Source organism: Pantoea sp. B9002 (genome assembly GCF_013385945.1).
GTDB lineage: Bacteria > Pseudomonadota > Gammaproteobacteria > Enterobacterales > Enterobacteriaceae > Pantoea.
This window is the reverse complement of the sequence record NZ_JACAPA010000009.1, coordinates 57672-288357: the sequence shown is the minus strand read 5'-3', so window position 1 is coordinate 288357 and position 230686 is coordinate 57672. Positions and strand designations below refer to the sequence as shown.

Sequence of the window (230686 nt, the reverse complement as noted above, 5' to 3'; positions counted from 1 at the left end):
ATGTCGAGCCGACGGGCCTGTCGATTCAGAACGTTTCCAGTGCGGAAGATCTGGTTAAGCTGGTGAAAGCCACGCGCCAGTACCCGCTGATTGGCGAACTGAGCACCACCAAAGAAGACACCGCCGTATTTAAACATCCGAGCTACGCGCTGCCGTTCCGTAACACCAATCATCTGGTGTACAAAAACGACTGGCGCATCCAGCTGACCAAAACCGGTTATACCGATGAAGCCGGGCACTGCCTGGTGATGCGCACGGTGATCAACAACCGTCCGGTGGCGCTGGTGGTGCTGGATGCCTTTGGTAAATACACCCATTTCGCCGATGCCAACCGCCTGCGCGACTGGCTGGAAACCGGCAAAGCCGCACCGGTTCCGGCCGCTGCGCTGGCGTATAAGAAGCAGAAGTCAGGTTTGACCGCGAATAATGAATAACTGGATTTAAAGTACGCACATACCGTAGCGGCGCAATTTATTGCGCATTGCAGATTCTGCAGGATGCGCAATAAATTGCGCCGCTACAAATTGTGCGTTGGTTTGTTACGCTCACCTGCAAAAACGCTTATCGTTAGCGCCAAAGTTTTACACCTTCATTCCTATAGTTTCAGTGTCGGCAACGTCTTAAACTAGCCGCCATTCACGATCGCACTTGCGTTTATCGGCTGTTATTACGCTGGAATCTCATTCATATGTTCAAGTTTCGTCATCTGTTTACCCCGTTTTTACTGCTGCTTGTGCTGTTAGCCCCCACGCTGAGCGTGGCCGCGGACACGCCGCCGAACGATCAGGCAGAGGACGCCGCACCCAAGGTGAATGCCTCGGTCGAGCTGCCTAAAATGCAGAAAATTCTCGATAAAATTAAAGGCCAGGTCTCGGGCGATACCAATGAAAGCCAGCTCAACCAGCTCAATGAGATGGCGCTGGAGCTTTCCGGTAATGCCGAAACCCTCGGTCAGGCGCTGGTGCCGCAGCGTCAGCAGCTGGATGCGCAATTGGCGGTTCTCGGTCCGGCACCTAAAGCCGATAGCGGCGTGAAAGAGACGCCTGAAGTGACGCGCAAACGTGCGGCGCTGGAGAGCCAGAAAGCCAAGCTGGACGATCAGATCAAACAAGCCGATGGCATCAAAAACGGTGCGCTGGTGCTGTCATCGCAGATCGTCAACCTGCGTCGTGACCAGCTGAAAAGCCAGCTGGCGCTGAACTCCGGCAGTATCCTCGGCCCACGTTTCTGGGCTCCGGTGGTCAGCAGTCAGGATCTTGATGGCGAGAAGATCAGCGATTTTATCACTGAATTGCAGGACACCGCCGCGCTGTCGTGGGAATCAGGCTGGCGTTTCGGCACCATCGCCTGGCTGTTTGCGGCGATGCTGGTGATGACGCTGGGCCGTCGCTACAGCGAAGAGTTCTTTGCCTGGGTCAGCATTCATAAAATGCCGGAAGGGCGCTTACGTCGCAGCTTCCTCGCCGCCACCACCGCGCTCACCACGCTGGCCGCGGTGGTCATCACCTTTAACTTCATCGCGCTGGCTTTTACGCGCCGCGATGAAGTCTCGGGTGATGTGCAGGATTTTGTGGATCGTCTGGTGCAGCTCAGCGTCTATTGCGGCTTGATCGCCGGTTTAGGCCGCGCGTTCCTCTCCACACGTCGCCCAAGCTGGCGTTTGCCGGCCATCTCCAACGAAGTGGCGCAGGCGCTGAAGCCGTTCCCGCCATTCACTGCGGCGCTGGTGTTTGTTTTCCAGACGGTAGAAGCCTTTAACTACAGCGTCGGCACCAGCCTGAATACCACCATTTTTGCTAACGGCTTGACCGCGCTGCTGATCGGCAGCACCGGTCTGGCGATCGGCATGCGCATCAACCGCGTGCGCCGTCGCATGGTGCAGGAAGGTCATCAGCCTGAAGCGCGTTCAACGCTGGTGGGATTGGTGCAGCTGGCGCTGATGCTGACGGCGCTGGGCATCCTGATTTCGCTGATCATCGGTTACGTCACGCTGGCGCGCTTCCTCAGTTATGAAGTGATTTGGTGCGGCATTTTGTTTGGTTCGTTCTACTTCCTCAGCCATCTGGTGAATGACGGCTGCGAAAGCCTGTTCTCCACCAGCAATGCCACCGGCAAGCGCCTGCAAACCACGCTGAATATCGATGAGCGTTATCTGCAACAGGCGGCAACGCTGCTCAGCGCGTTGGGTAAAACCTTGCTGATTGCAATTTTGGCGCTGGCGCTGCTGAACGGCACTTTTGCCTCATCAACGCCGATTGAGCTGATCCAGAAGGTGATTGAGTTCTGGGGCGGCAAAGGGCTGGAGTCGCTGAACATTGTGCCGGCGCACATGGTCAACGCGATTCTCTGTCTGGTGGTGGGCATTTACGTGCTGCGTTCGGTGCGTCGCTGGCTGGATAAAGATTTCCTGCCTAAAACCACCATGGACGTCGGCATGCGCGTGTCGCTGGTGACGCTGTTCAGCAACATCGGTTACGTGCTGATTATTCTGTTGACGCTGTCGATTATGGGCCTGCAGTGGAACAAGCTGGCATGGATTGTGAGCGCCTTGTCGGTCGGTATCGGTTTCGGCTTGCAGGAGATTGTGAAGAACTTTATCTCCGGCCTGATTCTGTTGACCGAGCGTCCGGTGAAAGTGGGCGATCTGGTGAGCATCAGCGGCATTGAAGGGGATATCCGTCGCATCAACGTGCGCGCCACCGAAATTCAGCTCGGCGATAAATCGACGGTGATTGTGCCGAACTCGCAATTTATCTCGCAGAACGTGCGTAACGCTACCATGGGTAACGCGCAGGGCGTGGTCACTATTTTGCTGACGTTCCCGCTGGATATCGATCCGGTGCGGGTGCGTGAAATTCTGCTGGAGGTGTATCAGGAGAACGAACGTATTCTGGAGACGCCGGAGCCGTCCGTGTCGTTCAAAGATTTGACGCCAGCGGGCATCGTGTTGAGCGTTACCGGCAACGTGGCCGGTCAGCGCCAGATTTCCGGTGCCAAGAGTGATTTGCTGTTCGATATTCTGACGCGTCTGCGTAAAGAGGGCATTATGCTGTCGACGCCGCAGACCATGATCATCGAGCGCCGCGCCATGGCCGCAGCACAAGATCAGCAAAGCGATCCGTTACCGTAATGACTTGATTGCACCTACTGTAGCGGCGCGATTTATCGCGCAATTTGACCGCGATGAAAAGGTCAAAAGAACGCAATGAATTGCGCCGCTACGGATCGGAAAAGATGTGGCCAAACACACGGCCACATCTTTGTTTATTTTATGACCGCCCAACCCTTCTGCTTACTGGTTTTCCCAATTCCCGGATTGAAAGTGTTGGTAGGATCCAGCTGCTGATAAAACGCCTGCAGCTGCGGTTTCGCCTGATACAGATGGCCCACGTTATGCTCGGCCGGATATTCCGCGCCGCGCGCGGCTAATATCGCCAGCATCTTCTCTTTCAGCGCATGTGCATCCACGCCTTTTTTCACGATGTAATCCTGATGGAACACGTGGCAGAAGAAGTGGCCGTAGTAGAGACGATGGCTTAGATCGTTATCGAACTCAGCGGGCAGACGCTCAAACCACGCTTCATCATTACGACGCAGCGCGATATCCAGCGCCAGAATGTCCTCCACTTCATCGGCATGCACCGCGTGATAGCGTACGGCGGCACCGGCGGCGGCAAAGCGATGCAGGAACGCGTGCGCACCCTCTTTGGCGTCACAGGCGAAGAACGCGCCGCCGCCTTCGCGGAAATATTCGGTCAGATAGGCCTGCGCTTCGGCGACGCCGTCGCCGGACATCTTCAGCATCAGGTGATGCTCATATTTATCGCGGTACTGCTTCAAACGTTTCGGCAGATGCGCCGGCAGCCAGCCGCTAACGCACTGCAACAGGCGATCGCTGAGATGCGGTTTCACCCAGCTCAGCTTGCCCAGCCAGGCATCCACGCGGCCTTTGAGGGTGAAAAACAGCGGCATTTTGTCGGTGCCGAGTTTATCGATCATCACAAAAGTATCTTTGCCGTACACCTCGGCGATGTCGAAAATGTCGCGGTGCATATATTCGCCCGCCACCGGCAGATGGGTAAATTCCGCCAGAATATGGCGGCGAATATCGCCCAGTTCCGCCGGATTATTGGTGCCGATGTAGAACACCTGCTGCTGCGGTTCGGTGGGGAAGGTATCCAGACGCACGGCAAACACCGCCAGCTTACCGGCGCAACCGGAGGCTTCAAACAGGCGGCGCTCATCGGCGTTGAAGCGCGCTGGCGTCTCTGCATTGATATCGCGCACGCGCTCGGCGTATTCATGATCCGAGGCGTGACGTTCATCCCAGCGCACATCGCTTTGCTGCCAGCGATCGTCATCCAGCCGACCCAACATCTCTTCCGGCGAATGGCCAAGATCGATGCCGAGATGGTTCACCAGCTTGAGTTTGCCGCTGGCATCGATCTGCGCAAACAGCGCCATTTCGCTGTAGGCCGGACCGCGTTTGATCAGCGATCCGCCCGAGTTATTGCAAATCCCGCCCATCACCGAGGCGCCAATGCAGGAAGAACCGATCACCGAATGCGGCTCGCGGCCAAGCGGTTTCAGCGCTTTTTCCAGCTGATACAGCGTGCTGCCGGGGAAGGCGAGGATCTGTTTGCCGCTGTCGATCAGCTGCAATTTATCCAGACGCAAGGTGCTGATGATCACTACCGGACGATCGTAATCGTTGCCGTTTGGCGTGGAACCTTCGGTCAGGCCGGTGTTGGCGGCCTGCATCAAAATGATCGCATCGGCGCTGACCAGCGCCTGCAACGCCCGCCACAGCTCAAGCAGCGAACCGGGGAAAATCACCGCCAGCGCTTCGCCTTCACCCGAGCGAAAACCTTTGCGGTAGCGCGCGGTCTGTTCCGCGTCGGTTAACAGGTTCGACGATCCGACCAGACGACGCAGTTCGGCGAGCAGAGTAGGGTGCGAAGTGTTGTTATTCATTGGCCTATCCTTGTCTTTAACATGGCGCTTTTACTGTAGCATGCGTCAGCGACAGGATCGCGGTGTGACATGGCGGCTACCTGCTATCCTCATCTTGTGGCAAACTGCCCCGGTTATTTCGATATTGCGCAGTCACTTAAGAGAACCCGACCTGATGAAATGGATTTACTCTGTTAGCCTCGCTGTCTCCTTAGCCATGCAACCCGCTTTCGCGGACGATCTGTTTGGCCCACATCCGATGACTGAACAGGCGCGCGACGCCTTTGTGAATCAGCTGCTCAGCAAAATGACCCTTGATGAAAAAATCGGGCAGATGCGTTTGATCAGCGTAGGACCGGATACGCCAAAATCGGCGGTTCGCGACATGATTCAGCACGGTCAGGTCGGGGCAATTTTTAACACCGTGACGCGTCAGGACATTCGCGCCATGCAGGATCAGGTGATGCAGCTCAGCCGCCTGAAAATTCCCCTGTTCTTCGCCTATGACGTGGTGCACGGTCAACGCACCATCTTCCCGATTCCCCTCGGTCTGGCGGCGAGCTGGGATCTGGATGCGGTGAGCGAAGTGGGCCGTGTTTCTGCCTATGAAGCTGCGGATGACGGCCTCAACATGACGTGGGCGCCGATGGTTGATGTGTCACGCGAACCGCGCTGGGGCCGTTTTTCTGAAGGCTTCGGCGAAGACACTTTCCTGACCTCGCAAATGGGCAGCACCATGGTGAAAGCCATGCAGGGCAAAAGCGCGGCGGATCGCTTCTCGATCATGACCAGCGTGAAGCACTTCGCGGCCTACGGCGCGGTGGAAGGCGGACGGGATTACAACACCGTCGATATGAGCCCGCAGCGCCTGTTCCAGGATTATCTGCCGCCGTATAAAGCCTCATTAGATGCCGGTAGCGGTGGCGTGATGGTGGCGCTTAACTCGCTGAATGGCACACCGGCCACGGCCGACGGCTGGCTGCTGAAAGATGTGCTGCGCGGCGACTGGAAATTCAAAGGCATCACCATCAGCGATCACGGTGCGATCAAAGAGCTGATTAAGCACGGCGTAGCCAGCGACCCACAGGAAGCGGTGCGTATTGCGGTGAAATCGGGCGTCGATATGAGCATGAGCGACGAGTACTACAGCAAATATCTGCCGGGCCTGGTGAAAAGCGGCGCGGTGAGCATGGCGGAAGTGGACGATGCCGCGCGCCATGTGCTGAACGTTAAATATGACATGGGCCTGTTTAACGATCCTTACAGCCATTTAGGGCCGAAAGAGGGCGATCCGCAGGACACCAATGCGGAAAGCCGTTTGCATCGTGCCGAAGCGCGTGACGTGGCGCGCAAAAGCATTGTGCTGCTGAAAAACTGGCGCGAAACGCTGCCGCTGAAGAAAGACGCCACCATTGCATTGGTGGGGCCGTTAGCGGACAGCCAGCGCGACATTATGGGCAGCTGGTCGGCCGCTGGCGTGGCAAAACAGTCGATTCCGCTGCTGCAAGGCGTGCGCAATGCGATGGCCGGCAAAGGCACCGTGCTGTACGCCAAAGGCGCTAACATCACCGACAACAAAGGCATTCAGGACTTCCTCAATCTGTATGAGCAGGCAGTCAGCGTGGACAAGCGTTCGCCGCAGGAGCTGATTGACGAAGCGGTGGCGCAGGCGAAAAAAGCCGATGTAGTGGTGGCCGCCGTGGGTGAAGCGCAGGGCATGGCGCACGAAGCCTCCAGCCGCAGCGATTTGGTGATCCCGGAAAGTCAGCAGAAGCTGCTGGCCGCACTGAAAGCCACCGGCAAACCGCTGGTGATCGTGCTGATGAACGGCCGTCCGCTGACGGTGGTGAAGGAAGATCAGCAAGCCGATGCGATGCTGGAAACCTGGTTCAGCGGCACCGAAGGCGGCAACGCGATCGCCGATGTGCTGTTCGGCGATTACAACCCGTCGGGCAAGCTGCCGGTCTCGTTCCCGCGTTCAGTGGGTCAGATTCCGATTTACTACAACCACTTGCCAACCGGTCGTCCGTACAACTTCGCCAAGCCGAACAAGTACACCTCGCATTACTACGACGCGGTTAATGGTCCGCTCTATCCGTTTGGTTACGGTCTGAGCTACACCACTTTCAGCGTGTCGCCGGTGAAGATGTCTTCACGCACCATGCCGCGTAACGGCTCGGTGGAAGCGTCAGTGACCGTTACCAATAGCGGTAAACGCGATGGCGCGACCGTGGTGCAGCTCTATCTCAACGATCCGGTCGCCAGCATTAGCCGTCCGGTGCAGGAGCTGCGCGGCTTCCAGCGCATCATGCTGAAAGCCGGTGAATCGCAAACTGTGAAGTTTAAGATCGATGTTGATGCGCTGAAATTCTGGAACCAGAAGATGCAGCAGGTTGCCGAGCCAGGCAAAATCAATGTGATGATTGGACTGGATTCGGTGCGCACCCAGGATGCGCAGTTTGATTATCTGTAAGTAAGATTGTTGCGCTCTTTCGCTCGGTCAGCATGAATGCTGACCCTACATGTTATGCTTCGGTGATTTGTAGGGTCGGCATTCATGCCGACCAGGCCAATGAGCGCACAAACCCATGAACATCCGCGAACGCATCCAACAGCAAGTCTTCCGCCTCAACGGCCTGTCACTCAACGAATTCGACATCTCGCAACCGCCTGGCGATCCCGGTTTATTTGGCCCGGACCACGTCATCTGGCGCGTGCACGGCGACTTCACCTCCATGTTGTGCGGCGGCATCAGCGCCTTAATGTTGCAGATGCTGCACCCGGCGGCGCTGGCAGGCGTGTGGGATCACTCCAATTTCCGGCAGGACATGATGGGCCGCCTGCGCCGCACCAGCCAGTTTATCGCCGTCACCACCTTCGGTAACACCGCCGATGCCAACATCCTCATCGACCGCGTCAAACGGATTCACCTGCGCGTGACCGGCGTCGATAACGCGGGCAAGCCCTATGCCGCCAGCGATCCGCATCTGCTCACCTGGGTGCACGTCGCGGAAACCAGCCGTTTTCTGGCGGCGCATCTGCGCTACAAAAATCCGCAGCTCAGCCTGGCCGATCAGGATCGCTACTATCAGGAAGCGGCGTTAGTTGCCGAAGCGCTTGGCGCGCAGCGGGTGCCGAAAAGCGTGCAGGCGGTTGAGGCGTATCTACAGATGATGCGGCCCGAGTTAGTCTGCGATGCGCGCACGCTGGAGGTGATGCAACTGCTGATCAACGCGCCCGCACCCAGCTGGCAGGCGAAACCGGCAATGCGCGTGATGCTGAAAGCGGGAATGGGATTGTTGCCTGACTGGGCGCAACAGCAGATTCAGCAGCCGGTTGGGCCGCTGACGCAGTGGCGCGTGGATCGGGAAATGGCGGTGATTGCGGGTCTGTTGCGCTGGTCGATTCAGCGCGGCGCTTATACCCGCGCCATGCAGCGCATGGGCCGCTAAGCGTTACAGGTGCAGCTCATCCTCTTTCTGCGTGTAGGTGCGCGGCGTGCGCGCTTCACGTTTTAGCGCCAGCTGACGTTGCTGATAATGGTGCAGCAACATGCCAAGCCCCAAGCCAATCAGCACCAGCGGCAGCAGGCTGTAATAGATATCAAGCGGTAATAACACCAGCAACGCCACGCCGCTCAGCAACAGCGTCAGCGACGCCATCACCCATGTATAGCGGATAAACAGCCACACCAAAATCGCGAAAATAACCACATCACGCAGGTTCAGATCGAGGTTTTGCAGCACCATGATGGCAGCTCCAAAGAGGTGAATGTGCAAACAATATCACGCGAAATTGTAAAAGAATCGCAAATTAATCTGAAGCTTGTCAGCGTGTTAAGCGGCAATTCATAAGCCGCTCTCATCTATTCATCCCCGCACTTTGAGAGTTTTACCCTTGTGTCACATGGCACGAGTGCCGATCCTGCTCTATTCTCGGGGAAAATGGATTCCTCCAGGTAATATCGAGGCGTTATGACCCACCAACCTCTGATTGCTGAGGTGCCGAATCAGCAACACACACTAACCGCGATCGTCGAGCAGGATGCGCGTACGGCCTATTTTTATATTTGGCCGAATGACCTGTTTCGCAGCCAGTATGCGGTGCGCGGCTGCTGGCTGCGTAACCTGCTGCCTGCGCCCGCGCAGGAAGATCGTGAAGCGATGGAGCAGGGCATCGCGCCGCTGCTGAGTGCCGAATATTGCCGCACGCTGGAAGCCGAGCCGATGCTCGACCCCGCCGGATTACAGGTGCTGTGGGAGCCCAGCGATGACGGCGCCGCGTTGTGGTATTACGGCCAACTGCTGGCGGTAATCCCCGGCTGGAGCCTGTATCAGGATAAGCAGGTGAGTTTTTCTGCTGCCTGCATCAAAGAGAATCGCCTGACCGCGCCGCTCGGATCGGCCTCCACCAACGATTACTACGCGCGCGCTGAGCAGCAGCGCCACTTCTGGCGCGACTGGCATGACGGACACTTGTGGGATGTGGTGCAGCGCGAGCTGATGCAGTGTTATCAGGCGCAGTTTGGCGAATCGGTAAAATATTACTCCATCGATCAAGGCAACTGGCCGCCGATGGCGATTTCGCAGCATTTGCACAATGGCGTTTGGTATTTTCTGACGCTTGGCATGGGGATCCGTCCAATGCCGCAGGTGGATCACCTGTTTGACGAGCTGGCGCCGCAGTATCGCCGCGTTGAATTGGCGATGGCGGTGGACGGTGAAGTGATGACTGAAGCCAACGCGGTGCAGATGGCGAGCGCGCTGGCTGAGTTTGCCCATCTGCCGTGGGCGCGCCTGACCTGGATTGGCGAAGGGCATACGCTGGCGTCGGAAGTGGCACCGGTTGGCTTTGAAAGTTTCCTGTTAGCGAATGATTTAGCGCCCGAAGCCGCGCAATTCCGCCTGCCGAAACGTGAGGGCGACCGCGTGAATCTACTGTGGTCCACGCCAATTACCGAAGCTGAACGCCAGTTCGCCCAGGCTGACGATCGCGGTGGCCAGCTGCTGCTGCAGCGTTTGCTGGCAGATGGCAATAATCATGTGTTCCGGCCGCGGCAGGAAGTGGTTGAAACCCCAGCTCCGTAAATCAGGTCGGCATAAATGCCGACCCTACGATTTTAAATTATCACCCAAATCAACTATTTCACTGCTTTGTGATCGCGCTCACCTCAAGATCCCCATTAACACGCCGTTAACCTCGATCAGGCAACTCGCCAACCAGGGTAAGGGCACACACAATGTTCAAAACAACACAATCCCGTTTCACCGCGACGCTGGTCGCCTTTTTTGCGGGTCTGATGCTGGTTACCGTACTGGTAATCAATCAGTTCATCGCACCGCAGCTCTCACATAACGAAAGTCGTCTGGTGCGTTACGAAGTGGACGGCCTGGCCGGTCGCATCGTCGAGCAGATGAACCGCGTCCAGGCGCAGCAGCGTGCCATTACCGAAGCCGCAGGCGTGATGGACAGCGCAGCCATCGACACCTTGCTGCCCGCTTTAGTTAACCAATATCAGGACAGCAACGTGTTCGGCGGTGGCATCTGGCCGTTACCGAACCGTCGCGATCCCGCCAAAGAGAAAAACAGCTCGTTCTTTGCGCGCAACGCCAGCAATCAACTGCAGGTCAACACTTACTGGAACTCGGACGCCGCCGACAAATACTGGGAGCAATCCTGGTACAAAGATGGTTTGGCCGCGCCGAAGGGCCAGTGCGCCTGGGCGAAAGCCTATCAGGATGCTGCCAGCCCGCAGCCGCGTACCAACTGCGCGATGGCGATCTATCGCGATGGCACCGCGTGGGGCGTGGCGACCATTGACGTGACGCTCGGTTTCTTCAACCAGCTGGCAAAACAGATGGGTGAGGCGATTCAGGGCCGCGTACTGATCGTTGAAGCTGACGGCAAAGTGGTCGGTAACGCCGCGCTGGTGGATGGCGCACCGAAGCTGGAAAACCTTGCTGATACCAAACTGCCGATGGCTTCTGCTTTGAAAGCGCTGTTGGCGCAGGCGGGCAGTCAGCCCGCGCAAACCACCTTTGAAGGTGAAGATGGCGAACACACGCTGTTCGTGCAGGCGATTGCCGGCAGCCCGTGGTATCTCGCCAGCGATGTGCCGTCGAGCTTGCTGGATGCACAAACTCACAGCATGTTGACGCGTCTGGGTCTGGTGCAGATTCCGCTGGCGGTGATCCTGCTGCTGGTGCTGCTGGGCTTTGTGCGCGCCATGATGAAACGTCTCGCCGTGCTGAACAGCAACATTGAAGCCTTGTCGACCGGCGGCGCAGATTTGACGCAGCGTCTGCCCGCCAGCAACAGCCCGGAATTCAACGCCGTGGCGCAGAGCTTCAACCAGTTCATCGCCTATCTGCAAGGCCTGATGCGTCAGGTGGGCGACAGCGCGCTGGCGATTACGGCGGCTTCGCGTGAAATCGCCAGCGGTAACGCCGATCTCTCGGCGCGTACCGAATCGCAGGCCAGTTCGATTGTCGAAACGGCGGCATCAATGGAAGAGCTGACCGGCACGGTGCGGCAGAACGCCGACAACGCCACGCATGCGAATCAGCTGGCGGATGGCGCGTCGCAGGTGGCGGCACGCGGCACCGAAGTGGTGCGTCAGGTGGTCACCACCATGGGCGCGATCAATCACTCGTCGCGCAAAGTGGTCGATATCATCAGCGTCATCGACAGCATCGCCTTCCAGACCAACATCCTGGCGCTGAACGCAGCGGTAGAAGCGGCGCGCGCCGGTGAACAGGGTCGCGGTTTTGCCGTGGTGGCCTCGGAAGTGCGCAACCTGGCACAGCGCTCGGCTAACTCCGCGCGTGAAATCAAGAAGCTGATTGAGGAGTCGGTAGCGAATATCGATACCGGCAGCCAGCTGGTGGAGCAGGCCGGGCAAACCATGGATGAGCTGATGCAGGGCGTCAGCAGCGTGACCACGCTGATGAGCGAAATCATGTCGGCGAGCCGCGAGCAGAGCATGGGCATCGATCAGGTTAACGTGGCGATTACCCAGCTGGACGGCAGCACCCAGCAGAACGCCGCGCTGGTCGAGCAGGTTTCAGCTGCCGCGCAAGCGATGGAGCAGCAAAGCGTGCAGCTGGAGCATGTAGTGCAGAGTTTCAAGTTGTAAGTTTTGTAGGGTCGCCATTGATGGCGACCTTCTCACACACCGCACACATCTCCTCTGTTAACGCCGTTCCCCGCCTTTTTATGCTGAATTCTCCGCAGGCTGCTACGCTTTAATATGCCCACGTTAACGCACGGAATGTGCGCTATTTCCTCCATCAACCCTTTGGAGGTTGTGTACAATAGCTGCGAATTTTCCGAAGGAGTTGTCATGCCCGCCATTGAAGTTATTCTCGTTGACCACCTCGATCGCCCTATCGGCAAAATGGAAAAGCTGGAAGTGCATGAAAAAGGATTACTGCATCGCGCGGTGACGGTTTACGTGTTCAATTCGCGCCATGAAGTACTGCTGCAACGCCGTGCCAGCACGAAATATCATTGTGGTGGATTGTGGAGTAACACTTGCTGCAGTCATCCCTATCCACAGGAATCCACGCGCGACGCCGCCGAGCGCCGTCTGCGTGAAGAGATGGGGATGAATGTCGCGTTAACGCCGGTGTTTGAGCTGAGCTACAACCTGCCGCTGAGTAACGGGTTAACCGAGCATGAATATGGCCACGTGTTCTTCGCCATCAGCGATGAACAGCCGGTGCTCAATCCGGAAGAGGCCGATGCGTGGTGCTATCGCTCGGTTGCGCAGATTCAGCAGGAGATGCAGGAGAATCCGGCGCAGTTTACGCCGTGGTTTTTGCATACCTTCCCACGTATTCCCAATACGCTGGGCGAGTTTCGCCTGACGGCATGATCGCACATTCCGTAGCGGCGCGATTTATCGCGCAATAAATTGCGCCGCTACGAGACATGCGTTCGGTGAGATTACTGAAAATCTTCCGCATCCACGTCGTAACCCGACGGCTCCCAGCGAATCGCCAGCAGCGCCAGCAAGCCAATTAGCGGCGCAAGGAAAATCACCCAGAACACGCCGGTACCAAACGCCGCGGTTAAGAGCGGGAAGGCGAACAGCGACACGGTAGAACTGCCGCGCATCAGCGTCTGGTTGAAGCCAACGCCCACACCGCGCAGCGAAGCCGGATAGCTCAGCGAGGCAAATGTCATGGTATGCGAGCCGGGACCAAAGCCCTGACCAAACAGGAACAGCGCCAGCATGGCAATCGCCACCGCCGCCTGTTCGCCGCCTTCCGGACGACCAATCAACGCCAATCCCAGCAGCGCCACGCACTGACAGGCGTAACCCGCCACCGACATCCTCCACGCGCCAAGACGCGGCACCAGCCGCACCGCCAGCAAGCCGCCGACAAAGGCAAACAGCAGATTCAGCGCCAGCGACACCAGAATGGTGGTCAGCATCGATTGCGCAAAGAAGCTGGAGATAATCACCGGCAGGCCAAACGCCACCGCGTTATAGGCAAACGACGAGGCGATGGAGGTGACGGTTGCCAGAATGGTACGACGGCGATAGACGCCCTGCAGCAGCGCGCCGTAGTTGCGCCAGCTGGCTTTTCGCACCGCTTTCTGCGGCGTCAGATCGGCGTCATCCGCCACCTGCGCATTGATGTTGTAAGAGTTGCGCAGAATCTCCGCCGCGCCTGTGAGGTTGCCCTGATTGGCCGCCCAAATCGGTGATTCACTCATGTAGCGGCTGCGAATAGCGATGATCAGCAGCGCCGGCACCGCACCAAAACCCAGAATCAAACGCCACAGCCAATCGGTGTGGGTTTCGGGCAACACCGCATACAGCAGCAGAACCAGCAGATAGGAAATACTGATCGCCGCGTACCACGTCGGACACCACATCGCCACGCTGGCGGCCTTGTTACCTTGCCCGCGCAGCTTCGAAAACTCGGCGAGAAACGCCATCGCCACCGGTAGATCGATCCCGACGCCCAGCCCCATCACAAAGCGCGCGCCGGCCAGCACATACTCGTTTGGCGCAAACGCACAGGCTAACGCTGCCACCACGAAGAAGAACATGTCGGCCATAAATACGCGATAGCGACCGATTTTGTCGGTGAGGTAGCCGCCAATCAGCGCCCCGACAATCGCACCAAAGGTAATTGCCGAGGCCACCATGCCGGTGCCTGCGGGCGTCAGCTGGAACTCACGCGTCACGTCTTTGATGCCAAACGCCAATGCGCCGAGATCGTAGGCGTCGAGGAACACGCCGCCCAGCGCAATGGCGATAACGATGCGCGCGTTGCTGCGCGATTCGTTGCTGTTATTCACCAGCCCGGAGACATCGGCCGCGCTGCGGATCCACCTGGTCTCACCGGTTGGTGTATTCCCTGCCTGCGCGACATGCGCCGGAGAAGCTAAGTCGGTCATGATGTTTTGTAATTTATTGTAATGAGTGAGACTGTGAGCATAAGCCGCCATCCCAGCATCGAAAATTCCAATTGGTTATATGTGCTTCGTTTTGGTTATAACCGATACGATATTGATAGCAAAAAAAGCACGAAGTAAGCCGCTTGACCGGGCCCATCCCGATTCGCCAGGCTACGCTTGATAGTCACACAATGAAAACAAATGAGGGAAGCGAGATGATAAAGCAGGGTTTATTGGGAATGATTGCATTGGCAATGAGCGTGGGTGCAGCGCAGGCGGCGGATCCGGTGAAAGTCGGTTCCAAAATTGATACCGAAGGCTCGCTGCTCGGCAACATCATCCTGCAAGTGCTGGACAAACATGGGATAAAAACCGTCAACAAAATCCAGCTCGGTACCACGCAAGTGGTGCGCGGCGCGATCACCGCCGGCGAGCTGGATATCTACCCGGAATACACCGGCAACGGTGCGTTCTTCTTCAACGATGAGAAAGACACGGCGTGGAAAAACGCCCAGCAGGGCTACGAGAAGGTGAAAAAACTCGACGCCGAGAAAAATCATCTGGTGTGGCTGACGCCCGCGCCAGCCAACAACACCTGGACGATTGCGGTGCGCGGCGACGTGGCGCAGAAGAACAACCTCAACACGCTGGACGATCTCAGCGCCTACCTGAAAAAAGGCGGCACCTTCAAACTGGCGGCCTCGGCGGAATTTATCGAACGCAGCGATGCGTTACCGGCATTTGAAAAAGCTTACAACTTCAAGTTGGAGCAGGCGCAGCTGCTGTCGCTGGCCGGTGGCGACACCGCAGTGACCATCAAAGCGGCGGCGCAACAAACCTCTGGCGTGAATGCGGCGATGGCGTACGGCACCGACGGTCCGGTGGCGGCGCTGGGCCTGCAAACGCTGAGCGATCCGAAAGGCGTGCAGCCGATTTATGCGCCTGCGCCGGTGATCCGCGAAAGCGTGCTCAAGCAATATCCAGACATCGGCAACTGGCTGCAGCCGGTCTTCAGCAAGCTGGATGAGAAAACCCTGCAGCAGCTGAATGCGCAGATCGCGGTGGATGGTCAGGATGCCAGCCAGGTCGCGAAACAGTGGTTACAGACCAATAAGTTGCTGTAAGCAGTGTCGTCGTTGTTATTCAGACCGCGCCAGCAGCCGGTGCTGCTGGTGTTAATCGCGCTTATCACGCTGGCGCTGTTTGCCTTGCCGCTGCTGAGCTTTGCTGCCAATCGGCTGGTCTCTGGCCAGCCGCTGACGTTCTGGCAGGTGACGAACAGCGCACTGTTATTGATCCCGCTGCTGTGGCTGTGGCAAACATTATGGTGGCCCACGCGGCGCATCACGGCGATAACGGTGCTGCTGGCGGCGGAAGGGCTGCTGGCGTTACTCATCTGGCTGGCCGGACAACAGGCCACGCAGCTGGCAAACAGCGGTAGCCCGCTGGCGCGCACCGCGTTTGGCAGCGGCTTGTGGTGTGCGGCGGCGCTGGCGCTGCTGCTGGCGGCGGAAGCGGTGCGGCAAATCACGCGCAATACGCCGTGGCGCATCGTACTTAACCTGCAAATCTGGCTGCTGCCGCTGGCGCTGTTACTCAGCGGTCATCTCGATCGTCTCTCGCTTTTAAAAGAGTACGCCAACCGCACGGCGGTGTTTGATGCGGCCTTCACGCAGCATTTGTGGCTGCTGGGCGGCACGCTGCTGCCAACGGTGCTGATCGGTTTGCCGCTCGGGCTGGCGATTGCGCGGCGTCCGCGCTGGCAAAACGCCGCATTCAGCGTGCTCAACCTGATTCAAACCGTGCCGTCGGTGGCGCTGTTCGGCTTGCTGATTGCGCCGCTGGCGGGATTGGTGGCGCATTTCCCGGTTCTGGCCCGTTGGGGCATCAGCGGCATTGGCATCGCACCGGCCTTGATCGCGTTGGTGCTCTACGCGCTGCTGCCGCTGGTGCGCAGCGTGGTGGCCGGTTTGCAGCAGGTGCCGCAGGAAGTGCGTGAAACCGCACGCGGCATGGGCATGAGTGCGTGGCAACAGTTCTGGCACGCCGAGCTGCCGCTGGCGCTGCCGGTGTGGCTCTCCGGGCTGCGCGTGGTGGTGGTGCAAACCGTGGGCCTGGCGGTGGTCGCGGCGCTGATTGGGGCAGGCGGATTCGGCGCCATTGTTTTTCAGGGATTGCTGAGCAGCGCGCTGGATCTGGTGCTGCTGGGCGTGATTCCGGTGGTGGCGCTGGCGGTGATTTTTGATGCACTGCTGCGTTTACTGTCGGCACTGCTGGAGAGACGTCATGATTGAATTTCACCAGGTGAGCAAAGTGTTCGCCGGCAAAGAGGCGATACGTAACCTGTCGCTGAAGATTGAGAAGGGCAGTTTTACCGTGTTGATTGGCACCTCCGGTTCCGGCAAATCGACCACGCTGAAGATGATCAACCGGCTGGTAGAGCACGACAGCGGCGAAATCCGCTTCGCCGGAGAAGCCATCGAAAGCATGGATGCGCGCGCGTTGCGCCGCCGCATCGGCTACGCCATTCAGTCGATTGGCCTGTTCCCGCACTGGAACGTGGCGAAGAACATCGGCACCGTGCCGTCACTGCTCGGCTGGCCGCAGACGAAGATCAACCAACGCGTCGAGGAGCTGCTGGCGCTGCTCAATCTCGATAGCCATCTGGCGACGCGCATGCCGCATCAGCTATCGGGCGGACAGCAGCAGCGCGTCGGTGTGGCGCGTGCGCTGGCGGCCGATCCTGAACTGCTGCTGATGGATGAACCCTTTGGCGCGCTCGATCCGGTCAACCGTCTGGCGCTGCAACACGAGATGTTGCGCATTCAGAAAATGTCCGGTCGCACCGTGGTGCTGGTGACGCACGACATCGACGAAGCGCTGACGCTGGCCGATCAGCTGGTGCTGATGGACGGCGGCGAAATCGTGCAGCAGGGCAGGCCAATCGATCTGCTGACGCAGCCGGTGAATGACTTTGCCCGCGAGTTCTTTGGTCGTAGCGAGCTGGGCGTGCGTTTGCTGGCTCTGGGACGCGCGGGCAGCGCGGCGCGACGCGGTGAATGGCTTGACGCCGAACCGATTGCCGAATCGCTGACGCTGCGTGAAGCGCTGTCGCAATTTATTGCGCGCCGCACCGACAAATTGCCGGTGATCGATCAGCATCAGCAGCCGCTTGGCGTGCTGCACTTCAGCGATCTGCTGCGCCAGCGGGAGGCGAGCTGATGCGGCTGTTACGCGATCCGCTCTACTGGCTGCTGGCGGCCTTTCTGCTGCTGCTGTGGGGCTTGCCGCACAGCGGTCCGCTGTTTGCCCACTGGTTTCCACAGCTGGAGCGCCCGCTCTATCAGCAGGAGAGTTTCTGGCGGCTGGCGCTGGCGCATCTGGCGTTAGTGGTCAGCGGCAGCCTGCTGGCGTTGCTGGTCGGCGTTGGCTGTGCAGTGTTTGCTACGCGCCACGCCGGGCGCGCCTTTCGTCCGCTGCTGGAAACCGTGGCGGCCGCCGGGCAAACCTTTCCGCCGGTTGCGGTGTTAGCGATTGCGGTGCCGGTAATGGGGTTTGGTGCGACGCCCGCGGTGATGGCGCTGTTTCTCTACGGCTTGCTGCCGATTTTGCAGGGCACGCTGGCGGGGTTAGATAGCGTACCGGCCAGCAATCGCGAAATCGCGATCGGCCTCGGCATGGGGCCGTGGCGACGTTTGTGGCAGATTGAGCTGGCGCTGGCGGCACCGGTGATCATGGCGGGCGTGCGTACGTCAGTGATGATCAACATCGGCACGGCAACCATCGCCTCCACGGTGGGCGCGGAGAGTCTGGGATCGCCGGTGATTATCGGTCTAAGCGGCTTTAACACCGCCTATGTGATTCAGGGCGCGCTGCTGGTGGCGCTGCTGGCGTTGATTTGTGATCGCCTGTTAGAGCGCGTGCAGCGCAAACTTAGTTGGTATGCACAATGAGGCTGTAGCCGACCAGCATCATGCCGCCCATGCCGCCAAGCGCCATGATGGCAAACAGGGAACCGATAAGGAGTTTATTCCAGTTCATGAGGAGACCTGAGAAAAGAAATTTAGGGCGGCATGATAACGCGCACACCACGCCAGGCAAAGGCCGTGTGTGCGATTTTTACTTATGCGGGATCGTGCAGGTGAATGGCAAAACCTTGCGCCTGCCAGTGTTCAAACTGCTCGACCTGACGACGCGTCGGCTTTTTGCCGGTCCAGATAAACAGATTTTGTCCGGGGAATAACTCTGGGCGCGGCATGTCCAGCGGCTCCGCCAACACATCCATGCGCCAGCCTTGCTGCGACAATCGCCAGGCTTCCAGCCAGATGCGGGTACGATCTTCCACCGCCCAGCCAATCATCAGCGCATCTTTACCGGCTTTTTTACGCGCACCGGCGAGACAAAACGCCACATAATCAATCAGCGCGCCATCAAGCAGGCTGCACATGGTGCGCGCGGTGTTTTGATCTAACCCGAGACGCTGACGAACCGGCACGAACACGTGATCGATCAGCGCATCCACCGGATGTTCCCGGCCAATATTGGCAATTTTGACGCGCAATTTCGCCGGGCGAACGTGACGCAGCACGCTCATCAACTCTTCCTGCAGCGCCGACCAACCGTCATGCACATTGATGGTGGCGCCTTCCAGCAACGCTTTCACTTTGCCGACGGGCACGCCGCTCTCTATCCAGCGTTTTATCTCTTCGATACGCTGAACATCTTCATCATCAAACTGCCGATGACCACCTTCGGTGCGCTGGGGTTTTAACAGACCGTAACGTCGCTGCCAGGCGCGAAGCGTTACCGGGTTGATTCCACAGCGTTCGGCCACATCCCCGATACTGTATAAGGCCATAAAGTCCTCAAAAATTCTGACCTGCATAACAACACCTTAACCCCCAAGACTGGGTTGTACAACGATTTTTTAGTTGTACAACTTGACCGATTTGCTTATTTAAGGTCATATCTCATATGTGAGATTTATTTCCCATAATTGAGAGGTGATGATGTCTGCTTCGGATACCGACGATCGACTGGCGGCAAGACTGGCCGAATTACGCGTACAACGCGGTTGGTCATTAGATGAATTGGCGATGGCGACCGGCATTAGTCGGGCGTCATTGTCGCGCATTGAACGCGCCGAAACGAGCCCCACAGCCGCTTTGCTTAACCGCCTTTGTGTGGCCTACGGCTTGACCATGTCGCGCCTGCTCAGCGAGGTGGAAGAGGAGGCCGCGCTGCTGCTGAAGGCGGAGCAACAGCCGGTGTGGCGCGACGACGCCAGCGGTTTCCAGCGCCGCAACGTATCACCGCCCGCCAGCCACTTTAAAGCGGAAGTGGTAGAAGGCGTGCTGCGTCCCGGCGCGCGCATTGATTACGACGCGCCGCCGATTCAGGGACTGGAGCAGCACATCTGGCTGCAATCGGGCGAGCTGACCATCAGCATGGACGATCAGCACTGGACGCTGCAGGCGGGCGACTGTCTGCGCTTCCACCTCACCGGCAAATCCGCGTTTGCTGCTCATGCCGAAGGCGGCGCGCGCTACATTTTGGTGGTATGCAAACCATGATTGACATCGAACCTCTCAGCGCCACCCAGGCGCAGCCGCTGCTGGCGGCATTGTGTGATGTGCTGCAGGGCTGCGTCGCCGACGGTGCCAGCGTCGGCTTTATTGATGCGGACGATCGCGCGGCCATTGAGCGCTTCTGGCAGGACAAAATTTACAGCCTGGCGAGCGGTGACAATCAGCTGCTGGTGGCTTATCAGCAGGGCGTGATTGTGGCGACGGTGATGGTGGGATTCAGCGCGATGCCGAACGGTCGCCATCGGGCGGAGATCAGCAAGCTGCTGGTACATCCGCGCGCCAGACGTCAGGGCATTGCGCGCCGCCTGATGCAGCAGGCTGAACAGCTGGCGGCACAGCAGGGCAAAACCTTGCTGGTGCTGGACACGCGCAGCGGCGACGTAGCGACGGATCTCTATTTGTCGATGGATTGGCAGATTGCCGGCTCGATACCGCTGTATGCCGAGTCAACAGAAGGTGTGCTGGATGCGACCACGGTGATGTTTAAGGTGTTGAGGGGATTGTGATTGTGCCTGTGCCTGCTGTCCCCCTCCTCGGTCCTCCCCCATAAATGGGGGAGGAAGATGCTGCAATATGTCAGTGATGAAGCTGCATGTGGCAGCATCTCCTTCCCCCGCTTGCGGGGGAAGGCCGGGATGGGGGACCGCGAGCACAGACCGTGGGGGACAGCGAGCACAGCCCAAGGGGACAGCGAGCACAATCCCCAAAACGCACCAAATCAGTGCGCCGCCTCCACCTCTGCCACGCCCAGCGCCTGCATAAACAGCCGGATAATCGGGTTTATTTTGCGGCCCTTCTTCATCATCAAACAAAACGGATTTTCACGGCGAATCGAATCATCGCCCAACTCACACAGCTGACCCCGCGCAATAAACGCGGCGGCGTAATGATCCGGTAAATAACCAATAAAATGGCCGGTTAAAATCAGCATGGCGACAGATTCAACCTGAACCGCCTGCGCACCGCTGTCCTGCAACGGAATGATGCGACGATCGTCGCGCGGCGTCACATATAAATGATTAATGATTTTCTGCTCACGTAATATGTCCAGTGTTATATTTTTATCACGCGAGCCGGAATATAAAGGATGTGACATGGAGCAATATAATTTTGAATATTCCTTATAAAGCGGGAAGTAATCAAAATCACTTTTCATTTCATAAACCGGTGCAATACCACAATGAAAACGGCCTTCACTGATGCCGCGCTCAATATCATCTAATTGCGCGGTTTGCAGTCGAATTTGTACCTTTGGCGCTTTCTGGTGCAGCTGTTGCACTGCTGCGGTGACCGGAGATTGCGGGTCGGAAATGGTGTTATCCACCACGCAAATGGCTATGTCGCCCAGCAGTTCGTTGCGGCTATTGTGCAGCCGCTCGCGAAACAGATTCAGCGAGACGAACAGCTCCAGCGTGGCCTGATAGACGTTGATGCCGTACTGCGTCAGCTCAAAACCTTCACGTCCACGGCTGCATAACGTCATGCCGAGACGAATTTCCAAATCGGAAACCTGTTTACTGATCGCCGCCAGACCAATATTCAATTCGTGGCTGGCTGCGGTTAATCCGCCGGCTTCTACCACGCATTTAAATACCCGCAGTAATTTTAAATCGATATTACTCAGTGCCAGAACCGCATTATCGCTGCGATTATTTGCATTGTTTCCGGACTGGGAAACTTTACTTTCCATTTTTGCTATTCATCTCCGGAATAATTGCGGTGAAAGTACAGTGAACCTGAAATAGGCCCTGTTTACCAGTGTGGCCATAAAATAAGTTTTTATTATCTCAACTGGCTCATCCATATCTTTTTTATATCGCTGATGATTATCTGTAAGGGGAAATAGCATGTCTGATAATGCCGAACTGTTATGGGGCGCGCGTTTTAAAGCGGCACCGGCGGCGAGTTTAACCGCGCTGTCTCGTAGCCCGGATTATTACTTTGCATTAGCACCTTACGATCTGGCGGGCTGCCGGGCGCATGCCCGTGAACTGGCGCGCGGCGATCTGCTGAGCGCCGAAGAGCTCAGCACCATGCTGGCGGCCATTGACGCGTTAGACGCCGATTATCGCGCCGGTCAGCTGCATCCGATTGCCGCCGACGAAGATGTGCACACCTTTATCGAACGCGCGCTGACCGAGCGTTTAGGTGCGCTGGGCGGCAAGCTGCGCGCCGGGCGTTCGCGTAACGATCAAACCGTTAACGACCTGCGTCTTTACCTGCGCGACAACGGCCGCAAGGTGGTCAGCGCGTTGCTGGCCCTGCAGCAGGCGTTGGTCGAGCAGGCAGCGCAGCACACCGAGAGCGTTGCGCCCGGTTTTACGCATCTGCAGCAGGCGCAGCCGATTGTGTTCGGTCATCAGCTGCTGGCTCACGCGCAATCCTTTGCCCGCGATATTGAACGTATGCAGGATTGGGATCGCCGCAGCGCACGCTGTCCGCTCGGTGCTGCGGCAATGGCCGGTTCCGCCATTGCGCGCCAGCCGGAGCAAGCCGCAGCCGATCTCGCCTATCTCGCGCCGTGCGAAAACTCCATTGATGCCGTTGCCAGCCGCGATTACGCCGCTGAATTCCTGTTTGTCACCAGCATGATCGGCATCAACCTGTCGCGCCTGTGCGAAGAGGTGTGCATGTGGGCATCGCGCCAGTTCCGCTGGGTCGAGCTGCACGACAGCTACGCCACCGGCAGTTCCATCATGCCGCAGAAGAAAAACCCGGACATCGCCGAACTGACGCGCGGTCGCTCCGGTCGTTTGGTCGGTAACCTGATGGCGCTGCTCACCACCATGAAAGCGATGCCGCTCTCCTACAACCGCGATCTCAGCGACGACAAACGCAACGTGATTGATGCGGTGGATACGCTGCTGCTGGTGCTGCCGGCGATGGCGGGCATGATGGCGACGCTGAAATTCAACACCGACGTGATGCGCGAGCAGGCGCCGGATGGCTTCACGCTGGCGACCGAAGTGGCCGACTGGCTGGCGATGCGCGGCGTGCCGTTCCGCGAGGCGCATGAGATCACCGGCCAGCTGGTGCAGCTGTGCGAGCGCGAAAACTGCGGTCTGTCGGATCTCAGCGATGCGCAGCTGCAGGCGGTGGATGCCCGCTTAACGCCGGAGGTGCGCAGCGCGCTGACGCTGGAAGCCGCGCTGGCGGCCCGCAGCGGCTACGGCGGCACCGCACCGGCACGCGTGCGTGAGCAGCTGGCACGCCTGCAAACCCTGATGCAGGACCAGCAGCGCTGGACTGAAGATTACGCTGGCCCACGCGCCTGAGGAGAGCTCTATGTCGCAATCAACGCCGATTGAGCCGAGTTTGAACAACAGCCGCGAGCAGACGCATTACGATCTCGATCGCTATCAAGTGGTGCCGCGCCGTTATTACGGCCGCATCACCGCGTCGGCGGTGATTCTGGTGCTGCTGGCGCTGCTGGTAAACGCCTTTGCGCACGGCAATATCGAATGGTCGTTTGTCGGCCAGTTCTTTACCGCGCAGGCGATTCTCAACGGCGTGGTCAACACGCTGATCATGTCGGTGCTGGCGATGGGGCTTGGCGTACTGTTTGGCGTCATCACCGCCATCATGTACATGTCGCCCAATCCGGTGCTGCACTACATCGCCGTGGGCTACGCGTGGATTTTTCGCGGCACGCCGCTGATTCTGCAGCTGCTGCTGTGGTTCAACCTCGCGCTGGTGTTTCCCACCATCAGCATTCCCGGCGTGTTCAGCGTGCAGACCGTCACCATCATGACGCCGTTCCTCGCCGCGCTGCTCGGTTTGAGCATCAATCAGGGCGCGTACACCTCGGAAGTGGTGCGCGCGGGCTTGCTGTCGGTGGATACCGGGCAATACGAAGCGGCGAAAGCCATCGGCATGCCGCGTCTGCAGGCGCTGCATCGCATCATTCTGCCGCAGGCGATGCGCGTGATTCTGCCGCCGGTCGGCAACGAATTTATCAGCATGATCAAAACCACCAGCCTCGCCAGCATGATTCAGTACTCCGAACTGCTCTACAACACGCAAACCATTTACTTCGCCAACGCGCGCGTCATGGAATTGCTGTTCGTGGCGGGTATTTGGTACCTGATTGTGGTCACGGTGTTGTCGTTTGGACAGAGCCGGCTGGAACGTTATTTCTCACGCGGCCATCGTCAGCGTCAGTAATCAGGAGCCCAACATGAGAAACATCGTGCGCGCCGTCAAGGTGAACAAATATTTCGACCAGTTCCACGCCCTGAAGGATGTCAGCATCGAAGTGAACTACGGCGAGGTGATGTGCATCCTCGGTCCGTCCGGTTCCGGCAAAAGCACCTTTTTGCGCTGCATTAACCAGCTGGAGAAGGTCGATAAAGGCGGGATTTGGGTCGACAACGAGCTGGCGGGCTATCGCATCGCCGGTAACAAACTGCATGCGCTGAGCGACAAACAGATTGCGCGTCAGCGCCTGCAAACCGGCATGGTGTTCCAGCGCTTTAACCTGTTCCCACACAAAACCGCGCTGGAGAACATCATCGAAGGGCCGTGTCGCGTGCTGCTGCGTCCAAGGCGCGAAGCCAGCGAAGAGGCGATGGCGCTGCTCGATCGCGTTGGTCTGGCGCACAAAGCGCACGACTATCCGCAGTCGCTCTCCGGCGGCCAGCAGCAGCGCGTGGCGATTGCCCGCGCGCTGGCAATGAAACCCAAACTGATGCTGTTCGACGAACCCACCTCGGCGCTGGATCCAGAGATGGTGGGCGAAGTGCTGGCGGTGATGCGTCAGCTGGCAAAAGAGGGCACCACCATGCTGGTGGTCACCCACGAAATGGGCTTCGCCCGTGAGGTGGCCAATCAGGTGGTGTTTATGGACGAGGGACGCATTATCGAGCAGGGCGCGCCGGAAGACATTCTGCTGAACCCGCAAAATCCACGGATGAAAAACTTTATTAACGCGATTCTTCTTTAAACATTACCGGGGTGAATATGAAAAAGCTGTTATTGAGTGCCATCAGTGCCGCGCTGCTGCTGCAATCCTCTGCCTGGGCAGATATCGCCGTACCAGCGGCGATCAAAGAGAAAGGGCTGACGGTGGCGATCATGCCGAACTATCCGCCAATGGATTTTAAAGATCCGGCCACCAACCAGCTGACCGGCGTGGATTACGATCTCGGCCAGGCGATTGGCGAGAAATTGGGCGTGAAGATCAACTGGCAGGAGATCGCCTTTGAGCAGATGGTCAATGCGGTGGTGACCAAGCGCGTCGATCTGGTGATGTCCGGCATGACGGACACCAAAGAGCGTCAGCAAGTGGTCAACTTCATCGACTACTTCAAAACCGGCCCGCAGTTCTACACCCAATCCGCGCGCAGCGATATCAACAGCGCGATGGATCTGTGCGGCAAGAAAGTCGGCACCAGCCGTCGCACCACCTTCCCACTGGAGATTGCCAACTGGTCAAAAGCGCACTGTGAAGCGGCCGGTAAGCCCGCGATCATTGTGGTTGGCGCCGAAGGCACCGCCGATGCGCGCACCCAGCTGCGTCAGAACCGTCTGGATGGCGTAGTGCAGGGCAGTGAAACGCTGCCGTACATCATGGATCTGGAAAAGGGCAAATATAAGGCGCTCGATAAAGCCTTCTCCTTCCAATACACCGGCATGGCGATTGGTAAAGATGCAGGCGAGCTGACCACGGCGATTCAGGCGGCTATCGATGCGATGATTGCCGATGGCACTTACCAGAAGATCCTCGGCAAATGGGGTCTGGCAGACAACGGCGTGGCGAAGGCTACCGTCAACCAGGGCTAAGGAGCGCGCAGATGCAACAACCGGGCGCAGTGCGCTGGCCGCAGGGTAAACGCGGCTGTATGGCGCTGGCGTTTGACCTTGACGGTCCCACCGGCGATGCCATGCTGAATGGCAGCCTGTGGTCAACGCCAGAGTATTTTACCTTTGGGGCTTACGGGCCGTACCGCGCGCTCGGGCGTCTGCTTGACCTGCTGCGCGCCTTCCATATCCCCGCCACCTTCTTTGTGCCGGCGTGGGTGGTGGAGCAGTGGCCGCAGCAGTGTCAGGCGATTATCGAACAGGGCCACGAAGTGGCCTATCACGGCTATCGTCACGAATCCTTCTGGGCGATTTCACCGGATGAACAGCGCGCGGTAATGGCGAAATCCGCTGAAATCTTTCACCAACATCTGGGCATCACCGCCTGCGGTTTTCGTACGCCGTCGGGCGACTGGCATGCCGAAACGCCGCAGATTCTGCGCGACGCGGGCGTGATCTACTCCAGCAGCATGCGCGGCGACGATCGCCCCTACAGCATTCCGGTGGCGGGCCATACGCCGCTGGTGGAGATCCCCGGCAAGTGGGAGATGGATGATTACGCCTCGCTGGCCTACACGCGCCAGCCCGATTTCCCCAAAGGCGGCGACCGCATCGCCAGCTATGCGCACACGCGTGATAACTGGCAGCGCGAGTTCGATGGCGCGATGGATGAAGGCTTATGCCTCACCACGCTGTTCCACCCGAAAATCTCCGGCCAGCCGGGACGCTTGCTGCTGCTCGAACAGCTGTTTGCACATATGACGGCGCGCGATGACGTATGGTTTGCGCGCTGCGACGCGGTGGCGCAATGGTATTTGCAGGAGCAACAGCATGACTGAACCTTCACGCTGGCCGCTGGGCTTCCAGTCGGCGGCGATCCTCACCATCGACTTCAACGATATTCACGGCATTCTCACTCAGGCTCCGGCAGTGGCGGGGCGCGATAAAACGCTGTCGGTGTGGCGCTACGGCACGCTGCGCGGCGTCGATCGCTTGCTGGCGCTGCTGGCGGAAAAGCAGCTCAAAGCCAGCTGGTGTATGCCCGCGATTGTCGCCGAACAGCAGCCGGAACTGGTGCAGCGCATCGTAGCTGATGGCCATGAAATCGCCTGCAGCGGCGATACCCATGAAGACTTCTCGCTGCTGACGCTGGAGCAGCAGATCGCCAGCGTGACGCGCGGCTGCGACAAACTGGCGCACATCACCGGCCGCGAAATTATCGGCTTCCGCACGCCCGCCGGGCAGTGGAAACCGGGACTGGCGCAGGCGCTGATCGCCCGCGGTATTCGCTGGTCATCAAGCTGGCGCGGCGACGATTTGCCGTACTTCCATCCCGGCACGCGTCTGGTGGAACTGCCGATGCACTACACGCTGGAAGATGAGCCGTACTTCGCCTTCAACCTCAGCCCGGCTATTCCGCCGGGACAATCGCGCATCGCACCTTATGGCGAAACCCTGGCTAACCTGACGCAGGATTTCCACGGCTTCCACCGCTTTGGTCTGTGCTATTTGCTGCGCCTGCATCCGGAAATCATCGGCACCGCCGGACGCATCGGCCTGCTGCGGGCGCTGCTCGACACGCTGCAACAGCACAACGTGTGGATCGCCACCGCTGAGCAGGTGGCGGCGCACTGGCAGACGCAGCCGGATAACGATTTCTCCCATCCGGCGGAGGTGTTTACCCGCATCATCGGAGGTGCGCATGGCGAGCACGCTTGATCAACTGGCGGCCTTTATCGCCGGGACGCGTTTTGCACAATTGCCTGAACCGCTGGTGGAGCAGGCGAAACGCCATCTGCTCGATACGCTCGGTGCTTCACTGGCGGGCTGCGACAGCCCGATCTGGCGTGAATGCCTGGCGCTGGTGCAGGCAGAAGGTGGACGTGAACAGGCGCAGATCTGGGGCAGCGCGCAGCAGGCCAATCCGCGTCAGGCGGCGTGGCTAAACGGCGTGGCGGCGCACATGTATGAACTCGACGATACCGGCGGCTGCGATCACTCCGGCGCGGTGGTGATCCCGGCGCTGCTGGCGGCCTTGCCGCTGGCGACGCAGCCGGTGGACGGACAAGCGCTGCTGGTGGCGATGGTGATCGGCTATGACGTTGGCCGCCGCGTGTTAGAAGCCTGCGGCGGTTACTCGGCGCACAACGGCGCAGGCTGGCACTCTACCGCCAGCTGCGGCGTGTTTGGTGCGGCAGCGGCGGTGTGTTCGCTGCTGCAACTGGATCGCGCGCAGTGTGCGTCTGCGCTGGGCATTGCCGCCAGCTTTAGCGGCGGTTTGTGGGGCTTTATTCACGACGGATCGCACACCAAAAAACTGCATGCCGCGCGCGCTGCAGAGGGCGGCGTGCAGGCCGCGCTGCTGGCACAACGCGGTATCAGCGGCCCGTCGGCGGTGTTTGAACCACGCTGGGGCGGCTTCCTGCAAACCTTAGCGGCGGAAACCCAGCAGCCGCAGGCTTTGACGGCGGATCTCGGCGAGGTGTGGAAACTGGCGCGCTGCTCGATCAAACCTTACGCTTCGTGCCGTGGCACCCATGCGGCGATTGATGCGCTGGGGATCATGCTGCAACAGCATGATGTGCGGGTAGAGCAGATCGCACGCATCGTGGTGGGCGTTAATCCGTTCCTGCTGGAGATGTGCGGCGGACGCGAGTTACACAGCCTGGCGGCGGCGCAGATGAGCCTGCCGTATGCGCTGGCGGCGCGCGCGCTGTACGGCTCGGCGGAGCTGGCCAGTTATGACGACGCCAGGCGCCTGCATCCCGATGTGGAAGCTTTGCTGGCGCGTATTGAGCTGGTGATCGATGAGCAGCAAAGCCGCGACGACGAACCGTGGGTGCGGCTGGAAACCGAGCAGGGCGCGCAGTGGCAGCAGCATGTGCGGGTGCCGTCCGGTGCGCCAACCAATCCGCTCACGCTGGATGCCCTGCTGGCGAAGTACCGCAGTTTGGCCGCGCGCGTATTGCCGCTGGAGCAGGTCGAACGGCTCGAGGCGGTGTGTCTGGAGCTGGATGAAGTGGCGGATGTGCGGGAAGTGGTGGGGTTGTTGGGGCGGGGGTAATGTTATTGTGCTGACTGTTCCCCCTCGCTCGGTGCTCGCTGTCCCCCTCCTCGGTAGGTGCACGCTGCCCCCCTCCTCGGTCCTCCCCCATAAATGGGGGAGGAAGATGCTGCTATATGTGAGTTGGGAGCTGCATGTGGCAGCGTCTCCTTCCCCCATTTATGGGGGAAGGCCGGGATGGGGGACAGCGTGCACATTCAAACCACAGCGAGCACATTCAAACCACAGCGAGCACATTCAAACTATAAACTAAGCCCTGCCCGCCAACCCTTCAATCCGCGCCATCGCTGCCAGCAACCGCGTTTCGGTCACTGCTTCGGCCATGTTCTCCATATCGGGCGCATGCACCGATTCGCGTACAATCAGCGCCAGCTCACTCTCATCCAGCTCGGCAATCTCACTCAGCGTCAGCGGCACGCCGCAATCGCGTGCCAGGCGCATCTCATCCAGTACTTCCTCATCCGCGCGGTTCTCCAGCGCCAGCAAACAGAGATTGCCGAAGCCGACCAGCAAGCCGTGCCCGAACTCGCGGGTTTTATCGCAAAAGGTAAAGCCTTCATAAATCGCGTGCGAAGCCGCCGCGTGTGCGCCGTTGCTCATCAGCGAGGTTAATCCCGCCCAGGTGAAAATCGCATCCAGCACCTGATCGAGCGACGCGCTGCTCTCGCCGCGCAGCACCGCGGCATAGGCCGCCGGGCCGTGTTCGGCAATTACGTCATAGCAGATCTGGCTGTGCGCCAGTGACGAGAGCGCATTGCCTTCGCGTGCCGGATGGCGTGCGCTGACCGCGCGGAACTCGTACCACTTCGCCAGCGTATCGCCCAGCCCGGCGGCCAGCCAGCGGGCGGGCGCTTTAGCCAGCAGCTCGCTGTCGATAATCACCGCCGCCGGTGCCTGCGGCAGCGGGAAGATGTCGAAGAAATTGCCGTTATCGTCATAGCGAATACTCAGCGGCGTCACCGCGGAACAGGTGGCGGCGATGGTCGGCAGCGTTATCACTGGCACGCCGAGCTGTGCGCCTACCGCTTTCACCGTATCCAGCGATTTACCGCCGCCAACGCCAATCAGCACCTCGGCGTGCAGCTCGCTGGCCATCGCCGCCAGACGATTGATCTGATTGATTGAGGTTTCACCGCCAAACCACTCCTGCGCCAGCAGCGTGACGTTGGCCGCCAGCAGCTGCGCGCGAACCTGTGCTTCTACCGCCTGCAACGCCTGATGGCCGCCAATCAGCAGCGCACGCTGGCCCAGTCCGGCGCAGATCGCGCCTAATTGATTGATCACGCCCGCACCGCGCAGCACGCGCGCCGGGAAAACCAGATTCTGTTGTGTCATCACTTGTTCTCTGTGTAACGGACGCCAGGCAACACGCACAGCATCTCATAAAGGATATTGGCCGCCAGCTGTGAGGTCATGCCGCTGATGTCGTACGGCGGCGAGACTTCCACCAGATCGCCGCCCACCAGATTGAGTCCACGGCAGCCGCGCACGATCTCCAGCCCTTGCATCGAGGTTAAACCGCCCACTTCCGGCGTGCCGGTGCCGGGTGCCCACGCGGGATCGAAGCTGTCGATGTCGTAAGAGAGATACACCAGGCCGTCGCCGATACGTGCGCGCACCTCGGCCATCAGCGGCGTCATGGATCGATACCAGCACTGCTCGGCGGGCACCAGATGGAAGCCCTGATCGACGCCCCACTGAAAATCATCGGCGGCATAGCCTTGCGCACGTTGCCCGATCTGCACCACGCGCTGGCAGTCGAGCAGGCCTTCTTCCACCGCGCGGCGGAACGTGGTGCCATGCGCGATTTTCTCGCCAAACATCTCGTCGTTGGTATCGGTGTGCGCATCAATGTGAATCAGCCCCATCGGCCCATGCTTCTTCGCCAGCGCGCGTAAAATTGGCAGCGTCAGCGTGTGATCGCCGCCCAGCGTTAACGGGATAATCGGCCAGTTATTCAGCTCGGTATAATAGTTTTCAATGATATCGACCGATTTCAGCAGGCTGTAAGTGTTGATCGGCACATCACCGAGATCGCCAACGCGTAGCGAATCAAAGGGCGCGGCGCCGGTGGCCATGTTGTATGGACGGATCATCACTGAATCGGCGCGGATGGCGCGCGGGCCATAGCGCGTGCCGCTGCGCTGCGAGGTGCCGATATCCAGCGGAATGCCGACGAACGCCACATCCAAATCGGCCGGTGTCTCAGCGGCGGGCAAACGCATCATGGTGCCGCGTCCGGCGAAACGGGGCATCTCGTTGCCGCCTTGCGGCTGGGGGAAATCGGTCATCACGCACTCCTTCAGTCAGGTGAAACCCATCATTACCCAGCCCGCAAGCCGGAAAAATCCTTGACAGCCGATAATCACTTCAGAGATTACTTAACTTTAGTCAGCAATCACTGAAGGAAAATCGGTGCAGACGCTTCCCAATCTTAAACTGCTGCAGGTGTTCGCCAGCGTGGTGGAAAATCAGGGCTATTCGCGCGCGCAGCAGGCGCTGAACATGACCACGCCGGCCATCAGCGCCTACATGAGCGAGCTGGAGAGCCAGCTTGGTTTTATCCTTTGTCAGCGCGGGCGCGGCGGCTTTACTCTGACCAGCAAAGGCGAGCAGTTTTATCGCTACAGTCAGGAGATGCTGGCGACGCTGGCGGATTGGCAGGAGCAGGTAGAAACGCTGAAAAGCGCGCAGGGCGGCACTTTCTCGCTTGGCGTGGTGGACGCCACCGTCACCGACAGCACGCTGGATCTGCCTGCCGCCATTGCCCGCTTTAACCAGCGCTTTCCGGCGGTGTTCTTTAATCTGAGCGTGCGCGATCCCAATGAGTTGCAGCAGCAGTTGCTGGAAGATCGGCTCGATTTGGCGATTGGTCACTTTCCGCTGCGCGCCAGCAATCTGGTGACCATTCCGCTGTATGAAGAGCAGCATTGGCTCTATTGCAGCCCGGAACATCCGCTGGCTGAAGGCCATCCGGATGTGCGCACCGTGCAGCAAACCGGCATGGTGACGCGGCGTTACTGGAATCAGCAGGAGCTCAACAAGCGCGGCTTCCGCCAGAGTAATGCGTCGGTGGAGAGCATCGAAGCGCAGCTGACGCTGATTCTTTCCGGCCGCTTCATCGGCTATTTACCCGAACACTACGCGCGCAGCTGGGAACAGCAGGGCGCGCTATGCCGCCTGCTGCCGCACCATTTCCACTTCCGCGCGCCTTTCGCTTTTGCGTTCCGTCGTGGGCGCGCGCGGGAAACCTTGATCCGTGCGATGCGGGAAATTCTGAATCCAGCGCGAAAAAATAGCAGCGAAAGCTGACGCTGCGCCAATACTGTGTAAAAATACAGGCCAATTCAGCAAACAGTAACGAAAATGGCCCTGACAGCAGCGATAAAAAGCCAGATTGCGCAATGGTATAAGGCGCTGCAGCAGCAGGTTCCTGACTTTATCCCGCGCGCGCCGCAGCGCCAGATGATTGCCGAAGTGGCGAAAAGTCTGGCCGGTGACGAAGGTCGCCATCTGGCGATTGAAGCGCCCACTGGCGTCGGCAAAACCCTCTCTTATTTGATTCCCGGCATTGCGGTGAGCCGCGCCGAGGAGAAGCGGCTGGTGATCAGCACCGCCAATGTGGCGTTGCAGGATCAGATCTTCACCAAGGATCTGCCGCTGCTGAAGAAAATTATCCCCGATCTCACCTTTACCGCCGCCTTTGGCCGTGGCCGCTATGTTTGTCCGCGCAACCTTGCGGCGCTGGCGGCGACCGAAGATCAGCAGGGCGATTTGCTGCTCTATCTCGATGAAGAGGCGGTGACCGGCTCGAAAGAGGAGCAGAAATTCTGCGCCAAACTGGAGAAGCAGCTCAGCAGCTACCGCTGGGATGGCTTGCGCGATCACACCGATGTCAACATTGAGGACAGCTTGTGGCAACGCCTCTCCACCGACAAAGCCAACTGCCTTGGCCATCACTGTCGCTGGTATCGCGAATGCCCGTTCTTTGTCGCGCGTCGTGAGATTGAGCAGGCGGATGTGGTGGTCGCCAACCATGCGCTGGTGATGGCGGCGATGGAGAATGAATCGGTGCTGCCACCGGCAAAAAACCTGATGCTGGTGCTGGACGAAGGCCATCATCTGCCTGAGGTGGCGCGCGATGCGCTGGAGATGAGCGCGGAGATCACGCCCGGCTGGAGCAGTTTGCAGCTCGATCTGTTTGTGCGGCTGGTGGAAACCATCATGGCGCAGTTCCGCCCAAAATCGCCGCCGCCGCTCTCCAATCCGGATCGCCTGAAAGGCCACTGTGACGAAATGCGTGAGCTGCTGCAGATCCTGTGCGATGCCCTCAACCCGCTGCTGCCGGGCCATAATCAGCCGGGTGAGTTCCGCTTTGTGCTGGGCGAATTGCCGGAAGAGCTGCTGAGCCTGTGCGCGCGGCTGTTCAAATTGAGTGACGCGCTGCGCGGTTTAAGCGAAGGCCTGCTCAACGAGTTGGGCGAGCAAACCGGGAAAGCTGACATCATGCGGCTGCATAAAGCCATCATTCAGCTCAATCGCCACTTCGGCTGGTTCGAGTCGATCAGCAAACTGTGGCGCCTGGCGGCGATGGAGAAAGCCTCCAATGCGCCGGTGTCGAAGTGGATTACGCGTGAGATCCGTGAAGGCCAGGCGCATCTGCTGTTCCATTGCGCGGGCATTCGCGTAAGCGATCAGCTGGAAAAAATCCTGTGGCGCAAAATCCCGCACGTGGTAGTGACCTCGGCCACGTTGCGATCGCTTAACAGCTTCAACCGTTTGCAGGAAATGTCCGGCCTGAGCGAGAAAGCCGGCGACCGCTTTGTGGCGCTGGATTCGCCGTTTAACCATATCGACCAGGGCAAACTGGTGATTCCGCAGATGCAGTTTGAGCCGCAGATGGCGCAGGAAGCGGAGCATATCGCCGAGATGGCGCGCTTCTTCCGCCAGCAGATCGTCGAAGAGAAGCACAAAGGTGTGCTGGTGCTGTTCGCCAGCGGCCGCGCCATGCAGCAGTTTGTGGCACACATTCCGGATCTGCGCCTGTCGATGCTGGTGCAGGGCGATCAGCCGCGTTCGCGCCTGGTGGCGCTGCATCGGGAACGCGTCGAAGCCGGTAAAATCAGTATTCTGGTTGGGCTGCAATCGTTCGCCGAAGGGCTGGATTTGAAAGGCGATCTGCTGTCGCAGGTGCATATCCATAAAATCGCTTTTCCGCCGGTGGACAGTCCGGTAATTTTGACCGAGGGCGAATGGCTTAAGAGCCTGAAACGCTATCCGTTCGAGGTGCAGAGCTTGCCGAGCGCCTCCTTTACCTTGATTCAACAGGTCGGACGTTTGATTCGCAGCCACAGCTGCTTTGGCGAAATCGTGATTTACGATCGCCGCCTGCTCAACAAAGCTTATGGCAGCCGACTGCTGGCCGCGTTACCGGTGTTCCCGATTGAGCAACCGCCGATGCCGGAAGCCAGCAGTGACAAGACGAAAAAACGTCGCAGTAAGAAAATCTAACGATCAATTTTTGGCAGCCGCACGGCGGCGCGCCCTGGAAGCGGGAATGCCTGATGGAACTGAATAAAATCATTAAAGAGATTGGGCGCGGTAAAAATCACGCGCGCGATATCGATTTCGCCACCGCGCAGGCGCTCTACAGCGCAATGCTGGCCGGTGACGTGCCGGAGCTGGAGCTGGGTGGCGTGCTGATTGCGCTGCGCATCAAGGGCGAAGGCGAAGAGGAGATGCGCGGTTTTTACCACGCGATGCAGCAGCAGATGATGCAGTTGCAGGCACCGGCTCATCGTCCGATGCCGATTGTCATTCCCAGCTACAACGGCGCGCGTCGTCAGGGCAATCTGACGCCGCTGCTGGCGCTGCTGCTGGTGAAACTGGGCTTTCCGGTGTTGCTGCACGGCGTTAGCGACGATCCCACGCGCATCACCACCGAAGCGGTGCTGGCGGCGCTGGACATCGCGCCCGTAACGTCCGCCGCACAGGCGCAGGCGAAACTGGATAACGGCGAGCTGGCGTTTATCACCATCGACCATCTGTGTGCGCCGATGGCGCAACAGCTGTCGCTGCGCTGGCGCATGGGCGTGCGTAACAGCGCGCATACGCTAGCGAAACTGGCGACGCCGTTTGCCGAACGCGCCGCGCTGCGCCTGGCCAGCGTCTCGCATCCGGAATATGTGCCGCGCGTGGGGAAATTCTTCCAGGATATCGATGCACCGGCGATTCTGCTGAACGGCACCGAAGGCGAGGTGTATGCCAATCCGCAGCGCTGCCCGGCGATTAACTACATTCGCGGCGCGGGTGCAGAAGCGGAAGTGTGGGTTGAACGCCAGCCGGAAGTGAGTGTGGAACTGCCGGAAAGCAAAAGCGCGCAGGACACCGCCGCGTGGATCAATCAGGTGTTAGCCGGGGAACGCGCGGTGCCGCAGGCGCTGCGTTTGCAGCTGGCGTGTTGTTTGGTTGCGACCAATGAATCCGCCAGCCTGGCGGATGCAGATGCGCGGTTACAGTTGGCTGGAATGTGAAGAATAAAGCCATTGAATGAGCGCCTTATTTACAACGCGCACAATCTGTAGCGGCGCGATTAATCGCGCTTTTCAATGGCGGCAATATGCCCATCCAAATATTGCGCAATAAATTGCGCCGCTACGGCACGAGCCAGCATCCGCCCTTCATGGCGACCGCTATCACGCTTTCGCCAGCACGCTCTCCACCAACCGCTGCCAGAAGCTAATACCGATCGGCAGCAGCTCATCATTAAAATCATAATGGGCGTTATGCAGCGGTGCGGATGGCGTCGCGCCATCGGCACCCAGCCAGAAATAGGCGCCGGGGCAGGCTTGCATCATGCAGGCAAAATCTTCCGAAGCCATTGAAGGGTTCACTTGCCAGTGAACCTGCGCCTCGCCGAGCAGATCAACCGCGACCGCACGCACCTGTTCGGCTTGCTCCGCATGGTTGGCGGTGACCGGATAACCGGGATACCAGTGAATCTCGCCGCTGACGCCAAACGGGCGCGGCAACGTTGTGACAAAATCCTCAATCAGACCGCGCACGCGATTGCGCACGTCGGTCTGCAAACATCGCACCGTGCCGCGCAACACAATCTGCTCAGGAATGACGTTAATCGCTTCGCCGCCGTGAATCTGCGTCACGCTCACCACCGCCGAAGCCAGTGGCGACAGACGACGCGACGGAATGGTTTGCAGCGCCAGAATCAGCTCGGCGGCGACCACCATTGGATCGGCTCCGCTTTCCGGCATCGCCGCATGGCAGCTTTTACCGTGCAGCGTAATTTCGAACGAGTCGAGTGACGCCATCATCGCATCCGGGTTCACCGCCAGCGTGCCCACCGGCATGCCCGGCCAGTTGTGCATGGCGTAAACCGCATCCATCGGGAAGCGCTGGAACAGGCCTTCTTCCACCATTTTGCGCGCGCCACCCAGATTCTCTTCGGCGGGCTGGAAGATGAAGTGAATGGTGCCGCTGAAGTTACGCGTAGCCGCCAGCTGACAAGCCGCCGCCAGCAAAATCGAAGTGTGACCATCGTGACCGCAGGCGTGCATGACGCCGGCTGTTTGCGACTTCCACTGCGGCGCGCCTTTTTCGGTAATCGGCAGCGCATCCATATCGGCGCGCAGACCAATAACCGGGCCGGGACCGTTCTCTAAGGTGCCGATTACACCGGTGCCAGCTAAGCCACGAAACACCTGTAATCCGGCCTCGGTGAGGACCTGTGCGACGAGCTCGCTGGTCTGCTGCTCCTGGTAACCCAGTTCAGGATGTTGGTGTAACTGACGACGCCAGTTGAGGGCGTTTTCCAGCAGTGCAGCAGGCAGGCTCATAAAGTAAGGCTCTCCATTAGCAGCGTGAGCTGCAAAATAATGTATTTACTGTAGTGGCAAGCGCATGGCGGCGTCTATCGCGGAACGGAATAATTTGGCTATAGGGTATAGCGGAATGGAATATGCGGGTTTTAATAAAAGAGGTCGCCATGAATGGCGACCCTACAACGATAGTGCGCGGTTTTCGCGCACCTGGTTTATTTCTGCATCGGCAGGTTGAGACCGTGCTCCTGCGCGCAGCTTTGCGCTAATTCGTAACCCGCATCCGCGTGACGCATTACGCCGGTGGCCGGATCGTTCCACAGCACGCGACCCAGACGCGCATCGGCTTCTTTGCTGCCGTCACACACAATTACCACGCCGGAGTGCTGCGAGAAGCCCATGCCGACGCCGCCGCCATGATGCAGGCTGACCCAGGTCGCGCCGCCGGCGGTGTTCAGCAGGGCATTCAGCAGCGGCCAATCCGATACCGCATCCGAACCGTCTTTCATCGCTTCGGTTTCACGGTTCGGTGACGCCACGGAACCGCAATCCAGATGGTCACGACCAATAACGATCGGCGCTTTCAGCTCGCCGTTACGCACCATTTCGTTGAACGCCAGCGCCGCTTTGTGACGCTCGCCGAGCCCCAGCCAGCAGATACGCGCCGGTAAGCCCTGGAAGGCGATGCGCTCCTGCGCCATGTCGAGCCAGCGGTGCAGATTCTGGTGATCCGGGAACAGTTCTTTCAGCTTGGCATCGGTTTTGTAGATATCTTCCGGATCGCCTGACAGCGCCACCCAGCGGAACGGGCCTTTGCCTTCGCAGAACAGCGGACGAATATAGGCCGGCACAAAGCCAGGGAAATCGAAGGCATTTTTCACGCCCTCATCCAGCGCCACCTGACGGATATTGTTGCCGTAATCCACGGTCGGGACGCCCATGTGATGGAAGTCCAGCATCGCCTGCACATGTACCGCCATTGAGGCGCGCGCGGCTGTCTCCACCGCTTTCGGGTTGCTGACACGCTCGGCTTCCCAGCGCGCCACATCCCAACCGACCGGCAGATAACCGTTAATCGGATCGTGCGCCGAAGTCTGATCGGTGACGATATCCGGCTTCATGCCGCCCGCTTTGGCACGTTTCACCAGCTCCGGCACGATTTCAGCGGCGTTGCCCAGCAGGCCGACAGAAATGGCGCGCTTCTCTTTATTCGCCTGATCAATCAGCGCCAGTGCTTCGTCCAGCGTATAGGCTTTGTGATCGACGTAGCGAGTACGGATACGGAAATCGATACGTGATTCCTGGCACTCAATCGCCAGCACGCTGGCACCGGCCAACACGCCAGCCAGCGGTTGGGCGCCGCCCATGCCGCCCAAACCGGCGGTGAGGATCCAGCGGCCGCTGAGATCGCTGTCGTAATGCTGGCGACCCGCTTCGGCGAAGGTTTCAAAGGTGCCTTGCACGATGCCCTGCGCACCGATGTAGATCCACGAACCGGCGGTCATCTGGCCGTACATCATCAGGCCTTTTTTATCCAGCTCGTGGAAGTGATCCCAGTTGGCCCAGTGTGGCACCAGATTCGAGTTAGCCAGTAGCACGCGCGGCGCATCGGCATGGGTGCGGAACACGCCCACCGGTTTACCGGACTGGATCAGCAGCGTCTCTTCCGGCTGCAGGGCGCGCAGCGAACGCAGGATCTGCTCGAAGCACTCCCAGTTACGCGCGGCTTTACCGATGCCGCCGTACACCACCAGATCTTCCGGGCGCTCTGCCACGTCAGGATCGAGGTTGTTCTGGATCATGCGGTAAGCCGCTTCAATCAACCAGTTGGCGCAGTGCAATTCATTACCGCGCGGCGCACGGATTTCACGGGCTACAGCCTGAGTCAAAGTTTCGCTCATCATCGATTCCTTAATTAACAGTCTTACGCTTACTTGGCAGCAGCGCGGTAAGGGATTCAGGCCATGCAGGAGCGCTGGCCCACAGACGCATGGATTCGATATCCGGCGCCAGTAAACGGTCGTGATCGAGGAAGGCCACATTCTCGCGGATGCGGCTCATCTCCTGTTCCAGCGTCGGCGAGCTCTGCAGCGGACGATGGAAATCAATGCCTTGTGCGGCGGCCATCGCTTCAATGCCAACCACGGCGGCGGTGTTGAAGCACATGCTGCCGAGGCGGCGGGCCGCGTAGGTTGCCATCGAGACGTGATCTTCCTGATTAGCGGAGGTTGGCAGGCTGTCAACGCTGCCCGGATGCGCCAGCGATTTGTTCTCAGACGCCAGCGCTGCGGCAGTGACCTGCGCGATCATAAAGCCGGAGTTAACGCCGCCATCATTGACGAGGAACGGCGGTAAACCGGAAAGGCCGGTATCCAGCAGCAGCGCCAGACGACGCTCGGAGATCGCGCCGATTTCGGCAATCGCCAGCGCCAGAATATCGGCGGCGAAGGCCACCGGCTCGGCGTGGAAGTTGCCGCCGGAAATCACATCGCCGCTGTCGCTGAACACCAGCGGATTATCGGAGGCGGCGTTGGCTTCAATCTGCAACACGCGCGCGGCGTGCGTCAGATTATCAAGGCAGGCGCCCATCACTTGTGGCACGCAGCGAATCGAGTAGGGATCCTGCACCCGGCCGCAATTGGTGTGCGAGCCAAGTATTTCACTGCCGGATAATAAAGAGGAGACGGCGGCGGCAACGTTGATCTGTCCCACCTGGCCGCGCGCTTCGTGAATACGCGCATCGTAAGGTTTCACCGAGCCTTTGATCGCTTCCAGCGACAGCGCACCGGCCATCAGGCCCGCCGCGAACAGGTTTTCCGCTTCGAACAGTCCGCGCAGCGCCAGCGCATTCGAAACCTGCGTGCCGTTGAGCAGCGCCAAACCTTCTTTGGGGCCCAGCACAATCGGCTGCAGGCCAACGCGCGCTAAGCCTGCGGTTGCGGGGATTAATTCGCCATCGACGCGTACCTGACCTTCGCCCAGCAGCATCAGGGAAAGATGCGCCAGCGGGGCCAGATCGCCTGACGCGCCCACCGAACCTTTCTCCGGGATGCACGGCATCACGCCGGCGTTGAACAGCGCAAGCAGCGCTTCAATCAGTTCGATACGCACGCCAGAGTGACCGCGCGCCAGGCTGATAATTTTGGTGGCGACCACCAAGCGCGCCACGTTGTCCGGCAGCAAATCGCCGAGGCCAACGCTGTGCGACAGCACCAGATTGCGCTGCAGCTCGGCCAGCCGCGCCGAAGGGATCTGCGTCTGCGCCAGCTTGCCGAAACCGGTGTTGATGCCATACACCACTTTGCCGGATGCGACGATGGCATCGACGGTTTCATGGGCACGCGCAATCGCTGCTCGCGCTTCATCGGCCAACGTGAGCGTTACCTTGCTTTGATAGATGGTGCGCAAGGTAGCGAGGTCCACTTCACCGGGAACGAGGCGAATTTCCTGAACCGAACCTGACATAGTCTACTCCTGTCTATACAAGTGATCTGGCATGAATGGGACGCCGATATTTTGCGATGTGGCTGTCCGATTTGCCGTGGATTGCGATGAGTGAAGCATAAGTGTCTAATCTTGTCTATACAAGTAGCAAGCGCTATGCCAGATTGTTCTTGTTCTGTGAAATACGACGCAATGCGCGTTATGCGGTGTAACCTCAGCGTGATTGCACCGGATCAGGGCGAAAGCTGCACCAATGCTGGGCGTGTTGCACAATTAGATGTATATACATTTACGGGCTGAGACAGTAAACTTTGGGCATTACTCTTTAAAGGAACAGGAAATGGCGGAGCAAACAGCAGTAGCACAGCTGGCTGCGGCGATGGGCGATGAGCCTGCGCCGATTTACCAGCGGGTGAAGCAGGCGATCGTCAGCCAAATCCGCGAAGGTCACTGGAAAGCCAACCAGCGCGTGCCGTCTGAAAGTGAACTGGTGAACGAGCTGGGCGTCAGTCGTATGACCATCAACCGCGCGTTGCGTGAACTCACCAGCGAAGGTTTTCTGGTGCGCATGCAGGGCGTGGGCACCTTTGTCGCTGAGATGAAGGGCTACACCGCGATGCTGGAAGTGCACAACATCGCCGATGAGATTGCGCAGCGCGGACATCGTCACAGCTGCAAGATTTTGTCGATTGGGCAGATGAAGGCCGATCCGGAACAGGCGGCGGTGCTGGGATTATCCACCGGGCAAACGCTGTTCCATTCGCTGATTGTGCATTACGAAAACGATCTGCCGGTGCAGCTGGAAGACCGTTTAGTCAATCCGCTGGTGGCACCGGATTACCTCAGTCAGGATTATCATCAGCTGACGCCGTACACCTATTTGATGCGCGTCGCGCCGTTGACTGCGGGTGAGCATATTGTGGAAGCGGTGCTGCCGGATCTGCGCCAGCGTAAGCATCTGGCGCTGGATGAACATGAGCCGTGCTTGCTGATTCGTCGTCAGACGTGGAGCGACAACAAGATTGTGACCTACGCGCGTCTGCTTTATCCGGGATCGCGCTATAAGTTGCTGGGGCGCTTTAGAGGACACGGCTAAGCGTGACAAATAACAGTCTGGCATCCGGCGTTTGCGGTGCCAGCTGTAGCTTTTCATCCAGCCACCAGATCCCCTGATCCACTTCCAGCGTCTCCCCAGCCGATGTTTGCCATGTTCCCGCCACCACCCACGCCACGCCGTTTTGACTGCTGACCGTTTCTTGCGCGATGCTCACCGCCGATCGCCAGCTGTCGCGCCGCGTCATGATATTGAAATCCTGACAGCTGCCAGAAATTTTAGCTTCAATCGCCCATTCACCGGGAAACGCCCACGGCTGCAGCGGGGTTAAGCGCTGCTGAGCCTGTTCACTCTGCAGTAAAACGCTGTCGCCGTGCAGCAGGGTAATCACGCGATCGATGCCGGGAAAAGGCGAAAACGGCCCGTCGGCGGAGATGGTAGCGATGCTGGCGCGCCAGGCAAACTGCGCGTCGCCCGGCGGATAGCTGACGATTTCTCGTGTTTCACCGCCGCCGTTGCGCCAGCGACTGACCGGAAGCTGGTCATAGGCAAAACGGGTTCTCATTGCAATGCCCTCATCGCCTCGGCAAAGTGGGTCGCGGCGTGCTCTTCTGCCGCATGATGGCCTTCGCTGATCACCTGCTTGCCCGCCACGAACACGTCGCGGATCTGTTCACGCTGGCCGCCAAACAACCAGCGGTTTAACAGCGAAGCGCTGCTGACGCTGCTGAGGAACGCATCTTCTGCCAGCACCAGCCAGTCGCCACGTTTGCCAATTGCCAACTCAGCCGTCCGCAAACCACACGCCTGCGCGCCGCCTTGCGCCGCTTGTTGCCACAGCAGATCGCCCACCGAAGGTTGATTGGGCAAGGTAATGCGGTTGCGACGACGATCGCGCAGTCGCTGGCCGTACTCCAGCCAGCGCAGCTCTTCCAGCGCGCTGAGCGATACGTGGCTATCGGAGCCAATGCCCCAGCGGCCGCCGCGCGCGATGTAATCTACCGCCGGGAAAATGCCGTCGCCGAGGTTGGCTTCCGTGGTCGGACACAAGCCTGCCACCGCGCCGCTCGCCGCCATGCGCTGAATTTCGTCGTCATCAAGGTGGGTGGCGTGAATCAAACACCAGCGCTGATCGACCCTGAAGCGATTGAGTAGCCACGCCACCGGACGCTCGCCGCTCCATGCCAGGCTGTCGTTAACCTCTTTCTCCTGCTCGGCGACGTGAATGTGCACCGGCACATCCTGCGGGCAGGCGGCTAAAACCTCGTGCATCTGCGTTTCATTGACCGCGCGCAGCGAATGGAAGCAGATGCCATGATTAAGCAGCGGCTTATCCGCGCTCCAGCTCGCTACGCGCTGCTGCTGTTGCAGGTAGGCGTCAGTTTGCTGAATGAAACGACGCTGACCGTCGCTGGCCGGCTGCGAACCAAAACCGCTGTAGCTGTAGAGCACCGGCAGCAAGGTTTGACCGATGCCCGCGGTCTCCGCCGCCGCCATCAGCGCCAGCTGCATGGCATCATCGGCGTAGGGTCTGCCGTGCGCATCGTGGTGCAAATAGTGGAATTCCGCCACCTGGCTGTAGCCGCCTTTCAGCATGTCGATATAAAGATGTGTGGCGATAGCGCCAACCTGCTCGGGCGACAGGCGCTGCACCATGCGATACATCAGATCGCGCCATGTCCAGAAGCTGTCCTGCGGATCGCCCGCCACTTCAGCCAATCCCGCCATCGCGCGCTGGAAGGCGTGTGAATGCAGATTCGCCATCGCCGGAATCACCGGTCCGGCAAGACGCGCGGCCGTGCCGGGATCGCTGTTGGGCGCGAGTTGTGTGATCTGTCCGGCTGCGTTGGTGGTAATCAGCACGCGCTCATGCCAGCCGTCGGCCAGCAGTGCGCGTGGGGCAAAATAGGTTGTCATGGTTGATCCTGCATGGCGGAAAGTTGTATATACATATACATACTTTGAAGCGCAGTGTAAATCGCCGAACGCGAAGGGGAGTGGGATGGCAGAAACAGAGCAGATCGACAGCCTGTGGCTGGGGGCCGACATCGTTACGATGCGTGACGGGCACTACAATCTGATTGCCGACGGCGCGCTGGCGGTCGATCAGGGAAAACTGATTTGGGTGGGGCCGCGCAGCGAATGCCCGGCTTTTGCCGCGCGTGAACAGCGCGAATTTTCCGGCGGCATCATCACGCCCGGTTTGGTGGATTGTCATACGCATCTGGTGTTTGGCGGCGATCGCAGTCAGGAGTTTGAGCAGCGTCTGAACGGTGTGAGCTATGCAGAAATCGCTGCGCAGGGCGGCGGTATTCTCTCCACGGTGCGCGCCACCCGCGCGGCCTCGCAGCAAGAGCTGGTGGCGAGCGCGCGCTGGCGGCTGGATCGCCTGCTGGCGGAAGGCGTCACCACGGTGGAGATCAAATCCGGTTACGGCCTTGATGAAGCCAGCGAGCTGACTATGTTGCGCGCCATTCGTGAGCTGGCGGAATCGGTGCCCGCCGATGTGCAGGCCACTTGCTTAGCCGCGCACGGTTTCCCGCCAGAGTTTAAAGACAATCCGCAAGGCTGGATCGATATCATCTGCCAGCGCCTGCTGCCGCAGGTGAAAGCCGAAGGTTTGGCGGATGCGGTCGATGCGTTTTGCGAGCATTTGGCCTTTTCTCCTGAGCAAGTTCGCACGGTATTTGATGCAGCCAAAGCATTGGGCATGCCGGTGAAACTGCACGCCGAGCAGCTTTCGGCGCTGGGCGGCGCGGCGCTGGCGGCAAGTTACGGGGCGCTTTCCGCCGATCATCTGGAGTACGCCACCGCAGCGGACGCGCAAGCGATGGCGCAGCACGACACCGTTGCAGTGTTGCTGCCGGGCGCGTTTTATCTGTTGCGTGAAACCCAGCGTCCGCCGGTAGCGCTGTTCCGTGAACACGGCGTACCGATGGCGCTGGCCAGCGATGCCAATCCGGGCACCTCACCGGCGCTTTCGCTGCGTCTGATGCTGAACATGGGCTGCACGCTGTTTGGTTTGACGCCGGAAGAGGCGCTAGCGGGCGTAACCTTATGGGGAGCCAAAGCGCTGGGATTACAGCACTCGCACGGTTCGCTGGAAGCGGGCAAAGTCGCAAATTTTGTTCACTGGCCGCTGTCGCGTCCGGCTGAGCTGGTTTACTGGCTGGGCGGCGAATTGCCGTGCCAGGTTATTTATCGTGGAGAAGCGCAATGACACCTTTTCATTTCACCGCCGGTAAGATTCCGCTGCTGGTCAGCATTCCGCACGCTGGCACGCAGTTAACGCCGGAAGTGGACGCCGGCCTGAGCGACGCGGCGCGCGGCCTGCCGGATACTGATTGGCACTTGCCGCTGCTGTACGATTTTGTGCGCGATCTCGGTGCCAGCGTGTTAATCGGTCACTATTCGCGTTTTGTTATCGATCTCAATCGCCCGGCGGATAATCAGCCGCTCTACACCACGGCGACCACCGGCTTGTACCCGGAAACCTTGTTCGACGGCAGCCCAACCTTTGCAGCCGGTAAAACGCCGAGTGCCGAGGTGCGGCAGGGTTATCTGGACACGATTTGGCAGCCTTATCATCAGCAACTGCAACAGGAGCTGGCGCGTCTGAAAGCTGAACATGGCTACGCCTTGCTGTTTGATGCGCACTCAATCGCCTCGGTGATCCCGCGCCTGTTTGAGGGGCGTTTGCCGGATCTCAACATCGGGACCAATGATGGCGCCAGCTGTTCAACGGCGGTGATCGAGGCGATTAAACAGGTGTGTGATGCGCAAAACGATTACAGCTGGATCGCGAATGGACGCTTTAAAGGCGGCTATATCACCCGCGCCTACGGCCAGCCGGATCAAGGCGTGCAGGCGGTGCAGCTGGAGCTGGCGCAGCTCAATTATATGGATGAAACTCCGCCGTTTGCCTGGCAGCAGGATCGCGCTGCGCAGCTGCAGAAGGTGCTGAAACCGCTGATGCAGGCGTTTTTAGAAGCGGGTAAACCTAACTAAATCCCCGCACATGTTCGTAGCGGCGCAATTTATTGCGCGTTATTCGGATTGGCAATGTGGCCGCCATTAATATGCGCGATTAATCGCGCCGCTACGATTCTTGAACTTGCACCACCACAATGCACACCTTGCCTCCTCGCAGTGCAACATTACGTCCATCGCGTGACCATCTCCCTGATTTTGCGGCTTCGCCGATTTGGCATAGTGCTTGCTAGGTTGTATGTACAAGTAAAGACCACGCAGCGATTATTAATTTTTATACTGGCTGGCTCACAAAAAGCTTATGCCGACAATGATCTGCCGCACGCTAACTTGTATATACATGAAAGGTCATCTGCAAATATTGCATAAGCAGAGACTGCCAAACTCGATTAATAGCCAGGAGAAGCCGCATGACGCACCGCGCCCCGATTCGCCGTTTTTGCCTCACGACCCTGTTTGCCAGCCTGATGATCAGCGGCATTGCCGTGCAGGCGAAAGAGTGGAAATCGATCACCATCGCTACCGAAGGCAGCTATGAACCCTGGAACCTGACGCTGCCGGGCGGCAAGTTAGGTGGCTTTGAACCGGAACTGATGGAGGATCTGTGCAAGCGCATGGCGATCCAGTGCAAGCTGGTGGTGCAGAACTGGGACGGCATGATTGCGGGCCTGAACGCCGGTAAATATGACGTGATCATGGATGCGATTGTCATCACGCCAGATCGTAAAAAAGTGGTCAACTTCACCACGCCATACGCCTCCACGCCCGCCACTTTCATCACCACCAAAGATAGCCCGCTGCTGCCCGCCGATCACAACATCATCAAGCTGCATGATGATGAGAAAGCGATCAACGCGGCGATTGCCCCACTGAAAGCGGCGCTGAAGGGTAAAACCATTGGTATCGCCTCCGGCACGGTCTATACGCCGTTTATCGATAAATACTTCAAAGGCGATGCCGACGTACGCGAATACACCTCTTCGGCAGATGCGATGCTCGATCTGCAATCCGGTCGTATCGACGCGGTGTTTGATGACGTGACTTTCGCCCAATCAATGCTGGCGCGAAAAGGAAACGACAACCTGACATTCAGCGGCCCTCAGCTCGGCGGCCCAATCTGGGGCGAGGGTGAAGCGATGGGCGTGCGCATGGCGGATAACGATTTGAAAGCCAAGCTGGATGAGGCGATCCATGCCGCGCTGGCTGACGGCACGGTGAAAAAGCTCAGTGAGAAGTGGTTTAAAACTGACGTAACCCCGTAAGTGAGGTGAAAGATGATGAGCCTGCTGAGTTTTGCTGATGATGGCTGGGGCCGCCTGATTCTGAGTGCCGCCTTCACCACGTTGCTGCTGTCGCTGGTGGCGCTGATGATTGGTGCGGTGGTCGGTTCCGGTGTGGCGGCGGCCAAGTTATCGCCGCAACGCTGGCTGCGCTGGTTGGGTGAAGCCTATTCCACAGTGTTTCGTGGCATCCCGGAACTGCTGGTGATCTACCTGTTCTATTTCGGTGGATCCGGCCTGATTACGCTGGTTGGGCAGATGTTCGGCGCGGATGGCTTTATCGAGGCGCCGCCCTTCCTGATTGGGGCGCTGGCCATCGGGCTCATCTCCGGATCCTATCAAGGTGAAGTGTATCGCGCCGCGCGTCTGGCTCTATCCAAAGGCGAAGTCGAAGCGGCGGTGGCGATTGGCATGCCGCGCTGGCGCATCGCGCAACGCATTCTGCTGCCGCAGGTGGTGCGTTATGCGCTGCCGGGCATGTCGAATGTGTGGCAGATGAGCCTGAAAGATTCGGCGCTGGTGTCGGTGACCGGCATTGTCGAGCTGATGCGCGCCAGCCAGGTTGCAGCCGGATCCACGCGCGATTACTTCACGTTCTATCTGATTGGCGGTGCTTGCTATCTGGTGCTGACACTGCTGTCTAATTATGCGTTTCGCCGGGCAGAGTCGCGCCTTGGTCGTGCGTGGCAAAGTCGCACTGCGGCACAGCATTAAGGAGCAGCAGCATGATCGACTTCGCCTTTCTCACCGATACCTTTCTTAAGCTGAGCGCCGCCTTGCCGGTGACGCTGGGCTTGTTTATCAGCGCCTTTCTGTGCGGCGGCATTCTGGCGATTGGCATTTTGTCACTGCGCATGAGCCGCTGGCGCGTGCTGAGTGGTTTTGCGCGCGGCTACATATTGGTGTTTCGCGGTTCGCCGCTGATGATTCAGCTGTTTCTCATTTATTACGGACTCGGGCAGTTCGGCGTGATCCGCCACAGCTTCGTCTGGCCGTTCCTGCGCGAGCCGTTTATCTGCGCGGTGCTGGCGCTGTCACTTTGTACTGCCGCTTACACCGCCGAGATTTTGCGCGGGGCGCTGCTCGCCGTGCCGGCCGGACAAGTGGAAGCCGGTCTCGCTTGCGGCATGTCGCGCTGGCTGCTGCTGCGCCGCATTATCGCGCCGATCATGCTGCGCTATGCGCTGCCGGCGTACTCCACCGAAGCGATTTTGCTGGTGAAATCTACCGCGCTCGCCAGTCTCGTGACCGTGTGGGACGTGACCGGCGTGGCGCAGCAGATCATTCAGCGTACCTATCGCACCATGGAAGTGTTTGTCTGTGCGGCGGCGATCTACCTGATTCTCAACTTTATTATCGTCCAGCTGTACGCGTTGTTGGAGCGCCGTCTGAGTGCGCAACATCGTGTCGCAAAAAAGCCGATGCCCGCCGTTAAACCGCTTGCCGGAGAGTAATATGCATTCCACATCACCCGTTACCTTATCCGCCACCGATATCCATAAATCCTTTGGCGCGATGGACGTTCTGAAAGGCATTTCGCTGCAGGCGCATCAAGGCGATGTCATCTCGATTCTTGGCGCCAGCGGCTCGGGCAAAAGTACCTTGTTGCGCTGCATCAACCTGCTGGAAACGCCAGATGCTGGCGTGGTGAGCGTCGGCGGCGAAACCATTGAGATGAAACGCCATGCGCGCGGCCATCAGCTGGCGGCCAATCCGAAACAGATTGAGCGCTTGCGTTCACGGCTTGGCATGGTGTTCCAGAGCTTTAATCTGTGGTCACACATGACGGTGCTGCAAAACGTCATTGAAGGGCCGCACTATGTGCTGAAGCGCGACAAGAAAAGCTGCATCGCTCAGGCGGAGCAACTGCTGGATCGCGTTGGCTTACTGAATCGCAAAGATTTCTACCCGGCGCAGCTGTCGGGCGGCCAGCAGCAGCGCGTGGCGATTGCTCGCGCGCTGGCGATGGATCCGGAAGTGATGTTGTTCGATGAACCGACTTCGGCGCTCGATCCGGAACTGGTGGGCGAAGTGCTGAAAGTGATGCGCAGCCTGGCGGAAGAGGGGCGCACCATGCTGGTGGTGACACATGAAATGGGCTTTGCGCGTAATGTTTCCAACCGCGTGGTGTTTATGCATCAGGGCACCATCGATTGTCAGGGCGCGCCGGAAGAGATGTTTGGCGAGCAGGGATCGCAGCGCTTTAAGCAGTTTATCTCCAGCCATCACGGCGCGGAGCAGCCAGCATGACCATCGTGTGGGGCGACAGCCCATTAACCTGGCAAGAGTTGGTGCAGGTGGCGCGGCACGACGCAGAACTGAGTTTGAGCGTCAGCGCCTGGCAGCGCATTGCGCAGGGGCGCGCGATTGTCGATGAGATTGTCGCCAGCGGCCAAATCGCTTACGGCATCAATACCGGCCTCGGCGCGCTGTGCAATATCACGCTGCCGGAAGATCAGCTCAGCCAGCTGTCGCGCAATACGCTGCTGAGTCACGCCTGTGGCGTGGGTCCGCTGCTGACGCGCGAGCAGGCGCGCGCCATTCTGTGTGCGGCGATTGCCAATTACAGCCACGGCAAATCGGGCGTGTCGGTGGCGCTGGTGCAGCATCTGCTGGCGCTACTCAACCAGCAGATTACGCCGCAGGTGCCGTCGCAGGGTTCGGTCGGCTACCTCAGCCATATGGCGCATATCGGGCTGGCGCTGATTGGTGTCGGCGAGGTGGAGTATCAAAACCAGATCATGCCTGCGGCGCAGGCGTTAACGCTGGCAGGATTACAGCCTTATCGTCCGGGTGCCAAAGAGGGTTTGAGCCTGGTCAACGGCACGCCGTGCATGACCGGTTTGTCCTGCCTGGCGCTGGATGATGCGGCGCATTTGCTGGATTGGGCCGATGTTACCGGCGCGATGAGTTTTGAGGCGCTGCGCGGACAGCTGGTGGCCTTTGATGCCGAAGTGATTGCGCTGAAAGCCAGTCCGGGCATGCAGGTAAGCGGTCAGCGCTTACGCGCACTGCTGAGTGATAGCCCGCTGCTGGCGGCCAGCGTCGGCATTCGTACCCAGGATGCGCTCAGTCTGCGCTCCATGCCGCAGGTACACGGTGCCAGCCGCGATCAGTTCGATCACGCGGCGCGCCAGATTGAAACCGAACTCAATGCCTGCACCGATAATCCGCTGGTGCTCGGCACGGCGGATAACTGGCGCGTGGTGTCGCAGGCTAATCCGCACGGCGAATCGGTGGCGATGGCGGCGGATCTGCTGGCGATTGCCATGGCGGAAGTCGGCAGCATCGCCGAGCGGCGGCTCGATCGTTTAGTCAATCCGCTGGTGAGCGGCTTACCGGCGTTTCTGGTGGCGCAGCCGGGCGTTAACTCCGGCATGATGATTGCGCAGTATGTGGCGGCGTCACTCTGTGCGGAGAATCGTCAGCTGGCGCAGCCGGCGGTGCTGGATAACTATGTGACGTCGGGTTTGCAGGAGGATCATCTCTGCCTCGGTACCGGCGCGGCGCTGAAGCTGCTGAAGCTGCTGGGCAACGTGTGGCAGATTCTGGCGATTGAGTATCTGCTGGCGGCGCAGGCGCTGGATTTCCACGGCGAAGATCAGCTGGCGCAAGGAACGGCGCAGGCATTGCGTCGCCTGCGCGCGGTGGTTGCCAACTGGCAGGAAGACCGCTGGCTGGCGCCGGAGATTGCGCGTGCGGTACAGGTGTTGAAAAATCATCATCCGCGCTGAAAAAGCGCACGATCCGTAGCGGCGCGATTTATCGCGCACATTAATGGCAGCTCCGTGCCCATCCAGACATTGCGCAATAAATTGCGCCGCTACGAAATGTGTCAGGCATTACCTACGGCGGGCATCCGGCCGCACCAAATCGAAACGCAGTTCTTCGCTGATGCCGTAATAGGCCGACGGGCCACCGGCGCGCAGGATCGGCTGCGCTTTGGCGGTTTGATAAATACCTTCCTCCAGCAGTGATTCATCAATATGAATGGCGACCGCTTCGCCCAGCACCAGCCAGCTATCAATTGGGTTACCTTGCGCATCCTGCAACTGAATCAGCTGCGTCAATTTACACTCAAAATTCACCGGGCTTTCCGCCACCATGCTGACATTGACGTGTGATGCGGCAAGCGGCGTTAATCCCGCCAGCGCAAACTCATCCTGTTCAGACGGCACCGACGCGGAGCTCTCATTCATCGCCTCGGCCAGCGGACGCGTCGCCAGATTCCAGACAAACTCTTTGGTCTCCGAGATATTCTGCACGCTGTCTTTCCAGCCGCTGCTGGCAAAACCGATAATTGGCGGATGGTAATTGAAGCAGTTAAAGAAGCTGTAGGGCGCTAAATTGCGTACGCCGCTGGCGCTTTGCGAGCTGACCCAGCCAATGGGGCGTGGACCGACGATGGCATTCAGCGGATCGTGCGGCAAACCATGTCCAGCGCGGGGCTGATAAGAGTAACGCTGACGAGTCATAACTTTCCTTAAAGAGGAACCTGAGTGTGGTGCACTAATCTCATCTAATACGGTGAATTCGATTAAGCGCATTGTGCGATGCCGCTAGCCAGAGTATCTTACGCCCGCGCTATTTTCCGGAGAAACTATGAACAAGCCAGCCGCCACGTCACCTTTCCATCCGCGTAACCGCCATCAAGGCCGTTATGATTTTGCTGCTCTGACCGCAGCCCATCCGCCGCTGGCGGTGAAAGTGCGTCCCAACGGCTACGGCGAGTTGTCGGTGGATTTCGCCGATCCTGAAGCGGTGATGCTGCTGAATCAGGCGCTGCTGAAGCTGTTCTATAACCTCAACTGGCAGCTACCCGCAGGTTATCTGACGCCGCCGGTACCGGGCCGTGCTGATTATGTGCACGCGCTGGCCGATCTGCTGGCGAGTGACAACGGCGGCGTGGTTCCACGCGATCTGGATGTAATGGACATCGGCTGCGGTGCGAACTGCATCTACCCGCTGATTGGTAACGCCGAATATGGCTGGCGCTTCACCGGCACCGATATCACCGCCGAAGCGATCACCGTTGCCGGGCAGATTGTGGCGAGTAATCCGGGCTTGCAGCGCGGCGTGCGTCTGCGTCGGCAAAAAGAGGCCTCGGCGATTTTCGCCGGCGTAGTGCATAAGAATGAACGCTATCACGCGGTGCTGTGCAATCCACCGTTCCACTCGTCTGCGGAAGAGGCGGCCACCGTGGGTCAGCGCAAAACGCGCAACCTTGGCTTGGGCAAAAACGCGCCACTCAATTTTGGTGGTCATCACAACGAATTGTGGTGCGACGGCGGCGAGCGCAAGTTCGTTGGTCAGATGATCGCTGAAAGCGTGGCGCACTCAGACGCCATTATTTGGTTCACCTCGCTGGTCTCGCGCAAAGAGAATTTACCGGCGCTGCGTGACCAGCTGCGCGATCTTGATGCCTACGAAGTGCGCATTATCGAAATGGCGCAAGGGCAGAAGCAGAGCCGCTTTATCGCCTGGACGTTCCAGCCGCCAGCGACACGCGCCAAACGGCTGAAACGCTAACTTCATTGTGCCGGCGGCAACGCCGGTAAGCTGGCAGCGGAGGCAATATCGCTGCCGGTTTGCATCACTTCTACCGTTTGGTGCGGCGCTTTAATGCCGGCCGCATCAAAATGCTTCTTCACCTTATCATCCAGCGCAAAACGTACCGTCCACTGCTTCAGCGGCTGGGTGGTGAATGACACGCGCACGGTAAAGGATTGGTTGGTTAATCCCACTAATCCGGCAAAGCTCGGCTCGCCAATTACCATGCCGCGAATTTCCGGGTTCTCCAGCAGTTCTTTCACCGCTTCCTGCAGCGTTTGGTTAACGCGTTCGGTATCTTCACTGCGATCCACGTCGTAGTTCGCCACGAACGAGCCGATGCCGCGCACAAAGTTGGCGAAGGTGGTGATCGATGACCACGGAATAATGTGATACGCGCCGGTATCCTGACGCACGCCCACCGAGCGAATCGACATGCGCTCCACCGTGCCGGTGATTGGGCCAATCGTGACTAGATCACCGGTGTTCATGCCGTTCTCAAACTGGATAAAGATGCCGGTGATGATGTCCTTCACCAGCGTTTGCGAACCGAACGACACCGCCAGACCGAGCGCACCGGCACCGGCCAGCAGCGGCGCAATATTCACGCCCACTTCCGACAGCAAAATCATAATGGTGATGGTGCTGATCACCACCGCCAGCGCGTTACGGAACAGCGTCAGCAGCGTGCGGGTGCGTGCGCTCGGCATTGGGCGGCCGTGCGAATCCGAGGCGAGGCGACTTTCGATCAGGCTCGCCAGCAGCGTCCAGCCGACTGCCGACAGCAGCACAATCATCACGATACGAATCAGCACATCCACCATTTTTTGGCCGGTACCGAGCGTGAGCCAGTGCCAGAGATCAAACAGATTCCATGCGTTGAGCAGCAGCAACAGCGTGGCAAATACCGTGACCACGCGCGCCAGTTTCAGCAGCGCTTTAACCCAATCGTTAACGCGCTTTTGCAGCTCGGGATAGTTGCGGCGCATATCGGGCGACAGCGTGACGGTTTTGCCAATCCAGCGCGTCAGCATGCCGGAAATCAGCGCGGCGATCACCACAATCGCCAGGCTGCGCACCGTGGCGGACATCATAAACTTCAGGCTGTCGCCGGGATTGAAGATTGAGAACAGGAATAGCGCGATAAAGTAGGCGCTGGCCAGCCAGTGCCACACCATGCCGAAGGCGCGGATGAACAGCGCAAAAAAGCTCATGCTGCGATCGGCGAGACGCGACAGTTCGTGATGGATGTTGCTTTTGTTGCGGAAAATCAGCCACAGGGCCCAGCCGGTCATGATCCCCATAATCAGCATGTTGACCAGCGCCGCCACCTGAATATTCACCTGATTGGAGACAATCGGCACCACCACCAGTAAACCGTAACCGATGATGCCGCTTAGCCAGCTCAGACGCGTGTTCCAGTAGCTGGCGCGCGCATCGGTTAAGTGGAAGAAGCGCAGCGTGGGGAAGCGTGGGCAGAAAATCAGCCGCAGCACCGCTTTAAAGAATTCGATCAGCGCGAAGGCGTTAAGGAAAAGGCCTTGCTGATAGGCGATGGTGCGGTTGTTGTTGTGATAGTTGTCGCTGATGATCTGACCGACAAACAGCGTCAGCGCCAGCAGCACAATATCGAGCACAAAGGCCATCAAGATAGTGGCGGGCAAGTGCAGCCACTTGGTGCGCTCAAGGTTTTGATCGCGTCCCCAGCGGCCCATGCGGCGCCAGACCGGCCACATCAGGCGGCGTGTCAGCCAGTAAAACGCAAACACCGCGGCGGCGAGCGCAGCAAAATATTTCAGCGCGTTGAGGAAGGTTTGCTGGTTAAAGGATTTGTGCGGCGCATTGGTGATGTTGTCATGCAGTTGCACAAACTGCGCGGCCACCGCGCCACCGTATTCACGCGTTACGCTGGTAACGCTCTCCAGTACCGTGGGATCTTCTTCATTGGCCTGCGGCGGTGCCAGCACCGGCGGTTCGTTGCTGGATTGGCTGTTCGCCGCCTGACGTAACTGATCGATCAGCTCCTGACGCGAGGCGTTGTTATCCAGAATATTCGCCAGCGCGGCATAGGCGGCTTTTTTCTCGTCCAGGCTGGGTTCGCCTTCGGCTTTGTTATCTGCTGCCGGGGTTTGTGACTGCTGTGCTGCGACGGCCGCCTGCGGCAGATTAACGGCCTGCGCCGGGGGAATGAGAAACAGAGTGAACAAACTGAAGAGTAACCACACGGCTAAACGCCATGGTGGGCTGGCAGACGACATCGCTTTTCTCCTTTAGCTTCGCGCAGCGGCACAAGAGAGAAGTATAGTCAGTGATGGAAGGTTAGGATTCTGAAAGGAAAATTGTGTTGGATGCGGATAAGAAGAAGGTCGCCATGAATGGCGCGGGGCAGGGTGCGGGTAAGAAGAAGGTCGCCATTAATGGCGACCCTACGGATTAGGAGACGTGTTGCAGGAATTCGCGCAGACGATCGCTTGGCGGGTTGGTGATCAGATCGTCCGGGTTGCCATCTTCTGCAATGGTGCCTTTGTCGATAAAGATCAGACGCGAAGCCACTTTCTGGGCGAAACCGACTTCGTGCGTGACGATGACCATCGTCATGCCTTCTTCCGCCAGATCCTGCATCACTTTCAGTACTTCGTGACGCAGCTCGGGATCCAGCGCTGAGGTTGGCTCATCAAACAGCATCATCTTCGGCTTCACCGCCAGCGCGCGGGCAATCGCCACGCGCTGTTGCTGACCACCGGAAAGCTCAGACGGGAAGTGATGGGCGCGCTCGGCGAGCCCAACCTTACCCAGCAGCTCACGCGCCAGCTTATGCGCTTCCTCTTTCTTCGTGCCACGGACGCGAATCGGGCCAAAGGCGACGTTATCCAGCGCGCTCATCTGTGGGAACAGATGGAACTGCTGGAACACCATGCCCGCTTCCTGACGAATCAGGCGCTCATCCACTTTCGGATCATTAACCTTCATACCATCGACAATCAGCTCGCCGGTCGTGATCTCTTCCAGCTTGTTGATGCAGCGCAGCAGCGTAGATTTACCGGAACCGGACGGCCCGATAATTACCACCACTTCGCCTTGATTAATCTTCAGGTTGATGTCGTGCAGAACCTGAGTCTGGCCGAAATTCTTCGAGACGTTTTTAAATTCAATCACAGAATTTTCATCCTTTTCTCAATACGGCGCAGCACAAAGCTCAACACCAACGTAATAACCAAATAGATAATGGCAACGGCGCTCCAGATCTCCAGCGCGCGGAAGTTACCGGCAATGATCTCCTGACCCTGACGCGTCAGTTCGGCCACGCCAATCACGATGAACAGCGACGTATCTTTGATGCTGACAATCCACTGGTTACCCAGCGGTGGCAGCATACGGCGCAGTGCCAGCGGCATGATCACGTAACGCAGGGTTTCGCGGCGCGACAGACCCAGCGCCAGACCCGCTTCACGGAAGCCTTTGTTGATCGACAGCACCGCACCGCGCGTGATTTCCGCGATGTAGGCACCGGAGTTGATCATGATGGTGACCACCGCCGCGCTGAATGGATCGATACGCAGATCCGGGAAAGCCATCGGCAGGGCGAAGTAGATAAACATCACCTGAACCACGATTGGCGTACCGCGAATCAGCTCGATAAACACTAAGGCGATGTTGTTGGTGATCCAGCCGCCGTAGGCGCGGGCAAAACCGGCGACTAAACCGATAATTAAACCGCCGACCAGGCCGAGGACCGAGATCAGCAGGGTCATTTTGGCACCTTCGATTAAAATCGGCAGGGCAGGCCAAATGACGCTCCAGTCAAACTCCATGGTGTGACTCCAAAATCTGTTGCGTGGAAATGTAAAAAGCAGGGAGTGTTAGGCTCCCTGCTGGAAAAATCGGCTCAAGCCGCAATTATTTTGGTTCAGTACCGAACCATTTTTTATAGATGGTGTTGTAAGTGCCGTTGTCGCGCAGGGTTTTCAGTGCGCCGTTCACTTTTTCACGCAGGTCATCGCTGCCTTTCGGGAACGCGATGCCATATTGCTGCGCTTCAATTGACTCGCCTACCGCTTTGAAGCGGCCTTTACCGGCGGTGTTGATGAAGTACAGGATGTTCGGTGTATCGTGCAGCACGGCGTCAGCACGGTTAGTGCCTAACTCCATGTACGCGTTGTCGATGTTCGGGAACTGACGCAGGTCTTTCGATTTGATGTGCGCTTTAGCGTAATCCACCGAACCGGTGCCGCTCTTCACCGCCACCACTTTGCCGTTCAGATCGTCGATGCTCTTAACGTTTTTTTCATTCTCGCGCACCATCACCAGCAGGCCGCTTTTGTAGTAGCCGTCAGAGAACTCGATGGCTTTCTTACGTTCTTCGGTAATGGTGATACCCGCCAGCGCCAGGTCAATGTTTTTGGTTTGCAGGGCAGGAATGATGCCGCTGAAATCCATTGGCTTGAAGGCGTAATCGAGTTTCAGTTCTTTCGCGATGGCATCCCACAGATCGATATCAAAACCGACGTATTTATCGCCTTGTTTGAACTCGAAGGGAACGAATGCGGTGTCAGTCGCGACGATCAGTTTTTTGTCTGCTGCGGTGGAGGAAAGCGAGAAGGCCAGCGCCAGCGCGGCCACGGAGACTTTAATCAATGACTTCATCATTTTTTTCCTTATTACCCCTCAGGCCTGGTGGCCCGATGTACGGCCTATCATATGAAAAAATTATGCCAACTTTTCATTTTGCTCGAAATCAGTAGTTTTAAGCACTTGCTGACACGATTTTGCGCAGAAGAAAAGTTTTGCACCTTATTGGTGCTTCATTTTGGTGCATGGTGCTGTTGTGGTGCAGGCACAGTGTGCACCAAGGGCGGGGAGAGCGAAAGAAGGGATTAAGGAATTGTTAACGACGTCAAAAAAAGCACCACAATGTTACAGACGTAAAAAAAGGCGGGATAACCCGCCTTCGTTATAACACTGAAATTTATTCAATATTCGATTCGATAAACCACAGGAATTTATCCAGATCGCGCGATGCCGCAGTGAAGATATCAGCAGTGTCTTCATCGCTCACTTCAGTAATGGCTTTACGCGTGTCATTCGCCACAATCGCATAACGATCGGCCAGCGCTTTCAGATGATCCTGCACACTATGAATGTTCAACGGATAGCTTTTCAGTGGTGTTTTATCGTTGACGATCTGAGTGGTACCCAGCGCCACGCCGCCTAGCTGAACTACGCGTTCAGCGATAGTGTCCTGGTGATCGGTAATGGCGGTACGGAAACCATCCAGCATCTCATGTACGCCAATAAAGTTGGCGCCACGCATGTTCCAGTGCGCCTGCTTGGTGATCAGCGACAGGTCAATAAACTCCACTACCAGACGGTTGAGCACCTCGATGGTCGCTTTTTTATCGCTGTCAGCGACATCATTACGGGTGTAAATCAGATCAGACGATTTAGTTTTAACCAGTTTTGCGGTACTCATCATTAATGTCCTCTTATTGATGGTTGTCCTAATCAAGCACGGAAATAAGTATAGCAGCAGTTTTTTAATCTGCAGGATTGATTAAATCAATGACAGGAATAGATAAACCTTAATATTGCTCAGGGTTTGTGCGATTTAACAATTAGTTGAGGTAAAACAGAGGGTTGTGATTTGTGTTAATTATTTATTAATCGTGTTGCAAAATAATAACGGAAAAATCTTAATGCCGCGTTAAACATGATAATGAGAATGTTTCTGTATTTAGCCTGCCAGGCAGCAGGCTAAATAGTTGAATATTTATTGCGGATGCGTAATGTCCACTTCGCTTATTTTTGCGCTTTTTTGTTTCATGGTGAGCGTTGAACCTGCCGAGGCGATGATGATCGCCAGCAGCGCAATCCACTGCTGCAGCGTCAATAGCTCGCCAAGGAACAGCATGCCTGATAACGCCGCCATCGCCGGTTCCAGACTCATTAAGGTGCCGAAAATGCGCGCCGGCAGTCGTGTCAGCGCCATCATCTCTAAAGAATAGGGAATGGCGCTGGAGAGCAGGGCGATCAACAGCGCCAGCGGCAGCACTTCCCAATGCCAGATGCCCGGCGCGGCAAAGGTCAGGCCGAGCGGCACAAAAATTACCGAGGCAATCAGCGAACCCATCGCCACCGTCGCCGGACCATGCTCCGCGCCGGCACGTTGACCTGCAAGGATATAGACCGCCCAGCAGGCACCCGCACCTACCGCCAGCAGCGCGCCGAGCGGATCGATATGACCCATCCCTTCACCGATTGGCAACAGGAACCACAAACCCGCTACCGCCAGCAGGACCCAAAGAAAATCGAGCGGACGACGCGCGCCGATCAATGCCAATGTCAGCGGACCCAGAAACTCCAGTCCAACGGCAACGCCCAGCGGCACAGTGCGAATGGCTAAATAGAAGAGATAGTTCATGCAGCCGAGCGCTAAGCCGTACATCAGCAGCGGCTTGCGCTGCTCGCGCGTAAAGCGCAAACGCCAGGGTTTAAAGATGATGCAGAGAATCAGGGTGCCAAGACCAAGACGCAGCGCGGTGATGCCGGTGGCGCCAACGGTGGAAAACATCGATTTAGCCAGAGAAGCGCCGCCTTGTAGCGAGAGCATGGCAATCAGCAGCACGGCAATAGGGAACAACACCGGGGCCATATTTTTGGTCGTATGAGGCGCAGACATCCTGTAATCCATTCCTTTTATTTATTAACAACAGAGCAACAAGCGCTCAGTGTAATGGAATCGCAGGCAAATAAGGAGACGCGAATCGGGGAAATAAAAAGCGCTGACAGGTCAGAATTTGGCCATTTTTAGTGCCATTTCCGTAAAGAAACGTCAGGTTAGTTTAGGAATTTACTTAAAGGCATTTTTTGTGATCGGAATTTATGTTGCAGGAATATGATGCTTTTTATAAGTAAAATGAATGACATAGGAAACTTCATTAACTTTCTGTTACACCAAACAATCTGTTAGACAACAAAATGCGGGCAGAGTTTCTTGCTGTTTTTTGTTATATTTACAGCGTTGTCAGGAGAGAAGTATATTCACATTTGAGGTGGTTATGAAAAAAATTGCATGTCTTTCAGCATTGGCTTGTGTACTTGCAGTTTCTGCAGGTTCTGCCATGGCACAAAGCACCGTTACCGGTGGTTACGCTCAGAGCGATTATCAAGGCGTTGCTAACAAAGCAAACGGCTTCAACCTGAAATATCGTTACGAAGACGGTACCAACCCACTGGGTTGGATCGGTTCTTTCACTTACACCGAGAAAGATCGTACTGATGCTGGCGTTTATAACAAAGGCCAATACTACGGTGTGACCGGTGGTCCAGCTTACCGTCTGAACGACTGGGCGAGCATCTACGGTGTTGTAGGTGTTGGCTACGGTAAATTCCAGTCAACCGCTCCAGAGCGCCAGAAAGCTGATACCAGCGACTACGGTTTCTCTTACGGTGCAGGCATGCAGTTCAACCCAATCGAAAACATCGCTGTTGATGTGGGTTATGAGCAGAGCCGTATCCGCAACGTTGACGTTGGCACCTGGATTGCTGGCGTAGGTTACAGCTTCTAAGTTCTTGCTTAGACCAGTTGCACAATAAACGGTCCTTCGGGGCCGTTTTTTTATGGGCGCGATTAACGATTTACCTGCCGCCAGAAACACAAAGCCCGCTACATGAGCGGGCTTTATTGGAATTTGTATGCGTCGGAAACGTTAGCCGCGCCAGATCAGTTTTGGGCACGGACGTTCAACCAGCTGTTTGCCGGTGAGCTTTTCAATCAGCATCAAACGCAGCGCAAACGGCGAGCGGGTAAACAGGCACAGCAGCGATTTCAGCTCAAAAGCCGGTTTGCTCTGTTCAGCCTGGAAACATTTGCCACAGTCGAGGCAGTTTTTCATGGTAGTCATGTTCACCTCCCGAGTGAATGACGATATTTCTTTGTAGCCTTTATAAGCTATTCGCTTAGATTATCAACAAAGATAGCACTGGCTATACTCTTTAGCCAACACTATTTAGGAAAAATTTGTGCTTATTTGTGCCTGGTTTACAATGGGCGCAGCCAGCCCGCACCGCAGGTAAAGTGCGGCAGATAATAAAGAGGAAGTTAGATGAGTCGTCGTGCAAAAATCGCCACCAACATGCCCCAGGGCCCGCTAAAAGAGATAGAGGAGCATGTCGAAGGATTTCGTCAGGTGCGCGAGGCGCATCGTCGTGAGCTGATCGATGACTACGTAGAATTAATCTCTGATTTGATTCGTGAATTTGGCGAAGCGCGTCAGGTGGATATGGCTGCACGTTTGGGCGTTTCCCAGCCGACCGTGGCCAAAATGTTAAAGCGTCTTGGCACCACCGGCTTAGTCGAGCAAGTGCCGTATCGCGGCGTGTTCCTCACCGCCGAAGGTGAGAAGCTGGCTGAAGCGAGCCGCGTTCGTCACCATATTGTTGAAACCTTCCTGTTGGCGCTGGGTGTTAGCCCGGAAACCGCGCGCCGTGATTCAGAAGGCCTGGAGCATCACGTCAGTGATGAAACCCTAGCCGTATTCCAGAAATTCTACGAGAGTCGCTAACTAAAAGGCCTTCCGCCATCATGCCCATTCTGCTTCGTTCCTTAATGCGCGATCGTATTTTGCATTTGTTGTTGCTGTTGGGTGTGATCATGTTGCCGCTGGCGAATTTCCGCTGGTCGCAGCTGCCCGCCGCTGTGGACTGGCACACCATCATGACGCTCACCGGCTTACTGATGCTGACCAAAGGGCTGGAAAACAGCGGCTATTTTGATGTGCTCGGCGCACGCCTGATTCAACGCTTCCAGCATGAACGCGCCCTCGCGCTGTTCATGGTTTGCGCCGCCGCGCTGCTCTCTACTTTTCTCACCAACGATGTTGCGCTGTTTATTCTGGTGCCGCTCACGCTGACGCTGCGGAAATTCTCGCGCCTGCCCATTTCCCGCCTGATCATTTTCGAAGCGCTGGCAGTGAATGCGGGTTCCTTACTGACGCCGGTTGGTAATCCGCAAAACATTCTGTTGTGGAGTCACGGCACGCTCAGCGTGCCCGGCTTCATTGCGCAGATGGCGCCGCTGGCGGCATTTCTGCTGCTTTCGCTGATGGCGTTAACCTGGTGGAGCTTCCCGGCGCGCGCGATTCAAAAGCATGAGCAGAGTGAAACGCAGGCGTGGCACAAGCCGTTGTTCCTGGTCAGCGTGCTGCTGTATATGGTGTTTATCGTCGCGCTTGAGCTAAAAATGACCGGCTGGGCGCTGCTGTTGGTGGCGGCCTGTTTCCTGATCATGGCGCGCAGCGTGTTGATCAGCATCGACTGGAGTTTGCTGCTGGTGTTCGTGGCGATGTTTATCGACGTGTTCCTGTTGATGCATTTGTCCTGGCTGCAGCCGCATTTTGCCGCTATTGGTCAGCTAGGCGAGGGCGGACTCTATTTGCTGGCGATTGGCTTATCGCAGATCATCAGCAACGTTCCCGCCACCATTCTGCTTTTGCAGAAAGTGCCACCGTCCGAGGTGCTGGCGTGGGCGGTGAATATTGGCGGATTTGGCTTATTGCCGGGTTCGCTCGCCAACCTGATTGCCTTGCGCATGGCGCAGGACGCGCGCGTTTGGTGGCGTTTCCACTTGTTTTCCATCCCGATGCTGGCCTGGTCGATGCTGGGCGGATGGCTGCTGTTACACCTTATACGTTAGCGCGAGGCCAATGTCGGCTTATGTAAAGTTGCATTGGCATTTGTCAATTTCCCATCTAAGGTTATGTTGACCGTTTTTGCCCGAGAATCGGGACAACCGCCTACGATGAAAAATTATGGAAAACCAGAATCAACCGTCTGAACGCGATCAGCAGGATCCGCAAAAAACCGCCAATACCCATCAAGATAACAACGAACCAGAACGTAAACGTCCCGGAAAGAAGCCACTGATTTTTCTCGCCATTGTGGTGGTGATCATGATCGTGGTGGGACTATGGTTCTGGCTCACCACGCGCAATATCGAAAGCACGGATGATGCCTTTACCGAAGGCAATGCGGTGACCATCGCGCCGAAAGCGGCCGGATATGTGGTCAAGCTGCTGGTGCGTGATAACCAGCGCGTGAAGCAGGGCGATTTGCTGGTGGAGATCGATGCGCGCGACAGTGAAGCGCAGCGCGATCAGGCCAAAGCCCAGCTTGGTCTGGCACAAGCGCAGCTGCATCAGGCGCAGGCGCAGTTAGCCTTGTCCCGCGTGCAGTATCCGGCACAGCGCGATCAAGCTCTCGCCGATCAGGCCAAAGCGCAGGCCAATTTGCTCAACGCCCAGGCCGATTATCGTCGCCAGCGCGGCGTTGATCCGCGTGCCACGTCACAGCGCAATATTGATACCGCCGCCGCGCAGCTGCGTTCCGCTGAAGCGCAACTGCAAAGCGCTAAGGCGCAGGTTGAAGTGGCTTCTCAGGTGAAGCTGCAAATCCGCCAGCAGGAAACCAATGTGGAAGCGCGTGAGCAGCAGGTTGAGCAGGCGCAGGCGCAGCTCAACACTGCCGAATTGAATCTCTCTTATACCCAGGTTCGCGCGCCTTACGATGGCTTTGTCACCAAGCGTAACGTGCAACTCGGCACGCTGGTGCAGGCTGGCAGCGCGCTGTTCTCGCTGGTTTCACCTGAAATCTGGATCAACGCCAACTTCAAAGAGTCGCAGCTGGCGCGCATGAAGCCGGGTAATAAAGTGGAAATCAGCGTCGATGCCTGGCCGGACATGAAGCTGGAAGGGCATGTGGATAGCGTGCAGATGGGATCCGGTTCCCGCTTCTCCACCTTCCCGGCGGAAAACGCCACCGGCAACTACGTGAAAATCGTGCAGCGCGTGCCGGTGAAAATCGTTATCGATAAAGGATTGGATCCCAATCATCCGCTGCCGCTGGGCTTGTCGGTTGAGCCGAAGGTCACAGTGGAATGAGTGCGAGCGAAAGCTGGCGTCCCGCCAGCAATCCGTGGCTGGTCGCCATTACGGTGACGCTGGCGGTGTTTATGGAGATCCTCGACACCACCATCGTCAACGTCGCGCTACCACACATTGCCGGTTCGCTCTCCTCCAGCTACGACGAATCGACCTGGGTTTTAACCTCTTATCTGGTGGCGAACGGCATTGTGTTGCCAATCTCGGCGTTCTTCAGCCGTTTGTTTGGCCGCAAGCAGTTCTTCCTGATCTGCATCGTAATGTTCACCATCTGCTCCTTCCTGTGCGGCATCGCGACGGAGCTGTGGCAGATCATTCTGTTCCGCATCCTGCAGGGCTTTTTTGGTGGCGGATTGCAGCCGGTACAGCAATCGGTGCTGCTCGATTACTTCAAAGCGGAAGATCGCGGCAAAGCCTTTGGCCTGTCGTCGATTGCGATTATCGTCGCGCCGGTGATTGGTCCGACGCTCGGCGGCTGGATCACCGACAACTACAGCTGGCGCTGGGTGTTTTTCATTAATATTCCGGTTGGCATTTTAACGGTGATGGCGATTTATCAGCTGCTGGAAGATCCGCCGTGGGAGCGCAAGTGGGATAAAGGCCGCCTGAAGATCGACTACATCGGCATCAGCCTGATCACGCTGGGACTTGGCTGTTTGCAGGTGTTCCTCGATCGTGGCGAAGATGAAGATTGGTTTGCCTCGCACTTTATTCGCCTGTTCGCCATGCTAGCGGTGATCGGCATTATCGGCGCCATCTATTGGCTGCTGTATGCACGTAAACCGGTGGTCGATCTTACTGTAATGAAAGATCGTAACTTCTGGGTGGCGGGCTTGCTGATGGCGGGCATGGCGATGATTTTGTACGGCAGTTCGGTGGTGCTTCCCCAGCTGGCGCAGCAGGATCTTGGCTACACCGCAACCTGGTCGGGGCTGGTGCTATCGCCTGGCGCGATATTGATTGTGCTGACGATACCCATCGTGCTGAAGCTGATGCCAATAGTGCAAACGCGCTACATCATCGCCTTCGGCTTCACCTGCCTTGCCAGCGCGTTCTTCTATTCCACCCGGCTTACGCCCAACGTCGATTTCACCACGCTGGTATTAATGCGCAGTGCGCAGTCGATCGGCCTTGGCTTCCTGTTTGTGCCGCTGACCACCATTGCGTTCATCACCGTGCCGCAGCGATTAAATGCCGATGCCTCGGCGCTGTTCACCATGTTCCGTAACGTTGCGGGCTCTATCGGGATTTCGCTGTCTACGGCGGGCATTACCGAACGCATGCAGACGCGATCGGCCACCATGGTGCACAACATGTCGCCGCTCAATGAGCCTTACAATCTCACGCTGCAACACTGGGCGGATTCGATCCGCAATTTCACCAGCGCAGTGGGCGATCCGCTGGTGCTGGCGAGCGGGCAGCTCTATCAGGAGATGATCGCGCAGGCACGTATTCTGGCGTACATCGACGTCTTTATGGGCCTGAGTATCGTGGCTCTGCTTTTGATTCCATTTTGTTGGTTGCTTTCGCCGATTAAGAGCGAAGGCGGTGCAGGAGCACATTAAAAATGAATAAGTTTTCGCGCTCTACGCCGTCACTGACGTTGCTGGCGCTGTCACTGATGCTGGCCGGATGCGCCGTAGGACCTGATTATCAGCCGCCGCAGGCGCACACGCCGGGCGGCTACCACGATTTACCTTCACAGGAAGCGTCTAAGCCGCTCGCGGCAGCGACCAATCCGCTGTGGTGGAAAAGCTTTAACGATCCGCAGCTCGATAGCCTGATTGAGCGCGCCATTGCCGGCAACTTAACGCTGCAACAATCGGTGCTGCGCATTGCCGGGGCGCGTGAGCAACTGGCGCAGGCGCGCGGTGGGTTATTCCCGTCGCTTAACGGTTCGGCAAAAGTCACCCGTCAGCAGCTCGGTTTAAAAGGTTTGCTCAAATCCAACGGCGTTTATGACCAGGTGGATAGCGATGTCGCCAGTCAGCTGAATGGTTTAGACCATTCCGTCACCCTGTATCAGGGCAGCTTCGACGCCAGCTGGGAGCTGGATCTGTGGGGCAAAGTACGGCGCCAGATGGAGGCCGCGGACGCACAGCAGCAGGCGGCCATCGAGCAACGCAACGATGCGCTGGTCTCGCTGGAAGCCGAAGTGGCGCGCGCCTATCTGCAATTGCGCGGTTCGCAGGCGGTGCTGGCGACCTTGCAGCAGCAGATTGAAGTCGCGCAGCAAACCTGGGAATTGACAAAAAGTCAGCAGCAAAACGGCTTAGCGCCGACCACGGATGTGGAAAATGCCCGCGCGCAGTTAGCCTCGCTGAATGCGCAGCTGCCGCAATACCAGGCGCAGCAGTTGCAGGCGATGAACGGTTTGGCGGTGCTGCTGGGTAAAACACCGGGCGCGCTGGATAACGAACTGATGAGCAAAAAACCGCTGCCTGATTTGCCGAAATTGGTGCCGGTGGGCATTCCGTCCACGCTGGCGCGGCGACGCCCGGATATTCGTCAGGCCGAAGCCACGCTGCATGCGCAGACCGCTAATATTGGCGTATCAGTTGCCGATCTGTTCCCCAGCTTGTCGCTCACCGGACAATTGGGCGTGCGAAATACCGATGCCAGCTATCTGGATGACTGGAGCAGCCACTTCTTCAGCGTCGGGCCGTCACTGTCGATTCCAATTTTTCAGGGCGGCCGTTTAGTCTCCAGCGTAAAACTGGCGCGCGCGCAGCAAGCCAGCGCGGCGCTCGATTATCGGCAAACGGTATTAACTGCGCTGCAGGATGTGGAGAACGCGCTGGTCAGTTATCGCGCCGATCAGCAGCAGGTTATTGCTCTGGATGAAACCACCGGCGCACTGCAACGCGCATTTGATTTGGCCAGCGACAGTTATCGTCAGGGTATTTCCACCTTCCTTGATGTATTAGATGCGCAGCGACAACTGGCGCAAGCTAAAGCGCAATCGACGCAGGCGCGCATGCAAAGTGCACTCGATTTAGTGGCGTTATATAAAGCGCTGGGCGGTGGCTGGGAACCTTATCAAAACGTCAATTTGCCAGACTATTCTGTGTTTGGTCCCGCGACGGAAGTGCATTAATTTCCCTTAGCAGCCGGTTAACCGCCGGCTTTTTTATCGGCACGATAAGAAAAAATGAGATTCTTCTCTCATCTTCAGCAATATAATAATCCGCGATGAAAACAGGTTTTCCGTTACACCATTAATCCTTGCTTACCTTTATGCTCACTAATGCTGCAGCACGCAATAGTCGCTAAATGATTGTTTAATACCTGAGAATATTGGTCTGAAATCGATTCCAGTTGCGACATATGGAACAACTTAGGTTGTTAATTCAGGGTTAATTAAAGCAACCTTTGCCGTTTTAAAACGCAATGTAAGAAATAGGTAAGCAAGTTCAGATTAATCCGGGCAATAAAATTAATTTATTTTTTTATTTGAATTAGGTAATCTTGCCACTACAGTTTATTTAACCCCCTTAAGCAAGGACATTGTGATGAGTGACGCATTTAAAGTTCTGAACAACATTCGCACATTACGTGCGCAGGCTCGTGAACTGCCATTGACCGATCTGGAAGAAATTCTGGAAAAATTAACTGTTGTTGTGACTGAACGTCGTGACGAAGTAAACGCTGAAGAAGCGCAGAACCGCGAAAAAGAAGAGAAGCTGTCTAAATATCGCGAAATGCTGCTGGCTGACGGTATTGACCCGAACGAATTACTGGGTGCTCTGGAAGTTGGTAAAAAACGCGCTAAGCGTGCACCACGTCCAGCAAAATATTCTTACACCGACGAAAACGGTGAAGTAAAATCATGGACCGGTCAGGGCCGTACGCCAGCTGCGATTAAAAAAGCGCTGGATTCAGGTAAAAGCCTCGACACTTTCCTGATCAAATAATCCGCACAATCCTTGTAAGTGGGAGCCGGGGGCAAATGCCCCCGGCTTTTTTGTTGTTTTTATTTCTTCATGAGCAACAACACCTTTAGCCCAACGTAACGTCTGCCTCTGGCGCAGAGGTGGCGTCCGGGTGCCCGCTTCTGGCATAATGCCCGCTGTTTTTTCCTCCACTGCGTAACAAAGGTCAATGCCGTGTTAGTTTCCAGCAATATCACCATGCAGTTCGGCAGTAAGCCGCTGTTCGAAAATATCTCCGTTAAATTTGGCGGCGGTAATCGTTACGGTTTAATCGGTGCGAACGGCAGCGGTAAATCTACCTTTATGAAAATACTGGGTGGCGATTTGGCGCCAACGGGTGGAAATGTTTCCCTCGACCCAAATGAGCGTATCGGTAAGTTACGTCAGGACCAATTTGCCTTTGAGCAATATAGTGTGCTGGACACCGTGATCATGGGCCACAATGAATTGTGGGCAGTGAAGCAAGAGCGTGACCGTATATATGCATTGCCAGAAATGAGCGAAGAGGAAGGCTATAAAGTGGCCGACCTTGAAGTCGAATACGGCGAGATGGACGGTTACAGTTCGGAATCACGTGCCGGTGAATTATTACTGGGCGTTGGCATTCCGGTGGAGCAGCATTACGGTCCGATGAGCGAAATTGCGCCGGGCTGGAAATTGCGTGTCCTTTTAGCGCAGGCATTATTTGCCAATCCTGATATTTTGTTGCTCGATGAACCGACCAACAACCTGGATATCGATACCATTCGTTGGTTGGAGCAAGTGCTCAACGAGCGTAACAGCACCATGATCATCATTTCGCATGACCGTCACTTCCTGAATATGGTGTGTACGCATATGGCGGATCTGGATTACGGCGAACTGCGCGTTTATCCGGGTAATTATGACGAATATATGACCGCGGCTACCCAGTCACGCGAACGTTTATTATCGGATAACGCCAAGAAGAAAGCGCAAATTGCCGATCTGCAATCGTTCGTTAGCCGTTTTAGCGCCAACGCCTCTAAATCACGTCAGGCGACTTCGCGAGCTAAGCAGATTGATAAAATTAAGCTGGAAGAAGTTAAAGCCTCCAGCCGTCAAAACCCGTTTATCCGTTTTGATCAGGATAAGAAGCTGTTCCGTAATGCGCTGGAAGTTGAAGCGCTGACCAAAGGTTTTGATAACGGTCCGCTGTTTAATAAACTCAACCTGATGTTAGAAGTCGGCGAGAAATTGGCGATTCTCGGTGCCAACGGTATCGGTAAAACCACGCTGCTGAAAACGCTGGTCGGTGAACATACGCCGGATAGCGGCACGGTGAAATGGTCTGAGAATGCGCGCATTGGTTATTACGGCCAGGATCACGCGGAAGACTTCGCTGACGATCTGACAGTTTTCGACTGGATGAGCCAGTGGAAGCAGGAAGGTGATGACGAACAGGCGGTACGCAGTATTCTCGGTCGTCTGCTGTTTGGTCACGACGAGATCAACAAGCCCGCTAAGGTGCTGTCCGGTGGTGAGAAGGGCCGCATGCTGTTTGGCAAGCTGATGATGCAGAAGCCGAACATTCTGATCATGGATGAACCGACTAACCACCTTGATATGGAATCGATCGAGTCGCTCAACATGGCGCTGGAGATGTACGAAGGCACCCTGATTTTCGTCTCGCACGACCGTGAGTTTGTGAGCTCGCTGGCCACCCGCGTGATGGAGATGAAAGCCGATCGTATTGTCGACTTCACCGGTAACTATGAAGATTACCTGCGCAGCCAGGGTATTGTTTAATTGTGAAAAACCAGGTGCGCATGAATGCGCACCCTACGAATACCCGCGCCGCACATCTGTAGGGTCGCCATTTATGGCGACCTTATTTACCACACACCTCACAATGCGCGTCCTGCGCCACCTTCATGCTGCGGAACTCCGCGCTCATCGCGTCGTACATCAACAAGCGCGCGCTAGCGGGTTGACCGAAAGCCGTCAGCACTTTTAAGGTTTCCATCGCCTGCATTGCACCAACCACGCCAACCAGCGGCGCCATCACGCCGGCTTCCACGCAACTTAATACCTGATCGCCAAACAAACGGCTGATGCAGCGATAACACGGCTCGCCGGGCTGCCAGGTAAACACGCTAAGCTGGCCTTCCATGCGAATCGCTGCGCCGGAAATCAGCGGCACCTTGTGCTGAAAACAGAGGCGATTGATCTGCTCGCGGGTATCGACGTTATCGGTGCAATCCACCACCGCATCGTGGCGCGCAATTAACGCGCTGAGCTGCGCGTCATCCAGCTGCGCATCAATCGGCTCCAGCTGACAATGCGGATTAATCGCCGCCAGCTGTTGCTGCGCCGACGTGACTTTCGCTACGCCAATTTTCGCATCGCTGTGCAGGATCTGGCGCTGCAGATTGCTGAGGCTAACGCTATCGAAATCGAGCAACGTGAGATGTCCCACACCCGCTGATGCCAGATAGGGCGCTGCCGCACAGCCGAGTCCGCCGAGGCCGATCACCAACACGCGTGCCGCTTTCAGCTTCTCCTGACCATCAAAATCAAAACCGCGCAGAACGATCTGGCGGTTATAGCGCAGCATCTCTTCATCGCTCAACTCAACGCTCATTAGCCCTCCAGCAGGCTGTTAAAGGCTTCGATCTCCACCCATTCGCCGGGTTCGACATCGCCGCGATCGCGCTCCAGCACCACAAAGCAGTTGGCCAGCGCGAACGAGCTGAACACATGCGAACCTTGTGCACCGGTGCTGCGCACTTCCAGCACGCCATCGTCACCGCGGCTGAGAATCGCACGTTGGAAGTCGAGACGACCCGGCGATTTCTTCAAACGCTGGATGGCGCGCGCGCGTTGGCGCAGCGGCATGATGCGCGTGGTTTGCCCGGTTAAGGTGGCCAGCAGCGGCTGGACTAATTGATAGAAGGTCACCGCCGCAGAAACCGGATTGCCCGGTAAACCGCAGAACCAGCTATTTGCCAGGCGACCAAAGGCAAAAGGCTTGCCCGGCTTGATTGCCAGTTTCCAGAAGGTGATAGCGCCTAACTCTTCCAGCATCGCGCGGGTGAAATCGGCTTCGCCAACCGACACGCCGCCGGTGCTGATCACCACATCGGCCTGGCGATCGGCTTCGGTAAAGGCGGTACGCAGCGCCGCCTGATCGTCGGCAATCACGCCCAAATCGATCACTTCGCAGCCCAGCTTGTTAAGCATTAACGCCACGGTAAAGCGGTTAGTATCGTAAATCTGACCTTCCGCCAGCGGCTGACCGACCGCCTGCAGTTCATCGCCGGTGGAGAAGATCGCCACACGCAGTTTGCGCAGCACGCTGACTTCAGCAATCCCCAGCGACGCCAGCAGCGGCAGCTCGGCCGCACCGAGGCGCACACCGGCGTCCAGCACCTGTTTGCCCGCCTGAATGTCTTCGCCGATGCGACGAATATTTTGCGCGGCCTGCACCGGCGCGGTAATCACAATGCCGCCGTCGCGCTGTTCGGTTTGCTCCTGCATCACCACGGCATCACAACCGGCGGGAATCGGCGCGCCGGTCATGATGCGGATTACGCTGCCCGCAGGCCACGCACCGTTAAACGGCGCACCGGCGAATGCTTTACCGGCCACCGGGAACACGCGATCGGGCGCGATATCGGCCAGACGCAGCGCGTAACCGTCCATCGCCGAGTTATCAAACGAGGGCACATCGAGCGGCGAGTTAATCGGCTTGGCGGTGATACGCCCGGCGGCTTCAAACAGCGAGACGTTGAGCGAATCGCTAATCGGCGTCAGCTGTTGCAGCATCTTTTGCTGCGCGTCTTCGAGGGAGATTAATCCTGCGGTAAAAGGTTCCATGTCCATCTCTGCCTGGTTAATTTCAGATGCGGTCTATTATGGGTAATGCGTGGCCGTTAAGCGAGAGTGCACTTTCCTCAATCACTGCACATTTCGTAGCGGCGCAATTTATTGCGCGATAAATCGCGCCGCTACGAAATGTGCGAACGGTAAAAATGGTTTTCATGTTTCACAGGTGCGTATCAGCTAAGCACATCACAATCAAAAAAGCATAATCCACAATAAAAGGTTATGACCGTGCAGGCAGTTTCTGCTTTACAAGATGAGGGTGCCTTTCTATAGTCGAAAATTGCCAAAAAAAGATGAAAACCATTCTAAATCAGTGTTTTTGGTTCTGATTCCTTAACAGGGTACCGGTTATGGCTAAAGCAGTTATCGCAATTCACGGCGGTGCGGGCGCGATTACGCGTGCGGCAATGAGCGCCGAAAAAGAGCAGCACTATCGTCAGCAACTCACCGCAATCGTTACCGCAGGCCAGCAAATTCTCGCCGCAGGTGGCAGCGCTTTAGATGCCGTTACCGAAGCGGTACGCCTGCTGGAAGAGTGTCCGCTGTTCAACGCAGGCAAGGGCGCGGTGTTCACCCATCAGGGCACGCATGAACTCGATGCCAGCATTATGGATGGCCGCACGCTGGACGTCGGCGCGGTCGCGGGCGTCAGCCACATCCGCAATCCGATTCTGGCGGCGCGTAAGGTGCTGGAAAACAGCCCGCACGTGTTGTTTATCGGTGCGGGCGCAGAAGCCTTTGCCGCTGAGCAAGGCTTAGCGCCGGTTGAGGCGGATTTCTTCTCCACGCCGGAGCGCTGGGAACAGCTGCAACGCGCGCTGCACAGCCAGCAGATGGTGCTGGATCACGACGGCGAAGCAAACAGTCACAGCGACGATCCGCTGGACCCGGATCGCAAATTCGGCACTGTCGGTGCGGTCGCGCTCGATCTTCAGGGTAATCTGGCGGCCGCCACCTCAACCGGCGGCATGACCAACAAACAGGCCGGCCGCGTCGGGGATTCGCCGTTGGTCGGCGCGGGCTGCTACGCCAGCAACGACAGCGTAGCGGTCTCCTGCACCGGCACCGGCGAAGTGTTTATCCGTACGCTCGCCGCTTACGACGTGGCGGCGCAGATGCACTACGCCGGACGCTCGCTGCAACAGGCCACCGCCAACGTCATCCACGACAAAGTGCAGGAGCTGGAAGGCAGCGGCGGGCTGATTGCCATTGACGCCGCAGGCAATGTGGCGCTGCCGTTTAACAGCGAAGGCATGTATCGCGGATTCGCCTACGTGGATGGCGATGTTGAGGTAGCGATTTACCGCGACAGCTAAGGAGCAGGCATGACGGACCAACAGCTGCAGTTTGCGCCGGAGCAGGTTCTGGCGGTGCGCGATCTTAACGTGCGCTTTGAGCATGAAGGTCGCATTACCGAAGCGGTACGCAACCTGTCGCTCGACCTGCATCGCGGTGAAACCCTGGCGCTGGTGGGCGAATCGGGCTCGGGTAAATCCGTCACCTCGCTGGCGCTGATGCGTCTGATTCAGCAGGCCGGCGGCGAAGTGAGCGGAGAAATCCAGCTGCGGCGCCGCAATGGCGAGGTGCTGGATGTGATGCGCGCGTCGAACGGTCAGATGCGCAAAGTGCGCGGCGCCGATATGGCGATGATTTTTCAGGAGCCGATGACCTCGCTCAACCCGGTGTTTACCGTTGGCGAGCAGATTGCGGAATCCATCCGTCTGCATCAGGGCAAAAGTCATCAGCAGGCGCTGGCGGAAGCACGGCGCATGCTCGATCTGGTGCGTATTCCCGAAGCGCAAAATGTGTTATCGCGCTATCCGCATCAACTGTCAGGCGGCATGCGCCAGCGCGTGATGATTGCCATGGCGCTTTCGTGCAAACCGGCGCTGCTGATTGCCGATGAACCCACCACCGCACTCGACGTCACCATTCAGGCGCAAATCCTGCAATTGATCCGCGTGCTGCAAAAAGAGATGCAGATGGGGGTGATTTTTATCACCCACGATATGGGCGTAGTGGCGGAGATGGCCGATCGCGTGCAGGTGATGTATCGCGGCGATGTGGTAGAACGCGCGCCGGTGCAGCAACTGTTTGCCGATCCGCAACAGCCTTATACCCGCGCGTTGCTGGCGGCGGTGCCCAAACTGGGGGCGATGCACGGCCAGCCGCTACCGGCTAAATTTCCCTTATTACACAGCAACGGACGTGAAGAGCAGGCCGCGCCCCAGGACACGGTGCGTTACGATCGACCACCGATTTTGCAGGTGCGCGATTTAGTCACGCGCTTTGATATTCGCGGCGGCTTGCTCAATCGCGTTAAACGCCGCGTGCACGCGGTGGAGAAAGTCAGTTTCGATCTCCATGCCGGTGAAACGCTGGCGCTGGTGGGGGAATCCGGCTGCGGAAAATCCACCACCGGACGCTCGCTGCTGCGGCTGGTAGCCAGCCAGGGCGGCACCATCACCTTTGACGGCCAGCGCATCGATGCGCTGCAGGGCAATGCGCTGGCGTCGCTGCGTCGCGATATCCAGTTTATCTTCCAGGATCCTTACGCCTCGCTCGATCCACGTTTGACCGTGGGTTTCTCGATCATGGAACCGCTGCTGGTGCACAAAACTCTGGATCGCCGTCAGGCGGAGAAGCGCGTTGCCTGGCTGCTGGAACGCGTCGGCCTGCTGCCGGAACATGCGCAGCGTTATCCGCATGAATTTTCCGGCGGCCAGCGCCAGCGCATCTGCATTGCGCGCGCGCTGGCGCTCAATCCCAAAGTGGTGATCGCCGATGAATCGGTGTCGGCGCTGGACGTGTCGATTCAGGCGCAAATCATCAACCTGATGCTCGATTTGCAGCGTGAATTTGGTATCGCCTTCTTATTTATCTCGCACGATATGGCGGTGGTGGAACGCATCAGCCATCGCGTGGCGGTGATGTATCTCGGACAAATTGTGGAGATGGGGCCGCGTCAGGCGGTATTTGAGCAGCCGCGCCATCCCTACACCAAAAAACTGATGGCCGCAGTGCCGGTGGCCGATCCGGCCCATCGGCATCGTGAGCGGGCGCTGATGGTGGATGAGATCCCCAGCCCGATTCGCCCGCTGGGCGATGAGCCGGAAGTGGCGCCTTTACTGGAAGTGGCACCGGGCCATTTTGTCGCCCGGCACGCGATTAGCGGCGCCTGAGCAGCAAACAACCGCACATCTTTGGATGTCGCGCATGACAGGGATTACAGGAGAACGATAACGATGCACCATATTATGCGAAAAGGGGTTATCACTGCCGGTTTGTTGAGTTCGGCGCTGGCGCTGCCCGCGTGGGCGGCGAAAGATGCGGTGATTGCGGTGGCCTCGACCTTTACCACGCTCGATCCGTATGACGCTAACGATACGCTGTCGCAGGCGGTGGCGAAGTCCTTCTATCAGGGCTTGTTCGGCTTCGATAAAGACATGAAGCTGACCAACGTGCTGGCGGAAAGTTACCAGGCGAGCAGCGACGGCCTGACGTACACCATCAAGCTGCGCTCCGGCGTGAAATTCCAGGATGGCACCGACTTCAATGCCGAAGCGGTGAAGGTGAACCTCGATCGCGCCAGCAATCCGGATAACCATCTCAAGCGCTATAACCTGTTCAAATATATCGCCACCACCGAAGTGGTCGATCCGGGCACGGTGAAGATCACCCTGAAGCAGCCGTTCTCGGCCTTCATCAACAACCTCGCGCACCCGGCGGCGGTGATGATTTCGCCGACCGCGCTGAAGAAGTATGGCAAGGATATCGGCTTCCATCCGGTGGGAACCGGCCCGTTTGCCTTTGATACCTGGAACCAGACCGACTTTGTGAAAGTGAAGAAGTGGGATGGCTACTGGAAAAAAGGCTATCCGAAGCTGGATAGCATTATCTGGCGTCCGGTGGTGGATAACAACACCCGCGCGGCGATGCTGCAAACGGGCGAAGCGAGCTTTGCTTTCCCGGTGCCGTTCGAGCAGGCCAAACTGCTGGAAGGCAACAGCAAGCTCGATGTAGTCACCACGCCGTCGATCATGCAGCGTTACATCAGCCTGAACGTGACGCAAAAGCCGTTTGATAACCCGAAAGTGCGTGAAGCGCTGGAGTATGCCATCAATCGTCAGGCGCTGGCGAAAGTCGCCTTTGCCGGTTACGCCACGCCAGCCACCGGCATCGTGCCGCCGAGCATCGACTTTGCGCAGAGTTATCCGGCGATCAAATACGATCCGGCCAAAGCGCGCGAACTGCTGAAAGAAGCGGGCTTCCCGAACGGTTTCGAAACCACCTTGTGGTCGTCGCATAACCACAGCACCGCGCAGAAAGTGCTGCAGTTTACCCAGCAGCAGCTGGCGCAGGTGGGCGTGAAGGTGAAAGTGACGGCGATGGATGCTGGTCAGCGTGCGGCTGAAGTGGAGAGCAAAGGGCAGAAAGAGAGCGGTGTGCGCATGTTCTACACCGGCTGGTCAGCCTCGACCGGTGAAGCTGATTGGGCGCTGACGCCGCTGTTCGCCACCACCTCATGGCCGCCAGCGATCTTCAACACCGCCTTCTACAGCAATCCGCAGGTGGATAAAGATCTCGCCGATGCGCTGAAAACCACCGATCGCGATCAGAAAGCCAAGCTGTACAAAGACGCGCAGGATCGCATCTGGAACGACCATCCGTGGATCCCGCTGGTGGTGGAACAACTGCTGTCAGCCAACAATAAAAACCTCAGCGGTTTTTATGTCATGCCCGATACCTCATTCAATTTTGATGAGGCCGATCTGAAGTAACAGACGCGGCCAGCCTTAGCGGGTTGGCCGATGCTGCGCAGGACTTCGCATGCTCAACTATTTTCTCAAACGATTATTGGGACTGATTCCCACGCTGCTGATTGTGGCGGTGCTGGTGTTCCTGTTCGTCCATTTGCTGCCGGGCGATCCGGCGCGCCTGATTGCCGGCCCGGAAGCGGATGCCTCGGTGGTGGCGCTGGTGCGTCAGGATCTCGGTCTTGATCAGCCGCTGATCAAGCAGTTCTGGCACTTTATGATTAATGCGGTGCAGGGCGATTTCGGCCATTCGCTGGTCTCGAAACGTCCGGTGATTGATGAAATTGCCGCGCGCTTTTTCCCCACGCTGTGGCTAACACTCAGCAGCATGGTGTGGGCGGTGATTTTCGGTATGGCGATTGGCATCACCTCGGCGGTGTGGCGCAATCGCTGGCCGGATCGCATCGGCATGACGCTGGCGGTGTCGGGCATCTCGTTCCCGGCGTTTGCGCTCGGCATGCTGCTGATGCAGGTCTTTTCCGTCGAGCTCGGCTGGTTGCCGACCGTTGGCGCGGATAGCTGGAAACACTACATTTTGCCATCGGTCACCTTGGGTGCCGCGGTGGCGGCGGTGATGGCGCGTTTCACCCGCGCGTCGTTCGTGGAGGTGATGCAGGAAGATTACATGCGCACCGCGCGCGCCAAAGGGGTGCGCGAATCGTTGGTGGTGGTGAAACACGGCCTGCGTAACGCGATGATCCCGGTGGTCACCATGATGGGCCTGCAGTTTGGTTTCCTGCTCGGCGGCTCGATTGTGGTGGAAGTGGTGTTCAACTGGCCAGGCTTAGGCCGCTTGCTGGTGGATTCGGTGGAGATGCGCGATTACCCGGTGATTCAGGCCGAAGTGCTGCTGTTCTCGCTGGAATTCATCCTGATTAACCTGATTGTCGATGTGCTGTACGCGGCAATCAACCCGGCAATTCGCTACAAGTAAGGAGTTGCAATTGAAGAACTGGCGACGAGCCGCGGCATTGAAAACCATGCCGACTATCACGGAAAACCGGGTACGCACGCCGTGGCGCGAATTCTGGCGGCGCTTTCGCCGTCAGCATGTGGCGCTGCTGGCCGGACTGTTTGTGCTGCTGCTGATTGCGGTGGCGTTTATCGCGCCGCTGATTGCGCCATTTGATGCGGAAAACTATTTCGATTACGACCGGCTAAACGAAGGGCCGTCGCTGATGCACTGGTTTGGCGTTGACTCGCTGGGGCGCGATATCTTCAGCCGTGTGCTGGTGGGCACGCGCATCTCGCTGATTGCCGGTTTCTTCTCGGTGGCGATTGGCGCGCTGATCGGCACGGTTTTAGGTCTGCTGGCGGGCTATTACGAAGGCTGGTGGGATCGCATCACCATGCGTATCTGCGATGTGCTGTTTGCTTTCCCCGGCATTCTGCTGGCGATTGCGGTGGTGGCGATTATGGGCAGCGGCATGAGCAACGTGATTGTCGCGGTGGCGATCTTCAGCATTCCGGCATTTGCCCGTTTGGTGCGCGGCAATACGCTGGTGCTGAAACATCAAACCTATATTGAGTCGGCACGCAGTATTGGTGCGTCGGACTGGACCATTATTATGCGTCACATCCTGCCCGGCACGGTGTCGTCGATTGTGGTCTATTTCACCATGCGTATTGGTACCTCGATTATCACGGCGGCGAGTTTGTCCTTTCTTGGCTTGGGCGCGCAGCCGCCAACGCCGGAGTGGGGCGCGATGCTCAATGAAGCGCGCGCCGATATGGTAATTGCGCCGCATGTCGCCATCTTCCCGAGCCTGGCGATTTTCCTCACCGTGCTGGCGTTTAACCTGTTGGGCGATGGTTTGCGTGATGCGCTGGATCCGAAATTGAAGACCTGATGCTGGTCCGGTCGCCATAAATGGCGACCCTACAAAAACGCGCTCTCGATCATTCGTAGGGTCGCCATTCATGGCGACCTTTCCAATAACCGCACCATCCCGCCCTTAAAACGTTTCCCAATTGTCATTACTGTGCGCGGCGGCAGGCTGCGCGCGGGTTGGCGTCATCACCGGTTTCACCACTTTCGCCACCGGCGCAGCGGCCTGGCGCGTGCCGGTTTTGAAGCGGGCCACCGCAGAAGAGAGGCTGCTGGCCTGCTGCTCCAGCGACGCCGAGGCGTTAGCCGATTCCTGCACCAGCGTGGCGTTTTGCTGCGTTACGCGATCCATCTCGTTCACCGCCTGACCAATCTGGTCGATGCCGCGGCTCTGCTCATCGGACGCTGAAGCAATCTCGCCCATGATATCGGTGACGCGGGTAACGGCGCTGACGATCTCCTGCATGGTTTCACCGGCGCTGCTCACCTGTTGCGAACCGGTGTTGACACGCTGCACGGAATTCTCAATCAGCAGTTTGATCTCTTTCGCCGCCTGAGCGCTGCGCTGTGCCAGATTGCGCACTTCGCCTGCCACCACGGCAAAACCGCGTCCTTGTTCACCGGCGCGCGCCGCTTCTACTGCCGCGTTGAGCGCGAGGATGTTGGTCTGGAAAGCGATGCCATCAATCACGCTGGTGATATCGGCGATTTTCTTCGAGCTGTCGGCGATATCGCGCATGGTTTTCACCACGCCATCCACCACGTTGCCGCCTTTATCGGCGGTTTCCGAGGCGGTTTTCGCCAGCTGCGTGGCCTGACGCGCGTTATCGGCGTTCTGTTTCACCGTGGCGGTCAGCTGTTCCATGCTGGCGGCGGTCTCTTCCAGCGATGCCGCTTGTTGCTCGGTGCGTGAGGAGAGATCGTTGTTGCCGGTGGCAATCTCGCTGGCGCTACCAAAAATCGCATCCGCGCTATCACGCACATTGTTGATGGTGCTGAGCAGCGACTGCTGCATATGGTTGAGGCTGGCGGCAATCGACGCCATTTCACTGCGGCCTTCCACCTGCAAACGGGCGGAGAGATCGCCGTCGGCGAAGCGCTCCATCTGCTGCTGTACCTGCTTCATCGGCGCCAGCAGAATGCGCCGCACCAGAATCCACACCGCTACCAGCAACAGCACCACCACCACCGCCATCACGGCGACCAACACCAGCATATGCTGATAGGTGTTGTCATACTCCGCATTGCGCTCGGCCAGCAGCTGCACGTTGTGCTCGCGCCACTGTTTGTATGCCACTTCCAGATCGTCCTGCGCCTGCTGAGCATCAAGATTGCCATAGGCGGCGTAATCATTGGCTTTCAGGAACGCCGCCGACTGTTTCAGCAATTCAGCAAAGGCAGCAAACTTAGCGTCGACTACACTGGCTGAATCAGCGCTTTGTCCGGCAATGCGCGGCATGCTCTGGTAGAGATCGTAATGTTGCTTTGCTTCATCCAGTGACGCACCTGCGCTGATCAGCAGTTCGTTGATGGCGGCGACTGACGCCTCATCCGTCTGTTTTTTCAGGATACGAATGGCGACGCGGTTAATGATCACGCGCGTTTTCACCAGCGTTTGCCAGCCATCGGCCAGCTCACGCTGCTGATGTGACAGCTGATTGCTGGTGGTGAAATTATGCTGTCCGGTAATCAGTGATGATAAAAACAGCGAGCCGGAAATCGCCTGCATCGCGGTGAAAACCACCAATATCATCATGATGGCCGTCACAATTTTCATTCGTTTAAACATAGGTGCGTCTCTGAGGAAGTAGGCTGATATCCAGGTTATCGGTATAAAAGCAAATCGCTTAAGTGCCAGCAGGAAATAATTACGTCACGGGATGATGAGAGGCGGGAAAAACAGATGAAAGCGTTTAACTACGAGCAGGATTTCAAGCACATCGATTTTCGCCAGCAGCCAGAGCTGTATCAGGTGGGGCGCGGCGAGCAGGGCGTGCTGATGGTCGAACCTTACAAAAGTGAGATTCTGCCGCACTGGCGTTTTCGCACCGTCGAGCTGGCAAAAGAATCTTCACAACAAATTATGCAGCTGTTTGAGGCATATCGCGCGCAGGACGACTTTGTCGGCATGGACATGGCGCGTAAATATATTCAGATGGGTTATACGCGTGCGCGCCGCTACAGCAATCATCAGGGCGGGCGTAAATATGACGAGGCAGGCAACGAACTGCCGCGTACCACAGAAAAAGAAAAGGCCGCTGCGGCGGCCGTTTTTAAAGCGTGCTGGGATAAACTGCGCGCGGATACGGACTATCTGGCGCGCAAGCGTGCGCACCAGCAGAAGTATGGTTAAACGCGCGTGCCCCACAGATCGTATTCATCGGCGTGTTCAACTTTAACGCGAACCACGTCGCCGACTTTCACCTGACGATCGCCGTTCAGATAGACCGCGCCATCGATTTCCGGGGCGTCAGCCATGCTGCGGCCTACCGCGCCTTCTTCATCCACTTCATCAATCAGCACCAGTACTTCGCGGCCGATTTTCTCCTGCAGACGTTCGCTGGAGATCTTCTGCTGCAGCTGCATGAAGCGATCAAAACGATCCTGCTTCACGTCGTCCGGTACCTGATCCGGCAGCTGGTTAGCGGTCGCACCGTCTACCGGGCTGTACTGGAAGCAGCCAACGCGATCGAGGCGCGCTTCCTGCAGGAAGTCGAGCAGCATCTGGAAATCTTCTTCGGTTTCACCGGGGAAGCCGACGATAAAGGTTGAACGCAGCGTCAGCTCCGGACAGATTTCACGCCAGCGCTTAATGCGCTCCAGCGTACGCTCTACCGCGCCGGGACGCTTCATCAGCTTGAGGATGCGCGGGCTGGCGTGCTGCAGCGGAATATCGAGGTATGGCAGAATCTTGCCTTCGGCCATCAGCGGGATCACGTCATCCACATGCGGATAAGGATAAACGTAGTGCAGACGCACCCACACGCCGAGTTTGGCTAACTGCTCGCACAGGCTCACCATGCTAGTTTTCACCGGCGATCCGTTCCAGAAACCGGTGCGATGTTTGACATCCACGCCGTACGCGGAGGTGTCTTGTGAGATCACCAGCAGCTCTTTCACGCCCGCTTCGACAAGACGTTTGGCTTCGTCGAGCACCGAACCGATTGGGCGGCTATCAAGATCGCCACGCATCGATGGAATGATGCAGAAGGTACAGCGATGGTTGCAGCCTTCGGAAATTTTCAGGTAGGCGTAATGGCGCGGCGTCAGTTTGACACCTTGCTCTGGCACCAGGCTGAGGAACGGGTTGTGCTCCGGCTTAGGTACATAAGTGTGCACGTGCGACAGAACCTGCTCGTAGCTGTGCGGGCCGGTGATCTCCAGCACTTTAGGGTGCACTTCGCGGATCTGATCCACTTTGGCACCGAGGCAGCCGGTAACGATCACTTTGCCGTTCTCGTTCAGCGCTTCACCAATCGCTTCCAGAGATTCCTGTACGGCGCTGTCAATAAATCCACAGGTGTTAACGATGACGATCTCCGCATCATCGTAGCGTGGCACCACGTCATAGCCTTCAGTACGCAGCTCCGTCAGGATGCGTTCAGAGTCGACGAGGTTTTTCGGACAGCCGAGGGAGACGAACCCCACGCGCGGTGGATTTTTGACTTGGCTCATAAGGATAAAAATTCATCATAATTAGTGTGGATAGGGGGGCGATTGTACAGAGGTTGCAGAGGAAAATGTATAGGCTGTGTAAGAATCTCCTTATGGGGTAACCAATGCCTGATGATTGTGCTTAACTCTGTTGGCGGTGCGGCTCACTCGCTGGCGCAATGGCCCTCTGTGGCGATCCGAGTTGTGTAAGCTGGCGCCTTTTGCTTAAATGTTGGGTCGGTGAAGGTAAGTTATTCTCTTCACTGAAAATTCTAAATCGCACTCGTAGTGAATCCTCACTACCAGGGCAGAAGTGGATAATGTGAGAGCAGACAAATGCAAGAGATCGTCAAAGGTTTTCTGAATTTTCAACAGAATGTGTTCCCTGAAAGGAAGGATCTTTTCAAAAGTTTGGCATCCAACCAAAATCCCAAAGCCCTGTTTATCTCCTGCTCAGACAGCCGTCTGGTGCCCGAGTTGGTCACGCAGTCGGAGCCGGGTCAGCTGTTTGTGATCCGTAACGCCGGTAATATCGTGCCGCCGTTTGGTCCAGAGCCGGGCGGTGTGTCAGCAACCATCGAGTACGCGGTGGTGGCGCTGGGTGTGACAGAAATTATTATTTGTGGTCACTCTAACTGCGGTGCCATGAACGCGATTGCCTCCAACGCCGATCTGGAAACCATGCCAGCGGTTGATCACTGGCTGCATTACGCCAACGCCGCTAAAGCGGTAGTGGAAGAGCGTAATTACGATACCGTTGAAAAACGCCTCAATGAAATGGTGAAAGAGAACGTGATAGCGCAGCTGCACAATATCAAAACACACCCTTCCGTGGCGGTAGCGCTGCGTAAAGGCAAAGTGCGCCTGCACGGGTGGGTTTATGATATTGAGAGCGGTGGCATCATTGCCCTGACCAAAGGTGGCGACTCCTTTATTTCGCTGTCGGAAAATCCGGAAACCTGCTTCGAGTAATTTCCGCTAACCACCTGCATTGCAGGTGGTTTTTCCTCGCATTTCACGAATATTTCCCGCCACGTTTTTGACGACCTCCTACACTTGAGAAGCAATTACCTCTAATAAGGGCTTTCTCATGCGACTTCCCCTTTATGCTTCTGTTTTAACGCTGGCAATGCTGGCGGCGGGCTGTACCTCTCATGTGACTAATCAACAACAATATTCAGGATTTCTCGGCGATTACAGTGAGTTGAAGGCCACTGAGTCGCCGAGCGGTAAACCGACACTGCGCTGGATTTCACCCGATTATCACGATGCCGATTATAAAGGCGTGGTTTATACGCCGGTGGTCTACTATCCGGCAGCGCATCCAACGGCGCGTATCGATCAGCAAACATTGGATGCGATCCGCAGCTACACCGATACGCAGCTAAAGCACGCGATTTCCCAGCGTAAACCGCTGGTGACGCAAAAAGGCCCGCACACGCTGCTGGTGAAAACAGCCATCACCGCGGTTTCCGCCGAAAATGAAGGCGTGCAGTTCTATGAAGTGGTGCCGATTGCCGCTGTCGTCGCCAGCACCATGGCGGCGACTGGACACCGCACGCAAAACAGCGCGCTGTTCCTCGAAATGGAAGCGGTTGATGCGCAGACCGGCAAGCCGCTGATCAAAGTGGTGCGCAAGGCATTTGGTAAAAATCTGCCGAATAACAGCGCGCCCATCACGCTTAACGATCTGCGTCCGGGTATCGACGAGATGGTACGCGATGCGCTGGCCTTCCCCGCACAGTAAATTCCCGCCCGGCTGCGTGCCGGGCTTAATGTTTTGTAAATCCTGCACATCCTTTCTAACACGCTGACTACGCTTTACGGCAGACCGTGATAAAGGAGACTGCCATGCGTTTACTGCCTGCCGCGCTGCTGTTGGGCGCTTTAAGCTATTCCTATTCGACTCTCGCTGCCGATGTGCAGGTTCAGGTTTTACAGGACAAGCTCGACCATCCGTGGTCCGTGGCTTTTCTGCCGGACAATCAAACGCTGCTGATTACCGAACGCTCCGGCCAGCTGCGCAGCTGGCAGCCGGGAAAAGGGCTGTCACAGCCCATCAGCGGAGTGCCAAAGGTGTGGGCAAATCGTCAGGGAGGATTGCTGGATGTGGTACTGGCGCCGGATTTTGCCCAGAGTCGCCGCGTGTGGCTCAGCTATACCACCGCCGATAATAATGGACGTGCCGGTGGCGTGGTGGGCTATGGTCAGCTCAGCGACGACAACCGTGAGCTGCGTGATTTTAACGTGGTGCTGGAGCAAACGCCGAAGCTCTCCAGCGGGGCCAACATCGGCACGCGATTGGCCTTTGATCGGCAGGGTTTTCTCTACATCGCCTTCGGGGACAACTTTGCCAGCAGCAGCGCGCAACAGCTGGATAAGCTCTCCGGCAAAATCGTGCGTCTGACCAAAGACGGAGCAATACCGGCGGATAATCCGTTTGTTGATCGCAAGGGTGCACGTGCTGAGATTTGGTCTTACGGCATGCGCAATCCGCAGGGGTTGGCGCTGAATCCGTGGACGCAGCAAATGTGGGAGAGCGAGCACGGCCCGCGCGGCGGCGATGAGGTCAATATCCCCGAAAAAGGCAAAAATTACGGTTGGCCGCACGCCACTTACGGCATCGATTACAGCGGGCAGAAAGTGCCGGAAGCCAAGGGTACACACGTTGAGGGCACCGAACAGCCGCTGCACTTCTGGAAAGTGTCACCGGCGATCAGCGGCATGGCGTTTTACAACAGCGCGCGTTTCCCGCAATGGAAAAATTCGCTGTTTATTGGTGCACTAAAAGAAAAGAGCCTGATTCGTTTGCAGATCAACGGAGAAAAAGTGGTGGAAGAGCAGCGGCTGCTGGAAGATCGTGGCGAGCGTATTCGCGATGTGCGGCAAGGGCCGGATGGTTATCTGTATGTGTTGACCGACGATGCCAACGGCAAGCTGTTGAAAGTGGGGCTGACGGACGACGCCAGCACCCCACGCGGCTAATTTAGCGTACCCAGTTACACACTTCCCAACCGCGCTGCTGCGCTTCCTGCAACAGTAGCTGGTTGGGATTCACCACCCAAGCGTGATCGGCATGACTTAGCAACGGCAGATCGTTCATGGAGTCACTGTAAGCCCAGGTACGTTCAAAGCGTTGATCCTGCTGTAACGCTTTCCAGTCGCTGAGTCGTGTCACTTTGCCTTCGCGATAAGTCATGGTGCCGTAGGTTTGGCCGCTGTAGCGTTCATCGACCACTTCCACGCCAATCGCTAACGCGCCGTGCACGCCAAGACGCTCGGCAATTGGCACCGCCAGATGATCGCCGCTGGCGGTAATGATCATCACCGTGTCGCCGCGCTGCTGGTGCCACTCAATACGTTCTCGCGCGGCGGGAAAGACGCGCGGCATGATGTCGCGATGGATAAAGCGTCGCACCCAACCTTCGACCGTCAGGGTTGCCATGCCGGCTAACGGTGCCAGCGTGGTGTTCATATACTCTTCAATCGATAGCGTTCCGCTGTGATATTTTTCCATCAGGCTTTGCTCCTGACGGATGATGTCTTCCGGGGCAAATCCCTGTGAAACCAACCAGCGCAGCCACAGGCTGGTGCTGTCTTCACAAATCAGGGTTTCGTCCAGATCGAAAATGGCTAAGTCCATCGTGGCTCTCCTCAGGCAAACTGAATTCAGGTTAGCGGAAATTTGTGACTGGCTTAACCGTTCTGCGAAAAATCGGAATTACACGCAAATTTTTTCGCGAGTCAGATGGGCAAAAGTGGCGGCGCTGCACGCTTGGTGCCAGGGTTACTCTAATAAACTCTATAAAACTTTACGATTGGACGGTTTTTTTCGCTGGCCTGAACCGTTAGCGTGGGGCGAGACATGTCTTGCCTGCAAGAAAATCGAGATTTAACAAGGACAATCTGGTCACGCTCATGAGAAAAAACACCTTCGCTTCTGTCTGGCGGCCGCTGGCTGCGTCTTCACTTCTATTACTCTTCATCCCCGCAGCCACCATGGCTGAACAGGCACCGGCGGCACCACAAATTGACGCCAAAGCCTGGATTTTAATGGATTACAACAGCGGCAAAGTGCTGGCGGAATCCAATGCCGATCAGCGCCTCGATCCCGCCAGTTTGACCAAAATGATGACCAGCTACGTGGTCGGCCAGGCGCTGAAATCGGGCAAGATTACCAACGATGACATGGTCACCATCGGCCAGGATGCGTGGGCAACCGGCAATCCCAAGCTGCGCGGTTCATCGCTGATGTTCCTCAAGCCCGGCGATCGCATTCCGGTCTCTGAACTGAATAAAGGTGTGGTGATTCAATCCGGCAACGATGCCTGCATCGCGCTGGCTGATTATGTCGCGGGCAGCCAGGATTCGTTTATCGGGTTGATGAACAACTACGTTAAAGCCTTTGGCCTGCAAAACACCCACTTTATGACGGTGCACGGCCTGGATGCGGAAGGGCAGTACAGCACCGCACGTGACATGGCGATTATCGGCCAGCGCCTGATCAGCGATGTGCCGGAAGAGTACGCGCTTAATAGCGAAAAAGAGTTTACCTTCAACAAGATCAAGCAGATGAACCGTAACCGTCTGCTGTGGAGCACCAATCTGAAGGTGGATGGCATTAAAACCGGTCACACCTCCGGCGCGGGCAACAATCTGGTGGCCTCGGCAACCGAAGGGGATATGCGCCTGATTTCCGTGGTGCTGGGCGCCGCAACCGATGCCACGCGTTTCCGCGAAAGTGAGAAGCTGCTGACGTGGGGCTTCCGCTTCTATGAAACCGTGACGCCGATTAAGGCCGACAAACCGTTTGCGCAGCAGCGCGTATGGTTTGGCGATCATAGCCAGGTCAATCTTGGCGTAGCCAAAGACGCCGCGATCACCGTGCCGAAAGGGCAGATGAAAAACCTCAAGGCCAGCTTTACCCTGAACTCACCGCAGCTGGAAGCGCCGCTGGAGAAGAATCAGGTGGTGGGAACCATTGATTTCCAGTTGGATGGCAAAACCATTGAACAACGTCCGCTGGTGGCGATGGAAGCGGTGCCGGAAGGCGGCTTTGTTGGCCGCATTTGGGATTTCATTATGATGAAATTCCACGGCTGGTTCGGGAAGTGGTTTAGCTAATTGTAAGGTCGCCATTATGGCGACCTCATCTATTACTCGCGAATCCAACCTTTCTTAATCGGCATGGCGAAAAGCGCGCGATAGACCTGATGCGTAAACGCCAGCATCCGCTCGCCATACAGCTGCCACGCCATGTGCGACGCCAGACACGCCAGCAAACCGACCAAAAATCCGCCCAGCATATCCATTGGCCAGTGCACGCCAAGGTAGACGCGTGACCAGGCGATGGCGCTGCCTATCACCAATAACAGCACACCCGACCACAGGCGATGCCAGAAGATAAATGCCAGCGCAAAGGTGAAAATGGTGGTGCCGTGATCGCTCGGATAAGAATCGTCAGGTCGGTGTGACAGGAACTGATGGCCAAAACCAATCGCGAACGGACGCGGATGCGGCAGCAGCTGGCCAACGCACCACGAAATGCTCAGCGCATACAGCAGCGCCATGCCGGTTTTTAGCACCAGCTCGCGTTGAGACTGCACCTGATCGCGCGGTCCCCACAGCCACAGCGCCACAATCAGCAGCGGCACGATGGCAATCACATCTTTGGCGATAAAGGTCGCCAGGCTGATCAGCCATTGCGGTGAATCCTCTGTGGCGTTGATCCATAAAAAGAGCGTGTGGTTCAGTGCTTCCATCACGATTCCTTGTCCTCGTCTTGTTTACCCAAAAAACTGCAGCGCAAAATTGTCTGCAAAATAAGCGTGATAGCTTAAAAGCCGCGCGCCTATGCGTACATAGTCGCGCTCTTAATCTTATCGCGGGTTGTTGGAGTGTTTAACTTTGATGAAAGTTGCATGAGGATTTGCGGGTGCGAAGGGGGCGAAAAAATGACGCCCACCTCAAAAGATAAAAAGTGTGAAGGCTAGGGTGAGTTAATCTCGGCATCAAATATCAGCGTAGCGCTTCCGCGCCAAGTGCTGCCGGGATAATTACCCATGCGCAAACTTTCGACCTGATTGACACTAAACTTTACTGTCGATAAAAAGGCGTTAATGTATGATCTCGGTTCAAAAACATAATCGGGAGTATGTATTGAACGAACATATATCGGCCAATTGGTAATATCTTCACCACTAACACGTTCAATAACAAAGGGTATTGTTATTGTTGTATCAACTTGCACGAGGGTATCGTCACCTTCCCTTTGCATAGCACAACTGTTGAGCACTTTATGCTGGCATTCGAGATAAACGCTGAATGGCGCTGAAGCTGTGGTTCTAAAAGAACCAGTACCCTCAAGCCTAAATTGTGTTGCGCCGCCTGAAGTCCAATCCTGCCAGCCACCAGGTGGAATCATAGGTACTTTTTCGGAACCGACCATTTCAAATTTTAATTCATGTTCGATCTGAGCTTCAATTTTAATTTCCAGTATATTATCAGAGTAATCCCCCGCTCCTAAATCAATCTGTTGTCCGTTTCCTACGGAGTAACTAACGGATCCCTTAAATGTTCCATTAGGCATATTCATCGGGGAACTGCTTTTCATCTCATAACCGACAGAAATATCACTAATCTTGAAATCTGTATAATTCATATTAACTACGTTTCTATAGCAAGAGGCAGGCAAGGAGCTATGGTTCCATGCAAATCGAAAGTAACTGTTTGCAATTCCTGCTCCTATCGTGCCACCGCACCCACCTTGAGGGTAACCGCCAGCTGAATTAAAATCAGCAGTAACAAAACCGCCTCCGGAGCGTGAGAAGCGTTGACCGATCAGCATTAAGCGAAATTGGACGGTAATTGACTGGCCAGTTTCATCATCAGTTAATGATATAGTTTTCCAGTTCGCATCTAATTTCTGAAAAACACGTTCATTATTATTATTACTTCCAGCGATAAGGGAACGATTATTGACATTCAGATTGGTGGCAATTGAAAAAACACCCTCTCCACAAAACCTCTGATAATCCAGGCAAAAGCCCGCAACAGGTGTGGTGTTTTCGAACTTATCGACTCGAGGATTGGCTGCTGAGGGGCGAAATTCAGCAGTTACATTTAATGTTTCTGCGCGAACTGATGTTGAAAAAAATAAAAATGAACTCAAAAACAAAATAGCCCCATAAAAAACAGACCTTAATAAGGTGTGCGGGAAGTTTTTACTGGATTTGATTTTCACCGGCAGTTCCAAAGTAAGTGATAAATGAAGGCGTGATAAGTTTAAACAACCTCCATCATCATGATGAATGATGTTTTCTACAGGCAATCTTATCTTAATAAGACCTCGAGGGAAAACGAGAGCACTCTCAAAATGTAAGATATATATCAGAATTTAATGCACATTATATTCAAGATGTTCATTCATGGTTTGAAGGTTGAGAGGTTTTTTGTCTTATTGTCTTGCTTTGAGAGTGCTCTCATAGAGTGAATTGAAAAGGTTTTGGCATATTACTCCCATCAAATAAGTGCTGCCTAACAAGGACAACAGTTTACCGGTGGCACTCATTCCAATGAGGTTACTATGTTTAAAGTTATTCTTGCCTTAGCACTGGCGGGAGCAAGTTTGCACGCTGCTGCTATCCCTAAAATTACGGTGGGTTCGATGTATGATTTTATTGAAAGCGATAAGAGTACATTGCTAAAAAGAATTCGTAATAGTGGTGATGACACCGGTTATGTCCGAGTTGATGTAAGTGAAGTGACTTACCTGCCGAACGGCGGAAAGTCAGAGAAAAAAATCGATGCTACAGCGGCGGCAAGTGGAAAAGTTGATGGATTAATCTTTACACCATCCCGCATGATTATCCCGGCAAATGGCATGCAAACTGGAAGGTTAGTGGTTGTAGGAAAAAGAGATAAAGAGCGTTATTACCGCGTTCGATATATTCCTGTCATGCCAAAGGACCAATATGAGTTCGGTCAGTCAAAAAAACAGTATGATGAATATAAAAAAACACTCAATGCAGGCGTTAGCATTCTAACCGGTTACGGCGCAATGGTAATAGTACGACCTGAAAATGCCGCATTTAATACGGATATTACGCAGCGTGATGATAAAATTATTATCACCAATAAAGGTAACAGCAGTATCAAACTTGAAGGCATCAAATTGTGTCAGGGGGTAAAATGTGGCGATGCATCGTCAGTTATTCTCATGCCAGGTAAGCAACATAATTTGAAGCAAGAAAGTCAAAAAAATTGGCAATTTACTTTGCTGGAAGGTAGTAAAAAAACACCGAAGAAATTCGGATAATCTCCTTTTTAAAATGAGTTAACACCATGAAAATTTTTTATAAATCTTTAATTGCTAGTCTGGTCGCTGTAAGTTCACTGGCCGTTGCTGTAGACAAGCAACAAGAGCTAACTTTTGAATTAGAAGCCACTATCCCATCAGAACGTTCATACGTTAAATTTTCTGACCCTGTTTTCGGTTCAACTAAGCAGGAAATGGTTTGGGATGAAGATGCTAATATTCTGAATAATGTCTCAACTAATCTTCAGGCGCGAAACACTGAAGGAAAAATTAGCGCACACCTTCTAAGTGCTGCAGTATTAGAACATGAAGATACGCCTGCGAATAATATACCATTGACTGTCCGGATTGGTACTACGGATCTTCGTGTTGGGCCAATGAATCCTTCCGATATACTTACAGCAGCCAATGCTGCTGATGAAAAAACATTGCCATTAGTGGTGAGTCCTACTGGCTCTCCATCTTATGAGGGTGGTAGCTACGCCGGCGAAGTTACCATGGTTTTTGATCACGAAATCCCTTAATGACTTCTGATAACAAGGACGCACACTGCGTCCTTTTTTTAGCGGATAAACTCATGTTGTTACTTAATAAAAAACCTCTGGCTATCGCCGTGGCGCTATTTATGCTGCCATTGTCGGTATCTGCGGTGCCCATGGAAGACCTGGTGACTCAGGCAGACAATCTGCCGGAAGATTTCAGTGCACACTTCTTTGATGCACCGCTGTTGACGAAAGTCGAGCTGGATGGTGAATATTTAGGTGACGCCATGATTTTATTATCTCGTGTCAAAACCGTTCAATTAGTAAAGTTCACCGAATTTTCCGAAAGTAAATTACCCGCTGCCGCACGTAGTCGCTGGAGTAATATATTTAATAATGCATTTCCTCTCGGTAAATGTGAGCAAGAGTGTGCAGAAGGGTTAATTAGCCTGCATTACAGCCTGGCCAATACCACGTTATATATCAGCACCTCAGCGGCAAAAGAGGAAAAAGGCAAAGTGAAGCATATTGCCTTGCCTGAACAAGGCAGCAGTGGATTGATATTACGCAACCAACTTAACCTGATTGGCGGTGAACAGCAGCCTTGGTCGGGGTATCAAGGGTTGCAGTTGGAAGGCAGCATTGGCAAATGGACCGCGCAAGCCAGTAGCCAGCTCAGTCGCAGTGACATTGAAAACAGTAAAACCGATGCACGTGTAAGTTCACTCTTTTTACAGCGTGAATTGCCCGGCACAGCGGTACGTGCTGGGTTATTTATGCCGGATTCTCAAGGGATCCTGCGACAACCGGTGATGCCTGGCCGCAGCAGTGTGAATACCGTCGCAGGTGTGATGGTAGGCAGTTCCGACACCTTATTGGAAAGCCAGGCGCAGGCTAGTCTTTATCCCGTTTATGTCACCGCCAACCGTGATTCGATTGCTGAAATCTATCGTGATGGCGTGCTGATCAACAGCCAACCTGTGCAGACGGGGATGCAGCAACTGGATACCACTGTTTTGCCCGGCGGCATTTACGGCGTTGAAGTGCGGCTGGTCGAAGATGGCCGTGAAATCAGCCGTACGGAAGAGACCATCTATAAACCCACCAGCTGGCGCAATCCCGATCGTCGCTGGCAGTACAATCTTTATGGCGGTGTAGAGAAGCAACTCGGTAATAACCGCTATAACCAGGCGGATGGCGATGCGGCCTTTGGTATCAGCACCAATTATCTGTTGCATCCAAAGGTGATTGTGGGCGGCGCAGCGCAACGTAATGCCGGCAGCAATCAGTTGGGTGTTTCAACTGATATCCAATCCAGCCAGAGCACGCGTTTGTACGGTAGCGCGGGTGTCAGTGACCAATGGGGTTCACGTTTTGATAGCCAGTTCAGCTGGCAGGTCCAACCGCAGACTAGTTTGCTGCTGAACCACAGTCAGAGCTGGTATCAGGATGAGAGCAGTCGCTGCTCGGTGAATACGTGCAAGACTAACAAACAGCACAACAGCGGAGCGACGGTTAATCATCGTCTGGGGAACGGTGATTCACTGTCATTGCGTGGAACACACTACAGCCGTGAGAATGGCGTGGGCGTTGATGCAAACTGGCGCACGCGTTTTTCCGTGAAAGATACGCCGGTCTCGCTCACGTTGAACGCCTTTGATCGTCCTTATAGTCAGAACGGCGCATCACGCAACCGAGGTGCCAATCTCAATCTGTCCTTCTCACTCGGTGAGAATAAACGCAACGTGACGGCTTCCTTAGGCAGCCGTAATGACAATCGCGGCGGACGTGAAATGTTTGCTTCAGCAGGCGTGGTGCAATCATTCGAAAATGGCCCAATCGAGCGCCTTTCCGCTGGGGTAACCGGCGATCAATATGGTCTCGGTGGCAATCTTTATAGCGACTTCAAGCACCGTTATGCCAGCGGTTCGGTGTATGCCCAGCAATCCAGCGCATCACAATCGTTGAGTGGCGGCATCAATATGAACAACACGCTGGCGATTGGCGGTGGAAAAGTGTCGGCCAGCCACAGCCCGGAGAGCTGGGCAAGTCATACCGGCATGATTATTGATGTCGAAAGTGACGATCCTAATGTCAGATTAAAAGCCTGGGATAGTAATGGCACCAGCAGCACGCTGCGCGCGGGACGCAATTTTGTGCCGGTGAATGCGTGGAAGTCTGGGCAACTGCAAATTGATTTTGTCGGCAATGATGGTCCGGCGCTGAAAATCTGGCCCGCAGAGCTGCCTTATCACTTAAATAAAGGCGGCGTGGCGTCTGGCAAAGTACGCGTGATGAAAACCGTTACGGTGATTGGGCGTGTTATCGACCACAAAGGCGAGCCGATGTCTGGCGCAAAACTGGTCAATCATGCGGGACATGGCATCGCGGAAAGTGACGGATTCTTCGTTACCGATATGCATGAACATACGCCTGAATTGACGATTCATTCGCGTGAAGGCCAGCAATGCAAAGTCATGCTGGATACGGCGAACGCGAAACGCGAAAACAGCACGTTGATGGTGGGCGATCTTGCTTGCCGCCCAAATGACCAGAGTTAACAGGGAAAAGGAAATGACTTTCAGCCGCACACAACCACTGCGTATTTATCTGCTGGACGATCATGCCATTTTTTTGCGTGGACTTAATGCGGTGTTAACGCAGGAACCTACACTAAAAGTGATGGGTAGTTTTAGCCACAGTCGGGATTTGTGGGCGTCGTTTGCCACGACGGAAGCAGATATGTTGATTATGGATCATGCACTTGCGCCGCAAGATACTAACGGCCTCAACCTAATCAGAGAAGTGCATCGGCGTAATCCAAAGATGCGCATACTGGTGGCGTCAAACTTTTACAATAGCGCGACGGTGGCGCAGGCTTTGCGTGACGGTGCCAGTGGATTTATCAGTAAAACGGCTTCAGAGGGGGAGTTGCTGAATGCGGTGCAGGTGACTGGCAGCGGTAACATCTATCTTGAGCCGCTTATGGCAATGCAGCTGGCACAAATTCATGAACGCGTAGTGAAGGCGGATAGGGCACCAGGCCAAAAATTACACTCGTTGCCTGCATCGTCTCAGCTTTCCGTTTTGTCACCAAAAGTACAGGACGTGATGCACTGCTTGCTGGAAGGAATGACCGTGACAGAAATCGCGGAGAAATTTTCCCGCAGCATTAAGACCATCAGCGGTCAGAAACAGGCGGGCATGCGCAAGCTGGGTCTGAAAAACGATCATGAACTCTCGCTCCTGCAGGATTCTTTACTGCGGCAGCGTCGATAAGCCTTGAATCTGCTTAAACGCAGCCATAAAAAAACCCGCAAGTCAGTGACCGGCGGGCTCCACAATTTGGGGATTTCAAAGAAAAGCAGTGGCACTTATTCAGACTGCGCCTCCCAAAGAAAGTTCTGGACAGCGCGAAAATATTTTTATAAAGGCAAAAGCGGCCAGATTATCACGATCAAGGTGCCCGCCAGCGTCAGCAAAACGTTAGCAATCGCATAAGTTCCTGCATAACCCAAGGCTGGAATGCTGCTGCGCGCGGTATCGCTGATGATCTCCATCGCTGGCGCACAGGTGCGCGCGCCCATGATGGCACCAAACAGCAGCGCGCGATTCATACGCAGCACGTAAGCGCCGAACAGATAGCAAATCACCACCGGCAGCAAACTTACCAGCAAGCCGCTCAGCAGCATCAACGCGCCGGCGCTGCCGAAACCGTGCTGTAAACCGCTGCCCGCGCTCAGACCAACGCCCGCCATAAACACCATCAAACCAAACTCTTTCACCATCGTCAGCGCACCCTGCGGGATGTAGCCAAACGTAGGATGGTTAGCGCGCATAAAGCCCAGCATGATGCCTGCGAACAACAGTCCAGCGGCGTTACCGATGCCGAAGCTGAAATTGCTGAACTGGAAGGTGATCATCCCGACCATCAAGCCGACGATAAAGAAGGCGCAGAAGGCCAGCAGATCGGTGATTTGGCTGTGAATGGCGATAAAACCAATGCGATCTGCCAGGCTTTTCACGCGACGCGCTTCGCCGCTTACCTGCAGCACATCACCTTTGTTAAGCATGATGCTGTCATCGATCGGCATCTCGATCTGGCTGCGAATCACGCGGTTAAGGAAGCAGCCGTGATCGGTCAGCTTGAGATGGCTCAGGCGCTTGTTCACCGCGTTGTGGTTTTTCACCACGATCTCTTCGGTGACGATGCGCATATCCAGCAGGTCGCGATCGAACACCTCTTTGCCGTTACGGAAGCTGGGATCAAGACGCGCGTGCGCATCGGGATAGCCCACCAGTGAGATATCGTCGCCCAGCTGCAGCATCGCGTCACCGTCCGGGCTGGCGAGGATACCGTTGCGGCGCAGACGCTCGATGTAGCAGCCGGTCTGGCGATGGATGCCCAGCTCGCGCAGGTTTTTACCGCCGCTCCACTCCACCAGTTCCGGACCCACCCGATACGCGCGGATCACCGGCAGAAACACTTTGCGCTGGCTGTCGGCGTCGAGGCCGCGCTCGCGCGCGATTTGCTGCGCGCAGGTCGGCAGATCCTGATGCTGCAGGCGCGGCAGATAGCGCGCGCCAAAAATCAGGCTGACTAAACCCACCAAATAAGTCAGGGCATATCCGAGGCTGAGGTTATCCTGCATCAAGGTGAGCTGATGGCTGTCGCTAATGCTTTGCCGCAACGTATCGCCAGCACCCACCAGCACCGGCGTTGAGGTCATTGAACCGGCCAACATGCCCGCGGTTAAACCAATATCCCAGCCGAATAATTTGCCGAGCGTCAGGGCGATTAACAGCGCGCTGACCACCATGACAATCGCCAGAAAGAAGTAGTTTTTACCGTCGCGGAAAAATATCGAGAAAAAGTTAGGTCCGGCTTCTACGCCAACACAAAAAATAAACAACATAAAGCCAAGACTTAATGCGTCAGTATTAATGGCGAAATGCTGTTGACCTAAAATCAACGAAACAACCAGGACTCCAATGGAATTACCGAGTTGGACCGAACCGAGGCGTAATTTACCTAAGCAGAGTCCGAGGGCTAAAACGACAAATAATAACAGAACGTCATTTCCGCTTAACAACTCTGCGACGTTAATGTTCACGGTTTAACTTCTTCTTAACCTGTAACCAGTTGATGAGAGGGACTTTTTTCGCTATCTTGTGCCGAACGTTAAGGTTCTTGCTACAAAAGCGTTCAAGCCGAAATCTAAAGCGGCGTCATTCTAATCATAATTAACACCCTCAGCTATCGGCAGTTTTCATTCCTTTCGCCTCCAGCTGTTTCTTTTTATTTCCAGTCGTGCGCATCAGGGCAGAAAAAGTTTCATAATTGTTAACGTCAAAGTTGAGGATAATTATGTTGCAGCGCAATAATCGCTGGCCAGCATCCATTCTGGGCGTGATGCTTTATACGCTGGTGTTTATTTATGCACATCATTTCTGGGCCGCCGCCAGTGAACAAGCCGTGCGCGGACAGCCAGAATTACTGCTGTTTTTACTGCCGGGATGTTTGATGGCGCTACTGCAGCCGGAAAGTCCACTTATCAGCACCTTGTGGGTAGCACTGGGCGGTACGCTGCTGGGCATGATGTGGTTGATGCTGGCGGTAACGATGACACACAGCGGCTTGTTGATTGTGGCCTGGAGTTTGAGTGCGCTGTTTTGGGCGGGCTGTGGTGCGCTGCTGGTGCGCTTGCTGCGGATTATGCTGGCGATGCGTGCCGAATAGCACCAGTAAAAACGGGCCCGCAGGCCCGTTCTCTTATGCTTCGATACCCAGGTTTTCTTTGGTCCAGGCAGCGAATTCGGTGTAACCACCAATGTGCTGATCGTCGAGGAAAATCTGCGGCACGGTTGTTACCGGCTTGCCGGCACGGGCTTCCAGATCGGCTTTAGTAATGCCGGTGGCCTGAATATCCACGTACTGATAGTTAAAATCGTCGCGCTCGCTGGTCAGCTTAGCCGCCAACTCTTTCGCACGTACGCAGTAAGGGCAGCTAGAACGGCCAAAAATCACTGCAATCATTGCTTCTCTCCTTCCGCTGCTGTTTTGTGACTAGAATCACATCACAGCGTGAATAATGCGTCACATCATGCCCGCCCATCCTGCTTAAAGGAAGAAGAATATACCTGTTACTCTAATGTGCATCGTCTATGTCATTATTTTAAAAGACGCTAAAACTGATTGGACGCCAAAGGAACCATCGCATGCGTAATCTCGCCACATTACCCAAACCCGTGTTGCTGCTCGAAGTGCTCGGCGTGCTTGCCGTGATTGGCGCATTGTTGCTCACCAACGATTGGGTGAGCGCACCTGATTTCATCGCCAAAAAGCCGCTGGCGACGCTGCTGTTTTTTCTCGGCATCGCGCTGATGCTGCCTGCCGCATGGATGATGATGTGGCGCACGGCCAAGGCGATGGCCCCGCAACTGTTCAATCATTCCAACAAAAAGAAGTAACCACCGGAGAGGATTTATGACGCCGACTATCGATTTACTGTGCAGCCACCGTTCCATTCGCGCTTTTACCGAACAGGGCATTGATGAGGCGCAACGCAGCGCCATCATTGCAGCGGCACAAGCGGCTTCGACCTCCAGCTTTTTACAGTGCTCCTCGATTATTCGTATCACCGATGCCGCAAAGCGCGAGCAGCTGGTCCAGCTGACCGGCGGCCAGCCGTGGGTCAGCGCGGCGGCAGAGTTTTGGGTATTCTGCGCGGATTTCAATCGTCATCAGCAGATCTGCCCGGATGCGCAACTTGGCCGTGCCGAACAGCTGCTGCTCGGCTGCGTTGATACCGCGCTGATGGCGCAAAATGCCATGGTAGCGGCGGAATCGCTGGGCCTTGGCGGCGTATTTATTGGCGGGATCCGCAACAGCATCGCTGAAGTGACCGAGCTGCTTGAGCTGCCGAAGTTTGTGCTGCCGCTGTTCGGCTTCTGCGTGGGGCATCCGGCTGATGCGCCGGACGTCAAGCCACGTATGCCGCAAGCGATGCTGGTGCATGAAAATAGCTATCAGCCCGTCGATAAAAACCTGCTGGCACAGTACGATGAGCAAATTACTGCCTATTATCAGCAACGTGATAGCAACCAGCGTTCCGAAACCTGGAGCCAGCTGATTCAGCGCCTGATTATTAAAGAAACGCGTCCCTTCATTCTGGATTACCTGCATCAGCAGGGTTGGGCGACGCGCTAAGCACAAGGAACTCTGCAATGAAAATGGCCATTCTCACTCGCGATGGATCGATCTATTCGTGTAAGCGTCTGCGCGACGCCGCGGAGGAGCGTGGTCATCAGGTGCAGATTATCGATCCGCTCTCCTGCTACATGAACATCAATTCCGATTCGCCCGCAGTGCACTATCGCGGCGAGGCGCTGGGGCATTTTGATGCGGTGATCCCGCGCATCGGCACCGCCACCACCTTTTACGGCACCGCGGTGCTGCGCCAGTTTGAGGTGCGCGGCAGCTATCCACTCAATGAATCGGTGGCCATTACCCGTGCGCGCGACAAGCTGCGTTCGCTGCAGCTGCTGGCGCGTGAGGGCATTGATATGCCGATCACCGGTTTTGCTTCTTCGCCGGATGATACCGATGATTTGATTGCGATGGTGGGCGGTGCACCGCTGGTGGTGAAGCTGGTGGAGGGCACGCAGGGCATCGGCGTGGTGCTGGCGGAAACGCGTCAGGCGGCGGAGAGCGTAATCGATGCTTTTCGTGGTCTCAACGCGCATATTCTGGTGCAGGAGTTCATTAAAGAAGCGCAAGGGCGCGACATTCGTTGTCTGGTAATCGGCGATGAAGTGGTGGCAGCGATTGAGCGCGAGGCGAAAGAGGGCGATTTTCGTTCCAATCTGCATCGCGGCGGCAAAGCGCGCGCCGTGCAGATCACCGATCAGGAGCGGGATATCGCGGTAAAAGCCGCCAGCACGCTGGGGCTGGAAGTGGCTGGCGTGGATATCCTGCGCGCCCAGCGTGGCCCGCTGGTTATGGAGGTGAACGCCTCGCCGGGACTGGAAGGGATTGAGGGCATTACCGGTTTAGATATCGCCACCATGATGATCAAGTGGATTGAGCAGCACGCTTGCCCCGGCTATCGTCCTAAAACCGGCGGCTAACCCGCGCTTTTCAGCGGTTTTCGTGGCATCCAGATCGGTTTTTCCGTAAGCTAAGGCGCTCATTTCTTCACCCCACAGGATATTACGATGGATTCACTGGTCGTTCCGGACATTGACGTGCTGCGTCGCTGGCTGGATCAACAAAATATCACCTGGTTCGAATGCGATGCCTGTCAGGCACTGCACCTGCCGCACATGCAGAATTTTGACGGGGTGTTTGATGCAAAAATTGACCTGGTGGATAACGTTATCCTCTTCTCCGCGCTGGCAGAAGTAAAACCTACGGCGCTGATTCCGCTGGTGGGCGATCTCTCGCAGATCAACGCCAGCTCGCTGACCATTAAAGCCTTTGTTGATATTCAGGACGACAATCTGCCCAAGTTGATTGTCTGCCAGTCGATCAGTACCAGCGCCGGATTAACCTTCGGTCAGTTCTCCCACTTTATGAAGCAGAGTGAAGAGGGCGTTTCCATGGTGATCATGGAAGCTTTTGCTAACCACTTGCTGGTGGTAGAAGAAGAAAATGAACCCGCACCCTTGAGTTCAGCCCACGCCATGCTGCATTGATTTATTCGCTTTTTGAAAAGGCTATTAATCGATAGCCTTTTTTTTATACAAAAAACCATTGGTCATTCTCATTAATGTGAGATGCATTGCATATTGTTTTTGCAGAATATTATGAGTTTGTAAAACAAGACATTTCGCATCCAGATAACCCTTATGAAGCATTAGCGTGGCTAAGCATTTTTGCATGCTTTGCTAATTTTATAAGGTTTAATTAATGGACTATTTATCTAGCTTCAAAGTTATCGCTCCTGGTATTCCAGATGTATATGGCACCTCGCAAATATGGTCAGATGATCCGTCAAAAAGCTGGCGTGTAATTGTGGAGCCCATAGAGGCTGGCGGAACATTAGAAATATATTTCGATGGCAATATCTATAAAGTTCCCGTTCCCGCCTCTGGCGAAATTTCCTGGATTCCGCCCTATCCGGCGGCAGATGGTCAATATGCGGTGACTTTTCGCACTATAGATCGCGCAAACAATATCAGTGAACCTGAGGTTGTTATTTATAATATTGATACCAGCGCGCCTGAAAAGCCGAAGTTATTACAAATTACTGATGATGAAGGCAGAAGTAAGGGCAACCTTTCACCCCACGATATCACGGACGACAAACAACCTACATTAAGTGGAAGTGCCACACCAGGCGATATTATTACTTTGTATGACGGCGACGTAGCGATTGCCAGTGTACTCGCCAACAGTGATGGTTCATGGCAATTCACGCCACTACTGCAAGAAAAAACCTACCTCTTTTCGGTGGAATCAGCAGATCGTTTTGGGCGAATCAGTGGTAAATCTGAATTATTTCCCCTGACGATTACTGAAGCGTCGGAGCCTGATCAGGCGACGATTCATCATGCCATTGATGATTTCGGTCCGTATAAAGGTTTATTACAGGATGGCGCAATTACCGATGATTTAACGCCGAAACTGGTGGGTGAAGCCACGCCAGGATCAGTGGTCTGGATCCGCTACTCCACCTCAAATCAGGAACAAGGGCCGTTATTCAGCGTACGTGCAAACAGTGAGGGTGAATGGGAATTCACGCCTGACAATCTTGCTTATGGTCAGTGGACTTTTTACGTGGGTAACGCGCCAGATAATCTGGATATGGCTAACGGTTTCCACCTTTCGCTGACTAACCCGCAAATGCAAAAACCAGTTATTGTTCAGGCATTTGATGATATGGGGGCCTATCAGGGTGTGGTTAAACATAATGGGCTAACCGACGATACCACGCCGCAACTACAGGGACGCGCTGAAGCGAACAGTCTGGTTTATATCGCTATTCGCGGCACAGATGGCAAACTCAAGGCGCTGGGAACCGCCCAGACAGACCACGCCGGATTCTGGACATTTGATGTGGTGTCCCAGAACTATGGCAAATGGGATTTCTATGTCGGACATGGTATGAGCAGTCTGGATCTTCTGCATCCCTTTACCTTAACCATCGGCAGCCATGCGGCGTTGCGTCCAATGATTCATTACGCGCTGGATGATTACGGCCCCGAGCACACAGTGGTGCGTTCCGGCGGGCAAACTGATGATCCCACCCCAGAACTGCATGGCAAAGCGGAAGCTAACAGCCTTATTTTTATCCGCTATGGATTAACAGGCCACAACGACAGCCAGATTGTATCGGTCACTGTATCAGCAGACGGGACATGGCAATGGACGCCGGTTCTGGCCAGCAATGGGCAGTGGCAGTTCAGCACCAGTTATTCGCCGGACTTTAAAGACAAAACCGATTTCAATTTAACGTTGTCAAATGATGCCAGTAAACCGGTTATTTCCCACGTGGTCGATAATTACTATATTACGGAATATATCACCAATCATGGTGTAACAAATGACAGTACCCCAACCCTCTATGGCACCGCAGAAGCAAATAAACGCGTACAGATACAGATATGGTCAAAAGATAATAATAACTGGATTGATATCGGTTATACCAATGTTGACCGTTATGGTAACTGGAGTTTTGAATCACCTCGATTAGGAAATAACGGAATATGGGAGTATCGCGTTAAGATATCCGGCACGCAAGGTGGCTGGTCAGATGTATTTAGTTTGAGTTATTCCAACACAGTTTATACCCCGTTCATTCTCAGTGCGCTTGATGATCAGGGGCGTGACATCGGAGAGGTGCAGCGTGGAGAAAAGACCGACGATCGTGGCCTGACATTACACGGCAAAGGCAGTTTAGGTAATCATATTGAATTAGAATACCGCCTTGCCGGTAATAATAGTTGGTTAAAAGGTGGCAAAGCTATCATTGATAATAATGGCTTTTGGTCAATTGATGCTCCGGAGGTGAATAAGAACGGTGTTTGGGAATATCGCGTTAAGGCCACCAATGGTGACAGTTCCAGCGGCTGGTCGGCTACTTATAGTGCCAATGTTGTTGAAGGGGGAAAATGGGAAACTGAAGACTTCTCTGGTTATGCCGTGGGCAGTTTTACCGAAGTGTATGGCGAGCAATTTACGTTGCGAACCCTTAACCCTGGTACGCGCACGGCCAAAGCGGCCATCAATTATTCAAAACAGTTGGTGTTATCCGACGCGGCAGGCAATAGCGACAATTCTTTGACGGAAGTTGCCTTAACAACGCCAGCGAGTGCTATCTCATTTGATGCGCAGGTGTTTAAAACCAACAGCCCCAGCGCCTGGTTTAATGTCATCGTTTACCTGGACGATGGTTCAACGCGTACCTTCAATTTACTGGGCGGTGAGAGTGAATATCTGAGCCAGCAGGGCTTTAACAGCCAATGGGGAACGTTCAGCTATCACGCGCCTGAAGGGCAAAACATCACCCACTTTGTCTTTAATGCCGACAATAATTCTTATTACTATCACACCACGTGGCTGCTGGATAATTTTGCTATGCAGTATCCAAATGGCGGTGAGCCGGAGATTTTCTATTTCCGCGATACCACCGGAACCCATACCGGTGTGTTTGGCGCTGGCATGGAAACCGATGATCGTCAGCCCGAGCTGTATGGCAAAGCCTCTGCGTATGAACTGGTGTGGATCCGTTATGGTAAAGCAGGCGATAGCAGCACGCAATTAGCCTCAGTAAAGGCGGATAAAAATGGGGAATGGGTCTTTACCGCGCCACTAAGCAGCAATGGCGAGTGGCAATTTATGGCAGCATCCTCGCCCGACGCGTTTAACAGCAGCACAGTATTCAATCTTATCGTCACCGATTATTTAGAACATGCGCGCATTCTCACGGTTATTGACGATTACGGCAGCAAAACCGGCTTCATTGCGGATGGCAGCGCCACGAATGATGCCACGCCAACCCTGAAAGGCCAGGGCATTCCAGGCGATGTGGTGCAGATACAATATCGTATGGTCGGTAATCCTTATTGGGTTGTTGCAGGAACGGCCCGGGTAAACAGTGTTGGTGAGTGGGTCTTCGAGTCACCGCGCCTGAACAATAATGGGGTGTGGGAATATCAGGTGAAGGACGGCGGCGCGCATGAAAATGCCTGGTCTGACGCTTATACCATCGGCTATGCCGCATACTCCAGCACGCCATCCATCATGATCGTGACTGACAATGCGGGCACATTACAGGAGGGTGTTGCCAATGGTGGCTCAAGCGATGATAAAACGCCGACGTTAGAAGGCCGCGGAACACCGGGAAGCCTGATAGAAATCCAGTATAAAAGTGGTGGCTATAGCTGGGTGAATATTGGCAGCGCGATGGTGGACAATCAGGGATATTGGTCATTCGTGTCGCCAACGTTGCCAAAAAATGGTGTTTGGGAATTCCAGGCGCGCTCAACCTACGGTGATAGCTTTACTGGATGGTCGGCCAGCTATAAATATGAGTTGGTTGAAGCGCGTGATTGGGCGATTGAAGACTTCTCGACATTCACCAACGAACCTTTCGTCAGCAAGGAAGGCGCGCTCTTTACCATCAGCAGCAGCGGCGGTAACAGCAGCAATCGGCCGTATATCAACTATACCAAGCAACTGGTTATCAGTGATGCGCGTGGCACAAGTGACCATGCATTGACCGATCTCGTCTTGAAGCAGCCTGCCAGCAGCGTCTCTTTTGATGCCACGCTATTCGCCACAGTGTATAGCGGCAGCTTGTTCCAGCTTAAGCTGACGTTAAGCGATGGTACAACGCGTGACTTCAACTTATTGGCTGGGGAATCAGAGATGATCTCCCGCCAGTCATTGAGCTCAACCTGGGGAACCTTTACCTTTGATGCGCCAGCAGGAGTAACAATCACTCAGCTGACTTTCCAGGCGGATAACAACAGTTATTACTACAACCAGACCTATACGCTGGATAACTTCCGTTTGCTGCCAGCTGAAAATGTGCCGGTTAAAGTCACGTATGCTGAAGATGACAACGGATTGATTCAGGGCAACCTGTTTACCGGAGATATCTCTGATGACCTGACACCTGTGTTACACGGTAAAGCCGCCGCGCATAGCTGGGTGTGGATCACATACAGGCTGGCAGACGGCAGCTATCAAGATACAGCAAGTGTGCAGGCCGATGTAGATGGGAACTGGGTATGGCAGGCATCGCTTGCGCAGAATGGTCTCTGGCAGTTCACCGCACAGGACAACCCGCATGACATCAGCGTTATGCCACCGTTTGAACTGAAAATTGACAGCTCACGCGATTATCCACGCATTAGTTATGCGCTGGATGACTACGGAACGACCCGCTATATATCCGATAATGGCGTGACCAATGACAGTACATTGTTACTCAAAGGTACCGCCACACCGGGTGAAATCCTTGAGTTACGGCGCAGTCTGGAAGGACGTGATAGCTGGCTGACCATCGGCTCAGTTATTGTGGATGCGCATGGCAACTGGCTGTTCCCTGCTCCTGCGCTTAATCAGAATGGCGTCTGGGATTTCCAGGTGAAAACGGCCAGCAGTGGCTGGTCAGAGAGTTTCACTGTGAGTTATTCCTCCTCACTGCCTTACGCCAGCATTAGTTACGTGACGGCTGACGATCAGGGCTTTATTACGCCCATTGCCCCGCTGGGTGTAACACAAGATACAACGCCAACCCTAAGTGGCAAGGGCGGCGCTGGAACCTGGGTGGAGATCGAGTATAACCGTGGGGGCAACAGCTGGATCAAAGCGGGGAGTGCCGTGGTTGATAACAACGGCGACTGGACCTTTACCTCGCCGGAATTAGATAAGACCGGCGTCTGGAATTTCCGTGTTCGAAGCACCAACGGAGATTACTCGAGCGGATATTCCGCCACGCGTCAGCTGAAGCTGGAAGCTGCAGGTGAGTGGCTGCGTGAAGAGTTCACCGGATTTAAAGCGGGAACCTTTACCCAGGCGGAAGGCGATCTGTTTATGATTCGTGTGCTGGATGGCATCAATGCCACTAACCCACCGCAAATTACCTACAACAAACAGCTGATGTTAACGGATAGCTATCGCCCATTTGATTATTCGCAGACGGAAATGGTGTTCAAACAGGAGGTGGGCTCGGTCTCATTCGATGCCTCCGGTTTTGTCAGTAATTACAGCGCGGGCTGGTTCCGGGTATTTGTTCGCTTTAATGATGGTAGCGAAGAGCAATTTGACCTTAATGGGCAGGAGACACCGTGGTTTACCCGTGAAGCCCTCAACAGCACATGGGGCAATTTCTTCTATACCGCTGAAGCAGGCAAGCTTATTACCAGCCTGGTTTTTGATACCAATAACAACACGACGTATTACGGCCAGTATTGGTATCTGGATAATTTCAAAGTGGCGCCACCCGTATCACACTTGCTGGAAACCAACACCTGGCTGGAGTTTGATGCCGGCATTCTCGATGCGGGTGCCGTGTTGTCGTTGGATAATCTGCTGGAAAAAGTCGGACATGAGGCAAATGCGAAAGCCAGTATGCTTGATCTGACGGATGGCGCAGCACAAACGCTGCAATTGACCCAGCAGGATATTCTGGACCACGGTGAAAAGTCCCTGTTTGTGATCGATGGTAAGAGGCAGTTGATCGTAAAAGGCGACGAGAACGACACCATTAAACTGAGTGATATCGTGTCGGACAATAATCAGGCGTGGATACAGCAACAGGGGCAAGTGACGGTTGCGGGTGTTGAGTATCAGGTTTATCGCCATGAAAACAACATCACTGAGCTGCTGGTGCAAAAAGAGGTCCATGTTATTTAAAGCGCGGTATTAAAATCATCTTCAACCTAAGTCGTCGGGTTAATCAGCCCGACGGCTTTTTTTTGTTCATTTTCTTTAAAAATAAGCACAGCGGAAACAATGCTTTATTCTGCACTTTCCCCTTTATTGCCAGATATTAGTCGTGCTTTATGCCACTAGTGCCAAACCCCATAGCAGAAACATGCATAACTTATCGCAAAAAGGCGTTTTTTAAGCTGGGATCTGGTGAAGGTGGTGCGGGGGGGCTATTCTTGCGGGGCTGCTTGAGACGTGCAACCTCAGCGCAGGTATAGGTTTTTGCTATTAAACTCATGATGAATATTGATTCATTGTGTGCCTGTGATTTAACAGAAAACGCAACGTCCGGATCGCCGTGTATGCAGCGTTGTGATGACCCGCTCAGGAGGAAGTAAAACATGTTCAACCAACGTAAAAAATGGTTGTCAGGTGTGGTTGCTGGTGCATTGATGGCTGCGGCCGGCGGTGTGCAGGCCGAAGGCAGTACGGTACATGTGTATAACTGGTCCGATTATATCGCGGCGGATACCGTGCCGAACTTCGAAAAGCAGACCGGCGATAAAGTGGTGTATGACGTCTTTGATTCCAACGAAGTGTTGGAAGGCAAATTAATGGCGGGCAGCACCGGATACGACGTGGTGGTGCCGTCATCGAGCTTCCTCGCGCGTCAGCTGCAATCAGGCGTGTTCCAGGAGCTGGATAAGAGCAAGCTGCCGAACTACAAAAACCTCGATCCCGATCTGATGGCGAAAGTAGCCCAGCACGATCCGGGTAACAAATACGCGATTCCTTATCTGTGGGGCACCACCGGCATCGGTTATAACGTCGATAAAGTGAAAGCCGCACTGGGCAAAGATGTCCCGCTGGATAGCTGGGATCTGGTGCTGAAACCGGAAAACCTGGAAAAACTGAAAGGCTGCGGGGTGTCCTTCCTCGATGCACCGGAAGAGATTTTCGCTACCGTGCTGAACTACCTTGGCAAAGATCCTAACAGCTCTGACGCGAAAGATTACTCTGGCGCGGCGACCGATTTGCTGCTGAAACTGCGCCCGAACATCCGTTACTTCCACTCGTCGCAGTACATTAACGACCTGGCGAACGGCAACATCTGCGTGGCGATTGGCTGGTCGGGCGATATCCTGCAGGCGAAAGATCGTGCGGACAAAGCCAACAACGGCGTGCATCTCGGCTATATCGTGCCGAAGCAGGGCGCACTGGCATTCTTCGACATGTTTGCGATTCCAAAAGACGCGAAAAATGTGGAAGGTGCCTACCAATTCCTTAACTACATGATGGATCCAAAAGTCATCGCTGATGTTTCCAACAACATGAACTATGCCAACGGTAACAAAGCTTCGCTGCCGCTGATCAATGCGGACGTGCGTAACAATCCGGGCATCTTCCCAACGCCGGATGCCATGGCCAAACTGTTTGTGCTCAAGGTCCAGGATCCGAAACTGGATCGTGTGCGTACCCGTGCATGGACTAAAGTAAAAAGTGGTAAGTAATTCGTTCTGAACGATTATTGCCTGAAGACGACAGCAGAGGCGCAGTAATGGCCTCTGTTGTGCCATTTTTAGCGGCTGGCTGTGCCGCGCGATTTTAGCGCCGGAGAAATGTTAGTGAACGACGCGATTCCCCGCCCCCCAAATAAAACGGCTAAGGCGTTGACGCCGCTGCTGGAAATTCGCAACCTGACCAAATCTTTTGACGGCCAGCACGCCGTGGATGATGTCAGTCTGACCATTTACAAAGGTGAGATTTTTGCGCTGCTGGGCGCATCCGGCTGTGGTAAATCGACCTTGCTGCGCATGCTGGCGGGATTCGAACCGCCAACCAGCGGCCAGATTGTGCTGGATGGTCAGGATCTCTCGCATGTTCCGCCGTATCAGCGCCCGATCAACATGATGTTCCAGTCCTACGCACTGTTCCCGCACATGACGGTGGAGCAGAACATCGCCTTTGGCCTCAAGCAGGACAAACTGCCGAAAGGCGAAATCAGCAGCCGCGTCGAAGAGATGCTGTCGCTGGTGCACATGCAGGAGTTTGCCAAACGTAAGCCGCATCAGCTCTCTGGCGGCCAGCGTCAGCGTGTGGCGCTGGCGCGTAGCCTGGCGAAGCGTCCCAAACTGCTGCTGCTTGACGAGCCGATGGGCGCGCTGGATAAAAAACTGCGTGACCGCATGCAGCACGAAGTGGTCGATATTCTTGAGCGTGTCGGCGCCACCTGCGTAATGGTGACGCACGATCAGGAAGAAGCGATGACCATGGCGGGCCGCATCGCCATCATGAACCGCGGTAAATTCGTGCAGATTGGTGAGCCGGAAGAGATCTACGAGCACCCAACCAGCCGCTACAGCGCCGAGTTCATCGGTTCGGTGAATGTGTTTGAAGGTTTACTACGCGAACGCGGCGAAGAGGCGCTGATCATTGATGCGCCGGGCTTAGTGCATCCGCTGAAAGTGCAGACTGATGTTTCCGTGGTCGATAACGTACCGGTCCACGTGGCGCTGCGTCCGGAAAAAGTGATGCTGTGCGAAGAGGTGCCTGCCGATGGCTGTAACTTTGCCGTGGGTGAAGTGGTTCACATCGCCTATCTCGGCGACCTGTCGATTTATCACGTGCGTCTGCGCAGCGGCCAGATGATCAGCGCACAGTTGCAAAACGCCCATCGCTACCGCAAAGGCGCGCCAACGTGGGGCGATGAAGTGCGTCTCTGCTGGGACGCCGACAGCTGTGTGGTTCTGACGGTTTAAGGGGGCGATATGAGCCAGATTTCTCAACGCAGCGAGCCCGAAGTGGTGGGCACGCCGCTGCAGCGCTGGGCGACGCGCATCAAGATGCAGCACGGCCGCAAGCTGGTAATTGCCTTGCCGTATCTGTGGCTGATCCTGCTGTTCCTGCTGCCGTTCCTGATCGTGCTGAAGATCAGCTTTGCCGACATTGCGCGCGCCATTCCGCCCTACACCGATTTGGTCACCTGGGCCGATGGTCAGCTCAATCTGGTGCTCAATCTCGGTAACTACTTCACGCTGACCGACGATCCGCTGTATGCCGATGCGTACCTGACGTCGCTGAAAGTGGCGGGCATCTCCACCATTATCTGCCTGATGATCGGTTATCCGCTGGCGTGGGCGGTGGCGCACAGTAAGCCGTCAATGCGCACCATTCTGCTGCTGCTGGTGATCCTGCCGTCGTGGACCTCGTTCCTGGTGCGCGTTTACGCGTGGATGGGTCTGCTCAACAACAACGGCATTCTCAACCGCTTCCTGATGTGGCTCGGGGTTATCGATCATCCGCTGGTGATCCTCTACACCAACACGGCGGTGTATATCGGTATCGTTTACTGCTATCTGCCGTTTATGGTGCTGCCGATTTACACCGCGCTGACGCGTATTGATTATTCGCTGGTGGAAGCCTCGCTGGATCTCGGTGCACGCCCGTTGAAGACTTTCTTCAGCGTGATTGTGCCGCTGACCAAAGGCGGGATTATTGCCGGCTCGATGCTGGTGTTTATTCCTGCGGTCGGCGAGTACGTGATCCCGGAACTGCTCGGCGGTCCGGACAGCATCATGATTGGGCGTATTTTGTGGCAGGAGTTCTTTAACAACCGCGATTGGCCGGTAGCGTCCGCGCTGGCGGTGATCATCCTGTTGATTCTGATATTGCCGATTATCTGGTTCCACAAGCATCAGAACCGTGAAGTGGGAGAGAAAGAATGAGCCAGTTACCGACCATTCGCTCTCCGTGGCGCACCGTGATTCTGGTGCTGTGCTTTATGTTCCTGTACGCGCCGATGCTGCTGCTGGTGGTTTACTCCTTCAACAGTTCGCCGCTGGTCACGGTATGGGAGAGCTTCTCGTTCCACTGGTACAAAGTGCTGTTCCAGGATCAGGCGATGCTGGATGCGGTGGGGCTCAGCCTGACCATCGCCGCGCTCTCAGCCACCATGGCGGTGGTGCTTGGCACCATGGCGGCGGTGGTGATTGTGCGCTTTGGCCGCTTCCGGGGACATAACGGCTTCGCCTTTATGCTGACAGCGCCGCTGGTGATGCCCGATGTGATCACCGGTTTATCCTTGCTGCTGCTGTTCGTGGCGATGGGCAACACCTTTGGCTGGCCGAGCGATCGCGGCATGCTGACTATCTGGCTGGCGCACGTGACCTTCTGTACTGCTTACGTGGCGGTGGTGATCAACTCGCGTCTGCGTGAACTGGATCGCTCGATTGAAGAGGCGGCGATGGATCTCGGCGCAACGCCGGTGAAAGTGTTCTTCGTCATCACCGTGCCGATGATCGCGCCGGCGATTGTTACCGGCTGGCTGCTGGCGTTTACCTTATCGCTGGATGATTTGGTGATTGCCAGCTTCGTGACCGGCCCAGGCGCGACCACTTTGCCGATGGCGATTTTCGCCACCGTGCGTCGTGGCGTCAACCCGGAGATCAACGCTTTAGCCTCGCTGATTCTGTTTGTCGTCGGTTTAGTCGGTTTTATCGCCTGGCGCTTTATGGCGCACGAAGAAAAGCAGCGTTTACGCGATATTCAGAAAGCAAAACGTGGCTGAACGCCGTAACATTAAGGTCGCCATTAATGGCGACCCTACGTCGTAGGGTGCGCATTCATGCGCACCTCAGTCACGGAGCAATACCATGTCGGAAACCCTGAAACACGGTTCAATGATTAACGCCACGCCGGTGCCGGTAATGGTGGCGGGCAGCGCTATCATCATTACGCGCTGCCTCAGCGTGTTGATGCTGGCCAACGAACTGGGTTACGACGAACTCGCCAACTTCGTGCATCGCAGCGCGCAAGCCTGGGATTCCACCCTGATCTTTATCGCCAGCCAGCTGATTTTCCTGTTTGAACTGCGCTGCGCCTTTACTCTGATGCGCGGCAACAATCGTGGGCGCTGGGGCTATGTCGCAACGCAAATCATTGTACTGATCTACATGTTGATGGCATCGGTGGGCTGGATCTACCCGGAAATTTTTAGCATCCCCGGCGAAAGTAATGCGCAGATTATTCATCACACGCTGCTGCAAAAGCTGCCGGATGTGTTGGTGTTAGGGCTGCTGTTTGTGCCCGCCAGCAGTCGCGCTTTTTTCCGGCGCCGGTGATACAATCGCCCCCCATTTTTTCTCCCGATTCTGAATACAGGCATTTGCATGCATTGCGCGCTTTATGATGCCGGTCGCTGTCGTTCGTGCCAGTGGCTGGAAAAACCCTATCCGCAACAGCTCAACGACAAGCAGTCGCTGCTGGAACAACTGCTGGCTGAGAAGCCGGTGGGCGAATGGCTGCCGCCGGTGGAATCTGCGCAGCAAGGGTTTCGTAATAAAGCCAAAATGGTGGTGAGCGGGAGCGTGGAGCGGCCCATTTTCGGCATGGTGGCGCGTGACGGTGAACCGGTCGATCTCTGCGCTTGTCCGCTCTATCCCGACAGCTTCAGTGCGGTGTTCGGGCTACTCAAACCTTTTATCGCCCGCGCCGGTTTAACGCCCTATAACGTGGTCCGCAAACGCGGTGAGCTGAAGTTTCTGCTGCTGACGGAGAGTACGCAGGGCGGCATGATGCTGCGTTTTGTGCTGCGATCCACCAGTAAGCTACAACAGCTGCGCGATGCCTTGCCGTGGCTGCAACAGCAGCTGCCGCAGCTGAAGGTGATCTCTGCCAATATTCAGCCAGTGCATATGGCGATTCTTGAAGGCGATGAAGAGATTGCGCTGACGCCGGATCAGGCGCTGGCGGAGAGCTTTAATCAGGTGCCGCTCTATATCCGCCCGCAAAGCTTCTTCCAGACCAACCCACAGGTGGCGGCCGATCTCTATGCCAGCGCGCGCGATTGGGTCGCGCAGTTGCCGGTTAGCAGCATGTGGGATCTGTTTTGTGGCGTCGGGGGATTTGGCCTGCACTGCGCCACGCCCGAGATGCAGCTGACCGGCATCGAAATCAATGCTGAAGCCATCGCCTGTGCGCAGCAGTCGGCACAGCAGCTGGGATTAGACAAAGTGAGTTTTGCCGCGCTGGATTCCACGCAGTTCGCCACTTCGCGTAAAGCCGTGCCGCAGCTGGTGCTGGTGAATCCGCCGCGTCGCGGTATTGGCGCAGAGTTGTGCGCTTATCTCAGTGAAATGGCGCCGGATTACATTCTCTATTCCAGCTGCAATCCCAGCAGCATGGCGCAGGATATCGCGCGTCTGGTGGAGTATGAGGTGAGCCGCGTGCAGCTGTTCGATATGTTCCCGCATACCGCGCATTTTGAAGTGCTGTGTTTGCTTAAGAAGGGTGGAACAGCGTAACGTTCACCTGAACGGAGGACGTGCAGAACCTGCCAGGCGTCCGCCACGCTATCCCATAATGCTTATTCCGGGAACCACTTCTGATTGATTTGCTGCCAGGTGCCGTTGGCTTTCAACGCCACTAACGCGCTGTTCAGCTCGTTCAGCAGCGGCTCATTGCCTTTGCGCACCGCGATACCTAAACCGGTACCGAAGAAGTCGGTATCGGTGATGTGCTCGCCGACCGCGCTGAGATCTTCATTAGCCTTCAGCCACTGATTCACCACCGCCGTATCACCAAACACACCGTTCAGGCGACCGTTTTTCAGGTCGAGAATCGCGTTCTGATAGCTGTCATACGCCACCGCAATCACCTCCGGATGTTTCTCCAGCAGGTATTTCTGATGCGTGGTGCCGTTCTCAACGCCAACACGTTTGCCTTTTAACTGGCTGAAGTCGGTGAACTGGCCTTTATGCGCAATCACAATCGCCGAGTTAGCGTAGTAAGGCTGGGTGAAATCAACCTGCTTGCTGCGATCGGCGGTGATATCCATGCCGGAAATCACTGCGTCATAGCGACGGAATTTCAGCGACGGGATCAGGCTATCGAAGGCATTATTGGTGAAGGTGCAATCCGCTTTCATCTGCTGACACAGTGCTTTTGCCAGATCGATATCGAAGCCAACGATTTGGTTGTCGTGATCAAGGGATTCGAACGGGGGATAAGTGGCGGAAGAGGCAAAGCGGATTTTTTCCGCCGCATAAGCATTCATTGCCAGAGTTGCCAGCGCAGCAGCAACGATCCATTTTTTCATTATGTAACTCCTGTAAACCATGCCAGAGACGGAACGGGTTACACGATGCCAGTTAATGAATTTATATGCAATATTTTTGCTTATTAATTTAAATGAACAGCGGGCGCTTTTCGGGCTCCCGCTGGGGTGACATCAGTTACGGCGCTCAAATGCCAGCGCACGCTTCTCAACCAAACGCATCATCAGCGTCAGCAAGCCGTTAACCACCAGATAGATCAGGCCAGCGGCGGCGTACACCGAGATATCGTAAGTGCGGCCATACAGCAGTTGTCCGTGGCCCATCACTTCCATCAACGTAATGGTGTAAGCCAGCGAGGTACTTTTGAAGACCAGCACCACTTCGTTGGAGTAGGACGACAGGGCGCGCTTAAAGGCATACGGTAGCAGAATGCGCAGCGTATCTTTACGGTTCATGCCGAGCGCCGCGCAGGATTGCCATTGACCGGACGGAATGGCGCGCACCGCACCGTAAAACAGCTGGGTGGTGTAAGCCGCACTGTTGAGCGACAGCGCCAGCAGCGCACACAGCCACGGCTGCGACAGCAGATGCCACAACCACGGAATGTTCTGGATGCTGGGGAACTGGCCGGGACCGTAATAGATCAGGAAGATCTGCACCAGCAGCGGCGTGCCGGTAAACAGGGTGATATAGCCTTTCACCAGCCAATTGAGGACCGGCACTTTGAGCGCCAGCACGATGGTGCAGAGTACAGAGAGCAGCAATGCCGCAATCAACGATGCCACGGTCAGCGTCAGGCTGGTGTGTAACCCTTTCAGCAGCTCGGGTAAATAATCCAGCATGCTTTAAGCCCCTCGCTCGAAACGCGTGGTGCGCAATTCAATGCGGCGCAGCACGAACTGACTGAACAGCGTGATAATCAGATAGATCGCCGCCGCCACCAGATACCAGGTAAACGGCTCTTGTGTGCGCGTGGCAATGCTTTTGGTTTGCAGCATCAGGTCGTTCACGCTGATCAGCGATACCAGCGCGGTATCCTTCAGCAGCACCAGCCATTGGTTACCCAAACCAGGCAGCGCGTGACGCCACATCTGCGGCATGATCAGGCGCAGAAAAATCGCCGACTTTTTCATGCCCAGCGCCTGACCCGATTCCCATTGACCGACCGGCACCGCTTTCAGCGCGCCGCGCAGGGTTTGTGACGCATAGGCGGAATAGAGCATCGCCAGCGCAATCACACCACACAGGAAGGGACTGACGTCGAAGTTTTCAATCTGCACCTGCACCGGAATAGCAAACAGGCCAAGATTGATGTGGAAGCCATCGGAGAGCGTCAGCAGCAGCTGAGAAGCGCCGAAATAGATAAACAGCACCACCAGAATTTCCGGCAGGCCGCGAATCAGCGTCACCAGCGCGGTACCGAGCCACGCCAGCGGTTTCCAGCGCAGCGATTCCCAGCCAGCAAAAATCATCGCCAGCACAAGGCCGGCGATCAGTGCACAAACGGCAAGGCCGACGGTCATACCGGCGGCGCTTGCGAGTGGAATCATTTCATTCATCAGAAATTACTGCTGGAACCATTTGCTGTAGATGGTTTTGTAAGTGCCGTCAGCTTTGATCTTCTCCAGCGCCGCATTGAACTTGCCCTGCAGCTCGCTGTTGCCCTGACGCACGGCAATACCTAAGCCGGTACCGAAGTAATCTTTATCCGTCACTTTCTCACCCAGCGGCGCGAGGTTGGCGTTCTGCTTCAGCCACTCGTTGACCACGGCGGTGTCACCGAACACGGCGTCAATGCGGCCGTTTTTCAGATCCAGCACCGCGTTCTGGTAGCTGTCGTAAGGCACAACGGTGATGTCGCTGTGCTTGTCAGAGAGGTATTTCTGATGCGTGGTACCGTTCTGCACGCCAACACGTTTGCCTTTCAGCGCGGCCACGTCAGCCATTTTGCCTTTCTGCGCGATGAAGATGGCAGAGTTGTCGTAGTACGGCTTGGAGAACAGCACTTGCTTCTCACGATCTGGCGTGATGTCCATGCCCGCCATCACCGCGTCAAAACGACGGAACTTCAGGCTTGGGATCAGGCTATCGAACGCCTGATTGGTGAAGGTGCAGGTCGCATCCATCTCTTTACACAGCGCGTTAGCCAGATCGACATCAAAGCCCTGAATTTTGTTATCAGAGTCGACGAATTCAAACGGAGGATAAGAAGCCTCGGTAGCAAAACGCAATGTCTGTGCCGCTGAAGCGCTGAGGCTCAGGCCAGCAAGGAGGGCAGCAATTACAACTTTTTTCATTAGAAGCATCCTGACTTAATGCGAAAGATAATTAGCAAACGCGTCGGTTTGCGGCTGTGTAAAGTGGCTGGCATCGCCTTGCTCAACAATGTGACCGTTTTCCATATACACCACGCGGCTGGCGGTTTTACGCGCCACTTCCACTTCGTGCGTCACGATCACTTGTGTGATGTTGGTCTGGGCCAGCTCACGAATAATGCTGACGATCTGGGCGGTGATTTCGGGATCGAGCGCGGCGGTCGGTTCATCAAACAGCAGCACCTGCGGCTCCATCATCAGCGCACGGGCAATCGCGACGCGCTGCTGCTGGCCGCCGGAAAGATGCAGCGGGAAGCGATCGGCGTAGGGCGTCAGGCGCAGACGATCCAGCAGCTTTTCAGCACGCGCACGCGCGGCGTCCTTGCTGAGACCGAGCACGCGGCACGGCGCTTCAATCAGGTTTTGCACCACGCTCAGGTGCGGCCACAGATTGTATTGCTGGAATACCATGCCGACGTTCTGCCGCAGCTCGCGAATCGCGCTGTCGGAAGGGGCTTTGGTGAAATCAAACTGGTTGCCGGCAATCTGCAGGCTGCCGGAACGCGGTTGCTCCAGCAAATTGAGGACGCGCAGGAGCGAACTTTTACCCGCGCCACTCGGGCCGAGCAACACCAGCGTTTCACCCTGCGGACAAGCCAGGTTGATATCGAACAGCGCCTGATGGGCACCGTAAAAACAGTTTATGGCGTTTAGTTGAATACTCATGCGCAAAAAATGAATAGTAATTAGTGTCGCGGATTTTAACGTCACCAGAATAGTTATGCAATTGTGGTGGGTTAATATTTATTAAAGAGCAGTGAAACCTCCAAAGCGTAGCACAATATCGCGCAACTCAAGGTGGATGAGGGCTGGCGAGCCCAATTTAGTTCACAAAATATCAACAAAAAGCGCCGCAAGGATGCGGCGCGCTAATCAATGGTGTTAACTGCGGGAAAAGTGAACGGCTACTTTTTCGCTTCAAGTAGCTGTGTCAGCGAACCGCCGCCAACGTGTGGCACCTGGCCGACATAACGCACATCATCAACCACCCAGCAGGTGCCTTCGTGGATCATCAGCACTTCATCTTGCCAGGTTTTGCTGTCACGGCTCAGCTCAACGCGCAGCGGGATATTGCGCGCGTCGCGGTTAGGAATGGTGGATGCGCTGGCCACGTCCGCTGAAGTTGGGCCTTGCGCCAGGCTGGAGAAGAGATCGCCGCTGGTCCACGCCGCCGGTTTCGGGTTCTGGCTGCTGGCACTCAGCAGCTTCTGATACAGATGATCGCTGAGGTAAGGACGGTATTTTGCCAGCGTGTTGCTGTCTGGCAAACCTTGCGTCGGCTGGCTGACGCGTAAATCGTAGAACTGTTGCGCCACGCTGTCCGGACCACCCTCAACACAGGCAGCGGTGCGCGGGCCATTATCCTTAATGACTGGCTCAACGGTGGTACAAGCACTTAGCAGCAACGCCGCGGGTATAAGCAGCGCAAAGGCATTGTTTCTCATCTCGATTTCCTTATTGTTCACTGGCAAAGCGCCATTTTTAGCATAGAGTATAGCCTTGCTTTTACGCCTTACGAGCTATAACCCGCTGATTCAGAAAAGGAGAACACCATGAAATTTTCTACAACGCCTACGCTGGAAGGACACAGCATCAGTGAATATTGCGGCGTGGTCGCCGGTGAAGCGATTCTCGGCGCCAATATTTTCCGCGATTTCTTCGCCGGCATCCGCGATATCGTCGGTGGCCGCTCTGGCGCCTACGAAAAAGAGTTACGCAAAGCGCGCCAGATCGCCTTCAAAGAGCTGGAAGAACAGGCGAAAGCGCTCGGCGCCAATGCGGTGGTGGGCATTGATATCGACTACGAAACTGTCGGTAAAGAGGGCAGCATGTTGATGGTGAGCGTCACCGGCACCGCCGTGATTATTCGCTAATGCGCGTGGTTGTCCTGCTGGCGATGGCGCTGTTACTCAGCGCTTGTCAGTCATCGATTGAAGCGCGCCACGGTTACTGGGTGGATACCGCACATCCGGCGCAGGGCGCGCGACCGCGCATTAAGGTGGTGGTGATTCACTACACCGCCGAGGATTTCTCCAGTTCGCTGGCGACGCTGACCGATCGGGACGTTAGCGCGCACTACCTGATTCCGCAGCATCCGCCGCAGAAAAACGGCAAGGGCGTGGTGTGGCAATTGGTGCCGGAAAGCCAGCTCGCGTGGCACGCGGGCCCGAGTTTCTGGCGCGGCGCAACGCGCATCAATGACACTTCGATTGGTATTGAAATTGTTAACAGTGGTTATCGTCGAACCTTAACGGGTTTGCAGTGGCAGCCCTTCACGCCACAGCAGATCAGCGCGCTGGTGGCGCTGGTCGAGGACATCACCCAGCGCTACGGCATCGCGCCGGAAAATGTGGTCGGACACAGCGATATCGCGCCGCAGCGTAAGCAGGATCCCGGTCCGCTGTTTCCGTGGCAGCAGCTGGCAGAGCAAGGTTTAGGCGCGTGGCCCGAGCAGGCAACGGTGCAGCGCTATCTTAACGGACGCGCGGCGGATGAAGGCGTGGATCAGGCAGAACTGCTGGATGCGCTGCAGCGCTATGGCTACGACGTTGCGGCGGCGACCACGCCGCAGATGCAGCGCAGGTTGATTGCGGCGTTTCAGATGCATTTCCGCCCACGTGATTATCGCGGCATCGCCGATGCGGAAACCCTGGCGATTGCCCGCGCATTATTAGCGAAGTACGGTGCGGCGCAGTGATGCGCCGCATTGGTCGCCATAGCAGTGGTCGCCATGAATGGCGACCCTACGATGTTTACTGCTGCAGGAATGCCTGCCAGTGCGCTACCAGCCGTTGCAGATCCTGACGGCTGACATCCAGATGCGTGACAATACGCGTCACGGGCCCAACGCTGATTAGCACATCGCCTGACTGCATCCAGCTTTTCAGCGCTTCAACTCTCTCTGATGGCACCTTCACAAACAGCATGTTGGTGTGCTGATTGAGCACTTCAACGCCGATGGCGCTGAGCTGCTCGCCTAGCCACGCCGCATTATCATGATCCTCTTTGAGACGCGCGACATTGTGCTTTAACGCATATAGCCCCGCTGCGGCCAGAATGCCCGACTGACGCATGCCGCCGCCGGTCATTTTGCGCCAGCGACGCGCTTGCTCAATGTAGGCCTCATCGCCACACAGCAGCGAACCAATCGGCGTGCCGAGGCCTTTTGACAGGCAAATGGTTAAGGTGTCGCAGTAACGCGCAATTGCTTCCAGCTCCACATTCTGTGCCACCACGGCGTTAAAAATACGTGCGCCATCAATGTGCAGCGCCAGCTTATGCTCGCGGGTGAATGTCCAGGCTTGCTCCAGATAGCTCAGCGGCAGCACTTTACCGTGATGGGTGTTTTCCAGGCTCAACAGACGCGTGCGGGCGAAGTGGAAATCGTCGGGTTTGATGGCGGCGGCCACATCCGCCAGTGGCAGGGAACCATCTTCCGCATGCAGAATCGGCTGCGGCTGAATGCTGCCGAGCACTGCGGCACCGCCAGCTTCATATTTGTAGTTGTGCGCCTGCTGACCCACGATATATTCATCGCCGCGCTGACAGTGACACAGCAGCGCTACCAGATTAGCTTGCGTGCCGGTGGGGAAGAACAGGGCGGCGGCTTTGCCGCTCAAGCGTGCGGCTTCGACTTCCAGTGCGTGTACGGTGGGGTCATCGCGGTAGACATCATCGCCGGTTTCGGCTGCCATCATGGCATCGAGCATGGCAGCACTCGGGCGGGTTACGGTATCACTGCGTAAATCGATCACGTCGCTCTCCTGAAATAAAAAAGCGGGCGAAGCGCCCGCGTTATCATCATGTTTGGCCTGAATTGTTTTACCTCAGCCAGTTGGTTTTCGCCAGCTCCACGATCTCATCACCGCGCCCATTCAGAATGGCACGCATCATGTAGAGGCTGAAACCTTTGGCCTGCTCGGCTTTGATCTGCGGCGGCATCGACAACTCTTCCTTGGCGGTAATCACGTCAAGCAGCACCGGACCATCATGCGCAAAGGCTTCCTGCAACGCGCCGTTGAGATCGGAGGCTTTCTCGACGCGAATGCCTTTGATGCCGCAGGCGGCGGCGATGGCGGCGAAATCGGGGTTTTCGAGGTCGGTGCCGTCGGTCAGATAGCCACCGGCTTTCATCTCCATCGCCACAAAGCCCAGCACGCTGTTATTAAAGATCACCAGTTTCACCGGCAGTTTGAGCTGCGCCACCGAAATGAAATCACCCATCAACATGCTAAAACCGCCGTCGCCGCACAGCGCCACCACCTGACGCTGCTTGTCCAGCGACTGTGCGCCTAACGCCTGCGGCATGGCGTTGGCCATCGAACCGTGATTGAACGAGCCGATTAAACGACGTTTGCCGTTCATCTTCAGATAGCGCGCCGCCCACACGGTTGGCGTGCCGACGTCGCAGGTAAAGATGGCGTCGTCATCGGCGTATTCGCTGATTTGCTGGGCCAGATATTGCGGGTGAATCGCCAGCTTATCGTTAGCAGTGGCCAACTCGTCCAGCCCTTTGCGCGCATCGACATAATGCTCCAGCGCTTTGTCCAGATGCTGGCGATCGGTTTTGCTGGTGAGCTGCGGCTGCAGCGCATGCAAGGTGGTTTTGATGTCACCCACCAGCGCCATATCCACATGGCTGTGTGAGCCAAGGCTGCCCGGATTAATGTCGATCTGGATGATTTTGGCATCGGCCGGATAGAAGGCGCGATAGGGGAATTGCGTCCCCAGCAGCACTAAGGTATCGGCATTCATCATGGCGTGGAAACCGGAGGAGAATCCAATCAATCCGGTCATGCCGACATCGTAAGGGTTATCGTATTCGATGTGCTCTTTACCGCGCATCGCATGCACAATCGGCGCTTTCAGCGTTTCTGCCAGCTTCACCACTTCGGCGTGCGCGCCAGCGCAGCCGCTGCCGCACAGCAGAGTGATATTTTTCGCTCCATTCAGCGTTTCGGCTAACGCTGCCACTTCGCTGGCGGTTGGCACCACGTGCGGCAACTGCGGCGGATACCATTCGCTGCGTGCGCTTTCCGGGGCCGGCTGCAACGCCACGTCGCCGGGGATCACAATCACCGATACGCCACGATTAAGAATCGCTTTACGCATCGCAATGCCCAGCACCTGCGGCAGCTGCTCCGGATTGGAAACCAGCTCGCAATAGTGGCTGCATTCACGGAACAATTCTTGCGGGTGGGTTTCCTGGAAATAGCCGCTGCCGATTTCGCTGGAAGGAATGTGGGCGGCGATCGCCAAAACCGGAACGTGGTTACGGTGGCAATCAAACAAGCCGTTGATGAGATGTAGGTTGCCCGGTCCACAGGAACCGGCGCATACCGCCAATTCGCCGCTGATTTGAGCTTCGGCGCCGGCCGCGAAGGCCGCCACTTCTTCATGGCGCGTCGGCATCCATTCGATGGTGCCCATGCGATTCAGGCTGTCGCTCAGCCCGTTAAGTGAGTCACCGGTGACGCCCCAAATGCGTTTTACGCCGGCGTTTTCCAGGGTTTTTGCCAGCATTGCCGCCACAGTTTGCTTCATCGTTATGCTCCTTTCTGGTGTTGAGCCATCCATGCTGATGGCGAAAACGTGTCAGTCAGAAAGCGTAGACGATGAAGCTGGCGTGTAGCCGTGAAAAAATGCGGTGTAAGTCACTCAGAAAAGAGAACAAGCCCCTTGCGGGGCTTGAGGAAGGATTACTGCACGATGTGAGTGATCGCCTGAATGAAGGTGTTACATAGCCTGCTTATCGTCTGCTCACTCAACTCGCCGGCATCGTAAAACAGTGACAGGTGGAGTTGATCGGCTTCCGGGATTAAGCACAGCACCGTTTGATGATTGCTGCCGCTGACGTTATCCAGCGGCGTCAACGTAAACGGCAGCTCGCCAATCTGCGCACTGGGCATGCTTTCAAACACAAACAGACTGCCAAAAGGTGACGTGGGCTGCCAGTCGCTGTCGTAATGATTCAGTTCATGGAAAGCGTACTGTTGCCGATCCGGCTGACTGTCTGCGATTTGAGCTAACAGCGTGCTCGCGGACTGCTGACGAATTGCCTGCAGACGCAATACCGGGCTGGCGACAAACAGCCCCACCAATTGGGCGATGTTATTAATATCCGCTGGACGCTCGCTCATAGTGGTACCAATAACGACATCATCGCACTCCAGCATCTGCGCCAGCGCTTGCATCCAAGCCAGTTGCGTAATCTGGTTCGGCGTGAAGCCGGTATGCGCCGCATAATGGTGCAATGCGGCAGTCTGATCGGGACTTAGGCTATGCGCGAACTTGCGCATGCGCTTTTCACGCGTCAGATCGATGGATGGTACATCATCACAGGCTAAACGCTGATTCATCGGCGCATCAGATAAATAGCCTGACCAGAATCGATCCGCTGCCGCAACGTCAAACTTTTGCAGCCACTGCGGGAACGCAGCAAAGCTGAGTGGCGTAAAATGAACGGCCTCGCCGCGTAACCGCCGCTGATAATCCTCCAGCAGACTGGAGAGGATATTATTCAGTGACCAACCATCAAACAGCACATGGTTGAAGGTTTGGATCATGTAGTGTTCGCTGGCACTGACGCGTACCACAATCACGTTCATTAATCCTGGTTGATCGATTGCCATAGGCCGGTTGCGCTCAGCTAACATGCGCAACTGCAACGCTGCGGGCAGTTGTTCGGCATCCCGCGTAGACCAGTCTTCCACGATCACCGGGAAAGCGATCTGTTTGCAGACAAAGGCTAATGGGCGTCTGCCATTACGGCTTTCGATATAACCGGTTCGCAGTACATCGTAACGTCGTGCCGCGTATTGCCAGGCTTCGGCCATCACCTGCGGATTAAAGTCACCGTCAATGCGAATGATGTTCTGATCAATCTGGAAATCCGGATTGATGCGGTTGAAATAGATCAACTCGCGCTGTGTATCGGTGGAAGGGTAAAGATTTTCAAGCTCAGTACGTTGCTGCAGGCTGTCTAGCGTCTCCATTGAGATATCGCAATCCGGGAAATCAGATGGGCTAAACCAGCTATTGCCGGCTTGCTGGTGGCGGTGGCAATGCGCTACGAGAGTCTCCAGTGTCTCTGCGAAGCGGGCCACAATCTGCGCGTTGATTGCTGCTGGTAGACCAGAATTGACGTTAATCAGCAATTCATCTCCTTCAATACTCACAACGAAATCAAGCAGGTTATGTGAGGTATTTTCTGGTGCGCTTTGCTCGCCACGACCATAGGGCAAAATCATCCATGGCTGCTGCTGCGCGCCACTAATCTGGCCGAGATAGTTGAAGCTAATGGCTGGCAGTTCATGTTTTTCTAACATTGGCGGCGTGTCAGCTGCTGCGAATTTTAATGCGCCATAGCCGAAGCCTTTGGTGGGAATGGCGCGCAATTGATCTTTGATGCTCCGCAGGCTTTGCACTTCGTCGGCATGGGTGCGCAGGCACAGTGGGAACAGCGTGGTGAACCAGCCGAGCGTGCGGCTGACATCGGCCTGTTCAGCAATGCTTTCCCGACCGTGCCCTTCCAGCGTGAGGTAAGAGGCCGCTTGCCCATGCCAGCTTTGAAGTGCGTGGCTTAACGCAGTGAGCAAAAAATCACCCACTTCGGTGTGATAGACGTGATGTACGTTATGCAGCAACCGACCGGTTAGCGTGGCTGACAGGCGCTGAGTGATCTGCTGGCGTGCAGTTTGACGAGTAGCCTGCTGCCAATAGTCAGGTTGTCCTGCTATTTGCTGCTGCCAGTAGTTCACTTGCGCCAGGTTCTGTGCGGCATAATCGCTAGTACACTGCACCCACTGACGATAGCTGGTGGCTTTGCTCTCCAGCGCGTTGCCTTCATATAACGTCTGCAAATCACTGGCGACGATGCGCCATGAAACCGCATCAATGATCAGATGATGGAACGCGCAGAACAGCGCTGGTGGCTGAGTGCCTCGGCTGTCATACAGATAAATGAAGCGATAAAGCGCATCGTGATTCAGCGTGAAATAGCGCTGCCATTCGCTGCATTTCTCCTCCAGCTGTTGTGGATGCGTCAGCATTGCGCGATCAAAAGTGGCAAACGACAGCGCTTCTTCCTGCGCGAGATAACGCTGATTAATTATTTGCTCACCGTCAAAAGTAAAGCGAGCGCGCAGCATGTCGTGATGAGCCACCAGCTTTTGCAGGTAGTGACGGAGATCCTCTGCGCGCAAATCCGCAGGTAATGCCAGGGTAAAGGCTTGATTGAACCAATGTGGGTTAGTCATTTTCAGACTATTGAACCAGTGTTGCACTGGCAGCAGAGCGAACTCACCACTCAGACAACCTTGCTCGCTGATGACGGCCTGTGGCTGAGGACGTAGCTCAATCAACTGAGCCAGTTGTTCAATGGTTTTTGCAGCGAAAATATCCCGCGTAGAACAGTGAATACCGCGTTTACGCAATTCGGTGGTGACGAGAATACTCTGGATCGAATCGCCGCCAACGCGGAAGAAGTTAGCGTTAATGCTTACGGGCTCACTGCTAAGCACCTGTTGCCACACTGCGGCAATGGTCGATTCCAGTTCGGTGCGCGGTGCGCGGTAATTGTCGCTGAGTTGCAGCACGGGGGCAGGAAGTCGTGCGCTATCGAGCTTGCCGTTAACCGTGACAGGGAGGCTATCCATTACCGTTATTGCCGCTGGCAACATGTAGTCGGGCAAGGTGCGTTCGAGTGCGCTCATCAGATCGTCCGGTGAGAAGGCGTGTCCCGGCAACAACACGCACCATGCACAGATTTTTTTCTGGCCGTCCAACTCACGCAGCAACACCACAGCATGTTCAACGCCCGGTTGCTGTTTAAGTGCGCTGACGATCTCTTCCAACTCCACGCGGAAACCGCGAATTTTGACCTGCTGGTCTTTGCGTCCCAGATACTCCAGCTCACCATCGGCACGATAGCGCACCCAGTCACCGGTTTTATACAGAGTACCTTCACCAAACGGATTGGCGACAAAGTGGCGAGCGGTCAAGTCTGGTCGATTGAGGTAACCGCGAGACACCGCGCTGCCACCGACATAGAGCTCCCCCGGTGCGCCCACGGGCACAGGTTTCATCAATCGGTTCAATACGTACAGCTGACGTCCGGCAATGGCTTTACCAATAGGAATCGACGTGCCGGTTTCAGAAGTGGTGATCTCGTAGACGGTGGTAAAGGTGGTGCATTCGGTGGGACCATAGCCGTTGAGAATATGGCGCGGGCGCTCCGGTTGCGCGGCCAACTGCCGCATAATATCTGCGGATAAGGCTTCACCGCCCACCAGCAGGTAGCGCAGCGAATTGAACAAATCGCGCTGGCGCAAATAAAGCAGGTCAAACAGCGATCGCGTCACCCACATCACGCTGACACCTTCTGTCAGCATTAAGGTTTTGAACTGAGCGGTATCACTGGCCAGCTCTTGTGTTGATGGCGGAATCACCAACTTTGCACCGTTCAGCAGTGCACCCCAGATCTCAAACGTTGCCGCGTCAAATACCGGGCTGGAAAGTAGCATCAGCGCATCTTCTGCACCCACTGCGATATACGGATTATCCACCACTAAATCGACCATCGCCTGCTGCGTGATGGGTACCCCTTTTGGCACACCTGTGGTGCCGGAGGTGAAGATGATGGCGCCAGTGGAATTTCTCTCGTGATTTATCGCAATAGCGGCTGCGCTTAAGGTAGAGAAATCTTCGTCGAGCAGTAAGCAAGGCAGGTCGATACCCGCGACATGATGTTGATGCTGCTGATGGGTCAACAGCATTGGCGTGTCGGTCTCAGCGAGAATAAAGGCAATGCGCTCTGCCGGATATTCGGTTGAGATTGGGACATAACATCCTCCCGCTTTCAGAATCGCCAGCATGCTAATGATGAGATCATGGCCTTTATCCATCAGCAGAGCGATAGGCGTTTCAGGCGGCAATGTTCCGCCATTGAGGGCGTCATAACGCGTCAGAATGTGGCGCGCCAGTTGGTTGCTGCGGTTCTCCAGTTCGGCATAACTGAGTTTGCTTGTGTGGCAGGAGAGCGCGATGCGATCGGGATACTGCTGCACCAGCGTCTGGAAACGCATCAGCAGCGTTGGTGCTGAACCAGTGAGAGGTTGTGCTGCCGGTTGCGCCATGTTGCAAGGCAGTTCAATGGTTTCATGCAGGCGATCAGGATTTTGTACGCACTGCTGGATGATCAGACGCAACTGCTGCAGGCGTTCATCGGCCTGAGAATCACTTAACCAATCGGTGAAAAACTTGAGCTGCAGGGTTAACGTTTCGTGAGATTCCCACGCCAGTAACGCCAGCGGATAGTCGAGCTTTTCGTAAGCGGCATCCATATGCCAGGCGTTAGCGATAACGCTGCTGTGGGCTGCGGCTGGGTAATTTTCAAATACCACTAAACTGTTGAACAGCGCCTGCCCATCGGTTTGCAGTTCCACCAGACTGATGTTGCTATGGCTGTTTAACTCGGCAATTTTTTGTTGAATCGCCAGCAGCACCTCCGCGCAGCATGCATCCTGTGGCCACTCAATCGCCAGCGGTAGCGTATTGATATAGGGCCCGACGCTTTGGTTGATATTTACCACCGGCAAGTCACGACCGGCCACCACGGTACCGACCTGGGTGTATTCATCCTGACTAAAAATTTGAATCAACTTGTGCCAGGCGAATTGCACCAGCGTATTGAGCGTAATGCCCAACTGGGTGATGCAGGCGCGCATCTGTTCGACTTCAGCCTTGTTGAACGTAAGGCCGCGTGAAGCCGCACTAAAATTATCGGATGTGGCGTTCAACGCACGCTCTGGCGCGAGGCAGCGCAAATCATTGGTGGTGGATAGGCGAGCCTTCTCCTGCTGCCAGTAGCGCACGTATTTCTGCTTGTTGCGATACAGATAGCGTTGCGCTTCTAACCAGCTGGTTTGCTCCTCGACCTGCGGTTGTTCGCCGCGCTGGAGCATTTCATAGTATTCATGGACGGCATTGAGTACGCAGGGCTCGCTCCAGCCGTCGCAAATGGCGTGATGCTGGCTTTTCAGCACGCTCCAGCGTTGTTCATGATGTTTGATCAAGGCCAAACGAATCGCCGCGGGCTGATGCAGAGAGAAGGATTGCTGGCGATCTCGCTGCTGCAATTGGGATAACTGTGCTTGCTGTTCGTGGGATGGCAGGGCGCTCAGATCAATGACCGGTAGATTCTCAGCCGGGATAGCAGCATCAGCGATAACCAGTTGTAGCATGGCGCCATCTTCCCAGTGAAACGCGGTGCGCATGATGGGGAAATGTTTTACTGCCAGCTGCCATGCCTGCTGATAATGCGTAATGTTGAGTGCGCAATCATAATGCATGAGCTGCTGAACGCGATAAGCATCATCCTGTGGATGTGCCAGCGTATGGTAAATCATGCCTTGCTGCAGCGGTGTCGCCGGAAGAATCGCCGACAAGGTTGGATGCAGCTGTTGCAGTTGCGTTAGCCTCGCTTCTGAGAGTGCAACCGGACCATAATCGCTGGCGGTAAGTTGTGGCAATTGCTGCGCTTTCTCACAACACAGCGCAATAACTTCGCCTAACGCTTGCTCAAACGCAGCGGCAAATTGTTGGGTTTGTTGTTCGGGTAACTGGCTATTGATAAAGAACCTAAGCTGTCCGCCGCTTACCGCCCCGTCCAGCGTCAGGGCATAGGCGCTTACATTGGCACCATTGACGGTCTTGCCACAGTGTTCGGTCACCAGTGACCAGGTTTCTTGAGAGCTGGAGAGCACACCGAGATAGTTAAATGCGATTGAAGGGAGGGCGAATTCACCGAGTAAACCCTGCTGATGTGCAATGCCGTAGCCCATTCCTTTAGCCGGAATCTGACGCAGCATCTCTTTGGTCGCGACAATGGTTGCGGCAGTATCGGTTTGAACCTGCAAGTTCACGGGGAACAGGGTAGTGAACCAGCCGACGGTTTGCGACAGATCGATTTGTTCATCCCACGGCTCACGACCGTGTCCTTCCAATGTAATGCAATGCTGCATGCGACCGCTAATCTGGGATAGCGCCTGCGCCAGCGCGGCCAACAGTAAGTCGTTGATGTTGGTATTCCATGCCTGACCGGCATCGCGCAGCAGTTGCTGAGTTTGTTTGGCGCTAAAGTTGATCGTTAGGCTTTGCGCTGCAGCTACGGATTTAAAGGCCGAATCGGCATCTGATGTCGCCATTACCCGCTGCCACCACAGCACATCATCGGGATGCTGCTGCAGATACTCCTGCTGCGCGAGCGCCCAGCGGCGGTAGCTGGTGGACTTATAAGCTAACGGACCTTGTTCTATTAGTTGTTGCAAGTCCTGGCTGAGAATACGCCAGGAAACGGCATCAATAATTAAATGGTGGAAAGCGAACCACAGGCGGTCGTGACCACCTGGATGGCGGCGAATTAAGGCTGCACGCCATAGCGGCCCTTGCTCATAGTTTAAGCCCGCCTGTAAGGCAGTGAGCTGTTCTTCTAGCTGCGTTGCGGAGTAAGAGGCCGCGTCGATTTCAGTTAGCATCGGCGACGTAAATTTTTCACCCGCTTCAATCCATTGCTCAATCGCATCTGGCGCATTGCGATAGTGAGTGCGTAGCATGTCATGCTGCTGGGCAAGTTGCTGCAGCGCTGACTGGAGTTGTGTCGCGCTGAGTCCGTCAGGCAGACGCACCATAAATGCCTGATTCCAGTGATGGGGCTGCACGAAATTCTGATCAAAGAACCACTGCTGTACCGGTAATAGAGGACATGCCCCGCTGATCGCCTGCTGCTCTTGCGTAATCTGTTCCACTTGTCGCTGCAGAGTCTGTGCCATTTTAGCCACGGTAGGTGAACGATTTATCTCGCCTGCGTCGAGGCTGTAACCGGCTTTGCGTAGTTCAGTGACGAGCAAAATGCTTTGAATTGAATCGCCACCGATACGGAAGAAGTTATCGTGGATGCCGACCTCATCAAGATTCAGTACTTTCTGCCAGGCGGCGCAAAGACCCTGCTCAAAGGCATCACGTGGAGCACAATATTGGTGATTGAGGGAGGTTGCCGGTGTTGGTAGCGCTTTTTCATCCAGTTTGCCATTCGCCGTTAACGGCAGGTGATTAAGCAGATTAAAACTCGCCGGGATCATATATTCCGGTAAGCGCTCCTCGAGTAGCTGGCGCAGTGAGGCAATATCCAGCACGCTATCCTTTGCGAGCACCAGCCAGGCGGCGAGCTGTTTTTGCGTGCCCGCTTGCCATACTGTGACGGCCGATTGCTGAATCCCGGGCAGGTTGAGTAGCGCCATCGCGACTTCATCTGGCTCTATGCGGAAACCGCGGATTTTAACCTGATTATCAATACGGCCCAGATAGTCGAGATTGCCATCTGCCAGTTGCCGTACACGATCGCCGGTGCGGTATAAGCGGCATTTCAGTTGTGGATGGACGATAAAGCGCAGCTCACTCTGCTCCGGTTGGTTGAGATAACAGCGGGCAACGCCGAGGCCACCGACATAAAGCTCGCCAGGTGCGCCCTCAGGTACTGGCTGACCATGACTATCCATAATCCATAAGTGACGACCATTAATCGCTTTACCCAACGGAATGGTTGCGTGTTGCTCATCCGATGGAACGGCATAGACAGTGGTGAAAGTGGTGCATTCAGTTGGACCGTAACCGTTAAGAATGTGCTCAGGCCGTAAAGGTTGTGCTGCCAGCTGTTTCATGATCGCCGGAGTCAGCGCTTCACCTCCCACCAGCAGATAACGCAACTGATTGAATAGCTGATTATCCGCCAGATAGAGCGCATCAAATAATGAGCGCGTCAGCCACATAATGCTGACTGGTTGCTGCTGCATTAGCGTTTTCAGCCGGTTGGCATCGCTTATTAACGCCATGGAATCTTCAGGTATGACCAGACTGGCGCCGTTGAGTAAGGCGCCCCATATTTCAAAACTGGCGGCATCAAACGCCGGATTGGCGAGAAAGATAAAGCGATCATCTGGATTAATACGGATGTAATCAGCCTCAACCACCAGCGCCACTAATGCCGCTTGCTCAATGATTACCCCTTTGGGTTTGCCGCTGGTACCGGAAGTATAAAGAATGGCTCCAGCCAGAGCCGTCTCTCTTTGCGGCGGCGACATGATTTGTGTATTGCCTGTTAATGACTCAGCTAAACACGTGATATTGATATCGGCCTCTGTCGCAAACAAGGTTGAGACATGATGCGCATGGCTCTGACTGGTGATCACCTGACGTACGCCTGCATCCTGTGCAATAAGGTGTACGCGCGCTGGTGGGGTATCAATGGCAATCGGTAAATAGCTGCCGCCAGCTTTCAGGATGGCCAACATCGCCACCAGCCACTGCGGCTGTTTCTCCATCAAAATGATGACCGGCTCTTCAGTTGAGATGCGTCGAAACAATTGCTGTGCCAACGCGTTAGCTGCGGTATTGAGTTGCTGATAGGTGATGGATTGTTGCTGCCAGATAATCGCGGGGTGAGCTGGATAGCGACTCACCATCTCTTCAAAACGAGAAATGAGTCCCTGTGACTGCGTCGGTGAGGGCTCTTCCATCGGCCCCAATGTCACGCCAAGCGACAATGCGTCGTGCGGTTGTTCGGGATGTGCACTTGCCATCGCCATTAAACTCGCCACATGGTTAACCAACTGCGCAGCGCGCGTTTCGCTCATTAATGCGGCATCGTAATCTAACGAGAGTGTTAACTGCTCATTGCGCAGAAACGCCAATAGCATCAGTGGATAATCGGGCTTTCCTTCAATGGCCAGTGATTGAGCATGCATGCTAATGCCATCGGTACTACGAGATTCCGGATAGTTTTCAAATACCACCATGCTTTGAAATAGACGTTGTTGCCCAGACTGCAAATCAGATAAGGCATAAGCATGATGTTGATTCATGGCGACAATCGTTTGATGAATCTGCTGTAGCTGTTGTCTTACGCTTTCACCCTCCTGCCAGTTGACCGCCAGAGGTAAGGTATTGATAAACATACCGGCGCTCTCTGTAATGCCATCAATTGGCAAATTCCTGCCTGATAACACGGTACCAACCAGGGTTTGCGTATCGTTAGTGTATATTTGCATCAGCTTATGCCAGGCAAATTGCAACAACACATTCAGCGTGGTGCCTGCTTTCTGACAGCTCTGTTTAAGTGTCTGCACCGCATCGCTATCCAGCGTAATTTCGAACGCTTGTGCTTGTTTAACCTGCAGGAAATCTGAATGTTGATGGGGTTTATCGAGCAGCCAACCGATGTTGTTTGGCGTGTTGAACGTCAACGCCTGCTGCTGCCAGAATGCGTGGCTCTGCGCATTATGTTCTTGCAGCCAGCACAGTGATGTCAGCCAGGCGGTCTCGGGTTCCACCTCAGGCTGCTCGCCAGCCATCAAACGGTCATAATAGCTATGCAGTTGTTGCCAGATGTTGTTGCAGCTCCAGCCATCAGAGAGCGCATGATGCTCACTTTTGATCAGTTGATAGTGATCGTCTGCCAGCTTAAGCAGAGTCAGACTTAGAGTTCCTGGTCTTTTAAGATCGATGGGCTGGGAACGTTGTTGCTGCAAAAACCACTTCAGCTGTTGCTGTTGCTCATCCGCGCTGTACTGCGAAATATCGATGAGCTGCATTCCCTGGTTGCCCTGAGGTTGCCAGGGCAATACCTGCTGGCGGAAAGTGCCGTGCTGCCAGTCAAATTGGGTGCGCAGCGCGGGATAACGTTTACGCACTAAATCCCAGGCCGCGAAGTAGTGGGGCAAATCCAATTCACAACCATAATCCATTACCTGCTGGATAAAATAAGCATCATCGTCGGGATGCATCAGACTCCAGGTGAGCAGGCCCGCCTGTAATGGTGTAACGGGATAATAGTGACCTTCAGGCTGCGGTGCTTTAGCGTGTTTGGTCATTTCACGTCGTGTGAGATGCTGTGCGAACTCAGCCAAGGTGGCATGATGGTCCAAATCGCTTAAATTCGCGTTATATCCCGCCTCACGTAGGCCGGCAATCAGTTGAATTGCCTGAATCGAATCGCCACCCGCGCGATAGAAATGGTCCTGCAGCAAGATCGTGGTGTCGTGAAGAAGTGTTCTGGCGAGGTGCAGCACGTGTGACGCGACGGGTGAGGCTGTTGTTTCCTCTTCAACACATATTTCACGCGCAGGTTTACCCAGTGCGCGATAGTCCAGTTTTCCGCTTAAGGTTAGAGGGATTGCCTGTATCGGTGTAAAGAAACGCGGGACCATATAGCCCGGCAGTTTGGCGGATAATTCTTGCTTTAACTGCTGTGGCGTTATGATTTCACCGGCCTTAACGACAAACCAGGCGGCAAGCTGTCCACCTTCAGATTTTGGTAATGCAATTACGGCGGATTGTTGAATCGCTGAACAATTATTGAGTGCGTTCTCAATTTCGCTTAACTCGACGCGATGCCCGCGAATTTTGATCTGACCATCTTTGCGACCACAAAACAGCAGATTGCCATCTGGCATTTGCTTCACCTGATCGCCCGTTTTGTAAAGGCGGCCTGGTCGGAAAGGATTGGTGATAAAGCTGCTTGCCGTTTGTTCTGGATTATTAATATAGCCTCGTGCCAGACCTCTTCCACCGATATAGAGTTCCCCCGATGCGCCTTCCGGTTGCACTTGCAAATGATTATTTAAAATATAAAGTTCGCGTCCTGTAGTTGCTTTGCCAATGGGAACAGTATTCATGGCAAAATTTCGTGGAATTTCGTACCACGAACTCATCGTGGTGCATTCGGTTGGACCGTAACCGTTAAGGATCTTTTCCGGTCGCTGAGGACGTGAACTTAATTCACGCATAATGGCGACGGTAAGTCCTTCGCCACCCACCATCAAATATTTGAGCGGATTGAACAGGTTTTTATCCAGTAAATAGAGGGTATCAAACAGCGTGCGCGTAACGCAGATGAAGGTAATGCCTTCGTCATGAATCAACTGGCGAAAGGCAGTGACATCACTGGATAATGTTTGAGTACTTTGTGGAATCACTAACTTTCCACCATTGAGCAACGCGCCCCAAATTTCGAGTGTGGCGACATCGAAAATTGGGCTGGCGAGGAAAAGACTGCTGTCCTGATGCGTCAGTTGTAGATAATTGGTGTCGGTGACCAGTTCAATAATGGCGGATTGTTCAATCAATACACCTTTAGGATTGCCGGTGGTGCCCGAGGTAAAAATAATCGCGGCTTCAGAATGAGTCGGCGAGGCCAGTGGTTCACTCACGTGTTTATTTTGCAATGAGGGCAGATCAATAGTGATCGTTGCTGGTGGTGCTTTCATCATGGCAACCAACGCTGCGGCTTGCTTATCGAAAGCGGAAGTCACCAGCATTAATGGGCTGGCGCTGTGTTCCAGTTGATAACAGGTTCTTTCATTGGCTGCTTCAACGGCGATCGGCATATAAATATGTCCCGCCTTTAGAATCGCAATAATTGCAATAATAAATTCCGGGCCTTTATCGCAATAAATAGCAATCGGCTGAGGTTTAACCGGATTCAGCAATGCTGCACTCAAGTCTTCTGCTAATCGGCAGGATAATTGATCCAGTTGGCAATAAGTCAGATAGCTTCCACGATAGCTAAGTGCAATACCTCCTGGATATTGTCGAGCGATGTGTTTAAATTGGGTTACCAGAGACGAAGTATTTCTATTCGGTATTGTAGCAGTAGGCGGTAATAGCTGAGCAATATCCTGCTTTGTTAATAATGGCAACGTTAAGAGTGGCACATCAGGGGCAGCCAGTGCGTTCGCCAACAGGTGTTTAAAATATTCTGCGCATCGGCTTACTTGCTGGTCGATAAAAATCCCGTTGCGATAGCGCAAACGGAATAACCAGCCATCGGAAGTCTCTTCATACTCCAGCGATAAATTGATACCGCCTAAATCACAATAATAATCGTGCAGCGGCGTGACGGAGCATTGGTTAAATGTGAAAGGCGTGGTACGCAAGTCAGTCTGGGCAAAAGCAAGCTGTAGATCACGACAGCCGCTATATTGCAAAATTTTGTGGGTAGGCAACTCATTGACGAAGCAATCAACGGGTTGTTCTTTGTGTCGAATAATGCCTTCAGCTTGCTGGCAGAGATGATTAAGTGTGCAGGTATCTTGCAGTTTCACCAGCATCAAACTGGTATTAATCTGCGCGCCGAGTTGTATATCGGCTGCCTTGCGAATCGCCAGTGGATAGAAAAGGGTGACGTCATTCTGTCCCGCGCAGCGCGCCAGTAAGGTAGCCCAAACCTGAGAAAAGAGCGTAAAGGGGCGATAAGTAAAACGGGATATTTCGCTCCAGTTTTGTTTACTGAGAGTGAAACGAACTTCAGAAATAGTGCCGGGTTCGGCATGATGATTTTGCTGCTCATTCACAAATGGCAAAATGAAACTTTCATTTTCATTGGATGCTAAATTTTGCCAGAAAAACTGAGTTTTTTCGTTGTCCAGTTTTTCAGCATGATGACGAAGCTCGCCATATTTTTCAGCGATGGTTTGCCAGTTGCCATTACATATAGAATTAGGGTTGTTATAGTATTCGCTTATTCTATTAATAATATTTTTAAATTGATTTCCATCTAAAATAATATGATGAAAAACCAATGTCAGTATGTGATTTTTATCATCGGTTTTTTGCAGCAGGATTCGATAGAGTGGACCTGAGGTGAGAGTAAAAGGAGATTTTATTAAATTAGATAACTCTTCGCTATCGTTATAGGTTGTTATCTTTATGTCAGGATTTATCTCTTGCCACACTGGTTCATCTTTATCGATATTAATGTAGCTATTAAAAAGAGGATGGTCGTTCAAAAAACGGCGCATACTTTTCAGGAAATGATTTACATTGAAATCACCCTGAATGTGTTGCGTAAATGAAATGTTGTACTCACTGCTAGCAGGATTTAACTGATAATCATGCCAGAAAATCAGTGAATAAGGGCTTAAAGGGATTGAGTGCATAATTTTCCTTCCTGATTGGATATGGGAATTAACGGCGTTCTAAACGGCTTATCCATGTGTGTGCAGGGTCAAAGTCCAGTTCTTTACCTTTATTGGAAGAGAGTAATAAATTGAAGTCTTTCTTGTTTATTATTTTTGGTGTTTTAGCGGTTAATTTTTCGAATCGTGATTTTGGTAGTAAGACTTTGCAACGGATATGAAAATATTGACTGGTCTGTATTGCCCAAAAGAATATCTCATCACACGTATGGGAGAGTTCAAGTATCTCTGCATAATCCTTGGTTAATCCGAAAACGCAATAAAAGTCTTTATATTTGATGAAGTGAAATCGTTGATAGAGTGGATGTTGCTGCAGATAATAAAAATAATTAAGGTCCTTTTTTCGACCTAAATTGTTATAGAATGATATGTCTGAAATTTTTTCAGCGCTGATCTCCTCAAATAATGTAGAGGATCTTGCCGGTTGTAAAAGAGTGTCAGCATAAGGCGTAATGTAATTTGTCGTCGCCGTGTATTTGTCAAAAATTTTTTTATAAATGGCTATTTTTCGGTCGTCAGAGTAACAAATGACAATATCGGTGTTTTGTTGGTGCCCAGCTAATAGCAAACTTTTAATTAGGCTGGTGGATTTTACTGCGTCATCAATACCGAGATCGCCAATAATGTTGACCGTTCGATGTTGTAAGTTATAAGTAAAAGAGTAGATAGTGGAAATGATGATTCCCTGAGTGACATGATCGCTTTGATGACGATATACACGCTTTATTGGGGAAGTTAAATGATCGGTGTCTTTAAAATGCTTCCAGGTAAAAAAATCCTTTCCACCTAAATCACGACCATAAAATTGACTAATGGTGTCATAGTCAGTGTCAAAAACACGAGAGGGATATAATCCTTTACTTGTCATCGTCATATGAATTTTTATCCAGTTTTTTATGAATAGAAGTTCCTTTGGCTGGAAAGTAATTTTATTTGTTTGTTAAATCAATAATGTTTTTAATTTGTGAGTTTTGGCTTAAAAAATTATTGGCTTCTTTTCATATGTTGTTTCTGATTGTTTTCGAAAGTTTTTTATAAAAAATAAAAAAGTGAGAGGTTAAATGGCCTTTTTGGTTTTTTTTGAGCTTGTCTATCTGACGGTTCTTGTTTTTTTGTAAACTTTTTCTGAAAGTAGATAATTTTAATATGACACTTTAAGATAAAATTTTTCTTTACGGCTCAGATTGATGCCTGTTAATAGCTAATGATCAGCCAATTAACGATACGCAGATTTATCTGCGTATCGATTAAAACTATGCCGAGAACAGGGCGATAAGGATTGGCGCCAGCAAACTCATAATAAAACCGTGAACAATCGCAGCGGGCACGATCTCCATGCCGCCGGTGCGTTGCAGGATTGGCAGCGTGAAATCCATCGAGGTCGCGCCGCTCAAGCCCAGCGTCATGCTGCGTTGACGCGTGATCAGCAGCGGAATCAGCATAATGGTGATCAGCTCACGCAGCAGGTCGTTGAAGAAGGCGGCGCTGCCTATCACCGGGCCGAACGATTCGCTCATCAGAATGCCGGAAAGTGAATACCAGCCGAAACCGCTGGCTAACGCCAGGCCGGTTTTGATTGGCAGATCCAGCAGCAGCGCGGCGATCACGCCGCCCACCAGCGCACTGCACAGCGATACCAGCGCCACCAGCATGCCGCGCCGGTTGATGGTGATTTGACGCAGCGTCATGCCGCTGCTGCGCAGCTGAATACCGACCAGCAATAGCATCAACATTAAGGCGTATTCACTGATGGTCGAGGCGTGACGCAGTGGCGCCCATTGACTCAAACCGAGCAGAAAGCCCGCCAGCACCGAACCGCACAGCTTGAGCGACTCCAGCGCCATATGCAGACGCGACGGCAGCGCTTGTGGCTTGTGCTGATGACGCCACGGCCAGCGTCGCTCCAGCAGCCACAGCGCCAGCAGCGAGCAGGCAAGAATGCTCAGCATGCTCACCAGCGCGATGTGGAAAATGGCCAGCAAATTGCTGCTCAGGTTATCGAGAAACGCCAGGCTGGTGCCCATAAAGAACAAAATGATGTAGACCAGCGCGCTCAGCGTGCGGGCAACCGCCTGCAACAGCGTGGTGTGGCGCAGTGGCAACAGATAGCCAAGAATTAGCGGCAAAAGGAAGATAATCAATCCGTACATGTGAGGTTTCTATCCATGATTTGCGGGCTGCCACGCTAGCGAAAAACGGTTGAAGTGTAAACCTTTTCCCCCGGCGCTGACTTGACCAACGCAGCGTGGCGGACCATGCTCAGGCAAAGCAGCGGATGGAATGTATGATGATTCTGGAACATATCGATATTCACGGTTTTCGCGGCATTAATCGGCTGTCATTGCCGTTGACCAGCACCAATGTGCTGATTGGGGAAAATGCCTGGGGGAAATCGAGCCTGCTCGATGCATTGACGCTGTTGCTGGCGCCCGCCGCCGAGCCTTATCAATTTACCGAACACGACTTTCACTTCCCGCCCGGCGACATTGACGCCCGCATGCGCCAGTTGCAGCTGGTATTTCGTTTTCGTGCACAGAGCGATGATGAGAGCGCGTTGTTTCAGCCCTTTTGGCAGCACGATGAGCATGGCCGCTATATCCGTTTCAGCACCCGCGCTAAACGTCAGGATCAGGGCGTAAAAACCAGCTGGCGTTTCATCGATCAGCATAACGATGTGTTGCCGATTGCAGGCACCGACGCGGCGCTGGCTCATCTGCGCGCTTATTATCCGGTATTGCGTTTACGCGATGCGCGTTTTGGCCGTCGTAACCGCCATGCTGACAGCGATGCGGAACGCCGCGCGACGACCCTGACGGCATTGGCGCAGGAAGTGGAAAAGCTGACGCGCGATTTGGTGGTGCGTCCGCAAACGCTGAGTGACGATCTGCTGCGCCAGGGATTGCATACCATGCAGCAGCTGCTGGAACACTATTTTCTGGTGCAGCAGTCAGGCAGCAGCGCGCCGCGCGTGGCACCGGAAGTTCGCGATGGCAGCGAAGGCTGGCGATCGCTGGATAAACTTAATCACCTGATTGCCGGCACCGAATCACGCAGTCGTCAGGTGATTCTGCTGCGCATGTTCTCGCTGTTGATTCAGGCGCACGGCAACGAACCGCTGCCGGCGGGCGCGCATCCGCTGCTGCTGGTGGAAGATCCGGAGACGCGGCTGCATCCCATTATGCTGTCGGTGGCGTGGAATTTACTGGAACTGATGCCGCTGCAAAAAATCGCCACCACCAACTCGGGCGAATTGCTATCGCAGGTGCCGCTGGAAAATATGTGTCGGCTGGTGCGTGAACCCGCGCGCGTGGCGGCATGGCGTATTGGGCCCGAAGGTTTAAGTGCTGAAGAGAGTCGCCGTATCGGCTTCCACATCCGCGTGAATCGTCCTTCGGCGCTGTTTGCCCGCTGCTGGCTGCTGGTGGAAGGCGAGACCGAAGTGTGGATTATCAATGAACTGGCGCGGCAGCGTGGCTATCACTTCGCGGCGGAAGGGGTGAAAGTGATTGAGTTTGCGCAATCGGGTTTGAAACCGCTGCTGAAGTTTGCCCAACGCATGGGCATCGCCTGGCATGTGCTGACCGACGGCGACCAGGCTGGCAGCAAATATGCGGCTACTGCTCGCAGCCAACTGCCGTCGGCGGCACGGGAAAGCGATCATCTCACGCAGTTTCCAGCACCGGATATCGAACATTTTCTCTATAAGCAGGGTTTCAGCGATGTTTATCACCAGACGGCGCACCTGCCGTTAAACGCGCCGATGAATACGCGGCGTATTATTAGTAAAGCCATTCAGCACAGCTCGAAACCTGAGCTGGCGATTGCCGTCGCGATGGCTGCGGCTGAACGCGGGCCACAGGCGATTCCGCCGTTGCTGGATCAGCTGTTTGCGCGCGTGATGTGGTTGGCTCGCGGCCGGGCGGATTGACGAAAGGGTGAGATGCGCCAAATAAAAATGCCAGCGTCTGCGGCTGGCATTTTTTTTCGGGAGTGGTCAGAATACGTGAAACAGCATGCGCGTTAAGCGACCGCGGCTTGCGTGGCTTCACAGGGCACAATCAGGCTGGCATGATTGCCTTTTGGTCCTTCATGGACATCAAACTGAACCTGCTGGCCAGCTTTCAGCGTTCTGTATCCCTCCATCTGAATCGTGGAGTAGTGTGCGAAGATATCGTCGCCGCCGCTAATCGGACAGATAAACCCGAAGCCTTTGGCGTTGTTGAACCATTTTACTGTACCCGTCTCCATGCTTTTACTTCCCTCGCAAGACATTTTGATAAGTAGGTGAGGTCATTGAAGCTGTGAGTCGAGTTTGTTTAAAACTCAATCAGCTTGTGTTAGTAGAATGTAGAGAAACGGACCTTATCGTCAAGCAAACGGCCCTGGCGGACGGGGATAAATTCATCAAAATTTGAGGCAGTTAACGCTATTGCAAATTTTGTGATACAGGTCGCGCATGTGCTTTTAGGGCCAGTTTTTATCAACTGAAAACCGGCTTGACAGGCATGTTAAACTTTAGGAATGGGCGCAGAGATGTGCACAACCGTAACGCAGAATTTCGACGGAACATTATGGCAAACACAAACGACTGGCTTAATTTTGAACATCTAGCCGAAGATAAAGTACGCGAAGGGTTAAAGCCGCCTTCAATGTATAAAGTCATTCTGAACAATGACGATTATACACCTATGGAATTTGTTATTGACGTTCTGCAAAAGTTCTTTTCTTATGATATTGAACGTGCAACGCAGCTGATGTTGAAAGTTCACTACCATGGAAAAGCAATCTGTGGTGTATTCACTGCAGAAGTGGCGGAGACCAAAGTAGCCCAGGTGAACAATTACGCACGAGATAATGAACATCCGTTGCTGTGTACGCTAGAAAAAGCCTGAAGCCATCTCCATATAGGAGATAGGTTGTCAGAGCGATAATTGGGGGAGGTGCCAAATGCTCAATCAAGAACTGGAACTCAGTTTAAACATGGCTTTCGCCAGAGCGCGCGAGCACCGTCATGAGTTTATGACCGTCGAGCATCTGTTGCTGGCATTGCTCAGTAACCCGTCGGCCAGAGAGGCACTGGAAGCCTGTTCGGTGGATATCGTGGCTCTGCGTCAGGAACTCGAAGCCTTCATCGAACAAACCACGCCGGTGCTGCCTGCCAGTGAAGAGGAGCGCGATACCCAACCTACGCTCAGCTTCCAGCGTGTGCTGCAGCGCGCGGTATTCCACGTCCAGTCCTCCGGTCGCAGCGAAGTCGCAGGCGCGAACGTGCTGGTCGCGATTTTCAGCGAGCAGGAGTCGCAAGCGGCTTATCTGCTGCGCAAACACGAAGTGAGCCGTCTCGATGTGGTGAACTTCATCTCCCATGGTACGCGTAAAGACGAACCCGGCCAGCCGCAGAACAATGCGGAGAATCCGGTTAACGAAGAGCAAGCAGGCGGGGAGGATCGTATGGAAAACTTCACCACCAATCTTAATCAGCTTGCTCGTGTCGGCGGAATCGATCCGCTGATCGGCCGCGATAAAGAGCTGGAACGTACCGTTCAGGTGTTATGCCGTCGTCGTAAAAATAACCCGCTGCTGGTGGGGGAATCGGGCGTGGGTAAAACCGCGATTGCTGAAGGACTTGCCTGGCGCATTGTGCAGGGCGACGTACCGGAAGTGATGAAAGAGTGCACCATTTACTCGCTCGACATCGGTTCGCTGCTGGCGGGTACCAAATACCGCGGTGATTTTGAAAAACGCTTCAAAGCGCTGTTGAAACAGCTGGAGCAGGACAGCAACAGCATCCTGTTTATCGATGAAATCCACACCATCATCGGAGCCGGTGCGGCATCTGGCGGTCAGGTGGATGCGGCAAACCTGATTAAGCCATTGCTCTCCAGCGGTAAAATCCGCGTGATGGGTTCAACCACCTATCAGGAATTCAGCAATATCTTCGAGAAGGACCGTGCGCTGGCGCGTCGTTTCCAGAAAATCGATATTACCGAACCTTCTGTGGAAGAGACCGTACAGATCCTAAACGGCTTGAAACCGAAGTACGAAGCGCACCACGATGTGCGTTACACCGCGAAAGCGGTTCGTGCGGCGGTGGAGCTGGCGGTGAAATACATCAACGATCGTCACCTGCCTGATAAGGCCATTGACGTGATCGATGAAGCCGGTGCGCGTGCGCGTCTGGTGCCGGTCAGCAAGCGCAAAAAAACCGTCAATGTTTCGGATATCGAAACCGTGGTGGCGCGTATTGCGCGTATTCCAGAGCAGAGTGTGTCAGCTACCGACCGCGATACGCTGAAGAATCTCGGTGACCGTCTGAAGATGCTGGTGTTTGGTCAGGACAATGCGATTGAAGCACTGACAGAAGCGATCAAAATGAGCCGTGCAGGTTTGGGCCAGGATCGTAAACCGGTCGGTTCCTTCCTGTTTGCGGGCCCAACCGGTGTCGGTAAAACAGAAGTTACCGTCCAGCTGGCAAAAGCGCTGGGTATCGAGCTGCTGCGTTTTGATATGTCCGAGTATATGGAACGTCACACCGTTAGCCGTTTGATTGGTGCGCCTCCGGGCTACGTTGGTTTCGATCAGGGCGGTTTGCTGACTGATGCGGTAATTAAACATCCGCACGCTGTGGTGCTGCTGGATGAAATCGAGAAAGCGCACCCGGATGTCTTCAACCTGCTGCTGCAGGTGATGGACAACGGTATGCTGACCGATAACAACGGCCGTAAAGCAGACTTCCGCAATGTGGTGCTGGTGATGACCACCAACGCCGGTGTGCGTGAGACTGAGCGTAAGTCGATTGGCCTGATTCATCAGGACAACAGTACCGACGCGATGGAAGAGATCAAAAAGATCTTTACTCCAGAGTTCCGTAACCGTCTCGACAACATTATCTGGTTCCGTCACCTGTCTCAGGAAGTGATTCATCAGGTAGTGGATAAATTTATCGTCGAGTTGCAGGCTCAGCTGGATGCGAAGGGCGTATCGTTGGAAGTGAGCGATGATGCGCGCGATTGGCTGGCTGATAAAGGCTACGACAAAGCGATGGGTGCGCGTCCGATGGCACGTGCCGTACAGGAAAATCTGAAGAAACCTTTGGCGAATGAACTGCTGTTTGGTTCGCTGGTTGATGGTGGATCGGTATCAGTAGCGCTGGATAAAGATAAAAACCAGCTTACTTACCACTTCCTGAGTGCGGAAAAACGTAAAACCGAAGGTACAGTGCACTAAGCGGAATGCAGATATGAAAAAGGCCGGATGCGAATCCGGCCTTTTTTTTGCGCTAAGTTTGTGCAATCAGCGCGAGATATAAATATCTACTTAGCGACTACGGAAGACAATGCGGCCTTTGCTCAGGTCGTACGGGGTCAACTCGACAGTCACTTTGTCGCCCGTCAGGATGCGGATATAGTTTTTGCGCATTTTACCGGAGATATGAGCGGTAACCACGTGCCCGTTTTCAAGCTCTACGCGGAACATGGTGTTCGGTAACGTATCCAGTACGGTACCTTGCATTTCAATATTGTCTTCTTTGGCCATCGAATCCTCTGGGTGTACTACCAAACTGTTGAACCGGCAAGATAATGCCGAATTCCATGATTTATGTAAAGAACCGTTGATGATTTTGCCAACGCTTCGCCGTGCGTCGCGCCGTTGCGCGTGCAGTACGGATAAATTAGGGTGTTTTTTGACGTCTGCGGGGGATTAGCGGGCTAAGAATCTGTAGCAATCGGCATCAGTTGCACAATCAAAACAGCTTCGGGAAATGTGTGAGATTCCCAACCTGGCAATTCCGGCTCGCCACAGCGAAGCGCGGACGACATACCAAACTCGCTTATTGTATCACTTTTGTCGGGAATTGTGTGCAAAACATCGGTGACCGATGTCAAAAAAGGGTTTGTGTGTGCCAGCAACTCTCGGAAACCGGTTGCCACGCCAGCGTTTGCACGTACTGCAGATAATCGACGCGGGGAATTTCCACCGCACCGAGGGAAGCGGTATGCGGATTCAGCACCTGACAATCAATCAGCCGGCCCTGATGCGCCCGAAAATGTTGCGCGAACACCCAGAGCGCGGTTTTCGAGGCATTTTCCTGACGGCTAAACATCGATTCACCGCAAAAAATTTGCCCCAGCGCCAGGCCATACATTCCGCCGACCAGTTGCTGATCGCACCAGACTTCAATCGAATGTGCATGGCCCAGTTCGTACAACCGCAACCACGCACGTTTCACTTCAAAAGTGATCCACGTCCCTTCCTGCCGGCCGCTGGCACAGCCTTCCAGCACCTGCGGAAACGCATGATTCATGGTGACGCGATACGGTGAGCGCTTATGGAAGCGCGCCATACTGCGGCTGAGATGGAAAGATTCTGGCAGCATGACCGCGCGGGGATCCGGCGACCACCAAAGAATCGGATCGCCCGGAGAAAACCACGGAAAAATGCCACGCTGATAAGCATTCATCAGGCGGGCAGGAGAGAGATCGCCGCCCATCGCCAATAATCCATTGGGCTCGCGCAGCGCCATTTCCGGTGGTGGAAAATTTAATGAATCTCGTGAAAGCTGTATCAGTCTCATTGCATCAATCACACTCAGGGCCGTTGGCTAAGACTATAGCGTAAAGCGCTGATGGAAACGCCAGTAGCGGCCTGCTTTTGAGATTAATTCGGCGTGCGAACCGGATTCGATAATCTGACCCTGATCCATAACGCAAATGCGGTCCATGGCGTCTAAACCGCTTAAGCGATGCGTCACCATAATCAGCGTTTTGCCGCGGGTGACGTGTTGCAATAACGTCAGAATCTGCTGCTCGGTGCTGGCATCCAAACCTTCGGTGGGTTCATCCAGCAGCCACAAATCGCCATCGTGCAGCAGGGCGCGCGCTATTGCCAGACGACGCAGTTCGCCGCCGGACAATGGTCGACCGCCATCGCCCATCCACGCATTCAATCCTTCATTGTGTTCGACGAGATGGGCCAGACCTACCTTATTTAACGCATCTACCAATTGCTCATCGCTGGCGTCCGGTTTTGCCAGCAGCAGATTGTCGCGCAGTGTTTGGCTGAACAGATGCACGCGCTGTGTTACCACGCTAATGCGGCTACGCAACGAAGCTTCATCCCAGGCGGCGAGATCGCTATCGTTGAGGCTAATCGAACCCTGTTGCGCTTCCCAACCGCGGGTAATCAGCGCCAGCAGACTGGATTTGCCGCAGCCGGTTGGACCGAGCAGCGCCAGATGCTCACCTGCATTTAACGATAGAGAGAAATGCTGCAAAACCGCTTCGGGTCGCTGCGGATAGCTGAAGCTGACGTTTTCTATTTTCAGGCTGATACCTGATGGGCTACTGATTTTTGCCTTGGGAAAACGGATTACGGCGGGCTGTTCAATGATTTCCTGTACCCGCTTAGCGGCGCTGGTCACCTGCGACAGTGGCAGAAACGCACCGGCAACCGGGGCCAGCGCTTCAAACGCCGCCAGTCCGCAGAACACAAACAGCGCGATAAATGCGCCCGGCGAGCTGTTTCCACCCACGCCATTCGCGGAAATCCATAACAACAGCGTAACCGTCGCGCCGCTGATGACCAGCAGCAGACTTTGCGCCAGCGCCTGCAGGCGATGTTGTCTGCGTTGCGCCTGTTGCCATTGATGTTCTTCGCTATCAAGTTGGTCGCGCCACCGTTGCGCTGCACCATAAATCTTCAGCTCAGACAAGCCCGTAATCCAGTGCGTCAATTGCATGCGCCAGCTGGCCTGATGCTGGGCGATTTGGTGTCCGGCTGAGGTGCCAAGCCGCCAGAACAGCGGCGGCATGAGCAACAGCGTCATTAGCATAATGCCGCCGAGCAGCAAAGCTAACGGTACATCCAGTAGCGCCAAACCGCAGGTGACCACCACAATCACCACTGCTGCACCGATTAACGGCGAGATCACTCGCAGGTAGAGATGATCGAGTGTATCCACGTCACTGACAAAACGGTTGAGCAACTCGCCCTGACGAAAACGAGCCAACTGTTCCGGCGATAGTGCGATGAGTTTGCTAAAGGTGAACACACGCAAATGTTGCAGCACGCGGAAGGTGGCATCGTGGCTCACCAGACGCTCAAAATAACGCGCAGCCGTGCGCGTGATCGCCGCGCCACGCACGCCGGCTGCGGGCAACATATAGTTGAACGTGTAAAGTCCCGCTACGCCCGCCAGCGAAGAGGCGGCAAGGAACCAGCCGGATAAGGTCAGCAATCCAACACTGGCAAGCAAGGTGATGATGGCGAGAATAATGCCAAGCCCTAAACGCCATGGATGACGGCTAAACAGGCGCAGGAAAGGCAATAAAGCGTTCATTATGCGATCTCCTTTCGACGATGCTGCGCCATTTCGCGCAGGGGGCCATCTTGTTCAATCAGCTGCTGCCAATGACCTTGTTGCACCAGTTGCCCCGCCTGCATCACCCACACTTCATCCCAACTCGCGAGATCGTTAAGTTGGTGCGTAATCATTAGCGTGGTTTGCTGGGTAGCTGCCTGCTGCAGTGCGCTGATGACATGTTGCTCACTTTGGCTATCAAGCCCAGAACCGGGCTCATCAAGCAGAAGTAATTGAGCAGGTTTAAGCAGGGCTCGCGCCACGGCAATGCGCTGCGCCTGACCGACGGAAAGACCAACGCCGCCATCGCCTAAAAGGGTATCTAATCCTTGCGGCAGACGATCTAAAAACTCATCGACGCCCGCGCGCTGCAGAACCGACATGAGCGTAGCGTCATCGATGCGGCTATTAAGCAGCAGGTTTTCGCGTAGCGTTTGCGCGGGTAAATGGGGATTTTGGCCAACCCATGCAATATATTGTTGCCAGCTATCGCGGCTGATATCACGCAGCTCCTGCCCATTAACCTGCAGTGAACCTTGATAAGGCAAGAAGCCCAGCAAGACGTTCATCAGCGCGGTTTTACCTGCGCCGCTTTGTCCTACCAACGCCACACGTTTACCGGCATCGAGAGTGAAAGTGAGCGATTGAGACAGCGCTTCACCTCCAGCGGTCATTACCACCAAATTCTGCGCCTGAATATGCAGCGGCGCAGCAAGGGAAAGCTCGCGAGAAGCGTGCTCTTCGTTTGGATCGGGACTTTCACGTAGAAACTGGTCCAGCGCATCAGCTCCGCCAATCGCTTGCGCTTTGGCGTGATAAAAGGTGCCTAAGTCGCGCAACGGCTGGAAAAATTCAGGCGCCAGAATGAGTGCCAGGAAACCGGCAAACAGCGTTACCCCGGTGCTGTAATGACCAAAATTCAGTTCGCCGAGATATGAGAAACCGAAATAGACCGCGACAACGGCAATCGCCAGTGAGGCAAAAAACTCCAGTACGGCGGAAGAGAGAAACGCCAGGCGCAACACTTCCATGGTGCGTTGACGAAAATCGCTGGTGCTGGCGGCAATCGCTTCTTTCTCTGCAGCGCCGCGATAGAACAGGCGCAGCGTTTCACGTCCACGCAGACGATCGTAAAAATCACCGCTTAGCCGGGCGAGAGCAACAAAATTGCGGCGGTTGGCATCTGCAGCGCCCATGCCAACCATCGCCATAAACAGGGGAATCAGCGGCGCGGTGACCAGCAGAATCAATCCTGCCGCCCAGTTAATCGGGAAAATGGCGATCAAAATGGCTAACGGAATAAAGAGTGCCAGCGACATCTGAGGTAGATAGCGCGCGTAGTATTCCTGCATCTCTTCGATTTGTTCGAGCAGCAGCGTAGCCCAAGTGCCTGCTGGCTTACCCTGAATCCAGGCGGGACCGAGCGCATTGAGTCGATCCAGAACTTGCTGACGCAGCGCACGGCGAATGGCAACGCCAGCGCGATGTCCTGCCATTTCACGGGCATAATGCAATCCGGCGCGTAAAACAAAGCACAGCAGCAGCAACAGAAAATCGGTGAGCAGCGATGCGCGCGGCTGCTGCGCGACAAGCAGATTTTGCAGCAGCGAAGCCAGTAACCAGGCTTGGGCGATAATGACCAATGCGCCAGCAAAACCCAACAGCGAAGCCGCACGCAAGTTGCGCGCACCGTGATGACGTTGCTGACGAAGCCAGCGGAGAAGTTCTTGTTGCCGTGATTTGTTCATGCGATGCCGTTTGGTAACTCAAAAGAGATGTGAATCCCGGATGAAAACCCAGCAATATCGGGCGCGTGAACTGTAGCACGCAGGTAACAAAAAAGGCGACCAAAACTGGCCGCCTTTTAGCGATTATGATCAGGTTATTAACAACTTACTTATCGTTTTTAACCAGTCCATCGAGGAAGCGTTCCGCATCCAACGCAGCCATACAGCCGGTACCGGCAGAGGTAATGGCCTGACGATAAATATGATCCATCACATCGCCGGCAGCGAACACGCCTGGGATGCTGGTTTGCGTGGCGTTACCGTGCAGACCAGACTGCACTTTGATGTAGCCATTCTCCAAATCCAGCTGACCATCAAAAATTGCGGTATTTGGACTGTGGCCGATGGCGACAAACAAGCCAGCAACGTCCAGTGATTCAGCCGCTTCACCTTTGGTAGACAGCAGTTTCAAGCCCGTCACGCCCATTTGATCGCCAACGACTTCGTCCAGCGTGCGGTCAGTGTGCAGCACGATGTTGCCATTGCGCACTTTTTCCATCAAACGGTCGATGAGGATTTTCTCGGCGCGGAAGCTATCGCGACGGTGAATCAGATGCACTTCCGCAGCAATGTTAGCCAGATAAAGCGCTTCCTCAACGGCGGTGTTGCCCCCACCAATCACGGCAACTTTCTGATTGCGGTAGAAGAAGCCGTCGCAGGTCGCACAAGCAGATACGCCTTTGCCTTTGAACGCTTCTTCTGATGGCAGGCCGAGATAACGCGCCGATGCACCAGTGGCGATGATCAACGCATCAGCAGTGTATTCACCGCTGTCGCCGACCAGACGGAACGGACGGTTCTGCAAATCGACGGTATGAATGTGGTCAAAAATGATCTCGGTGTTGAATTTCTCGGCATGCTCCTGCATGCGTTCCATCAACGCTGGACCGGTCAGATCGTTTGCATCGCCTGGCCAGTTCTCCACTTCAGTGGTGGTGGTGAGCTGACCTCCTTTCTCCAGCCCGGTAATTAACACCGGATTCAGGTTAGCGCGCGCTGCATATACCGCAGCAGTATAACCGGCAGGGCCGGAGCCCAGAATGAGCAGCTTACTGTGTTTGGCCGTACTCATGCGTTCCTCAATTTTTTTCTGACAACATAGTTTTTGATTGTAGGGAAATTAACGCCGCAAAAAAAGGCTTCAGCAATTTTGTTAACAATCACTGCGAGCGGCGTAGACGATGAGTGCAAATTCTGCACGCCCGTTGCGCCAAAAGGGGGCAATGCTCGGCAATTAGTGGTGCAGCAGCATAAAAATTCTCATTTAAAAACAGCAACCCAGAACTCTATCTGGCATCTTGTACTGAATTTGGATGTTTTACTTTGACAATCGCCTGCGCTTTTGCGAAAACATTGGGAGAAGCAGAGAATATTTAGCGATTCAAAACAGAATTTCATTTCTGTTTTGGGCTTTTTAGCCGAATAAACTCAGCCTGACATTGGTAGTGACGCATGATGTGGACAGACAACATGCGTCATACGGATGGACGCGTTACTGCACAGGCTTATGGTCTTCACTTCAGTAAGGCCCTGAACAATGAGCGTTTTCAGGGTGTGGCAGGTAAAGGGAAGGAATTAAGAGAGACAATAATAATGGTAGACAATAAGAAACGCCCCGGAAAAGATTTAGATCGTATCGACAGAAATATTCTGAATGAACTGCAGAAAGACGGTCGAATTTCCAATGTCGAGCTTTCCAAACGTGTTGGATTATCGCCAACTCCTTGTCTTGAGCGCGTACGTCGCCTCGAGCGTCAAGGCTTCATTCTGGGCTACACCGCGCAGCTCAATCCGCATTATCTGGATGCTTCACTGCTGGTTTTCGTTGAGATTACTCTGAATCGTGGTGCGCCTGATGTGTTTGAACAATTTAACGCCGCTGTGCAAAAACTTGAGGAAACTCAAGAATGTCACCTCGTTTCCGGTGACTTTGACTACCTGCTGAAAACCCGCGTACCGGATATGTCCGCCTATCGTAAACTGCTGGGCGAAACCTTGCTGCGTCTGCCGGGCGTAAACGACACCCGTACTTACGTGGTGATGGAAGAGGTCAAACAGAGCAATCGTCTGGTGATCAAAACCCGGTAGTGCAGGGCAGGTGCAAAGCTTGCAGGATTTCGGTACACTCCTGTGAATTCATACAGGACCAGCGTCGGGCATGCCCGACGTTGTTGCCTTCTTAATTTACAGGCACCTGGAGAGTTCTCTTGAGCCAGGAATATACAGAAGATAAAGATGTTTCGTTACAACCGCTGAGCAGTGGACGTCGTCTGCTGGAAGCGTTGCTCATTCTTGTGGCCTTGTTCGCCATCTATTTGATGGTGTCGCTGGTTAGTTTTAACCCTTCAGATCCAAGCTGGTCACAAACCGCATGGCACGAACCTATCCATAATTTGGGTGGCAGCGTCGGCGCATGGCTGGCCGATACGCTATTGTTCATCTTTGGCGTGATGGCTTACGCCATTCCTCCCGTCATTATTGGTCTGTGTTGGATCACCTTCCGCCAACGCGATCGTCAGGATTACATCGACTACTTTGCCGTTGGTTTACGCCTGATTGGCGTGCTGGCCTTGGTGGTAACGACCTGTGGTCTGGCCGCGCTCAACGTAGATGACATCTGGTATTTTGCTTCCGGCGGCGTCATTGGCAGCCTGGTCAGCAATGCGATGGCGCCGTGGTTCAGTTCGGCTGGCGGCACCTTGACGCTGCTGTGCGTTTGGGCAGCCGGCATCACGCTTTACACCGGTTGGTCATGGCTGACGATTGCTGAGAAGATCGGCGGCGTGGTAATGGGTGTTCTGACCTTTGCCAGCAACCGTTCACGACATGACGAACCCTGGCAGGAAGAAGAGTACGACGACGAAGAGCACGCTGATGAGGTGTCACCTCCGATGCATGCTGCACAGTCTGTTAATGAAGACGATGATGTCTTGTTAGCTAAGCCGCGCAAGGTGAGCGAACCCGTTGCTGCAGAGTTGGGCGACGATCCGCTGCTGGCGAAGGCGAGTGCGGCAACTGCCGCTGCGATTGCGGTTACCACGCAAGCCGCACAGCAAACTCCAGCTGCCATGCAGGCTGCTCCAGCCGCATCTGCGGAACCCGACGCAATGCCGCGTATGGCCGAAGCTACGGCTCAGGCGACCCCGGCTCCTCAGCCTGTCGCTGCGGCGCCAGAACCGATCGCGCAGCCTTCTACTCCGCACTATCGTTTCGAGATGCCAGGTGAACCGGCACCTTCACCGTTTTCGCCGGCTGATGACGATGAGGGCCCAAGCATGGGCAACTGGCAGGATGCCGCTCCATCTTCTGCACCTTTAAACAGTCTCGCCGCCGCTTCACTGGCCGCGGGCGCAGTCAAAGCAGCGACATCATCTGCTGCTTATTCGCCTGCCTTCGATATCGTACCTGAGCGTGATTACAACCCACAGGTGAAGCAGGGCATTGGCCCAGAGTTGCCGCGTCCAAACAAAGTTAAGTTGCCAACACGACGCGAGTTAGCGTCGTACGGCATTAAGTTGCCTTCGCAGCGCATGGCTGAAGAGCAGGCTAAAGATGCTGAACAGCAACAGCCGGAAGTCACTGCGTCTTACAGCGTTCCTCCACAGGAAGAAGATGTTGAGCTGCAAGAGGCGCAGTTGCGTGAAGCCTTCGCGTCACAGCAGCAGAATCGTTACGGTGAAAGCTGGCAGGATGCGTCTGAACCTGATGATGAGGATGCATTGCAGCAGGCTCAACTGGCACGTCAGTTCGCCGATCAGCAGCAGCAACGCTACGAACCTGAAGTGAAGGAAGCGCCGGTCTTTAATCTGGATACATCGTCTGCCTTTGATTTTTCGCCAATGAAAGATCTGGTCGACGACAGCCCAAGCGAGCCGTTGTTTACCCTCTCTGCAGCGCCAGAGCCGGAAGAGCCCGCGCCGTGGCAGCAACCTGCTGCGCCTGAGCCAGCGTCATTACCGTCGTTGAGTGCTGAATCCAGCCCATGGTCGTCGCCGGAACAGGAAGCCTATTCTGCGCCGCCTGCACCAGTGAAACCTGCTGCGCCGGTGCAGGACAGCTTGTTCCATCCGTTCCTGGTTCGCCATGAACAGCCGCTGGAAAAACCTTCTACGCCGCTGCCCACGCTGGATCTGCTCACGTCACCACCAGCAGAAGAAGAGCCGGTGGATATGTTTGCGCTGGAGCAAACCGCGCGGCTGGTTGAAGCGCGCCTGGCCGATTACCGTGTGAAGGCGGAAGTTGTAGGTATTTCGCCAGGTCCGGTCATTACCCGCTTCGAACTCGATTTAGCGCCAGGCGTTAAAGCTTCTCGTATTTCTAACTTGTCGCGTGACCTGGCGCGTTCTCTGTCTGCGGTTGCCGTGCGCGTGGTGGAAGTGATTCCTGGCAAGCCTTACGTCGGACTTGAACTGCCAAATAAACATCGTCAAACCGTTTATCTGCGCGAAGTACTGGATTGCCCTAAATTCCGTGAAAACCCGTCACCGCTTGCAGTGGTGTTGGGTAAAGACATTGCTGGCCAGCCGGTTGTGGCTGATTTGGCGAAAATGCCTCACTTGCTGGTTGCCGGTACCACCGGTTCCGGTAAATCGGTGGGCGTTAACACCATGATCATCAGCATGCTGTATAAAGCTACGCCGGAAGAAGTGCGCTTTATCATGATCGACCCGAAAATGCTCGAGCTGTCTGTCTACGAAGGCATTCCGCACTTGCTGACCGAAGTGGTTACCGACATGAAAGATGCGGCCAATGCGCTGCGCTGGAGTGTCGGTGAAATGGAGCGTCGCTATAAGCTGATGTCTGCGCTGGGCGTGCGTAATCTTGCCGGTTATAACGAGAAGATTGAGCAGGCTGCGGCGATGGGCCGACCGATTCCCGATCCGTTCTGGAAGCCGGGCGATAGCATGGACACCACACCGCCGGTGCTGGAAAAACTGCCTTATATCGTGGTGCTGGTCGACGAATTTGCCGATCTGATGATGGCGGTCGGTAAGAAAGTCGAAGAGTTGATTGCTCGTCTGGCACAGAAAGCGCGTGCGGCGGGTATTCACCTGGTGCTGGCGACACAGCGTCCGTCGGTAGATGTGATTACCGGTCTGATCAAAGCCAACATCCCGACGCGTATTGCCTTTACCGTTTCCAGCAAGATCGACTCACGCACCATCCTCGATCAGGGCGGTGCGGAATCGCTGCTCGGTATGGGTGACATGCTGTACATGCCGCCAAACTCCTCAATGCCTGTGCGCGTGCACGGTGCATTCGTGCGCGATCAGGAAGTTCATGCGGTGGTTCAGGACTGGAAAGCACGCGGTCGTCCGCAATACATCGAAAGCATTACTGCTGGTGAAGAGAGCGATAGCGCGGCTGGCGGTATGATGGGCGATGAAGAGCTGGATCCGCTGTTTGATCAGGCGGTCTCTTTCGTGGTGGAGAAACGCCGAGCCTCCATTTCTGGGGTTCAGCGCCAGTTCCGTATCGGTTATAACCGTGCCGCACGTATCATCGAGCAGATGGAAGCGCAGGGCATCGTTTCTGAACCGGGGCATAACGGCAACCGCGAAGTGCTTTCGCCGCCGCCACACGAGATGTAATTTATCGCGTGCAGTTATCAACTTATGGGCCAGTTAACACTGGCCCATTGTTTATCTGTTGGTCGATCCCCATATCTTCGGGAGCTTTCGGCTTTTTCTCCTGTCAAAGAGACAGGACGGCAACTACGTTTAATGCTGTAAGTGTCGGGAAACAATGAATAAGGAATCGAATCAGATGAAATTACGCGTTATTGCCTGTGGCCTGTTGGCCAGTTTTGTTTCCGCATCAGTATTGGCGGATGCGTCCAGCGATCTGCAGCAGCGTCTCAATAAAGTGAACAGCTTCCACGCCAGCTTCAGTCAGAAAGTGACCGATGGCAGCGGCGCCAACGTGCAGGATGGTGAAGGCGAGCTGTGGGTGAAGCGCCCAAGCCTGTTTAACTGGCACATGACCGCGCCGGACGAAAGCGTAATTATTTCTGATGGCAAAAACCTGTGGTTCTACAATCCCTTCGTTGAACAAGCCAGCGTTAGCCTGCTGCAAAATGCTGCCAGCAACACGCCGTTTATGCTGATTGCGCGTAACCAGCCAAGCGATTGGAAACAGTACAACATCAAGCAGCAGGGCGATAACTTCGAGCTAACGCCGAAGAGCAGTGACGGCAACCTTAAGCAGTTCACCATCAATGTGACATCGTCTGGCACCATCAATAAGTTCAGCGCGATTGAGCAAGATGGCCAGCACAGCGATTATCAGCTAAAGAGCCAAAACAACGGCGCCATTAGCCCAGACAAATTCACCTTTACGCCGCCAAAAGGGGTAACGGTGGACGATCAACGTCAGTGAGGTCACGGTGAGTAACCTGTCTCTGGATTTCGCCCCATCGAATGAGTTTCAGCCGCTGGCCGCGCGTATGCGGCCAGCGACGCTGCAACACTACATTGGGCAACAGCATTTGCTGGCGCCCGGTAAACCGCTGCCGCGCGCCATTGAGGCTGGGCATCTGCATTCGATGATTTTGTGGGGACCGCCGGGGACAGGAAAAACGACATTAGCCGAGATCATCGCCCATTACGGCAAAGCTGATGTTGAGCGTATTTCTGCTGTCACGTCTGGCGTGAAAGAGATTCGAGAAGCGATCGAGCGCGCCCGACAAAATCGTCAGGTGGGTCGACGCACCATCCTGTTTGTCGACGAAGTGCATCGCTTTAACAAAAGTCAGCAGGATGCTTTCCTGCCACATATTGAAGATGGCACCATCACGTTTATCGGTGCCACCACCGAAAATCCCTCGTTTGAACTCAACTCGGCGCTGCTATCGCGTGCCCGCGTATATTTACTCAAGTCTCTTACCACTGCCGATATCGAACAGGTTCTGCTGCAGGCGATGCAGGATAGCGATCGCGGTTATGGCAAAAGCGATATTGTGCTGCCGGATAATACGCGCCGTATGATTGCGGAACTGGTGAACGGTGATGCGCGTCGGGCATTGAATACGCTGGAAATGATGGCGGATATGGCCGAAAGCAACGCCGAAGGCCAGCGTGAATTAACGCCACAATTGCTCAACGAAGTTTCCGGTGAAAGGGCGGCGCGTTTTGATAATAAAGGCGATCGTTTCTACGATTTGATCTCCGCTCTGCACAAATCTGTACGCGGTTCAGCACCTGATGCGGCGCTTTACTGGTATGCAAGAATCATCACCGCAGGCGGCGATCCGTTGTATGTCGCACGCCGTTTACTGGCTATCGCCTCGGAAGATGTGGGTAACGCCGATCCGCGCGGCATGCAGGTTGCGCTAGCGGCCTGGGATTGCTTTACGCGCGTCGGTCCAGCCGAAGGCGAAAGGGCGATTGCGCAGGCGATTGTCTATCTTGCCAGCGCACCCAAAAGTAATGCCGTTTACACCGCTTTCAAGGCTGCGATGCGCGATGCGCGCGAATTCCCTGACTACGATGTGCCGGAACATTTACGCAACGCTCCGACCAAATTGATGAAAGAGATGGGGCTGGGCAAAGAGTATCGTTATGCGCACGACGAGACTAACGCCTATGCCGCTGGCGAAGTCTATTTCCCGCCGGAAATGGCGCATACGCGCTACTATCAACCGACTAATCGCGGGCTTGAAGGGAAAATTGGCGAAAAACTCGCCTGGCTGGCTGAGCAGGATCAAAATAGCCCGATAAAACGCTACCGCTGATAAACACCTTACGGTAAGGTGAGCAAGGATTTCATTGCATTCCATAGGGATGCAAGTCCCGCCATTCGTTCAATCAACCTTTTATTACACAGGATTAGCATGCTCGATCCCAACCTGCTGCGTAACGAGCCAGACGCAGTCGCAGAAAAACTGGCACGCCGAGGATTTAAACTGGATGTGGAAACCTTACGTTCGCTTGAAGAGCGTCGTAAAGTCTTGCAGGTAGAAACTGAGAATCTGCAGGCTGAGCGTAATTCCCGATCCAAATCCATCGGTCAGGCCAAAGCACGTGGGGAAGACATCGAGCCGCTGCGTCAGGAAGTGAACGCGCTGGGCGAACGCCTGGATGCGGCTAAAGCAGAACTGGATGCCCTGCAGAACGAAATTCGTGATTTTGCCCTCGCGTTGCCAAACCTCCCGGTTGACGAAGTCCCGTTGGGTAAAGATGACAGCGAGAACCAGGAAGTCAGCCGCTGGGGCCAGCCGCGCCAGTTCGATTTCCCGGTAAAAGATCATGTTGAGCTGGGTGAAGCCGCCAAAGGTCTGGATTTTGCCGCCGCGGTGAAACTGACGGGTTCACGTTTCATTGTGATGCAGGGCCAGATTGCGCGTCTGCACCGTGCGCTCAGCCAGTTTATGCTTGACCTGCACACGCAGCAGCACGGTTATCTTGAAACCTATGTTCCGTATTTGGTGAATCAGGAAACGCTGTATGGCACCGGACAACTGCCGAAGTTTGGTGAAGATCTGTTCCATACCAAGCCGCTGGGCGAGGAAGCGGGTAGCAGCAACTATGCGCTGATCCCAACCGCTGAAGTGCCGCTGACCAATCTGGTGCGTGATGAGATCGTTGAAGAAGAATCATTGCCGCTCAAACTCGCTGCGCACACACCATGTTTCCGTTCTGAAGCCGGTTCGTACGGACGCGATACGCGCGGTTTAATCCGTATGCACCAGTTCGACAAAGTGGAAATGGTGCAGATTGTGGCACCTGAAACCTCGATGGATGCTCTGGAAGAGTTGGTCGGCCATGCAGAAAAAGTGCTGCAGCTGCTCAATCTGCCATACCGTAAAGTGCTGCTTTGCACCGGCGATATGGGCTTCGGCTCTGCCAAGACTTACGACCTGGAAGTTTGGCTGCCAGCACAGGACACCTATCGTGAAATCTCCTCTTGCTCCAACATGGGTGATTTCCAGGCTCGTCGTATGCAGGCGCGCTGCCGTAGCAAAACCGACAAGAAACCACGCTTGGTGCACACGCTGAACGGTTCTGGTCTGGCGGTGGGTCGTACTCTGGTGGCTGTACTTGAAAACTACCAGCAAGCAGATGGCCGCATTGAAGTTCCAGAAGTGTTACGTCCTTATATGGGCGGACTGGAATTCGTTGGCTAATCAATGCGCAATTATAAAAGCCCGGCAATGCCGGGTTTTTTTGTTTCTTAAGCGGTAAAATAATTATTTTTTAGTCGGAATTAATCAGAAATAAACGTTATCGACAATAAATGGCTGTTAACCATTAAAAATCGTAAATTCAAATAGATAGATGCCTGCCTTGTATCCTTCATCATGCTTCTAACCCGCTGAAGATAAAAAAAATAAATTGTTCCGCAGCAAATCGTGCGGCGACGAATTTTTGCACATTGACTTTAAAATAGCGGATGGCAAACTGCGCGCAATTATCGTCATCTCTTTTGGTTTTATTCCCTATGTCAACCTGGTCGCGCCCCGTCGTTTTGCTGCTTTGCGGCTTAATGCTTATGACGGTGTCTATCGCTGTGCTTAATACGCTGGTACCGCTATGGCTTACCCATGATCAATTGCCAACCTGGCAAGTGGGTATGGCCAGCTCATCGTATTACACCGGTAACTTGCTGGGCACTTTGCTCGCGGGCTGGTTGATCACGCGTTACGGTTTTAATCGCTGTTTCTACCTCGCCAGCGTGCTTTTTGCCGTGGCGACCATGGGCATGGTGATGCTGGATGGTTTCTATAGCTGGACAATGCTGCGCTTCACCGCAGGTGTCGGTTGTGCACTGATTTGGGTGGTGGTTGAGAGCGCCTTGTTATGCAGCGGTACCGTGCGTAATCGCGGTCAGTTGCTGGCGGCTTACATGATCATCTATTACCTCGGCACGGTTGCTGGCCAGTTGCTGGTGAGCCGCGTGTCAACCGAGCTGCTCCACGTGATTCCGTGGGTGACTGCGCTGATTGTCTGTGCGGTATTGCCGGTAGTGTTTGTGCATGTCAATGCGAGCGCTGCGACGGAAGAAGCTTCAACGGGTCGCCTTTGGGTGATGTTGCGTCGTCGTAGTTCTCGTCTCGGCATCAATGGCTGCATTATTTCCGGTATCGTTCTCGGCTCGCTTTATGGCTTGATGCCGCTGTATCTGTCACATCAAGGCATGAGCGATGCAAACGTCGGTTACTGGATGGCGTTACTTGTCAGCTCAGGCATTGTCGGTCAGTGGCCGGTAGGACGTTTGGCCGATCGCTTTGGTCGCCTGATGGTGCTGCGCGTGCAAGTGTTCGTGGTTATTCTGGGTGCGATTGCCATGCTGGGTGATGCAGCGATGGCGCCAGCGCTGTTTGTGCTGGGTCTTGCTGGTTTTACTCTCTATCCGGTGGCGATGTCCTGGGCGTGCGAAACCGTGGCGCATCATGAGTTAGTGGCGATGAATCAGGCGCTGCTGTTTAGCTATACCGTGGGCAGTTTGGTGGGGCCGGGAATGACGTCAATGCTGATGCAGAACTACTCTGACCGCCTGCTGTTTGTGATGATTGCTGCAGTTGCACTGGTTTATCTGGTGATGTTACTGCGCAAAGCCGATCATCAGGCAACGCCGGTTGCACATGCTTAACGCATTCATATAAACAGTAAAAAAGGGAGCCAGCGGCTCCCCCTTATTTATTTGCGGTTAATACATCACTTCATGGCCGTAGCTGGCGAGAATATTCTTCACTCGCTCCATGGTTTCCTTGCTTGGCGGCTTAACACCATCCAGCTTGTACTCTTCACCCATGGCAATCCATTTGTGTTTGCCTAACTCGTGGTAAGGCAGCAATTCAATCTTCTCAATGTTGTCCATATCCCTGGTGAACTCACCTAAGCGATGAACGGAATCATCATCATCGGAGTAGCCAGGCACCACAACAAAGCGAATCCAGGTGCGTTTGCCTCTCTTCTGCAGATAGCGCGCAAAATCCAGCGTGCGGTGATTGGAAACGCCCACCAAAATCTGATGCACATCATCATTGATCTGTTTTAAATCGAGCATTACCAAATCAGTGGCATCCAGCAATTCATCGATCACCGGATCGTAGCGACGAACAAAGCCGTTAGTGTCGAGACAGGTATGAATGCCTTCTGCCTGGCAAGCGCGGAACCAGTCGCGCACGAACTCCGCTTGTAAGATTGCTTCACCACCCGACGCCGTAACGCCGCCGCCAGACGCATTCATAAAGTGACGATATGAGAGCGCATCCTTCATTAACTCTTCAACGGTAACTTCTTTACCACCATGCGTATCCCAAGTATCGCGATTATGGCAATACAGACAACGCATAAGGCAGCCCTGAAAAAAGGTGATGAAGCGGATGCCTGGGCCGTCAACGGTGCCACAGGATTCAAAGGAGTGGATACGACCGATGGTTGACATTGCGATGAGTTCTCCAGGTGAGCCTGAACATCAGGCAGCACAATCTATGTCGTGCTCTAAAAGTGAAAGTCGATTTTGCCAGGTTGCCTGCACCAGCAAACTGGCAAAACGGACTTGTGGAGAAAAGGCTCCCGCAGGAGCCTTTTAATCTCAGTGAACTACGATTACAGCGACTGAGTGAACGTACGGGTAATTACATCTTTCTGCTGCTCTTTGGTGAGCGAGTTGAAGCGAACAGCATAACCGGATACGCGAATGGTCAGCTGCGGATACTTCTCAGGATGTTCCATCGCATCCAGCAACATCTCACGGTTCATCACGTTAACGTTCAGATGCTGACCGCCCTCAATGTTGGCTTCATGGTGGAAATATCCATCCATCAGGCCAGCAAGGTTGGTTTTACGCACGTTATCATCTTTACCCAGCGCATTTGGCACGATGGAGAAGGTATAAGAGATGCCGTCTTTCGCGTAAGCAAAGGGCAGTTTCGCGACGGAGGTCAGGGAAGCCACCGCACCTTTCTGATCACGGCCGTGCATTGGGTTAGCACCCGGACCGAACGGCGCACCCGCACGACGTCCGTCTGGCGTGTTACCGGTTTTCTTACCGTACACCACGTTAGATGTGATGGTCAGTACTGACTGAGTTGGCACCGCATTACGATAGGTTTGCAGTTTCTGAATTTTTTTCATGAAACGTTCAACCAAATCGCACGCCATGTCATCGACGCGAGAGTCGTTGTTACCAAATTGCGGATATTCGCCTTCAATTTCGAAGTCTACCGCTAAACCATCTTCATCACGGATGGTTTTCACTTTGGCGTATTTGATGGCAGAAAGTGAGTCAGCCGCAACAGACAGACCAGCGATACCACACGCCATGGTGCGATAAACGTCACGATCGTGCAGCGCCATCAGTGCAGCTTCGTAGCTGTACTTATCGTGCATATAGTGAATGATATTCAGGGAGGTGACGTATTGCTTAGCCAGCCAATCCATGAAGTGATCCAGGCGCTCCATCACGATGTCGAAATCAAGAATCTCGTCAGTGATTGGTGCTTCTTTCGGGCCCACCTGCATTTTCAGTTTTTCATCAACACCACCGTTGATTGCGTACAGCAGGGTTTTTGCCAGGTTGGCACGTGCACCGAAGAACTGCATCTGCTTACCGACAATCATTGGGCTAACGCAGCAGGCGATAGCATAGTCATCGTTGTCGAAGTCAGGACGCATCAGGTCATCATTCTCATACTGCAATGAGGATGTATCGATAGAGACTTTTGCGGCGTATTTCTTGAAGTTAACCGGCAGCTTTTCTGACCACAGGATGGTCATGTTTGGCTCTGGAGATGGGCCCATGGTGTAAAGCGTATTCAGGAAACGGAAGGTGCTTTTGGTCACCAGAGTACGGCCATCTACGCCCATACCCGCCAGTGATTCTGTTGCCCAGATTGGGTCACCGGAGAACAGCTCATCGTATTCAGGTGTACGCAGGAATCGCACCATACGCAGTTTCATCACCAGATGGTCAATCAGTTCCTGCGCATCTTCTTCAGTCAGTTTCCCTGCCTGAATATCGCGATCGATATACACATCAAGGAAGGTAGATACGCGACCAAAGGACATCGCTGCACCGTTCTGTGATTTCACCGCCGCGAGATAGCCATAGTAAGTCCACTGAACGGCTTCTTGAGCATTAGTAGCGGGCAGCGAGATATCTGAACCATACTTCGCAGCCATCTCTTTGATCTGACCCAGTGCACGGTGCTGTTCAGAGATCTCTTCACGCAGGCGAATGGTGGCTTCGAGGTCAACGCCATTCTCCATATCGCTCTGCAGAGAATTGAACTGCGCTACTTTGTCTTTCATCAGGAAATCGATGCCGTACAGCGCAACGCGGCGGTAGTCACCGATGATACGACCGCGGCCATAGGCATCGGGCAAACCCGTCAGCACACCTGATTTACGGCAGCGCATGATGTCCGGGGTATAAACATCGAATACGCCCTGGTTATGGGTTTTACGGTAATCAGTGAAGACTTTTTTCAGCGCGGGATCGAGTTCGCGGCCATAAACCTTGCAAGAACCTTCAACCATTTTGATGCCGCCAAACGGGATGATGGCACGCTTCAGAGGTGCTTCAGTTTGCAGGCCAACGATTTTTTCCAGCGATTTGCTGATGTAGCCGGCATCGTGAGAGGTGATGGTTGAAGCCAGATCGGTGTCAAAATCTACCGGCGCGTGAGTGCGGTTCTCGATTTTGATGCCTTCAAGCACGCTGTCCCACAGTTTAGTTGTGGCCGGCGTCGCGCCTGCGAGGAAGGATTCGTCGCCTTCATACGGTGTATAGTTTTTCTGGATAAAGTCACGGACGTTGACGCTGTTCTGCCATTCGCCGGCACTAAATCCTTCCCAGGCTGACGCCATTTTTTCATTCAGTTCGGACATGATATACCTGCCTTATTTAGGGAGACTTTGACGTATGGCGCGCTGACTCAGCACGCCCGTACCAATTCATTAATGCACCGGCTCATCGCCACGCAGATAGATTACCCAGTAGGTCAAACCGACTAATAATCCGCCGCCAATAATGTTGCCGATGGTTACGGGAATCAGGTTGTTAACAATAAAATCGCTAACGCTTAGTGATGGGAACTGTGCTGCGCTTGCACCAGCCATATGCCAGAATTCCGGGCTGGCAAAATCACGGATAACGATGGCCATCGGGATAAGGAACATGTTGGCGATGCTATGTTCAAAACCGCAGGCAACAAACATCGCCACCGGTAAGATCATCGCAAACATTTTATCCATCAGACTGCGGCCTGAATAACTCATCCATACCGCCAGGCAAACCATCAGGTTGGCGAGCGTGCCGAGACTGACCGCTTCAATAAAGGTGTGATGCATTTTATGGTCAGCGGTTTGCAGGACATTCAAACCCCAGGCACCATTGGCCACCATGTGTTCACCGGCTAACCAGATCAGCGCGACAAAGAACAGCGCACCAAACAGGTTACCGATATAGACCGTCAACCAATGTCGACCGAGTTGCAGCCAGGTGATACGGCCGCTGGCTTTTGCCACCACGATCAAAACTGTTGAGGTGAACAGGTCAGCACCGCACACCACTACTAACATTAAACCGAGCGAGAAACAGATACCGCCGATCAGTTTTGCTATGCCATAGGGCATTGCTCCACTTCCGGTGGTCGCAGTGATATAGAAGACAAATGCAATTGAGATAAATACGCCAGCAGTGATGGCCAGGAAGAAGGTGGTTAAAGGACGTTTAGTAGCTTTATATATGCCGGCTTCTTCTGCAACTTTCGCCATTGCCGCCGGTAATAATGAATTAAAAGGGTTGTCAGCTTTCACACTAACGCTCTCCAAAAATTGCCTGTAAAGATACTAACAAAGGAGTATAGGTCAGAAATTGATGTGGATCATATTTGACCGGAAGGTCGCTGATAAGCGAAGCGAAAAGGTGGCCGTTATATAATTAAGTGATTGAATTTATTTCAATAAATAATTTTTAATTTATGCAAAATAAGTTGAAGGTGGCTGCGGGTAAGGCTGGGTTTTGTTAAATATCATTAACGATTTAAGCTGAATTGTTATTTAATAATGCGCTTTAATCTCTTTGTATGATCAATATAAAAAAATGGCACTGATTTTTTTCAGTGCCATTGACCAATACGCTAATTTCTATAAATAGTAATTAAAGCGTTAAGGCTATTTTTGTGACCAATAACGACGTTTAGCTGTCTGCAGTTTTTCATAGGCAGCGAGTAATGATTGATGCGCAGGGAAAGCTTTCAGATCCAGATCAACCGCTTGCAATCCATAGAATGGCGCTTCGCCACTGATTGCCGCTGAAGCAGCCTCAACAGCAGCCTGGCCGTACATACGAACAAAGGCGCGATGATATTGAAGCGGATCGCGTTCCTCTTCCATTGCCAGCAGCAGCAAGGTTTGCAGGCAGCGGTAGTAGTTTGCGCGTTCTTCACTAAAGATGGACTGATTAAACTCCATCGTCCATTCAGTCCAGATCAGAGCCTGATCCAGGTCGCCGCCGGCCAGCGCCAGCATCGCTTTCAGCTCGCCGATACGCAGCGTGTACCAACCATTGTCTTTGCCTGATGCCAGACCCAGCAGTTCACGCACGCGAGTAAAGTCATCATGACCTTCCTCATCCAGTTGCACAATCAGCTCGAGATAGGCTTCGGGTTCCCATTGGCTTTCCGGCAGCGCCAGCAGGGTTTCGCGCAGTGGTGCGCCCATGCTGTTATTCGCCAGCAGCAGATCTTCTGCTGGATAAATATCAGACATGCCAGGCACGATGATGCGGCAAGCGTAAACACTCAGATGTTCATAGTCAGCGATATAGACTTCTTTATCTTCCGCACGGAAGATCGCCATCAGCGTATCAAACTCTTCGTGAGTGGTACCCGCAAAGCTCCAGTCGACGAAAGGATAATCGGCATCGTCTTTAAACATATCCCATGAAATCAGACCGCTTGAATCGATGAAATGCGTTTCCAGGTTAGCGTGTTCCGCTACTTCTTCATCATCGAACGTTGGCGGTGTGAACACGTCGAGATCTTTCAGGCCGCGACCCTGAAGCAGTTCAGTAACGGTACGCTCCAGTGCGACGCCAAAGTCCGGATGTGCACCAAACGAAGCGAAACAGGTACCATTTGCTGGATTGAACAGCACAACGCAGATAACCGGGTATTTGCCACCGAGTGAAGCATCGTAAGAGAAGATTGGGAAACCTTCTGCTTCCAGACGTTCAATCGCTTCAATTACGCCAGGATAACGCTGCATTACCTCGGCTGGAATTTCTGGCAGGCTGATGGATTCGGCGATGATACGATTCTTAATATGACGCTCAAACACTTCTGACAGACCCTGTACACGCGCTTCGTTCGCGGTGTTACCGGCAGACATACCATTCGAAACATACAGATTACCGATGATGTTCATCGGGATATAAACCGTTTGCTGGTCAGATTGACGGGTAAATGGCAGGCCACAAATCCCACGCTCGTCATTGCCGGATTGCAGATCAATCAGCTCAGAAGCACCCAGGCTCTCATCAGGATCATAGAACTTGCGCAGGCGCGCATCCAAAATGCCTTCTGGCAGGCTGTCGTCTTCAGTGAGCGGGAACCACTTTTCATTCGGATAGTGAACAAAATCGCCATTAGCGATGGATTTACCTAACCAGAAATCGGCGAAGAAATAGTTAGTAGAGAGGCGCTCAAAATATTCGCCCAGTGCTGAAGCCAGAGCGGCTTTTTTGCTAGCACCTTTGCCATTTGTAAAGCACAGCGGGCAGTCGCGATCGCGAATGTGTACTGACCAGACGTGTGGCACCGGATTCAGCCAGGAAGCTTCTTCAATATTGAAACCAAGGTCTTGCAGTTTCTGCTGAAAGCGAGCAATGGAATCTTCCAGTGCGGCGTCTTTTCCGGGGATAAACGTTTGCGTCATGGTGGCGCTCTCTTAAGTCAAAGGGGTGGGCGTAAAGCGCGCAATAATACGGGTTTTATGCGTGCTTCGCTATTCAGTCAGCCAAATTTATCTCAGTCTGGTTACGGTTTTTAAGCCATTCCGCTCCCCGCGTTTTCTTTCTGGAACTACCTCACAAAATTCCACAGCTTAATGCATTTATGACATAAGCTGCGGTGGAGCTGGCTCTGGAAATGTGATCGCTGCCGGATTAATGATTGCAGCCATCTGGAGGCAATGATAAAACCGGTTGGGTATTCATAACCGTTCGATATGACAGTGGTGAGGGGAAATGACTCAGGTTTATAATTTTAGCTCTGGCCCGGCTATGCTGCCGGTAGAAGTGCTCCGTCGCGCAGAACAAGAACTGACAAACTGGCACGGGTTAGGCACCTCGGTGATGGAGATCAGTCACCGCAGTAAAGAGTTTATTGCTGTTGCAGAAGCGGCAGAACAAGATTTTCGCGATCTGCTGAAGATCCCATCCAACTACAAAGTTTTATTCTGCCACGGCGGTGCGCGTGCGCAGTTCGCGGCCATTCCCGGCAACTTGCTGGGTGATGCAAAAACCGCGGATTATATTGACGGCGGTTACTGGGCTCACAGCGCAATTAAAGAAGCTGAGAAATTCTGCTCGCCAAATACCATTGATATTAAAACTACGCGCGATGGTAAGCGTGCTTTGTTACCAATGCGTGAATGGCAGTTAAATGATGTTGCGGCTTATGTCCATTTCTGCCCGAACGAAACGATTGATGGCATCGCTATCGATGAAGAGCCGGATTTTGGCGATAAGGTCGTGGTTGCCGATCTCTCTTCTACTATTCTGTCTCGTCCAATCGATGTGAGTCGCTATGGCGTGATCTACGCTGGCGCACAAAAAAATATCGGCCCGGCGGGCTTAACCTTAGTGGTTGTGCGCGAAGATCTGTTGGGTAAAGCACGACGTTATGTGCCTTCTATCCTTGATTACAAGGTGCTGGCCGAAAACGAATCGATGTTTAACACTCCGCCTACTTTCGCATGGTATCTCTCAGGCCTGGTATTCAAATGGCTGAAAGAGAAGGGCGGCGTGGCTGAGATGGATAAGCTCAATCAGGCAAAAGCCGACTTACTATATGGCGTGATTGATAACAGTGCGTTTTATCGCAACGATGTCGCAAGCGAAAACCGTTCACGTATGAACGTGCCATTCCAGTTAGCCGATTCCTCATTGGACAAAGTGTTCCTGGAAGAGTCTCTCAAGACTGGGCTGCACGCGTTGAAAGGCCATCGCGTGGTTGGCGGTATGCGTGCATCGATCTACAATGCGATGCCGCTGGAAGGCGTTAAAACCCTGACTGAGTTCATGGTCGACTTCGAACGTCGCCACGGCTAATTGCTTTTTTCATGCCAGCTTGTCTGGTATCAGACCCCGTCACACGATGGGGTCTCGTATTTTCTGGAGATTTGGTTTCACATGCAGGACTCCCTGACTCTACAACCGATTGCTCGCGTTGACGGCACGGTAAACTTACCGGGTTCAAAAAGTGTCTCGAACCGCGCACTCTTGCTGGCCGCACTGGCAAAGGGCACCACCCGCCTGACTAACTTGCTTGATAGCGATGATGTTAAGCACATGCTGAATGCCCTCAAAGCGCTGGGTGTCAGCTATACGCTCTCAGACGATCGCACCGTATGCGAAGTGGTGGGTAACGCGGGGCCTTTACGCGCTGAAAAACCGCTTGAGCTGTTTCTCGGTAACGCAGGTACCGCGATGCGACCTTTGGCCGCCGCGCTGTGTTTGGGCGAGCAGTCAATCGTTCTGACTGGCGAGCCACGCATGAAAGAACGTCCGATTGGTCACCTGGTTGATGCACTGCGTCAGGGCGGAGCTAAGATCGACTATCTTGAGCAGACCGATTACCCGCCAGTGCGTCTTAATGGCGGTTTTGTTGGTGGGGAAGTCAGCGTCGATGGCAGCGTATCCAGCCAGTTCCTGACGGCACTGCTAATGACCGCGCCACTGGCGCAGCAAGACACCATCATCACCATCAAAGGCGATTTGGTTTCTAAGCCTTACATTGATATCACCTTGCACCTGATGCGCAGCTTTGGTGTGGATGTTGATAATCAGGACTACCAGCGTTTTGTGGTTAAAGGGCAGCAACAGTACCAATCTCCGGGCGACTATCTTGTGGAAGGTGACGCATCTTCTGCCTCTTATTTCCTCGCTGCGGCTGCCATTAAAGGTGGCACCGTGCGTGTAACCGGTATTGGCCGCAACAGCGTGCAGGGCGATATCCGTTTTGCTGATGTGCTGGAAAATATGGGCGCAGTGATTGAGTGGGGCGATGATTACATCTCTTGCACACGCGGATCGCTGACGGCAATCGATATGGATATGAACCATATTCCCGATGCGGCAATGACGATTGCAACTACTGCATTGTTCGCACAAGGCACCACGTTGATGCGCAACATCTACAACTGGCGCGTAAAAGAGACGGATCGTCTGGCTGCGATGGCGACTGAGTTACGCAAAGTGGGTGCTGAAGTAGAAGAAGGACACGACTTTATCCGTGTTACACCTCCGGCTCAGTTGCAACATGCGGATATTGGTACCTATAACGATCACCGTATGGCGATGTGCTTCGCGCTGGTGGCTCTGTCTGATACGCCGGTAACCATCCTTGATCCAGGCTGCACCGCGAAAACCTTCCCGAGCTATTTCCAGCAGTTGGCGAAAATCAGTCATACTTCCTGATCGTCTAACCCGGTGCACTGCGCCGGGTTTCTTTGCTCTCTTCTGGCCTTATCAGGCGGAAATTCTTCTGAATCTGTCTATATTTCTAGCGCTGTCTACGCTAAAGGGTAACTAACCCGACGCAGGCAGCGTATAATGCCGCGCAATCCAGGCGGCCTGGAAGGGCTGACAATAAGCACGCAGCAACAGGAGAGAACAATGACGGCAATCGCCCCGGTTATTACCATTGATGGGCCAAGTGGCGCGGGTAAAGGGACTTTATGTAAAGCGATGGCGGAGTCGTTGCAGTGGCACTTACTGGATTCTGGCGCTATTTATCGCGTTTTAGCACTGGCCGCACTTCACCATCAGGTGGATATTGAGTCCGAAGAAGCATTAGTACCGATGGCTGCGCATCTTGATGTGCGTTTTCTGTCGGTTGACGGTGAAATGCAGGTGGTTCTTGAAGGTGAAGACGTCACCGGTGAAATCCGCACGCAAGAAGTGAGCAACACCGCATCACGCGTGGCCGCTTTTCCGCGGGTGCGTGAGGCACTGCTTCGTCGCCAACGTGCCTTCCGCGAAGAGCCCGGTTTAATCGCCGATGGGCGCGATATGGGAACCGTGGTTTTCCCTGATGCGCCAGTGAAAATTTTCCTCGACGCCAGCTCGGAAGAGCGTGCGCATCGCCGTATGCTACAGTTGCAGGAGAAGGGCTTTAATGTTAACTTTGATCGCCTTTTATCCGAGATAAAGGAACGCGACGACCGCGATCGTAATCGTGCCATCGCACCTTTAGTGCCTGCCACAGATGCTCTGGTACTGGATTCAACCAGTATGTCAATTGAGCAAGTGATTGAAAAGGCGCTTGATTATGCCAGGCATAAGCTGGGTATTTAATCTTTCGGCAACCGAATTGCTGTAACCCTGTACCAAGGACCCGGTGCAGGGCATGTGAAACAACCCCATCCGACAATGAAGTCAGGTGGACGTTAAATTGAAGAATCCTAAGATTATCAATATGACTGAATCTTTTGCTCAACTCTTTGAAGAGTCCCTGAAAGAAATCGAAACCCGTCCGGGTTCCATCGTTCGTGGCGTTGTTGTCTCTATCGACAAAGACGTAGTTCTGGTTGATGCGGGTCTGAAATCTGAATCTGCAATTCCTGCAGAGCAGTTCAAGAACGCAGCCGGCGAACTGGAAATCCAGGTAGGCGACGAAGTTGACGTTGCGCTGGACGCAGTAGAAGACGGCTTCGGTGAAACCCTGCTGTCCCGTGAGAAAGCTAAACGTCACGAAGCTTGGATCACGCTGGAAAAAGCTTACGAAGACGCTGAAACTGTTACCGGTGTTATCAACGGCAAAGTTAAAGGTGGCTTCACAGTTGAGCTGAACGGTATTCGTGCGTTCCTGCCAGGTTCACTGGTAGACGTTCGTCCGGTTCGCGATACTCTGCACCTGGAAGGCAAAGAGCTTGAATTCAAAGTAATCAAGCTTGATCAGAAACGTAACAACGTCGTGGTTTCACGTCGTGCAGTTATCGAATCTGAGAACAGCGCTGAGCGCGATCAGCTGCTGGAAAACCTGCAGGAAGGCATGGAAGTTAAAGGTATCGTTAAGAACCTCACTGACTACGGTGCATTCGTGGATCTGGGCGGCGTTGACGGCCTGCTGCACATTACCGATATGGCTTGGAAACGCGTTAAGCATCCGAGCGAAATCGTCAACGTGGGCGACGAAATCACTGTTAAAGTGCTGAAGTTCGACCGCGAGCGTACCCGTGTATCTCTGGGCCTGAAACAGCTGGGCGAAGATCCTTGGGTTGCTATCGCTAAGCGCTATCCAGAAGGCACCCGCCTGACTGGTCGTGTAACCAACCTGACTGATTACGGTTGCTTCGTAGAAATCGAAGAAGGCGTTGAAGGTCTGGTACACGTTTCTGAAATGGACTGGACCAACAAAAACATCCATCCGTCTAAAGTTGTAAACGTAGGCGATGTGGTTGAAGTAATGGTTCTGGACATCGATGAAGAGCGTCGTCGTATCTCCCTGGGTCTGAAGCAGTGCAAATCTAACCCATGGCAGCTGTTCGCTGAGACCCACAACAAAGGCGATCGCGTTGAAGGTAAAATCAAGTCAATCACTGACTTCGGTATCTTCATCGGCCTGGACGGTGGCATCGACGGCCTGGTTCACCTGTCTGACATCTCCTGGAATGCGACTGGCGAAGAAGCCGTTCGTGAGTACAAAAAAGGCGACGAAATCGCTGCCGTTGTACTGCAGGTTGATGCAGAGCGCGAGCGCATCTCTCTGGGCGTGAAGCAGTTGGCTGAAGATCCATTCAACAACTACATCACCCTGAACAAGAAAGGCGCTATCGTGACTGGTAAAGTCACTGCAGTTGACGCGAAAGGTGCTACAGTAGAATTAGCTGACGGCGTAGAGGGTTACCTGCGCGCTTCTGAAGCTTCTCTGGACCGCATCGAAGACGCAACTCTGGTTCTGAGTGTTGGCGACGACGTTGAAGCTAAATTCACCGGCGTTGACCGTAAGAACCGCGTTGTGAGCCTGTCTGTTCGTGCTAAAGACCAGGCTGATGAGAAAGAAGCTATCAACACTGTTAACACCAAACAGGATGAAGGCAGCAACTTCTCTAGCGCGATGGCTGAAGCGTTTAAAGCGGCTAAAGGCGAGTAATCGACCTAAGGCACCGGACGATGAAAATCGTCCGGTTTCGGTAAAAGCTGTCATACCTTTCCAAATAAGGATTAACCGGAGGTTACATGACCAAGTCAGAACTGATTGAAAGACTTGCTGGCCAGCATACTCATATTCCGGCGAAAGTCGTTGAGGATGCAGTCAAAGAGATGCTTGAGCACATGGCCACTACGTTGGCCCAGGGCGAGCGCATTGAAATCCGGGGATTCGGCAGCTTTTCTTTGCATTACCGTGCACCGCGTACGGGTCGTAACCCGAAAACAGGTGACAAAGTGGATCTGGAAGGTAAATACGTTCCCCACTTCAAGCCGGGCAAAGAATTGCGTGACCGTGCGAACATCTACGGCTAAGCCGTTACCGAACGATAAAAACGACACTTTAGGGTGTCGTTTTTTTTTTGGTTATAGCAGGCAGTATTGCGATCTGCTTTCCAAAATGAAGTTTCATCAATGTAATCTCTGCAAAAGTCTCTGAACCCATCGCAACACTCACTCTTTTCACTGAAGCAAATCTCTCCTTTTCACGGCACACTCTTCCACCAACAAGGGAGAGTAATGATGCATATGAACTGGATTGTTCTGGCCAGATTGATGATTGCCTCGGCGTTGCCGTTGGGCATTTTGCCGCACATACCCGCTGCCAGCATAATACTCATCATGGTTGGATTTGCTGTGGCGCTTGGGTTGATGCCAATCATGCTGCTGCGGATTTCAGGGATTGCTCTCGTAATGTTGGCCTGGACATTGACTGAAGCCCGCCAGATGGTCAATGCCATTGACGATCTGACTAATACGTCTATTGAAGCAACAGTTCGTATTACTGAAGTTCGTGAACAGAAACAGCAGTTAACCGTGCAAATCCTGCGTGTTGGTCAGCGTTATCAATTTCCGCCTCTCTTTGTCACGCTCAATAATGCCTCTACGGACCAACCGTTTTGCGCCGGTCAGCGCTGGCAGATGAAACTGCGACTGCGCGCCGTGCATGGCAGATTAAATGAAGGTGAGTTCGATCTGCAGCGCTTTGCCCTGTCTAATCACACGCCGCTGCAAGGGCGCATCATCAGCCAGCAGGCGGAATCGCTAAGCTGCAACTGGCGGACGCGTTTAATCAATCATCATTTACCCGCATTCGATACGCTCAAACAACCGGCAATTATGCAGGCTTTGGCGTTTGGTATACGTGCCAACATGACCGAAGAGCAACGACAGTTGCTGCGGGAAACAGGCACGGCCCACTTGATGGCAATCTCGGGAATGCATATTGCATTAGCTGCCAGCGTGGGATGGCTATTGGCGCGTGCTATCCAGGTGATTTTGCCTGCTCATTTGATTGGCCATTTATTTCCACTGCTGATTAGCGTTATGACCGCAGCCACTTACACATGGGTTTCTGGCAGCCATGCACCGGCCCAACGCGCGATTATCGCGCTCATACTATGGATAGGGATGCGCAGCGCCGGTTGGCAACTCAGTGGCTGGCAAGTCTGGACGTTATGTATCGGCGCTTTGCTGGCACTTGATCCATTAACCGTTTTGTCAGAAAGCTTTTGGTTGTCGGCACTGGCGGTCGCGATACTGATTGCCTGGTATCAATGGTTTTCATTACCACATCGCTTTCGCGCAAAGCGTCGATGGCTGTTATTGCAATTGCTACATCTGCAGCTAGGCATGATGATTCTCATGGCTCCGCTACAAATTTTCCTGTTTCAGGGAATAAGCCTGAGCGCGTTATTGGCAAATCTGATCGCGGTGCCGGTTGTGTCATTTGTCACGGTGCCACTGATATTGCTGGCAATGCTATTGCCTGTGCCGCTGATTTCAACGGGATTATGGTCTCTGGCCGATCTTTCCATAAGCCTGGTCATGCTCCTGCTGCAGTGGTTACCCGCAGGTTGGTGGGCGTGGAGCGATACGTTACCTGCTATCGTGCTGCTGTGGGTGGGATTACTTCTCTGGCGCAGCAAGCTGATTTATCGCAGTCTGATGCCGTGTTTTAGCCTGATACTCGCAATCATCCTCTGGCGCAGCACTACACAGCGTGATGACTGGCAAATCGACATGATTGATGTGGGGCACGGCCTGGCGATTGCCCTTACACAGGGCAATGAAGTGGTGTTATATGACGTTGGACCCGGCTGGAAGCAGGATGATGCCGGTTCACGTGTCATCCTGCCATGGCTGCAGTATCACGGCAGAAGCCTTCATTCTCTAATATTGAGCCACAAGCATCTTGATCACCGTGGTGGGCTACACTCATTGCTCAAAGTTAATCCAGCGGTAGCAATCCGAAGTGCCTTAGCGGAAGACGGACACCTGCCATGCTTCCGTGGCCAGCGGTGGCAGTGGGGCAAATTACAATTTACCGCTTTGTGGCCGCCGGAGAGTCAGACCGAGGGGCAAAATAACGATTCCTGTGTGGTGCGAGTCGATGACGGGCTAATCAGCGTGTTGCTCACCGGTGATATTGAGTTAGAAGCCGAAAGAAAAATTGTCGCGCTGGAAAAAGAAGCACTAAACGCGACGATGTTGCAGGTTCCACACCATGGCAGTCGGACTTCGTCAGGCGCGTTACTGTTACGTAATGTTGCTGGCAAAGCAGCATTTGCTTCGGTGGCGCGATATAACGCCTGGCGTATGCCGGCACCAGCCGTGGTGCAGCGCTATCGTCAGCAAGGCTATATGTGGTACGACACGGCACAATCGGGGCAGATTCATGTGGGTATCAGACAAGGTCATTGGCAAATTAAGGGCTTAAGAGAGCAAATAATGCCTCGATGGTACCATCAGTGGTTTGGCGTCAAACGCGATTCCAGGTAGAATGAGCGGCTATTTCAAACAGCGTGAATAAATAATGCATCAAGATAAAGATCTCTCAACGTGGCAGACATTCCGTCGACTCTGGCCGATGATTGCGCCTCACAAGGCTGGCCTGTATGTGTCAGCGGTGGCGCTGATACTCAATGCGGCAGGCGATACCCTGATGCTCTCTCTGTTGAAACCTTTACTGGATGATGGCTTCGGTAAAGCTGACAGATCCGTAATGCTGTGGATGCCGCTGGTGGTAATCGGCCTGATGCTGGTACGAGGCGTGACCAGCTATATCTCCAGCTACTGCATCTCATGGGTTTCCGGCAACGTGGTCATGAACATGCGTCGCCGCCTATTCGGCCATATGATGGGCATGCCGGTAACCTTCTTTGATCAGCAATCAACGGGTACGCTGTTGTCACGCATCACCTACGATTCTGAGCAGGTTGCCTCTTCCTCTTCCAGCGCACTGGTTACCGTGGTGCGTGAAGGGGCCTCGATCATTGGCCTGTTTATCATGATGTTCTATTACAGCTGGCAGCTGTCCCTGATTCTCATTGTGCTGGCACCGATCGTCTCCTTTGCTATTCGTACCGTTTCTAAGCGCTTCCGCAGCATCAGTAAGAACATGCAGAACACTATGGGACAGGTCACCACCAGCGCCGAACAGATGCTGAAAGGGCATAAAGAAGTGCTGATTTTTGGTGGTCAGGAAGTGGAGGCCAACCGTTTTTCTCAGGTCAGCAACAAGATGCGTCAACAGGGCATGAAACTGGTGTCGGCGTCTTCAATCTCTGATCCGGTGATTCAGTTAATTGCCTCGCTAGCACTGGCATTTGTGCTTTATGCCGCCAGCTTCCCAAGCGTAATGGAAACGCTGACAGCCGGTACCATTACCGTTGTCTTCTCATCGATGATCGCCCTGATGCGTCCGCTCAAGTCACTGACCAACGTGAATGCGCAGTTCCAGCGTGGTATGGCGGCTTGTCAGACGCTGTTCTCGATTCTCGACAGTGAGCAGGAAGTGGATAACGGCAAACGTGAAATGGATCGTGCCAAAGGTGATGTTGAATTCCGCAACGTGACCTTTACCTATCCAGGCCGTGAAATTCCTGCCCTGCGTGATATCAATCTGTCACTGCCTGCCGGTAAAACCGTTGCACTGGTAGGTCGTTCCGGCTCGGGTAAATCGACCATGGCCAGCTTGCTGACGCGATTCTACGACATTGATAGCGGTGAAATTCTGCTTGATGGTCACGATCTGCGCGAATACACCCTGCGTTCCCTGCGTAATCAAGTGGCGCTGGTTTCCCAGAACGTGCATCTCTTCAACGACACCGTCGCCAACAACATTTCTTATGCCCGTAATGGTCAATACACGCGCGAGCAAATCGAGCAGGCTGCGACCATGGCGCATGCCATGGACTTCATCCAGAAGATGGATAATGGCCTTGATACCATGATTGGTGAGAATGGCGTGCTGCTTTCCGGTGGTCAGCGTCAGCGTATTGCGATTGCGCGTGCATTACTGCGTGACTGCCCGATTTTGATTCTCGATGAAGCCACATCAGCGCTCGACACCGAGTCTGAGCGTGCGATTCAGGCCGCACTCGATGAATTGCAGAAAAACCGCACTTCGCTGGTGATTGCGCACCGTCTGTCGACCATTGAGAAAGCCGATGAGATCGTCGTGGTAGAAGATGGTCGCATTGTCGAGCGCGGGACTCACAGCGTGCTGCTGGAACAGAAGGGCGCCTATGCGCAGCTTCACAAGCTGCAGTTCGGTCAATGATTGAACGCATCTGGAGCGGGCGCTCGCCGTTATGGCTGCTGCTATGGCCGCTGAGTCTGCTTTATGGGGCGATCACCTGGCTGATTCGCCTCAGCTTCCAGCGCGGCTGGCGAAAAAGCTGGCGCGCGCCTTGCCCTGTGATTGTGGTGGGGAACCTCACCGCAGGTGGGAATGGTAAAACGCCCGTAGTGATCTGGTTGGTGCAGGCGCTGCAACAACGCGGATTGCATGCTGGCGTGGTGTCGCGAGGTTACGGCGGAAAAGCGGAACGTTATCCGCTGCTGGTTACCGCTGAAACGCCCACGGCGCAGGCTGGCGATGAACCTGTGCTGATCGCTCAGCGCACGCAGGTGCCGGTTGCAGTTGCGCCACAGCGGCGTCTAGCGGTAGAAGGCTTGCTCGCTGCGCACGATCTGGATGTGATTATCACCGATGATGGCCTGCAGCATTACGCGCTGCAGCGCGATCGGGAAATTGTGGTGGTGGATGGAATGCGTCGTTTTGGCAATGGCTGGTGGTTACCGGCTGGGCCGATGCGTGAACGCGCCTCACGACTTAGCACCGTAAATGCGGTGATCGTTAACGGCGGCGATAACCATGCGGGCGAAATTGCGATGACATTGCAGCCCGGTATGGCGGTAAACCTGATCAGCGGTGCAACCGTAGCCTTAGCGCAATTGCCTGAAATTGTAGCGATGGCCGGTATTGGCCATCCGCCGCGCTTCTTCAACACGCTTAAACAGCAAGGCATTAAGCCAGTGGCTGAAATTGCCTTCGCCGATCACCATGCTTACAGCGAAGACGAATTACGTCGTCTGACTCAGGCAGATCAGTGCTTGCTGATGACGGAAAAAGATGCGGTGAAATGCCGCAGCTTTGCTCGCCCAAACTGGTGGTATCTGCCGGTTGATGCGCATCTGCAAGGCGCAGCGGTGGCAACCTTGTTAGACGATATCACCCATCTCTGCACTACCGCGCGCGACGCCCGTTCGCGCTAACCACCGAAAAGGGAATGGAGTCATGAACCTCGTCGCTTCCCTCTCGTTGCAAACTGCTCGTCATCTGCATCTGGCTGCTCAGGGACTTTTACGTCCTTTGGGCCGCCGGGTGCGCTTTGCCGATATACACGCGACTGTGCGTCAGATGTCTTTGTTGCAAATCGATACCATTAATGTGGTGGCACGCAGTCCATATCTGGTGCTGTTTAGCCGCCTTGGCGCATATCAGGCCAATTGGCTGGAAGAGGCGCTGGCCTCGGGCGCGTTATTTGAATATTGGGCTCATGAAGCCTGTTTTATTCCCTTCGAAGATTACCCGTTGCTGCGCCATCGCATGCTGCAACCGCAGCGACTTGGCTGGAAATACAACCAACAGTGGGTTGAGGAGCATCAACAGGAAATCACTGACCTGCTGCAACACATCTCCGCCAATGGTCCGGTTCGTGCCGCTGATTTCAGTAATGATAAACAGACCAAACCGGGCTGGTGGGCGTGGAAACCGCATAAGCGTCATCTTGAGAATTTGTTCAGCGCCGGTCAGTTGATGGTAGTGGAGCGGCGCAACTTCCAGCGGGTTTACGATCTGCACAGCCGTGTAATGCCAGAATGGATTGATGAACAGCATGCGCTGAGTGAAGACGAAGCGGTGATACAGATGTTGAGTCACAGCGCGCGCAGCCTCGGCATTTTCCGTGGCAGTTGGTTAGCCGATTATTACCGGCTCAAACGCGCACCGCTCAAGTCATGGCTCGAGGATGCGGCTGCGCGCGGAGAGATTGTTCGCGTCGAGGTTGAGCAACTGGGCGAAATGTGGTTACACCACACATTATTGCCGCTGCTGGAAAAGCCACTCTTGGCCACGCATACCGCGCTGTTGTCACCCTTTGATCCGGTGGTTTGGGATCGTCGTCGCGCGCTGGAGCTGTTTAATTTTGATTACCGCATTGAGTGCTACACGCCAGCAGAGAAGCGCAAATATGGTTACTTTGTCCTGCCGGTCCTGCATCGCGGCTTATTGAAAGCGCGCATCGACGCCAAAATGGAGCGTCAGGCGCAGCAATTAGTGATTCGTGCATTCTGGCTGGAAGAGGGCACACGTATCAGTAACGCTTTCCTTAATGACGTACAAAAAGCCATTAATCGCTTTGCCGCATGGCAAGGTGCCAACCAAGTGATTATCGAAAATGCGCCCGCAGAACTGCTGGCTGCCTGGTCAAATCGCTGGTCGATTGGTGAATAAAGCCGCCATTTGTCCGGCTTGAGTGCGCCATTCACGCGCACGCTATTATGATATGCTAACCGCCTGAATCGGTCCTGAATGGAGAAGATTATGGATCACCGTTTACTCGAAATCGTTGCCTGCCCGGTATGCAACGGAAAACTCTATTTCAACAAAGAGCAGCAAGAGCTGATCTGTAAACCGGATGGCCTGGCTTATCCGGTACGTGACGGCATTCCAGTGCTGCTGGAAGTGGAAGCGCGTACGCTGTCTGTTGAAGAGATCCATCCATGAGTTTTGTTGCCATTATTCCTGCGCGTTATGCTTCAACGCGTCTGCCCGGCAAACCGCTGGTGGATATTCAGGGTAAACCGATGGTGCTGCACGTTATGGAACGCGCCCGTGAATCGGGTGCCGATCGCGTGATTGTCGCCACCGATCATCCGGCTGTGGCAGCGGCGGTAACGGCGGCCGGCGGCGAAGTGTGCATGACGCGGGTCGATCATCAGTCCGGTACTGAACGTTTGGCCGAAGTGATCGAAAAGTATCAGTTTGCCGACGACACGATCATCGTTAACGTGCAGGGCGACGAGCCAATGATCCCGGCGGAGATTGTACGTCAGGTGGCAGGTAATCTGGCGCAATCTGAAGCCGGGATGGCGACGCTGGCGGTGCCGATCACCGATGCAGAAGAAGCCTTTAACCCGAACGCGGTGAAAGTGGTGATGGACGCCAAAGGTTATGCGCTCTACTTCTCACGCGCCACCATTCCCTGGGATCGCGAGCGTTATGCGCGTTCGCGCGAGCAGATTGGCGACACGCTGCTTCGCCACATTGGCATCTACGCCTATCGCGCCGGTTTTATCCGTCGCTACATCGCGTGGGAACCTTGCCCGCTGGAGCACATCGAGTTGCTCGAACAGCTGCGCGTGCTGTGGTACGGTGAAAAGATTCACGTCGCGGTGGCAAAAGCTATCCCAAGTGTTGGGGTGGATACGCCGGAAGACCTTGAGCGGGTTCGTCTCGCTATGCAGGGTTAATCTCCGACCGGCCAGCGGCTCTCGCTGGCCTTGAAGTTTGATCTGGCGCTAAGCTTTGCGCCGCCATCACCTCCAGCATATTCCAGCCCTTTGACTTCGGAGGATATTGCATGGAACAGCTCCGTTCAGAACTCGCGTTGGTGCTTGGTGAAAGCATCAGTCGTCTCGAAACCATTAGCGAGCAGGCGCACACGCGGCTGTATGCGCTTTACGATAACGCCGGTAAACCGATGCCGCTGGTGGCTAAGTATTTTCGCCATCAGGGACGCGCTGCGCTGGAAGCCAAAAAACTGACCATGCTCGGCCATGATGGCTTGATCGCCGTGCCCGCTGTGTTTGGTCTGGTGCTCAGCCAGCAAAAGCCGGTACATGAAATGTTGCTGATGGCGCGCTTTAACGGCGTATCAGCAGAAGCACCGGCTCGCAGCGCAGCACGCTGGGAACAGCTGTGCGAACAGATCGTCGAAGGCGTGCTGGCGTGGCATCGTATCGACAGCCATGGTTTAGTCGGCAGCGTGGACAGCGTGCAGGAAAATAACTGGCCCGCCTGGTATCGCCAGCGGGTAGATGTGTTGTGGTCAACGCTGGGTTATTTGTCACCGCCGTTTTTCACGCTGGAAGATCGTCAGATTCTGTTTCGCAGCCGACAACTATTGCCGCGTCTGTTCAACGGTTTTGACGATCCCTGCGTGTTGATGCACGGCAATCTACGCTTAGCCAGCATGCTGAAAGATGCGCATAGCGATCAGCTGATTGCGATGATGCAGCCGGGCAACATTCTCTGGGCACCGCGCGAATACGATCTGATGCGGTTAGCAGATAACGGCGCAGAAGCGTCACTGCTGCAGCACTATCTGCAGCGTGCGCCAGTGGCGGAAGGTTTCCTCTGGCGGCGCTGGTTGTATCAGTTGTGGGATTGTGTCGACACGCTGGTCAGCAGCGGACAGTTTGACCGTCCGCGCTTCGATCACGCCCGCGCGCAATTACTCCCCTGGCTGGGTTGAAGTGAAATCATCACCGCGCAGCTTCTGCCAGGCTTGTCCCAGCGTTTCATAGATCGCGCGCTCACTGTGTGCCAGCCACAGCGGTGACGGAATAGCGCGTTCCCACCAGTTTAGCGGCGAGGTCACCGCCAACTGATTCGCCGGTGCGGCCAGCGGATTCATGCCGGCACTTTGAAAGAAATGCATGGCACGCGGCAGATGGTTGGCGGAAGTCACCAGTAAAAACGGATGTTCGCCAATCGTCTGTTTCACCGCGCGTGCTTCGCCAATGGTATCCCTTGGTTGATCCAACTGAATAATCGCTTCTGATGGCACACCCAGACTTTCCGCCACTTCGGCCGCCACGCTGGCGCTGCTGCGTGGGTTTTCGCCCGCTGCTGCGCCAGTAAAGATCATTTTCGCCTGCGGATAGCGCCGCCACTGACGCACGCCTTCGGCCACGCGCGGCAGACTGTTATTAATCAAATTGGAACTCGGCGCCCAATTCGGATTGAAGGTATAGCCGCCGCCGAGCACCACGATATAATCGACCGGCTCGTTACCGTTCCAGGTGGGATAATGATTTTCCAGCGGTGACAGCAGGCGATCGGCAACCGGCTGCAGGCTTAAAACCAGCAACAGCAGCCAGCTGCAAGAGATGAGGATTTTGCCGCTTTTTTGCCAGCGGCTGAACCAGAGCAGCAAAAGTCCTGCCGCCATCAGCAATAACAGCAGCGGCAAGGGAAGCAACATCCCCCCAATGACTTTTTTAAATGCGAAAAACATCGAATATGGCCTCTTTTGTCCAAAAAAACAGCTGCCAGACGGTTACTGCGGCATGAAAGGTTCATTCTTGTTGAGCCTGTGACAAAATAGCACAAGTTGAATGCAGCAAAGCGGAGCCATCATCATGCAGGATCGTAACTTTGACGATCTGGCGGACAAATTCTCACAGAACATTTATGGCACGCGCAAAGGGCAAGTGCGCCAGGCGATTGTCTGGGACGAACTGGAAGCCCTGTTACCGACATTACCTGCCGGACCTTTACAGGTGCTGGATGCCGGCGGGGGTGTGGGACAAGTCTCAAGCGGGCTGGCGGCGCGCGGTCATCAGGTTGTGCTGTGTGATCTCTCTGCTGAGATGCTGAAGCTGGCGGAAGCCCATGCGCTTGCCGCGGGTGTGAGCCACAACATGCAATTCAAACAAATTAGCGCCCAGCAGGTGGGCGAACATTTGGATACGCAGGTTGATCTGGTATTGTTTCACGCGGTGTTGGAATGGGTCGCGCATCCCGAAGAGGTGCTGCAAGCGCTGTGGCACACGCTCAAGCCCGGCGGCGTGCTGTCGTTGATGTTTTACAACGCGCACGGCTTAACCTTCCGCACCCTGACGCTCGGCAACTTCGGCTATATGCGCGCCAATATGAGCAAACGTAAAAAGCGCACGCTGTCGCCCGATTTCCCGCGCGATCCGGATGATGTGACGCGGTGGCTGACAAACTGCGGATTTGAAATTGAACGGCGTGCGGGCATTCGCGTCTTCTGTGATTACATGAAGCCGCAACCCGGCGCAGGGAAGAGCGTTGAGGAAATCATTGAGATGGAACGGCGTTTCTGTCGCCAGGAGCCCTTTTTAAGTTTAGGGCGCTATATCCATGTGACCGCGCGCAAACCCAGCCAGAAGGATCAACTATGAGCGAATTTTCCCAGACGGTCCCCGAATTGGTGGCATGGGCGCGCAAGAACGATTTTTCGCTTGCGCTGCCGGTTGAACGTCTGGCCTTTTTGCTGGCCATCGCCACCTTAAACGGTGAGCGCATGGACGGCGAGATGAGTGAAGGCGAGCTGATTGACGCGTTTCGTCACGTTAGCAAAGCATTCGAACAAACCCACGAAACCGTGCAGGTACGTGCCAATAACGCCATCAATGACATGGTGCGTCAGCGCTTGCTCAACCGCTTTACCAGCGAGCTGACGGAAGGGCATGCCATCTATCGTCTGACGCCGCTCGCCATCGGCATTACCGACTATTACATCCGCCAGCGCGAGTTCTCCACGCTGCGCCTGTCGATGCAGCTGTCGATTGTGGCGCAGGAGTTGAAACGTGCCGCGGATGCCGCCGAAGAAGACGGTGACGAATTCCACTGGCATCGCAACGTGTTTGCGCCGCTGAAATATTCAGTAGCGGAAATCTTCGATAGCATCGACATGACGCAGCGTCTGATGGATGAGCAGCAGCAAACGGTGAAAACCGATATTGCCGATCTGCTCAACAAAGACTGGCGCGCGGCGATCTCCAGCTGTGAAATGTTGCTGTCGGAAACGTCCGGTACGCTGCGTGAACTGCAGGATACGCTGGAAGCGGCGGGCGATAAGCTGCAGGCCAACCTGCTGCGCATTCAGGACGCGACGCTGAGCAGCCCGGATCTGGGCTTTGTCGATAAGCTGGTGTTTGACCTGCAAAACAAGCTCGACCGCATCATCAGCTGGGGCCAGCAGGCTATCGATCTGTGGATCGGCTACGACCGCCACGTTCACAAGTTTATTCGTACCGCCATCGACATGGATAAGAACCGCGTGTTTGCGCAGCGTTTACGCCTGTCGGTGCAAAACTATTTCGATCAGCCGTGGGCGCTGACCTACGCCAATGCCGATCGTCTTTACGATATGCGCGATGAAGAGATGACGCTGCGTAATGACGAGGTGATGGGCGAGCTGCCGCCGGAAATGGAATACGAAGAGTTTAATGAGATTCGCGAGCAGCTGGCCGCGATGATCGAAGAGGCGCTGCAGATTTATAAGCAGGAGCAGAAGCCGCTCCATCTTGCCACGGTGATGCGCGACTATCTGTCGCAGTATCCGCGCGCGCGCCACTTTGATCTGGCGCGTATCGTCATCGATCAAGCGGTGCGACTCGGCGTGGCCGAAGCTGATTTAGCCGGTCTGCCTGCGCAATGGCAGGCCATTAATGATTACGGAGCCAAGGTGCAGGCACATGTCATCGACAAATATTGAACAAGTGATGCCAGTTAAACTGGCATTGGCTCTGGCAAACCCGATTTTCCCGGCGCTCGATAGCCAGTTACGCGCGGGTCGCCACATTGGCATTGAAGAGCTGGATAATCACGCCTTCCTGATGGATTACCAGGAATATCTCGAAGAGTTTTACGCGCGCTACAACGTTGAGTTGATCCGCGCGCCGGAAGGCTTCTTCTATCTGCGTCCGCGCTCAACCACTTTGATTCCACGCTCGGTGCTATCCGAGCTGGATATGATGGTGGGCAAAATTCTTTGCTACCTCTATCTCAGCCCGGAACGTCTGGCGAATGAGGGGATTTTTACCCAGCAAGAGCTGTACGACGAACTGCTGTCGCTGGCCGATGAGAGCAAACTGCTCAAGCTGGTCAATCAGCGTTCCACCGGTTCCGATCTTGACCGCGCCAAGCTGCAGGAAAAAATGCGTGCGTCGCTGAGCCGCCTGCGCCGTCTCGGCATGGTGTGGTTTATGGGCAACGACAGCAGCAAATTCCGCATTACTGAATCAGTGTTCCGCTTTGGCGCCGACGTGCGCAGCGGTGACGATGCGCGCGAAGCGCAGCTGCGCCTGATTCGTGACGGTGAAGCGATGACGCTGGAAAGCGCGCCGGCTGCGGCTGAGAACGATGAAGCAGATAACGATATTGACGCTGAAAGCGACGCGAGTGATAACGCGGAGGATGAACAAGCATGATTGAACGCGGTAAATTTCGTTCGCTAACGCTGATCAACTGGAACGGCTTCTTTGCCCGTACTTTTGATCTTGATGAACTGGTCACCACGCTTTCGGGCGGTAACGGTGCGGGTAAATCCACCACCATGGCCGCTTTCGTGACGGCGATGATCCCAGACTTAACCTTGCTGCACTTCCGTAACACCACCGAAGCCGGTGCAACTTCCGGTTCGCGCGATAAAGGTTTGCACGGCAAGCTGCGCGCTGGCGTCTGTTATTCGGTGCTGGATGTGGTCAACTCACGCCATCAGCGTGTGATTGTTGGTGTGCGTCTGCAGCAGGTGGCGGGACGCGATAAAAAGGTCGATATCAAGCCATTCAGTATTCACGGCTTGCCGAGCGATTCGCAGGCGACCGATATGCTGACCGAAATCCTTAATAACCGTCAGGCGCGCGTGTTGCCGCTGACGGAAGTGAAGGAGCGCGTGGAAGCACAGGAAGGCGTGCAGTTCAAACAGTACAACTCGGTCACCGATTATCACGCGGTGCTGTTCGAGCTCGGCGTGGTGCCGCGTCGTCTGCGTAATGCCAGCGATCGCAGCAAGTTCTATCGCCTGATTGAAGCTTCGCTGTACGGCGGTATCTCCAGCGCCATCACCCGTTCACTGCGCGATTACCTGCTGCCAGAAAATGGCGGCGTGCGTAAAGCCTTCCAGGATATGGAAGCCGCGCTGCGGGAAAACCGCATGACGCTGGAAGCGATTCGCGTCACCCAATCCGATCGCGACCTGTTTAAGCATCTGATCTCAGAAGCCACCAGCTACGTTTCCGCCGACTACATGCGCCACGCCAACGAGCGTCGCATTCATCTCGACGGCGCGCTGCAGCTGCGTAATGAGCTGTTTACCAGCCGCAATCAGCTGATTTCCGAGCAGTATCGCCACATTGAAATGGCGCGTGAGTTGTCCGAGCACAGCGGTGCTGAGAGCGATCTGGAAAGCGATTATCAGGGCGCCAGCGACCACCTGAATCTGGTGCAAACCGCCATGCGCCAGCAGGAAAAAATCGAGCGTTACGATGCCGATCTGGAAGAGCTGACCTATCGCCTCGAAGAGCAGAACGAAGTTGTTGCCGAAGCGCGCGAAGTGCAGGAAGAGAATGAAGCACGCGCCGAAGCGGCTGAAGTGGAAGTCGATGAGCTGAAAAGCCAACTTGCCGACTTCCAGCAGGCGCTCGACGTGCAGCAGACGCGGGCAATCCAGTATCAGCAAGCCTTGCAGGCGCTGGAAAAGGCGCGTACGCAGTGTCAGCTGCCTGATTTATCGATCGATAACGCCGCGGAATGGCAGGAAACCTTCCAGGCGCGTGAAGAGGAAGCCACCGAGCGCCTGCTGCGTCTCGAACAGAAACTGAGCGTCGCCGAAGCGGCACACAGCCAGTTTGAGCAAGCGTTAGCGTTAGTCACCAGCATCGCCGGTGACGTTGGTCGTCAGGATGCGTGGCAAGTGGGGCGCGAATTACTGCGCGACGCCGGCAATCAGCGTCATCATGCCGAACAACTCTCTTCGCTGCGTCTGCGCCTCAATGAATTAGAAACGCGTCTGCGTGAGCAGCATGATGCCGAGCGTCTGCTGGCGGATTTCTGCAAACGTCAGGGCCAGCAATACGATGCGGATGCGCTGGACGGCTTGCAGCGTGAACTCGAAGCGCAGATTGAACAGCTGAATAGCAGCGTAGCCGATGCTGGCGAACGCCGTATGTTGATGCGTCAGGAGCTGGAGCAGCTGCGTGAACGCATCACTGCGCTGACCGCGCGTGCGCCACACTGGCTGGCGGCGCAGGAAATCCTGACGCAGCTGAGCGAGCAAACCGGTCAGGAGCTGACCAGCAGCCAGCAGATCACTGAATTTATGCAGCAACTGCTGGAGCGCGAGCGTGAAACCACCGTTGAGCGTGACGAGCTGGCCGCGCGTAAGCGCGAAGTCGAACAGCAGATTGAACGTCTGAGCCAACCGGGCGGCGCGGAAGATGCGCGCCTGACGCAGCTGGCGGAACGTTTTGGCGGCGTGCTGCTGTCGGAAATTTATGATGACGTTACGCTGGATGACGCGCCGTACTTCTCGGCGTTATACGGTCCATCCCGTCACGCCATCGTGGTGCCGGATCTGTCGCTGGTGCGCGACCTGCTCGACGGTTTAGACGAGTGCCCGGAAGATCTCTATCTGATTGAGGGCGATCCGCAAGCCTTTGATGACAGCGTATTCAGCGTCGAAGAGCTGGAAAAAGCGGTGGTGGTGAAAGTGGCTGAGCGTCAGTGGCGCTACTCCCGCTTCCCGAAAGTGCCGCTGTTTGGTCGCGCGGCGCGTGAAAACCAGCTTGAGTTGCTGAACAACGAACGTGAACAGCTGGCTGAACGTTATGCCACGCTGTCGTTTGATGTGCAGAAAACTCAGCGTCTGCATCAATCCTTTAGCCGCTTCATCGGCAGCCATTTAGCGGTGGCGTTTGATGAAGATCCAGAAGCGCAGATTCGTCAGCTTAATAGCCGTCGTGGCGAGCTGGAGCGGGCGCTGGCGCAGCATGAAAATGACAATCAGCAGCAGCGCGCGCAGTTTGAGCAGGCAAAAGAGGGCGTCAGCCAGCTAAACCGCCTGTTGCCACGCGTTAATCTGCTGCTCGACGACACGCTTGGCGATCGCTGTGAAGAGATCCGCGAGCGTGTCGAAGAAGCGCAGGAAGCCGCGCGTTTCCTACATCAGCACGGCAGCAAACTCAGCAAGCTGGAACCGCTGATTGCGGTGCTGCAAAGCGATCCGCAGCAGCACGATCAGCTGCAGCGCGACTATCAGCAGGCGCAGCAGCAGCAGCGTGAAGCGCGTCAGCAAGCCTTTGCGCTGACCGAAGTGGTGCAGCGCCGCGCGCACTTCAGCTATGAAAGTTCGGCTGGCATGTTGGGTGGCAACAGCGATCTCAACGAACAGTTGCGTCAGCGTCTGGAGCAAGCGGAAGGCGAGCGCAGCCGCGCGCGCGAACGCCTGCGTGGACATCAGGCGCAGCTGACGCAGTATTCGCAGGTGCTGGCTTCGCTGAAAAGTTCTTACGATGCCAAACGCGACATGCTGAAAGAGTTGCAGCAAGAGATGCAGGATATCGGCGTGCATGCCGATGCCAGCGCAGAAGAGCGCGCGCGCATCCGTCGTGACGAGCTGTATAGCGCGCTAAGCCACAACCGTGCGCGTCGCAACCAACTGGAAAAACAGATCACCTTCTGTGAAGCCGAAATGGACAGCCTGCAGAAGAAACTGCGCAAGCTGGAGCGCGATTATCATCAGATTCGTGAGCAGGTGGTCAGCGCGAAAGCGGGCTGGTGCACGGTGTTGCGTCTGGTTAAAGAGAATGGCGTTGAGCGTCGTCTGCATCGTCGCGAGCTGGCCTATCTCAGCGGCGATGAGCTGCGTTCCATGTCGGATAAGGCGCTGGGTGCGCTGCGTCTGGCGGTGGCGGATAACGAGCATCTGCGCGATGTGCTGCGTATGTCCGAAGATCCGAAACGTCCGGAACGTAAGATTCAGTTCTTTATCGCGGTGTATCAGCATCTGCGCGAACGTATTCGTCAGGACATCATTCGTACCGACGATCCGGTTGAAGCCATCGAGCAGATGGAGATTGAGCTGAATCGTCTGACCGAAGAGCTGACGGCGCGTGAACAGACGCTGGCAATCAGCTCGCGCAGTGCGGCGAACATTATTCGCAAAACCATCCAGCGCGAGCAGAACCGTATTCGTCAGCTGAACCAGGGTTTGCAGGCGGTGAGCTTTGGTCAGGTGCGCAGCGTGCGCCTCAACGTGAACGTGCGTGAAGCGCACTCAACGCTGCTGGATACGCTGTCGGAAGAGCATGAACAGCATCAGGATCTGTTTACCAGCAACCGCTTAACCTTCTCGGAAGCGCTGGCGAAACTCTATCAGCGCCTGAATCCGCAGATCGATATGGGCCAGCGCACGCCGCAAACCATCGGTGAAGAGCTGCTCGACTACCGCAATTATCTTGAGATGGAAGTGGAAGTGAATCGGGGTACTGACGGCTGGCTGCGCGCGGAGAGTGGCGCGCTTTCGACGGGTGAAGCGATCGGTACCGGGATGTCGATTCTGGTGATGGTGGTACAGAGCTGGGAAGAGGAATCACGTCGTCTGCGCGGCAAAGATATATCGCCGTGCCGTCTGCTGTTCCTCGATGAAGCAGCACGTCTCGATGCACGTTCGATCGCCACGCTGTTTGAGTTATGCGAACGTCTGGAGATGCAGCTGATCATCGCGGCGCCAGAGAACATCAGCCCGGAAAAAGGCACCACTTACAAACTGGTGCGTAAAATGTTCAATAACACCGAACATGTGCATGTGGTCGGTCTGCGCGGCTTCTCGGCAGATCCTGCACAGAGCAAGGATGAAAGTCCTAAGGTCGGTCTTGAATATGAGAATTCATAGCGCTTAATCTGGTTAAAAAACAGCACTACGTTTAATCTGTATGCGGCATCTGCACTTAGAGGCAGATGCCGTTTTTTATTCGTATACTCAACATTATGAGTATGGCTGTACATGGCGATCACAGGGCGCTATGTCATTGGTGAGAAGGGGGCAGGGATGTTGCTAAACAATAAGAGCAAAATGAGTCGTGCTGCAGTAGCACTCGGTTTGTCACTGGTATTATCACCGCTGGCTGTGAGCCATGCGGCCATCACCTCCACGCTACCTAACGCCACGCACCACAGTTCGATGTCGGTTGCTGCCAGCCAGCAGCAGATTCAGCAGGCGTTCAGCGCCACTGAACAACCTTTCTACCTGCCCGGTTTAGCCGGTATTTATGCGTCGCGCGACATGGCTCCGCTGTGGCAGGACCCGCAAGCGGTGCAGGCTTTTCAGCAGCAATTGGCGGAAGTGGCGCTCTCAGGCGTGCAGCCGCAGTTCACACGTTGGGTGGAGCGTCTGACCAATCCGAACATTAAAGGCCTGGCGCGCGATATCGTGCTCAGTGATGCCATGCTTGGCTATCTGCAGTTTGTTGCCAATGTGCCGACGCAGGGTGAAACCTGGCTCTACAGCAATGTGCCTTACAAGCTGACCATGCCATCACTGGCGGCCATCAATCAGTGGCAGAATGCGGTGAACGGTGGCGGCAGCCGTACTTTCGTGGTTTCGCTGCAACCGCAGCATCCGCAATATGCGCCGATGCACAATGCGCTGAAAACGCTACTTACGGATGATCGCCCGTGGCCACAGCTGCGTGATACCGCTACGCTGCGCCCAGGGCAGATCAGTAATGATGTGCCTGCGCTGCGTGAGATTCTGCAACGCACCGGCATGTTGACCGCTAGTCACAGTACTACGCCAACACCGGCGGAAGATGCAGTGCCAACCGCGCCGGTTCCGGTGAGCCAAAGCAATCAGCCGGTGGCGGTGAGCCCGTCTGCGGCAAATTTTGATGATATTGATGCGGCTCCGGCTCTCGCAGCGACGCCTGAAGTGGCCAATAATGTGGCTGCCAATCCGACGGCAACCGGACCTAACGTGTATGACACCGCGCTGGTGGAGGGCGTTAAACGCTTCCAGCACTGGCAGGGATTGGCCGATGACGGCGCGATTGGTCCACGTACCCGTGAATGGCTGAATGTACCGCCGCAGATGCGTGCTTCGCTGCTGGCGCTTAATATTCAGCGCCTGCGTCTGCTGCCGGATGATATGCATAACGGCATCATGGTGAACATTCCCAACTATTCGCTGACCTACTACAACAATGGCGCCACCATTCTGTCATCACGCGTGATTGTGGGTCGTCCTGACCGCAAAACGCCGCTGATGCGTAGCGCGCTGAATAATGTGGTGCTCAATCCGCCATGGAACGTGCCAACTACGCTGGTGCGTCAGGATATTGTGCCGAAGGTGAAACAGGATCCGACCTATCTGTATAAGCACGGTTATACGCTGTTGTCGGGCTGGAGTGCGGATGCGGAAGTGATCGATCCTTCGATGATTGACTGGCATATGGTGTCGGCCGCGAGCTTCCCGTATCGCATTCGTCAGGCGCCAGGTGCGACCAACTCACTGGGTCGCTACAAATTTAATATGCCGAGTTCGGATGCGATTTATCTGCACGATACACCGAACCATAACCTGTTCCAGCGCGATATTCGTGCGCTCAGTTCGGGTTGTGTGCGCGTGAATAAAGCCTCGGAACTGGCCGATCTGCTGTTGCAGGATGTGGGCTGGAATGATGGCCGTATTTCGGACACCTTGAAAGAGGGAAATACCCGTTACGTGCCGATTCGCCATCGTATTCCTGTGAACCTTTACTATTTAACCGCATGGGTCGCAGATGACGGCCAGCCGCAATATCGTACAGATATTTACAATTATGATAATCCCGCCCGTTCCGGTAGTCAGGTACTGCATAAAGCCGGTCAGTTGTTACTCTAGTAGTTGATTTGGCTGTTTTCTCTTCACATGAATTTAACCAAGACCAGTCTCGAAAATTTGATTTTGAGCTGGTTTTGGTCTTCTGCAACATATTCTGGGTTGACTGAGTCTTAGGTGAACGTTAATGTTCGGCCTTGTGTACTTTTCGCACATATTTTATCCGCTTTAGATTAGGTAACCTCGCTTCATGGCTAATATTGATTCTCAACGTCGTCGATTACTCTTGATTGGAGGCGCAGCAGCAGGATTATCACTGCTTCCTGGCTCCGCTCTGGCTTCGCTTTCCACCGCCCGCCCTCGAGTATTGACACTTAGTAACCTTCACACCGGTGAAACCCTTAAAACGGAGTTTTTTAACGGTAAGCGTTATGACAAGGATGAGTTAGCCCGCTTAAATCACTTCTTCCGTGATTACCGCGCCAATCAGGTTAAGAACATCGATCCCCATCTTTTTGATCAGCTATACCGCCTGCAAACGTTGCTGGATACGCGCAAGCCGGTGCAGTTAATCTCGGGTTACCGCACCTTAGCCACCAACACCATGCTGCGTGAATCGGGTCCGGGCGTGGCGAAAAAAAGCTATCACACCAAAGGGCAAGCGATGGATTTCCACATTGAGGGAATTTCGTTGAGCAATGTTCGCAAAGCGGCGTTATCTATGCGCGCCGGTGGTGTAGGATATTACCCGCGCAGCAACTTCGTACACATTGATACCGGGCCCGCAAGGCACTGGTCCTGATACCGGCAGCGCTGCGTGTGTCGGTCATGGAGCGCTATGAATTACCAAATTATTCCGGTTACGGCTTTTTCCCAGAACTGTTCAGTTATATGGGATGACGAAACCCAACAAGCCGCATTGGTCGATCCCGGCGGCGATGCGGAAACCATCAAAGCCGTGCTGGCAGAACGTGGTTTAACGCCGTCGCAAATCCTGCTAACGCATGGACATCTTGATCACGTTGGTGCCGCTGCGGAACTTGCGGCACATTATCAGGTGCCCATTGTCGGTCCACATCCGCTCGATGCTTTCTGGTTAGACAATCTCCCCACACAAAGCAGAATGTTTGGTTTGCCCGAGTGCGCGCCGCTCACGCCCGATCGCTGGCTGGAAGAGGGTGAAACTGTGCAGGTTGGGAATGTCACGCTGGAAGTGCTGCTTTGTCCGGGTCATACGCCGGGACATATCGTGTTCTTCGATCGCGCTGGGCGTCTTCTGATTTCGGGAGATGTGATTTTCAACGGTGGCGTTGGACGCACCGATTTCCCGCAGGGCAGTCACAGCGATCTTATCGATGCGATTAAAACCAAGCTGTTGCCGCTTGGCGATGATGTGACTTTCGTGCCGGGTCATGGGCCTATCTCGACGCTAGGCCGCGAACGCATCAGCAATCCGTTCCTGCAAGAATAAAAAAATGGGCCCTTTCGGCCCATTTGTCGTTATTCATCGCCTGATTTACAAAACCGCGACAATCGCCTCACACAGCGCCGACATATTGTCTGGCGTCATGCCTGCCACGTTAACGCGACCCGAGTTCACCGCATACACGCCAAACTCTTCCCGCAGACGGACTACCTGATCTTTGGTCAGACCGCTGAATGAGAACATGCCGTTCTGCTTGATGATGAAGCTAAAGTCCTGATTAGCGCCTTTCTCCGCCAGCGTGTTCACAAACAGCTGACGCATGCGCTGGATGCGCTGACGCATATCGGTCAGCTCCTGAATCCAGATGGTGCGTAGCGCGTCATTGCTGAGGATGGTGGCGACTACCGCCGCACCGTGTGACGGCGGGTTAGAGTAGTTGGCGCGAATGGTGTATTTCACCTGGCTAAACGCAGTTTTCGCCACGTCGCTGCTCGCTGCAACCAGCGTCAATGCACCAACACGCTCGTTATACAAACCGAAATTCTTCGAGTAAGAGCTGGCAACGATCAGTTCCTGATGTGAAGCGGCAAAAATACGCAGCCCTTGCGCATCTTCATCCAGACCGCGAGCAAAGCCCTGATAGGCGAAATCAAACAGCGGCAACCATCCTTTCTCTAGCGACAGTTGCGCCAGCTGTTGCCATTGCTCTGCAGAAGGATCAACGCCGGTTGGGTTGTGGCAGCAGCCGTGGAACAGTACTACATCGCCTGCTTTGGCTTCCTGCAACGATGCCACCATAGCGTCGAAATCAAGGCTGTGGCTAGCGGCATCGTAATAATCGTAATCACACACTTCAAGGCCAGCAGCGTTGAACACATTGTTATGGTTCGGCCAGCTTGGGTTGCTCACCCAAACGCGCTTCACGCTGGTCTGGTTTGCCAGAAAATCTGCCGCAACGCGCAGGGCACCGGTGCCGCCTGGCGTTTGTGCGGTGCAGGCGCGACCGGCTGAAATCAGTGCGCTCTCTTTGCCGAACAGTAACTCTTGCGTGCAACGTGCGAAATCCGCCAGACCATCAATGCTCAGGTAGTTCTTGGTGGTTTCATTTTCCAGCAAATACTGCTCAGCTTTTTTAACACTGGTGAGGACCGGCGTTTTACCGGTTTCATCTTTATAAACACCAATGCCAAGATTGATTTTATTCGGCCGGTCATCGGCACGAAAAAGGTCAGCCAGTCCCAGAATAGGATCGGCGGGTGCGGCAGAGATCGATTCAAACATGAGTCAGTTCCGTTTGGGTGAACTTTAGCGAAATGAGCTATCAGGTTAACGTCAGTCGGCACGCTTGCCAACCGCTGATATAAAAAAGAAATATGTCGGTGAGATAAAGTAGAAAAGCTAATTGCGAAGCCGATCACTGAAATGCAAAACGGAGCCCGAGGGCTCCGTTTTTAGGTATTACGCAATGCTAATCGGGTGATTAGAACTGGTAAACCAGGCCAACGCCAACTACGTCGTCGGTGCTCACGCCCTGAGCGCGGGTGTAATCGTTGTCATCCAGCAGGTTGATTTTGTAGTCAACATAGGTAGACATGTTTTTGTTGAAGTAGTAGTAGGTACCCACTTCGATGTATTTAACCAGGTCAGCATCGCCACCCGCGAAGGTTGCACCGTTAGCGGTGTTACCATTCAGCTGCTTGCCTTTAGACTGCAGGTAAGCGATGGATGGACGCAGACCGAAGTCGAACTGGTACTGTGCAACCACTTCGAAGTTCTGAGTTTTGTTAGCAACCTGACGAGCGGTGCTACCGTAAGCAGTGGTGTTACGTGATTCGCCGTAGAATGCTGCCAGGTATACGTTGTTTGCGTCATATTTCAGACCGAAACCGTATGCATCAGCTTTGTCGCCGTTACCGTCTGCAACCTGATCGTTGGTACGGTCAGAAGAGAAGTAAGAACCTACTGCGCTAACACCCATACCGGTGTCATACGCTACAGAAGTACCCCAGCCGTCGCCGTTCTGAGCCAGTGGATCACGAGAACCTTCGTTTTTGCCCTGGTACTGTGCTGCGAAGCTCAGACCCTGAACCAGACCGAAGAAGTTGCTGTTACGGTAAGTAGCCAGACCGCTTGAACGACCAATCATGAAGTTGTCGTTGTCTTGATACAGAGTATCATCGCCGAACACTGGCAGTTGGTCAGTGTAAGACATTGCGTCATAGATAACGCCGTAGTTACGACCGTAGTCGAATGAACCTGCATCACCAAATTTCAGACCAGCGAAGCCCAGACGGGTTTTGTTGCCGTTCTGTGCATCAGCACCTTCGGTGTTGTTAGCCTGAATGTTGTATTCCCACTGGCCGTAACCGGTCAGTTGGTCAGTAATCTGAGTTTCACCCTTGAAGCCGAAGCGAACATACGTTGCGTCGCCATCGTTGCCAGCGTCATCAGAGAAAGTGTGGCGCGCATCAACTTTACCGTACAGGTCCAGCTTGTTGCCGTCTTTATTATAGATTTCTGCTGCGTTTGCTGCGCCGGCAGCTAACAGAGCAGGGATAACCACTGCAAGAATGTTGCGCTTCATCATTTTTTATTACCCTCATTGGAGTTATTTGGACATCTGCCACTGCTGCCAAGAAATCTTTACAGAACCTTGAAAGAAGTTTGATGTCTCCTGTGTCTGCACGCATCTTTCCATCACAGGGTTGCTAATTCTAGCCCGAAGATGATTCAAATCTCGCAATTAAGTATCAAAAGGAAAAATTGTATGACAATTTGTAAAAATTCGGGAACTTTGTGAGAGAACTCTAAATTTACAAAAATAAAAAAAGGCCGGCTAGGCCGACCTCTTTATATATATGAATTACTTATAATTAATCGCTAAATTTAGAAATTCGCGTTGCGAGGGGTACGTGGGAAGGGGATAACATCCCTTACATTTTGTACGCCGGTGACATAGGCGATTAATCGTTCGAAACCTAATCCAAAGCCTGCATGTGGCACGGTGCCATAACGACGCAGGTCACGATACCACCAATAATCTTCTTTATTGAGGCCCATTTCTGCCAGACGCGCATCGAGCACATCCAGACGCTCTTCACGCTGTGAACCCCCGATGATTTCGCCGATTCCTGGCGCGAGAACATCCATCGCCGCCACGGTTTTGCCATCTTCGTTCATGCGCATATAGAAGGCTTTGATGTCTTTCGGGTAGTTTTTCACCACCACCGGCGCTTTGAAGTGCTGCTCTGCGAGATAACGCTCGTGTTCTGATGACAGATCCACGCCCCAGGAAACCGGGTTCTCGAAGCTCTGGCCGCTTTTCAGCAAGATCTCGACCGCATCGGTGTAATCCACCTGGGCAAAGTCGGTTTGTACGAAACGCTCCAGACGAGCAACCGCATCCTTGTCCACACGCTCAGCAAAGAACGCCATGTCGTCGGCACGCTCGTTCAGCACAGCCTGGAACACATATTTCAGCATGGATTCTGCCAAAGCGGCCGCATCATCCAGCGTCGCGAACGCCACTTCTGGTTCCAGCATCCAGAATTCCGCCAGATGGCGGCTGGTGTTGGAGTTCTCGGCACGGAACGTTGGACCAAAGGTATAGACCTTTGACAGCGCGCAGGCGTAGGTTTCTGCGTTGAGCTGACCCGATACGGTCAGGAACGCTTCTTTACCGAAGAAGTCTTTATCGAAATCGATTTTGCCCTGCGGATCGCGCGGCAGGTTTTCCAGGTCAAGCGTCGAAACGCGGAACATCTCGCCAGCACCTTCGGTATCCGAAGCGGTGATCAGCGGAGTAGAAACCCAGAAATAACCGTTTTCGTGGAAGAAGCGATGCAGCGCCTGCGCCAGCGTATGACGCACGCGCGCCACGGCGCCGACCAGGTTGGTACGCGGACGCAAGTGCGCCACTTCACGCAGGTATTCGATGCTGTGACGTTTCGCCGCCATCGGATAGGTATCCGGATCGTCAACCCAACCGGTGACTTCAACGTTAGTCGCCTGCAGCTCGAAAGCCTGGCCTTCGCCTGGCGATTCGACCACTTTACCGGTAATGATCACCGAGCAGCCGGTGGTCAGACGCAGCACTTCATCCTGATAATTATTCAGAGAATTATTGACGACGGCCTGAACGGGATTAAAGCAGGAACCGTCGTAAACGGCGATAAAGGAAAGACCAGCTTTGGAATCTCTTCGGGTACGCACCCAACCACGTACGGTGACTTCACTGTCAACCGCGACACGGCCGTGCAGTACATCCGCTACAGGCACAACGCTCATAAAGTTCTCTCTATATATAAAAGAAGGTGGATAAAAGCCCTTTTTCAGGGTTTTGCTATGTTACTTGCGAGCCCACAGGAAACAAGCAAAATTGCCGGGTAAACAGGAGATTTGTTGCGTGAGAGCAGGGTGCAAGCACCCTGCAATAAGAATCAGCTGGCTCTTTTGACCAGCGGCAGATCGAAGGCTTTGCGCAAGGCGCGCACGAAGGCTTTATCCTGGCAAATGGTTTTGCCGGGACTGTCGGAGAGTTTTGCCACCGGTTTGCCGTTGCAGCTCACCAGTTTGATCACGATATTCAGCGGCGTAACGCCCGGAATATCACAGGACAAGCGCGTTCCGATACCAAACACCACGTTGGCACGTTGGCCAAAGTGACGATAGAGCGCCAGCGCTTTGTCCAGATTGAGGTTATCCGAGAAAACCAGCGTTTTGCTTTTCGGATCGATATCCAGCCGCTGATAGTGCGCAATGGCTTTTTCACCCCATTCCAGCGGATCGCCGGAGTCATGACGCAGGCCTTGGTAACGATGCGCAAAGCCCGGACCAAAGTCGCGCAGGAAAGCATCCATGGTGATGCAGTCGGTTAAAGCGATGCCTAACTGATCGTCATACTCATCCAGCCAGGATTGCAGCGCCGCACGTTGGCTGTTCGCCAATACCGGGCTGATTTGCTGGTGCGCCTGGAACCATTCATGTGCTTGCGTGCCCACCGGATTAAGCTGCAGGCGACGCGCCAAATCGTAGTTGCTGGTGCCCACCAGCCACGGAAACTCCGCTTTAAGCGTAGCGACGATCGCTTCCTGCACCGCTTTGGAGTAGCGGCGCCGCGTGCCGAAATCCATCAGCTGGAAGCGTGACATATCCAAATCGCCAACCTGCTGACGGAAATCCACCAGCTTGTGCTGCAAGTGCGCAACCGCCTGATCCACACCCATCTGCGGCGTGCGGTGGCGATGCACCACTTCACTGATCAGAGCCAGCAACGGCACTTCCCACAAAATCACTTCACGCCACGGCCCGCTGATCTGAATCGTCAGATGGCCGTTGTTGTTTCGCACGTTGACTTGTGACGGATCGAGGCGGAACTGTCGCAGCCAGTTAAGGTAATCGCTTTGGAAGAAAGGCAGCCCGCTGAGGTAGTGATACTCATCGTCGCTCAGGGCGAGCGTTTGCAGGGTTTCAATTTGTGCGCGGATCTCGTCCACATAAATACCGAGCAGTTCGTCGCCACGGCAGCGAAATTCCGCCGTAACCGGGACATCATAATAGCGATGATAGACGGCCTGCTGCATATGAAGCTTGTACGCATCGGTATCAAGCAGCGTGGTCAAAATCGGGGAAGCATGTCCAGTCATGGTGCGTTTCAGCATCCTCTTCCGCGGAGCAGAGCCCGGTGTTCAACAAAGTCATAAAGACGCAGGAGTATAAAACAGTAATGACCGCGATCACACCATAATTGCGGGTGGCAGGTCGAGGGTCATTTGTGCCATTGTTAATGAATTGTAGCCTTTTCAACGAACGTACGCATTGAGCGTGGCAACAGAGGCACAACCCGCTTAGACTTTGACGGGTCAACATATTAACGATTTAACGATGCGAGAAGGACTCATGACGCAACAGCCGCAAATTAAATATCGCCACGATTACCGTGCGCCGGATTACACCATTACCGATATCGACCTGACTTTTGATCTGGATGCGGCTTCAACGCGCGTCACGGCGGTCAGCCAGGTGAAGCGTCTGGGCGCTACCGATGCTGAACTGCGTTTAGATGGCGAAGATCTCACGCTGGTATCGCTGGCGGTGGATGGCAATCCGTGGTCGCATTACCGCGAAGAAGAGGGCGCGTTGTTCATTAGCCAGTTACCGGACAACTTTACTCTGACCATCATTAATGACATTCATCCGGATAAAAACACCGCGCTGGAAGGGTTATACCAATCCGGCGATGCGCTTTGTACCCAATGTGAAGCCGAAGGTTTCCGCCACATAACGTGGTATCTCGATCGTCCGGACGTGCTGGCGCGCTTCACCACCACCATTATTGCCGATGCCGCGCGTTATCCTTATTTACTTTCCAACGGCAACAAGCTGGAGAGCGGCCGCCATGAAGATGGCCGCCATTGGGTGAAGTGGCAAGATCCGTTCCCGAAACCGTGCTACCTGTTTGCGCTGGTGGCCGGTGATTTCGACGTATTACGCGATAGTTTTACCACGCGTTCAGGCCGCGATGTGGCGCTGGAAATCTTTGTCGATCGCGGCAACCTCGATCGTGCTGATTGGGCGATGGCCTCGCTGAAAGCCAGCATGAAGTGGGATGAAGAGCGCTTTAACCTTGAGTACGACCTCGACATCTTTATGATCGTCGCGGTGGATTTCTTCAATATGGGCGCGATGGAGAACAAAGGCCTCAACGTCTTCAACTCCAAATATGTGCTGGCGAAAGCCGAAACCGCCACCGACAAAGATTACCTCGGCATTGAAGCGGTTATCGGTCACGAATATTTCCACAACTGGACCGGCAACCGCGTCACCTGCCGCGACTGGTTCCAGCTCAGCCTGAAAGAGGGTCTGACGGTGTTCCGCGATCAGGAGTTCAGCTCCGATCTCGGTTCGCGCGCGGTGAACCGTATCGATAACGTACGCGTGATGCGCGGCGCGCAGTTCGCGGAAGACGCCAGCCCAATGGCGCATCCGATCCGTCCGGATCAGGTGATCGAAATGAACAACTTCTACACCTTAACGGTGTATGAGAAAGGTTCAGAAGTGATCCGCATGATGCACACTTTGCTGGGCGAAGAGAATTTCCAGAAAGGCATGCAACTCTACTTCGAGCGTCACGATGGCAGCGCCGCCACCTGCGATGATTTCGTGCAGGCGATGGAAGATGCCTCGAACGTCGATCTGTCGCAGTTCCGCCGCTGGTACAGCCAGGCGGGCACGCCGATCCTGACGGTGCGCGATGACTACAATCCAGAGCTGGAACAGTACACGCTGCACGTCACCCAGCGCACGCCGGCCACCGCCGAGCAGAAAGAGAAGCTGCCGCTGCACATTCCGCTGGATATCGAACTGTACGATAACGAAGGCAAGGTGATCCCGCTGCAGCATAACGGTCATCCGGTGCATCACGTGCTGAACGTCACCGAAGAGTTCCAGACCTTTATTTTCGATAACGTTTACTTCCAGCCGGTGCCATCGCTGCTGCGTGAATTCTCTGCGCCCGTGAAGCTCGACTACAAATGGAGCGATGCGCAACTCACCTTCCTGATGCGTCACGCACGTAATGACTTCGCGCGCTGGGATGCGGCGCAAAGCCTGCTGGCCACCTACATTCGCCTCAACGTCGCACGTCATCAGCAGGGCCAGCCGCTGTCGCTGCCGCTGCATGTGGCTGATGCCTTCCGCGCAGTATTGCTGGATGAGCAGGGCGATCCGGCGCTGAAAGCGTTGATTCTCTCGCTGCCGTCTGAGAATGAAATCGCCGAACTGTTTGATGTCATCGATCCGCTGGCGATCTCAGCGGTGCGCGATGCGCTGGTGCGTACGCTGGCAAAAGAGCTGAGTGACGAATTCTTCGCGCTCTATCTGGCCAACCAAAGCAGCGAATACAAAATTGAGCACGCGGAGATTGGCAAACGCACGCTGAAAAACGTTTGCCTCGGTTATCTGGCCTTTGCCGATGCGGCACAGGCGGACAAGCTGGTGCAGGCGCAATATCAGCAGGCGAACAACATGACCGATGCATTAGCGGCGCTGGCTGCAGCGGTGGCGGCGAACCTGCCTTGCCGCGATACGCTGCTGGCGGCCTATGATGAGCGCTGGCATCAGGATGGTTTGGTGATGGATAAATGGTTTGTGCTGCAAGCCACCAGCCCAGCGGCGGACGTGCTGAGCAACGTGCGTGAGCTGCTGAATCACCGTTCGTTCACCATGGGCAACCCGAACCGTATCCGTTCACTGATTGGAGCGTTTGCCTCAGGCAATCCCGCGGCGTTCCACGCCAAAGATGGCAGCGGTTATCAGTTCCTGGTGGAGATGTTGACCGATCTCAACACGCGCAACCCGCAAGTGGCTGCGCGCATGATCGAGCCGCTGATTCGCTTGAAACGTTACGATGCCGATCGTCAGGCGCTGATGCGTAAAGCGCTGGAAACGTTGAAAGGGCTGGATAAGCTGTCTGGCGATCTGTACGAGAAGATCACCAAGGCGTTGAACGCGTAAGAAAACAATGCGCAATAAATTGCGCCGCTACGAATAAATGCACACATCCGTAGCGGCGCGATTTATCGCGCGTCTTTAATTAACTCTGCTGCGCAAACTTCAACGGCTGTTCCGATGAACCACGCTTCATCACCCGATCCAGCACTTCCGCTTCCAGCTCTGCCAAACGTGCCGATCCGCGACGGCGTGGGCGCGGCAGATCGACGATCAAATCCAGGCCAATCTGGCCTTCCTCAATCAACAATACGCGATCGGCAATCGCCACCGCTTCGCTGACATCGTGCGTCACCAGCAGCACGGTGAAGTTATGCTGCTGCCACAGCGACTCAATCAGCCCCTGCATTTCGATACGCGTCAACGCATCCAGCGCACCGAGCGGCTCGTCGAGCAGCAGCAAACCTGGGCGGTGAATCAGCGCACGCGCCAGCGCCACACGCTGTTTCTGACCGCCGGATAACGCGGCAGGCCACTCATTGGCGCGATCCGCCAATCCCACGGCTTCGAGCGCTTCCAGCGCGGCGGCGCGCCATTCGCGGCCTTTCAGTCCCAGCCCAACGTTATCAATCACCTTTTTCCACGGCAGTAAGCGTGAATCCTGGAACATCAAACGCGTATCTTCGCGTGCTTCGGATAACGGGGCATTGCCCGCCAGCAACGCCCCGCGCGTGGTGGATTCCAGACCCGCCAGCAGACGCAGCAAGGTACTTTTCCCGCAGCCGCTACGGCCGACGACGGCGACGAACTGCCCGGAAGGAATATGCAGATCGATATTATTCAGGATGGTGCGATCGCCATATTGCTTGCTGACGCCATTCACGCCAACCGGCGTACCGCGATTTAGGCGCGCCGGATTTAGGGTTGCGTTGCTCATGCGTTCTCCTTCAATTGGTAGGCCGGATGCCAGCGCAGCCAGACGCGCTCCAGCAGTTGTGCCGCAACGTCAGCCAGTTTGCCGAGCAGGGCATAGAGAATGATGGCCACCACCACCACGTCGGTTTGCAGGAATTCACGCGCATTCATCGCCAGATAACCAATGCCTGAGTTAGCGGAAATGGTTTCGGCGACAATCAGCGTCAGCCACATCAGGCCAAGGGCAAAACGTACGCCAACCATAATCGAAGGCAGCGCACCCGGCAGAATCACCTGAATGAACAGGCTCCAGCCAGACAAGCCGTAGCTGCGCGCCATCTCGACTAAACCCCGATCAATGTTACGAATGCCGTGATAAGTGTTGAGGTAAATCGGGAACAAAGTGCCCAGCGCCACGAGGAAAATCTTGGCGGATTCATCGATGCCGAACCACAGAATCACCAGCGGAATCAGCGCCAGATGTGGCACGTTACGCAGCATTTGCACTGAAGTATCCAGCAAGCGTTCGCCGACGCGCGACGTGCCGGTAATCAAACCCAGAATCAAACCAATCGAGCCGCCGATGGAGAAACCGATGGCGGCACGCCAGCTGCTGATCGCCAGGTTTTGCCACAGTTCACCGCTCACCGTCAGCTTCCAGAAGGTGATGAGGATGTTTTCCGGCGACGGCAAAATGCGCGTCGACAGCCAACCCACTTGCGATGCCAGTTGCCACAGCGCAATCAGCACCACCGGCAAAACCCAGGGCAGTACAGCATTGGTCAGCTGTTTTTTAACGTTCGCCATCATCTGCTCCTTTAGCTCTGCGACACTTTTTGCGGCGTGAAATCGTTAGCCACCGCTTCACCGTGCGCTTGCACCACGCGCGGCTTCGGTACTTCCGGAATCGCCAAATCGAGGTGCGGGAACAGCAACTCGCCAACGCGATAAGCCTCTTCCAGATGCGGATAGCCGGAAAGAATAAAGGTCTCGATGCCGAGATCCTGATACTCCTGCATGCGCGCCGCCACGGTTGGGCCATCGCCCACTAACGCGGTGCCTGCGCCGCCGCGCACCAAACCCACGCCGGCCCACAGATTCGGGCTGATCTCCAGCTTATCGCGACGTCCACCGTGCAGTGCGGCCATACGCTGCTGGCCCACCGAATCGGTGCGCGCAAACGCGGCCTGCGCTTTGGCAATGGTGGCATCGTCGAGATGGGCAATCAGGCGATCCGCTGCTTGCCACGCTTCTTCATTGGTTTCGCGCACAATCACGTGCAGACGAATTCCGAAGCGTACGGTGCGGCCTTGTGCCGCCGCTTTGGCGCGCACTTGCTCAATCTTCTCTTTAACTAATGCAGGCGGTTCGCCCCAGGTGAGGTAAACATCGACCTGCTCGGCGGCCAGATCCTGCGCGGCATCCGACGATCCGCCAAACCACAGCGGCGGACGCGGTTCCTGCACCGCTTTAAACATCAGGCGCGCACCGCGCACCTTCACATGCTTGCCTTCGTAATCGACGGTTTCGCCTTCGCTAACCCGACGCCAGACGCGGGTAAACTCAGCGGATTCTTCATAACGTTCACGGTGATCGAGGAACACGCCATCACCGGCTAACTCTTCCGGATCGCCGCCAGTAACCAGATTAAACAGCGCGCGACCATTCGACAGACGATCCAGCGTGGCGGCCTGACGCGCCGCCTGCGTAGGCGAAATCACGCCCGGACGCAGTGCGACGAGGAAACGCAGACGCTGCGTTACCGGAATCAATGACGCCGCCACCAGCCAGGCATCTTCACAGGAGCGGCCGGTGGGGATCAGCACGCCGCCGAAGCCAAGGCGATCCGCTGCCTGCGCAATCTGTTGCAGGTAACCATGATCAACCGGGCGCGAACCTTCCGCCGTGCCAAGATAGTGACCATCGCCGTGCGTCGGGAGAAACCAAAATACGGATACGCTCATGATTAATTTCCTTTTGGCTGGGCGGATTGTGGATGCCAGATGCGGTCAGCGATATTCACTTTTACCGGCATCAGATGATTGGCATAAAACAGATCGGCCGTTTGCTGTTGGGCCTGCGCGGTATGGGCGCTGACCGGCGTAATGGTGGTCGGTGGACGATGGTCGAGATAGCTGGCAATCACCGGTTTCGGTAAGCCCATCGCGTTCGCCAACAGATCAATACTCTGGTCACGCTGGCTGCGCGTTAACGCATCAGCGTCGCTAAAGGTATTCAGTACCTGCTGCACAAATGCGCCGTTCGCCTCGGTGTATTTGCGCGTGGCTAAATAGAAGGAGCCGGTTTGATTGAGTTTGCTGCCGTCGGCCAGCACGCGCACGTTGCCTTGCAGCAGGGCGGCAGAGTAGTAAGGATCCCAAATTGCCCAGGCATCAACGTCACCTTGCTGGAACGCGGCGCGCGCATCGGCGGGCGTTAGATAGGTTGGCTGAATGTCTTTAAAGCTCAGTCCGGCCTGCTCCAGCGCACGCAACAGCAAGTTGTGCGAGCTGGAGCCTTTCTGGAACGCCACTTTATGGCCTTTCAGTTCGGCCACGCTGTGAATCGGGCTGTCTTTCGGCACCAGAATCACTTCGGCCTGCGGCTTGGGTGGTTCCGAGCCGACATACAGCAGATCGGCACCTGCGGCCTGCGCAAACAGCGGCGGGATGTCGCCGGTGCTGCCTAAATCGATGCTATCGACGTTAAGCGCTTCGAGCATTTGCGGGCCCGCCGGGAATTCCACCCACTTTATGTTGGTATGCGGGAAGCGCTGCTCCAGCAGCTTGTGGGTTTTCGCCAATACCATGCTCACCGAGCCTTTCTGATAACCGATGCGCAACTGTTCCGGTGCGTCGGCGGCCTGCGCGCTCACGCTCAAGGTGAGCAGCGCCGCGACGGCTGGCATGAATAAACCCATCAATATCCTTTTCATCTCTCTTCCTTTATACCGCTTGTGCGTAAGGTTGGTGGCGACGATGCAGCGCGTGCCAGAAGGTATCCAGCGCTTCATCAATGCGTTGCGACAGCAGCGGATCGAGCAGCGGCTGGCGGTCGTAATCGGTAATCTGGCCGTCAGTGGCGAACACGCCGTGCAACACTTCCTGCGCCTTCAGTGCGTTAAGTACCGGCTTCAGCGCGTAATCCACCGCGAGTAGATGTGAAGCGCTGCCGCCGCTGGCCAGTGGCAGCACCACTTTGTGTTCCAGCGCGCGCTCGGGCAGCAGATCGAGCAGGGTTTTCAGTGCGCCAGAGAACGAAGCCTTATAAATAGGCGTGGCGACAATCACGCCATCCGCCAGCGCCAAATCGGCTTTCAACGCGGCTAATGCGGGAGAATCGAAACGTGCATAGAGCAAATCTTCAGGCTGGAAGTTGTGAATATTCCACGGAATCACTTCGACACCGCGTGCTTCCAGCGCGTGCTGGCACAGGCTCAGCAGCGCAGTAGAGCGTGAAGGGAAGCGAGGGCTGCCCGCCAGCGTAATAACCCGCATGGTCACTCCTTATAACTGAAAGTTATTGATTATCTGATATTCAGAACTGATGTGTTCAATACTGTCAGAGCAGGCAGCGAGGCTTAAATGATTTATCTGGTAATCCTAAGTCGCAAAATGGGATAGCCAGTGACATATAAAGAGGGGATAAAAACGCAGACCAGGAGAGCTTAGGCATAATCTGAAAAGCGCTGCTGCAAGGGTGCGGTTATATAAATCCTGGGGCCCATTTGAGTGAGGTTAATGATTAAAGGGCGTTATGCATGGGTAAAACAGAGTGGTAACTAAAGAAATATATTTATACAGAGCGCGCCGTTACCGATTACATGCAGTGCTTTGTATTGAAAGTTATGGGAAAAGATCAACCATTCCCCACTATTCATTTCTTCATGAATCGGATTAAACTTAGCAAGTAGCAACTATTTCCTAATATAGCGTGGTTTTTATTTCACGAAATTCATGTCTAAACGCGAATAAAGGTTAATAAAATACGCGCTATTCATCTCGCTTGTTACAACTCACGCAAATTTTTGCTGATCAACTTCACACTTCATGCAGCCGCGCTGAACAATGAATCTCTTAAGTTACGTGGTAATGCTAATAGTGGTTGGAATTACAATTCCAGGCCTGTTTATAATTGGTTGAGCTAATTTCCGCTAGAACACGATAACGATATTTCACTTATTTATTTACGCCCGCGTTTTGTGGCGTGAACTGCCGTTGCGGCAAGCCAATTTATTCTTAGGGAGATATATATGGGTAGTTCTTCATTTGCTCAGGATTTAACTGAGCAGCAGGTCGCGCCTGCCACCTTCAATCGCATCTCATCCTCGCCTAAAGCTGAAGAAGAGCTGGTCTGTTATTGGCTGCAGCCCGATGCCGCGGGAGCGCATCTCACCTCCTCATTGCTGCCGACTTTCCCGCACAGCACGCCGGCTGAAGATGATTTTCTGCTGTTCAGCGCTGAGCGCAGCGCCTTGCCGGCCAGCCTGCTGCAGGACGTGGCGAAGCTCAGTGACCAGCGTCCCGAGCTGAACTGTTTCGTTGTCTCACTGGCGAAGCGCGAGCTGGCGAACGGTTTACACTCTTCTCTGCAGCTGTTTCAGCAACTGCATGCGCAGCGCTGGTGGCAGCAGGGCGGCTTTGCGGTGATCTTGCGGGCTGGCCTGGCCCGCGCGGGTGGGCCGCTGACGCGTATTCAGGATGTGATGCTGGCCGGCTTACTGCATACGCAAACTGCGTGGGTGCTCGATTACGCCAGTGAAGCGTCGCTGACCACTAAAGCAGAGGCCGCGCCGCGCTTAACCTATCAGCAATTTATTACTGATTATGAAAAACTCACGCGTTTGTCACACTATATTCCGGAGCGAAACCGCTATCGGGAAAGTTATTTACGCAGCGGCTTATTACAATTAGTCCAGCATGAGTTAAGTGGTGCCGATAAATTCTCAGATAATACCCGCCATGCCTTAACCTACTTTGCGGAAAACTTCCCGGCCAAGGGTGCAATGGAAAAACTTATGTTGAAACAACCTGACATCTATTTCTCCATGATGAAAATGAGAAAAAGGCTGGGCGCTTAGCACCAACGTTAATTTTAAGAATAACTCCGGTGTGCGCGTGAATACTTTTATGTCACGCTTAAGGCCACTGAGATAATCCCCAGATGCCAAAACACCTATGTCTATAAAACGTAACGCGATTGCCAACTATGTTGGTCAAATCTATCTGACGCTGTCAGGTATTTTGGTTGTACCACTTTATATTCAACACTTAGGAATGGAAGCCTACGGTTTAGTGGGCTTCTTTTCGATCTTATTAACCTGGCTGCAATTACTCGATGCCGGTGTTTCGACCACCTTGATGCGGGAAGCGGCGCGCTATCGTGCTAATCAGGCGGAATTTGTCTGGTTCCCGGCGCTGTTTGCCACGCTGACCAAATTCTTCCTGTTCTCCACGATTGTGCTGGTGGTGCTGGGTTGGCTGGCGACGCCGTGGATTGCCACGCATTGGCTGGATGCGCGTCATCTTCCGGCGGGCGATGTGGTGATTGCCGTGGCGATTATGGTGATCACCGCCGCGATTCGCTGGCGCACCAGTCCGTATCGCAGCGTGATTGTGGGCTTCGAACATCAGGTGTGGCTAAACGGCGTCAACCTGATTATCACCACCTTGCGCACCTTTGGCGCGGTGCTGGTGATTCAGTTCTTCTCTAATCCGGTATTGGCGTTCTTTGTCTGGCAGTTGCTGGTATCGATTGCCGAAGCGGCCTGCTGTATCTACAAATCCTGCCAGCTGATCCCCAAAGCGGCGCGTAAAGAGAAGCGCGGCGATCTGAAAGAGGTGCTGAAACCCTTTATTCGTTTTGCGCTCAGCGCGGCATTTTCCAGTGCGGTGTGGACCTTCATTTCGCAAATCGACCGATTGGTGCTCTCCAAGACGCTGCCGCTGAGCGAATACGGTTCGTTTACCGTGGTGGCAACCGCCGCGACCGGCATTCTGCTGCTGAGTAGCCCAATCATGCAGGCGATTGTGCCACGCATGACCGGCATGAAAACCCGTAAAGAGGGCGATGCGGAGTCGCTGAAACTCTATCGCTACACCACGCAGGCGGTGGCGATCTTTATGGCGCCGCTCAGTATCACCATCGCCTGTTACGCCGGCCCGCTGCTGTGGGCGTGGACGCAGAAGAGTCAGATCGTTGATGAGATGTCATTTGTCCTCAGCCTGTATGCGTTGGGCAGCGGCATTCAGGCCATCTGCGGTTTGCTCTATCACCTGCAATACATCAACGGCAACCTCAAGCTGCACATGAAAGGATTCACCTGCTTTGCCGTGCTGCTGGTGCCGCTCAACATCTGGTGCGCCATTCACTACGGCGCACTGGGTACCGGTTGGCTGTGGCTGGGGCAGAACATCTTCTATCTGGTCGGCTGGGCGTGGCTGGTGCATCGCCGCTTCGCACCGGGCATTCATTTCACCTGGTTAACCCGCGACGTAATGCTGATTTGGGCGGTTTCTGCGGCCATCGCCTGGTTAAGCACCTTGCTGCCGATCGAGTGGAACCAAAATCGCTGGCTTAACCTGCTGTGGCTCGGCTTGATTGGCGCGTTCAATCTCGGCGTCTGCTGTCTGCTGCATAGCGTGGTGTTGAAGCGTCTCAGAATTCCGTTGTTTAACGTTGAGGAAAGAGGATGAGCATGATGTCATCTCACCGTATCCCTACGGTTTCGGTCATCATACCGAACTGGAATTGCGCGCCCTGGCTGCCAGAGGCGATGGGTTCATTGCTGCGTCAGTCATCGCCGCCGGAACAGATCATTGTGATCGACGATGGTTCCAGCGACAGCAGCGTAGCCTGGCTAACGGCGTTTGCGGCCCAACATCCGCAGGTGATCCTGCTGAGCGGTGAGCGCGGCGGCGTCAGTGCCGCGCGTATGAAAGGGCTCTCTGTCGCAACCGGTGATTTTGTTTACTTCATGGATGCGGATGATTTTGTCTCCACCGATTTGTTCGCCGACTTCCGTCGCGTGCAGGCGCGCCATGAAGATATCGATCTGTTCTGCTTTGGCGCGAAAATGTTTTTCGATCTGCCGGCAGCGCAGCGCCACTATCAAACCATTCATCAGCGTCATGTCAGTGGATTACTGCCCGGCGGCAGCACCAGCTTGCGTACGCTGATGCAGCATCAATCGGCGCATCGCGTCGTGTGGAGCAGCATCATTTCGCGTCGGTTGATTGATCAACTGGCGCTGCAGTTTCTGCCAATCCAAAACCATGAAGATGCGCCGTATATGTTCGCGCTCTATCTGCAGGCGCGGAACATTTATTGCACCAGCCAAAGCTACTACTACAAACGCTTTATGCTGACCTCGCTGTCGCAAAGCACGCGCGATTTTTCCTATGTGAAAAACTACTTTATTGCGCGTGAAAGCAGCGAACAGTTCCTGCGCGAGCAGCAACTGCCGGTGGATGCCGCGTTGCTGGATAGCTACTACCAAACGGTGATGCATAGCTGCCTGGCGCAGATCCGCAAAAATCACATGGTCATCCCAACGGACTGGCAGCCGCAGGTGAATCAGCTGGTGCGCAATGTGTTGCAGCACAGCGCGCGTCTGAAGCTGATGTGGTATTGCCCGACGATTTACAGTGGCTTGCAGGCGTGTCGCGAACAGCTTGGCCGCTATTCTGCGCGACGCTGATAACGATCAAATTGTGATGCAGTAGAACAATTTACTTTTGCGCCAGAGCACCTTACCATTCTGGCGCACATTTTCCCGTGCACCCCGACTTCCCTGGTTTCCGTCATTGAGGAGAGTGCATGTTATATCCTATCGTCCGGCCGGCGCTGTTTAAGCTTGATCCTGAGCGTGCGCACGAACTCACCTTTCAACAACTGCGTTTTATTAGCGGCACCCCGCTGGAAGGGCTGATTCGCCAGTCGCTGCCATCACGTCCGGTCACCTGCATGGGATTAACCTTCCCGAACGCGCTCGGCTTAGCGGCCGGCCTCGATAAGAATGCCGAGTGCATTGATGCCTTCGGCGCGATGGGCTTTGGTTTTGTCGAAGTGGGAACGGTAACGCCGCTGGCGCAACCGGGAAATGATAAACCGCGTATGTTCCGCTTAGTGCCTGCCGAAGGGATTATTAACCGCATGGGGTTTAATAATCACGGCGTTGATCATCTGATTGCCAACGTCAAAAAGTCGCGCTTTAAAGGCATTCTCGGCATCAATATTGGCAAAAATAAAGATACGCCGGTCGAGAAAGGCAAAGACGATTATCTGATCTGCATGGAAAAGATATATGCCCACGCCGGTTATATCGCCATCAATATTTCGTCACCGAACACGCCAGGATTACGCACGCTGCAATATGGTGAAGCGCTGGACGATCTTCTCTCTGCCATCAAATTAAAACAGCAAGAGCTGCAAGAACGGCACCTTAAATATGTGCCGGTGGCGGTAAAGATCGCGCCGGATCTTACCGAAGAAGAATTGATCCAGGTTGCCGACAGTTTGGTACGCCACAATATTGATGGTGTGATTGCCACCAATACCACGCTCGATCGTTCGCTGGTGACCGGCCTTAAATATGCCGAAGAAATGGGCGGATTAAGTGGTCGTCCGGTTCAGTCACGCAGCACCGAAGTGATTCGCCACCTGGCGCAAGAGCTGCAGGGCCGCTTACCTATTATCGGCGTTGGTGGTATTGATTCGCTGGTTTCTGCGCGCGAGAAAATTGCCGCGGGTGCAACATTAGTGCAGATATACTCCGGATTTATTTATAAAGGCCCAGGCTTAATTAAAGATATCGTGACCCACCTCTAAGACATTTCCCACTTTACTGCGCCGAGGGGTTTATTTATCCCTTCGGCTCGTTTATATTTTGTCCTGCTGGTGCATTTTTCAGCTTTTTCTCAGATTTATTTTTTTAATTAAGCGCCATTTAGCGCAGCGATAAACCACAGGGCAGATCATGAAAATCAAACCTGATGACAACTGGCGTTGGTATTTCGACGCAGAGCATGACCGCATGATGCTGGATTTAGCCGACGGCATGTTATTTCGCTCGCGCTTCTCGCGTAAAATGCTGACGCCTGATGCCTTTAATGTCAGCGGTTTTTGCGTTGATGACGCCGCGCTCTATTTTAGTTTTGAAGAACGTTGCCGTCAGAGTGGATTAAAAGGCGATCAGCGTGCCGAATTAGTTTTAAACGCGCTGGTAGCCAGCCGTTTTCTTAAACCTTTGATGCCTAAAAGCTGGCACTTCACCAATCACGCGCACAGCTGGCAGCCAGCAGCGGGCGATATGGTGGCGGTGACGCTGGCCGATAGCGGCGAACAGGCACAACTGTTTGTGGTTGAAAGCGGTGAAAATGCCGCGCTGTGCTTATTAGCGCAAAACGCCTTAACCGTGGCGGGTAAAGGTATGCAGTTGGGTGATGCGATTAAGATCATGAACGATCGTCTGCGTCCACAGCAGCAGGAACAAACCGCCCACTTTGCGCGGGCGGTATAATCGGCTTACGCCAGTTCGATATCGCCTGCCGGAATACAGCTGCAGCTTAAGATGGTACCATCCGCGCGCACCGCGCTTTTCTTCAGTGCTTTCACTTCACCCGCGACCAACGTCACTTTGCAGCTGCCACAAATCCCGGCGCGGCACGAGTAGGGAATGCGGAAACCCTGCATTTCCAGCTGTTCCAGCAACACTTGCTGATTGTCGCCGCTAAAGCTCGCACCCTGATAATCAATGGTCACCGCGCTGTGGCTGCTGGCGGCCGGTGCCAGCGTTTCGACCACGGCGCCCGCACCGTAAGCGCGCGGCGTCTGCTTCTCTATAATGGTCACCGCATCGCCGACGCGAATAATGCCGCTATTAAGGGCGATCAAATTCAGGCCGAAATCGATATCGCCGCTGCCATCCTGCGCGCTGCGGAAACCCTGCAAGGTGGAGAGCGGTTCGCCATCAGGATGTTTACGGCCGCTTTCGGTGCCGACGGTAGTAAACACGCAGCGGCTGCACGGCTTCGGCATCTCAAAGGTGATTTCGCCAATTTGCAGGCGTTTCCAGCTATCTTCTTCCCATGCGGCCGCGCCGCTTACCACCAGATTGGGGCGGAACTGCTCAACGCGCACGCTGGCCGGACAGCGCTGCTGCAGATCCTGCAACGAGGCCATATTCACCAGCAGGTAGGGAAAACCGTCGGCGAAACTCAGCGGCACATGATCAAAACGCTTCACGCGGCGCGTCGGTTCCACGCCGGTCCAGCGCAGCTGCACCGGACGCGGGAAGAAGGTGCTTAACCAGCTGTTGATCGTTTCAGGTGCAATACGCGCGGTGAAATGGTTGCCCCATACTTCGGTGGGTGACTGCTCAGCGGTGAAATCAGCGAAGCGGATCAGCGCCTGCGAACCATCCGGCGCCTGCAGAAACAGTCCGTCCGGCAGCAGCGCCGGGGTAAAGCGCACCATTTCCGGAAACTGGCGCGCGGTCACGAACGTGCCGTCCAGTTCGGTCACCATAAAGATACGATCAAAGCCCAGACCGCTCTCCAGCACCTGCGCATGTGATAGCTGCAGACCGCGCATGGATTTAACGGGATGGATGTAAAGGCGTGAAAGCGTAATCATCACCACTCCAAAAAAGGGGTCATAAGTTTAAAAGAAGCTAACTTTATGACATAGCACGCTGATTCGCTATAATGCGCAGCAATTTAAGCAAGAGTAAAAAGTGACGATATGAATTCTCTGTTTGCCAGTACGGCGCGTGGGCTCGAAGAGCTGTTGAAAAGTGAGCTAGACGCGCTGGGTGCGCAGGATTTGCAGGTGGTGCAGGGCGGCGTCCACTTTCAGGCCGACGACCATGTAATGTACCAAAGCCTGCTGTGGAGCCGTCTGGCTTCGCGCATTTTGCTGCCGCTGGGAGAATTTGGCGTCTGGAGCGATCTCGATCTTTACGTGGGTGCGCAAAGTATTCCGTGGACCGAGATGTTCGACAGCAACACCAGTTTTGCCATCCATTTTAGCGGCACCAACGAGGTGATCCGCAACAGCCAGTTCGGTGCGCTGCGTATTAAAGATGCCATCGTCGATAGCTTTACCCGCCAGAATCTGGAGCGCCCAAACGTTGATCGTGAACAACCGGGCATCCGCATCAATGCGTGGCTGAACAAAGATCGCGTCAGCATCGCGCTGGATCTGAGCGGTGATTCACTGCATCAGCGCGGCTATCGCCAGCAAACCGGCGCCGCACCGTTAAAAGAAACCTTAGCGGCAGCCATCGTGATGCGTTCCGGTTGGCAGAGCAGTACGCCGCTGGTCGATCCGATGTGTGGTTCCGGTACGTTGCTGCTGGAAGCGGCGCTGATCGCCTGCGATCGCGCGCCTGGCCTGCTGCGTACCCATTGGGGCTTCAATCGCTGGAAGAAACACAATCAGGCTGCGTGGCAGGAAGTTCATGCTGCCGCGAAAGAGCGCGCGCGCGTCGGTACCGCCGCTGCGACCGCCCGTTTCTTTGGCTACGATAATGACAGCCGCGTGCTGGAATCGGCGCGCGCCAACGCCCGTCGTGCAGGCGTGTTCGAGCTGTTCACCTTTGCGCAGCAGGATGTGATCAAGCTGAAGAATCCGCTGGCAGGCAAAGAGATTACCGGCACGGTATTGAGCAACCCACCGTACGGTGAGCGTCTGGAAAGCGAACCGGCGCTGATTGCGCTGCACAGCCAACTGGGCCGCATCATGAAGCAGAACTTCGGCGGCTGGAATCTGTCGCTGTTTAGCGCCTCGCCAGAACTGCTGAGCTGCCTGCAACTGCGTGCCGAGCGCCAGTTCAAAGCCAAAAACGGCCCGCTGGAGTGCGTGCAGAAAAACTATCAGCTGGCTGCGACCAGCGCAGAAGGCGGCGCGCAGATCGCCGAAGATTTTGCTAACCGCCTGCGCAAGAATTTGAAGAAGCTGGATAAATGGGCGCGTCAGTCGAATATCGACTGCTATCGTCTGTATGACGCCGACCTGCCGGAGTACAACGTAGCGGTCGATCGTTACGCTGATTGGGTGGTGATTCAGGAGTATGCGCCGCCGAAAACCGTGGACGCCAACAAAGCGCGTCAGCGTCTGTTCGATGTCATCAGCGCTACGCTGAGCGTGCTGGAGATCCCGGCGAATCGTCTGGTAATGAAGACCCGCGAACGCCAGAAAGGCAAAAGCCAGTATCAAAAGCTGGGTGAGAAGGGCGATTTCTTCGAAGTGCAGGAATTTGATGCGCGCCTGCTGGTGAATCTCACCGATTATCTGGATACTGGTTTGTTCCTCGATCACCGTATCGCGCGCCAGATGCTGGGCAAAATGAGCGCAGGCAAAGATTTCCTCAACCTGTTTGCGTATACCGGCACCGCCAGCGTACACGCCGGTTTAGGTGGCGCGAAAACCACCACCACGGTGGATATGTCGCGTACTTATCTGGAGTGGGCCGAGCGCAACCTGCGCCTTAACGGTTTAACCGGTCGTAATCATCGCCTGATGCACGCCGATTGCCTGAGCTGGCTGCGCGAGAGTGACGAACAGTTCGATTTGATCTTTATCGATCCGCCGACGTTCTCTAACTCGAAACGCATGGAAGACGATTTCGACGTGCAGCGCGATCACATGATGCTGATGCAGAACCTAAAACGTCTGCTGCGTCGCGGTGGCACTATTATGTTCTCCAACAATAAGCGCGGCTTCAAAATGGATCTCGACGGCTTAGAACGTCTGGGTCTGCAGGCGCAGGAAATTACCCAAAAAACGCTGTCGCAGGATTTCGCGCGCAACCGTCAAATTCACAACTGCTGGCTGGTTAGCCACGCCGGTAAGGAATAAGATTTATGTCACTGATCAGTATCCATGGCGCTTACCTCTCGTTCAGCGATGCGCCGCTGTTGGATAACACCGAACTGCATATCGAAGAGGGCGAACGCGTCTGTCTGGTTGGCCGTAACGGCGCCGGTAAATCGACGCTGATGAAAATCATCAACGGCGAACAGCCGCTGGATGACGGCCGCATCATTTATGAGCAGGATTTGGTGGTGGCGCGTCTGCAACAGGATCCGCCACGCAACATTACCGGTTCCGTTTACGACTTCGTTGCCGAAGGCGTGGCCGAGCAGGCTGAGCATCTCAAGGCTTATCACGCGATCTCCCATCTGGTGATGGAAGATCCGAGCGAGAAAAACCTGAACGAGATGGGCCGTCTGCAAACCATCCTCGACCATCAGAATCTGTGGCAGCTGGATAGCCGCATCAACGACGTGCTGCTGCAAATTGGCCTCGATGCGGATACCGAGCTCTCTTCGCTTTCCGGTGGCTGGCTGCGTAAAGCGGCGTTGGGCCGCGCGCTGGTGAGCAACCCGCGCGTGCTGATGCTTGACGAACCGACGAACCACCTCGATATCGAAACCATCGACTGGCTGGAAACGTTCCTCAAGACCTTTAGCGGCAGCATCGTGTTCATCTCGCATGACCGTTCGTTTATCCGCAACATGGCAACGCGTATTGTCGATCTCGATCGCGGCAAGCTGGTTTCATGGCCGGGCAATTACGATCTGTTCCTGACCGGTAAAGAAGAAGCGCTGCGTGTCGAAGAGATGCAGAACGCCGAGTTCGACCGCAAGCTGGCGCAGGAAGAAGTGTGGATCCGTCAGGGCATCAAAGCGCGCCGCACGCGTAACGAAGGCCGCGTTCGTGCCTTGAAAGCGCTGCGTAACGAGCGCTCTGCACGTCGTGAAGTGATGGGCAAAGCCAATATGCAGGTCGGCGAAGCGGCACGTTCAGGCAAAATCGTGTTTGAGATGGAAGATGTCAATTACAGCGTGGGTGGCAAAACCCTGGTGAAAGACTTCTCTACTCAGGTACAGCGCGGCGACAAAATCGCCCTGATTGGCCCGAACGGTTGCGGTAAAACCACCTTGCTGCGTTTGATGCTGGATCAGCTGAAAGCCGACAGCGGCCGCGTACACTGTGGTACCAAGCTGGAAATCGCTTACTTTGATCAGCACCGCGCCGAGCTGGATCCGGATCGTACCGTGATGGATAACCTCGCTGAAGGTAAGCAGGAAGTGATGGTTAACGGCAAACCGCGCCACGTGCTCGGTTACCTGCAGGACTTCCTGTTCCATCCAAAACGCGCCATGACGCCGGTGCGCGCCTTGTCGGGCGGTGAGCGTAACCGCCTGCTGCTGGCGCGTCTGTTCCTCAAGCCAAGCAACCTGCTGATTCTCGATGAACCAACCAACGACCTCGACGTCGAAACGCTGGAACTGCTGGAAGAGCTGGTGGATGGTTATCAGGGCACCGTGATGTTGGTGAGCCACGATCGTCAATTCGTCGACAACACCGTGACCGAGTGCTGGATCTTTGAAGGCAACGGCGAAATCGGCACCTTTGTGGGTGGCTATCACGATGCTCAGCAGCAGCGTGCAGCGTATAAGCAGGGCAAAGCCTCTCAGGCCAAATCGGCTGCACCGGCGAAAACCGCAGAGAAAAGTGACGCCGCCAAACGTCCGGCCAACAAGCTAAGCTATAACCTGGCACGTGAGCTGGAACAGCTGCCGCAAAAACTGGAACAGCTGGAAACCCGCATCGGTGAGTTGCAGGCCAAAATGAGTCATCCGGACTTCTTCAGCCAGCCACACGATAAAACCCAGCCGGTTCTGGATGCGTTAGCGCAAACCGAACAGGAACTGGAAGTGGCGTTTGAACGCTGGGAAGAGCTGGAAGCGCTGAAAAACGGCGCGTAATCGGAAGGAGTCAGCATGTGTGCAGCGGATCAAGCGCATCAGTGGAGTCTTTGTCCACAGTGTGATTTAACAGTAAAGCTGCCCGCTGTACCGGTTGGCAGCCGTGCGCGTTGCCCGCGTTGTCACACCACGCTGCAAGCCAACTGGCAGGAGCCGCGTCGACGTCCGACCGGCTACGCCCTTTCGGCGCTGTTTATGCTGGTGCTGGCCAATCTGTTTCCTTTCATCAATATGCACGTCGCGGGATTGAGCAGCCAGATATCGCTGCTCGAAATCCCGCAGGTGATGGATCGCGAAGATTACCGCAGCCTGGCAACGCTGTTTCTGCTGTTTGTGCAGGGCATTCCCGCCTTCTGCATGATCACCATTATCCTGCTGGTCAATAACGTTCGCATGCCGCACAACCTGCGACTTGGGTTGGCGCGCGTGCTGTTTCAGCTGCGCAGCTGGGGCATGGCGGAAATCTTTATGGCCGGCGTGCTGGTCAGTTTCGTTAAGCTGATGGCGTATGGCGAGATTGGCCTCGGCAGCAGTTTCTGGCCGTGGTGTCTATTCTGCGTGCTGCATCTGCGGGCGTTTCAATGTGTTGATCGCCGCTGGGTATGGCAACGCATCGATCCGTTACCGCCGCTGCCGAAAGTGCCGCTGGCCGGTGTTAGCGGCTTGAAGCAAGGTTTACGCAGCTGTCCGTGTTGTACCGCGATTCTGCCCGCCGACCAACTGGCGTGCCCGCGTTGTGGTGTGAAGGCGCATGCGCGCCGCAAGCACAGTCTGCAATGGACGCTGGCGCTGCTGATCACCTCGGTGATGCTCTACATTCCCTCGAATATCATGCCGATTATGGTGACCGAAACGCTCGGTTCGCAATATCCCTCGAACATTATGGCCGGGGTGATTTTGCTGTGGAGCGACGGTTCGTGGCCGGTGGCGCTGGTGATCTTCATCGCCAGTATCATGGTGCCTTCGCTGAAAATGCTGGCGATTGCCTGGCTGTGTTGGCACGGCAGCGGGCGCGGCGGGCGCGATGATGAAAAGATGCACGTGATTTATGAGGTGGTTGAGTTCGTTGGCCGCTGGTCAATGATTGATGTGTTTGTAATCGCCGTTCTCTCTGCGTTGGTACGCATGGGTCGGCTGATGAGTGTGTATCCTGCGCCGGGCGCGCTGCTGTTTGCCATGGTGGTCATTCTCACTATGTTTGCCGCAATGACCTTTGATCCGCGCCTGCTGTGGGATCGACAACGAGAAACTGAACGTAAGGAGCCGCGTCTTGACGGACAACCATCACGGGACTGCTAAGGTCGACCAGATAAAACGCTGGTCGCCGGTCTGGATTGTACCCATCGTCACGCTGTTAATCGGCGGATGGATTCTTTTTTATCACTTCAGCCATCAGGGCCCGGAAGTCACGCTGATTACCGAGAATGCGGAAGGCATCGAAGCCGGTAAAACCACCATTAAAAGCCGCAGCGTCAACGTCGGTGTGGTGGAAAGCGCGGTTCTAACCGACGATTTGCACCACGTCGAGATTAAAGCGCGTCTTAATTCCGGCATGGAAAAGCTGCTGCAGGGCGACAGCGCATTTTGGGTGGTGAAACCGCAAATTGGCCGCGAAGGGATTACCGGATTGGGCACGTTGCTTTCCGGTGCCTATATCGAGCTGCAGCCGGGCGCGAAGGGCGATAAGCCAGAACGCTATCAACTACTGGATGCGCCGCCGCTCGCACCGCCGGATGCCAAAGGTATTCGCGTGACGCTCGACAGTAAAAAAGCCGGTCAGCTGAATGCGGGCGATCCGGTGCTGTTCCGCGGTTATCGCGTGGGTTCAGTGGAAACCAGCAGCTTTGATACCGATAAACGCATGATGACTTATCAGCTGTTTATCTCGGCGCCTTACGATCGCCTGATCACCACCAACGTGCGTTTCTGGAAAGACAGCGGCATTGCCGTCGATATGTCGGCATCAGGCATGCGCGTAGAGATGGGATCGCTCACTACGCTGTTCAGCGGCGGCGTCAGCTTTGATGTGCCGGACGGCGCTGAGCTGGGCCGGGCGGCGGAGAACAAGGCGGAATACCATCTGTACGACGATCAGCGCAGCATCCAGGATTCGCTCTACAGCGCTCATACTGATTTCCTGCTGTTCTTCACCGATTCGATTCGTGGCTTGCAGGTTGGCGCTCCGGTTGAGTTCCGCGGCATTCGTCTGGGTACGGTGTCACAAGTGCCTTATATGATTCCGGGCGTGAACCAGGCGCTGAATACTGACTATCGTGTGCCGGTGCTGATTCGCATTGAGCCGGATCGTTTTGTTAACCGTCTGGGCGGGGATTTCAATCTTGAGCAGCATCTGCAGGAAGGCAAAAAACGCGGTCTGCGTGCGACGCTGAAAACCGGCAACCTGCTGTCTGGCGCGCTATTTATCGATCTCGATTTCTACGATAACGCACCGGTGTATAAAGGCCCGAATGAAGTGGCTGGCCTGGAAGTAATTCCTACCGTCAGCGGCGGTCTGGCGCAGATTCAGCAGAAATTGATGGCGGCGCTGGATAAGATCAACGGCTTGCCGCTCAATCCTGTGCTGAACGAAGCCACTGGCACCTTGAAAGAGAGCCAGCGCACGCTGCAGCAGCTGCAGAAAACGCTGGATAACCTCAATCAGGTCACGTCGAATCCGGCGATGAAAACCTTGCCTTCAGACATGCAGCAAACCCTGCGCGAACTGAATCGCAGCATGAAAGGGCTGCAGCCAGGTTCGCCGGCTTACAGCAAGCTGGTGGGCGATATGCAGCGGCTTGATCAGGTATTGCGTGAACTGCAGCCGGTGCTGAAAACGCTGAATAGCAAAAGTAACGCGCTGGTGTTTGAAGCCAAGCCGGGCCAGGATCCACAGCCAAAGAGGGCGAAACAGTGAAAAAAGGGCTAATTATCGGGGCGCTATTGCTGCTGGCTGGCTGCAGCAGCACCATTGAAAATACCTATTATCAGCTGCCAGCGGGCAGCAATGTGGCGCGCGTTGAAAGTGCCACTGGCACTGGCCAACCAATGATTTGGGTTGAGCAGGTGACGGTACCGGATTATATGGCGGGCAACGGCCTGGTGTATCAGACCAGCGATGTGAAGTACGTGATTGCAGCCAATAACCTGTGGGCCAGTCCGCTCGATCAACAGCTGCAACAAACATTGATCAGTAATCTCAGTAAAGCGCTGCCTGGCCGCCTGGTTGCCGGTGCGCCGCTGGGCGACACGCACGATACGCTCTCGGTAAATGTTACCGGTTTCCAGGGACGCTACGATGGGAAAGTGGTGGTGAGTGGCGAATGGTTACTGCAGCATCAAGGGCGCCTAATCAAACATGGCTTTAATCTGACGCTGCCGCAAACCGAAGATGGCTATGATGCGCTGGTGCGTACTCTGGCTCTCGGCTGGCAGCAAACTGCACAACAAATCGCAAATAGTGTCGTTTCGCTAAATTAAGATTTGTTCGATGCTTATGCTAAGTCCTTGATTTACTGTAGTGTGATCGCAGTCAAATCAGGGGCTTTTTTTATTGCCTAATCAGCCAGATAGACAATCAACTGACAATTCTACATGGCACTTTAACGTCAAAAACATGACATTGGCGTGAATTTTGCGCATTGACCTTTCTTCTGCATCGGGTTAGAACATTACTGTGGTTGAACATTATATCGCCACTCTTTCTTTCCACCCAGATTCCACCAGACCTGAAATGAGGGAAACGAGGCATGAAGAGACAGAAAAGAGACCGCCTGGAACGAGCACATTCACGAGGCTACCAAGCCGGTATTACGGGCCGCTCGAAAGAGATATGCCCTTATCAATTGATCGATGCACGGTCTCACTGGTTGGGAGGTTGGCGTCAAGCCATGGAGGACAGGTCAGCGGTGGCCTAGCACTGCTGGATGTCTATCATTATGGAAGAAACCTCCGCTGCGTGCGGAGGTTTTCGTTTGGAAGGATTAGAAAGCTGAGGTGTCTTTGAACAGACCCACTTTCAAATCGGTCGCAGAGTAAATCAGGTTCCCGTCAACGAAGACTTCGCCATCTGCCACGCCCATCACCAGTTTACGGTTGATCACACGCTTGAAGTGAATTTTGTAGGTCACTTTTTTCGCGGTTGGCAGGACTTGTCCGGTGAACTTCACTTCACCCACGCCCAATGCGCGGCCTTTACCTTCTGCGCCCAACCAGCCGAGGTAGAAACCTACCAGCTGCCACATCGCATCAAGGCCGAGGCAACCAGGCATCACCGGATCGCCAATGAAGTGGCAGTCAAAGAACCACAGGTCAGGTCGGATATCCAGTTCGGCTTCTACGAAACCTTTATCGAATTTACCGCCGTCTTCGGTCATTTTGACCACGCGGTCCATCATCAACATGTTGTTGGATGGAAGCGGCGGTCCATTTTCGCCAAACAGTTCGCCGCGACCCGAGGCAATCAGGTCTTCTTTACTATAGGATTCGCGTTTATCTACCATGTTCTCAATATGCCTTCTTTTAGTGAAGCCCGAATATTAGCGAACAGTTGTACGCTGAGCAATGTTATCAGCTGTGGTTGAACCAGTTGAGCCAACGTAATGGCCACGGACGCAGGCGAGCTTCCTGCTGGTTCAGCTGGGTAATACGTTCCTGAATGGTGCTAAGCAGAGATTCGCCGCTTTCACTCTGCCAGGTTATGCCGGTCAGCAGCGGCAGCGCTTCATCTACGCTCTCAATGGCCCAAAGATGGAATTGTCCGGCCTTAACCGCTTCCACTACATCCTGATTCAGACTGAGATGGCGCGCGTTACTGGCTGGGAAAATTACACCTTGCTTGCCGGTCAGTTCACGTGAATTACAGATGTGGAAGAAGCCTTCAATTTTTTCATTCAGGCCGCCGACGGGCTGCACGTTACCAAACTGATCGACTGAACCGGTTACCGCAATCTGCTGGTTAACCGGCTGATTAGCCAGCGCGCTGATTAACGCACACAGCTCGGCCAGCGAGGCGCTGTCGCCATCCACTTCGGAATAGGATTGTTCAAACACCAGTGACGCGGAGAAGGGCAGCTGTTGCTCCAGTTCCAGCTCGGCAATCAGGTAGGCTTGCATAATCATCATGCCTTTCGCATGAATGTTGCCACCCAATTCGGCTTTGCGCTCCACATCGGTGAACTCACCATCGCCGGGATGAACCACACAGGTAATGCGCGAAGGTTCGCCCCACGGACGCGGATGGCCAGGGAACTCAACCACCGAAAGGCCATTGATTTGCCCAACCACTTCGCCTTCGGTTTCAATCATGATCTGATTAAGCAGAATTTCATCGCGCATGCGATCGGCGAGGAAGCCTTCACGCCATTGGCGTGCTTCCAGCGCCTCTTTCAACGCTTCGCCATTGATGCTGTCGCCATGCAGCGCCGTTTCCTGCAGCTGGCGACGAAGCCAGCGCGGGCAAAGCGGCAAGGTGTCTTGATCGCCGGTCATGCGTGCCGCTTCGGTGATCAACAATGGCCAGAAATCCGCTTCAGGCTGCGCTAATCCGGCTTGTTCAGCTTGGGTAAGCGTCCATTGGCACCATGACGTCATGTCATCTTCGTCGAGAATCTGTAGGCTCTCTTCGAATTCGCTATACAGCGCCATCTCATGAACTTCGACGTCCATTTCCTGGAAGGCGGCCAGTGCATCACGGTCGCCACACAGTACCAGACGCAGTTGCAGCGGTAGCGGGGGAATGGCGACGGGCAGCGGTTGACGCTCATCCTGCGAATACCAATCAAAGCGACCTTGTTCAATGCACTTACGCAAACGCAGCCACAGCAGCGGCTGTGCCAGTAAGGTATTAACCGCAAGAATCAAAGTGCCGCCATTGGCGTGATGCAGTAAGCCCGGTTCAGGCTGCACACGGTCTTTATATTGACGTACGCAACCGAACAACTGTTCTGTTTCAATCCAGTCGGCGAAATGCACGCCGCCCTGGCTGGTGAAAGGGCGATTGATGTCGGTTGGCGCGAGCAGGCTGACGTTATCGCCCATCACATGATAGTCGCCACCGTAGAGAGCAATCTCATCCGGCTGGAAACGTTGCGCTGCATCGGCGATGCAGGCCAGGTAATCGCTGTTTTCCTGACTGCGCAACAGCAGCAGCGGAAAACCCAGGCTTTGATGATGCAAATGCGCCAGCGCATTCAGCAGACGCGGCTGAACCGCGGCAAGACTATCGCAATCTTCCAGTGAGACGTTCGAGAAAATGGATTGGTAGCGGTCGCTATCCGGCTGCAGGGCTTGCCACGTAATTTGAGTGCTGGTCAAAATATTCGCATTAGTCTGATTTAGGAAAAGCGCGATTATACAGGAATCAACCCGGTTAATCACGGCGGAGTTCCGCCCCGGATTGTGACGGCTGCAACATGTTTTTCCTTGCTGCATCCAGGAAAAAAGCTGTTATTCTTAGTTTGTTACGTGATCACGATGAGATTCCGATGAAATACCAGCAACTCGAAAATCTTGAAAGTGGATGGAAGTGGAAATACCTGGTGAAAAAGCATCGGGAGGGTGAACTGATCACCCGTCATCTTGAGCTTAGTGCGGCGCAAGCTGCGGTCAATACGTTGTTGTCGATGGAAAACAGCCCGGTTGAGGTTAACGAGTGGATCGCCCAGCACATTCATCCTGATTTGGAGAATCGTCTCAAGCAGACGATACGTGCGCGTCGTAAGCGTCACTTTAATGCTGAGCATCAACACACGCGTAAGAAATCGATCGATCTGGAATATCTGGTGTGGCAGCGTCTGGCGGGATTGGCGCAGCGTCGCAGTAATACGCTGTCAGAAACCATTGTCCAGTTGATTGAAGATGCCGAACGCAAAGAGAAGTACGCCAGCCAGATGTCTACGCTGAAGCAAGATCTGCAGGCGATCCTCGGAAATGGTGGCTCGGAAAAAGAGTAGAATTCTTTTCGTTCTCATTACATTCAGCCATAAAAAAACCCCGCCTTAGCGGGGTTTTTTACTGCGTGATAACTTAAGCCTGTGGCTGAGTTACAACGTCTTTGATACCTTTCACGTCGATTTCAACGCGACGGTCTGGCGCCAGGCAGTCGATCAGGGCATTACGGCCTTTCACGCTGTCACAGGTGTTGCCAGTAACTGGGTTAGATTTGCCCATACCGCGTGCAGAGATCTTGTTAGAAGGGATACCTTTAGATACCAGGTAATCAACTACAGACTGAGCGCGTTTCTCAGACAGTTTCTGGTTGTACTGCTCTGAACCGATGCGATCGGTGAAGCCCAGTACTACAACAGAACCGTCTTTCGGATCCATTGAGCTCAGCTGGCTGTACAGCTGATCCAGAGCCTGCTGACCTTCTGGCTTCAGAGTTGCCTTGTTGAAGGTGAACAAAACGTCAGATTTCAGAGTGAAACGCTTGGTTTCAACAACTGGCGCTGGAGCTGGAGCCGGAGCTACTACTGGCGCTGCATCTTCATCCTGACCGAAACGGTAAGAAACGCCGACGCTCAGCATGCTGTTGTCTGGACGAGCACCAACGGTACCTGCGTCACCGATGTTGTTAACCCACTGGTAGTCCAGGCGAGTTGCCCAGTTTTTGGTCAGTGCGTATTCAACACCAACAGCAGCCAGCGGAGAAACGCCGGTGTCGTGATCGCTGATGCGAACGCCGTTGTTGTTCTGAGTTGAATCAGCACGCCATACCATACCACCCAGACGGGTGTAGACATCGAAGTCTTCGGTAATTGGGTAGCTCAGTTTAGCAGCCAGCTGAACGCCTTGTGCTTTGAACGCGCCATTGATGTTGTCGCCTTTGTTAGGCATACGGCCCAACCAGTCGTAGCCCAGCTCGAAGCCCAGGTACGGATTAGCCTGATAACCCAGGAAAGCACCAGCACCGAGCTGAGATTCGTGAGTTGGACCGTTGTTGTTCTCATAACCGTTACCGTAGTAACCAGTATCGTGATACTGAGACCAGCCCAGTTTAGCACCGGTGTACCAGGTGTTATCTTTAGGTGCGGCCTGCGCTACGGTAGCGAAGCCAGCCAGTGCCACTGCAATTGCGATAGCTGTCTTTTTCATTTTTGCGCCTCGTTATCATCCAAATAGGCAATGAGCAAAAAGGTTGCTCTTTGTGTTAATCCTTCGCCGGGTCTAAACGCTCGCTTTTGACTCTACCGAAAAAACGGAGGTTATTGAGCACCCTGGCGAGCTAAAGTCTACAACGAGATTGGAAACTTACAAGTATGATGTGACGCCAGGCAGCAAAAAAACAGCGATTTATACACACATTTTAACAAATCATATGGCTAAATCTTCGGTATTAGAAAACAAAAAAGCGTCTAAGCCATTGTCATAGCTGGCGGGAAAAGAATCAGTAGCTTAGATGCAACTTTTGCAAAAAAAATGCTGAGAAAATTCCTGGATTTACTTAATGAAACAAATCTGAGGGAATTTTTGTCGCATTAGGTTGTCTGGAATGGGCATATTGACGTCCCTGCGGACGCAAAATCAGACCGAGCGCTTCACCTTCCGCCGCTGCTTGTTCTAATTCTAAACGCTCTTCATCGCTCAATTCGTACGGAATCCAGGCAAGAACGACGCTGTAATTACCTGTACGTAATGCCTTCACCATACTTTCAACGGTGTTAAAACGCTCAGATTCGGTGATATGCATACTCTTTTCTAACGGTAATCCCGACTGCTGCATCCAGCTACGATTGAGCTTATGAGCCGGAGTGAGCCACAGCTGCCAGCGCGATTGCTCGCTCAGCTGTTTTAGTACCGGCAGCAGCATAAGTTGCATCATTTCAGGTTGTTCGCTGGAGCGCAGTTCAGTGATTCCACCCAGCGAAGGTTGCGCTAAGCCAGGTGAAGCGAAACGATGTGAACGATCAGCAGGGCCAGAGAAATGAGTACGCATAATTTAATCACTCAGTAATGAACTGTATGAATGTACAGTAATAGCTTCCTGGATAAAGATCAACCTCAATTTCTGAAAACGCCTCGCAATTTCTGCACAAGATCCCGCACTCCTGCTTTTATTCATTGAACAGCTAAATCGTTTTTTTTATCTTCTAACCAGATGAATCTGCGAGCTTTTATAGGAAATTTCCCGCGCATGGAATCCATTGGAGGGGGCGTTATGAAGAGATATAACCCGGTAGTTGAGCAATCGAAAGCGCAGTTGGCGGCATTAGGTAAAATTGAATCACGCACGCAATTTGGGGGGTATGCGCTGACTATTGAGAAGGTGATTTTTGCTTATATCAATGAAGATGCGCTTTATCTCCGAGCCAGCGAGGCGCTTCACGTCTATAACGCACAGCGTTCACTGGAACCGCTGATTTACCGCAAGCGTGGTGTGTCGGTGACCTTAAGCTACTTCAAAGTAGATACACAGTTATGGCAAAACCCTGATCAATTATTGCAGTTATCAGCCAGCTCACTGCGCGCCGCTCAGGACGAAGCGGCTACCAGACTTGTCTCGCTGCGTTTGAAAGATCTGCCTAATTTAAGCCTGCGATTGGAGCTGATGCTGCATAAGGTGGGGATCAGTTCTGTGCGGCTGCTGTGTGAAACAGGATCGCGCCAAAGTTGGCTGAAACTGCGCGCGGTGAATAAGCACATTGGGTTAAAAACGCTGTTGGCGCTGGAAGGTGCAATAACAGGACATCATGAAGCGGCGTTACCCAGCGCCATCAGGCAAGAGCTTTACACCTGGTATCTAAAAATGCTCCGCCAGCATGCGGCGGCGGAGCATCAGCAGCCTTAATCGTTGACGAGGGTGCGGCGTAGACGGGCAATTTCGGGCAGCAGCGCGACCAACAATCCTAATTGCTGAATCACTAATGGTGCGCGTGTATCCGGGCTGTTTTTCATCTCGCTCATGCGCTGCATTAGCGCCTGCTGCATCTCTGTGGCTTGCGCATCCGTAACCCGTTCGATCTGCAGCACATCTTCTATGAAGCAGACTGCGTCATCCAGCAAGGTCAGCAAGGTGCTATCCGCCAGCTGTTCGCGGTGCGCTCCCAGCGCCGAGATATAGCTGAGGAAAGAGTGGTTCAGGCACAGTAGTCGAAACGCATTCTCACGCAGCGGTTGTTGTAGCTTGAGTTCACCACTGATGTTTGACACCACCGACGCCAGCTCAGCATCGGCGTTATGCGCATCGCGACGTGCCACGCGATAAGCTAGACGATTGTCCTTGCCTTGGTGGTATTGCTCCATAATCGCATCCAGATAGCGGCAGTTGGCATCCAGCGTGCGATCGGCAACGGCGGTGATTTTGCGAAAACGCCAGTCGGGCCAGACAAAGGCCACGGCCAGCCACGCCAGGCCGCAGCCAAGCAAGGTATCCACCACGCGCGGCAGCGCCACTTCAAAGCCTTCGCCGAGCAAATTGAAGCACAGCAGAACCAGCAAGGTGATAAACAACGTGGCTTGCGCATACTGAATCTGGCGGAAAGCGAAGAACAGTACGCCGCTCAGTACAATCAGCACCAGCTGACCTTCAATCGAGGGCACCAACCACAACACCGGCAAACCGATGGCGATGCCGGCTAAGGTGCCGCCAATACGCAAGGCGAGGCGGCGTCGGGTGGCGTTGTAGTTGGGCTGGCAGACGAACAGGCTGGTCAGCAAGATCCAGTAACCGCGGTCGACGCCGGTGATTTGAATGAAGGCGTAGCCAACACACAACACCAGCGACATACGCATCGCATGGCGAAAGAGGGCCGATTGTGGGCTGAGATGGCGACTCAGGCGCAAGCGGATATCCGCCCAGCCGCTGAGCCCTTCCCGTGACAGATGGTGATCGCTATGCGGGGACGGTTCGGCCAGCATCTGCTCTGACTCAATCGACGCCAACTGCGCATCAATGGCACGCAGATTACGCAGCAGCCAAAACAGTGCGTGAATGTGCGGATCCTGCGGCTCATTCTGCTGAAGGCGTTGCAGCGCGGTTTCCAGCCGTTCGAAGGTGCGTTCAAAATGGCTGTCGTGATGCCACGGCTGACGCAGCAAAATGGTTTCCGCCAGTTGCCGACACGCGCGCGCTTGCATGTTCATCAGGCGCTGGAAACGGAACAACACTTCGTTGTAACGCCAGTTATCACGCAGCAAATGATATTGCAGATGCGAGGAACTGGCGCGCTCATGAATATCCTGCGCGACAAAATAGTAGTGCAGGCTGCGACGCGTGCTGCGTGAACCGCGGTCGCCACGCAAACGACTTTGAATGGTGCTTTTAGTGAGATTTAGCTGGGCCACCAACTGGCTGTTGACCATCGCCGTGGCAACCAGCGTGGCGTCATCCTGATCGCCGCCATCGGGATCAAACAGGTTTGCTTTGGCTTCAAGATAGCGCGCCAGCTGAGAAAAACTGCCTGCCAGCTGTTCCTGTACCGGGCGCACCGGGAACATCAAATGACCGATAAAGGTCAGCAAGTTGTACCAAAGGGCGCCGATCAACAGCAGCGCTGGCTGCATCCACCACTGCGGGAACAAGCCGATGCCCAGCATGGTGTAAACCGCAATCAGCAGTGCACCGAAGGCGATGGTGGCATAACGCTGTCCCAGCGCACCGAGCAAAATAAAGCCCCAGCTGGAAAGCGCCAGGCCCAAACCGAATCCCCACGGATGGGGGAACAACAGTTCAACCGACACCGACGCGATACAGAAACACACCAGCGTGATCAACAGGTTGCGTACGCGCCCAATCCAGCGATCGTCGAGATCCGCCAGCGCCGCAGCGACCACGCCAAGCGTCAGCGGAATGGTCCACTCGATTTGGTGCAGCCACCACGGCACCGCCGCGCATCCGGTCAAAGCAAAGAAGATGCGCAGCAAATAGCGCAGGCTGCTGTTAAATAGATAGCGTCGCCAGCCTGGCAAGGCGTCATGAATCATTGAACGGCCTCAGTAGCGGCGACGCGCATTGGCTTCACGCGCGGCCTGCGCTTCTTCAACGGAGACCACGCGACGGCCGACTGGCCACAGCGCAATCGCGGCAATTTTGAAGTTGGCGATGCCAACAGGAATGCCGATGATGGTCAGACACTGCACAATACCGGCCGAGATATGCGCCAGACACAGCCACCAGCCGAACAGTATCAGCCAGAAGATGTTGAGGAAGGTGCCGCCGGTGTTCATCACATGGCTTTTACTGTCGGGGCGCAGCACATCGACATGCACCGCTTCGTTGCCAAAGGGCAGCAGAGACAGTTTGGTGATTTCCCAGCAGGAGCGCGTTAACGGCAGCGTAAAAATCAGCACGATGCTCATCAGCGTGGCAAACAGCCAGCTGAGGGTGGTGAAAAATCCGCCGAGAATGAAATTAAGAATGTTAAGTACGGTACGCATAAACGTGTTTTTCCTTTTGCAATCCGCAATATGTGGCGCCAAGTTTAGCTCTTTTTAAGGCTGGAGCGCCAAGAGTCTGACAGGTAAACTGCGCGATATCGAATTCCACATGACGGTGCGGACATGGAACTGAAAGCAACATCAATGGGTAAACGTCTGGCACAGCATCCCTATAATCGGGTGCGCTTGCTGGCCGCCGGCGTGGAAGTCAGTGGCGATCGCCATGAATATCTGATCCCGTTTAACCAGTTGCTCAACATTGCCTGTAAACGCGGCATGGTATGGGGCGAACTGGAGTTTCTGCTGCCAGACGAGAAAGTGGTGCGCCTGCATGGCACCGAATGGCAGGAAACGCAGCGCTTTTTCCACTATTTGCAGCACGCCTGGCAGCAGTGGAGCCAGGAGATGAGCGAGGTGAGCGCCGAGGTGCTGGTCGCGCTGGAGCAGGAAATCCTCGCCTTCACCCAGCAGGATCGCTGGTTGAAACGCAGTGAGCTGAGTGCGGTAAAAGAGAGCATTACACGCCAGTTTTCTGCCTTGCCGTTACCTCTCGCGCGTATTGCCGAGTTTGACAACTGTCGTGAGCGCTGGGAATTCTGCCAGCAATGGCTGGAGCAGGGCGAAGCGGCCATCCGCCAACGTAATCGCCAATGGACCAGCAAGATCCTCAGCGATTATCACGAATTCTTTTCCACGGTTGAAACCACGCCGCTCAATCCATCGCAATGCGAAGCCGTAGTGAATGGCGAAGATGCGCTGCTGGTGCTGGCGGGTGCGGGTAGCGGCAAAACCTCGGTGCTGGTGGCGCGCGCGGGTTGGTTGCTGAAACGCAAGCTGGCGCAGCCGGATCAAATTCTGCTGCTGGCGTTTGGTCGTCAGGCGGCAGAAGAGATGAATGACCGCATTCAAACGCGCCTTGGTGAGAGCGCGATTCAGGCGCGTACCTTCCATGCGCTGGCGCTGCATATCATCCGCGAAGGCAGTAACAAACAGCCGGTGATCAGCAAACTGGAAAGCGATAGCAAGGCGCGGCGGCAGTTGCTGATTGAGACCTGGCGTGAGCAGTGCAACAGCAAGAAAGCGCAGGCCAGCGGCTGGCGTCAATGGTTGCAGGATGAGCTGGCGTGGGAGATTCCCGAAGGTCCGTTTTGGCAGGATGACAAACTGGCGCAGCGTATTGCATCGCGCATGGAGCGCTGGCTGGGTTTGATGCGCATGCACGGCGGCGCGCAGGCGGCAATGATCGCAGATGTTGCAGAAGCGCAGCGCGATAATTTCAGCAAGCGCGTCAAACTGATGGCACCACTGTTGAAAGCATGGAAAAGCGCGCTGAAAGAGGAGGGCGCGGTCGATTTCTCCGGGCTGATTCATCAGGCGATTGCCATTCTGGAGAAAGGGCGCTTTATCAGCCCGTGGAAGCATATTCTGGTCGATGAATTTCAGGACATCTCACCGCAGCGAGCCGCACTGCTGACGGCGCTGCGTCAGCAAAACAAGCGAACCAGCCTGTACGCGGTGGGCGATGACTGGCAGGCAATCTATCGCTTCAGCGGTGCCGAAATGAGTTTGACCACCGCTTTCCATCACTATTTCGGCGATGGCGATCGCTGCGTGCTGGATACCACCTATCGTTTTAACGATCGCATCGGTGAGATTGCCAATCGCTTTGTGCAGCAAAACCCGCATCAGCTGCGCAAGCCCTTGAACAGCTTGAGTAAAGGCAATAAAAAATCGGTGACTTTGCTGCCGCAGGATCAACTGGAAGCGTTGTTCGATAAACTAAGCGGTTATGCCAAACCCGATGAGCGCGTGCTGCTGCTGGCGCGTTACCACCATTTGCGGCCAGCAATCCTAGATAAAGCCAAAACGCGCTGGCCAAAGTTAAAGCTGGATTTCATGACGATTCATGCCAGCAAAGGGCAACAGGCGGATTTCGTGATTGTGTTGGGGCTGCATCAGGGACGCGACGGTTTCCCGGCAGAAGCGCGGGAATCCATAATGGAAGAGGGTTTGCTGCCGCAGCCGGAAGATTTCCCGGATGCGGAGGAGCGACGGCTGGCGTATGTGGCGATGACGCGTGCGCGCCAGCAGGTGTGGCTGATGTTCGATAAAGATCGGCCTTCGGTATTTGTCGAACACCTGCGCGAATTGGGTGTGCCGCAAAGCCGTAAGGCCTGATGATTAAGGTTTCAGGCGATCGGCGAGATAACGCTGATAGTCTGGAATCTGAATCTCAATCTGCTGGGCAAACTTCGGTGACTGGATAATAAAATCTGCGGTGGTGCGGTTATTAGCCACCGGGATATTCCACACCGTGGCGAGGCGCAGCAGCGCTTTAACATCCGGATCGTGTGGCACCGCATTCAGCGGATCCCAGAAGAAAATCAGCACATCAATTTTGCCTTCCGAAATCAACGCGCCCACTTGCTGATCGCCGCCCATCGGGCCGCTCAGCATGGCGTTAACATCCAATCCGGTATGACGATTAATGAGATTGCCGGTGGTGCCGGTAGCGTACAGCACATGTTGTTGCAGCGTGCTTTGGTTGATTTGCACCCACTCCAGCAGCGAGGCTTTACAGTGGTCGTGTGCAACGAGGGCGATATGTTTCTGAACCTGAAGGGTACGAACGGTCTGCTCCATAGGGCTTCCTGTTTCTTCTCATGCATTATGTGTTAATGCAGGAGTTTACCCCTGGCGTTTCATCACTATCAACTTGTGCGTAAGGTTTTCATCCAGCTAATAAAACGCAGACGTGTGGCGGCATCAAAACGCTTGAACCAGCCTTGCAAAGAGGGGAGATCGCTAACGCCCTGCCAGGCATAATCCAGATTCAACTGCGCCTCGCTGGCGCTCAGCGAATGTAAGGCAAAACGTGGAACCGAAGCGGCGTGGGCATCACGATTATAATTCACCATCGCCTTTTCGAAATCGTTATCACCTGGCTTTGGCAAATGGTCGCGCAGACTGGTGATTTCGATGCCGCGCTCATCAATCAGTTGAAAGTTGAGGGTTTTGTCAAAGGTGGTACGTTCGCGACGATTAGTGAGCGCGGGCAAGCGAATCGCCACCGAATGAGCATTGGCGCTAAAAGTGACAATCATCGGCACCGATTGAAAGTGCGCGGCGTCAGCGCCCGGTTTTTCCACACGAAACAGAAACTGATGCTGCCCACGATCCAACTCAAGGCTGCCAGCGCCTTTCAGCAGTGAGCCAGAGATTTTACGCCCGTCCAGCACCAGCAGTTCGATCTCGGGATCGAGCTTGAGAGTGATGGCCTGGCATGAGGCTGATACGAGCAACAGCAGTAAACCCGTAGCAGTTAAAGACAGCTTCATTTCAACTCCCGGCAGAAGGGGGTAAATCGATTATGTGTAGCAAAGTATTACATTATGGCAGTAAATTTACATTTTTACATATTTATTCGTGCTGCTGCGCAAAGTTCTGGTGCCCGGCAGTTGCAGCCTACTGCGCAATGCCATCTACACTTAAGCGAATGAACCAGGAGAAAAAAGATGAATGATCAAACGATTCGCGATGTGCTGACTAAAACCAAACGTATCGCGTTAGTGGGCGCCAGCGATCGTCCCGATCGCCCGAGCTATGGCGTGATGAAATACTTGCTCGATCAGGGATACGAGGTGATTCCGGTGAGTCCTAAACTGGCGGGACAGCAACTTCTCGGCCAAACCGCCTATGCCACGCTGGCGGATGTACCCGGAAAAGTGGATATGGTGGATGTGTTTCGCAATGCCGAAGCGGCGTGGGGCGTAGCGCAGGAAGCGATCGCCATTGGTGCGGATACGTTGTGGTTACAGCTGGGCGTGATTAATGAGCAGGCAGCGGTGCTGGCGCAAGATGCGGGTATGACCGTGATAATGGATCGTTGTCCTAAGATAGAAATTCCGCGGCTGGGTATTACGCACTAAAACAGAAACGGCGACCTGAGTCGCCGTTTGATTAATGTCTCAGGCTGGGTGCCTGCAGCTGTTGCCGGATTGACGCGGCCAGCTCATCCATTGAAGGTTGTTCGGGATGTTCGAAGGAGGTTTCCCCCGCCAGCTGAACTTCAGCGACATAGGTATGCACCTGATCGCCTTCTTCATCTTCCATCACCACATGATACCAGGGCGCGGCGCGCAGCGTTTCGCTGGCAGCGACATCATCAACTTCTGGCTCATCAAGCGAAAACTCCGGATCGACATCCACGATAACGCCGAGCACCCCGGAGAGACGATGTCGGACCTGCTGTCCAATTCCAAATTTAGTCGTAATCATTGTGACCTCCCAAAAGACTGCCCTGTATCCAATATGGAGGCAGGGACAGCGTTTTCAAGTCACAGCACGCGGCAGGCAAAACCTTTCAGATAAAGCCCTTCAGGATAGCTGGCGATCACTGGATGGTCGGCTGCCTGACGGAACTGCTCTATAAATTGTACATCACGACCGGCATCCACGGCGGCATCAGCGATGATTTTCTGGAACAAATCGGTCGGCATCAGGCCAGAACAGGAGAAGGTCAGCAACACGCCGCCCGGATTCAACAGCTGAATGGCAAGCATATTGATATCTTTATAGCCGCGACACGCGCCCATCAACTGGTTCTTGTTCTCAACGAATTTCGGCGGATCCATGACGATCAGGTCGAACTTTTCGCCGCTGTCGCGATAACGACGCAGCAGTTTGAACACATCATCACGCACGAACTGGGCGCGCGACACATCCAGACCATTGAGTTCAACGTTCTGTTTCGCCACGTCGAGTGCGTCCTGCGAAGTATCAACGCTGATCACTTCACGGCAGCCGCCCATCAAGGCAGAAACCGCAAAACCACCGGTGTAAGAGAAGCAGTTCAGCACGCGTGCATTATCTGAGTAGCCACGCGTGGCAAAACGGCTGTCACGCTGATCAAGGTAATAACCGGTTTTATGACCGCCCTGAATATCCACCAGCAGCTTCATGCCGTGTTCAGTAATCGGCAGCAACGGTGGCGGCAGCTCACCCGAAACCGGGCCTTGCGCCAGCTCCAGTCCCTCTTTTTTACGCACCGACACGTCTGAGCGATCGTAAATAGCGCAATCTGGGAAGCACTGCTGCAGGGCTGAGACGATGGCCGGACGCTGATACTCGGCACCGGCAGACAACAGCTGCATCACCAGGAAGTTGCCGAAGCGATCGATGGTCACGCCCGGCATGCCATCGGACTCGCCGGCAATCAGGCGATAGCTGTCCAGCCCATCACGTTTTGCCAGCCAGTCACGCCACAGCTGCGCTTGCTCAAAACGGCGCACGAAGAAGGTGATGTCGATTGACTCATCCTGTTGCCAGCTCCAGACGCGTGCGCGAATTTGTGATTGCGGAGAATACGCGGCGCGAGCCAGCCATTTGCCATTGCTGTCACAGACATCAATGGTTTCACCAGACTGGGCTTTACCTTCCATACGTGCAACGGCACCAGAGAACACCCACGGATGGCGGCGGAGCAGGGATTTTTCACGTCCCTTTGCGAGAATCAATCGAACGGTCATAGTTTGCTATGCTTACCTGAAAAAATGAGGCGCCATTTTCCGGCGGATGGCGGCAAATTGCAACGCAAGGTGATGGGAGAACGCAATGGCAACCACATGCTGCAAAATTTGGGTGCATGGCATCGTGCAGGGCGTGGGGTTTCGCTACCACACGCAAGCGCAGGCCAGAGAGTTGAATCTTAACGGTTATGCGCACAATCTGGCGGACGGCAGCGTTGAAGTGCTGGCGTCCGGTGAAGCGCAACAGGTCGATGCATTGATCAGCTGGTTAAAAGCGGGTGGGCCGCGTAGCGCGCGGGTGGATAAAGTGCTGGTCGAACCGCATCAGCCCACGCAAATGCCGACCCGATTCACTACCGGCTGATTACAAGCATTTCGCCGGTTTTGGCAATCCGGCAATCTTGGTCGCTTGCTTCGCCGGGCCTTCCGGGAACAGACGGAACAGATAGCGGCTATTGCCTTTCTCCTCGCCATACTTTTGGGCCATGGCTTTCACCAGCATGCGCACCGCCGGCGACGTATTAAATTCCTGATAAAAGTTGCGCACAAAGTGCACCACTTCCCAGTGCGCGTCACTCATCACGATCGCTTCTTGCTCTGCGATGGCGGCGGCCAGCGGCTCGCTCCAGTCCGCGCTATTTTTC

Annotated in this window: 185 protein-coding genes (2 of these 185 only partly in view); 113 read left to right on the top strand and 72 right to left on the bottom strand. The window is 54.8% G+C overall.

Annotated features, from left to right (window positions below; genetic code table 11):
* Positions 1–434, top strand: the end of a protein-coding gene (gene pbpG / locus HX773_RS07050; RefSeq protein ID WP_176970979.1) for a D-alanyl-D-alanine endopeptidase. 496 nt of this gene lie to the left of the window's left edge; the window shows 434 of its 930 coding nt (coding positions 497–930); the start codon falls outside the window, past its left edge; it ends in the stop codon at positions 432–434.
* Between the two features lie 254 nt (positions 435–688).
* Entirely contained in the window at positions 689–3130 is a 2442-nt protein-coding gene (locus HX773_RS07045) for a DUF3772 domain-containing protein (RefSeq protein WP_176970978.1), read from the top strand.
* A gap of 134 nt (positions 3131–3264) precedes the next feature.
* On the opposite strand, the gene dld is transcribed toward HX773_RS07045, so the two are convergent.
* Complete coding sequence (gene dld / locus HX773_RS07040) at positions 3265–4974, bottom strand: D-lactate dehydrogenase (RefSeq protein ID WP_176970977.1); 1710 nt, start codon at positions 4972–4974, stop codon at positions 3265–3267.
* Between the two features lie 154 nt (positions 4975–5128).
* Between dld and bglX the strand changes: the two genes are divergently transcribed.
* Both bglX and HX773_RS07030 read left to right on the top strand, forming a co-directional pair.
* Positions 5129–7426 carry a beta-glucosidase BglX gene (bglX, locus tag HX773_RS07035; RefSeq protein WP_176970976.1) on the top strand — a complete coding sequence of 766 codons (2298 nt, stop codon included), beginning with the start codon at positions 5129–5131 and terminating at the stop codon, positions 7424–7426.
* A gap of 115 nt (positions 7427–7541) precedes the next feature.
* Entirely contained in the window at positions 7542–8405 is an 864-nt protein-coding gene (locus HX773_RS07030) for an oxygenase MpaB family protein (RefSeq protein WP_176970975.1), read from the top strand.
* Positions 8406–8408: 3 nt separating this feature from the next.
* On the opposite strand, the gene HX773_RS07025 is transcribed toward HX773_RS07030, so the two are convergent.
* Positions 8409–8702 carry a hypothetical protein gene (locus HX773_RS07025; protein WP_176970974.1) on the bottom strand — a complete coding sequence of 98 codons (294 nt, stop codon included), beginning with the start codon at positions 8700–8702 and terminating at the stop codon, positions 8409–8411.
* Positions 8703–8927: 225 nt separating this feature from the next.
* On the opposite strand from HX773_RS07025, the gene HX773_RS07020 reads away from it, so the two are divergent.
* The 3 genes from HX773_RS07020 (at position 8928) to idi (ending at position 12829) form a co-directional block, all read left to right on the top strand.
* Positions 8928–10040, top strand: coding sequence for a suppressor of fused domain protein (locus HX773_RS07020; protein WP_176970973.1), 1113 nt, complete (start codon positions 8928–8930; stop codon positions 10038–10040).
* 152 nt (positions 10041–10192) lie between these two features.
* A complete protein-coding gene (locus HX773_RS07015; RefSeq protein ID WP_176970972.1) occupies positions 10193–12088 on the top strand; it encodes a methyl-accepting chemotaxis protein in 1896 nt (631 codons plus the stop codon).
* Between the two features lie 207 nt (positions 12089–12295).
* Positions 12296–12829, top strand: a complete 534-nt coding sequence (gene idi, locus HX773_RS07010; protein ID WP_176970971.1) for an isopentenyl-diphosphate Delta-isomerase — start codon at positions 12296–12298, stop codon at positions 12827–12829.
* A gap of 71 nt (positions 12830–12900) precedes the next feature.
* Here idi and HX773_RS07005 read toward each other — a convergent pair whose 3' ends face one another.
* The gene (locus HX773_RS07005; protein ID WP_176970970.1) at positions 12901–14367 is read right to left on the bottom strand and encodes an MFS transporter; all 1467 of its coding nucleotides are present in this window, start codon (positions 14365–14367) and stop codon (positions 12901–12903) included.
* Positions 14368–14582: 215 nt separating this feature from the next.
* Here HX773_RS07005 and HX773_RS07000 point away from each other — a divergent pair, with 215 nt between their 5' ends.
* The 4 genes from HX773_RS07000 to HX773_RS06985 are packed head-to-tail and all read left to right on the top strand — an operon-like array spanning position 14583 to position 18320.
* Positions 14583–15491 (top strand): ABC transporter substrate-binding protein, encoded by a 909-nt coding sequence (locus tag HX773_RS07000; RefSeq protein WP_176970969.1) that lies wholly within the window; start codon positions 14583–14585, stop codon positions 15489–15491.
* 3 nt (positions 15492–15494) lie between these two features.
* On the top strand, positions 15495–16661 hold the full coding sequence (locus HX773_RS06995) for an ABC transporter permease (RefSeq protein ID WP_176970968.1): 1167 nt from the start codon (positions 15495–15497) through the stop codon (positions 16659–16661).
* Positions 16654–17589 (top strand): ABC transporter ATP-binding protein, encoded by a 936-nt coding sequence (locus HX773_RS06990; RefSeq protein ID WP_176970967.1) that lies wholly within the window; start codon positions 16654–16656, stop codon positions 17587–17589. The genes HX773_RS06995 and HX773_RS06990 overlap by 8 nt, the downstream gene beginning before the upstream one ends.
* The gene (locus tag HX773_RS06985) at positions 17589–18320 is read left to right on the top strand and encodes an ABC transporter permease (RefSeq protein ID WP_176970966.1); all 732 of its coding nucleotides are present in this window, start codon (positions 17589–17591) and stop codon (positions 18318–18320) included. Before HX773_RS06990 ends, HX773_RS06985 begins: the two co-directional genes overlap by 1 nt.
* 170 nt (positions 18321–18490) lie before the next feature.
* Here the strand turns inward: HX773_RS06985 and HX773_RS06980 are convergent, their stop codons facing one another.
* The gene (locus tag HX773_RS06980) at positions 18491–19225 is read right to left on the bottom strand and encodes a MerR family transcriptional regulator (RefSeq protein ID WP_176970965.1); all 735 of its coding nucleotides are present in this window, start codon (positions 19223–19225) and stop codon (positions 18491–18493) included.
* Positions 19226–19376: 151 nt separating this feature from the next.
* Between HX773_RS06980 and HX773_RS06975 the strand changes: the two genes are divergently transcribed.
* Together HX773_RS06975 and HX773_RS06970 are read left to right on the top strand one after the other, a co-directional pair.
* Entirely contained in the window at positions 19377–19940 is a 564-nt protein-coding gene (locus HX773_RS06975; protein ID WP_176971013.1) for a helix-turn-helix domain-containing protein, read from the top strand.
* Positions 19937–20461 (top strand): GNAT family N-acetyltransferase, encoded by a 525-nt coding sequence (locus HX773_RS06970; protein ID WP_176970964.1) that lies wholly within the window; start codon positions 19937–19939, stop codon positions 20459–20461. The genes HX773_RS06975 and HX773_RS06970 overlap by 4 nt, the downstream gene beginning before the upstream one ends.
* A 212-nt stretch (positions 20462–20673) precedes the next feature.
* On the opposite strand, the gene HX773_RS06965 is transcribed toward HX773_RS06970, so the two are convergent.
* Positions 20674–21645, bottom strand: coding sequence for a LysR family transcriptional regulator (locus HX773_RS06965; protein ID WP_176970963.1), 972 nt, complete (start codon positions 21643–21645; stop codon positions 20674–20676).
* 157 nt (positions 21646–21802) lie between these two features.
* Between HX773_RS06965 and argH the strand changes: the two genes are divergently transcribed.
* Genes argH through HX773_RS06930 form a run of 7 tightly spaced genes read left to right on the top strand, consistent with a single transcriptional unit; the run spans position 21803 to position 28818 of the window.
* The gene (gene argH / locus HX773_RS06960; RefSeq protein WP_176970962.1) at positions 21803–23230 is read left to right on the top strand and encodes an argininosuccinate lyase; all 1428 of its coding nucleotides are present in this window, start codon (positions 21803–21805) and stop codon (positions 23228–23230) included.
* A gap of 10 nt (positions 23231–23240) precedes the next feature.
* The gene (locus tag HX773_RS06955) at positions 23241–24119 is read left to right on the top strand and encodes an amino acid ABC transporter permease (protein ID WP_176970961.1); all 879 of its coding nucleotides are present in this window, start codon (positions 23241–23243) and stop codon (positions 24117–24119) included.
* A 13-nt stretch (positions 24120–24132) separates the two neighbouring features.
* Positions 24133–24897 (top strand): amino acid ABC transporter ATP-binding protein, encoded by a 765-nt coding sequence (locus HX773_RS06950; protein ID WP_176970960.1) that lies wholly within the window; start codon positions 24133–24135, stop codon positions 24895–24897.
* 17 nt (positions 24898–24914) lie between these two features.
* On the top strand, positions 24915–25736 hold the full coding sequence (locus HX773_RS06945) for an ABC transporter substrate-binding protein (RefSeq protein ID WP_176970959.1): 822 nt from the start codon (positions 24915–24917) through the stop codon (positions 25734–25736).
* An 11-nt stretch (positions 25737–25747) separates the two neighbouring features.
* Positions 25748–26593: a polysaccharide deacetylase gene (locus HX773_RS06940; protein WP_176970958.1), complete on the top strand. Its 846-nt coding sequence runs from the start codon at positions 25748–25750 to the stop codon at positions 26591–26593.
* Positions 26586–27473 (top strand): polysaccharide deacetylase, encoded by an 888-nt coding sequence (locus HX773_RS06935; protein WP_176970957.1) that lies wholly within the window; start codon positions 26586–26588, stop codon positions 27471–27473. The genes HX773_RS06940 and HX773_RS06935 overlap by 8 nt, the downstream gene beginning before the upstream one ends.
* Complete coding sequence (locus HX773_RS06930; protein WP_176970956.1) at positions 27457–28818, top strand: MmgE/PrpD family protein; 1362 nt, start codon at positions 27457–27459, stop codon at positions 28816–28818. Before HX773_RS06935 ends, HX773_RS06930 begins: the two co-directional genes overlap by 17 nt.
* Before the next feature lie 249 nt (positions 28819–29067).
* On the opposite strand, the gene HX773_RS06925 is transcribed toward HX773_RS06930, so the two are convergent.
* Positions 29068–30153 (bottom strand): iron-containing alcohol dehydrogenase family protein, encoded by a 1086-nt coding sequence (locus HX773_RS06925; RefSeq protein ID WP_176970955.1) that lies wholly within the window; start codon positions 30151–30153, stop codon positions 29068–29070.
* Complete coding sequence (speB, locus tag HX773_RS06920; RefSeq protein ID WP_218168162.1) at positions 30153–31109, bottom strand: agmatinase; 957 nt, start codon at positions 31107–31109, stop codon at positions 30153–30155. The genes HX773_RS06925 and speB overlap by 1 nt, the downstream gene beginning before the upstream one ends.
* 124 nt (positions 31110–31233) lie before the next feature.
* Here speB and HX773_RS06915 point away from each other — a divergent pair, with 124 nt between their 5' ends.
* From HX773_RS06915 to ybiB, 3 genes are read left to right on the top strand one after another with little or no spacing between them, the layout of a single operon-like run.
* Positions 31234–32130 carry a LysR family transcriptional regulator gene (locus HX773_RS06915; protein ID WP_176970953.1) on the top strand — a complete coding sequence of 299 codons (897 nt, stop codon included), beginning with the start codon at positions 31234–31236 and terminating at the stop codon, positions 32128–32130.
* A gap of 54 nt (positions 32131–32184) precedes the next feature.
* Positions 32185–34329 carry an ATP-dependent DNA helicase DinG gene (dinG, locus tag HX773_RS06910; protein ID WP_176970952.1) on the top strand — a complete coding sequence of 715 codons (2145 nt, stop codon included), beginning with the start codon at positions 32185–32187 and terminating at the stop codon, positions 34327–34329.
* A gap of 53 nt (positions 34330–34382) precedes the next feature.
* Positions 34383–35351, top strand: coding sequence for a DNA-binding protein YbiB (gene ybiB, locus HX773_RS06905; RefSeq protein WP_176970951.1), 969 nt, complete (start codon positions 34383–34385; stop codon positions 35349–35351).
* 162 nt (positions 35352–35513) lie between these two features.
* Here the strand turns inward: ybiB and HX773_RS06900 are convergent, their stop codons facing one another.
* The 3 genes from HX773_RS06900 to hutH (HX773_RS06890) all read right to left on the bottom strand — a co-directional run bounded on the left by HX773_RS06900 (position 35514) and on the right by hutH (HX773_RS06890) (position 40118).
* A complete protein-coding gene (locus tag HX773_RS06900) occupies positions 35514–36671 on the bottom strand; it encodes a M20 aminoacylase family protein (protein ID WP_176970950.1) in 1158 nt (385 codons plus the stop codon).
* Positions 36672–36868: 197 nt separating this feature from the next.
* Positions 36869–38554 carry a urocanate hydratase gene (gene hutU / locus HX773_RS06895; protein WP_176970949.1) on the bottom strand — a complete coding sequence of 562 codons (1686 nt, stop codon included), beginning with the start codon at positions 38552–38554 and terminating at the stop codon, positions 36869–36871.
* A gap of 10 nt (positions 38555–38564) precedes the next feature.
* Positions 38565–40118: a histidine ammonia-lyase gene (gene hutH, locus HX773_RS06890; RefSeq protein WP_176970948.1), complete on the bottom strand. Its 1554-nt coding sequence runs from the start codon at positions 40116–40118 to the stop codon at positions 38565–38567.
* Positions 40119–40437: 319 nt separating this feature from the next.
* On the opposite strand from hutH (HX773_RS06890), the gene hutC reads away from it, so the two are divergent.
* On the top strand, positions 40438–41193 hold the full coding sequence (hutC, locus tag HX773_RS06885) for a histidine utilization repressor (RefSeq protein ID WP_008102577.1): 756 nt from the start codon (positions 40438–40440) through the stop codon (positions 41191–41193).
* Here the strand turns inward: hutC and HX773_RS06880 are convergent.
* Together HX773_RS06880 and HX773_RS06875 are read right to left on the bottom strand one after the other, a co-directional pair.
* Positions 41177–41716, bottom strand: a complete 540-nt coding sequence (locus HX773_RS06880) for a HutD family protein (RefSeq protein WP_176970947.1) — start codon at positions 41714–41716, stop codon at positions 41177–41179. The two genes, hutC and HX773_RS06880, sit on opposite strands and share 17 nt — an antisense overlap.
* Complete coding sequence (locus tag HX773_RS06875; RefSeq protein WP_176970946.1) at positions 41713–43068, bottom strand: formimidoylglutamate deiminase; 1356 nt, start codon at positions 43066–43068, stop codon at positions 41713–41715. The genes HX773_RS06880 and HX773_RS06875 overlap by 4 nt, the downstream gene beginning before the upstream one ends.
* 85 nt (positions 43069–43153) lie before the next feature.
* On the opposite strand from HX773_RS06875, the gene hutI reads away from it, so the two are divergent.
* The 7 genes from hutI to hutH (HX773_RS06840) all read left to right on the top strand — a co-directional run bounded on the left by hutI (position 43154) and on the right by hutH (HX773_RS06840) (position 50155).
* The gene (gene hutI, locus HX773_RS06870; RefSeq protein ID WP_176970945.1) at positions 43154–44371 is read left to right on the top strand and encodes an imidazolonepropionase; all 1218 of its coding nucleotides are present in this window, start codon (positions 43154–43156) and stop codon (positions 44369–44371) included.
* Entirely contained in the window at positions 44368–45159 is a 792-nt protein-coding gene (hutG, locus tag HX773_RS06865; RefSeq protein ID WP_176970944.1) for an N-formylglutamate deformylase, read from the top strand. The genes hutI and hutG overlap by 4 nt, the downstream gene beginning before the upstream one ends.
* Before the next feature lie 392 nt (positions 45160–45551).
* Positions 45552–46403 carry a transporter substrate-binding domain-containing protein gene (locus tag HX773_RS06860; protein ID WP_176970943.1) on the top strand — a complete coding sequence of 284 codons (852 nt, stop codon included), beginning with the start codon at positions 45552–45554 and terminating at the stop codon, positions 46401–46403.
* A 12-nt stretch (positions 46404–46415) separates the two neighbouring features.
* Positions 46416–47135 (top strand): ABC transporter permease, encoded by a 720-nt coding sequence (locus HX773_RS06855; RefSeq protein ID WP_176970942.1) that lies wholly within the window; start codon positions 46416–46418, stop codon positions 47133–47135.
* A gap of 11 nt (positions 47136–47146) precedes the next feature.
* Positions 47147–47875 carry an ABC transporter permease gene (locus HX773_RS06850; RefSeq protein WP_176970941.1) on the top strand — a complete coding sequence of 243 codons (729 nt, stop codon included), beginning with the start codon at positions 47147–47149 and terminating at the stop codon, positions 47873–47875.
* Position 47876: 1 nt separating this feature from the next.
* Positions 47877–48671 (top strand): ABC transporter ATP-binding protein, encoded by a 795-nt coding sequence (locus tag HX773_RS06845; RefSeq protein ID WP_176970940.1) that lies wholly within the window; start codon positions 47877–47879, stop codon positions 48669–48671.
* On the top strand, positions 48668–50155 hold the full coding sequence (gene hutH / locus HX773_RS06840) for a histidine ammonia-lyase (protein WP_176970939.1): 1488 nt from the start codon (positions 48668–48670) through the stop codon (positions 50153–50155). The genes HX773_RS06845 and hutH (HX773_RS06840) overlap by 4 nt, the downstream gene beginning before the upstream one ends.
* 108 nt (positions 50156–50263) lie before the next feature.
* Here the strand turns inward: hutH (HX773_RS06840) and HX773_RS06835 are convergent, their stop codons facing one another.
* Positions 50264–50896 carry a flavin reductase family protein gene (locus tag HX773_RS06835; RefSeq protein ID WP_176970938.1) on the bottom strand — a complete coding sequence of 211 codons (633 nt, stop codon included), beginning with the start codon at positions 50894–50896 and terminating at the stop codon, positions 50264–50266.
* Positions 50897–51023: 127 nt separating this feature from the next.
* Here HX773_RS06835 and rlmF point away from each other — a divergent pair, with 127 nt between their 5' ends.
* Positions 51024–51950 (top strand): 23S rRNA (adenine(1618)-N(6))-methyltransferase RlmF, encoded by a 927-nt coding sequence (gene rlmF, locus HX773_RS06830; RefSeq protein ID WP_176970937.1) that lies wholly within the window; start codon positions 51024–51026, stop codon positions 51948–51950.
* Positions 51951–51952: 2 nt separating this feature from the next.
* Here the strand turns inward: rlmF and ybiO are convergent, their stop codons facing one another.
* The 6 genes from ybiO to rhtA form a co-directional block, all read right to left on the bottom strand.
* Complete coding sequence (ybiO, locus tag HX773_RS06825; protein WP_176970936.1) at positions 51953–54229, bottom strand: mechanosensitive channel protein; 2277 nt, start codon at positions 54227–54229, stop codon at positions 51953–51955.
* Between the two features lie 175 nt (positions 54230–54404).
* Positions 54405–55127, bottom strand: a complete 723-nt coding sequence (glnQ, locus tag HX773_RS06820) for a glutamine ABC transporter ATP-binding protein GlnQ (protein ID WP_176970935.1) — start codon at positions 55125–55127, stop codon at positions 54405–54407.
* On the bottom strand, positions 55124–55783 hold the full coding sequence (gene glnP, locus HX773_RS06815; protein ID WP_007887744.1) for a glutamine ABC transporter permease GlnP: 660 nt from the start codon (positions 55781–55783) through the stop codon (positions 55124–55126). Before glnP ends, glnQ begins: the two co-directional genes overlap by 4 nt.
* 85 nt (positions 55784–55868) lie before the next feature.
* Positions 55869–56615 carry a glutamine ABC transporter substrate-binding protein GlnH gene (glnH, locus tag HX773_RS06810; protein ID WP_176970934.1) on the bottom strand — a complete coding sequence of 249 codons (747 nt, stop codon included), beginning with the start codon at positions 56613–56615 and terminating at the stop codon, positions 55869–55871.
* Between the two features lie 322 nt (positions 56616–56937).
* Positions 56938–57441, bottom strand: coding sequence for a DNA starvation/stationary phase protection protein Dps (gene dps / locus HX773_RS06805; RefSeq protein ID WP_036620516.1), 504 nt, complete (start codon positions 57439–57441; stop codon positions 56938–56940).
* 297 nt (positions 57442–57738) lie between these two features.
* Positions 57739–58647 (bottom strand): threonine/homoserine exporter RhtA, encoded by a 909-nt coding sequence (gene rhtA / locus HX773_RS06800; protein WP_176970933.1) that lies wholly within the window; start codon positions 58645–58647, stop codon positions 57739–57741.
* 379 nt (positions 58648–59026) lie between these two features.
* Between rhtA and ompX the strand changes: the two genes are divergently transcribed.
* Positions 59027–59536 (top strand): outer membrane protein OmpX, encoded by a 510-nt coding sequence (gene ompX, locus HX773_RS06795; RefSeq protein WP_176970932.1) that lies wholly within the window; start codon positions 59027–59029, stop codon positions 59534–59536.
* Positions 59537–59677: 141 nt separating this feature from the next.
* Here the strand turns inward: ompX and HX773_RS06790 are convergent, their stop codons facing one another.
* On the bottom strand, positions 59678–59872 hold the full coding sequence (locus HX773_RS06790; RefSeq protein ID WP_064740691.1) for a hypothetical protein: 195 nt from the start codon (positions 59870–59872) through the stop codon (positions 59678–59680).
* 201 nt (positions 59873–60073) lie between these two features.
* On the opposite strand from HX773_RS06790, the gene mntR reads away from it, so the two are divergent.
* The 7 genes from mntR to HX773_RS06755 all read left to right on the top strand — a co-directional run bounded on the left by mntR (position 60074) and on the right by HX773_RS06755 (position 68604).
* Positions 60074–60532, top strand: coding sequence for a manganese-binding transcriptional regulator MntR (gene mntR / locus HX773_RS06785; RefSeq protein WP_008102536.1), 459 nt, complete (start codon positions 60074–60076; stop codon positions 60530–60532).
* Between the two features lie 20 nt (positions 60533–60552).
* Positions 60553–61662 carry an SLC13 family permease gene (locus tag HX773_RS06780; RefSeq protein ID WP_176970931.1) on the top strand — a complete coding sequence of 370 codons (1110 nt, stop codon included), beginning with the start codon at positions 60553–60555 and terminating at the stop codon, positions 61660–61662.
* Between the two features lie 115 nt (positions 61663–61777).
* Positions 61778–62905, top strand: a complete 1128-nt coding sequence (locus HX773_RS06775) for an HlyD family secretion protein (protein ID WP_176970930.1) — start codon at positions 61778–61780, stop codon at positions 62903–62905.
* Positions 62902–64470: a DHA2 family efflux MFS transporter permease subunit gene (locus HX773_RS06770; protein ID WP_176970929.1), complete on the top strand. Its 1569-nt coding sequence runs from the start codon at positions 62902–62904 to the stop codon at positions 64468–64470. The genes HX773_RS06775 and HX773_RS06770 overlap by 4 nt, the downstream gene beginning before the upstream one ends.
* 2 nt (positions 64471–64472) lie before the next feature.
* Entirely contained in the window at positions 64473–66002 is a 1530-nt protein-coding gene (locus HX773_RS06765; protein ID WP_176970928.1) for an efflux transporter outer membrane subunit, read from the top strand.
* Between the two features lie 415 nt (positions 66003–66417).
* Positions 66418–66819 carry an H-NS family nucleoid-associated regulatory protein gene (locus HX773_RS06760; RefSeq protein WP_008102525.1) on the top strand — a complete coding sequence of 134 codons (402 nt, stop codon included), beginning with the start codon at positions 66418–66420 and terminating at the stop codon, positions 66817–66819.
* A 192-nt stretch (positions 66820–67011) separates the two neighbouring features.
* Positions 67012–68604: an ABC-F family ATPase gene (locus tag HX773_RS06755; RefSeq protein ID WP_176970927.1), complete on the top strand. Its 1593-nt coding sequence runs from the start codon at positions 67012–67014 to the stop codon at positions 68602–68604.
* 82 nt (positions 68605–68686) lie between these two features.
* Here the strand turns inward: HX773_RS06755 and moeB are convergent, their stop codons facing one another.
* Both moeB and moeA read right to left on the bottom strand, forming a co-directional pair.
* Complete coding sequence (moeB, locus tag HX773_RS06750; RefSeq protein WP_176970926.1) at positions 68687–69439, bottom strand: molybdopterin-synthase adenylyltransferase MoeB; 753 nt, start codon at positions 69437–69439, stop codon at positions 68687–68689.
* A complete protein-coding gene (moeA, locus tag HX773_RS06745) occupies positions 69439–70674 on the bottom strand; it encodes a molybdopterin molybdotransferase MoeA (protein ID WP_304623161.1) in 1236 nt (411 codons plus the stop codon). The genes moeB and moeA overlap by 1 nt, the downstream gene beginning before the upstream one ends.
* Before the next feature lie 359 nt (positions 70675–71033).
* On the opposite strand from moeA, the gene HX773_RS06740 reads away from it, so the two are divergent.
* The 5 genes from HX773_RS06740 (at position 71034) to gsiD (ending at position 77350) form a co-directional block, all read left to right on the top strand.
* Complete coding sequence (locus tag HX773_RS06740) at positions 71034–71999, top strand: isoaspartyl peptidase/L-asparaginase family protein (RefSeq protein ID WP_176970924.1); 966 nt, start codon at positions 71034–71036, stop codon at positions 71997–71999.
* 9 nt (positions 72000–72008) lie between these two features.
* Positions 72009–73865: a glutathione ABC transporter ATP-binding protein GsiA gene (gene gsiA, locus HX773_RS06735; protein ID WP_176970923.1), complete on the top strand. Its 1857-nt coding sequence runs from the start codon at positions 72009–72011 to the stop codon at positions 73863–73865.
* 63 nt (positions 73866–73928) lie between these two features.
* On the top strand, positions 73929–75464 hold the full coding sequence (gene gsiB / locus HX773_RS06730; RefSeq protein ID WP_176970922.1) for a glutathione ABC transporter substrate-binding protein GsiB: 1536 nt from the start codon (positions 73929–73931) through the stop codon (positions 75462–75464).
* Positions 75465–75513: 49 nt separating this feature from the next.
* Positions 75514–76434, top strand: a complete 921-nt coding sequence (gene gsiC, locus HX773_RS06725; RefSeq protein WP_008102497.1) for a glutathione ABC transporter permease GsiC — start codon at positions 75514–75516, stop codon at positions 76432–76434.
* Positions 76435–76444: 10 nt separating this feature from the next.
* Positions 76445–77350: a glutathione ABC transporter permease GsiD gene (gene gsiD, locus HX773_RS06720; RefSeq protein ID WP_176970921.1), complete on the top strand. Its 906-nt coding sequence runs from the start codon at positions 76445–76447 to the stop codon at positions 77348–77350.
* 105 nt (positions 77351–77455) lie between these two features.
* Here the strand turns inward: gsiD and HX773_RS06715 are convergent, their stop codons facing one another.
* On the bottom strand, positions 77456–79117 hold the full coding sequence (locus tag HX773_RS06715; RefSeq protein ID WP_176970920.1) for a methyl-accepting chemotaxis protein: 1662 nt from the start codon (positions 79115–79117) through the stop codon (positions 77456–77458).
* 114 nt (positions 79118–79231) lie between these two features.
* On the opposite strand from HX773_RS06715, the gene HX773_RS06710 reads away from it, so the two are divergent.
* The gene (locus HX773_RS06710) at positions 79232–79681 is read left to right on the top strand and encodes a DUF4385 domain-containing protein (protein WP_176970919.1); all 450 of its coding nucleotides are present in this window, start codon (positions 79232–79234) and stop codon (positions 79679–79681) included.
* Here HX773_RS06710 and rimO read toward each other — a convergent pair.
* Complete coding sequence (gene rimO, locus HX773_RS06705; RefSeq protein WP_008102489.1) at positions 79678–81003, bottom strand: 30S ribosomal protein S12 methylthiotransferase RimO; 1326 nt, start codon at positions 81001–81003, stop codon at positions 79678–79680. The two genes, HX773_RS06710 and rimO, sit on opposite strands and share 4 nt — an antisense overlap.
* A 315-nt stretch (positions 81004–81318) precedes the next feature.
* Here rimO and HX773_RS06700 point away from each other — a divergent pair, with 315 nt between their 5' ends.
* The 3 genes from HX773_RS06700 to HX773_RS06690 all read left to right on the top strand — a co-directional run bounded on the left by HX773_RS06700 (position 81319) and on the right by HX773_RS06690 (position 83967).
* Positions 81319–81954 (top strand): carbonic anhydrase, encoded by a 636-nt coding sequence (locus HX773_RS06700; RefSeq protein ID WP_176970918.1) that lies wholly within the window; start codon positions 81319–81321, stop codon positions 81952–81954.
* A gap of 118 nt (positions 81955–82072) precedes the next feature.
* A complete protein-coding gene (locus HX773_RS06695; RefSeq protein WP_176970917.1) occupies positions 82073–82729 on the top strand; it encodes a DUF3313 domain-containing protein in 657 nt (218 codons plus the stop codon).
* A gap of 104 nt (positions 82730–82833) precedes the next feature.
* Positions 82834–83967, top strand: coding sequence for a PQQ-dependent sugar dehydrogenase (locus tag HX773_RS06690; protein WP_176970916.1), 1134 nt, complete (start codon positions 82834–82836; stop codon positions 83965–83967).
* Position 83968: 1 nt separating this feature from the next.
* Here the strand turns inward: HX773_RS06690 and HX773_RS06685 are convergent, their stop codons facing one another.
* Positions 83969–84625 carry an HAD family phosphatase gene (locus HX773_RS06685; protein WP_176970915.1) on the bottom strand — a complete coding sequence of 219 codons (657 nt, stop codon included), beginning with the start codon at positions 84623–84625 and terminating at the stop codon, positions 83969–83971.
* A 275-nt stretch (positions 84626–84900) separates the two neighbouring features.
* On the opposite strand from HX773_RS06685, the gene HX773_RS06680 reads away from it, so the two are divergent.
* Positions 84901–86106 carry a serine hydrolase gene (locus HX773_RS06680; RefSeq protein WP_176970914.1) on the top strand — a complete coding sequence of 402 codons (1206 nt, stop codon included), beginning with the start codon at positions 84901–84903 and terminating at the stop codon, positions 86104–86106.
* Positions 86107–86138: 32 nt separating this feature from the next.
* Here HX773_RS06680 and ybjG read toward each other — a convergent pair whose 3' ends face one another.
* Together ybjG and HX773_RS06670 are read right to left on the bottom strand one after the other, a co-directional pair.
* On the bottom strand, positions 86139–86744 hold the full coding sequence (gene ybjG, locus HX773_RS06675) for an undecaprenyl-diphosphate phosphatase (RefSeq protein WP_176970913.1): 606 nt from the start codon (positions 86742–86744) through the stop codon (positions 86139–86141).
* Between the two features lie 227 nt (positions 86745–86971).
* Positions 86972–88225 (bottom strand): hypothetical protein, encoded by a 1254-nt coding sequence (locus HX773_RS06670; protein WP_176970912.1) that lies wholly within the window; start codon positions 88223–88225, stop codon positions 86972–86974.
* 342 nt (positions 88226–88567) lie between these two features.
* Between HX773_RS06670 and HX773_RS06665 the strand changes: the two genes are divergently transcribed.
* From HX773_RS06665 to HX773_RS06650, 4 genes are read left to right on the top strand one after another with little or no spacing between them, the layout of a single operon-like run.
* Complete coding sequence (locus tag HX773_RS06665; RefSeq protein ID WP_176970911.1) at positions 88568–89299, top strand: hypothetical protein; 732 nt, start codon at positions 88568–88570, stop codon at positions 89297–89299.
* A 26-nt stretch (positions 89300–89325) separates the two neighbouring features.
* Positions 89326–89823 (top strand): CS1 type fimbrial major subunit, encoded by a 498-nt coding sequence (locus HX773_RS06660; RefSeq protein WP_176970910.1) that lies wholly within the window; start codon positions 89326–89328, stop codon positions 89821–89823.
* Positions 89824–89876: 53 nt separating this feature from the next.
* A complete protein-coding gene (locus tag HX773_RS06655) occupies positions 89877–92342 on the top strand; it encodes a CS1-pili formation C-terminal domain-containing protein (RefSeq protein ID WP_176970909.1) in 2466 nt (821 codons plus the stop codon).
* Between the two features lie 13 nt (positions 92343–92355).
* On the top strand, positions 92356–93060 hold the full coding sequence (locus tag HX773_RS06650; RefSeq protein ID WP_176970908.1) for a response regulator transcription factor: 705 nt from the start codon (positions 92356–92358) through the stop codon (positions 93058–93060).
* A 146-nt stretch (positions 93061–93206) separates the two neighbouring features.
* Here HX773_RS06650 and HX773_RS06645 read toward each other — a convergent pair whose 3' ends face one another.
* Positions 93207–94895: an aspartate:alanine antiporter gene (locus HX773_RS06645; RefSeq protein ID WP_176970907.1), complete on the bottom strand. Its 1689-nt coding sequence runs from the start codon at positions 94893–94895 to the stop codon at positions 93207–93209.
* Between the two features lie 254 nt (positions 94896–95149).
* On the opposite strand from HX773_RS06645, the gene ybjM reads away from it, so the two are divergent.
* Complete coding sequence (ybjM, locus tag HX773_RS06640) at positions 95150–95521, top strand: inner membrane protein YbjM (protein ID WP_176970906.1); 372 nt, start codon at positions 95150–95152, stop codon at positions 95519–95521.
* Positions 95522–95554: 33 nt separating this feature from the next.
* On the opposite strand, the gene HX773_RS06635 is transcribed toward ybjM, so the two are convergent.
* On the bottom strand, positions 95555–95818 hold the full coding sequence (locus HX773_RS06635; RefSeq protein ID WP_007887673.1) for a GrxA family glutaredoxin: 264 nt from the start codon (positions 95816–95818) through the stop codon (positions 95555–95557).
* A gap of 182 nt (positions 95819–96000) precedes the next feature.
* Here HX773_RS06635 and HX773_RS06630 point away from each other — a divergent pair, with 182 nt between their 5' ends.
* The 11 genes from HX773_RS06630 (at position 96001) to rlmC (ending at position 110967) form a co-directional block, all read left to right on the top strand.
* Positions 96001–96252, top strand: a complete 252-nt coding sequence (locus tag HX773_RS06630) for a DUF1418 family protein (protein WP_101760989.1) — start codon at positions 96001–96003, stop codon at positions 96250–96252.
* A 16-nt stretch (positions 96253–96268) separates the two neighbouring features.
* On the top strand, positions 96269–96991 hold the full coding sequence (gene nfsA / locus HX773_RS06625) for an oxygen-insensitive NADPH nitroreductase (protein WP_176970905.1): 723 nt from the start codon (positions 96269–96271) through the stop codon (positions 96989–96991).
* A gap of 17 nt (positions 96992–97008) precedes the next feature.
* Positions 97009–97911: a 30S ribosomal protein S6--L-glutamate ligase gene (gene rimK / locus HX773_RS06620; RefSeq protein ID WP_176970904.1), complete on the top strand. Its 903-nt coding sequence runs from the start codon at positions 97009–97011 to the stop codon at positions 97909–97911.
* A gap of 87 nt (positions 97912–97998) precedes the next feature.
* A complete protein-coding gene (locus HX773_RS06615) occupies positions 97999–98478 on the top strand; it encodes a YbjN domain-containing protein (RefSeq protein ID WP_176970903.1) in 480 nt (159 codons plus the stop codon).
* Positions 98479–98692: 214 nt separating this feature from the next.
* A complete protein-coding gene (locus HX773_RS06610; protein ID WP_176970902.1) occupies positions 98693–104650 on the top strand; it encodes an Ig-like domain-containing protein in 5958 nt (1985 codons plus the stop codon).
* Between the two features lie 416 nt (positions 104651–105066).
* Positions 105067–106176 carry a spermidine/putrescine ABC transporter substrate-binding protein PotF gene (gene potF, locus HX773_RS06605; protein WP_176970901.1) on the top strand — a complete coding sequence of 370 codons (1110 nt, stop codon included), beginning with the start codon at positions 105067–105069 and terminating at the stop codon, positions 106174–106176.
* 114 nt (positions 106177–106290) lie between these two features.
* A complete protein-coding gene (gene potG / locus HX773_RS06600; protein WP_176971012.1) occupies positions 106291–107424 on the top strand; it encodes a putrescine ABC transporter ATP-binding subunit PotG in 1134 nt (377 codons plus the stop codon).
* Between the two features lie 9 nt (positions 107425–107433).
* Entirely contained in the window at positions 107434–108390 is a 957-nt protein-coding gene (gene potH / locus HX773_RS06595) for a putrescine ABC transporter permease PotH (protein WP_176970900.1), read from the top strand.
* Positions 108387–109232, top strand: coding sequence for a putrescine ABC transporter permease PotI (gene potI / locus HX773_RS06590; RefSeq protein WP_061717175.1), 846 nt, complete (start codon positions 108387–108389; stop codon positions 109230–109232). The genes potH and potI overlap by 4 nt, the downstream gene beginning before the upstream one ends.
* Before the next feature lie 85 nt (positions 109233–109317).
* The gene (locus tag HX773_RS06585; protein ID WP_176970899.1) at positions 109318–109785 is read left to right on the top strand and encodes a YbjO family protein; all 468 of its coding nucleotides are present in this window, start codon (positions 109318–109320) and stop codon (positions 109783–109785) included.
* 48 nt (positions 109786–109833) lie between these two features.
* Complete coding sequence (rlmC, locus tag HX773_RS06580) at positions 109834–110967, top strand: 23S rRNA (uracil(747)-C(5))-methyltransferase RlmC (RefSeq protein WP_176970898.1); 1134 nt, start codon at positions 109834–109836, stop codon at positions 110965–110967.
* 62 nt (positions 110968–111029) lie between these two features.
* Here rlmC and artJ (HX773_RS06575) read toward each other — a convergent pair whose 3' ends face one another.
* The 6 genes from artJ (HX773_RS06575) to HX773_RS06550 form a co-directional block, all read right to left on the bottom strand.
* Entirely contained in the window at positions 111030–111761 is a 732-nt protein-coding gene (artJ, locus tag HX773_RS06575) for an arginine ABC transporter substrate-binding protein (RefSeq protein WP_176970897.1), read from the bottom strand.
* Between the two features lie 132 nt (positions 111762–111893).
* Positions 111894–112562, bottom strand: a complete 669-nt coding sequence (gene artM / locus HX773_RS06570) for an arginine ABC transporter permease ArtM (RefSeq protein ID WP_176970896.1) — start codon at positions 112560–112562, stop codon at positions 111894–111896.
* A 3-nt stretch (positions 112563–112565) separates the two neighbouring features.
* Positions 112566–113279 (bottom strand): arginine ABC transporter permease ArtQ, encoded by a 714-nt coding sequence (artQ, locus tag HX773_RS06565; RefSeq protein WP_110865829.1) that lies wholly within the window; start codon positions 113277–113279, stop codon positions 112566–112568.
* Positions 113280–113285: 6 nt separating this feature from the next.
* Positions 113286–114017 carry an arginine ABC transporter substrate-binding protein gene (artJ, locus tag HX773_RS06560; protein ID WP_008102446.1) on the bottom strand — a complete coding sequence of 244 codons (732 nt, stop codon included), beginning with the start codon at positions 114015–114017 and terminating at the stop codon, positions 113286–113288.
* 15 nt (positions 114018–114032) lie between these two features.
* Complete coding sequence (gene artP / locus HX773_RS06555; protein WP_008102444.1) at positions 114033–114761, bottom strand: arginine ABC transporter ATP-binding protein ArtP; 729 nt, start codon at positions 114759–114761, stop codon at positions 114033–114035.
* Between the two features lie 239 nt (positions 114762–115000).
* Positions 115001–115540: a lipoprotein gene (locus tag HX773_RS06550; RefSeq protein ID WP_176970895.1), complete on the bottom strand. Its 540-nt coding sequence runs from the start codon at positions 115538–115540 to the stop codon at positions 115001–115003.
* Positions 115541–115648: 108 nt separating this feature from the next.
* Between HX773_RS06550 and HX773_RS06545 the strand changes: the two genes are divergently transcribed.
* Together HX773_RS06545 and HX773_RS06540 are read left to right on the top strand one after the other, a co-directional pair.
* Positions 115649–115969 (top strand): heavy metal-binding domain-containing protein, encoded by a 321-nt coding sequence (locus tag HX773_RS06545; protein WP_007887640.1) that lies wholly within the window; start codon positions 115649–115651, stop codon positions 115967–115969.
* Positions 115969–116793, top strand: a complete 825-nt coding sequence (locus HX773_RS06540) for an N-acetylmuramoyl-L-alanine amidase (protein WP_176970894.1) — start codon at positions 115969–115971, stop codon at positions 116791–116793. The genes HX773_RS06545 and HX773_RS06540 overlap by 1 nt, the downstream gene beginning before the upstream one ends.
* Positions 116794–116848: 55 nt before the next feature.
* Here the strand turns inward: HX773_RS06540 and ltaE are convergent, their stop codons facing one another.
* The 5 genes from ltaE to HX773_RS06515 all read right to left on the bottom strand — a co-directional run bounded on the left by ltaE (position 116849) and on the right by HX773_RS06515 (position 135276).
* On the bottom strand, positions 116849–117850 hold the full coding sequence (ltaE, locus tag HX773_RS06535) for a low-specificity L-threonine aldolase (RefSeq protein WP_176970893.1): 1002 nt from the start codon (positions 117848–117850) through the stop codon (positions 116849–116851).
* 67 nt (positions 117851–117917) lie between these two features.
* Entirely contained in the window at positions 117918–119639 is a 1722-nt protein-coding gene (gene poxB / locus HX773_RS06530; protein ID WP_176970892.1) for a ubiquinone-dependent pyruvate dehydrogenase, read from the bottom strand.
* 155 nt (positions 119640–119794) lie between these two features.
* On the bottom strand, positions 119795–133087 hold the full coding sequence (locus tag HX773_RS06525; protein ID WP_176970891.1) for a non-ribosomal peptide synthetase: 13293 nt from the start codon (positions 133085–133087) through the stop codon (positions 119795–119797).
* A 28-nt stretch (positions 133088–133115) separates the two neighbouring features.
* Positions 133116–134000, bottom strand: coding sequence for a hypothetical protein (locus tag HX773_RS06520; protein ID WP_176970890.1), 885 nt, complete (start codon positions 133998–134000; stop codon positions 133116–133118).
* Positions 134001–134379: 379 nt separating this feature from the next.
* The gene (locus tag HX773_RS06515; protein WP_176970889.1) at positions 134380–135276 is read right to left on the bottom strand and encodes a lysine exporter LysO family protein; all 897 of its coding nucleotides are present in this window, start codon (positions 135274–135276) and stop codon (positions 134380–134382) included.
* Positions 135277–135413: 137 nt separating this feature from the next.
* Here HX773_RS06515 and HX773_RS06510 point away from each other — a divergent pair, with 137 nt between their 5' ends.
* Entirely contained in the window at positions 135414–137054 is a 1641-nt protein-coding gene (locus tag HX773_RS06510; protein ID WP_176971011.1) for an ATP-dependent endonuclease, read from the top strand.
* 92 nt (positions 137055–137146) lie between these two features.
* Here HX773_RS06510 and cspD read toward each other — a convergent pair whose 3' ends face one another.
* A complete protein-coding gene (gene cspD / locus HX773_RS06505; protein WP_007887624.1) occupies positions 137147–137374 on the bottom strand; it encodes a cold shock-like protein CspD in 228 nt (75 codons plus the stop codon).
* 323 nt (positions 137375–137697) lie between these two features.
* Here cspD and clpS point away from each other — a divergent pair, with 323 nt between their 5' ends.
* Both clpS and clpA read left to right on the top strand, forming a co-directional pair.
* Positions 137698–138018: an ATP-dependent Clp protease adapter ClpS gene (gene clpS, locus HX773_RS06500; protein WP_007887621.1), complete on the top strand. Its 321-nt coding sequence runs from the start codon at positions 137698–137700 to the stop codon at positions 138016–138018.
* A gap of 55 nt (positions 138019–138073) precedes the next feature.
* Complete coding sequence (clpA, locus tag HX773_RS06495) at positions 138074–140353, top strand: ATP-dependent Clp protease ATP-binding subunit ClpA (protein WP_008102430.1); 2280 nt, start codon at positions 138074–138076, stop codon at positions 140351–140353.
* A 90-nt stretch (positions 140354–140443) separates the two neighbouring features.
* On the opposite strand, the gene infA is transcribed toward clpA, so the two are convergent.
* From infA to trxB, 5 genes are all read right to left on the bottom strand, one after another.
* Positions 140444–140662 carry a translation initiation factor IF-1 gene (gene infA / locus HX773_RS06490; protein WP_002211347.1) on the bottom strand — a complete coding sequence of 73 codons (219 nt, stop codon included), beginning with the start codon at positions 140660–140662 and terminating at the stop codon, positions 140444–140446.
* A 346-nt stretch (positions 140663–141008) separates the two neighbouring features.
* The gene (gene aat, locus HX773_RS06485; RefSeq protein ID WP_176970888.1) at positions 141009–141701 is read right to left on the bottom strand and encodes a leucyl/phenylalanyl-tRNA--protein transferase; all 693 of its coding nucleotides are present in this window, start codon (positions 141699–141701) and stop codon (positions 141009–141011) included.
* A gap of 33 nt (positions 141702–141734) precedes the next feature.
* A complete protein-coding gene (cydC, locus tag HX773_RS06480) occupies positions 141735–143465 on the bottom strand; it encodes a cysteine/glutathione ABC transporter ATP-binding protein/permease CydC (protein WP_176970887.1) in 1731 nt (576 codons plus the stop codon).
* The gene (cydD, locus tag HX773_RS06475; protein WP_176970886.1) at positions 143465–145234 is read right to left on the bottom strand and encodes a cysteine/glutathione ABC transporter permease/ATP-binding protein CydD; all 1770 of its coding nucleotides are present in this window, start codon (positions 145232–145234) and stop codon (positions 143465–143467) included. Before cydD ends, cydC begins: the two co-directional genes overlap by 1 nt.
* A gap of 145 nt (positions 145235–145379) precedes the next feature.
* The gene (trxB, locus tag HX773_RS06470) at positions 145380–146345 is read right to left on the bottom strand and encodes a thioredoxin-disulfide reductase (RefSeq protein WP_061717155.1); all 966 of its coding nucleotides are present in this window, start codon (positions 146343–146345) and stop codon (positions 145380–145382) included.
* Between the two features lie 521 nt (positions 146346–146866).
* Here trxB and lrp point away from each other — a divergent pair.
* From lrp to HX773_RS06440, 6 genes are all read left to right on the top strand, one after another.
* Positions 146867–147361 carry a leucine-responsive transcriptional regulator Lrp gene (lrp, locus tag HX773_RS06465; RefSeq protein WP_006118610.1) on the top strand — a complete coding sequence of 165 codons (495 nt, stop codon included), beginning with the start codon at positions 146867–146869 and terminating at the stop codon, positions 147359–147361.
* Between the two features lie 119 nt (positions 147362–147480).
* Entirely contained in the window at positions 147481–150864 is a 3384-nt protein-coding gene (locus HX773_RS06460) for a DNA translocase FtsK 4TM domain-containing protein (RefSeq protein WP_176970885.1), read from the top strand.
* A gap of 175 nt (positions 150865–151039) precedes the next feature.
* Positions 151040–151651, top strand: coding sequence for an outer membrane lipoprotein chaperone LolA (gene lolA, locus HX773_RS06455; RefSeq protein ID WP_008102417.1), 612 nt, complete (start codon positions 151040–151042; stop codon positions 151649–151651).
* 7 nt (positions 151652–151658) lie between these two features.
* Entirely contained in the window at positions 151659–153005 is a 1347-nt protein-coding gene (locus HX773_RS06450) for a replication-associated recombination protein A (RefSeq protein ID WP_176970884.1), read from the top strand.
* A 99-nt stretch (positions 153006–153104) separates the two neighbouring features.
* Complete coding sequence (serS, locus tag HX773_RS06445; RefSeq protein WP_176970883.1) at positions 153105–154397, top strand: serine--tRNA ligase; 1293 nt, start codon at positions 153105–153107, stop codon at positions 154395–154397.
* 314 nt (positions 154398–154711) lie between these two features.
* Entirely contained in the window at positions 154712–155863 is a 1152-nt protein-coding gene (locus tag HX773_RS06440; protein WP_176970882.1) for an MFS transporter, read from the top strand.
* A gap of 57 nt (positions 155864–155920) precedes the next feature.
* Here the strand turns inward: HX773_RS06440 and pflA are convergent, their stop codons facing one another.
* From pflA to ycaO, 4 genes are all read right to left on the bottom strand, one after another.
* Positions 155921–156661 (bottom strand): pyruvate formate lyase 1-activating protein, encoded by a 741-nt coding sequence (pflA, locus tag HX773_RS06435; RefSeq protein ID WP_176970881.1) that lies wholly within the window; start codon positions 156659–156661, stop codon positions 155921–155923.
* Between the two features lie 164 nt (positions 156662–156825).
* Complete coding sequence (gene pflB / locus HX773_RS06430) at positions 156826–159108, bottom strand: formate C-acetyltransferase (RefSeq protein ID WP_176970880.1); 2283 nt, start codon at positions 159106–159108, stop codon at positions 156826–156828.
* Between the two features lie 69 nt (positions 159109–159177).
* Positions 159178–160038 carry a formate transporter FocA gene (gene focA / locus HX773_RS06425; protein WP_176970879.1) on the bottom strand — a complete coding sequence of 287 codons (861 nt, stop codon included), beginning with the start codon at positions 160036–160038 and terminating at the stop codon, positions 159178–159180.
* Between the two features lie 357 nt (positions 160039–160395).
* A complete protein-coding gene (ycaO, locus tag HX773_RS06420; protein WP_176970878.1) occupies positions 160396–162159 on the bottom strand; it encodes a 30S ribosomal protein S12 methylthiotransferase accessory factor YcaO in 1764 nt (587 codons plus the stop codon).
* 310 nt (positions 162160–162469) lie between these two features.
* On the opposite strand from ycaO, the gene serC reads away from it, so the two are divergent.
* From serC to HX773_RS06360, 12 genes are all read left to right on the top strand, one after another.
* A complete protein-coding gene (gene serC / locus HX773_RS06415) occupies positions 162470–163555 on the top strand; it encodes a 3-phosphoserine/phosphohydroxythreonine transaminase (RefSeq protein WP_176970877.1) in 1086 nt (361 codons plus the stop codon).
* Positions 163556–163636: 81 nt separating this feature from the next.
* Entirely contained in the window at positions 163637–164923 is a 1287-nt protein-coding gene (gene aroA / locus HX773_RS06410) for a 3-phosphoshikimate 1-carboxyvinyltransferase (RefSeq protein ID WP_176970876.1), read from the top strand.
* Between the two features lie 198 nt (positions 164924–165121).
* Positions 165122–165802: a (d)CMP kinase gene (gene cmk, locus HX773_RS06405; protein WP_176970875.1), complete on the top strand. Its 681-nt coding sequence runs from the start codon at positions 165122–165124 to the stop codon at positions 165800–165802.
* 121 nt (positions 165803–165923) lie between these two features.
* On the top strand, positions 165924–167600 hold the full coding sequence (gene rpsA, locus HX773_RS06400; protein WP_052025984.1) for a 30S ribosomal protein S1: 1677 nt from the start codon (positions 165924–165926) through the stop codon (positions 167598–167600).
* 86 nt (positions 167601–167686) lie between these two features.
* Positions 167687–167971, top strand: coding sequence for an integration host factor subunit beta (gene ihfB, locus HX773_RS06395; RefSeq protein WP_003849360.1), 285 nt, complete (start codon positions 167687–167689; stop codon positions 167969–167971).
* A 207-nt stretch (positions 167972–168178) separates the two neighbouring features.
* The gene (locus HX773_RS06390) at positions 168179–170437 is read left to right on the top strand and encodes a DNA internalization-related competence protein ComEC/Rec2 (RefSeq protein WP_176971010.1); all 2259 of its coding nucleotides are present in this window, start codon (positions 168179–168181) and stop codon (positions 170435–170437) included.
* 34 nt (positions 170438–170471) lie between these two features.
* Entirely contained in the window at positions 170472–172220 is a 1749-nt protein-coding gene (gene msbA, locus HX773_RS06385) for a lipid A ABC transporter ATP-binding protein/permease MsbA (RefSeq protein ID WP_176970874.1), read from the top strand.
* Complete coding sequence (gene lpxK / locus HX773_RS06380; RefSeq protein ID WP_176970873.1) at positions 172217–173218, top strand: tetraacyldisaccharide 4'-kinase; 1002 nt, start codon at positions 172217–172219, stop codon at positions 173216–173218. The genes msbA and lpxK overlap by 4 nt, the downstream gene beginning before the upstream one ends.
* Positions 173219–173240: 22 nt before the next feature.
* A complete protein-coding gene (locus tag HX773_RS06375) occupies positions 173241–174458 on the top strand; it encodes a winged helix-turn-helix domain-containing protein (protein ID WP_176970872.1) in 1218 nt (405 codons plus the stop codon).
* Positions 174459–174548: 90 nt separating this feature from the next.
* The gene (locus HX773_RS06370; RefSeq protein ID WP_007887424.1) at positions 174549–174731 is read left to right on the top strand and encodes a Trm112 family protein; all 183 of its coding nucleotides are present in this window, start codon (positions 174549–174551) and stop codon (positions 174729–174731) included.
* Positions 174728–175477, top strand: a complete 750-nt coding sequence (gene kdsB, locus HX773_RS06365) for a 3-deoxy-manno-octulosonate cytidylyltransferase (protein WP_176970871.1) — start codon at positions 174728–174730, stop codon at positions 175475–175477. Before HX773_RS06370 ends, kdsB begins: the two co-directional genes overlap by 4 nt.
* A gap of 110 nt (positions 175478–175587) precedes the next feature.
* A complete protein-coding gene (locus HX773_RS06360; RefSeq protein ID WP_176970870.1) occupies positions 175588–176481 on the top strand; it encodes a YcbJ family phosphotransferase in 894 nt (297 codons plus the stop codon).
* Here the strand turns inward: HX773_RS06360 and elyC are convergent.
* Positions 176461–177246, bottom strand: a complete 786-nt coding sequence (gene elyC / locus HX773_RS06355; protein WP_176970869.1) for an envelope biogenesis factor ElyC — start codon at positions 177244–177246, stop codon at positions 176461–176463. The two genes, HX773_RS06360 and elyC, sit on opposite strands and share 21 nt — an antisense overlap.
* A gap of 124 nt (positions 177247–177370) precedes the next feature.
* Between elyC and cmoM the strand changes: the two genes are divergently transcribed.
* The 7 genes from cmoM to HX773_RS06320 all read left to right on the top strand — a co-directional run bounded on the left by cmoM (position 177371) and on the right by HX773_RS06320 (position 188047).
* Positions 177371–178156 (top strand): tRNA uridine 5-oxyacetic acid(34) methyltransferase CmoM, encoded by a 786-nt coding sequence (gene cmoM, locus HX773_RS06350; protein ID WP_176970868.1) that lies wholly within the window; start codon positions 177371–177373, stop codon positions 178154–178156.
* Complete coding sequence (mukF, locus tag HX773_RS06345) at positions 178153–179475, top strand: chromosome partition protein MukF (RefSeq protein WP_176970867.1); 1323 nt, start codon at positions 178153–178155, stop codon at positions 179473–179475. The genes cmoM and mukF overlap by 4 nt, the downstream gene beginning before the upstream one ends.
* Positions 179456–180190 (top strand): chromosome partition protein MukE, encoded by a 735-nt coding sequence (gene mukE / locus HX773_RS06340; RefSeq protein WP_097094359.1) that lies wholly within the window; start codon positions 179456–179458, stop codon positions 180188–180190. Before mukF ends, mukE begins: the two co-directional genes overlap by 20 nt.
* The gene (gene mukB / locus HX773_RS06335) at positions 180187–184653 is read left to right on the top strand and encodes a chromosome partition protein MukB (RefSeq protein WP_176970866.1); all 4467 of its coding nucleotides are present in this window, start codon (positions 180187–180189) and stop codon (positions 184651–184653) included. The genes mukE and mukB overlap by 4 nt, the downstream gene beginning before the upstream one ends.
* 156 nt (positions 184654–184809) lie before the next feature.
* Positions 184810–186639 carry a L,D-transpeptidase gene (gene ldtD / locus HX773_RS06330; RefSeq protein ID WP_176970865.1) on the top strand — a complete coding sequence of 610 codons (1830 nt, stop codon included), beginning with the start codon at positions 184810–184812 and terminating at the stop codon, positions 186637–186639.
* Positions 186640–186826: 187 nt separating this feature from the next.
* Positions 186827–187378, top strand: a complete 552-nt coding sequence (locus tag HX773_RS06325; protein ID WP_008102370.1) for a YcbK family protein — start codon at positions 186827–186829, stop codon at positions 187376–187378.
* A gap of 36 nt (positions 187379–187414) precedes the next feature.
* Positions 187415–188047, top strand: a complete 633-nt coding sequence (locus tag HX773_RS06320) for an MBL fold metallo-hydrolase (RefSeq protein ID WP_176970864.1) — start codon at positions 187415–187417, stop codon at positions 188045–188047.
* 45 nt (positions 188048–188092) lie between these two features.
* Here HX773_RS06320 and HX773_RS06315 read toward each other — a convergent pair whose 3' ends face one another.
* The 4 genes from HX773_RS06315 to pncB all read right to left on the bottom strand — a co-directional run bounded on the left by HX773_RS06315 (position 188093) and on the right by pncB (position 193647).
* Positions 188093–189283, bottom strand: coding sequence for an amino acid aminotransferase (locus tag HX773_RS06315; protein WP_176970863.1), 1191 nt, complete (start codon positions 189281–189283; stop codon positions 188093–188095).
* A 199-nt stretch (positions 189284–189482) separates the two neighbouring features.
* Positions 189483–190589, bottom strand: a complete 1107-nt coding sequence (gene ompC / locus HX773_RS06310; protein ID WP_304623160.1) for a porin OmpC — start codon at positions 190587–190589, stop codon at positions 189483–189485.
* 299 nt (positions 190590–190888) lie between these two features.
* Complete coding sequence (asnS, locus tag HX773_RS06305; protein ID WP_101760942.1) at positions 190889–192289, bottom strand: asparagine--tRNA ligase; 1401 nt, start codon at positions 192287–192289, stop codon at positions 190889–190891.
* Between the two features lie 152 nt (positions 192290–192441).
* A complete protein-coding gene (gene pncB / locus HX773_RS06300; RefSeq protein ID WP_176971008.1) occupies positions 192442–193647 on the bottom strand; it encodes a nicotinate phosphoribosyltransferase in 1206 nt (401 codons plus the stop codon).
* A gap of 253 nt (positions 193648–193900) precedes the next feature.
* Between pncB and pepN the strand changes: the two genes are divergently transcribed.
* Positions 193901–196516, top strand: coding sequence for an aminopeptidase N (pepN, locus tag HX773_RS06295; RefSeq protein WP_176970862.1), 2616 nt, complete (start codon positions 193901–193903; stop codon positions 196514–196516).
* Positions 196517–196595: 79 nt separating this feature from the next.
* Here the strand turns inward: pepN and ssuB are convergent, their stop codons facing one another.
* The 5 genes from ssuB to ssuE are packed head-to-tail and all read right to left on the bottom strand — an operon-like array spanning position 196596 to position 200862.
* A complete protein-coding gene (gene ssuB / locus HX773_RS06290) occupies positions 196596–197387 on the bottom strand; it encodes an aliphatic sulfonates ABC transporter ATP-binding protein (RefSeq protein ID WP_101760939.1) in 792 nt (263 codons plus the stop codon).
* Positions 197384–198172 (bottom strand): aliphatic sulfonate ABC transporter permease SsuC, encoded by a 789-nt coding sequence (gene ssuC / locus HX773_RS06285; protein WP_176970861.1) that lies wholly within the window; start codon positions 198170–198172, stop codon positions 197384–197386. The genes ssuB and ssuC overlap by 4 nt, the downstream gene beginning before the upstream one ends.
* Before the next feature lie 11 nt (positions 198173–198183).
* Positions 198184–199329 carry an FMNH2-dependent alkanesulfonate monooxygenase gene (ssuD, locus tag HX773_RS06280; RefSeq protein ID WP_008102354.1) on the bottom strand — a complete coding sequence of 382 codons (1146 nt, stop codon included), beginning with the start codon at positions 199327–199329 and terminating at the stop codon, positions 198184–198186.
* Between the two features lie 2 nt (positions 199330–199331).
* Complete coding sequence (locus HX773_RS06275) at positions 199332–200300, bottom strand: sulfonate ABC transporter substrate-binding protein (protein ID WP_176970860.1); 969 nt, start codon at positions 200298–200300, stop codon at positions 199332–199334.
* Between the two features lie 10 nt (positions 200301–200310).
* Positions 200311–200862 carry an NADPH-dependent FMN reductase gene (gene ssuE, locus HX773_RS06270; RefSeq protein WP_176970859.1) on the bottom strand — a complete coding sequence of 184 codons (552 nt, stop codon included), beginning with the start codon at positions 200860–200862 and terminating at the stop codon, positions 200311–200313.
* A gap of 755 nt (positions 200863–201617) precedes the next feature.
* Here ssuE and HX773_RS06265 point away from each other — a divergent pair.
* From HX773_RS06265 to HX773_RS06245, 5 genes are all read left to right on the top strand, one after another.
* A complete protein-coding gene (locus HX773_RS06265) occupies positions 201618–202445 on the top strand; it encodes a hypothetical protein (RefSeq protein WP_176970858.1) in 828 nt (275 codons plus the stop codon).
* Between the two features lie 97 nt (positions 202446–202542).
* Entirely contained in the window at positions 202543–204060 is a 1518-nt protein-coding gene (locus HX773_RS06260; protein ID WP_176970857.1) for a lipopolysaccharide biosynthesis protein, read from the top strand.
* A gap of 2 nt (positions 204061–204062) precedes the next feature.
* Positions 204063–205064 (top strand): glycosyltransferase, encoded by a 1002-nt coding sequence (locus HX773_RS06255; protein ID WP_255433188.1) that lies wholly within the window; start codon positions 204063–204065, stop codon positions 205062–205064.
* A 119-nt stretch (positions 205065–205183) separates the two neighbouring features.
* Complete coding sequence (gene pyrD, locus HX773_RS06250) at positions 205184–206194, top strand: quinone-dependent dihydroorotate dehydrogenase (RefSeq protein ID WP_176970855.1); 1011 nt, start codon at positions 205184–205186, stop codon at positions 206192–206194.
* Between the two features lie 148 nt (positions 206195–206342).
* Complete coding sequence (locus HX773_RS06245) at positions 206343–206885, top strand: cell division protein ZapC (protein ID WP_176970854.1); 543 nt, start codon at positions 206343–206345, stop codon at positions 206883–206885.
* A 5-nt stretch (positions 206886–206890) separates the two neighbouring features.
* On the opposite strand, the gene HX773_RS06240 is transcribed toward HX773_RS06245, so the two are convergent.
* Positions 206891–208000, bottom strand: a complete 1110-nt coding sequence (locus tag HX773_RS06240) for a YcbX family protein (RefSeq protein WP_176970853.1) — start codon at positions 207998–208000, stop codon at positions 206891–206893.
* A 108-nt stretch (positions 208001–208108) separates the two neighbouring features.
* Here HX773_RS06240 and rlmKL point away from each other — a divergent pair, with 108 nt between their 5' ends.
* The 6 genes from rlmKL to rmf all read left to right on the top strand — a co-directional run bounded on the left by rlmKL (position 208109) and on the right by rmf (position 216056).
* Positions 208109–210226 (top strand): bifunctional 23S rRNA (guanine(2069)-N(7))-methyltransferase RlmK/23S rRNA (guanine(2445)-N(2))-methyltransferase RlmL, encoded by a 2118-nt coding sequence (gene rlmKL / locus HX773_RS06235; RefSeq protein WP_176970852.1) that lies wholly within the window; start codon positions 208109–208111, stop codon positions 210224–210226.
* Positions 210227–210231: 5 nt separating this feature from the next.
* On the top strand, positions 210232–212142 hold the full coding sequence (locus tag HX773_RS06230) for an ABC transporter ATP-binding protein (RefSeq protein WP_176970851.1): 1911 nt from the start codon (positions 210232–210234) through the stop codon (positions 212140–212142).
* A gap of 15 nt (positions 212143–212157) precedes the next feature.
* Positions 212158–213441 (top strand): membrane integrity-associated transporter subunit PqiA, encoded by a 1284-nt coding sequence (pqiA, locus tag HX773_RS06225; protein ID WP_176970850.1) that lies wholly within the window; start codon positions 212158–212160, stop codon positions 213439–213441.
* Entirely contained in the window at positions 213413–215056 is a 1644-nt protein-coding gene (pqiB, locus tag HX773_RS06220; RefSeq protein WP_176970849.1) for an intermembrane transport protein PqiB, read from the top strand. Before pqiA ends, pqiB begins: the two co-directional genes overlap by 29 nt.
* Complete coding sequence (pqiC, locus tag HX773_RS06215) at positions 215053–215619, top strand: membrane integrity-associated transporter subunit PqiC (RefSeq protein WP_176970848.1); 567 nt, start codon at positions 215053–215055, stop codon at positions 215617–215619. The genes pqiB and pqiC overlap by 4 nt, the downstream gene beginning before the upstream one ends.
* A gap of 269 nt (positions 215620–215888) precedes the next feature.
* Positions 215889–216056 carry a ribosome modulation factor gene (gene rmf / locus HX773_RS06210; protein ID WP_071531634.1) on the top strand — a complete coding sequence of 56 codons (168 nt, stop codon included), beginning with the start codon at positions 215889–215891 and terminating at the stop codon, positions 216054–216056.
* 66 nt (positions 216057–216122) lie between these two features.
* On the opposite strand, the gene fabA is transcribed toward rmf, so the two are convergent.
* The gene (gene fabA, locus HX773_RS06205; RefSeq protein WP_101760924.1) at positions 216123–216641 is read right to left on the bottom strand and encodes a bifunctional 3-hydroxydecanoyl-ACP dehydratase/trans-2-decenoyl-ACP isomerase; all 519 of its coding nucleotides are present in this window, start codon (positions 216639–216641) and stop codon (positions 216123–216125) included.
* 67 nt (positions 216642–216708) lie between these two features.
* Positions 216709–218571, bottom strand: coding sequence for a Lon protease family protein (locus HX773_RS06200; RefSeq protein ID WP_176970847.1), 1863 nt, complete (start codon positions 218569–218571; stop codon positions 216709–216711).
* Positions 218572–218624: 53 nt separating this feature from the next.
* Here HX773_RS06200 and matP point away from each other — a divergent pair, with 53 nt between their 5' ends.
* The gene (gene matP / locus HX773_RS06195; protein WP_176970846.1) at positions 218625–219092 is read left to right on the top strand and encodes a macrodomain Ter protein MatP; all 468 of its coding nucleotides are present in this window, start codon (positions 218625–218627) and stop codon (positions 219090–219092) included.
* Positions 219093–219165: 73 nt separating this feature from the next.
* Here matP and ompA read toward each other — a convergent pair whose 3' ends face one another.
* On the bottom strand, positions 219166–220233 hold the full coding sequence (gene ompA / locus HX773_RS06190) for a porin OmpA (protein WP_176970845.1): 1068 nt from the start codon (positions 220231–220233) through the stop codon (positions 219166–219168).
* Between the two features lie 349 nt (positions 220234–220582).
* Positions 220583–221074: an SOS-induced cell division inhibitor SulA gene (sulA, locus tag HX773_RS06185; protein WP_176970844.1), complete on the bottom strand. Its 492-nt coding sequence runs from the start codon at positions 221072–221074 to the stop codon at positions 220583–220585.
* 222 nt (positions 221075–221296) lie between these two features.
* On the opposite strand from sulA, the gene HX773_RS06180 reads away from it, so the two are divergent.
* A complete protein-coding gene (locus tag HX773_RS06180; RefSeq protein WP_176970843.1) occupies positions 221297–221926 on the top strand; it encodes a TfoX/Sxy family DNA transformation protein in 630 nt (209 codons plus the stop codon).
* Here HX773_RS06180 and yccS read toward each other — a convergent pair.
* Together yccS and HX773_RS06170 are read right to left on the bottom strand one after the other, a co-directional pair.
* A complete protein-coding gene (gene yccS, locus HX773_RS06175; RefSeq protein WP_176970842.1) occupies positions 221923–224061 on the bottom strand; it encodes a YccS family putative transporter in 2139 nt (712 codons plus the stop codon). The genes HX773_RS06180 and yccS overlap by 4 nt on opposite strands.
* Before the next feature lie 9 nt (positions 224062–224070).
* Positions 224071–224514: a YccF domain-containing protein gene (locus HX773_RS06170; RefSeq protein WP_137385518.1), complete on the bottom strand. Its 444-nt coding sequence runs from the start codon at positions 224512–224514 to the stop codon at positions 224071–224073.
* Positions 224515–224637: 123 nt separating this feature from the next.
* Between HX773_RS06170 and helD the strand changes: the two genes are divergently transcribed.
* Positions 224638–226692 carry a DNA helicase IV gene (gene helD / locus HX773_RS06165; protein WP_176970841.1) on the top strand — a complete coding sequence of 685 codons (2055 nt, stop codon included), beginning with the start codon at positions 224638–224640 and terminating at the stop codon, positions 226690–226692.
* Positions 226693–226695: 3 nt separating this feature from the next.
* Here the strand turns inward: helD and HX773_RS06160 are convergent, their stop codons facing one another.
* Together HX773_RS06160 and HX773_RS06155 are read right to left on the bottom strand one after the other, a co-directional pair.
* A complete protein-coding gene (locus tag HX773_RS06160; protein ID WP_176970840.1) occupies positions 226696–227157 on the bottom strand; it encodes a methylglyoxal synthase in 462 nt (153 codons plus the stop codon).
* Positions 227158–227225: 68 nt separating this feature from the next.
* Positions 227226–227852 carry a DUF2057 family protein gene (locus tag HX773_RS06155; RefSeq protein ID WP_176970839.1) on the bottom strand — a complete coding sequence of 209 codons (627 nt, stop codon included), beginning with the start codon at positions 227850–227852 and terminating at the stop codon, positions 227226–227228.
* A gap of 177 nt (positions 227853–228029) precedes the next feature.
* On the opposite strand from HX773_RS06155, the gene HX773_RS06150 reads away from it, so the two are divergent.
* Positions 228030–228443 (top strand): CoA-binding protein, encoded by a 414-nt coding sequence (locus tag HX773_RS06150; protein ID WP_007887349.1) that lies wholly within the window; start codon positions 228030–228032, stop codon positions 228441–228443.
* Between the two features lie 31 nt (positions 228444–228474).
* Here HX773_RS06150 and hspQ read toward each other — a convergent pair whose 3' ends face one another.
* Together hspQ and rlmI are read right to left on the bottom strand one after the other, a co-directional pair.
* Complete coding sequence (gene hspQ, locus HX773_RS06145) at positions 228475–228792, bottom strand: heat shock protein HspQ (RefSeq protein WP_008101422.1); 318 nt, start codon at positions 228790–228792, stop codon at positions 228475–228477.
* A 59-nt stretch (positions 228793–228851) separates the two neighbouring features.
* Positions 228852–230042 (bottom strand): 23S rRNA (cytosine(1962)-C(5))-methyltransferase RlmI, encoded by a 1191-nt coding sequence (gene rlmI, locus HX773_RS06140; RefSeq protein WP_176970838.1) that lies wholly within the window; start codon positions 230040–230042, stop codon positions 228852–228854.
* 85 nt (positions 230043–230127) lie between these two features.
* Here rlmI and yccX point away from each other — a divergent pair, with 85 nt between their 5' ends.
* Positions 230128–230406, top strand: a complete 279-nt coding sequence (gene yccX / locus HX773_RS06135) for an acylphosphatase (protein WP_176970837.1) — start codon at positions 230128–230130, stop codon at positions 230404–230406.
* Here yccX and tusE read toward each other — a convergent pair whose 3' ends face one another.
* Positions 230407–230686, bottom strand: the 3' portion of a protein-coding gene (tusE, locus tag HX773_RS06130) for a sulfurtransferase TusE (RefSeq protein WP_101761038.1). It continues 47 nt past the right edge of the window; 280 of the gene's 327 nt are visible here — the last part of the coding sequence; its start codon lies off the right edge, out of view — the gene reads right to left on this strand; it ends in the stop codon at positions 230407–230409. It lies immediately after the preceding gene.

What these genes read in the sequence shown, in the direction of transcription:
- nfsA (WP_176970905.1), top strand. Translation starts at nt 96,269, where the DNA reads ATGACGCCGACTATCGATTTACTGTGCAGCCACCGTTCCATTCGCGCT.
- bglX (WP_176970976.1), top strand. Translation starts at nt 5,129, where the DNA reads ATGAAATGGATTTACTCTGTTAGCCTCGCTGTCTCCTTAGCCATGCAA.
- matP (WP_176970846.1), top strand. Translation starts at nt 218,625, where the DNA reads ATGAAATACCAGCAACTCGAAAATCTTGAAAGTGGATGGAAGTGGAAA.
- serC (WP_176970877.1), top strand. Translation starts at nt 162,470, where the DNA reads ATGACTCAGGTTTATAATTTTAGCTCTGGCCCGGCTATGCTGCCGGTA.
- HX773_RS06955 (WP_176970961.1), top strand. Translation starts at nt 23,241, where the DNA reads ATGTCGCAATCAACGCCGATTGAGCCGAGTTTGAACAACAGCCGCGAG.
- HX773_RS06315 (WP_176970863.1), bottom strand. Translation starts at nt 189,283, where the DNA reads ATGTTTGAATCGATCTCTGCCGCACCCGCCGATCCTATTCTGGGACTG.
- HX773_RS06615 (WP_176970903.1), top strand. Translation starts at nt 97,999, where the DNA reads ATGGATTCACTGGTCGTTCCGGACATTGACGTGCTGCGTCGCTGGCTG.
- HX773_RS07030 (WP_176970975.1), top strand. Translation starts at nt 7,542, where the DNA reads ATGAACATCCGCGAACGCATCCAACAGCAAGTCTTCCGCCTCAACGGC.
- HX773_RS07025 (WP_176970974.1), bottom strand. Translation starts at nt 8,702, where the DNA reads ATGGTGCTGCAAAACCTCGATCTGAACCTGCGTGATGTGGTTATTTTC.
- HX773_RS06740 (WP_176970924.1), top strand. Translation starts at nt 71,034, where the DNA reads ATGGCTAAAGCAGTTATCGCAATTCACGGCGGTGCGGGCGCGATTACG.
- ssuD (WP_008102354.1), bottom strand. Translation starts at nt 199,329, where the DNA reads ATGAGCGTATCCGTATTTTGGTTTCTCCCGACGCACGGCGATGGTCAC.
- rlmC (WP_176970898.1), top strand. Translation starts at nt 109,834, where the DNA reads ATGCATTGCGCGCTTTATGATGCCGGTCGCTGTCGTTCGTGCCAGTGG.
- gsiA (WP_176970923.1), top strand. Translation starts at nt 72,009, where the DNA reads ATGACGGACCAACAGCTGCAGTTTGCGCCGGAGCAGGTTCTGGCGGTG.
- rmf (WP_071531634.1), top strand. Translation starts at nt 215,889, where the DNA reads ATGAAGAGACAGAAAAGAGACCGCCTGGAACGAGCACATTCACGAGGC.
- HX773_RS06770 (WP_176970929.1), top strand. Translation starts at nt 62,902, where the DNA reads ATGAGTGCGAGCGAAAGCTGGCGTCCCGCCAGCAATCCGTGGCTGGTC.
- hutI (WP_176970945.1), top strand. Translation starts at nt 43,154, where the DNA reads ATGGCAGAAACAGAGCAGATCGACAGCCTGTGGCTGGGGGCCGACATC.
- hutG (WP_176970944.1), top strand. Translation starts at nt 44,368, where the DNA reads ATGACACCTTTTCATTTCACCGCCGGTAAGATTCCGCTGCTGGTCAGC.
- ssuE (WP_176970859.1), bottom strand. Translation starts at nt 200,862, where the DNA reads ATGCGGGTTATTACGCTGGCGGGCAGCCCTCGCTTCCCTTCACGCTCT.
- helD (WP_176970841.1), top strand. Translation starts at nt 224,638, where the DNA reads ATGGAACTGAAAGCAACATCAATGGGTAAACGTCTGGCACAGCATCCC.
- HX773_RS06945 (WP_176970959.1), top strand. Translation starts at nt 24,915, where the DNA reads ATGAAAAAGCTGTTATTGAGTGCCATCAGTGCCGCGCTGCTGCTGCAA.
- HX773_RS06650 (WP_176970908.1), top strand. Translation starts at nt 92,356, where the DNA reads ATGACTTTCAGCCGCACACAACCACTGCGTATTTATCTGCTGGACGAT.
- sulA (WP_176970844.1), bottom strand. Translation starts at nt 221,074, where the DNA reads ATGCGTACTCATTTCTCTGGCCCTGCTGATCGTTCACATCGTTTCGCT.
- glnP (WP_007887744.1), bottom strand. Translation starts at nt 55,783, where the DNA reads ATGGAGTTTGACTGGAGCGTCATTTGGCCTGCCCTGCCGATTTTAATC.
- HX773_RS06780 (WP_176970931.1), top strand. Translation starts at nt 60,553, where the DNA reads ATGCCCATTCTGCTTCGTTCCTTAATGCGCGATCGTATTTTGCATTTG.
- clpS (WP_007887621.1), top strand. Translation starts at nt 137,698, where the DNA reads ATGGCAAACACAAACGACTGGCTTAATTTTGAACATCTAGCCGAAGAT.
- potI (WP_061717175.1), top strand. Translation starts at nt 108,387, where the DNA reads ATGAGCCAGTTACCGACCATTCGCTCTCCGTGGCGCACCGTGATTCTG.
- HX773_RS06635 (WP_007887673.1), bottom strand. Translation starts at nt 95,818, where the DNA reads ATGATTGCAGTGATTTTTGGCCGTTCTAGCTGCCCTTACTGCGTACGT.
- moeA (WP_304623161.1), bottom strand. Translation starts at nt 70,674, where the DNA reads ATGGAACCTTTTACCGCAGGATTAATCTCCCTCGAAGACGCGCAGCAA.
- pflB (WP_176970880.1), bottom strand. Translation starts at nt 159,108, where the DNA reads ATGTCCGAACTGAATGAAAAAATGGCGTCAGCCTGGGAAGGATTTAGT.
- kdsB (WP_176970871.1), top strand. Translation starts at nt 174,728, where the DNA reads ATGAGTTTTGTTGCCATTATTCCTGCGCGTTATGCTTCAACGCGTCTG.
- HX773_RS06540 (WP_176970894.1), top strand. Translation starts at nt 115,969, where the DNA reads ATGCGCGTGGTTGTCCTGCTGGCGATGGCGCTGTTACTCAGCGCTTGT.
- cmk (WP_176970875.1), top strand. Translation starts at nt 165,122, where the DNA reads ATGACGGCAATCGCCCCGGTTATTACCATTGATGGGCCAAGTGGCGCG.
- HX773_RS06150 (WP_007887349.1), top strand. Translation starts at nt 228,030, where the DNA reads ATGAATGATCAAACGATTCGCGATGTGCTGACTAAAACCAAACGTATC.
- HX773_RS06375 (WP_176970872.1), top strand. Translation starts at nt 173,241, where the DNA reads ATGAACCTCGTCGCTTCCCTCTCGTTGCAAACTGCTCGTCATCTGCAT.
- HX773_RS06710 (WP_176970919.1), top strand. Translation starts at nt 79,232, where the DNA reads ATGAAAGCGTTTAACTACGAGCAGGATTTCAAGCACATCGATTTTCGC.
- HX773_RS06925 (WP_176970955.1), bottom strand. Translation starts at nt 30,153, where the DNA reads ATGACACAACAGAATCTGGTTTTCCCGGCGCGCGTGCTGCGCGGTGCG.
- rhtA (WP_176970933.1), bottom strand. Translation starts at nt 58,647, where the DNA reads ATGTCTGCGCCTCATACGACCAAAAATATGGCCCCGGTGTTGTTCCCT.
- HX773_RS06370 (WP_007887424.1), top strand. Translation starts at nt 174,549, where the DNA reads ATGGATCACCGTTTACTCGAAATCGTTGCCTGCCCGGTATGCAACGGA.
- HX773_RS06765 (WP_176970928.1), top strand. Translation starts at nt 64,473, where the DNA reads ATGAATAAGTTTTCGCGCTCTACGCCGTCACTGACGTTGCTGGCGCTG.
- HX773_RS06245 (WP_176970854.1), top strand. Translation starts at nt 206,343, where the DNA reads ATGAAAATCAAACCTGATGACAACTGGCGTTGGTATTTCGACGCAGAG.
- ybjG (WP_176970913.1), bottom strand. Translation starts at nt 86,744, where the DNA reads ATGGAAGCACTGAACCACACGCTCTTTTTATGGATCAACGCCACAGAG.
- idi (WP_176970971.1), top strand. Translation starts at nt 12,296, where the DNA reads ATGCCCGCCATTGAAGTTATTCTCGTTGACCACCTCGATCGCCCTATC.
- HX773_RS06985 (WP_176970966.1), top strand. Translation starts at nt 17,589, where the DNA reads ATGCGGCTGTTACGCGATCCGCTCTACTGGCTGCTGGCGGCCTTTCTG.
- HX773_RS06930 (WP_176970956.1), top strand. Translation starts at nt 27,457, where the DNA reads ATGGCGAGCACGCTTGATCAACTGGCGGCCTTTATCGCCGGGACGCGT.
- HX773_RS06715 (WP_176970920.1), bottom strand. Translation starts at nt 79,117, where the DNA reads ATGTTTAAACGAATGAAAATTGTGACGGCCATCATGATGATATTGGTG.
- trxB (WP_061717155.1), bottom strand. Translation starts at nt 146,345, where the DNA reads ATGAGTACGGCCAAACACAGTAAGCTGCTCATTCTGGGCTCCGGCCCT.
- HX773_RS06260 (WP_176970857.1), top strand. Translation starts at nt 202,543, where the DNA reads ATGTCTATAAAACGTAACGCGATTGCCAACTATGTTGGTCAAATCTAT.
- aat (WP_176970888.1), bottom strand. Translation starts at nt 141,701, where the DNA reads ATGAGACTGATACAGCTTTCACGAGATTCATTAAATTTTCCACCACCG.
- ybjM (WP_176970906.1), top strand. Translation starts at nt 95,150, where the DNA reads ATGTTGCAGCGCAATAATCGCTGGCCAGCATCCATTCTGGGCGTGATG.
- HX773_RS06665 (WP_176970911.1), top strand. Translation starts at nt 88,568, where the DNA reads ATGTTTAAAGTTATTCTTGCCTTAGCACTGGCGGGAGCAAGTTTGCAC.
- cmoM (WP_176970868.1), top strand. Translation starts at nt 177,371, where the DNA reads ATGCAGGATCGTAACTTTGACGATCTGGCGGACAAATTCTCACAGAAC.
- HX773_RS06680 (WP_176970914.1), top strand. Translation starts at nt 84,901, where the DNA reads ATGAGAAAAAACACCTTCGCTTCTGTCTGGCGGCCGCTGGCTGCGTCT.
- asnS (WP_101760942.1), bottom strand. Translation starts at nt 192,289, where the DNA reads ATGAGCGTTGTGCCTGTAGCGGATGTACTGCACGGCCGTGTCGCGGTT.
- msbA (WP_176970874.1), top strand. Translation starts at nt 170,472, where the DNA reads ATGCATCAAGATAAAGATCTCTCAACGTGGCAGACATTCCGTCGACTC.
- HX773_RS06975 (WP_176971013.1), top strand. Translation starts at nt 19,377, where the DNA reads ATGTCTGCTTCGGATACCGACGATCGACTGGCGGCAAGACTGGCCGAA.
- HX773_RS06970 (WP_176970964.1), top strand. Translation starts at nt 19,937, where the DNA reads ATGATTGACATCGAACCTCTCAGCGCCACCCAGGCGCAGCCGCTGCTG.
- HX773_RS06935 (WP_176970957.1), top strand. Translation starts at nt 26,586, where the DNA reads ATGACTGAACCTTCACGCTGGCCGCTGGGCTTCCAGTCGGCGGCGATC.
- HX773_RS07015 (WP_176970972.1), top strand. Translation starts at nt 10,193, where the DNA reads ATGTTCAAAACAACACAATCCCGTTTCACCGCGACGCTGGTCGCCTTT.
- ssuB (WP_101760939.1), bottom strand. Translation starts at nt 197,387, where the DNA reads ATGAGCAACGCAACCCTAAATCCGGCGCGCCTAAATCGCGGTACGCCG.
- HX773_RS06835 (WP_176970938.1), bottom strand. Translation starts at nt 50,896, where the DNA reads ATGACTCGTCAGCGTTACTCTTATCAGCCCCGCGCTGGACATGGTTTG.
- mukE (WP_097094359.1), top strand. Translation starts at nt 179,456, where the DNA reads ATGTCATCGACAAATATTGAACAAGTGATGCCAGTTAAACTGGCATTG.
- aroA (WP_176970876.1), top strand. Translation starts at nt 163,637, where the DNA reads ATGCAGGACTCCCTGACTCTACAACCGATTGCTCGCGTTGACGGCACG.
- mukB (WP_176970866.1), top strand. Translation starts at nt 180,187, where the DNA reads ATGATTGAACGCGGTAAATTTCGTTCGCTAACGCTGATCAACTGGAAC.
- hutC (WP_008102577.1), top strand. Translation starts at nt 40,438, where the DNA reads ATGGCGGAGCAAACAGCAGTAGCACAGCTGGCTGCGGCGATGGGCGAT.
- elyC (WP_176970869.1), bottom strand. Translation starts at nt 177,246, where the DNA reads ATGTTTTTCGCATTTAAAAAAGTCATTGGGGGGATGTTGCTTCCCTTG.
- lpxK (WP_176970873.1), top strand. Translation starts at nt 172,217, where the DNA reads ATGATTGAACGCATCTGGAGCGGGCGCTCGCCGTTATGGCTGCTGCTA.
- HX773_RS06275 (WP_176970860.1), bottom strand. Translation starts at nt 200,300, where the DNA reads ATGAAAAGGATATTGATGGGTTTATTCATGCCAGCCGTCGCGGCGCTG.
- artQ (WP_110865829.1), bottom strand. Translation starts at nt 113,279, where the DNA reads ATGAATGAAATGATTCCACTCGCAAGCGCCGCCGGTATGACCGTCGGC.
- rlmI (WP_176970838.1), bottom strand. Translation starts at nt 230,042, where the DNA reads ATGACCGTTCGATTGATTCTCGCAAAGGGACGTGAAAAATCCCTGCTC.
- HX773_RS06850 (WP_176970941.1), top strand. Translation starts at nt 47,147, where the DNA reads ATGATCGACTTCGCCTTTCTCACCGATACCTTTCTTAAGCTGAGCGCC.
- speB (WP_218168162.1), bottom strand. Translation starts at nt 31,109, where the DNA reads ATGACCGATTTCCCCCAGCCGCAAGGCGGCAACGAGATGCCCCGTTTC.
- HX773_RS06660 (WP_176970910.1), top strand. Translation starts at nt 89,326, where the DNA reads ATGAAAATTTTTTATAAATCTTTAATTGCTAGTCTGGTCGCTGTAAGT.
- ycaO (WP_176970878.1), bottom strand. Translation starts at nt 162,159, where the DNA reads ATGACGCAAACGTTTATCCCCGGAAAAGACGCCGCACTGGAAGATTCC.
- hutH (WP_176970939.1), top strand. Translation starts at nt 48,668, where the DNA reads ATGACCATCGTGTGGGGCGACAGCCCATTAACCTGGCAAGAGTTGGTG.
- serS (WP_176970883.1), top strand. Translation starts at nt 153,105, where the DNA reads ATGCTCGATCCCAACCTGCTGCGTAACGAGCCAGACGCAGTCGCAGAA.
- artM (WP_176970896.1), bottom strand. Translation starts at nt 112,562, where the DNA reads ATGCTGGATTATTTACCCGAGCTGCTGAAAGGGTTACACACCAGCCTG.
- ybiO (WP_176970936.1), bottom strand. Translation starts at nt 54,229, where the DNA reads ATGTCGTCTGCCAGCCCACCATGGCGTTTAGCCGTGTGGTTACTCTTC.
- yccS (WP_176970842.1), bottom strand. Translation starts at nt 224,061, where the DNA reads ATGATTCATGACGCCTTGCCAGGCTGGCGACGCTATCTATTTAACAGC.
- HX773_RS06320 (WP_176970864.1), top strand. Translation starts at nt 187,415, where the DNA reads ATGAATTACCAAATTATTCCGGTTACGGCTTTTTCCCAGAACTGTTCA.
- HX773_RS07020 (WP_176970973.1), top strand. Translation starts at nt 8,928, where the DNA reads ATGACCCACCAACCTCTGATTGCTGAGGTGCCGAATCAGCAACACACA.
- HX773_RS06845 (WP_176970940.1), top strand. Translation starts at nt 47,877, where the DNA reads ATGCATTCCACATCACCCGTTACCTTATCCGCCACCGATATCCATAAA.
- HX773_RS06880 (WP_176970947.1), bottom strand. Translation starts at nt 41,716, where the DNA reads ATGAGAACCCGTTTTGCCTATGACCAGCTTCCGGTCAGTCGCTGGCGC.
- artP (WP_008102444.1), bottom strand. Translation starts at nt 114,761, where the DNA reads ATGAGTATTCAACTAAACGCCATAAACTGTTTTTACGGTGCCCATCAG.
- mukF (WP_176970867.1), top strand. Translation starts at nt 178,153, where the DNA reads ATGAGCGAATTTTCCCAGACGGTCCCCGAATTGGTGGCATGGGCGCGC.
- HX773_RS06775 (WP_176970930.1), top strand. Translation starts at nt 61,778, where the DNA reads ATGGAAAACCAGAATCAACCGTCTGAACGCGATCAGCAGGATCCGCAA.
- HX773_RS06685 (WP_176970915.1), bottom strand. Translation starts at nt 84,625, where the DNA reads ATGGACTTAGCCATTTTCGATCTGGACGAAACCCTGATTTGTGAAGAC.
- poxB (WP_176970892.1), bottom strand. Translation starts at nt 119,639, where the DNA reads ATGAAGCAAACTGTGGCGGCAATGCTGGCAAAAACCCTGGAAAACGCC.
- dld (WP_176970977.1), bottom strand. Translation starts at nt 4,974, where the DNA reads ATGAATAACAACACTTCGCACCCTACTCTGCTCGCCGAACTGCGTCGT.
- cydC (WP_176970887.1), bottom strand. Translation starts at nt 143,465, where the DNA reads ATGAACGCTTTATTGCCTTTCCTGCGCCTGTTTAGCCGTCATCCATGG.
- potH (WP_176970900.1), top strand. Translation starts at nt 107,434, where the DNA reads ATGAGCCAGATTTCTCAACGCAGCGAGCCCGAAGTGGTGGGCACGCCG.
- HX773_RS06440 (WP_176970882.1), top strand. Translation starts at nt 154,712, where the DNA reads ATGTCAACCTGGTCGCGCCCCGTCGTTTTGCTGCTTTGCGGCTTAATG.
- HX773_RS06545 (WP_007887640.1), top strand. Translation starts at nt 115,649, where the DNA reads ATGAAATTTTCTACAACGCCTACGCTGGAAGGACACAGCATCAGTGAA.
- ssuC (WP_176970861.1), bottom strand. Translation starts at nt 198,172, where the DNA reads ATGGCGAACGTTAAAAAACAGCTGACCAATGCTGTACTGCCCTGGGTT.
- clpA (WP_008102430.1), top strand. Translation starts at nt 138,074, where the DNA reads ATGCTCAATCAAGAACTGGAACTCAGTTTAAACATGGCTTTCGCCAGA.
- HX773_RS06325 (WP_008102370.1), top strand. Translation starts at nt 186,827, where the DNA reads ATGGCTAATATTGATTCTCAACGTCGTCGATTACTCTTGATTGGAGGC.
- HX773_RS06700 (WP_176970918.1), top strand. Translation starts at nt 81,319, where the DNA reads ATGCAAGAGATCGTCAAAGGTTTTCTGAATTTTCAACAGAATGTGTTC.
- cspD (WP_007887624.1), bottom strand. Translation starts at nt 137,374, where the DNA reads ATGGAGACGGGTACAGTAAAATGGTTCAACAACGCCAAAGGCTTCGGG.
- hutH (WP_176970948.1), bottom strand. Translation starts at nt 40,118, where the DNA reads ATGTCAGGTTCGGTTCAGGAAATTCGCCTCGTTCCCGGTGAAGTGGAC.
- gsiB (WP_176970922.1), top strand. Translation starts at nt 73,929, where the DNA reads ATGCACCATATTATGCGAAAAGGGGTTATCACTGCCGGTTTGTTGAGT.
- ompX (WP_176970932.1), top strand. Translation starts at nt 59,027, where the DNA reads ATGAAAAAAATTGCATGTCTTTCAGCATTGGCTTGTGTACTTGCAGTT.
- yccX (WP_176970837.1), top strand. Translation starts at nt 230,128, where the DNA reads ATGGCAACCACATGCTGCAAAATTTGGGTGCATGGCATCGTGCAGGGC.
- rimO (WP_008102489.1), bottom strand. Translation starts at nt 81,003, where the DNA reads ATGAGCCAAGTCAAAAATCCACCGCGCGTGGGGTTCGTCTCCCTCGGC.
- artJ (WP_176970897.1), bottom strand. Translation starts at nt 111,761, where the DNA reads ATGAAAAAATGGATCGTTGCTGCTGCGCTGGCAACTCTGGCAATGAAT.
- pflA (WP_176970881.1), bottom strand. Translation starts at nt 156,661, where the DNA reads ATGTCAACCATCGGTCGTATCCACTCCTTTGAATCCTGTGGCACCGTT.
- HX773_RS06940 (WP_176970958.1), top strand. Translation starts at nt 25,748, where the DNA reads ATGCAACAACCGGGCGCAGTGCGCTGGCCGCAGGGTAAACGCGGCTGT.
- HX773_RS06155 (WP_176970839.1), bottom strand. Translation starts at nt 227,852, where the DNA reads ATGAAGCTGTCTTTAACTGCTACGGGTTTACTGCTGTTGCTCGTATCA.
- lrp (WP_006118610.1), top strand. Translation starts at nt 146,867, where the DNA reads ATGGTAGACAATAAGAAACGCCCCGGAAAAGATTTAGATCGTATCGAC.
- hutU (WP_176970949.1), bottom strand. Translation starts at nt 38,554, where the DNA reads ATGAGCGAAACTTTGACTCAGGCTGTAGCCCGTGAAATCCGTGCGCCG.
- HX773_RS06860 (WP_176970943.1), top strand. Translation starts at nt 45,552, where the DNA reads ATGACGCACCGCGCCCCGATTCGCCGTTTTTGCCTCACGACCCTGTTT.
- pyrD (WP_176970855.1), top strand. Translation starts at nt 205,184, where the DNA reads ATGTTATATCCTATCGTCCGGCCGGCGCTGTTTAAGCTTGATCCTGAG.
- HX773_RS06230 (WP_176970851.1), top strand. Translation starts at nt 210,232, where the DNA reads ATGTCACTGATCAGTATCCATGGCGCTTACCTCTCGTTCAGCGATGCG.
- HX773_RS06170 (WP_137385518.1), bottom strand. Translation starts at nt 224,514, where the DNA reads ATGCGTACCGTACTTAACATTCTTAATTTCATTCTCGGCGGATTTTTC.
- rlmKL (WP_176970852.1), top strand. Translation starts at nt 208,109, where the DNA reads ATGAATTCTCTGTTTGCCAGTACGGCGCGTGGGCTCGAAGAGCTGTTG.
- HX773_RS06390 (WP_176971010.1), top strand. Translation starts at nt 168,179, where the DNA reads ATGCATATGAACTGGATTGTTCTGGCCAGATTGATGATTGCCTCGGCG.
- mntR (WP_008102536.1), top strand. Translation starts at nt 60,074, where the DNA reads ATGAGTCGTCGTGCAAAAATCGCCACCAACATGCCCCAGGGCCCGCTA.
- infA (WP_002211347.1), bottom strand. Translation starts at nt 140,662, where the DNA reads ATGGCCAAAGAAGACAATATTGAAATGCAAGGTACCGTACTGGATACG.
- HX773_RS06965 (WP_176970963.1), bottom strand. Translation starts at nt 21,645, where the DNA reads ATGGAAAGTAAAGTTTCCCAGTCCGGAAACAATGCAAATAATCGCAGC.
- dinG (WP_176970952.1), top strand. Translation starts at nt 32,185, where the DNA reads ATGGCCCTGACAGCAGCGATAAAAAGCCAGATTGCGCAATGGTATAAG.
- HX773_RS07045 (WP_176970978.1), top strand. Translation starts at nt 689, where the DNA reads ATGTTCAAGTTTCGTCATCTGTTTACCCCGTTTTTACTGCTGCTTGTG.
- ompC (WP_304623160.1), bottom strand. Translation starts at nt 190,589, where the DNA reads ATGATGAAGCGCAACATTCTTGCAGTGGTTATCCCTGCTCTGTTAGCT.
- moeB (WP_176970926.1), bottom strand. Translation starts at nt 69,439, where the DNA reads ATGAGCGTTGAGTTGAGCGATGAAGAGATGCTGCGCTATAACCGCCAG.
- HX773_RS06265 (WP_176970858.1), top strand. Translation starts at nt 201,618, where the DNA reads ATGGGTAGTTCTTCATTTGCTCAGGATTTAACTGAGCAGCAGGTCGCG.
- ihfB (WP_003849360.1), top strand. Translation starts at nt 167,687, where the DNA reads ATGACCAAGTCAGAACTGATTGAAAGACTTGCTGGCCAGCATACTCAT.
- glnH (WP_176970934.1), bottom strand. Translation starts at nt 56,615, where the DNA reads ATGAAGTCATTGATTAAAGTCTCCGTGGCCGCGCTGGCGCTGGCCTTC.
- HX773_RS06525 (WP_176970891.1), bottom strand. Translation starts at nt 133,087, where the DNA reads ATGCACTCAATCCCTTTAAGCCCTTATTCACTGATTTTCTGGCATGAT.
- pepN (WP_176970862.1), top strand. Translation starts at nt 193,901, where the DNA reads ATGACGCAACAGCCGCAAATTAAATATCGCCACGATTACCGTGCGCCG.
- HX773_RS06610 (WP_176970902.1), top strand. Translation starts at nt 98,693, where the DNA reads ATGGACTATTTATCTAGCTTCAAAGTTATCGCTCCTGGTATTCCAGAT.
- ybiB (WP_176970951.1), top strand. Translation starts at nt 34,383, where the DNA reads ATGGAACTGAATAAAATCATTAAAGAGATTGGGCGCGGTAAAAATCAC.
- hspQ (WP_008101422.1), bottom strand. Translation starts at nt 228,792, where the DNA reads ATGATTACGACTAAATTTGGAATTGGACAGCAGGTCCGACATCGTCTC.
- HX773_RS06255 (WP_255433188.1), top strand. Translation starts at nt 204,063, where the DNA reads ATGATGTCATCTCACCGTATCCCTACGGTTTCGGTCATCATACCGAAC.
- artJ (WP_008102446.1), bottom strand. Translation starts at nt 114,017, where the DNA reads ATGAAAAAAGTTGTAATTGCTGCCCTCCTTGCTGGCCTGAGCCTCAGC.
- HX773_RS07005 (WP_176970970.1), bottom strand. Translation starts at nt 14,367, where the DNA reads ATGACCGACTTAGCTTCTCCGGCGCATGTCGCGCAGGCAGGGAATACA.
- rpsA (WP_052025984.1), top strand. Translation starts at nt 165,924, where the DNA reads ATGACTGAATCTTTTGCTCAACTCTTTGAAGAGTCCCTGAAAGAAATC.
- HX773_RS06855 (WP_176970942.1), top strand. Translation starts at nt 46,416, where the DNA reads ATGATGAGCCTGCTGAGTTTTGCTGATGATGGCTGGGGCCGCCTGATT.
- HX773_RS06980 (WP_176970965.1), bottom strand. Translation starts at nt 19,225, where the DNA reads ATGGCCTTATACAGTATCGGGGATGTGGCCGAACGCTGTGGAATCAAC.
- HX773_RS06585 (WP_176970899.1), top strand. Translation starts at nt 109,318, where the DNA reads ATGTCGGAAACCCTGAAACACGGTTCAATGATTAACGCCACGCCGGTG.
- HX773_RS06160 (WP_176970840.1), bottom strand. Translation starts at nt 227,157, where the DNA reads ATGGAGCAGACCGTTCGTACCCTTCAGGTTCAGAAACATATCGCCCTC.
- pncB (WP_176971008.1), bottom strand. Translation starts at nt 193,647, where the DNA reads ATGACTGGACATGCTTCCCCGATTTTGACCACGCTGCTTGATACCGAT.
- rimK (WP_176970904.1), top strand. Translation starts at nt 97,009, where the DNA reads ATGAAAATGGCCATTCTCACTCGCGATGGATCGATCTATTCGTGTAAG.
- HX773_RS06360 (WP_176970870.1), top strand. Translation starts at nt 175,588, where the DNA reads ATGGAACAGCTCCGTTCAGAACTCGCGTTGGTGCTTGGTGAAAGCATC.
- HX773_RS06200 (WP_176970847.1), bottom strand. Translation starts at nt 218,571, where the DNA reads ATGCAGCAAGGAAAAACATGTTGCAGCCGTCACAATCCGGGGCGGAAC.
- HX773_RS06240 (WP_176970853.1), bottom strand. Translation starts at nt 208,000, where the DNA reads ATGATTACGCTTTCACGCCTTTACATCCATCCCGTTAAATCCATGCGC.
- pqiA (WP_176970850.1), top strand. Translation starts at nt 212,158, where the DNA reads ATGTGTGCAGCGGATCAAGCGCATCAGTGGAGTCTTTGTCCACAGTGT.
- potF (WP_176970901.1), top strand. Translation starts at nt 105,067, where the DNA reads ATGTTCAACCAACGTAAAAAATGGTTGTCAGGTGTGGTTGCTGGTGCA.
- HX773_RS06520 (WP_176970890.1), bottom strand. Translation starts at nt 134,000, where the DNA reads ATGACGATGACAAGTAAAGGATTATATCCCTCTCGTGTTTTTGACACT.
- HX773_RS06875 (WP_176970946.1), bottom strand. Translation starts at nt 43,068, where the DNA reads ATGACAACCTATTTTGCCCCACGCGCACTGCTGGCCGACGGCTGGCAT.
- HX773_RS06180 (WP_176970843.1), top strand. Translation starts at nt 221,297, where the DNA reads ATGAAGAGATATAACCCGGTAGTTGAGCAATCGAAAGCGCAGTTGGCG.
- HX773_RS06950 (WP_176970960.1), top strand. Translation starts at nt 24,133, where the DNA reads ATGAGAAACATCGTGCGCGCCGTCAAGGTGAACAAATATTTCGACCAG.
- HX773_RS06790 (WP_064740691.1), bottom strand. Translation starts at nt 59,872, where the DNA reads ATGACTACCATGAAAAACTGCCTCGACTGTGGCAAATGTTTCCAGGCT.
- HX773_RS06900 (WP_176970950.1), bottom strand. Translation starts at nt 36,671, where the DNA reads ATGAGCCTGCCTGCTGCACTGCTGGAAAACGCCCTCAACTGGCGTCGT.
- argH (WP_176970962.1), top strand. Translation starts at nt 21,803, where the DNA reads ATGTCTGATAATGCCGAACTGTTATGGGGCGCGCGTTTTAAAGCGGCA.
- HX773_RS06655 (WP_176970909.1), top strand. Translation starts at nt 89,877, where the DNA reads ATGTTGTTACTTAATAAAAAACCTCTGGCTATCGCCGTGGCGCTATTT.
- cydD (WP_176970886.1), bottom strand. Translation starts at nt 145,234, where the DNA reads ATGAACAAATCACGGCAACAAGAACTTCTCCGCTGGCTTCGTCAGCAA.
- gsiC (WP_008102497.1), top strand. Translation starts at nt 75,514, where the DNA reads ATGCTCAACTATTTTCTCAAACGATTATTGGGACTGATTCCCACGCTG.
- HX773_RS06510 (WP_176971011.1), top strand. Translation starts at nt 135,414, where the DNA reads ATGATTCTGGAACATATCGATATTCACGGTTTTCGCGGCATTAATCGG.
- HX773_RS06630 (WP_101760989.1), top strand. Translation starts at nt 96,001, where the DNA reads ATGCGTAATCTCGCCACATTACCCAAACCCGTGTTGCTGCTCGAAGTG.
- HX773_RS06760 (WP_008102525.1), top strand. Translation starts at nt 66,418, where the DNA reads ATGAGTGACGCATTTAAAGTTCTGAACAACATTCGCACATTACGTGCG.
- fabA (WP_101760924.1), bottom strand. Translation starts at nt 216,641, where the DNA reads ATGGTAGATAAACGCGAATCCTATAGTAAAGAAGACCTGATTGCCTCG.
- lolA (WP_008102417.1), top strand. Translation starts at nt 151,040, where the DNA reads ATGAAATTACGCGTTATTGCCTGTGGCCTGTTGGCCAGTTTTGTTTCC.
- HX773_RS06695 (WP_176970917.1), top strand. Translation starts at nt 82,073, where the DNA reads ATGCGACTTCCCCTTTATGCTTCTGTTTTAACGCTGGCAATGCTGGCG.
- dps (WP_036620516.1), bottom strand. Translation starts at nt 57,441, where the DNA reads ATGAGTACCGCAAAACTGGTTAAAACTAAATCGTCTGATCTGATTTAC.
- HX773_RS06515 (WP_176970889.1), bottom strand. Translation starts at nt 135,276, where the DNA reads ATGTACGGATTGATTATCTTCCTTTTGCCGCTAATTCTTGGCTATCTG.
- HX773_RS07000 (WP_176970969.1), top strand. Translation starts at nt 14,583, where the DNA reads ATGATAAAGCAGGGTTTATTGGGAATGATTGCATTGGCAATGAGCGTG.
- HX773_RS06550 (WP_176970895.1), bottom strand. Translation starts at nt 115,540, where the DNA reads ATGAGAAACAATGCCTTTGCGCTGCTTATACCCGCGGCGTTGCTGCTA.
- HX773_RS06990 (WP_176970967.1), top strand. Translation starts at nt 16,654, where the DNA reads ATGATTGAATTTCACCAGGTGAGCAAAGTGTTCGCCGGCAAAGAGGCG.
- HX773_RS06690 (WP_176970916.1), top strand. Translation starts at nt 82,834, where the DNA reads ATGCGTTTACTGCCTGCCGCGCTGCTGTTGGGCGCTTTAAGCTATTCC.
- ompA (WP_176970845.1), bottom strand. Translation starts at nt 220,233, where the DNA reads ATGAAAAAGACAGCTATCGCAATTGCAGTGGCACTGGCTGGCTTCGCT.
- ldtD (WP_176970865.1), top strand. Translation starts at nt 184,810, where the DNA reads ATGTTGCTAAACAATAAGAGCAAAATGAGTCGTGCTGCAGTAGCACTC.
- rlmF (WP_176970937.1), top strand. Translation starts at nt 51,024, where the DNA reads ATGAACAAGCCAGCCGCCACGTCACCTTTCCATCCGCGTAACCGCCAT.